Below are 226,511 nucleotides of genomic sequence, written 5' to 3' on the forward strand. Positions count from 1 at the left end.
CGGGTTTACGCGATGCGCTCGCGCACGACGGGCAGCGGGGCGAAGCCCGTACCGGCCGGGGCGATGTCGTACGCCTCGGGCAGGGCCTTCAGCGCGTAGTCGAACTTCTCCGGGGTGTCCGTGTGCAGGGTCAGCAGCGGCTGCCCCTCGGTGACGGTGTCCCCGGGCCTGGCGTGCAGCTCGACGCCCGCGCCCGCCTGCACCGGGTCCTCCTTGCGGGCGCGGCCCGCGCCCAGGCGCCAGGCGGCGACACCGATGTCGTACGCGTCCAGGCGGGTCAGTACGCCGGTGGCGGGCGCGGTCACCACGTGCTGCTCACGGGCGACGGGGAGCGCGGCGTCCGGGTCACCGCCCTGGGCGGAGATCATGCGGCGCCACACGTCCATCGCGGAGCCGTCGGCCAGGGCCTTCTCCGGGTCGGCGTCCTTGAGCCCGGCCGCGTCCAGCATCTCGCGGGCGAGCGCCAGGGTGAGGTCGACGACGTCCCTGGGGCCGCCGCCGGCCAGCACCTCCACCGACTCCCGTACCTCCAGGGCGTTGCCTGCGGTGAGTCCGAGCGGGGTGGCCATGTCGGTGAGCAGGGCGACCGTCCGTACGCCGCTGTCGGTGCCGAGCGCGACCATGGTGGAGGCCAGTTCGCGGGCGTCCTCGATGGTCTTCATGAAGGCGCCGGAGCCGACCTTGACGTCCAGCACCAGGGCGCCGGTGCCCTCGGCGATCTTCTTGGACATGATCGAGCTGGCGATCAGCGGGATGGCCTCGACGGTGCCGGTGACATCGCGCAGCGCGTACAGCTTCTTGTCGGCGGGGGCGAGCCCGTCACCGGCGGCGCAGATGACCGCGCCGGTGGTGTCCAGGACGTGGCGCATCTCCTCGTTGGAGAGATGGGCGCGCCAGCCGGGGATGGACTCCAGCTTGTCGAGGGTGCCGCCGGTGTGGCCGAGGCCGCGCCCGCTGAGCTGCGGCACGGCGGCGCCGCAGGCGGCGACCAGCGGGGCGAGCGGCAGCGTGATCTTGTCGCCGACGCCGCCGGTGGAGTGCTTGTCGGTGGTGGGCCGGGAGAGTTCGGAGAAGCTCATCCGCTCGCCGGAGGCGATCATCGCGGCGGTCCAGCGGGCGATCTCGGTGCGGTTCATGCCGTTCAGCAGTATCGCCATGGCCAGCGCGGACATCTGCTCGTCGGCGACCTGGCCGCGGGTGTACGCGTCGATGACCCAGTCGATCTGCTCGGGGGTCAGTTCGCCGCGGTCCCGCTTGGTGCGGATGACGGAGATGGCGTCCATGTTCTGGAGTCCTTCCGGCCGTGTCGTTCGTACGTGAGGTCGCGTACGTGAGGGTGTGCGTACGTGAGGGTTTACGTACGGGGTGGTGGCCGGGCACCCGGTGCGCGGGTGCCCGGCGGGGAACGGCCCTTCGGGCCCTCAGCCGAGGTGCTGCGGGCCGAACGCCTGCGGCAGCATCTCGTCCAGCGTACGGAAGCCGTCCGGGGTCTCCAGGACGAGTTCCGGCCCCCCGAACTCGTACAGCAGCTGCCTGCACCTGCCGCACGGCACCAGGATCGCCCCGGTGCCGTCCACGCAGGTGAAGTGGGTCAGCCGGCCGCCGCCGGAGGCGTGCAGCTGGGAGACGAGGCCGCACTCGGCGCACAGCGAGAGGCCGTACGAGGCGTTCTCGACGTTGCAGCCGACGATCATGCGTCCGTCGTCGACCAGGGCCGCGACGCCGACCGGGTAGCCCGAGTAGGGGACGTACGCCCGGGACATCGCGTCCCTGGCGGCGGCCCTCAGCCGGTCCCAGTCGGCCTCCGCCGCGGCCGGAGCCGTCACTTGCCCTGCCCCTTGCGGTAGCGCATCCCGTCCGCCTTCGGCATGCGCAGCCGCTGTGCGGAGAGCGACAGGACGAGCAGCGTGACGATGTACGGGGTGGCGCTGACGAACTCGGTGGGCACCGTGTCCGTGGCGAGGTACCAGACCAGCACGACGGCGGCGACGGCACCGCTGATGACGGCGGGGACGTACGCCTTGCGGTAGAGCTTCCAGGCCGTCAGGACGGCCAGGATGACCACCAGCAGCAGGAGCAGCGCGTGGACGGAGTCGCCGCCGTTGCGCAGCTGGAGCGCGTCGGCGAAGCCGAACAGGCCCGCGCCCATGGCGAGCCCGCCGGGCCGCCAGTTGCCGAAGATCATCGCCGCGAGGCCGATGTATCCGCGGCCGCCGGTCTGGCCCTCGTTGTAGATGTGCGAGGTGACCAGGGAGAGGAAGGCCCCGCCCAGTCCGGCCAGACCGCCGGAGACCATCACGGCGATGTACTTGTAGCGGTAGACGTTCACACCGAGGGATTCGGCGGCCACCGGGTTCTCGCCGGCCGAGCGCAGGCGCAGGCCGAACGCGGTCTTCCACAGGATGAAGAAGGTGGCCACGAACAGCACCACGGCGACCAGCGTCAGCAGGGAGACGTTGGTGACCAGGCCGCCGAGGATGCCGGCCACGTCCGAGACGAAGAACCAGTGGTGCGTCTCCACCGAATGGAGCCAGTCGGAGAGGCCGGGAATCGTCACGCTCGTGATGTCGTCGGCCGGTGGCGACTGCTTGGGGCTGCCGCCCTTCGCCGCCGCGTCACCGGTGTTGAACCAGAGCTTGGCGAAGTAGGTGGTGAACCCGAGCGCCAGGATGTTGATGGCGATACCGGAGATGATGTGGTCGACACCGAAGGTGACGGTGGCGAAGGCGTGCAGCAGGCCGCCGAGCATGCCGCCGATGACACCGGCGAGCACACCGAGCCAGGGGTTGGTCTGCCAGCCCGCCCAGGCACCGAAGAAGGTGCCGAGGATCATCATTCCTTCGAGACCGATGTTGACCACACCGGCCCGTTCGGACCAGAGACCGCCGAGACCGGCGAGACCGATCGGGACGGCCATGGCGAGCGCGGCGCTGATCTGGCCCGCCGAGGTCACGTCCTGGGCGCCGGTGATGGCACGCACCGCGGACAGCGCGAGCAGGGCGCCCGCGATGATCAGCAGGATGACGGGAAGGGTGAACCGGGTTCGGCCGCCCTTGCCGCCGGAGACCCTGGGGGCCGCGGGCGGCGGGGTGGAAGTCGCCGTGGCGGTCACGCCGACACCTCCTGCTGGTCGGAGTTACGGGCCTGGGCGGCGAGTTCCGCGCCGACCTTGCTCTGCTGACGCTTGAGGCCGTAGCGGCGGACGACTTCGTAGGCGATGACGACGCACAGGACGATGACGCCCTGGATGACGCCGACGATCTCCTTGTCGTACCCCTCGAACTCGAGCTTTCCGGTGCCGCGTTCCAGGAAGCCCCACAGGAGGGCGCCGAGCGCGATGCCGATGGGGTGGTTGCGGCCCAGGAGCGCGATGGCGATGCCGGTGAAGCCGATGCCGACCGGGAAGTCACCGCTGTATTCGTAACTGTCGTTCAGCAGCGTCGGCATGCCGATCAGACCGGCCACCCCGCCGGAGATGAGCATCGAGGTGACGACCATCTTCTTGACGTTGACGCCGCTGGCCTCGGCCGCCGAGCCGGACTGGCCGACCGTACGCAGGTCGAAGCCGAACCGGGTGCGCGAGAGCGCGAACCAGTAGACGACGCCCGCGACGACCGCGATCACGATGAAGCCCCAGATCGGGGTCGGCTGGGTCGGGAAGGTGAAGAAGTGCGAGGACTCCGGGATCGGCGTGGTGGAGACCTTCGTACCGGCCTTGTCGAGGTGACCGAGGCGGCCCTGCTGGAGCAGGTATCCGATGATCGCCGTCGCGATGGCGTTCAGCATGATCGTGGAGACGACCTCGCTGACGCCCCGGGTGACCTTGAGGACACCCGCGATACCGGCCCACATCGCGCCGACGATCATCGCGGTGAGGATGATCAGCGGGATCTGCAGGACGCCCGGCAGGGTCAGCGCTCCGCCGAGGGCGGCGGCGAAGAACGCGGCCAGACGGTACTGGCCGTCGACGCCGATGTTGAAGAGGTTCATACGGAAGCCGACGGCCACCGCGAGACCCGCGAGGTAGTAGGTCGTCGCCTTGTTGAGAATGTAGACCTGGCTGTCCGACTTCAGCCCGTAGTCGAACATGATGCCGAAGGCGCTGAACGGTTCCTTGCCGGTGGCCGCCAGCACGAGGGCGGTCACCAGGAACGCGACCACGATCGCGAGTGCCGGGGCCGCGATGCCCAGGAGCAGCCGCTCCTTGTCGAACTTCTTCATCGGTCCTCTCCCCCGTCCCGGGGGTCGGTGGCGTCGTCGCCGGTGGCGCCGGTGCCGGTGGTGTCGTCGCCGGTGGTGGTGCCCTTGCCGGTGGCGTCGTCGCCGGTGGCCGGTGCTTCGAGGTGGCCGGAGGCCGCGCCCGTCATCGCCGAGCCGAGCTCTTCCGGGGTGACGCTCGCCGGGTCGGCGTCGGCGACCAGCCGGCCGCGGAACATGACACGCAGGGTGTCGGACAGCCCGATCAGCTCGTCGAGGTCGGCGGAGATGAGCAGTACCGCCAGGCCCTCACGGCGCGCCTCGCGGATCTGGTCCCAGATCTGGGCCTGGGCGCCGACGTCCACACCCCGGGTGGGGTGCGCCGCGATCAGCAGCTTGGGGTTGTGGCTCATCTCGCGGCCGACGATCAGCTTCTGCTGGTTGCCGCCGGAGAGCGAGGCCGCGGTCACCTCGATACCGGGGGTACGGACGTCGTACTCGCGCACGATCCGCTCGGTGTCGGCGCGGGCCGCCTTCAGGTCGAGGAAGGCGCCCTTGCTGTTGGGCCGCTCGGTGACATGGCCGAGGATGCGGTTCTCCCAGAGGGGCGCGTCCAGGAGCAGACCGTGCCGGTGGCGGTCCTCGGGGATGACGGCCATGCCGTCCTCGCGCCGCTTGCGGGTGGCGAGGCGCGAGATGTCGGTGCCGTCGAGGGTGAGGACGCCGCTGTCGAGGTGGCGCATGCCCATGATGGCGTCGACCAGCTCGGACTGCCCGTTGCCCTCGACGCCCGCGATGCCGAGCACCTCGCCCTTGCGGATGGTGAAGGCGATCCCGTCGAGCACGGCACGCACCGCGCCGTCCGGGTCGGTGGCGGTCAGCCGCAGGTCCTCGACGGTCAGCATCGGGACATCGGTGACGGTCGACTCACGGGTCTCCGGCGAGGGCAGCTCACTGCCGACCATCAGCTCGGCGAGCTGCTTGGCGGTGGTGCTCGCGGGGTCCGCCGTGCCCACCGTCGTACCGCGCCGGATCACGGTGATCTCGTCGGCGACGGAGAGCACCTCACCCAGCTTGTGCGAGATGAAGATGACGGTGAGGCCCTCGGCCTTGAGCTCACGGAGGTTGTCGAAGAGCGCGTCGACCTCCTGCGGCACGAGGACGGCGGTCGGCTCGTCGAGGATCAGCGTGCGCGCACCGCGGTAGAGGACCTTGAGGATCTCCACACGCTGGCGGTCGGCGACCCCGAGGTCCTCGACCATGGCGTCCGGGCGGACGCCGAGGCCGTACGCGTCGGAGATCTCCTTGATCCTGGCGCGGGCCCGGTCCCCGATGCCGTGCAGCTTCTCGGAGCCGAGGACGACGTTCTCGAGGACGGTGAGGTAGTCGGCGAGCATGAAGTGCTGGTGGACCATGCCGATGCCGCGGTCGATGGCGTCACCGGGGTTGCCGAACGAGACCAGCTCGCCGTCCACCGCGATGGTGCCCTCGTCCGGCTTCTGCATGCCGTAAAGGATCTTCATCAGGGTGGACTTGCCGGCACCGTTCTCGCCGACGAGGGCGTGCACGGTGCCGCGGTTCACGGTGATGTCGATGTCGTGGTTGGCCACGACCCCGGGGAATCGTTTGGTGATGCCGCGGAGCTCTACGGCATGAGGACTGCTGGACGCTTTGATGACGCACTCTCCTTGACAGGAGCGGAGGGCGGGAGGGGCGAGGGTGGCGGACGGGGCGGAGGAAGCGGCGTCGCCATGATCGATGGTGGGCGGGCTTGGCGAAAATACCGTGCCCGCGGAACGCTACGCGCGTAGCGCTACCGATTCGTTGGCCACCCGGTGATCGGGCGGCGGACGCGTACCCGCCCGGCGGAGTACACGTACCCGGCAGGCGGGGTGCGCGCGCCCGGGGGCGGAGCCGCGGATGCCGCCCGGCGGGACACATCTGCCCGGCGGGCGGAACCGCACGTACATGAATCGGGGCCCGGAGCCGCGGCCGAAGCCGCGCTTCCGGACCCCGATGTCGAGCGACCGGTCAGGTCGTGGTCTTGACCTTGATGGTGCCGTCGACGATCTTCTTCTTCGCCTCGTCCAGCTTGCCCTGGATGTCCTTGAGGTGGTCACCCGTGGTGGTCAGGCTGACGCCGTCCTCGGCCAGCGAGTACGTCTGCGTACCGGTCAGCGGCTTGTCGTCCTTGACCGACTTGATCAGGTCGAAGACACCGCTGTCGACGTTCTTCACGACGGAGGTCATGATCGTGTCGGCGTACTTCGACAGGGCCGGGTCCTTGGCCTGGTCGGAGTCGACGCCGATGGACCAGGCGCCCTTCTTGCCGGCCACGGCCTCGATCGAACCGGCACCGGAGCCGCCCGCGGCGGCGAAGATCACGTCGGCGCCCTTGTCGAGCATGCCCTTGGCGGCTTCCTTGCCCTTGTCGGGGCTGCCGAAGCCGGACAGGTCCGAACCGGTGGACAGGTACTGGATCTGAACCTTGGCCTTCGGGTTCGTCTCCAGGACGCCCTGCTGGAAACCAGCGGCGAACTTCTTGATCAGCGGGAGGTCGACGCCGCCGATGAATCCGACCTGGCCGTCCTTGGACTTCAGCGCCGCCGCGACACCGGCGAGGTAGGAACCCTGCTCCTCGGTGAAGACGATGGAGGCCACGTTCTTGACGTCGGAGACCGAGTCGATCAGGCCGAACGTGGTGTCCGGGTGCTCCTTGGCCACCTTGTCGATCGCCGCCTGGTAGGCGAAGCCGACACCGATGACCGGGTTGTAGCCGCCCTCGGCCAGCGAGGAGAGACGCTGCTCACGGTCGGCCGGGGTCTCCCCGGTCTTGGCGGTGAGCTCCTTGGTCTCGGCGCCGAACTCGGCCTTGGCCTTGTCCAGGCCACGAGCCGCGGAGTCATTGAAGGAGTTGTCGCCACGGCCGCCGACGTCATAGGCCATACCGACCTTGAGCTTGCCTCCGGAGTCGGTGGACTCCGTGGACGACTCGCCGCACGCGGTGGCGGTGAGCGCGAGTGCCGCGGCGAGGGCACACGAGGCGGTGATCTTGGATACCCGGCGCACGAGGAGGGTCCCTTCAGACTGGCCGAAAGCGCCTCTTTCGGCGCTGGTTTCGCGGCGATCGTAACGCGCGTAGATATCTGTTAAGCCCCAGTTCACGAGTCGTTACCAGATCGAAGTGCGAGGCCGCTCCCGACGGACGCCTGCTTCGGGGGCACCACAGGAGGACCGCGCCGACCCGCCACCCGCGCAGCCTACTTCGAGCCGCCCCACGAGGGGCACCCCTGGGGTGTGGGGGGCGTGGGGCGTGGGGCCGGGGAGAGGAGCGGGGCCGGGGCGTGGGGGTCGGGATGCCGGTCCGAGGGGTCGGGGCGTGGGGGTCGGGATGCCGGTCCGAGGGGTCGGGCCTGGGGGTCGGGATGCCGGTCCGAGGGGTCGGGCCTGGGGCCGGACCCCTCCAAGGACCGGGCAGGTCCGCACGGGGGGCAGGTCCGCAGGGGGCACGGGGCGGAAGTGGGCACTGGGGCGGGAGTGGGCCGCAGGTCCGAACCGGTCCTGCGGGCACTGGCCCGCAGGTCCGAACCGGTCCGCCCGTGATGCCGCAGGCATCCCCGGATCCAGGGATGCCCCCGCGATGCCCCCTACGTCACGTGTTCAGCAGTGCGGCCGCCGTGAACAGCTCCACGCCCACGGTGATCGCCTCCTCGTCCACGTCGAAGTTCCCCCGGTGCAGGTCGAGCCCCCGGGTGTCCCCGGGGGTACGTACCCCGAGGCGCGCCATCGCGCCCGGAACGTGCTCCAGGTACCAGGAGAAGTCCTCGCCCCCGAGGCTCTGTTCGGTGTCCTCGATCGCATACGAACCGCGCCGCCCGGTCATCGCGGCGTCGAGCAGGGCAACGGTCTCGGCGTCGTTCACCACGGGCGGCACCCCGCGCACGTAATTGATCACGGTCTTGGCCCGGTGCATGCCCGCCACCTCGTCGATTGCGTTGTGCACGAGATCGGGCGCCTCCCGCCAGGCGTCCAGATCCAGGCAGCGAACGGTTCCGGACAGTTCGGCGTGCTGCGGGATGACGTTGCACGCGTGCCCGGTCTCCAGCCGCCCCCAGGTGACGGCGAGCCCCGAGCGGGCGTCGGTCCTGCGGGCGAGCAGCGCGGGTACGTCGGTGGCCACCCGGGCGGCGGCGGTGACCAGGTCGGTGGTCAGGTACGGCCGGGCGGTGTGCCCGCCGGGGCCGTCCATGGACACCTCCAGCCGGTCGCAGGCGGAGGTGATGGCCCCGGCCCGCAGCCCGATGCGTCCGACGTCCACCTTCGGGTCGCAGTGCACGCCGATGATCCGCCCGACACCTTCCAGCACCCCGGCCTCGATCGCGTCGGTGGCGCCGCCGGGCAGCACCTCCTCGGCGGGCTGGAAGATCAGCCGCACCGCCCTGGGCAGCAGCCCCTGCCGCGCCAGCCCGGCCAGCACGAGCCCGGCGCCCAGCACGGTGGTGGTGTGCACGTCGTGCCCGCAGGCGTGCGCCCGTTCGGGCACGGTGGACCGGTAGGAGACCCCCGCCTTGGTGTCCGGGATCGGCAGCGCGTCGATGTCGGCCCGCAACGCCAGCATGGGCGTCACCCCGTCCCACTCCCCCACGTCACACATCAGCCCGGTCCCGATGGAGAGCACCCGCGGCTTCAGCCCGGCCTTCTCCAGCCGGTCCTTGATGGCCGCGGTGGTACGGAACTCCTGGTTGCCGAGCTCGGGGTGCATGTGCAGATCACGGCGGAAGGCGATCAGCTCGGCGCGGAGCTCCTCGGACAGCGTGCCGGGCAGAGCGGCTTCCCCGGGCAGCTCGGCAAGGGCATCAGTGCGGGACTTCAACTGGTTCACCTGTTGAAGAGTAGGCCCCTCACACCCTCAACTGGCCACATATCAACAAAACTTCAGCCGCTCAGGCGAACATTTTTGGGAGCGGGGGCGTGTGAGGGGAGTGCGCGGTGGGTACACTCCGCCGCTTCTTCGGCAAGTCGGGCACGGGACGGGGGCATGGCGCGGGGCGTGCGACGGGGGCGCGGACGCCCACACGGGCGCCGCGTGCGGCGTGGTTCCCCGCCCCGGGGGCGGGGCGACAAGCCGACGGCTCGGCGCGCTGTACAAGTACGTCGGCGGGAGCATCAAGGCGTGGACCCGGCCCGCGCAGGCGAACCGAACGTTCGCCACGTCCATGAGCAGTTGGGGTGCCGACCGGCTACGGCTGCGCCTGCTTCTGGGCCGTGAGCGTGACGTCAGCTGAGGTGAGAGCAGGGGATGCATGTGACGGCCCGTTCACAAGTTCGACCACAGCCCCAGTCATGAACCCGAGGTGTGTGCGAATACACATCATCCATCTCTGCGTTTCCGGTCCTTCACATCCATACAATCAGCGATTGCTGACAGGCGTCGCACAGGAAGCAGGTGCTCTCCGGTCACGCAGATGACGACGCGTGAGGCGAGAGGCCTGGCGTCCGGGCCTCGGAGTGTGCGCTGTGTCGAAAGTGTCCCGTCGTGCTGCCCTCGGAGCCCTCGGAGTCGGGGCAGTGGCCGTGGCCGGGTATCAGCTGCGGGGCGAGGCCGAGTCCCTGCCGCAGCGGCCCAGGGCGAGCACGGGGAACAACCCCGTGGTGAGCGAGAACCGCGCGACCGGCTCGGACGAGTGGGCGGTCGGGCACGGGGGTACCCGGGGCGCCGACGACAAGGCCATCCAGATACAGGGCTACGCGTCGAAGACCTCGGTGAGCCGTGGTGAATCGATCGGCTTCCATATCTCGTCCCACCGTGCCCAGGAGTGCACGGTTGCGGTCTACCGCGTCGGACACTACGACGGTTCAGGTGCCCGGCATCTGGTGACCAGCGAGCCGGTCCGTGCGGAGCCCCGGAAGAGACCGGAGCCGGATGCCGGGACCGGGATGATCGCCTGCGACTGGCCGGTGACCTGGACCCTGGAGATACCCGAGGACTGGCTGTCGGGGATATTCATGGCGGTCTTCACCTCGGAAGACGGATTCCGCAGCTTCACGCCGTTCGTCGTCCGGGACACCGACCGCCGGTCCGACCTCCTGATGGTCCTCCCCTTCACCACGTACCAGGCGTACAACCTCTGGCCGTTCGACGGCCGCACCGGGAAGAACCTGTACAAGGGCTACACCGCCGAGGGAAAGATCGGCGGGAACGAGGAGCGTGCCGTCCGGGTCTCCTTCGACCGGCCCTATGTCGAGACCGGCGCACCCCGGTGGTTCACCATGGACACCAGTGCCGCGCGCTGGGCGGAGGCGGCCGGGTACGACATCACTTACGCCAGCAGCGTCGATCTGCACGAGGGACGCATCGATCCGGCGAAGTACACCGCGGTCGTCTTCTCGGGCCACGACGAGTACTGGTCCAAGGAGATGCGCGACTGCGCCGAGGACGCGGTCGACGCCGGAACCCATCTCGCGTTCCTCGCCTCGAACAACATCTACTTCCACATCCGGCTCGAACCCGCGGCCGACGGCCGGGACGGCCGGGTGGTGACCTGCTACAAGGAAGCCCCCGACCCCGAGCCCGGCACCGCCGGGCCCACCGTGCGCTGGCGCAAGCTCGGCAAGAAGCACCGGAAGGCCGAACAGGGTCTGCTGGGCGTGCAGTACAACGGCATCCTCAAGGAACCCGCACCCCTCGTGGTGCGCGAGAGCGGCCACTGGTTCTGGTCGGGCACCGGACTGCGGGACGGCGACAAGATCCCGGACCTCATCGGTGTCGAGGCGGACGGCTTCGACCCGTCGATGCCCCGGCCCGCGGACAGCGAGCAGACTCTGCTCGCCGCGTCCCCCTACGTGGACAGCTGGGGGCGCGGGCGCAGCATGCAGAACACCAGCCTGTGCGAGAACAAGCAGGGCACGTTCGTCTTCGTCGCCGGTACCTTCCACTGGCCGCTCGCCCTGCAGGACCCCGCCTACGTCAACCCCCAGGTCCAGCGGGCCACCCGTAATCTGCTGACCCGGATGCTGGAGCCCCGCCGCGAGAAGTGACGCGACGCGCCGCTCGACGTCCCGCCCTCACCCCTCCGCCGTCACCGCCGTGACCCGCCACGGGGCGAGGCGCTGTACGTCGCGGGCCGTTTCCGTGACGCCGCTCAGGAAGCCCTGGGCGCGCGGGGAGGCCGTGTCGCGGAGCCATTCCGGGGCGATGTCGCAGACCGCGACCTTGACGCCCGTGCCGGCCAGGGCCAGGGGGAGGGTGTGGACGACGGTGGAGGGGAAGCTCAGGACCGTGCGGCCGATGGGGCCCCGGCGGGCGATGAGTTCCAGGGGGAGGTCCGGGCGGACGATCTCCAGGCCGGTGGCGGCTTCCAGGGCGTGGAGCTTCTCGGCGGACTCGCGGCGGTGCGCGAAGTAGCGGGTCGCGCCGTGGGTGCGGGCCAGTGCGGCGACGGCTTCCTGGTACGGGACCGGGTCGACGACGCCCGTTTCCACCAGGGAGGTGCCGACCAGGTCCGCGCCCTTGCTGATGCGGGGCGGGCCGAAGCGGGTGCGGGTCCAGGAGAAGTCGTTGGCGGTGACCGTGATGCCGGGCGGGGCCTGGACCGGCATGGCAGTGAAGACCTCGACCGTGCGGTTCGCCGTCGGGGTGAAGCGGCGGCGGGCGGTCGCGGTGACCGGGGCCAGGACCAGTTCGCGCGGGCCCTTGCGGCCCCTGCGGTGCCAGCGCACCAGGCGCTCGCCCCGGGCCAGCTGGGCGACGAACTCCATGGTGGCCGTGCCGTCGTCGACCACCGTGAGGCGCGGGGCGCGGACCAGGGTGAGCAGGAGTTGTACGTACCGGGAGAACGGGTCACCGATCACGATGTGGTCCGCCCGCCTGACCAGCCCGGTCAGGGCGCGCAGGGCCTTGAGAGGCGCGCCGGACTCGCCGCGCGCCTCCTGCCAGCGGACGGTGATGCCCTCGTCGCGGGCCAGCTCCGCCATCCTGCGCAGCTGGCCGCGCGACATCGGGTCGACCGGGGGGAGGACGACGACCGTGGTGGCGGCCGGGTCCCCTCCCCCCATGGCGTGGGTCCACTCCAGGACGTTCAGGAGCTGGACCGGGCTCTCGACGAAGGCGAGGTTCACCGGTCGGCGCTCAGACCGCGACCGGCTCGGGGGCCGCGTCGCTCTCGGCGACGACGCCCGCGACGCGGCGGAGCTTCTTCATCGGGCCGAGCTCCGACTCGTACACCTTCTTGACGCCGTCGCCGAGGGAGGCCTCGATGGTGCGGATGTCGCGGACCAGGCGGGTCAGGCCCTGCGGCTCGACGGAGGCGGCCTGGTCGGAGCCCCACATGGCGCGGTCCAGGGTGATGTGACGCTCGACGAACGTGGCGCCGAGCGCGACGGCGGCCAGGGTGGTCTGCAGACCGGTCTCGTGGCCGCTGTAGCCGATCGGGACGTTGGGGTACTCCTGCTGGAGGGTGTTGATGACCCGCAGGTTCAGCTCCTCGGCCTTCGCCGGGTACGTCGACGTGGCGTGGCAGAGCAGGATGTTGTCCGAGCCCAGGACCTCCACCGCGTGGCGGATCTGGCGCGTGGTCGACATGCCGGTGGAGAGGATGACGGTGCGGCCGGTGGCGCGCAGCGCGCGCAGCAGCTCGTCGTCGGTGAGGGAGGCCGAGGCCACCTTGTGCGCGGGGACGTCGAACTTCTCCAGGAACGCGACGGCCTCGGTGTCCCACGGGGAGGCGAACCAGTCGATGCCGCGCTTGGCGCAGTGCTCGGCGATGGTGCGGTACTCGTCCTCGCCGAACTCGACGCGGTGGCGGTAGTCGATGTACGTCATCCGGCCCCAGGGGGTGTCGCGCTCGATGTCCCACTGGTCGCGCGGGGTGCAGATCTCCGGGGTGCGCTTCTGGAACTTGACGGCGTCGCAGCCGGCTTCGGCGGCCACGTCGATCAGCGCGAGGGCGTTGTCGAGGTCGCCGTTGTGGTTGATGCCGATCTCGCCGGTGATGTAGACGGGGCGGCCGGGGCCGGCGGTGCGGGTGCCGAAGGTGCGCAGGCGGGAGATGTTCATGGTGGTGCGTTCCTTACTTGGTGGGGACGGTGGGGACAGGGGGAACGGCCGGGGCCGTGGTGGTGAGGGTGGGGCCCAGCAGCCAGGCCGCGATCTCGCGGATGGCGCCGAACCCGCCGGGGGTGGTCGTGACGGCGCGCGCCGCGGCGCGTACCGAGTCATGGGCGTCGGCGACCGCGACGGGCCAGCCCGCGAGGTCGAAGCAGGGCAGGTCGTTGACGTCGTTGCCGACGTAGAGGACGCGCTCGGGTGCGATGGACTGTTCGTCGCACCACTGCTTGAGCGCCTCGTCCTTGCGGTCGATGCCGTGCAGGACGGGAACCTTGAGCTTGCGGGCGCGGGCGGCGACGACCGGGTTCCGCTCCGTGGAGAGGATCAGCAGCGGGAGGCCCGCCCTGCGCATCGCAGCGATGCCCAGGCCGTCGCCCCGGTGTACGGAGACGGTCTCGCGGCCCTCGGAGTCGATCATGACCCGGTCGTCGGTCTGGGTTCCGTCGAAGTCCAGGACGACGGCGTCGATGTCCGCGCGGGCGGGCAGCGGGGCCGGGTCCAGGAGCGGGGCGAGCACGCGGGCGCGGTCGAGGTCGTGCGGGTCGTCGATCTCCAGCACCCGGGCCGGGTCCGTACGGACCAGCGCGGTGTGGCCGAAGAAGCGGTGGCGGTGGGTACGGAAGCCGGCCACGTCCATGGCGTAGGCGGCGCCGGTCTCCAGCAGGTCCTGGGGGCGGGCCTGGCGCATGGGGCGGACGGCCTTGTCGTGGTTGACGCCGTAGCTGCCCTCCTCCACCGCGGCGCCGTCGCGCCACACGAAGCCGTGGAACGGGGCGACGGTGACGGCCGTGTCGGCGCCCCCGTGGGCGACGGCGACGGCGACGCCGTCGATGTCCTCGCGGGTGACGAACGGGCTGGTGCACTGGACCAGCAGCACCACGTCCACGCTCCGGCCGTGCATGGCCTCGTACGCGTCGAGGGCGTGCAGGACGGCCGCCTCGCTGGTGGCGGTGTCCCCGGCGATGGCCGCGGGGCGCTGGACGCAGTGCAGCCGGTGGGCGGCGCCGTACGCCTCGGCCGCCGTCCGGGCCGCCCCGGCGATGGCCGCGTCGTCCGTCGTGACGACGACGTCGGTGACCTCGGGGGCGCCGAGGCAGGCGCGGACCGCGCGGGCGACCAGCGGCACACCGCCGACCTGGGCGAGGTTCTTGGCGGGGACTCCCTTGGATCCGCCGCGGGCGGGGATCACCGCGAGCACGGTGGGCTTCGAGGGGTTCCGGGCCGGTGTCCGCGCGGGGTCCGGCGTCGTCGGGGAGGTCTGCGGCGGCGTCATGGATGCTCCTGAAGTGGTGGTCACAGCTCGCCCATCCGGCGGATCACGGGGGCTACCCGCTGGACGCCCTGGCGGTAGGCGCCGCGTGCCGCGTTGCGTACGGTCTCGCGCACCGCGCCCCGTACCCGGCCGGTCTCCTGGGGGGCCGCCGCGCCGGGCAGCGGATGACCGTCGGGGGCCAGGTGGTGGCGGGCGAGGATGCCGGGCAGATAGCCGGGGGCGGTGGCGGGCGTGTAGTAGGGCGACAGGGCCGGGAGCCGGTCGCCGCGTGCCAGCAGCGCCCCGACCGCGGCACGGGCCCGGTCGTAGGCGCCCTCGTACGTGCCGTCGGCGGCGACCCCCTGGCCGGCCAGCCACTCCTCGTCGGGCCGCGGGCGGAAACCGCCGTCGAGCCGGTCCCAGGAGGTGAGCAGCCCGGAGCCGACGAAGTGGTGGTTGCCGAGGGTCTCGCGGACGCCGAGGTCGGTGAGGACGGCGGTCGGGATGCGCCGGTGCAGGGACTCCAGCGCGGCCGTCGAGGAGACCGTGACCAGCAGGTCGGTGCGGTCCAGGACCTCGCCCATGTGCCCGTACACCAGACGGAAGTTGGGCGGCAGGCCGCCGGGCAGCCTCTCGGCGAGGCGCTGGTAGGGCAACTCCTCGATGTGCGTGGTGTGCTCGCCCGGCTTGGAGCGCAGCTTCAGCAGCACCTCGCGGCGCGGGTGCAGCCGGGCGTGCTCGACGAGCCTGCGCAGCAGGTACGTGCGGTCGGCGCGGGACGCGGGTACGGAGGGCTGGGCGGCGAACACGACGGTGTCGCGGCCCTCCTGGGGCCGGTGCGGCTCGCCGCCGAGGAAGGGCAGCGCCGCCTCCGTGACGGCCGAGGCGTCGGCGCCCACTCCCTCGTACACCGCGCGGAACCGCTCCGCGTCGTGGCGGGAGTTGGCGAGGACGACATCGGCGCCGTGCCGCAGCAGGAGCCCGTCGGCCAGCTTCTCGTAGACGACGCCCACATAGCCGGTGACGATCACGGGTCTGCGGGGCAGCCGCAGGGCGGCGAGGCCGTGCAGCATGGCCTGGACCCCGCCGCCGACGAGGGAGAGCACGACGAGGTCGTACGCCTCCTCGCGCACCGTGTGCAGGAACTCGACTGCGGTCACCTCGCGCACCCGGCCGGCGTCGATGCCGACCTCGCCGACCTCGGCGAGCTGCCGCGGTGTGGGGGTGGCCCGGCCGCGCAGCAGCAGTCCGCTCATCTGTACGGGGCGGGCGGCGGCGCCGGCCTCGGCGGTCAGACGGCGCGCGGTGAGCGCGCCCCATTTCCACCGGGTGTCGGAGTCGGCGAGGACGGCCACCCGCAGCGCCGCGGTGTCCGCGGCGGCGGTTTCGGCCGGATCGGCCGTATTGCTGGTACGTGGGGGCACGTCGTAGAAGTTAGGAAGGCATTCGAATGGGCGGCCCAACGGAGCGGCAACAAATGGTTAACAGCCCGTCGACGCTTGGCGAATCGGCCCCGGATTCGTCCTGGTTCATCATTCCGACATTCGCCGTTCACCGACCATCCCCCCTGGGGACAAGGCAAATGCCGGGCATCGCCCTAGCGTGATGCGGGTGGTTAAGCTCTCCGTCATCGTGCCGTTCTACAACGTGCAGACATACGCGCCCGACACGCTCAGAAGCCTACGGGCCAATGCCCGTGAGGACTTCGAGTTCATCCTTGTCGACGACTGTTCGACCGACGGGACGGCGGACATCCTGCGCCGGGCCCAGGACGACATCCCGGGGGTGGTCCTGCTCAGACACGAGCGGAACGGGGGGCTGGCCACCGCCCGCAACACGGGCCTGGACGCGGCGCGCGGCCAGTACCTCGCCTTCCTGGACGGCGACGACTGGCTGGCGCCCGGCCACTACGCCGAACTCCTGGCCCGCACCGAGGCGTTGGGCTGTGACTTCGTACGCACCGACCATGTCCAGGTGGAGGGCACCAGCCGTACGGTGCACCGCGTCCCGCACGGCGGGCGCGAGCGGGTGATGGACCCGCGCGAGGCGATCCTGCCCGCCGACCGGTCGACGTCGGTGGACTATCCGTACGCCTGGGCGGGCCTCTACCACCGCAGGCTGCTGGACCGCGGGCTGCTGCATTTCACCGACGGCCTGCGCACGGCCGAGGACCGGCCGTGGATCTGGCGGCTGCACCGCAGCGCGGATTCCTTCGCGGTACTCGGAATGCTGGGTATTTTCTACCGGCGCGGTGTGGCTTCCTCACTGACACAGATCGGTGATGTGCGTCAGCTCGACTTCATTCGTTCCTTCGACCAGGTCGTCCGGGAAACCGCGGAGGACCGCGACGCGGAAGTGCTGCTGCCGAAGGCGGTACGCACGTACTGCGCGATCATTTCCCATCACATGAGCTCGATCGAGAGGTTCGAACCGCCCGTGGCCCGCACTCTGAAATCGCTCAGTGCGGCGGCACTCAAGCGCATGCCCCAGCCGGTGCTGGACGACGCGCTCGACTCCATGGACGTCCAGCGCGCGACCCTGCTGCGCCGGCTGCGCCGGCGGCCCGTCGCCACGAAGGAGGCGACGGCAGCATGAGCCTGTCCCCGTCGCGCCGCCGCACCACCCAGATCTTCGCCGCCTCCACCCTCTACGGCGCGGCCACGCTCGCCGCCGCCCTGGACACCGGCTGCTTCGCTCCGGCCGACCGCCGCATCCTGCTCGTCTGCAACAACGCCGCGATCCCGGAGACCACGCCCGCCCTCGACGCGATGCCGGGCTTCGAGCGGCTGCGCGGCCGTTTCGACGACGTGGTGTCCTGGAACGGGACCATCGCCCCCTTCCACCCGAGCGGCTGGGCGCCGCGCCCCGACGACGTACCCCTGTGGGAGCGGTATCTGCGGCTCGCCTGGGGGCTCGGCGACGACGAGGTCGAGCTGGCCGTCGAGTCGGTCCAGGTCAACCCGGCCATGGCGATCGCCCAGATCTTCACCGGCGCGCCGGTCGATGTGTACGCCGACGGGCTGATGAGCTACGGGCCGACCCGCAACAAGATCGACCCGCTGGTCGGGACGCGGGTGGGGCGGCTGCTGCATCTGGATCTGGTGCCGGGTCTGAAGCCGCTGCTGCTCACCGAGTTCGACGTGGTGCCGCAGATCGTGCGGACCGAGGCCTTCCGCGAGGTGCTGGCCGAACTGGCGGGCGTGCCGGCCCGCCTGCCGTCGGTGGAGTCGCCCGCGCTGCTGCTGGGCCAGTACCTCTCCGCGCTGGGGCTCATCTCCGCCGCCGAGGAGGAGAACCTGCACCTGCGGATGATGCGGGGCGCGGTGGCGCTCGGCCACACCCGCCTGGTGTTCAAACCGCACCCGACGGCTCCGGCCCAGTGGTCGAGGGCGATGGAGGCGGAGGCGGAGCGGCTCGGTGCCGAACTGACCGTGCTGGACGCCGGGATCCTCACCGCGCCGGTCCTCGCGGAGGTCCTCTACGAACGGATGCGGCCCGCGCTGGTCGTCGGCTGCTTCTCCACGGCGCTGCTCACCGCGTCCGCGTTCTACGGGCTGCCGGTCGCCCGGGTCGGTACGGAACTGCTGCTGGACCGGCTCGCCCCGTACGAGAACAGCAACCGGATGCCGGTCACCCTGGTGGACGCCCTGCTGCCGGAGCTGGAGGACCGGGCGGCGGTGCTGGCCCAGCGGCCATCGGACGGCGGCGAGCAGGAGGTGTCCGCGCTGGTCCGGGCGGTCGGGTACGCCATGCAGCCCCGGATATATCCGCAGCTGCGGCCGGAGGCGGAACGGTATCTCTCCGACCGGCTGACGCCGGTGACCCGGCGGTACTTCAAGCGGCGCCGGCTCACCGCGCTGGCGCTGCCGGGGGCGGTGCCGTCCCAGTTCGCGTTCCTGCCGCGCAACGCGACGGTACGCAGGGTGGCGAAGCGGGCGCGGTCGCTGCGGCGCACGGTGCGCGGGTAGCCGTCGCGGGCGACTGCCGATGGCCGACGCTGACGGCTGACGGCTGACGGCTGACGGCTGACGGCTGACGGCCGACGGGGCGGGTCCGGTGGTCCGGCCGAAGGCCGGCCGTACGCTCTCGGGCAGCAGCTTGTCGCCCGCGTTGCCCTGGCGCTCCATGGAGAAGGCGACATGGGCGAGCCGGCCGGAGGCGGGTCCCTCGGCGGGCGGGACGAGGCCGGTGGCGGGAGTCCGCAGGGCGGGTCTCGGTTTCGCGTCACCGTAGGAAACCTGGACGGCCCTTGGATGAACTCGCCCTGTCGACCCGGGAAACTGCGTGCCTCCCGGGCGTTTTGGCCCCTCTCCGCGCCCTACGCTGACGCGGCGCACCGGCTGAAATGGAGTGGCCTTGACCATCACACCGCAGGACGCGGGCACGGCGGCCCGCGCCGCCACGCTCCCCCTCTCCGACCCCAGGAGCACCCCGGCGGGCACCCCGGAGAGACCGTCCGGAGCCCTGCCGCGGGACCCGTCGCCCGCCCGGCCGAAGGTCCGGATGCGCGCCCTGGACGGACTGCGGCTGCTGGCCGCGCTGATGGTCGCGGGCTACCACTACGGGGGCCGGGGCGGTGACATCACCGAGGCGTGGGGCAGTTCCGCGGCGGTGCAGTTCCCGACCGCCCACAGCTGGTTCGCCTATGGCTGTCTCGGGGTGCAGATCTTCTTCGTGATCAGCGGTTTCGTGATCTGCATGAGCGGCTGGGGCCGTTCGCTGAACGCGTTCTTCGCCTCGCGGGTCTCCCGGCTGATGCCCGCGTACTGGGTGGCCGTCGCCCTGGTGACCTTCGTCTTCGCGCTGCCCTGGGTGGCGTACGAGGCGGTGTCGCCCAGTGACGCGCTGGTCAACATGACGCTGCTCCAGCAGCCGTTGGGCGTGGACCGGGTGCTGGGGGTGTGCTGGACGCTCTGGGCGGAGGTGCGGTTCTACGCCCTGTTCGCCCTGTGCGTCGTGCTGCCCGGGGCGAACCGGCGGCGGGTGGTGCTGTTCTGCGCCGTGTGGACGCTGGCGGCGGCACTGGCGAAGGCCTCGGGCGAGCCGTTCCTCGATGTGCTGCTGATGCCGGAGTACGCCCCGTACTTCATCGGCGGCATCGGCCTCTATCTCGTGCACCGGGACCGCCGGGACGCGACGGCCTGGGGCATCGTCGGGGTGAGCTGGCTGCTGGGCCAGCACTACGCGGTGGCGGACCTGTGGCACCCGGCCGGCCCGGACGCCTTCTCCTACCGTTCCGCCACGGTGATCGTCCTGGTCGTGACGGCGGGCTTCGCCGCGGTCGCGGCCATCGCGCTGGGGGCCCTGAACCGGATCGACTGGCCGTGGCTGACGGTCGCCGGGGCACTGACGTACCCCTTCTACCTGGTGCACGAGCACCTCGGCTGGGTGGTCGTGGGTGTCCTGCACCGGGACCTGGGTGTACCGGCCTGGGCGACGTTCGCGCTGACAGTGGCGGCGATGCTGGCGCTGGCCTGGCTGCTGCACCGCTTCGTGGAGCGGCGGTTCACCCCGCTGCTGCGGGGCGCCCTCTCCCGGGCCTCCCTCGACCTCAAGCGCGGCTGATTCCGGCGGGGCCGGCGGTCGGACACCGCCGAACTGCCGGGCCGGCCGTCGGACGCCGCCGATCCGCCGGGCCCCGGCGGTCAGATACTGCTGAACGAGAGCTTCGCCGCGAATCCGAGGAACAGCACGCCGGCCGCCGAAGTGGCCCCCGCCGAGAGCCGCTTGCGGCGGCGGAACGCGGAGGCCATGCGGGTGCCCCCGAATATGAGCATCGACAGGTACAGGAAGCTGGCGAACTGGAGCAGCGTGCCCAGCAGGAGGAAGGACAGGGCCGGGTAGGCGTAGCCGGGGTCGACGAACTGGACGAAGAAGGAAATCACGAACAGGATCGCCTTCGGGTTGAACAGGCTGACCACCAGCGCCCGCCGGTAGGGCCGCTCCATCTCGGCCGCCGCCTGCGGCGTCCCGGCCTCGTCCGTCAGCTCGGCCACCCGCCGGTGCCGATCGCGCCACAGCGACCCGGCCGCCCGCAGCATCCCGATGGCCAGCCAGGTCAGATAGCCCGCTCCCGCGTACTTGACGAGCGTGAACAGCAGCGGAGTCGTCTGGAGCAGGGAGGCGGCGCCCAGCGCGGAGAGCGTCATCAGGACCGTGTCCCCGGTCCAGACACCGGCGGCGGCCACATAGCCGGTCCGTACACCGCGCCGGGCGGCGACGGAGAGCACGTACAGCGAATTCGGCCCCGGCAGAAGGACGATCAGCACCAGGCCGGCGAGATAGGTCGGAAGATCGGTGACACCCAGCATGGACGGAGTGTCGCACGGAGGCACGACACTCCGTCCCGGTGTTTCACTGCGGGAGACGCCGGAGAACGCCAGGAGGAAGTCAGAGGACACCCAGCGGACGCCAAGCGGACGCCAGAGGACATCGAGGGGGGAGGCATCAGAAGGCGTCCGTGGGCACGTACGTCCCCCAGACCTCCCGCAGCGCGTCGCAGACCTCTCCCACCGTCGCCCGCGCCTTGAGCGCGTCCTTCATCGGGTACAGCACGTTGTCGCTTCCCCCCGCCGCCTCCTTCAGCCGCACCAGCGCGGCGTCGACCGCCTCCTGATCGCGTCCGGCACGGAGCGCGGCCAGCCGCCGGGCCTGCTGGGCCTCGATCTCCGGGTCCACGCGCAGCGGCTCGTACGGCTCCTCCTCGTCGAGCCGGAAGCGGTTGACGCCGACGACGACGCGCTCGCCGCTGTCGGTCTCCTGCGCGATGCGGTACGCGCTGCGCTCGATCTCGCCCTTCTGGAAACCGCGCTCGATCGCGCTGACCGCGCCGCCCATGTCCTCGACCTTGCGCATCAGTCCGAGGGCGGCCTCCTCCACGTCGTCCGTCATGCTCTCGACGACGTACGACCCGGCGAACGGATCGACGGTGGCCGTGACGTCCGTCTCGTACGCGAGGACCTGCTGGGTGCGCAGCGCGAGGCGGGCGGACTTGTCGGTGGGCAGCGCGATGGCCTCGTCGAAGGAGTTGGTGTGCAGGGACTGGGTGCCGCCGAGGACCGCGCCCAGGCCCTGGACGGCGACGCGGACCAGATTGACCTCGGGCTGCTGGGCGGTGAGCTGGACGCCCGCGGTCTGGGTGTGGAAGCGCAGCATCAGCGACTTGGGGTTCTTCGCGCCGAACTCCTCCTTCATCACCCGGGCCCAGATCCGGCGGGCGGCCCGGAATTTGGCGACCTCTTCGAGGATCGTGGTGCGGGCGACGAAGAAGAAGGAGAGGCGTGGGGCGAAGTCGTCGACGTCCATGCCCGCCGCCACCGCCGTACGGACGTACTCGATGCCGTCCGCGAGGGTGAAGGCGATCTCCTGCGCGGGCGAGGCTCCGGCCTCGGCCATGTGATAGCCGGAGATGGAGATGGTGTTCCACCGGGGGATCTCGGCCTGGCAGTACTTGAAGATGTCCGCGATCAGCCGGAGCGAGGGCGCCGGCGGGAAGATGTAGGTGCCGCGGGCGATGTACTCCTTGAGCACATCGTTCTGGATGGTTCCGGTGAGCCGGTCCGCGGGGACGCCCTGCTCCTCGCCGACCAGTTGGTAGAGGAGCAGCAGGAGTGCGGCGGGGGCGTTGATGGTCATGGAGGTGGAGACCTTGTCCAGCGGAATCCCGCCGAACAGGACGCGCATGTCGTCGAGCGAGTCGATCGCCACCCCGACCTTGCCGACCTCGCCCGAGGCGATCGGGGCGTCGGAGTCGTGGCCCATCTGGGTGGGCAGGTCGAAGGCGACCGACAGACCCATGGTGCCGTTGGCGATGAGCTGCTGATAGCGGGCGTTCGACTCGGTGGCGGTGCCGAAACCGGCGTACTGGCGCATCGTCCAGGGCCGCCCGGTGTACATCGTCGGGTAGACACCGCGGGTGAAGGGGTACGCGCCCGGCTCGCCGAGCTTCTGGGCCGCCTGCCAGCCGTCGAGCGCGTCCGGCCCGTACACCGGCTCGATGGGCAGTCCCGACTCGGACTCTCGCGTCATCTGATGTGCCTCCCCTTCAAGCTACCTACTGGTAACAAATCTCGCGACGGACTGTAGCGGCGCCCGCGCGACCGGTGGAGAGCCACCGGCTGGGACCTTGCTCACAGGACCCGTGCCGGTCTGGACGCGCCGTTCCCATCATGCGCAGGATTCGGCAACCGGGCAGGGCGGGAATCCGTCCAAGGAGACACCGGAACCACCGGGCGGGACGCCGGAACCACCGGGCGAGGCAGGGGGACCGAGGATGACAGTCAGAACTGTGAGCGGTGGAAGCGGTAAGGGCCGCGGCAGCGGTACGGGCGGGGTGAGCCGCGGGAGCGGGGTGAGCGGCGGCGGTCCGGGTGTGCGCCCGCGCCGCGGGAGGCGCACCGCCGCGACGCGGGCGGCGGTCGGCATGCTCGCCGTCACCGCGCTGGCGGCAGGCTGCAGGGCCCAGGCCGCCCAGGGTACGCAGCCGGTGCCACCGCCCGGCCGGACCTCCGGCGGGCCGGCGGCGAGCCCCACCCCGCGCCCCTTCGCCACTCCCTCCGACGACGCCAAGCCGGGCGGCGGCCCCTCCGCGACGCCCTCCGCGACGCCCTCGGCGACCGCGAGCGCGCCGCAGCCGAGCACCGCACCGCCCACGCCGCGGCCGGCGGTCCTGATGAAGACCGGGTCACAGGGCAAGCAGGTACGGGAACTCCAGGCCCGGCTCCGCCAGATCGGCCACTTCGACCGCACCCCCACCGGCTACTACGGCACCGTCACCGTCACGGCCGTCCAGTCCTTCCAGGGCAAGCGGGGCCTCGACCGCACCGGCAGCACCGACGCCGTCACCTGGCAGAAGCTGCTCGGCATGACCCGGACGCCGACGGCCGCCGAGCTGGACCCGCCGACCGAGCGGCCGGCGACGGAGCCGGACGAGCGGTGCATGACGGGGCGGGTCCTGTGCATCAGCAAGAACAGCCGGACCCTGTCGTGGATGATCGACGGCCGGGTCGTCTCCTCGATGGACGTGCGCTTCGGCTCGCAGTACACACCCACCCGCGAGGGGACGTTCGCCGTGTACTGGAAGTCCCGGCACCATGTCTCGACGCTCTACGACTCGCCGATGCCGTACGCGATGTTCTTCAGCGGCGGCCAGGCGGTGCACTACTCCTCGGACTTCGCGGCCCGCGGCTACAGCGGCGCCTCGCACGGCTGCGTGAACGTCCGGGACGAGGGGAAGATCGCCGCGCTGTACGCACAGGTGAAGAACGGCGACAAGGTCGTCATCTACTGGTAGCGGGCGCCGTCGCCGGAGGAGAGGAAGGGGGCGCGGACGGGACCGGGGGAACGTGTCCCGCCCGCGCCGATGCGCCGAGCCGTAGGTACGGGGGGAACCCCGGCTCATAGCGCGGCCGATGACCAGTCGGCTCACTCTCTACTGCGCCCCGCCGCCGAAAAACGTCACACCTTATGGGTGAGGCCCTTCCGGGTGCAGCGAAAACCGCAGGTCAGCGAGTGGCCGAGGCGTTCGGTGCCAGGGACTGCGGGGCCGCGGACGAGGCGGCGGCGCCTTCCCGGCCGCCGGCCGGCCCGGCGAACGAGCCCGTACCCGCGCCCGGGGCCGCTCCGGCGCCCGCGGGCTGGGGGTGGAAGGAGATCGCCGGGAGCGAACCGCCGTTGCCCCCGCCCTCCCCCTGTTCGCCGTCGCCGCCGTTGTCGCCGTCGCCGCCCTGGCCGTCCCCGTCGGCCCCGTCCAGGAGCCGCTCGCAGAACCGTTCCAGATTTTTCTCGCCCTTCGCCAGCCGGATGAGGCGGCGCCTGCTGGTCTCGTCGAGCTTGCCGTCGCGGTAGTCCTGGCAGGCCTTGACCGACTTCTCGTACCACTTGCCGGACGCGGCGTCGTCGGAGCCGTCGGGCAGGTCCTCGGCGTCGGCGTCGTCCCCCGAGCCGGCCGTGGGTCCGGCGCCGTCCGGCCGGTGCGTGCCGCCGCCCGTGGCGGTCCCGGCCCCGGTGCTGTCGTCGGTGCGCCGGCGGTCGGTGCCGTCCACCCCGGTCCGCCCGTCCCCGGGCGAGCGGGAGGCGTCGGGTGTGGTGCCGGGGTCGGCCGGAGCGGACGGGCCGGCGGACGGTCCGCCGTCGTCCGGCTGCCCGGAGCCCAGTTCCCTGGGCGACGCGGCGGCCGAGACGGAGGCCGCCGGGGCCGGGGTGTCCCGGCCGCCGAACGGCCCGGTGATGATGCCGGTCCCGGCCGCGACCGCCACCCCGCCGAGTGCGCAGCCCGCGAGCGAGACGACCAGGCCGAAGCGCACGGGGCGGCTCCAGCGCGAGCGGCGGGACGGTACGGAGCCCGCGCCGCCGATCCGCACGGAGTCCAGCAGTCCGGGCTGTCCGTGCGCCGCCGCGGATCTCTTCGCGGCGCGGGCGTTCGCCCCGGCCCCGTGGCCCGCCTGCCGGAAAGCGGCGAGCACCCTGTCCTCGCCCGGCAGTTCACCGCCGTGCGGGCGGGCGGCGGACCGGACCTCGCCCAGCGCCCGGGTGAGCCGCAGGGCGTCGGTGCGGGCGTGATCGTCGACGGGTACGACCGGTTCGCCGCGGAGCAATCTCTCCGCCGCGTCCTTGTCAAGCCACTCGTAGTGCTCGTCGGCCATCACATGTCCTTCTGCGTCCACGGGCGTGAATGCGTCACACCGGGAGTAACACCGGCGGGTGCCGCCGAACCATTACGTCCGGGGCGCTGCGCGGGCAGAGCACCCAGTTCCGCTCCCCCGGCTCCGCCCTGACCTGCGCCGCCGTCCGGCCCCGGCTCCGCCGCCCGGTCGGCGGTCCGACCCGGGTCCGGGGTCCGGTCCGCCGTCTCCCCCGGCTGGTCCGCGCCGAGCAGCTCCGCCAGCCGTTTCAGGCCACGGTGCGCGGCGGTGCGTACGGCGCCGGGCCGCTTGCCCAGGGTCTGCGCCGCGCTCTTCGCGTCCAGGCCGACCACCACCCGCAGGACGACGGCCTCGGCCTGGTCCTGCGGCAGCTGGGCGATGAGCGACATGGTGCGGTCGGTGTCCAGGGCCTCGATGGCGTCGCCCGCGGTGTCCGAGTCGCCCGGCCTGCTGGTCAGTTCGGACTCGTCGCCGCCGATGGCGGGGCGCCTGCTGCGCATCCGCAGATGGTCCAGGGAGCGGTTGCGCGCGATCCGGGCCGCCCATCCGCGGAACCGGTCGGCGTCACCGCTGAACCGGCCGAGGTCCCTGGCTATCTGCAGCCAGGACTCGGACGCCACGTCCTCCGCGTCCGGCTCCCCCACCAGTGTCCGTATGTAGCCCAACAGCCGCGGCTGCACCGCGCGGTACACAGCACGGAAGGCGTCCTCGTCCCCGTCCTGCGCCGCGAGCACCGCGGCAGTCAGCTCCGCGTCGTCCCCCAGCACTCCCTCAACCCGCCCTGATGTCCTGAATCGCAGCTGGTCACCACTGCTGCGCCACTCTGCGCGACTCAGCACGCTACGTGCTCGGCGGGTGTCACGTCCATGGCTTGTACAACCCGCAACAGTTCGCTGACACGCGCGGTGTGACAGAAAACGCAGCCGCGGCGCTGAGATGAGTACGGGGTCGTGCTGCGACCCCGTGGAAGACGACCGGGGCCTCTCCTGTGGGGGGTGGCGGCCCCGGTCGTCGTCCCTCTCCCACCACCCTGACCAAGGTGAAACGAAGACCGAGGGGCATCTGCACGGCCGGCACATGGCCGACTCCTACGGGAATTCACCCGATTCGTTCCGGCCCAATACGCCGCATCACCCCCGGGCCTGCCGTGACATCACCGCGCGCAGCACCCGCCGGCCCTCCGTCGACAGGCCGAGCGCCCGTTGCAGTCCGGCGCCGCTGCCCGGCGTGCCGGCACTCTCCGCGAGGATCTCCAGGATCTGTGTCTGACGGCGCAGTTCCCCGGCGACGAGGGGGCCGATGCCGCTCTCCTCGCCGGTCCGGCAGCGCCGCAGCGCCGCCTCGTCCCCGTGTGCGTCGTAGCGCAGGTGGACCTCCAGGGCGGCGAGCGAGCAGGCGTCGGCCCACTCCCGCAGCGGAACCGCGGCGAAGTCCGAGGGGGCGGCGGCGAGCAGGCCGCGCAGCGGTGCGGCCGGGCCGTCCGCGAGGTCCTCGCCGGCCGGCGCCGTGCGGGCGGCCGTGAGCCGGGTGGCCCATTCCCGCCCGTCCTCGCAGCTCGCCCAGAGCGGGCGCAGCGGTCCGGGTTCCGCGGTCCCGCCGAGCGGCGGCAGACAGCGTTCCAGGCAGGCGAGCCCACTGGCTGCCAGGGCCCGCTCGTCGGCAACGGCGATCAGTTCCAGCAGACTCATTCGACGTCTCCCTCGGTCGTACCGCGTACTGCGCCGGGTGGCTGAAAATCGTCAGTTGCGGCGACAGAGTACGGGGACCCCGGACCAGGTGTGCGCCGCCCCTCGCCACCGGGTACGGGGACCCCGGGCCAGGTGTGCGCCGCCCCTCGCCACCGGCGCGGACACCGGCCCGAGCCGGGTGCGGCCCCTTCCGCATCCGGCTCAGCCCGTGGCGTCGATCCGTCCGGCCAGCTGCTGGAACTGCGTCCAGGTCAGCGCGGGCTTCCCCGGGACCCAGAGCTTCTGGGCCGTCGCCCGCAGCGGCATCCGGATCCCCTGGGCCACCTGCTGCGCGGTCTGCGCCTGCGGGAGGTCGCCCCAGACCGCGAACCGGCCGCCCAGGATCTGCTTCGAGTAGCGCGAGGGAACCGGCTCGGTGCCCCGCAGGACGAGCGGGGTCCACTGCTCGTAGATCCGTTTGCCGGTCGGATAGACGAAGTCGTTGGGCTGGCCGAGTACGTAATAGAGGAATTCGTCGTTGAGGTTCACCACCGGGCGCCCCTCGTCCAGATACTCCTGCGGCGGCCGGGCGCCGATCTCCTTGCCCGTCCAGTACTCGACCTCGATGTCCTTCCGTGGCTGAACGGTGCCGCCGCGGAAGAAGCCGTCGTTCCACGCCTTGGCCGTACGGCCCTTGGCCTGGACCACCTCCGCGCGGTCGTTGAGCCACCCGGTGGCCAGGTCCTCGATCGTGGCCCCCTCGCCGTACTTCTCCCGGGCGGCCCGGAGCAGCTGGGGGTACGAGGCGGCGGGGTCGCGCACCGTCAGCGCGCGGTACTCGTCCGCACCCAGGTGCCAGTAGGCACCGGGGAACAGCTCGGTGTATTCGTCGAGCAGTTCGTCGATGAGTTCCGCCGCACCCGGCTTCGAGATGTCGAGGGATCCGGGCGACGCCACTCCCTGCGCGTCGCGCAACTGGAGGTCCGGGTGGGCGCGCAGTACGGCACCCAGGTGGCCCGGGGAGTCGATCTCCGGGACGACCTCGATGTGCAGGCTCGCGGCGAGACCGACGATACGGCGGACCTCGGCCCGGGTCAGGTGCTCGGGCGAGACGACCTCGGGGTGGGACTCGGACGCGATCCGGAAGGCCTGGTCGTCGGAGAAGTGCAGGCCGAGCTGGTTGAGCTTGAGGTCGGCCATCTCGCGCACCCGGTCCTCGATCCAGGACATGGTGTAGTGCTTGCGCGCGATGTCGAGGTTGAGTCCGCGCTGCGGCCGGTCGGGGGTGTCCTCGACGACGCCCTCCGGCATGGTGCCGTCGGCGCGCAGCGACTGTTTCAGGGTGCGGGTCCCGTAGAAGACCCCGGCCTCGTCGTGCCCGCTGATCCTGACCCGCCGGTCGCGGGTGGTGAGGGTGTACGACTCGGGGGCACCCCCGGCCGCCGTGCCGAGCGCCAGCTCGACGTCCCCGGCGCGGGCCGCCGCGGCGCCCCGGTAGCGGATCTTCAGCTCCCCGGCGAGCAGCCTCGCCTCGTCGGCCAGCCGTTCGCTGCCGTCGGCGATGACGACCGTGCTGTCGCGTCCGGGCTGCCAGCCGGGCCCCCGGGCGGGGGTGTGCTCGCGTACGGCGGGGATGGAGCGGGGTGCGGTGGACAGCGGGTAGCTGCGGGTGGGCGTCGGCGCCGCCGAGGGCGAGGAGGAGGCGCGCGACGACGCCGCGCCGCCGGTGGACCCGGAGCCCGAGCCGTCCGGCCAGACGGCGACGGTGAGAGCGACGGCTGCGGCGGCCGTGACGGCCGCACCGGCCACGAGGGCACCGCGTGAGGGCGACATCGGTCAGAATCCTCCGGATCGGGGGCGGGGGCGGGACGGGGCGGGGCGGGCAGGCCCGTGGGGCCGGGCCCCGTGCGGGCTGGCTCAATACGGGCTGACCCAATGCGGGCTGGCCCAATGCAGGCCGACCCAATGCAGGCTGCCCTAATGCGGGCATTACGCTCAACTATTTGCTCATCGCCCATAGTGCATCGAAAGAGGGGCAGGTGGTCAGCCGCCCGTCGCCCACCACCCGTTCCGAAACTCTCCCGTCCGGGTGATTTTTCCGGCGTCTCCCGGACGGCCGCAGCCCGCTCTCGCTAGCGTTACGACACATTCGTCTCCCCTTTCACTCCCACTCCGTGCAACCTCGTTGCTCTCAGGCCCCTCTTCCAGGGGCACAGAAGTCATTGATTCGAGGAGTTCACGCTGTCCAGGTCCAGCGAGTCCCACGCCGGCCTGCCGAAGCGATCACCGCAGCCGGCCGGGCTGACGGCCATACCCGTCCAGTGCCGCGGCCGTGCCGGGGCACCCGCACCCGCCCCCGCTCCGCCCGGTGGCCACCCGGCCGGTCTCGTCCGGCTCAACGCCGCACCGCGCGCCGCCGCCGAAGCGGCCCTGCTGGAGTGCTGCGCCAGCCGCCGCTGGGCCCGGCGCATGGCCGCCCACCGCCCGTTCCCGGATCTCGGCGCACTGCTCGCCGCGTCCGACGAAGCGGTCTACGACCTGTTCCCCGCGGACATCGCCGAGGCGCTCGCCGGGGAGAGCGCCCCGCGCCTGCGCCATGACGCGCCGTACGCCGCCCAGCTCGCGCTCCGGGCCGCGCACGCCGAGTACGAGAGCCGCTTCGGCCATGTGTTCGTGATCTGCCTGGACCCGACCCGGCCCTCGCAGCAGGTGGACCAGGTGCTGGCAGGCCTGCGGACCCGGCTGACCCACGACCGGGACGAGGAGCGGGCCGTCACGGCGGAGGAGATGCGACGACTCGCCCGGGTCCGCATCATCGAACTGGTGACGGCCGCGGGCCCGGACGGCGGGCCGCTCCAGGGTCCGCCCTGAGGACCGGGCCCGCACGGCTCCGTTCGGGGGCTCTCCCGCCGGCCGTTCGCGGGCCCGCCCCGGGTCCGCCGTCCCGTATCCGGCCGGGCCCCGGCGGCCCGATACGGGGTACGGGAGGTTTCGCCCGCTCTAGCCCGTCCGTGCCTGTTTGATTGCCACTTTGATCACACCAGAGGCCCCGGCGCGAACGAACCGACAAAGCGTCGCTACGATGGCCGGGGCCGGTGGACCGTACCCGGCCGGGTCAGACCGACAGTCAAGCCGGCCGACCCCAATCCCCGCTCCCGGAGGGTTCTTCCGTGCCGGCTGGAACGCTGTACCGCGGCCGGGAAGGCATGTGGTCCTGGGTGGCTCATCGAGTCACCGGTGTCCTCATTTTCTTCTTCCTGTTCGTACACGTCCTGGACACCGCTCTTGTCCGTGTCTCTCCCGAGGCCTACGACGAGGTCGTGGCCACGTACAAGACATGGCCTGTCGCGCTGCTCGAATACGGCCTCGTGGCCGCCATTCTCTTTCATGCGCTGAACGGTCTCCGTATCGTCGCCGTGGACTTCTGGGCCAAGGGCCCGCGCTTCCAGAAGCAGATGCTCTGGACCGTTCTGGGCATCTGGATCGTGCTGATGGTCGGGGCCCTGTACCCCGTCCTCGGCCACGCCGTACGCGACATCTTCGGGAGCTGAGGCCCATGTCCACCGAGACCTCTTCCGCGATCGGGGACGTCGAAGGCGTGAGCCTCTACGACGTCGACCACCCGGCCCCCGTGATCGAGCCCCCGCGCAAGCGGACGGGCAAGACGCCCAAGGGCTCGCGCACCAATTTCGAGATGTACGCCTGGCTCTTCATGCGCCTGTCGGGCATCGTCCTGGTCGTCCTGGTCATCGGCCACCTGCTGATCCAGCTGGTGCTCGACGGCGGTGTCTCCAAGATCGGATTCGCCTTCGTGGCAGGCCGCTGGGCCTCGCCGTTCTGGCAGGTCTGGGACCTCACGATGCTGTGGCTCGCCATGCTCCACGGCGCCAACGGCCTCCGTACGGTCATCAACGACTACGCCGAACGGGACAACACCCGCTTCTGGCTGAAGATGCTGCTGTACACCGCCACGGTGTTCACCGTCCTGCTGGGCACGCTGGTGATCTTCACCTTCGACCCGAACATCCGCTAGGCGCCGGGACAGAGGGACCAGAGGAAAACCATGCAGATCCACAAGTACGACACCGTCATCGTCGGCGCCGGCGGCGCCGGCATGCGCGCGGCCATCGAGTCGACCAAGCGCAGCCGTACCGCCGTGCTGACGAAGCTCTACCCGACCCGCTCCCACACGGGCGCGGCGCAGGGCGGCATGGCCGCCGCGCTCGCCAACGTGGAGGAGGACAACTGGGAGTGGCACACCTTCGACACGATCAAGGGCGGCGACTACCTGGTCGACCAGGACGCCGCCGAGATCCTGGCGAAGGAGGCCATCGACTCGGTCCTCGACCTGGAGAAGATGGGCCTGCCGTTCAACCGCACGCCCGAGGGCCGGATCGACCAGCGCCGCTTCGGCGGCCACAGCCGTAACCACGGCGAGGCCCCGGTCCGCCGGTCCTGCTACGCCTCGGACCGCACCGGCCACATGATCCTCCAGACGCTGTACCAGAACTGCGTCAAGGAGGGTGTGGAGTTCTTCAACGAGTTCTACGTCCTGGACCTCCTGCTCCAGGAGGTGGACGGGGTCAAGAAGTCCGCGGGCGTCGTCGCCTACGAGCTGGCCACCGGCGAGATCCACGTCTTCCAGGCGAAGTCGGTCATCTTCGCCTCCGGCGGCACCGGCAAGTTCTTCAAGGTGACCTCGAACGCCCACACCCTGACCGGTGACGGCCAGGCCGCCGCGTACCGCCGCGGTCTGCCGCTGGAGGACATGGAGTTCTTCCAGTTCCACCCGACGGGCATCTGGCGCATGGGCATCCTGCTGACGGAGGGCGCCCGCGGTGAGGGCGGCATCCTCCGCAACAAGGACGGCGAGCGCTTCATGGAGAAGTACGCGCCCGTCATGAAGGACCTCGCGTCCCGTGACGTCGTGTCCCGCTCCATCTACACGGAGATCCGCGAAGGCCGCGGCTGCGGTCCGGAGGGCGACCACGTCTACCTGGACCTCACCCACCTGCCGCCGGAGCAGCTGGACGCGAAGCTCCCGGACATCACCGAGTTCGCGCGTACGTACCTGGGCATCGAGCCCTACACGGACCCGATCCCGATCCAGCCGACCGCGCACTACGCCATGGGCGGCATCCCGACCAACGTCGAGGGCGAGGTGCTGGCCGACAACACCACCGTCGTCCCGGGCCTGTACGCCGCCGGCGAGGTCGCCTGTGTCTCCGTGCACGGCGCCAACCGTCTGGGCACCAACTCGCTGCTCGACATCAACGTCTTCGGGCGCCGGTCGGGCATCGCCGCCGCCGAGTACTCCGCGAAGAACGACTTCGTCGAGCTTCCCGAGAACCCGGCCCAGCAGGTCGTCGACCAGGTCGAGCGGCTGCGCGACTCCAACGGCACCGAGCGGGTGTCCGTGCTCCGTCTGGAGCTGCAGGAGTGCATGGACGCCAACGTGATGGTGTTCCGCACCGAGCAGACGATCAAGACGGCTGTCGACAAGATCGCCGAGCTGCGCGAGCGCTACCTGAACGTGTCCATCCAGGACAAGGGCAAGCGGTTCAACACCGACCTGCTGGAGGCCATCGAGCTGGGCAACCTGCTCGACCTGGCCGAGGTCATGGCGACCTCCGCGCTGGCCCGCAAGGAGTCCCGCGGCGGCCACTACCGCGAGGACTTCCCGAACCGCGACGACGTCAACTTCATGCGCCACACCATGGCGTACCGCGAGGTCGCGGACGACGGCACCGAGTCGATCCGGCTCGACTACAAGCCCGTCGTGACGACCCGCTACCAGCCGATGGAGCGTAAGTACTGATGGCTACCCCGACACTGGAAAAGACCGGCCCGGCCGACAAGCCCGAGGCGGGCTTCGCCGACTCCCCGTACATCACGGCCACGTTCCGGATCCGCCGCTTCAACCCCGAGGTGTCGGACGAGGCGCAGTGGCAGGACTTCCAGATCGAGATCGACCCGAAGGAGCGTGTGCTCGACGCCCTTCACAAGATCAAGTGGGATGTCGACGGCACGCTGACCTTCCGGCGCTCCTGCGCGCACGGCATCTGCGGCTCCGACGCGATGCGCATCAACGGCAAGAACAGGCTCGCCTGCAAGACGCTGATCAAGGACATCAACCCGGAGAAGCCGATCACGGTCGAGGCCATCAAGGGCCTCACGGTCCTCAAGGACCTCGTGGTCGACATGGAGCCGTTCTTCCAGGCGTTCCGCGATGTCATGCCCTTCCTCATCACCAAGGGGAACGAGCCGACCCGCGAGCGCCTTCAGTCCGCCGAGGACCGCGAGCGCTTCGACGACACCACCAAGTGCATCCTGTGCGCCGCGTGCACGTCGTCCTGCCCCGTGTTCTGGAACGACGGGCAGTACTTCGGCCCGGCCGCGATCGTCAACGCGCACCGCTTCATCTTCGACTCGCGCGACGAGGGCGGCGAGCAGCGGCTGGAGATCCTCAACGACCGTGACGGTGTGTGGCGTTGCCGCACGACCTTCAACTGCACGGACGCCTGCCCGCGTGGCATCGAGGTCACCAAGGCCATCCAGGAAGTGAAGCGCGCGCTGATCACGCGCCGCTTCTGACCCTTCCGGTCCGCCGGGCGCACTTCACGAGGCCCCGCCTGCCGCAGCGTTGCTGTGGGAAGCGGGGCCTCTTGCTGCGCCCCGCGGGCGCGGGCGGTACGGTCATGCGGAGCTGAAGACCGAAGAGAACGGGGATCTCGTGACCGAGCCCAATCCGTACGCGGACGACTCATACAAGTGGGGCCCGCCCCAGCAGCCGGGCCGCCCGCCCACCGTGGCGGACGGGCAGGGTTACGGCTACCCGGCGCCGGGCGCCGCTCCCGCGTACGGCTATCCGCAGCCGCTGCCGGACTCGGCGACCCAGCCGGGCCCGGGGTACGGATATCCGGGGCCCGGACAGCAGGCGCCCGGCTACAACCTCCCCGCGCAGCAGGGCATGCCGGGCGGGGTCCCGATGCTCTCCTTCGGCGACATCACCGTCATGAACGACTCGATCGTGACACCGTCCGGGACGATGCCCCTGAAGGGCGCCGTGTGGACGGCGACCGACATGTCACGCACGGAGGAGAAGATCCCGCCGGTCGCGATCGTGCTGGCGATCGTCTTCGCCCTGCTGTGCCTGATCGGTCTGCTCTTCCTCCTGATGAAGGAGAAGAAGACCACCGGCTTCATCCAGGTCACGGTCACCAGCGGGGGCCGGCACCACTCGACGATGATCCCGGCGATGGGCCCCGAGACCTTCCCGATGGTCATGGCCCAGCTCAACACGGCCCGCTCGATGAGCGCCTGAGACCGCGCGGGTGGCCGGCCGCTCCGGCGGTCCGGCTCACTCCCGGCCGGCTCCCCTCCGGCCCGCTCACCCCGGCCGAGCCCCGTTCCCGGCCGGCTCCCGCCCCCGGCCGAGCCCCGTTCCCGGCCGGCTCCCGCCCCCGGCCGGGCCCCACCCCCGGCTGAGCCGAGTCCCCGGCGGACTCCTACTCCGCTGGCCCGCTCCCACCCCGGCCACGCCCCCCGGTCGGCTCTCGCCCCCGGCTGAGCCCCGTTCGCGGTCGGCTCCCACGCTCGGCCGAGCCTCGCCCCCGGCCCGCTCCCACCCCCATTGACGGCAGAGCCCGCCCGGCAGCCCTCCCGCCCGGCGCCCTCCCCCTCCCCGTCCCCGTCCCCGTCCCCGTCCCCGGCAGCACTCCGTAGCGCGGCACCGCCCCCGCGAGGCACCTCGATGCCCGCAGGCCGCCGGTGGCTCCCTCGTACGCGTCGGCCAAGCCGGTTGACCGGCGCTCCTACTGACGCACCCTCACCCCCGTAATCCGCATCACCCGACCCTGTCTTGAACATGTTCAAGAACAGGTCTACAGTCCATGACAAGAGCTTTTGAACACGTTCAAGGGAGCCTCGGGGCATGGACCTCACTGTTGTCGCGTACGTCATCTATCTGCTGATCAGCGTCGCTCTCACCGTCTGGGTCGCCCGTACCCTCAGCCGCAACGGCAAGGTGTTCCTCGCGGACGTGCTGCACGGGAACGAGAAGCTCGCCGATGCCGTGAACCATCTGCTGGTGGTCGGCTTCTACCTGGTCAACCTCGGCTTCGTGACCCTCTATCTGAAGAACGCCGACAGCGTGGCCAACGCCCGCGAACTCTTCGACGCCCTGTCGACGAAGGTCGGCGTGGTGCTGCTCGTGCTCGGCGGCATGCACCTCGCGAACGTCTACGTACTGAACAAGATCCGGCGGCGCGGCATGATGGAGCGCGAGCAGACCCCGCCGGTGCCGCCGCAGGGCTGGACCGGCCCCACCCCGCAGGGCCCGTGGACCGCCCCCGTCGCCGGACGGTGAGCCGGATGGCCGACTCCGGACCTCGTACCCCGGTCGCACGGCTCACCGTGCTCTACGACGCGCAGTGCTCGCTCTGCGTCCATGTGCGGCACTGGCTGATGAGGCAGCATCAGCTCATCCCGCTGGACCTCGTGCCGGCCGCCTCCGAGGAGGCGCGCCGGCGCTTCCCCGGCCTCGACCACGCGAAGACGCTCGACGAGATCACGGTGATCGGCGACCAGGGGCAGATCTACCACGGGACCGCCGCCTGGATCGTCTGCCTCTGGGCACTGTCCGAGCACCGGCCCAAGGCCCACTGGCTGACCACCCCGGCGGGCCGCCCGTTCGCCCGTGCGACCGTACTGGCCGCGGCGAAGTACCGCTCGGTGACCGCGCCCCCGTGCGGCGAGGGCGGCGGGGCCTGCGAAGTCCCGGTCATGGGCGCCGAAACGGGCGGATAGCCTGGGGACCGTGGCGAGCGACAAGCAGGACGAGCAAGGTGTGAAGGGCGATCCGGGCGTGAAGGATGTCAAGCCTGCCAAGGCCCCCAAGAGCGAGCAGACCCGCACGCTCATCCTCGAAACCGCGCTCCGGCTCTTCCAGGAACGCGGTTTCGACAAGACGACCATGCGAGCCATCGCCCAGGAGGCCGGCGTCTCCGTCGGCAACGCCTACTACTACTTCGCGAGCAAGGAGCACCTCGTCCAGGGCTTCTACGACCGGATCGGCGCCGAACACGCCGCGGCGGTCCGGAAGGTCCTGGACAGGGAGACGGATCTGGAGACCCGGCTGGCCGGCGTCCTGACGTGCTGGCTGGACATCGCCGCGCCGTACCACGAGTTCGCGGCCCAGTTCTTCAAGAACGCCGCGGACCCGGAGAGCCCGCTGAGCCCCTTCTCCGTCGAGTCGGAGCCCGCCCGCGAGGCGTCGATCGCCATCCACCGTGAGGTGCTGGCGGGTTCCAAGGCCAAGATCCCCGCGGAGCTGGTGGACATCCTGCCCGAGCTGATGTGGCTCTCGCAGATGGGGCTCGTCCTGTACTGGGTCTTCGACCGCTCACCGGAGCGCGAGCGCAGCCGCCGGCTCGCGGGGCGCGGCGCCCGGCTCACCACCCGGGGCGTGGCGCTCGCCCGTTTCCGGGTGCTGCGGCCGCTCGTCCACGAGGTGCACGAGCTGTTCACCGACTTCCTGCCGGGGATGGCCGAGACGGCCACCGCCCGCAAGAGGTCCTGAGGGCCGTCCGGGGCCGCGACCGCAAAGTCCCGCCGTACGCCCGGGTGGGCGCGGCGGGACAGTGAGGGGAAAGCGGTCCGGCGGCGTCAGATCCGGCCGATCTCCCACAGGCGCCAGATGCCGGTGCCGTTGGAGAGGTACTGCGATCCGGAGATGTCCGTCTTGGCGACGACGTAGTCCTTCTTCTGCCACAGCGGGACCAGCGGAACGTCCTCGCCGACCAGTTGCTGGAGCTTCTTGAAGTCGGCCGAGGTCCTGCCGCGGTCGCTGTACTGCTGCGTGGCCGTGATCAGCTCGTCCATCTGCTTGCTGGAGTAGCCGTTGTGGAGGCTGTTGTCGCGGCCGACGAGCGGCTGACTGAAGGTGTCGGGGTCCGGATAGTCGGGAAGCCAGCCGACGGTGTACGCGTCGTACTCGCCCTCCGCGTAGCCCTTCTGGAAGTCCGTCCACTTCACGGCCTTCACCGAGACCTTGAACAGTCCGTCCTTCTCCAGCTGGCGCCGCAGCTCGGCGGTCTCCGCCGTGTACGCCTCGTCGGCCTTGTAGGCGAAGCTGATGCGCAGCGGAGTCTCCACGCCGGCCTCCGCCATCAGCTTCTTGGCGCGGGCGGGGTCGGGCGAGGGGTACTTGTCGAAGAACGGGGTGCTGTGGCCGATGTAGCCCTGCGGGATCAGCGAGTAGAGCGGTTCGACGGTGCTCTTGTAGACCTCGCCGACCAGCGGACCGCGGTCGATGACCGCCGCGACGGCCTGGCGGACCTTCTTGTTCGCGAACGGGGAGCCCTCGCGGACGTTGAAGACGAGGTTGCGGATCTCGGCGCTCTCCGCCTCGGTGACGCGCAGGTCCGGGTCGCCCGGGTTCAGCTCGGCGAGCCGGGCGGGCGGCAGCTGGCGGTGCGTGACGTCGAGGTCGCCGCTCTTCCAGCCCGTCAGCAGGTCCTCGGAGCCCTTGTAGTAGCGGATCTCGACCGCTTCGCCGGTCTTCTTGAGCGCGCCCCGGTACTTGAGGTTGGGCACCAGCTCGGCACGGACGCCCGGCTCGTAGGACTTGAGGACGTACGGTCCGGAACCGTCGACCTTTTTCCCGGAGCGGAGCTTGTCCTCCGGGTACTGGGTGCGGTCGACGATCGAGCCCGCGCCGGTGGCGAGCTTCTGCGGGAAGGTCGCGTCGCGCGAGGAGAGGTTGAAGGTGATGGTGCGGCCTTCGGTCACGACGTTCTTCAGGCTCGGGAACAGCACCGAGGGGCCGACGTCGGTCTTGATCCTGAGCATCCGCTCGAAGGAGTACTCGACATCGGCGGCAGTGATCTTGCGGCCGTTGGAGAAGGTGAGATCGTTCCGCAGCCTGCACTGGTACGTCTGGAGCTTCTGCCCGATGAAACCGCAGCTCTCGGCGGCGTCCGGTTCGGGCACGATCGCCCCGGCCCGGAAGGTCATGAGCGACTGGTAGAGGTTGCTGTAGATCGCCCAGGAACCGGCGTCGTACGCACCGGCGGGGTCCAGCGAGGTCACGGCGTCGGTCGTGCCCACTGTGACCGGGTCAGTCTTCTTCCCGTCCGAGGGAAGTAGTTGCCAGGCGCCGACGCCCGCGATGACCAGTACCGCGAAAATCGCGAGAATCCGTATCCGGATCGACCGCATTGCCGTGCTCTCCCTTACCAGCCCCGCCTCGACTATGTGCTCAGACACGCACACTGCCGCATGCTCGCGCTCACCCAATCACACGATTTTCACAACTGGAAGAGCAAAAAGGGGACTCACAGCGATTTGTTCGCCCCCTGAAACATGACACGTCCGATAAGAGCGTTTACGCCGTTCACTTGGTCTTTTTTCGTAGCAGACGGTGACGCCCCCGTCCGGATTCCGGGAGCATCCCGATCGCCGCGGAAGCCGGTCCGCGGGAGGGTTCTCAGGCCTGCCGGGAGGCCAGTTCCACCACGGTGATGTCCGACGGCGCGCCCACCCGCACGGGCGGCCCCCAGGCTCCCGCGCCGCGCGAGACGTAGAGCTGGGTGTCCCCGTAGCGTTCGAGTCCGGCGACGGTGGGGTTGGCCAGCCCGGCGATGAGACCGCCCGGCCAGAGCTGACCGCCGTGGGTGTGGCCGGAGAGCTGGAGGTCGACGCCGTGCTCGACGGCATCGTGGATCACGACCGGCTGATGGGCCAGGAGGACTGCGGCGCGGGAGCGGTCCCGGTCGCCCAGGGCCCGTACGAAGTCGGGGCCCTGGCCCTCGCTCTCCCCGGCGACGTCGTTGACCCCGGCGAGGTCGAAGCCGTCGATCTCCACGCGGGCGTTCTCCAGCGGGTGCAGTCCCAGCTCCCGTACGTGGTCGACCCATTGGGCCGCGCCGGAGAAGTACTCGTGGTTCCCGGTGACGAAGAAGCTGCCGTGCCGTGCTTCGAGCCCGGCCAGCGGCTCCGCGGCCGTTCCCAGATCCTCGACGGACCCGTCGACGAGGTCGCCGACGACGGCGATCAGATCGGGCCGGGTCGCGTTGACCGCGTCGACGATGCGCCGGGTGTGGGCACGGCCGAGGATCGGGCCGAGGTGGACATCGCTGACGACGGCGATCCGGAACCCGTGCGCCGAGCGGGGAAGTCGGGCGAGGGGGACGGTGATCCGCTTCGTACGGGGGCCGCGCAGCACACCGTGGGTGCCGTACCCGACCGTGCCGAGCCCCGCGACGGCGGCCGCGCCGCCGACGGCTCTGGCGACGAACAGCCGCCGCGAGGGTCCGGCCGCCGCGGCCGGGGGCGCCGCGGGCGCCGTGTCCGCGGCCCGGTCGTCCGGCGCGGGCGGGGCGTCCGGCGTGGACGACGTGGACGACGTGGACGACGTGGACGGAGAGTCGGCGGAGGACGTGGACGGGTCGGCGGGGGCTCCGGACAGGGCCATCGCCCCGGTACGCGGGTGGGCACCCGCCTCCGCCGGGCCGTCCCGGCGCGCGAGCACCCGGCGCAGGAGGGGGCGTACGGCCTCGCCGACGAGCAGAGCCAGCGTCAGATACAGGAGTGCGGCCAGCCACAGATAGCCGGGCCAGGCGAGTAGCTGCTGGAGCCGGAAGGGGAATCCCGCGCGGCCGGAGACGAGCGCGCCGACGCTCAGCAGGGGCAGGACGAACGCGGCGGCCGTGCCCGCCCGGCGCATGGCGCTGCCCGGCATCGTCGTGTCACCGACGAGGCGCCGCCATACGTAGCGGTGCACGGCGGCGAGCAGCGCCAGTACCCCGACCGCCACCAGGACGAAGACCACTGCCATGTGCGCACCCCCGTTTACCTGTCCTCGGACCGGCCGTCCGACCGCTCCCCCTGCCGGTTCGTACCGCGAGGGTCAGGTGCGCTCACGGCGCAAAGCCCTGACACCACGGAACCCGATCACCCCGACCGCCGTCCCCAGAAGAAAGGACGTGATGGCGAGCAGCAGATGCACCCAGAAGTAGGTGGTCGGGTCGCCCGCGTCGTCGAACGCGAGCCCGCTGCCGTCCTTCCACAGGTTCTTGACGAAAGTGATCCAGATGAACCAGCTCCACACCCCGAACGCGAGCAGGAACCAGGAGACGGGGCGGCTGAGCTTCATGGATTCAGTATCGCCGCCCGCCTCCGGCCGGATCGTCCGGGGTGGGGCGTACGGCAGGGTGCGAGGTGGGCTGTCCTGGCGTTACCTGCGGCGGGTCCGGCGGTCCGGGTCCCCAAGCACATCTTCGCCCTGTACGTTTCCGACCGTGCATGCTCTGAAAAAGACCGTGTTGACGGTCCTCTCCGCCGCGTTGCTGTCCGGTTTTGTCCTCAGTCCTGCCTCTGCGGCCGACAAGGACAAGACCGACGACAAGCAGCCGAAGCCGACGCACCCCATGTCGAACGTCGGCGGTGAGCAGCTCGCGAAGGTCGGGACCCAGGTCAATCTGGGGCCCGGCGCCCCGGTCCTGCCCAAGGACCTCACGGGCCGGTCGTGGATCGTCGCGGACGCGGAGAACGGCCAGGTCCTGGCGGCGCACAACTCCCACTGGCGGCTGCCGCCCGCCTCCACCCTGAAGATGCTCTTCGCGGACACGGTCCTGCCGGCGCTCCAGCCGAAGAGCCTCACCCACAAGGTGACGGACGCCGAGCTCGCCGGTGTCGGCGCGGGCAGCAGTCTGGTGGGCGTCAAGGAGGACCACACCTATACGGTCCACGACCTGTGGCTCGGGGTGTTCCTTCGCTCGGGCAACGACGCGGTGCACGTGCTGGCCTCGATGTTCGGCGGCGTCCCCAAGACGGTCCAGGCGATGCAGAGCCACGCCGAGGAGTTGCAGGCCCTCGACACGACGGTGGTCTCGCCGGACGGGTACGACGCGCCGAACCAGGTCTCCAGCGCGTACGACCTCACCCTGTTCGCCCGCAGCGGGCTGCAGAAGAAGGACTTCCGCGAGTACTGCGCGACGGCCTCGGCCGACTTCCCCGGCGAGGAGAAGAAGGGCAAGAAGCGCGAGAGCTTCGAGATCCAGAACACCAACCGGCTGATCACCGGGGACATCGGCGTGGAGCCGTACAAGGGCATCGCGGGGGTCAAGAACGGCTACACCACCCACGCGGGCAACACCTTCACCGGTGTCGCCGAGCGCGACGGCCGGGTGCTGCTGGTCACCGTCATGAACCCGTCCTCCGACGAGAGCCACGCCGTGTACAAGGAGGCCGCGAGCCTGCTCGACTGGGGCTTCAGCGCGAGCGGCAAGGTGACACCGGTCGGTGAGCTGGTGCCGCCGAAGTCCGCGGAGACCGGAACCGGCAAGGGCACCGAGCCGGCCGCCGGGGCGAACAAGTCCGGGCAGGACGGGGAGAAGTCCGCGAAGGAGACCGCGGTCGCCTCCGAGGGCTCCAGCGGGGTCGGGATCGCGCTGGCGATCATCGGCGGCGTACTGGTCGTACTGGCGGCCGGGGTGTTCCTGGTCAACCGGCGCTGGCCGCTGCCCGACCTGGTCCGCCGCCTTCCCCGTCGCTGACCGCCCCCTCGGTCCCGTCGACCCCCGCCCGCTCCTTCTCCTTCTCGTCCGCCTTCTCCTTCTCGTCCGCCTTCTCCTTCTCGTCCGCCTTCTTCGCCGTTCCCCTCGCCTCGCCTTCTGTCTCGATCTCGCCCTTGCTCCGCGTCGCCGTCCATGCGGCGCAGAACAGCAGCAGCTTCGCGGTGAAGTTGATCCACAGGAGCAGGGCGACGGGCACGCCGAAGGCGCCGTACATGCTCTTCGACGCGACGCCCTTCATATAGCTGCCGAGCAGCAGCTTGAGCAGTTCGAAGCCGACCGCGCCGAGCAGCCCGGCGACCAGCAGCCGGTGCCTCGGCGGTTCCACCCCGGGCAGCAGCGTCAGCAGATAGAGCAGGAGCAGGAAGTCGGCGAGAACGGCCACCACCAGGGCGGCCGCCTGCAGCAGCACACCACCCGCACCGTGGTCGGTGACGCCCAGCAGCTCGGCGGTCCGGCCGACGGCCGTCGAACCGGCCGCGGAGACCGCCAGCGTCGCGAGCGCCGCGCCGCCCAGGCCCAGCAGCAGCCCGGCGTCCTTGAGTTTGCGGACGACCGGGTTGCCCTCCTCGACGCCGTCCATCTCCCAGACCGCGCGCAGACACTCCCGCAGTGAGCCGACCCAGCCGATACCGGTGAACAGCAGCAGCGCACCGGCCACCACACCGACCGTGCCCGCGTGGTCGACCAGATCGCTGATGCCGAGCTGGTCGGAGATGCCCGGCACCTGATCGGCGGTCCAGTCCTCGATCTTGTTCAGCTGCTTGTCGGGGAGCAGTGCGGCACCGATCGCCGCGCCGACCGCGATCAGCGGGAAGAGCGCCAGGAAGCTGATGAAGGTGATGGCGGCGGCCAGCCTGGCCCAGTGGACCCGGTCCAGCGTCTCGTAGGAGCGCCAGGCGTGTGTCTCCATCAGCCGGGAGACGAGCGGCCCGACGACAGGGAGTCTCTTCAGCCAGTCCATGACGTACGCGTACCCTCCAGGCCCGGAAGAACCGGTGCGGGCGGCTCTCTGACACCCAATCAATCACCCATTCCAGTGAGTACCGTAACAAATGCCACAAAGGGGTTTTGTCTGGCGATACGGTCACCGTCATGTCCGTCGACACGGTGTCCTTGACCGGCTGGGGCCGCACCGCCCCGACGACCGCGCTGCGGTTCCGCCCCCGCAGCTACGAGGAGGCGGCGGCCGTCGTGCGCGGGCGCGGTCCCCGCGGCGTCCTCGCCCGCGGGCTCGGCCGCGCGCACGGCGACGCGGCGCGGAACGCGGGCGGCTCCGTCCTCGACATGACCGCGCTGGACCGCGTCCACACCATCGACACCCGTACGGGCACCGTGGTGTGCGACGCGGGGGTGAGCCTGCACCGGCTGCTGGAGGTGCTGCTGCCGCTGGGCCGCTTCCTGCCGGTCACCCCCTCGACCCGCCACATCACCGTCGGCGGCGCGATCGGCTCCGATGTCCACGGCCTCGACCATCGCCTCTCCGGTTCCTTCTCCCGGCATGTCAGCTCGCTGGAACTGCTCACCGCGGACGGCGAGGTGCGTACGGTGCTGCCCGGCACCGCGCTCTTCGACGCGACCGCCGGCGGGCTGGGGCTGACCGGTGTCGTGCTCGCCGCCGCGCTCCGGTTCCAGCCGGTCGCCTCCTCGCTGATGTCGGTCGACACGGAGCGGGCGAGGGATCTTGACGACCTGCTGGCCCGGTTCACGGCCGGTGGGGACCGCCACCGCTACGCGTCCGCCTGGCTCGATCTGCTGGCACGGGGCGGCGCGACAGGGCGCGGCGTCATCACCCGCGGGGAGCACGCACCCCTGCACACGCTCCCGGCACGCGTCCGGCGCGCTCCGCTCGTGTTCCGCCCGGGGCAGCTGCCGGCCGCCCCCTCCGTCGTCCCGGAGGGGCTGCTCGGCCCGGCCTCCGCCGCGCTGTACAACGAACTCCGCTATCGCGGCGCCCCCAGGTCCCGCACCGGTGAGCTCCAGCGGATCCCCACGTTCTTCCACGCCCTGGACGGCGTACCGCACTGGAACCGGCTGCACGGCCGCGGCGGCTTCGTGCGGTACCAGTTCGTCGTCCCGTACGGGCAGGAGGAGACGCTGCACCGCATCGTGCGGCGCCTCTCCACGCGCCGCTGTCCCTCGTTCCGCGCCGTGCTCAAACGGTTCGGCCGGGCCGACCCGGGCCGGCTGTCGTTCCCGGCCCCCGGCTGGTCCCTCGCACTCGATCTGCCCGCGGGCCTGCCCGGTCTGGGGCGGTTCCTGGACGGGCTCGACGAGGAGGTCGCGGCGGCCGGCGGCCGGGTCTGTCTGGCGAAGGACGCCCGGCTGCGGCCGGGGGTGCTGGCCGCGATGTATCCGCGACTGCCCGAGTTCCGGGCGCTGCGGGCGGAGCTGGACCCGGACGGGGCGTTCCGTTCCGACCTCTCCCGCCGGCTCTCGCTGTGAGCTTCCCCGCCCGTTTTCCGTTCCCACCAGGAGTGATTTCGTGAAGGACGCCTTCGGTGCCCCGCAGTCCCTGCTCGTCCTCGGCGGCACCTCGGAGATCGCGCTGGCCACCGCGCGCCGGCTGATCGCGCTGCGTACCCGCACAGTGTGGCTGGCCGGCCGGCCCTCCCCCGCCCTGGACACCGCCGCCGCCGGGCTCCGCGCGCGCGGCGCCGAGGTCCGTACCGTGGCCTTCGACGCCCTCGACCCGGAGTCCCACGAGACGGTGCTGGGCAAGGTCTTCGCGGAGGGCGACATCGACCTGGTGCTGATGGCGTTCGGCATCCCCGGCGACCAGACGCGCGACGAGGAGGAGCCGCTGCGGGCGGTCCGGGTCGCCCGGACCAACTACACGGGGGCGGTCTCCGCCGGGCTGGTGTGCGCGGGCGCACTCCAGGCGCAGGGTCATGGGTCGCTGGTCGTGCTCTCCTCCGTGTCCGGCGAGCGCGTACGCCGCGCGGACTTCATCTACGGGTCGAGCAAGGCCGGCCTGGACGCGTTCGCGCAGGGGCTGGGCGACGCGCTGCACGGCACGGGAGTGCGGGTGATGGTCGTCCGCCCCGGTGCCCTGCACCCGGACCCCGCACGCCCCGGTTCCGTACAGCCGGGCTCCGTACAGCCGGGCTCCCTACGCGGCGACGGGACCGGGAGGGACAGCGCGGCCGGGGCGGCGGGGGTGACAGGTGCCACGGATCCGGCGGAGCTCGTGCGCAGGCGGCTCATGACCACCCCGGAGGCGGTCGCGGACGCGATCGTGACGGGGCTCGGGCGCGGCACCGGGACGGTGTGGGTGCCCGGGGCGCTACGGGTGGTGATGTCGGCGCTGCGCCATGTGCCGCGCCCGCTGTTCCGGCGGCTGCCCCTCTGACGGGACAGCCTTCGGATACACGTCCGGAGGAGCCGCTGCTCAGGGGTGCAGCGACGGCTCGTCCACGGAGGAGCCGCTCTGCGCGGGGACGGCGGGCGCGATGCCGCCGCCGAACGGGAATTCGTTGATCTTGCGCCAGACGGCGTCCGCGCCCTGTTCGTAGAGAGCGAAGGAGCCGCAGGTCCAGGCGGCCTCGTAGGAGGAGAGCTCCTCGTACGCCCGGTCCATCGCCTCTTCGGAGATGTCGTGCGCCACGGTGACATGCGGGTGGTACGGGAACTGGAGATCGCGCACCAGCGGCCCGGACGCGTCCCGGACCCGCTTCTGCAGCCAGGAGCAGGCCGAGGCGCCCTCGACGACCTGGACGAAGACGACCGGCGAGAGCGGCCGGAAGGTCCCGGTGCCGGACAGCCGCATCGGGAAGGGCCGGCCGGCCGTGGCGATCCGGGCGAGATGCGCCTCGACCGCCGGCAGGTCGGCCGCCTCCGCCGCCGTCGGCGGGAGCAGGGTGACGTGGGTGGGAATGCCGTATGCGGCAGGGTCCCCGAAGCTCGCGCGCCGCTCCTGGAGCAGGCTGCCGTAGGGCTCCGGGACCGCGATCGAAACGCCAAGCGTTACGGTCCCCACGTCGTTCTCCTCAATCGTCGTCGGTCGGTCCGCCGGTGGCCGGTTCTCGGTCCTGCCGCCGCAAGTGTGCAGCCTGCGGCGGCGTTCTCGCCAGGGCCGTTGGACTCAGTGCTTGGCGGGCAGAAGGCCCATGCGGTCGTAGGTCTGCGCCAGGGTCTCCGCGGCGACGGTCCTGGCCTTCTCCGCACCCTTGGCCAGGATGGAGTCCAGCGTCTCCGGGTCGTCCAGATATTCCTGCGTACGGCTCCGGAACGGGGTGACGAACTCCACCATGACCTCGGCGAGGTCGGTCTTGAGCGCACCGTAGCCCTTGCCCTCGTACTTCTGCTCCAGATCCGCGATTCCGGTTCCGGTGAGGGTGGAGTAGACGCTCAGGAGGTTGCTGACGCCCGGCTTGTTCTCCGTGTCGTAACGGATGACCGTGTCGGTGTCGGTGACGGCGCTCCGGACCTTCTTCGCCGTGACCTTCGGCTCGTCCAGCAGGTTGATGAGGCCCTTCGGCGTGGAGGCCGATTTGCTCATCTTGACCGACGGGTCCTGGAGGTCGTAGATCTTCCCCGTCTCCTTGAGGATGTACGGCTCCGGAATCGTGAACGTCTGCCCGAACCGGCCGTTGAACCGCTCGGCGAGGTCCCGGGTGAGCTCGATGTGCTGGCGCTGGTCCTCGCCGACCGGGACCTGGTTGGCCTGGTAGAGCAGGATGTCCGCGACCTGGAGGACCGGGTAGGTGAAAAGGCCCACGGTCGCCCGGTCGGCACCCTGCTTGGCGGACTTGTCCTTGAACTGCGTCATCCGGGACGCCTCGCCGAAGCCGGTGAGGCAGTTCATGACCCAGCCGAGCTGGGCGTGCTCGGGAACATGGCTCTGCACGAAGAGCGTGCACCGGTCGGGGTCCAGGCCGGCCGCCAGCAGCTGGGCGGCGGCGAGCCGGGTGTTCGCGCGCAGCTCCGCGGGGTCCTGCGGAACGGTGATCGCATGCAGGTCCACGATCATGTAGAAGGCGTCGTGGGACTCCTGCAGCGCCACCCACTGGCGGACCGCGCCGAGGTAGTTGCCGAGGTGGAACGAGCCTGCGGTGGGCTGGATTCCGGAGAGCACGCGAGGACGATCAGAGGCCATGGGACCCATTGTCTCAGGTGCGGAACCGTTCTCCGGCAGCCGGTGTACGGCGCAAATCGGCGCGCCCCCTCGTGTGCGGTACCGCGCCCCCGCACGTGCGGTACCGCGCCCCCGCGCACGCGATGACGCGCCCCGCACGGACCGGCGCGCGAGGCGCGCCGCGCCGTGAAGGTTTCCTCGCGCGGGATCGGACCGACGATACAAAGTGGGCACGACCCCCGCCCACGCCGCACGACGAACGGAGATCCCGTGTCGATCACGGAAACTGCCATCGCCTCCGCCGAGGCGCACAGCGCGCACAACTACCACCCGTTGCCGGTCGTCGTCGCCTCGGCGGAAGGCGCCTGGGTGACCGATGTCGAGGGACGGCGCTATCTGGACATGCTCGCCGCTTACTCCGCGCTGAACTTCGGTCACGGCAACCGCCGCCTGATCGAGGCGGCCAAGGCTCAGCTGGAGCGGGTGACGCTCACCTCCCGGGCCTTCCACCACGACCGCTTCGCCGAGTTCTGTACGGGGCTCGCCGAGCTGTGCGGCATGGAGATGGTCCTGCCCATGAACACCGGCGCCGAGGCGGTGGAGACCGCGGTGAAGACGGCCCGCAAGTGGGGCTACCGGGTCAAGGGCGTCCCGGACGGCATGGCGAAGATCATCGTCGCCGCGGACAACTTCCACGGCAGGACGACCACGATCATCAGCTTCTCCACGGACCACGAGGCACGGGCCGACTTCGGCCCGTACACCCCGGGGTTCGAGATCGTGCCGTACGGGGACCTGACCGCGCTCCGTGCGGCGATGACGGAGAACACCGTGGCGGTGCTGATGGAGCCCATCCAGGGCGAGGCCGGGGTGCTGATGCCGCCGCCCGGCTATCTGCCCGGGGTCCGGGAGCTGACCCGCGAGCGGGACGTGCTGTTCATCGCGGACGAGATCCAGTCGGGCCTGGGCCGGACGGGGAAGACCTTCGCCTGTGAGCACGAGGGCGTCGTGCCCGACATGTATCTGCTCGGCAAGGCGCTGGGCGGCGGGGTCGTACCGGTGTCCGCCGTGGTCTCGTCGGCCGCGGTGCTGGGTGTGTACCGGCCCGGGGAGCACGGCTCGACGTTCGGCGGGAATCCGCTGGCGTGCGCCGTCGCACTGGAGGTGATCGCGATGCTGCGCACGGGCGAGTACCAGCAGCGGGCGGCGGAGCTGGGCGACCACCTGCACCGGGAGCTGGGGCTGCTGGTGGGCGGCGGCTCGGTGGAGGCCGTCCGGGGGCGCGGCCTGTGGGCGGGCGTCGACGTCACGCCGGCCCTGGGCACGGGCCGGGAGATCTCCGAGCGGCTGATGGAGCGCCGGGTGCTGGTCAAGGACACCCACGGTTCGACGATCCGGATCGCGCCGCCGCTGGTGATCTCCAAGGAGGACCTCGACTGGGGCCTGGACCAGCTGCGGGCGGTGCTCGGCGCCTGACACGCGCGGGCCGGGGCGGCCGGGTGCACGGGTGCGGCCCGCGGGCGGGACCCTCTCGAAGCCCCCGGCCGCCCCGGCTAGAGGATGACGTGGGGCAGGAAGCGGGCGTACTCGTCCGTGACAGGACCCGCCGATTCCCGGATGCCGAGTCCGGCGGCCTCGTCCTCGACGACCCACGCGCCCAGCACCACCCGGTTGCCGTCGAAGTCGGGCAGCGGGGCGAGCTCCTGGTAGCAGCAGGGCTCGTCCCGTACCGCCGCCGCGCTTCCCGGCCCGTGGAGGGTGACCCCGGCGCCCTCGCGGCCGAGCAGGGGCTTGGCCGCGTATCCGGCGCCGCCGGGTCCGGCGAGGCCGCGGGGGCCGTCGAGGTAGGACGGGAGAAGGTTCGGGTGTCCCGGGTACAGCTCCCACAGGACGGCCAGCAGCGCCTTGTTGGACAGGAGCATCTTCCAGGCGGGTTCGATCCAGCAGGTGGTGCCGGTGCCGCCGCCGTTGTCGAGCGTGTCCAGCACATGCGGTCCGAAGCGGTCCGTCGCCAGCCACTCCCAGGGGTAGAGCTTGAAGCAGCTCCGGATGAAGCGGAGCCGCTCGTCGACGAAGCGCCCGCTCAGCCGGTCCCAGCCGATCTGCTCGACGGACAGTGCCTCGGTGTCGATCCCGGCCTGCTGGGCGGTCTCGCGCAGGTACGCGACCGTCATCAGGTCCTCGCCCAGCTCGTCACCGTCCGAGTGCGCGAAGTGCAGCGGCCCCGGCGGCAGCAGGGGCGCCTGCCGCTTCCAGGCGTCGACGAGACGCTCGTGGAGGGAGTTCCACTGGTCCGCGCCGGGGAACCGGTCCTCCATCCAGAACCACTGCGGGCTCGCGGCCTCCACCAGCGAGGTCGGGGTGTCGGCGTTGTACTCCAGCATCTTCGCCGGGCCGGTGCCGTCGTACCGAAGGTCGAACCTGCCGTACAGGGAGGGCAGTTCGGCGCGGCGCCGCCAGGAGTCGGCGATCAGTGCGGCCAGCCGGCGGTCGGTGATGCCGAGATCGGCGAACCGGTCCCGCTCGACGATGTGCGCGGCCGCGGCCAGGCACATCGTGTGCAGCTCCTCGACGACCTCTTCGAGCGCCTCGACCTCGGGCAGCGTGAAGACGTAGTAGGCGCTCTCGTCCCAGTAGGGGCGCAGTGAGCCGTCCGGGTAGCGGGTGAGCGGGTAGACCAGGCCCTGTTCCTCGACGGTCCGCTGCCAGCCGGGGCGCGGTTCGATCGTGCGGCGTCGCATGCGCTTCAGCCGCCGCCCGTTCCGGAGCAGCCGAATCCGCCGCGGTCGACCGCCGCCTTGTCGAAGCTGCCGCCGGTCACCTTGCCGTTCCTGCTGGTGCCGCCGTAGTAGTACGAGCCGCTGCCACCGCTGCTACCGCTGCCGCCGCCCGCGCACTCGTAACTCGGCAGCTTGTCCTGGGTCAGCGGGTCGACGCACCGCCGGTCCGGATCCGAGCCGCAGGAGGTGATCGTCGCCGCGAGGACTCCCATGCCGCCGAGTACCACGGTGCCCGATCTCAGCCTGCGTTTGGCCATTTTCCGCTCCCCCGTTGTCCTGTGTTGTCGTGTCCTGTCCAGTTCGGTCCACTTCCAGACCGCTTGCCAGACCGCTCGTCAGATTAGATGGCTGTGCCACTCGATCGGAACCCGGTGCGTCAACCACGCGCCAGTAGAGTCCCTATGTGCTCTTCGGGATGATCTGCGCGCTCGGTTCCGCGGTCTGCTTCGGTACGGCCTCCGTCCTCCAGTCCGTCGCGGCCCGCGCCGCGGCCCGGCCGGGCTCCGACGCGGGGGTCGACCCCGCGCTGCTGCTGCGGGCCGTGCGGCAGTGGCGTTACGTCGCCGGACTCGCCCTGGACGGCCTCGGCTTCGTCCTCCAGATCGTCGCGCTGCGCTCGCTCCCGATCTACGCGGTGGGCGCGGCGCTGGCCGCGAGCCTCGCCGTGACCGCCGTGGTCGCCGCCCGTCTCCTCGCGGTCCGGCTGACCGGCACGGAGTGGGGCGCGGTCGGTGTGGTGGTCGCCGGGCTCGGCATGCTGGGGCTCGCCTCCGGCCGGGAGGGCGATTCGACGGGCTCGGACGCGCTGCGCTGGTCGATGCTCGGGATCGCCCTCGGGGTACTGCTCGTCGGCGCGGTGGCCGGCGGGCTGCCCGAGCGGCCCCGGGCCCTCGCGCTGGGGCTCGGGGCGGGGTGCGGCTTCGGGGTCGTCGAGGTCGCGGTCCGGCTGATCGACGACGTGTCGCCCGGCGCCCTGGTGGCCAACCCCGCCGTGTACGCGCTGCTGGTGGGCGGCGGTTCGGCGTTCCTGCTGCTCACGTCGGCGCTGCAGCGTGGTTCGGTGACCACCGCGACCGCCGGGATGGTGCTCGGCGAGACGATCGGCCCGGCCCTGGTGGGGGTCATCTGGCTCGGGGACGAGACCCGGGACGGCCTCGGGTGGCTGGCGGTCACCGGCTTCGCGGTGGCCGTCGCGGGGGCGCTGGCCCTGGCCCGGTTCGGCGAGGCGCCGGTGGACGGGGCCGGGGCGGCGGCGCCGGTGGACGGGGCCGGGGAGGCGGCGCCGGTGGACGGGGCCGGGGCGGCGGTGACGTCGGCGGGGGAGGCGGGGGTGCCGGGGACGGCTGAGGGCGCGCCGTCGAAGGAGGCGTAGGGGAGGCGCGGAGGCGGCGCGGAAGGCCCGCGCTCCGGCGGCCCGGTGCTCCCGTGCTCCCGTGCTCCGGCGGCCGTCGGCGGCTCGGCGGTCCCATGTGCCCCGTGCTCCGGCGGCCCGGCGGTCCCCAGCGGCCTGGCGGCCCGGTGCTCCCGTGCCCCCGTACCCCAACGCCCGGACGCCACGGACGCCAGGCTGCCCAGCAGCCGGACGCCCCGGACGCCAGGCTGCCCAGCAGGTCGGCGACCCCCGTGCCCCGCACCCCCGCGCCCCCCTCCCCCTCCCCCTCGCCCTACGGCAGCACCCGGCACAGCGCGTCCAGCGCCCCCGCCCAGGCGCTGTCGGACGGGGAGCCGTAACCGATCACCAGCGCGTCGCGGCCGGGCGGCGCGTCGCGGTGCCGGAAGCGCCCGAGGCCCTCCACGGCCAGCCCCTGCCAGGCGGCCGCCTGGATCACCGCGCGCTCGGTGCCTTCGGGGAGTTCGAGGACCGCGTGCAGCCCGGCCGCGATTCCGCCGACCCGGACGTCCGGCGCGCGTTCGGCGAGCGCGGCGACGAGCTGGTCACGGCGGCGCCGGTAGCGCAGCCGCATGGAGCGCACCTGGCGGTCGTACGCCCCCGAGGCGATGAACTCCGCCAGCGTGAGCTGATCCGGCGCGCCCGGTGTCCAGTCGAACTCCCCCTTGGCCCGCGCCACCTCCGTCACCAGCTCCTGCGGCAGCACCATCCAGGCGAGGCGCAGACCGGGCGCGAGGGACTTGCTGGCGGTTCCCAGGTAGACGACGCGCTCGGGGTCGAGCCCCTGGAGCGCCCCCACCGGCTGTCTGTCGTACCGGAACTCCCCGTCGTAGTCGTCCTCCAGGATCAGCCCCGCAGTGGACCGGGCCCAGTCGACCGCGGCGGCCCGCCGGTCGGGGTGCAGCGGGACGCCCGTCGGGAACTGGTGCGCGGGCGTCATCAGGACCGCCCCGACACCGCGCATCCCGGCCAGCTCCTCCGTACGGGAGCCGAGGCCGTCCAACGGCAGGCAGGGGGTGCGCAGTCCGGCCTCCCTCAGCAGGTTCCCGTGCGCGTCGAGCCCGTACGACTCGACGGCGGTCTCCCGCACCCGCCGCGCCGCGAGCACCTTGCCCAGCAGCATCAGGCCGTGGACGAAACCGGCACAGATCACGATCCGCTCCGGTGCCGCGTACACGCCGCGGGCCCGCGCCAGATACTCGGCCAGTACGGTGCGCAGTTCGACGCGTCCGCGAGGATCGCCGTATCCGAACGCCTCGTCGGGGGCGGCGGTCAGCGCCCGGCGGGACGCCTTGAGCCACTCGCCGCGCGGGAAGGCGGCGAGGTCCGGCGACCCGGGCTTCAGATCGTGGACGGGCCCGGACCGCACCGCGGGGGACGGTGGCACGGTCTGGTCCGCCCGGCGCGGCACGGACCTCGGCGCGACCCGGGTCCCCGAGCCCTGCCGGGCGGTGAGCCAGCCCTCGGCGACCAGTTCGGCGTAGGCGTCGGCCACGGTGTTCCGGGCGATGCCCAGGTCGGCGGCGAGCGTACGGGAGGACGGCAACCGGGTCCCGGGAGTCAGCCGCCCGGTGCGCACGGCCTCCCGCAGGGCCTCCATCAGTCCGCCGCGCAGCCCCCCGCCGCGCGGTTCGATATGCAGATCGGCTCCGAAAGTGGCCCAGGAATCCGTCATGGGAATGGACCATACCGTTGCGCCACCCAGGCCGTAGCGTCGTCGTCATGACGACACCCACGCACGACCACGCCCCCTCCGCGTACGCCCCCGAGCACCCGGCCCGCCTGGCCTGGTCCCAGCTCGCCCCCGATGTCTACAAGGCGATGGTCCGGCTGGACGCCGCCTCCAGGAAGGGGCTGGACCCGGTCCTGGTCGAGCTGGTGAAGGTGCGGGCCTCGCAGCTCAACCGCTGCGCCTTCTGCCTGGACATGCACTCCAAGGACGCGCTCGCGGCGGGCGAGTCCGTCGAGCGGATCGTGCAGCTCAGCGCCTGGGACGAGTCGCGGCACTTCTACACGGAGAAGGAGGTGGCGGCGATCGAGCTGACCGAGGCCATCACCGTGCTGACCGACGGCTTCGTCCCGGACGAGGTGTACGCGAAGGCCGCCGAGCACTTCGAGGAGGCGGAGCTCGCGCAGCTGATCTCCGCCATCACGGTGATCAACGCCTGGAACCGCTTCGGCGTGTCCACCCGCATGGTCCCCGGTCACTACACCCCCGGCGACATCAAGCACTGACCGACATCAAGCGCTGAACGCCGTCAGGCACTGAGCGGCGTCGAGCGCTGAACGCCGTCAGGCACCGAACGGCTTCGGGGACCAGGCCGCCGGGGGCGGAGCGGGCGGTCAGAACGGGCTGTCGTACGGGTCGAAGTGCGTCACGGCCACGTCCAGGATCTCCTCCTGCCGGGGCCACTCGGTGTCGGCGGCGCCGACCAGCACCGCGTACAGCCGCCCGTCCGAGGCCGTGAAGACGCGCTCGATGACCTGGCGCCGGCCTCCGGTCTCCTTGCTGTCGTACGCGTAGACCAGCTCGGCCGCCTCTCCGCCTCCGGGGCTCTCCACGGGGCCGCGGCTGATCTCCTCGAAGCCCGGGTTGGAGCTGAGTTCCTCGGACGCGCGGCCGACGGCGTCCACGGCGGTGATGGGCTCGGCGATCCGGAAGATCTGGATCAGTTCCACGCCGTCCGCCGACTTGTAGAACACCGCGCCCTTGTCCTCGGTGCGTACGTCCCACTCCCGGGGGACCGCGATCCGGAAGCCTTCACGGTCGTCCGTATCGGCGTAGCCGGGAGGCAGCGCACCGGACGGCGGCGCGGATTCCGGGGCGGTGTCCGACGCGGAGGCATCGGGAAGGGCCCCGTCGGTCCCCCCGGCGTCCTCGCCGCCGGTCGTCCCGTCGGAGGATTTCTCCAGCTCGGTGGAGGTGGCGCTCGCCCCTCGCGCTCCTTCGTGAGCGCCGCCGTTGTCGCCGCCGAGCGTGAACCACAGCGCCGCCGCACCCATCGCGAGTACGCCCACCGCGATCCCGGCCGTCAGCGGGGTGACCCGCTCCCGGAAGGACCTGCCGCCGCCCGCCCCGCCGGCCGCGGAGACCTCGAAGGTCCCGGTGATGTTGTTGTACGTGCCCGGCGGCGCGGGCGGCCCTGCCGGCCCCGGAGATCCGGCCGGACCCCAAGGCCCCTGCATACCCTGCGGCCCCTGGGGCTCCTGCGTCTCGGGCGCCACCGGAACCACCGGAACCACCGGCGGTGCCGAGGGCAGCGGCGGGGGCGGCGGGGTGTAGCCGCGCCGCTCCTCGGTCTCCCAGCTCTGTGTCTCGTCGTTCCAGCGCGCTCCGCCGCCCCCGTTCACCGTTCAGCTCCCCAGCAGCGCGGCGAGCGCCTGCCCCACGGCGATGCCGGAGGCCAGCGTCCCGGTGAGCGCACCGGCCGCCGTCAGTGCCTCCCGGAGCCGGGCCAGCCTTCCGGGAGTCGCCGCGCCGGCGCCCTCGATCTCCTCCGCCACCGAGACCAGTTCGGCGTCGAGGATCTCCGTGGCGTCCGAGGCGACGAACCGTTCGAGGTCGGCGCGGAGCTCCCGCACGGCACGGAGCAGTTCGGCCTGGGTCTCGTCTGCGGGAGCGGCGTGCTGGTGCTGGGTGACGGTGTTGTGGTCGCCGATGGCGAAGGCGCTGCCCGTCACCGACCCCACGTGGACGGTCCGCTGTACCGGCTGCTGTCCGTCGGGCGTCTCCATGGTCACTTACCTCCGGTGTTCGGGTGCTGGTCCGGCCGCGGCGAGGTGCCGGGGCCGGACGACTTCGGCGGGGGCTTCTGCGCGCCGGGCCCCTGTTTCGGCCCCGGGGCCCGCTTCGGGTCCGCGGTGGACCGGTGGCCGGCGTTTCCGTACGAGACGTTGTTGTGGTCGCCGATGCCGATCGCGCTGTCCTTCGCGGACTCGATGAACACCCCGCCCGCACCGATGTTCACGATCTTCTGCTCGAACTCGTCGGTCTGCCAGCCCGCTTCGCGCAGGGCGAGCCGCACACCACCGGTCACCCGGTCCTGAATGCTCTTCAGATACCGGTTGATGTCCATGTCCTGGAAGAGCGAGGCCTCGTTGTCGGAGCCCAGCTGCCGGATGGACATCTCCGGCCCGTCCGTCAGCGCACCGCTGTTCCCGGCGGTGAGGACCGTCCAGCCGCTGACCGCGCCGCGTCCCAGGGTGACGACCGAGCGCACCAGCGAGCCCGGGGTGCGGGCCAGCGCCCAGGCGGCCTTCCCGAACCAGTTGTTGTTGCGGTGCCGGTGGGCGATCCGGTCGGCCTCCTGGAACAACGGGTGCACCGGCATCAGGACGTGCGGCGCGAGCTCCAGCATCAGCATCCCGCCCTGGGTGTGGACCCGGACGAAGACGGTGACGACGACCTCCTCGCTCCATCCGCCGACCCGGATGCGCAGGAAGTGCCTGCGGCTCTCCCCGCCCTCCTCGACGGCGCCCAGCCGGTGGGTCTCGAAGCCCGCGGGGCCGTACGGGGCGTCCTCGCGCCGCCGCATGCCCAGCACCGGCAGGAACACGCACTCGTCGATCTGCAGCTCGCGCAGCCGGTCCCGTACGGCGGCGGCCGCATCCGGCGAGCCGTGCGGCGACGGCACCCGCAACTGCTGGAGCAGCGGCACGATCCGGCGGAGGATCCGCGCGTTGTCGATCGGTTCCGTCGGGCCGTCATCGCTCGGCCGGAGTTCGACGGCCAGGTTCCACGGGTGGTAGGGGAGCCCGGCGCCGCAGAACGGATCACCGGCGCTGTACATGATCAGCGGAGCGTGCTGCTCCAGCCTGATCCGCTGCTGGAGCCGCCGGAAGCGGCTGCCCGCGGTCCGTTCGGCCGGGTCGGCGGTCAGGTCGGGGAAGTTCTTCCTGGCCAGTTCACCGGCCATGACCCGGGCGAACTGGCCGCGCCGGAGCCCCACCAGGGTGGCGATCAGGGCGAAGAAGCCGATCGCTCCCCAGGCCGGGCCCGAGCCGAACCCGCCGGAGGAGAAGCCTTCGTTCAGCACGGTGAGACCGAGATCGGCCCCGTCCGGGAGCGCGTCGGACAGCCCGTCGGAGGAGTCGTACGCGGAGTCGTACGAGGACTCGTAACTCCCCGGATCGTCGTCGTCGTCGAAGAGACCGGCGAAGGCGCCGCCGACCGTCCAGAGCACCGCGAAGAACAGGAAGAGCCGCCCGTACCAGCGCATCAGGAACGCCGGAATCCGGCGGTAGACCGGTGGGTTGCGCGCCGCGCCCCTGATCAGGGGCGCGAGGGCGAGCAGGACGCACGGCATCACGAAGACCGCGACGGCACCGCGGGTGAGCACGGCGCCCAGCAGCCAGGTGGCCAGGATGCCCGCGGCCCACCGGAGTTCGGAGCGGCGTGCCCGCAGGGCGTGGGCCAGCACCCGGGCGGCGTCGAAGCCCGTCGACGGGGCGGCGATCCGCTCCTCCTGCACGTACAGCTGGTCGATCACGGCGTCGCGGTAGCCGTCGTGCAGATAGACCCCGGCGCAGAGCAGTCTGGAGGCCTCGCTCGTGGCCGGATGCACGGGCGGTTTCCCGAGCAGCTCGTCCTGGCTCCGCGACGGTTGCGGCACAGTACTCCCGGTCACCGGTTCCCCCTAGCTGACCACAACTCACGCTCCGGCAGCGCGCGTTGGTGATGGAAAGGGGACACCCTACCCGCACTCCGCAGCCCGGAGGAGCCTTTTGGGGACCAAGCCGTCACCACGGGTGACCTTCGTCCGGCAGGCGTCCCCCGGGTGCGGGACCTGACGGAACGCCGAAGCGCCCCGGCAGCGGATGCTGCGGGGGCGCTTCGGCGTACGGCGGTTCCGGCGGGGCCGGACCTCAGATCAGGCCGAGCTCGCGCACCGCGTCGCGCTCCTCGGTGAGCTCCTTCACCGACGCGTCGATGCGCGCGCGGGAGAACTCGTTGATGTCCAGGCCCTGGACGATCTCGTACGTGCCGTTCCGCGTGGTGACCGGGAAGGACGAGATGATGCCCTCGGGCACGCCGTAGGAGCCGTCCGACGGGATGCCCATCGAGGTCCAGTCGCCCTCGGCGGTGCCGTTGATCCAGGTGTGCACGTGGTCGATGGCGGCGTTGGCGGCCGAGGCGGCGGAGGACGCGCCACGGGCCTCGATGATCGCGGCGCCGCGCTTGGCGACGGTCGGGATGAAGGTGTCGGCCAGCCACTTCTCGTCGTTGACGACGTCGGCGGCGTTCTTGCCGGCCACCTCCGCGTGGAAGATGTCGGGGTACTGGGTCGCCGAGTGGTTGCCCCAGATCGTCAGCTTCTTGATGTCGGAGACGGCGGCACCGGTCTTGGCGGCCAGCTGCGAGATCGCGCGGTTGTGGTCCAGGCGGGTCATCGCGGTGAAACGCTCGGCCGGTACGTCCGGGGCGGCGGCCTGCGCGATGAGCGCGTTGGTGTTGGCCGGGTTGCCCACGACGAGGACCTTGATGTCGTCCGCGGCGTTGTCGTTGATGGCCTTGCCCTGCGGCTTGAAGATGCCGCCGTTGGCGGAGAGCAGGTCGCCGCGCTCCATGCCCTTGGTGCGCGGGCGGGCGCCGACGAGCAGGGCGACGTTCGCACCGGCGAAGCCGACGTTGGCGTCGTCGGTGATCTCGATGTTGCGCAGCAGCGGGAAGGCGCAGTCGTCGAGCTCCATCGCGGTGCCCTCGGCGGCCTTGAGGCCCTGCGGGATCTCCAGGAGGCGCAGGTTGACCGGCACGTCCGGGCCGAGCAGGTGGCCGGAAGCGATGCGGAAGAGCAGCGCGTAGCCGATCTGGCCGGCTGCGCCGGTCACGGTGACATTCACGGGAGTGCGGGTCATGGCGATCTCCGTTAGACAGCTGGCGGTGGCGGTCCCCGACCCCTGGTGCCGGGCCCCTGGTGCTGGACACCTCTGAATCTTGATGTGAAGAGATATCCAGCGATCAGGCTATCCGACCCGGGCCGCCCCGGCCGCCCGCCCCCCTGTGGCACGGCACACAACCGGTCACGCACCGCGGGCACGGAGGCGTGGACACGCTCCACCGCCGGCACGGAGGCGCGGGCGGCGCCCCACCGCGGGCCACACCCCACCGCGGGCGCGCCCGGCCGTCACGGGCGCGCCCCGCACCGCGCGCCCTCACGGCTGGGCGGCGGTGCAGCCCTTCGTACCGGAGGCGAGTGTCGCGCAGGCCTTCGCGTCACCGGACCGCTTCACCGCGACCATCGCGGTGTACGCGTCCGCGTCGGCGTTCACCGTGCCGTCCTGCCCGGCCGCCCCCGCGCTGATCCGTACGGTGTCGCCCTCGGCCGCCTCGGTTATCCGGGCCCACGCCGCCGCGCAGGGTTCGCTGTAGCGCACCTCGACGCGGGCGCCGCCGACCACGGCGCTGGCCACCGTACGGGCGTAACTGCCGCCGCAGCCCATGGCCTCGGGGTCCTGACCCGCGCATGCGGCACCGCTGCACTCGACCCCGGCAGGCAGCTCCGGCGCGCTCGTCAGGGGTGCGGGTGACGGGGGCGCGGCGGCCGTATCCCCGTCGTCACCGCCCGGACCGGTGAGCAGGACCGCGGCGACCACGACCAGGGCGACGCCGACGACGCCCGCGAGGACCACGGGCAGCTTCCGGCGGCCCGCGGGCCCGCCCTGCGGCTGACCCGACGGCGGCGTCCCGCCCTGCGGCAAGCCGTACTGCGGTGTCCGGCCGTGCGGCTGCGGCTGGTGCGGGATCCGCGGCACGGTGCCGCGCTGCACGGGTACGGACGGCGGGCGCGCCGCACCGCGGGCGTCCGTCCCGTGCCGTCCGGCTCCTTCACCCGCCGCGGCGGGGACTCCCCCGCCGGCGCTCCCGGGACGCCCCGCGCCGTGCCTGCCCCCTCCGGAACGGCCGCTCCGCCCGCCCGCGACGGGGGCCGTACCCGGCTCACCGAGCGCGGCACGCGCCTCCGTGATCCGGATGGCCTCCATCGTCATGTCGTGGCGCATCTCGGAGCGGCTCCAGGCGCGCTCGGCGAGCTCCCACATGACCGTCAGATGGTTCTGGTCGGTACCGGTCACCTCGGCGAGGGCGAGCACCGCGCGCCGGGGCGCGAGCAGCCGGCCGTTGAGATAGCGTTCCCAGGACGTCCTGCTGAAGCCCGTACGGTCGGCCACCCCCGCGACACTCAGTCCGCCGCGGTCGACGAGTCTGCGCAACTGACTGGTGAACTCCCTGATCTGCGGGTCGAGTTCCTCCGGTAGCGCCTTCCAACGAGGCATTGCTGCTCTTCCCCTCCGTGTTCCCCCGGACGCGTCCGACGCGCCCCGCCGCCGACCGGCCCCGCGCTCCCACGACCCGGTCCGGTGGTCTTCCGTTCCGGGTCCGCCCAGGAGGATGCGCGGAGCCGGGGTGCCAGTTCCCGACGGGGAGCGCACAGAGCGTTCGCGCTGCCGCGCGCCTTCCGCGCGCCCGGCACCGTACCCGTGCCGTACCCGTGCCACACCCGTGCGCCGGGCCAGTCTGCCACCGTTGCGCAACGATCACACCGTGCCGGAATGGTCACTTCCGTGCCACAGGCCCCAGTGATCCCTTGAACCCGCGACCCCCCGTCGATGACGCTGGAGGCAGGACGGGGCAAGGCCGCTCAAGCCACCGCATACCGGAGTTGATCGACTTCCGCATGGGTCCCGCCCTGGGGTGCCCGTCCCTTCTCGGGGGAGGGGACGGGCACCCCGTCACCGCGTTGGCCGGACCGTCACCGGACCGTCACCGCGCCTCAGTTCGGCTCGGCTCAGCGGATCGTGAAGTGGACCGCGTCCTCCAGCACCGGAATGTCCAGCCACGGTTCGGGCTGGGCCATCAGCGCGAGCAGCACGATCAAGGTGCCCATCAGCCCGTACGTCACCAGGTCGGTGAACCGGGACCGTACGGCGAGCATGCCGACCGAGGGGACCGCCCAGCGCAGCACCGCCCCGGTGAGGAGCGCGGCGCCGATCAGTATCGTGCCGATCCGGAACGCCTCGGCGAACGGGTCGGCGGCGACGATCAGCAGCCCGGCCCCGGCCGGGCAGAGCACGGTGAGCAGCGGCCACTGCCGCGCCGGGGCGGGCGCGTCGCCCGGTGCCGCCCGGCCGCCGCCCTCGGGACGCGCGGTGTCGCGGGTCAGCGAGGGGAAGCGCCGCGACCGGCGGGGGGCGGTGCTCCCCGCACCGGACTCCCCGGCCGTCGCACCGCCCGGCTCGCCCTGTTCTCCTGCCTCGCCCTGTTCTCCTGCCTCGCCCTGTTCTCCCGCCCTGCCGTGCTCTCCCGGCTTGCCCTGTTCTCCCGGCTCGCGCTGCCCGTTCCGCTCCTCCGGCTCGCGCGGCTGCTCACCCTGCTCCCCCGGGTTCCCGTCCCCGGGGACGGAAGCGGAAGAGGAAGCGGGGTCGGCGGCGGGGTCGGGAGCGGGAGCCGGATCGGCCCCGGCCGGACTCGTACCAGCACCCATGGGGTTCCTTCCGGTTCCAGTCAGCCCGCGGTCGCGGCGGCGTCGGCGGCCTCGGCGGCCTTCCGCTCGGCTGCCTCGACCACGTTGACCAGCAGTTGGGCGCGGGTCATCGGGCCGACACCGCCGGGGTTCGGGGCGACCCAGGCGGCCACCTCGGCGACTCCGGGGTGCACATCGCCGACGATCTTGCCGTTCTCGTCGCGGCTGACGCCGACGTCGAGCACGGCGGCGCCCGGCTTCACGTCCTCGGGCTTGATCAGGTGGGGCACCCCGGCGGCGGCCACGATGATGTCGGCCTGCCGGAGGTGGGAGGAGAGGTCACGCGTACCGGTGTGGCACTGGGTGACGGTGGCGTTCTCGGTCTTGCGGGTCAGCAGCAGCGGGATCGAGCGGCCGATGGTGACACCGCGGCCGACGACCACGACATGCGCGCCGTTGATCTCCACACCGTGGGCACGGAGCAGCTGGACGACACCCTGCGGGGTGCAGGGCAGCGGGCCGGTCTCGTTGAGGACCAGCCGGCCGAGGCTCATCGGGTGCAGGCCGTCGGCGTCCTTGGCCGGGTCCATGAGTTCCAGGACCCGGTTGGTGTCGATGCCCTTGGGCAGCGGGAGCTGAACGATGTAGCCCGTGCATTCGGGGTTGGCGTTGAGCTCCCGTACGACCTCCTCGATCTCCTCCTGGGTGGCGGTGTCGGGGAGTTCGCGCTGGATGGAGCCGATGCCGACCTGCGCGCAGTCGCGGTGCTTGCCGTTCACGTACCAGCGGCTGCCCGGGTCGTCCCCGACGAGCAGGGTTCCCAGGCCGGGGACGATGCCCTGCGCCTGGAGGGCCGCCACACGGACGGTCAGATCGGATTTGATCGCGGCAGCGGTGGCCTTGCCATCGAGAATCTGGGCAGTCATGTCCCCATCCTCGCGGATGACCCCGCCCGCATACCAATTGCGGGTCTCCCATGGACACAAGGTTGCACTTGCACAACACCTGAAGGGCCGGGCTGGACAAACTTACGTGCGGCTTATAACGATGATATTCGCAGTGCCGCGGTAGTACGGGGGGCGGACCGCTGACCTGTTTCCTTCCCCCGTGCGGCCGCATCCGTCCCCGCACGTCTGTTGAAGGAAACACCCCATGAGCTTCGGCGACCCGAACAACCCGTACGGGCAGCAGCCCGGCCAGCCGCCCCAGGGCCAGCAGCCCGGTTACGGCTACCCGCAGCAGGCTCCCCAGGGTGTCCCGCCGCAGGGTTACGGCTACCCCCAGCAGCAGCCCGGCCAGCCCTACGGCGGCGGGTACCCGCAGCAGGCCGGCTACGGCGGCGGCATGCCCGAGCTGGCCCACTGGGGCCTGCGCCTGGGCGGGCTGATCATCGACGGGCTGATCCTCGCGATCCCGTACGCCGTGGTGGCCGCGGGTGGCGCCATGGGCGATGGCGCGGGCGGCTTCCTGGCCATCATCGGCTTCCTGGGTCTGATCGGCGTCGCCATCTGGCTGCTGTACCTGGAGGGCTCCACCGGCCAGACGATCGGCAAGAAGGCCGTGGGCATCCGCCTGCTGCGTGAGGCCGACGGCCGTCCGCTCGGCTTCGGCATGGCCTTCGTGCGCCGCCTGGCCCACTTCCTGGACAGCGCCGCCTGCTACATCGGCTGGCTGTGGCCGCTGTGGGACTCGAAGAAGCAGACGTTCGCGGACAAGGTCTGCTCGTCGGTGGTCGTCAAGGCCGGCTGACCCTGCCCGACCCGCTCGCCTCGGAGGCCGCACCCGTTCGACGGGCTGCGGCCTCCGCGCGTTTCCCGGCCGGCCGCCCGCTGGAGCGGTCACCCCCGCCGGCACGGGGGTCCGCAGGTGCGGGGGTCCGCCGGTGCAGGGGTCCGCCGGTGCGGGGGTCCGCCGGTGCAGGGGTCCGCAGGCACGGGGGTCCGCCGGTGCGGGGGTCCACCGGAGGGCGGTGGCCGGGCGGCTCAGCGGCCGGGAACGTCCGCCGGGGCCGGTGTCGTGCGCTCCATGACCACGAAGTTCCCGGCCCGGTGCTTGAGCCGGTACCGCGCCTCGGGGTGGAGCTGCTCGGCGTACGCCACCGGGTCGGTGATCGGCCGCGACCAGCCGAAGTCCAGGTTGACGGCGACGATGTCGGGGGCCGTGCCCGGGGCCCCGCCGATCCAGTAGACGGTGCGGTCACCCGTGAGGTGCGCCATCAGCGTGATGTCCGTCTCGACACGCGCCCCGGCGGGGATGGCCTCCAGTGCCTCCCGGGCCGCGTGGACACGCGCGTCGGTGCGGTAGGTCTCCGGGCGCAGCACATCGCGCAGCGGCAGATGCTGGGTGAGGGCCACGGCGATCGCGGTGGCGACGGGTACGGCGACCTTCGCGTACGAGGCGAGCCACGGCCGCGCGGAGTCGCGGCTGCGACGGATTCCGTCGGTCATGGCCAGGAACACCACGGGCATGAGGATGGCGCTGTAGTGCCAGATCATGCCCCAGTGGTGGGAGTCCTGGGACAGCAGCCGCCAGCCGAGCGTGGGCAGGACGAGCAGGATCAGGGGTGAGCGCAGCGCCATGAAGGCCGTGATGCCGACCAGGAAGACCAGCATCTCGATCTTGACCGAGGAGTTGAGGACGCCGAGGACGGAGTCGAACAGGGAGACGTCCTGCTCCCCGTTCTTGTCGATCTTCGTCCAGTAGTCGTACGTTCCCTCGCTGCTGGCCGCCGGAATCAGGACGAGGACGGTGACGGCGAACGCCAGCACGCCGAAGGCCGCCAGCAGCGCGCCCTGGAGGCGGCGGCCGTACAGGAAGAGCAGCAGGCCGACGACGGCGACCGTGGCGCCCAGGTCCTCCTTGACCAGGACCAGCGGCAGGGACCACAGGACGGCGGCCGTCCAGCGCCGGGTGAGCAGGGCCCGGCAGACGAGCGCGAGCAGCGGTACGGCGAAGGCGATCTCGTGGAAGTCGGACTTCACCGCTTCCTGGAGTCCCCAGGACAGCCCGTACGCGACGGTGACGCACATGCCCGAACGGCCGCCCAGGATCTGCTGCGCGGTGCGGCCGACGATGACGGCGGAGACGGCGAAGAGCGCGGCCTGCGCGAACAGCAGGGCTTCGGCGGACGGCCAGATCCAGTAGAGCGGGGCGAGCAGCGCCACCACGGGGCTGAAGTGGTCGCCGAGTATCAGATAGCCGGGGCCCTTGATGTCGACGACGGGAGCGTTCAGTCCGGCGTACGCCCGTACTTCCTGTTCGAAGATCCCCAGGTCCCAGGAGGGCGAGCCGAAGCGGCTGTACTGGAGGTGCGAGTAGAGGAAGTACAGCCCGCACAGCACCACGGCGGCGATCAGATACGGGCGCAGCGGGACCCGGTCCGTGGCGGATGCCGGGACCTCGTCCGGTGGACCGCCCGGTGCCGGCACGGTGGACCGGCCGGTCTTCCTCTTGTTCAGATCAAGCACGACGCCCCCGCAACGGATTTCCACGGCGGTTTATTAGAACAGAGGCGCGACCAAGACCTGAATTCCGTGATATCCCGGACACGGCGCGGGCCCCGGCCGCACCGCTGGAGCGGGGTGCGGCCGGGGCCCGGTGGCGGCTCAGTGGAAGAAGTGGCGCGTACCGGTGAAGTACATGGTCACGCCCGCCTTCTTCGCGGCCTCGATGACCAGCTCGTCGCGGACCGATCCCCCGGGCTGGACCACGGCCCTGATGCCGGCCGCGGTGAGGATCTCCAGGCCGTCCGGGAAGGGGAAGAACGCGTCGGAGGCGGCGTACGCCCCGCGCGCCTGCTCCTCGCCCGCCCGCTCGACGGCGAGCTTCGCGGAGTCGACGCGGTTGACCTGGCCCATGCCGACGCCGACCGATGCGCCGTCCTTGGCGAGCAGGATCGCGTTGGACTTGACCGCGCGACAGGCCTTCCACGCGAAGGCGAGCTCCTTCAGCTCGTCCGCGGAGAGGGCCTCACCGGTGGCGAGGGTCCAGTTGGCCGGGTCGTCGCCCTCGGCCTGGAGCCGGTCGGTGACCTGGAGCAGCGCGCCGCCGTCGATGGGCTTGACCTCGACCGGGGCGGCCGGGCCGTCGGGGCAGCGCAGCACGCGGATGTTCTTCTTGCGGGCCAGCACCTCGACGGCACCGTCCTCGTACGCCGGGGCGACGATGACCTCGGTGAAGATCTCCGCGACCTGCTCGGCCATGGCGAGGGACACCGGACGGTTGACGGCGATGACCCCGCCGAAGGCGGACAGCGGGTCACAGGCGTGCGCGTTGCGGTGCGCCTCGGCGACGTCGTCGGCGATCGCGACCCCGCACGGGTTGGCGTGCTTGATGATCGCGACACAGGGCTCGGCGTGGTCGTACGCGGCCCGGCGCGCGGCGTCGGTGTCCGTGTAGTTGTTGTACGACATCTCCTTGCCGTGCAGCTGCTCCGCCTCCGCCAGGCCGCCGGCGCCCGAGGTGTAGAGGGCGGCGGGCTGGTGCGGGTTCTCGCCGTAGCGCAGGACGTCGCCGCGCTCGTACGTCGTACCGAAGAAGTCGGGGAAGCCCGAGTCGTCGGCGGCGGCGTAGTCGGCCGCGAACCAGGAGGCCACGGCCACGTCGTACGCGGCGGTGTGCTGGAAGGCCTCGGCGGCCAGGCGCTTGCGGGCGCTCAGGTCGAAGCCGCCCGCCGCGACGGCGGCGAGGACGTCGGCGTACCGCTCGGGGCTCGTCACGACGGCCACGGACGGGTGGTTCTTGGCAGCGGCGCGGACCATCGAGGGGCCGCCGATGTCGATCTGCTCCACGCACTCGTCGTCGGAGGCGCCGGAGGCGACGGTCTCCTTGAACGGGTACAGGTTGACGACCACGAGGTCGAACGGCTCCACGCCGAGCTCGGCGAGCTGCTCACGGTGGGTGTCCAGGCGCAGGTCGGCCAGGATGCCGGCGTGCACGCGGGGGTGCAGTGTCTTCACGCGGCCGTCGAGGCACTCGGGGAAACCGGTGAGCTCCTCGACCTTGGTGACCGGCACTCCGGCGGCGGCGATCCTCCCGGCGGTGGAGCCGGTGGAGACGAGCTCGACGCCCGCCTCGTGCAGACCACGGGCGAGGTCTTCGAGCCCCGTCTTGTCGTAGACACTGACCAGGGCGCGGCGGATGGGCTTATTCACCGACATGACCGAGATGAACCTTTCGTCCCTCAATGCGATGGCCGTCACGGGCGAGTCGCCCCACGGCCTCGACGAGCAGCTTGCGCTCGACTTCCTTGATGCGTTCATGGAGAGCGGCTTCGCCCTCCGGCGTGTCCTCTTCGGTCACCTCGACCACGCCCTGCGCGATGATCGGACCGGTGTCGACGCCGTCGTCGACGAAGTGGACGGTGCAGCCGGTGACCTTCACGCCGTACGCGAGCGCGTCACGCACCCCGTGGGCACCGGGAAAGCTGGGGAGCAGGGCGGGGTGCGTGTTGATGAACCGGCCGCCGAACGCGGCGAGGAACGCCCTGCCCACGATCTTCATGAATCCCGCGGAGACGACGAGGTCCGGGCGGTACGCGGCCGTGGCGGCCGCGAGCGCCGCGTCCCACTCCTCGCGGGTGGCATGGTCCTTGACCTTGCACACGAAAGTGGGCAGTCCGGCACGCTCGGCACGCTCCAGGCCGACGATGCCGTCACGGTCCGCACCGACCGCGACGACCCGGGCGCCGTAGCCCTCGGGGTCGTCACCGATGGCGTCGAGCAGGGCCTGGAGATTCGTACCGGAGCCGGAGACCAGCACAACGAGGCGGGCCGGAGCGGCGGAGGGGGGCGGGGAGGCCACAGCTGGGCCCTTTCTCGCGTGGTAAGGCAGTGCGATGTGCGTGCGGTGCTCTTTGTACGGTCGTACGAAAGAATCTCGCCCCTCGATACGGGGAACTCTACGAACGAGCCGACCGTCAGCAACGATACCGGCACACCCGGCGGCCCCCACGGGACGGGGGCGTGACCGGGAGGTAGCGTCAGGGGACAGCGAACCGCCCACCGGGCGGACGAACCGTCCTCGGGGCGGACATGACGAGATGGGGAAGACGTTCACCACATGCCGGACCGACGCCGCCGCACCGCCTTCCGCCTCTCTCGTTCCTCCGGTACGCCGGGTTCCTCCGGGCCGTCCGGCCCCTCGGGTACGCCGGATTCCCCGGGCGCTCCGGGTTCCGCCGGGCCCACCGACGACAATCCGTTCGCGGCGCCGCCCGCGGACCGGCCCGACCAGCCCTGGCAGCCACGCCACCCGTCCTCGCCCGCGAACGGCAACGGGGACGGCAACGGGGACGGCAACGGGGAGGGTGACGGCTCCGGCAACGGCTCGTCCGGCGACCGCCCGGCCTGGGGCAGCCAGTGGAGCGACCAGCAGCCCGGCCGGGGCACCGGCGGCTTCGGCAGCCGCCCCGGCAGCGGCGGGCCGGGCGGGGGCAAGGGCGGCCCCGAGGGCAACCCGGGCGGACTGCGCTGGGACCCGACCGACCCCGCCCAGCGGCGCGCCCGCTACGCGGTGCTCGGCGGTATGTGGGCGTTCTTCTTCGCCCTCTTCGACTTCCCGGAGATCGCCCTGCTCCTGGGCGCGCTCTCCGTCTACTGGGCCATCAGCTCCCTGCGCGCCAAGCCCAGGAGCGCTTCCGCGACGGACGGCACGGCAGCGGCCACCGGCGCGGGCGGCCCTGCGGTGACCGGCCCGGCGGGTGCGGGCGACGGGGCCGCGCAGCCCGCGGCCGCCGGCCGGAGCGGCGGCAACCGGCCGCAGACCACGGCGGCGGTCAGCGGTCTGGTGACCGCCCTCCTCGCGCTCTCGATCGTCGCGACGACGTTCACGGTCCAGCTGGTCTACCGCGACTACTACACCTGCGTGAACGACGCCCTGACCAAGTCCGGGGCGCTGGCCTGCAACGATCTGCTGCCGAAGCCTCTGGAGCCCTTCTTCGGCGTCAAGAAGTAGCCCCCCGGCCGGGCTCCTGGGCCGGCGAGGGCTCCCCCGGTTCCGCAGGGGGCTCCGGCGGGCCTGCGGGAAGCTCCGGCCGGACGCCGGCCAAGGGTCCTCCGGAGCCCTGCCGGAGGGAAGTCCACCGGGTCTCCCCGGCCTCCTTCCCGTCGTGCCAGGGATCGGTCGGCAGGAAGTCGTACGGTTCGAACCCCGCGTCCGCCCCGGGTGCGGGGTTCACCGGGCCGGAGGCGGATGCGGGACCGGGCAGGGCCACACCGCCGGCCTCTCCCGTTCCCTCCGCACCGTCCCCGGCCCCGCGCTTCCGCCGCCACCGGCGCCACCGCCCGGCGACGGTCTCCGGCGCGGCATCATCGTCGCCCTCGCCGTTCGCGTCATGCGCGCCGCCGTGTGCGCCGCCACGTAGACCCTCATGCGCGCCGCCGTGTGCGCCGTCCCGCGCGCCGCCACGTAGACCGTCCCGCGCGCCGCCATGTGCGCCGCTTCGGCCGCCCTCGGTCCCGGGGGCAGGCGTGGGCTGTCGCGCAGCGGGCGCCGCCGGGCCGTCCTCCTCCGCTTCCTCCGGCGCGCCCCACCTCCACGCCCTCCCGGGCTCCCGCAGCCGCCACATCCGGAGCAGCAGCACCATCGGTACGCCGATGGCGGCCGTCCACGCCAGGGCTGCCGGGCCCGCCAGCCACCACACGGGCCCGAACTCCGCCAGTTCCCCGGTGCCGAGCGGTCCCCCGGCCATCGCCGTGAGCACCGCCGTACCGGCCCCGCATCCCACCGCGGCGAGCCCCGCCACCAGCGCCGTCTCCCCCGCGCCCCAGGCCCCGTCCCGTACCCCCGGTTCCGGCACCGCCCTGCGCACGGTGAACCAGGCGACCGCCAGCCCGGCCGCGAGGGGCACGGCCGCGGCCGCCCAGTTGGCGGGCGAACCCGGGCCGTGCTCCGGCAGCGCCGCCAGCAGCGGGAACTCGGGCAGGGCCGGGCTCCCCCCGAAGGCGACCGGGGTGACCGTGGCCCCCGTTCCGAGCGCGAATCCCGGCCCCAGCCCGTACGAGGCACCCCACAGCGCGGCGTTCGGCACGAGCGCCAGGGCCAGCAGGAGCACCGCGAACCGCCCCGGCCAGTCGCCGGAGAGCGCGAGGAACGCCTCCTGGGCCGCCCGCAGATGCCACACGAGCCCCGCCGCGACCACCAGCGCACCGCCGCCGAGCAGCACCATCACGCCGGCCGCGGCGGACCGGCACACCGCCTCGGCCCGGGTCCGGAACAGGGTGCGCGCGACCGTCTCCTGAATCCACAGCGGCGCCCAGGACGGCACCGAGCCCGGCGGTCGCCCGCCCGCCGTCCACACCCCGGCCGCCGCCGCGCCGGCCACCACGACGGCGAGCGGGAACGCCAGCGTGTCCGGGTCCGCACTCAGCGAACCGTCGCGCGCGTAGGCCACGGCACCCGCCGCGACCAGCAGATATCCGGTCGTGACCGCGCCGAAGGCACCGGCCGCGGACAGCCGGGGGCGCCCCTCGTCGGGGTCCGCCGCACCCCGGGCGGCCCGGTGCGCCAGCCAGACCGGCAGCAGGGAGAGCAGCAGCGGAACGGTCGCCACGGGGGCCGGGATGCCGCTGAGGGTGTCGGTTCTGACGAGTTCGGCGCCATGCGCGAGCAGCCAGAGCCCCGCCGCGACGTGCAGGGCTCCGCCGGGTCCGCTGTCCGGGTACGGAGAGCTGATCCACAGCACCATGACAAGCACGGCGAGCGCGCCGAGCCCGAGCCCCGCCGCGATCACCCCGCGCAGAAAAGCGGAGGCCAGAGCGGCGGACCTGCCCCGCTCGGCCGACAACATCGGGCTGCGCTCGGTCACTTGGGTCACGCTGCCATGCTGCCAACGACACGCGCTTTTTCCGTGTAACGAGCGAACGGCCGCTGTGTCGCTCAATATACGTTTATGTACTTTTTCACCCAGCGCAGCACCGCCGGGGGCCACCCATGACTCGGAGCACGACCGACACGGCCGCTGCCGACCCCCTGCCCTCCCCCAAGGAGCGCCGCAGGCTGCGTGAGGCGAAATCGCTGACCGAGGAGCAGGTCGCGGCGGCGGTCGGCGTCACACGTGCCACCGTCCGCTCCTGGGAGACGGGGCGCACGAGCCCGCGCGGGCGCAAGCGCACGGTGTACGCCAGGCTCATCGGCTCCTCCGCCGAGGACGCCGCACCGACCGCTCGGGCCGCCCGTCCCGCATTGACCACCCCGAACACCGGGGCGAATCCGGCCACCGAGGGCCAGTTCCGCCCGCCGGCGGTCCCGACGGCCCCGAAGGCTTCGGGGGTTTCGGGGCCGTCAGGACCGCCGGGGAGTTCGGAGCCGTCGGGGCAGTCGGGGCCCGCGAGAGCTTCAGGGCCGGCGGAGGCTACGGAGCCCATGAAGGCTTCCAGGCGCGCGAGCGCTACGGAGCCCGCGAAGGCTTCGGGGCCGGCGGACGCCCCTGAACCGTCGCAGCCGGACGCTCCCCGGCCGATGGCCACGGCCACCCGCGCGGAGTCCCCCGCGCCCGACATCACCGACGTCCCCGCCGCCTCCGCCGCACCCCCCTCGCCTCCCCCGCCCGCCGTGACCGGGCTCTCGCCCACCGAGGCGTTCGACGCCCTGTACAGCGGCTGCGCCCAGGGACTCGTCCGCCAGACGTATCTGCTGACGGGCCGCCGCAACCTCTCCGTCGAGTCCGTCGAGCGCGCGTTCCAGCTGGCCTGGCACCGCTGGCCCGAGGTCGCCGTGGACCGTGACCCGGCGGGCTGGGTGCGGGCCGCCGCGTACGAGTACGCCATGTCGCCCTGGCACCGGCTGCGCCGCGCGCACCGTCATCCCGACGCACCGCCCGCCGAACCGGACCGGCGGGCCCTGCGCGACGCGCTGCTCGACCTGCCCCCCTCGTACCGCCGCACGCTGCTGCTCTACGACGGTGTGGGCCTGGATCTGCCGGAGACCGCGGCCGAGACCGAGGCGAGCACCCCTGCGGCGGCGGGCCGGCTGATGAACGCGCGGGCCGCCGTCGCCGAACGGCTGCCCGAACTGGCGGGCGCCGCGTCACCGCCGGAACAGTCCGCGCTGCTGCACGAGAAGCTGGGGGCGCTGGCCCTGGCCGGGCAGGTGCCCGCCCTGGCACCCGCGCGCACCGTGCGTACCGGAAGCGAACGCAAGGCCCGGCTCTGGACCCGGGCGGCCATCGCCTTCGCCGCGCTGCTCATCGGCGCGACGGGCTTCACCCTGCACACGGCCCCCACGCGGTACGAGCAGCCGCTGTCGCCCCCGGAGCGGGTCGGTGGCGTCCCGCCGCTCGGTGGCCCGCAGAAACTCACCTCCCAGGACCTGGAACTCCACAGGACACTGCGCGAGCAGTTCGCCAACGGCCCGGAACGGCTGGTGCCGCGGATTCCCTGACCGGCGGATTCCCGGGCGGCGCGCGTTTGCGAGCGGCGCGGATTCCCGGCCCGTGCGCGTTCCGAGGAGAGCGGTTTTCCCGGCCCGTGCGCGTTCCCCGACCGGACGCAACGGAAACGGCGCGGGCCCGTACCCCTTGTCCGGGGTACGGGCCCGCGCCGTCCGTGCGGTGTGACGCGGTGCCGGGGCGGCCGGGCCGCCACGGCGCGCGATCAGGCGCCGAGGATCTCGCGCGCCAGCTTGGCGGTCTCGGTCGGCGTCTTGCCGACCTTCACGCCGGCGGCCTCAAGGGCCTCCTTCTTCGCCTGGGCGGTGCCGGAGGAGCCGGAGACGATGGCGCCCGCGTGGCCCATGGTCTTGCCCTCGGGGGCGGTGAAGCCCGCGACGTAACCGACGACCGGCTTCTTGACGTTCTTCGCGATGAAGTCGGCGGCACGCTCCTCGGCGTCGCCGCCGATCTCGCCGATCATCACGATGAGGTCGGTCTCGGGGTCGGCCTCGAACGCCGCGAGGGCGTCGATGTGCGTCGTACCGATGACCGGGTCGCCACCGATGCCGACGGCGGAGGAGAAGCCGATGTCACGGAGCTCGTACATCATCTGGTAGGTCAGCGTGCCGGACTTGGACACGAGGCCGATGCGGCCGGGCTTGGTGATGTCGCCCGGGATGATGCCGGCGTTGGACTGGCCGGGGGTGATGAGACCCGGGCAGTTCGGGCCGATGATCCGGGTCTTGTTGCCCTTGGCACCCGCGTGCGCCCAGAAGGCGGCGGAGTCGTGGACGGCGATGCCCTCGGTGATGACGACCGCGAGGGGGATCTCGGCGTCGATCGCCTCGACGACGGCGGCCTTGGCGAAGGCCGGCGGCACGAAGAGGACGGAGACGTCCGCGCCCGTCTTCTCCATCGCTTCCTTGACGGAACCGAAGACCGGGACCTCGGTGCCGTCGAAGTCGACGGTGGTGCCGGCCTTGCGCGGGTTCACGCCGCCGACGATGTTGGTGCCGTCAGCCAGCATGAGCTTGGTGTGCTTCATGCCCGTGGCGCCGGTCATCCCCTGGACGATGACCTTGCTGTCCTTGGTGAGGAAGATAGCCATGGTGTTGGAGTCCCTCGTCCCTTACTTCGCAGCCGCGGCGAGCTCGGCGGCCTTGTCGGCCGCGCCGTCCATGGTGTCCACACGCTGCACGAGCGGGTGGTTGGCGTCGGAAAGGATCTTGCGACCCAGCTCCGCGTTGTTGCCGTCGAGGCGCACGACCAGCGGCTTCTCGACCTTCTCGCCCTTGGACTCAAGCAGCGCGAGAGCCTGGACGATGCCGTTGGCGACCTCGTCGCAGGCGGTGATGCCGCCGAAGACGTTGACGAAGACGGACTTGACGTCCGGGTCGCCGAGGATGATCTCCAGGCCGTTCGCCATGACCTCTGCGGAGGCGCCGCCACCGATGTCGAGGAAGTTGGCGGGCTTCACGTTGCCGTGGTTCTCACCGGCGTACGCGACGACGTCCAGGGTCGACATGACCAGACCGGCACCGTTTCCGATGATGCCGACCTCGCCTTCGAGCTTGACGTAGTTGAGGTTCTTGGCCTTGGCGGCAGCCTCGAGGGGGTCGGCCGCGGCCTTGTCCTCAAGGGCCTCGTGGCCGGGCTGGCGGAAGTCGGCGTTCTCGTCGAGCGAGACCTTGCCGTCCAGCGCGATGATGTCGCCGGAGGCGACCTTGGCCAGCGGGTTCACCTCGACGAGGAGCGCGTCCTCGGCGACGAAGGTGTCCCACAGCGTGACCAGGACCTCGGCGACCTTCTCGGCCACCTCGGCCGGGAACTTCGCCTGGGCCACGATCTCGCGGGCCTTCTCGATGGTGACGCCGGAGTTGGAGTCGACCGGGACCTTCGCGAGGGCCTCGGGAGTCTTCTCCGCGACCTCCTCGATGTCCATGCCGCCCTGCACCGAGGCCATGGCCAGGAAGGTGCGGTTGGTGCGGTCGAGGAGGTACGAAACGTAGTACTCCTCAAGGATCTCCGGCGCGGTCTCGGCGATCATCACCTTGTGGACCGTGTGGCCCTTGATGTCCATGCCGAGAATGTCGGTCGCACGCGCGACCGCCTCGTCGGGGGTGGCGGCCAGCTTGACGCCGCCGGCCTTGCCTCGGCCACCGGCCTTCACCTGCGCCTTGACGACAGACTTGCCGCCCAGCCGCTCGGTCGCCTCGCGGGCTGCCTCAGGCGTGTCAATGACTTCACCGGCCAGCACCGGTACACCGTGCTTGGCGAAGAGGTCCCTCGCCTGGTACTCGAACAGGTCCACGCGCGTCCGTCCCTTTTAGTGGTCTCGCGGTTGGTTTTCTGCGTGGGCGTGCCGCGAAGGGCATCGTGACTGCGCTGTCACCAGGAATGCGCACACGGTGTCCGAGTACGCGGCATGTCCATCCGGCAGGTTATCCCCGCGCTCCACAGGACCCTAAATCGCAGATCACACCTGAGCGGTGATTACGGTCACAGGTCGCGCCGGTGGCCGTCTCGCCCGGGACGGAACCGCACGTCGGCAGGGGTTACCGAGGGGTATCCCTGTCCGGTACGGGCAGCGGTCCCTTCTCGATCGCCGCCGCCATGATGTCCGGGAACAGGTCCGGGGTGCAGGCGAACGCGGGCGCCCCGAGCGCAGCGAGCGCCGCCGCGTGCTCCCTGTCGTACGAGGGCGCGCCCTCGTCGGAGAGTGCGAGCAGCGCCACGAACTGCACGCCCGACGCCTTCATCGCGGCGACCCGCTTGAGCATCTCGTCACGTATCCCGCCTTCGTAGAGGTCGCTGATGAGCACGACGACCGTGTCGGCGGGCCGGGTGATCCGGGACTGGCAGTAGGCGAGCGCCCGGTTGATGTCCGTACCGCCGCCGAGCTGGGTGCCGAAGAGGACGTCGACCGGGTCGTCGAGCTGGTCGGTGAGGTCGGCCACCGCCGTGTCGAAGACGACGAGCCGGGTCGTCAGGGTGCGCATGGAGGCGAGGACGGCGCCGAACACGGAGGCGTGGACGACGGACGCGGCCATCGAACCCGACTGGTCGATGCACAGGATGACGTCCTTCTTCACGGACCGGGCGGCGCGTCCGTAGCCGATGAGACGTTCGGGTACGACGGTGCCGGCCCCGTCCTCGCCCGGAAGGGAGAGGTAGTTCTTGAGATTGGCCCGGATGGTGCGGTCCCAGTCGATGTCCCGGTGACGCGGCCGGCTGATCTTCGCCGAGCGGTCCAGGGCTCCGGTGAGGGTGGCCCGGGTGCGTCCCGCGAGACGCTTCTCCAGGTCCTCGACGACTTTCCGCACGACGGCCCGCGCGGTCTCCTTGGTCGTCTCCGGCATGGCCTTGTTGAGCGAGAGCAGGGTGCCGACGAGGTGGACGTCGGCCTCGACGGCCTCCAGCATCTCCGGCTCCAGCAGCAGCGCCGACAGGCCGAGGCGGTCGATCGCGTCCCGCTGCATGAGCTGGACGACGGAGCTGGGGAAGTACGTACGGATGTCACCGAGCCAGCGGGCGACGGACGGGGCGGAGGCGCCGAGTCCCGCCGAGCGCTCGCTCCCGTTGCGGCCGCCGGGCTTCTTCTCCACGCCGCCGTAGAGCGCGCCCAGCGCGCTGTCCATCGCGGCGTCCCTGCCGGTGAGCGTGCACCCGGTGCTCTCGGCGCTGTCCGCGCCGAGCACCATCCGCCAGCGGCGCAGCCGTTCGCCGTCGGCCGGGATCTCCGCCGTCCGCGCCGTCATCCCGCTCGCCCCTTCCGTTTCCCGCACGATGTCCGCCCCTGTCGTGTCCGCCGTCACGCGCTCGCCTCCAGCTTTCCGGCGCTCGTCCCGTCCCGCACGGCGGGCCCGGGGGTGAGGCCGAGCAGCAGCCGCAGCACCGGAACCACCGCATCCGCCCGGTCCCCGTCGAGGCCGGGCCCGAAGCCGGGCGCGGCGGGGTTGGTGCCGCCGTGCTGGTGTCCTTCGGGGGCCGGCCCCCGGCGGACCAGCTCGCCCAGGGTGCGCCGGACGCCCGGTTCATAGGCGGAGAACGTGCGGCGCAGCAGCGGCAGCACATCGGTGAAGGTGTCCGCGGGGACACCGGTGAGCCAGGCGTCGACCAGGCCGAGCAGCCGCTCGTCGTGGACGAGCAGCATGCCGCCGCCCGCCGCTCCGCCGACGAAGCCCTCGATCCAGGCCGCCGCGTCGGGCGGCGGGGTGCCGGGCGAGAGTGCGAGGCCCATGAGGAGCGCCGCCTCGTCCTCGGCCAGCCGTCCCTCGTCGAGCAGCAGGCGGGTGGCGCGGCCGCGGATGACACCGGCGACGGTGTCCCGGCCGGCCAGCCTGCGCAGCACGGCGGCCCAGCGCTCCCGCAGTCCCCCGGCGGGCACGGCCCCGGCGAGCAGTCCGATCGCGGTGTGCACCCCGTCCAGCTGCCGGCGCAGCGCTTCGGCACCGTCCGCGTCGAGTCCCGTGCAGGCGGGGGGCAGGCCGACGCAGATCCGCTCGGCGAGCCCGGCGGCGACCTCGCCGAGCGCGGCCGTGTCCGTGGACCGGACGTCCCCGTACCGCAGGGAACGGGCGAGTGCGGGCAGCGCGTCGGCCAGGTGGCCGACGTCCGCGTCGAGTGCGGCCCGGTCGGCGAGGGCCCTCATCACGACGGGCAGTGCCTCGGGCAGCTCGGCCAGCAGGCAGCGCTCGGCGAGGGCGGTCACCTCCGACAGCGCGGTGGCCGATGCGGCCTCGGACTCGGCCTTCGCCGTGGCCGCCGAGAGCACGGTGGTGCCCCACACCCCGGCCTCCGCGACCCGGACATGCAGCTCGGGCTCCCAGCGCAGCCGCCAGCTCTCCCGGAACGTGCCGGTGCTCCCCCGGCCGGTGGTCGTCCCGCCCCATCCGACCGCGAGCAGGCGGAGCCGGTGCAGCAGCCGGCTGCGGGCGGCGTCGGTGTCCTTGCGGAGGTCGAGGTCCAGCTCCCGTTCCAGCGCTTCCGGTTTGAGCCGGAGGGTGCGCTGCTGCCGTGTCAGGTCGCGTTGCAGCGGGACGGCGGGGGCGCTGTCGGGGACTTCGCCGAGACTCTCGCCGACGATGAGCCGGTCCCGTACGAGGGCGAGCGGCACGTCGGAGCCCTCGCACATCACGGCCCGGACGGCGTCGGTGGTCTCGCCGAGCCCGGCGAGCGGCCGGCCCCGCAGGGCGGCGAGGGTCTCGGCGAGCCTGACCGCCTCGATGACATGGGCGGTCGAGACGGGCCGGTCCTCGGCGCGCAGCAGCCCGGCGACCTTGGTCATCCAGCGCTCGACCGGCCGGTCGGGCGCGCCGAAGAGATGGCCGTACCAGCCGGGTGAGTCGATTCCGGCGCCGTATCCGCTGTGCCGGGCGAGGCGGCGGTGGGTCCAGGGCACCCAGGTCAGTTCGGTCCTGACCTTCGGGAGCCCCTTGAGCAGGGCCCGGTCGGCGGTGACGGTGGTCCGGGCGGCGAGCGCGGGCACGTGCCAGGCGCCGCAGACGACCGCGATGCCGTCCCCGAACTCCTTGCGGGCGGCGCGCAGCTGGATCCGCATGCAGGCTTCGCGTACGGCGTCGCGGGGGTGGCCCCCGTCCCCGTACACCTCGCGCAGTGCGGTCATGGCCTCGGCGAGCACGGCGAACGGGGCCCGTGGATCGGCGGGCGCGCCGTCCGACGCGCGGTGCTCGACGACGTCCTCCCACCAGCGCTCCGGGTCGTCGTACCCGGCGGTCCGGGCGAGGACGCCGATCGGGTCGACGGCGGGCGGGAGCGGCCCCCGGAGATCGCCCGCACCGTCGCCGCCGTCTCCGCCGCCTCCGTCCTCGCCGCCCTCGGTGCCCCCGGCGTTGTCGGGGGCGGCGCCGGGACCGGAGGGACCCGCCGCGGTCTCCTTCAGTGCCAGCGAGTGCGCCGCGGGCAGGTCGATGAAGCGCACCGGGACGTCGTGGGCCAGTGCCCACCGGATCGCCACCCACTCGGGCGAGAACTCCGCCATCGGCCAGAAGGCCGCCAGACCCGGGTCGTCCACGGCATGGGCGAGCAGCGCGACGGGCGGACGCATCTGCGGATCGGCGGCGAGCGGGAGCAGCGCGTCGCCCTCCGGCGGCCCTTCGATGAGCACGGCATCCGGCCGGGCGGCGTCCAGCGCGGCGAGAACCGCGCGGGCCGATCCGGGGCCGTGATGGCGCACCCCCAGCAGCAGCGGCCCGGTGGCCGCGGTGCGCGCGGTCATACGGAGACCTCGCGGCAGGCGCGGTAGAAGTCCTTCCAGCCGTCCCGCTCGCGGACCACGGTCTCCAGATACTCCTGCCAGACCACGCGGTCCGCCGCCGGGTCCCGGACGACGGCGCCGAGGATTCCGGAGGCGACGTCGCCGGGGCGCAGGATGCCGTCCCCGAAGTGGGCGGCGAGGGCGAGACCGTTCGTCACGACGGAGATGGCCTCGGCGGTGGAGAGCGTCCCGGAGGGGGACTTGAGCTTGGTGCGCCCATCGGTGGTGACGCCGTCGCGCAGCTCGCGGAAGACCGTCACCACACGCCGGATCTCCGCCATGCCCTCGGGAGCGGCCGGCAGGTCGAGCGAGCGGCCGATCTGGTCGACGCGGCGCGACACGATGTCCACCTCGGCGTCGGGTGTCGCGGGCAGGGGCAGGACGACGGTGTTGAACCGGCGGCGCAGCGCGCTGGAGAGCTCGTTGACCCCGCGGTCCCGGTCGTTGGCCGTGGCGATGAGGTTGAAGCCCCGGACGGCCTGTACCTCCTGGCCCAGTTCGGGGACGGGGAGTGTCTTCTCGGACAGGATCGTGATGAGCGCGTCCTGCACATCGGCGGGGATACGGGTCAGTTCCTCGACCCGGGCGGTCATGCCCGTGGACATGGCCCGCATGAGCGGGCTGGGCACCAGCGCCTCCCGGCTGGGGCCGTGGGCGAGCAGCTGCGCGTAGTTCCAGCCGTAGCGGACGGCTTCCTCGGGCGTCCCGGCGGTGCCCTGGACGAGCAGGGTCGAATCGCCGCTGACGGCTGCGGCGAGGTGCTCGGACACCCAGGTCTTGGCGGTGCCGGGGACACCGAGGAGCAGCAGGGCACGGTCGGTGGCGAGCGTGGTCACGGCGACTTCCACGAGGCGGCGCGGCCCCACGTACTTCGGCGTGATCACCGTCCCGTCGGGGAGTGTCCCGCCCAGCAGATAGGTGGCGACGGCCCACGGCGAGAGGCGCCAGCGGACGGGCCGGGGCCGGTCGTCGGCGGCGGCCAGGGCCTTCAGCTCGTCGGCGAACGCGTCCTCGGCGTGCGGCCGCAGGACCTCGGCCTCGGTGGTTCCAGTGGTGTCGGGCACGGTCATGGCTCCCCCTCCAGATCGGTCGACCTGATGTGGTTCCCACGGTGCACCATGCCACTGACAATCGGCCCCGACCGCAGGTCAGGGCCGATGGACGGCAGTTGAGGAAGGGTCAGCCGACGATCGGGGACACGGCGACGCAGCCGCCCGCCGCGAGCATGCCCTCGCCCTTGGCCTCCTTGATGACCTTGCCCTTGTACGTGATGGTGCAGGTGACGTCGGCGCCACCGGCCTCCAGCGCGAACGGCATGACGGCGGGCGGCATGATGCCGGTCAGCGTCACGGTCTTCTTCCACGGCAGCGCGGGCGCCTTGACCGTTTCGAGCTTCGGCTCCATGGCCTCGCCCTCGCCGCCGTGGAACTGGATCTCGTCGACGCCCGTGCCGGTGACCTCATAGGTGACCTCGTACTTCTCGGTCACGGTCTTGTCGACCGCCTTGCCGACGGCCTCGTCGACCGTCTCGGAGGAGCAGGCGCCGAGACCGAACACGAGACCGGCGACCGCGACCGCGCCGGCCGCGGTACGGGCGGTGCGGGACATACGGGTGGTGCTGGTGGAGCGGCTCATTCTGGGATCCCCCCTGGATCGGATGTCCGAATGCCGGAGCCCGCAGAGAAACGCAAAGGAAATGCAAAGTCAAGTCGCGGCGGTCCCGCCGAGTTCGCAGGTCACGGCCGATTGTCAGTGGGGCGCCCTACCGTCGTTCCCATGCTGCGATCTCACGGGGGAGAACCCTCGCGCGCCGACGGCCCGGTGGCGCGCTGGACGGTGGAGCAGGTACTGGCCCTGGCTCCCGACAACGCCTCGCGCAAGGCGGGGAGCAAGCTCGCTTCGGCGGGGCCGTGGTCGGACGGCGGTTTCGACGGTTCGGGCGCGGTGTGGGGGCTGTGCAAGGGGAGCGGAGGCAAGCCCTACCGGACGGTGATCGACACCACCGGTCCGGCGTACAGGTGTAGTTGCCCGAGCCGCAAGTTCCCGTGCAAGCACGCGCTGGGGCTGCTGCTGCTCTGGGCGGGCGGCGATGCGTCGATCGGGCCGGGGGAAGCCGCCGAGTGGGCCGGTGAGTGGCTCCAGGGGCGTCGTGCGCGCGCGGCGGAGAAGGGCCCTCCGGCGGCGGACGCGGCACCGGGCCCGGCCGATCCGGAGGCCGTCAGGAAGCGTGCGGAGCGCCGGGCCGAGCGGATCACCGGCGGCGCCGAGGAGTTGGAGCAGCGCCTCGCCGATGTGCTGCGAGGGGGACTCGCGTCGGCCGACCGGGCGGGGTACGGGCTGTGGGAGGAGACCGCGGCCCGCATGGTCGATGCCCAGGCCCCGGGACTGGCGGGCCGGGTGCGGGAGTTGGGGGCGATACCCGCGTCCGGTCCCGGCTGGCCGGTACGGCTGCTGGAGGAGTGCGCGCTGCTCCATCTGCTGGACACGGCCTGGCTGGGCCTGGACCGGCTGCCGGACGGCCTGGCCGCGACCGTGCGTACGAGAGTGGGGCTGCCCGCCGCCGCCGAGGGTCCCCCGGTCCGTGACCACTGGCTGGTCCTGGCGCAGTACGACATCCCGGACGGCAGGATCGTCGCCCGCCGGATCTGGCTGTACGGGCGGGAGTCGGGCCGCACCGCGCTGCTGCTCTCGTTCGGGGCGCCGGGGCGCCCGCCCGCCCAGGCCCTGCCCGTGGGCGTCACGCTGGAGGCGGAGCTCACGCCGTATCCGGGGTCCGGGCAGCCGAGGGCGGAGCTGGGCCGTCAGTTCGGCGCTCCGACACCCTCGGGGACCCCTCCGCCGGGGGCCGGTACGGCCGCCGCGCTCGCCGCGTACGGGGACGCCCTGCGGCACGATCCATGGCTGGAGGCCTGCCCCGTGACCCTGCGCGACGTCATACCGGTGCCGGCCGGGGACGGCTGGCAACTGGCCGACGCACAGGCCGAGTCCGCCGTGCCCGTGGCACCGGCCGCGCTGTCCCGGCCCGGCCTGTGGAAGCTGGTCGCGCTCTCCGGCGGCGCCCCGGTCACGGTGTTCGGCGAGATCGGCCACCGGGGCTTCGACCCGCTCGCGGCCTGGGCCACGGGCGCCGGCCCCGGCGGCGGGAGCGGAAGCCCGAGCACGGGCACGGGCACGGGCACGGGCACGGGCACGGGCACGGGCACCGAGGAACCTGTACCGCTCATCTGACCCCGGCCCGCCCCGGCCCGCCCCGGCTCAGTGAACCTCCCGCTTGCCGCGCGTTCTTGCACTCCTGCGACCACCGAACACGGAGGGGGACCGATGCCCCGTACGCACACCGACACCGACACGAACACCGGCGCGAACACAGCCCCGGACACGAGCGCGGACATGTCCGCGTCGGCGGACAGGACCGGGTCCGCGTCCGCGTCCGCGTCCGCAACCACAGTCACAGCCGCGCCCACGGCGTGGGAGGACCTGGTCACCTCGGCGCTGCTGGGCACCGACCGCCGGCCCCCGGCCCCCGGGGGCGGCCCCGCTCCGGCGGGCAGCGCGGCGAACGCTCCGGCCGCGCTGCTGGACGCCGCCGCGCTGCACACCGTGCGGCGCAGGGCCGGGCTGCTGCCCGCGCGTCCGGGCGCCCGGCCCGCCCCTGCGGCCGCCGACGCGCGCCCACCGCTGCCCGCGGCGGCCCGGCGCAGGCTCGCCCAGCTGCTCGCCGACCGTGCCGCGCCGTCCGGTGGCGGACGGCGCGGCACGACGCCCGACCTCACGGAACTCATCCCGCAGTGGCTGGCCACCGCCAATCTGCGCGGTTTCCGGGCCCCGGCCGCACTGCTGCCGCCGTTGCTCGACGCGGCGCGGGCCCGCACGGATCTGCGCCCGCAGGCGCTCACCTTCGCCGGGCCTCTCGGCCTGTGGCTGGCCGGGCTGAACCCGGAGTGGAAGTTCGCCCTGCGCGGCTCCTCCAGCGGCTCGCCGCGCCCCGGCACCTCGGACCCGGAGGCGGTGCGCCGACTGTGGGAGGAGGGCCTGTTCGCGGAGCGGGTCGCGCTGCTGGACGCCGTACGGGCGCAGGACCCCGGCGCCGCGCTCGCCCTGCTGGCCACCACCTGGTCCGCCGAGCGGGCCGAGGACCGGCTGATGTTCCTCGACTCGCTGCGGACCGGCCTGTCCGGCGCGGACGAACCCTTCCTGGAACAGGCGCTGTCCGACCGCAGCCGCAATGTCCGGTCGACCGCCGCCGAACTCCTGTCCGCGCTGCCCGATTCCGCGCTCGCCGGGCGGATGGCGGCCCGTGCGACCTCGTGCGTGAACCCCGACCGTACGGGCGGCGGTGCCTCCATCGCCGTGGAGGCCCCGCACGAGTGCGACAGCGGGATGCAGCGCGACGGTGTGGTGCCGGTCCCGCCGGCCGGACGCGGGGAACGGTCCTGGTGGCTCGGCCAGCTGGCGGAGGCGGCCCCGCTGACCGTCTGGCACCAGCAGTTCGGGGGACGTACGGCGCGGGAGATCGTGGCCCTGCCCGTCGCCGACGACTGGGCCGGGGAACTGCACGCGGCCTGGTGCCGGGCAGCGGTGCGGCAGAGGGACGCGGAGTGGGCCCGAGCGCTGCTCGGCGCCCCCTCGACACCCCCGTCCAACGGCCCCGGGACGGCCTCGCTCGCCGAGCGTTCGAAGCTCCTGGTCACCCTGCCCGGCGCCGAACGCGCGGGGTGGGTCGCGGATTTCATAGCCGCGCACGGACTGTCCGAGGCCTTTCAGCTGCTCGGTGTCTGCGCGGTGCCCTGGGCCGGGCCCCTCGGCCGTTCGGTGGTCGACGCGCTCGACATCGCCCGGGACGCGGGGAGTTACCCGTGGAGCTTCAGCGGGGTGATGGGACTCGCCGAGCGCTGTCTGGACCCGGTGGAGGCGGATCGCCTGGAGGTCCTCACGGCCACCCGGGACGAGCCGGAAGGCGCGTCGCCGGGGGCGGGCGGCTACTGGTCGGAGGCCTTCCAGCGACTGGTCTCCACGCTGCGTCTGCGGGCGGCGATGGATGCCGAACTGGCCTGAGCAGCCAGTCCGGCGGGCATCCGCCGGGCCGGTTCAGGCTTCCGCGGGCTGACGGACGTTGGCGTTCACCCAGGTGACGATCGAGGCCGTCGTCGCGCCGGGAGTGAAGATCTCCGCGACACCCTGTTCCTTCAGCGGCGCGATGTCCGCCTCGGGAATGATGCCGCCGCCGAACACCTTGATGTCCTCCGCGTCGCGCTCCTTCAAGAGTTCGATCACCTTCGCGAAGAGCGTGTTGTGCGCCCCGGAAAGGATCGAGAGACCGATCGCGTCGGCGTCCTCCTGGATCGCCGTGTCCACGATCTGCTCGGGGGTCTGGTGCAGCCCGGTATAGATGACCTCCATACCGGCATCCCGCAGCGCCCGCGCGATCACCTTGGCTCCACGGTCGTGGCCGTCGAGTCCCGGCTTGGCCACCACCACACGAATCGGACCGGTCACACCCATCACTGCCTCCACATGGTCTCCCGCGCCTGAAGGGCCGGGGATGTGAACGAACGTTATCCACAGCATCCCGCAAGCCGCCGTTTCGCGGTGGACGGGGAGGGGGAAATCACATGGGGGACACGCTTGCCACGCGCCGTTCCCCGCCCCACGGGACACCCCTTCACCGCGCGGGTACGGGCGCGAGGGGTGCCGCTATGAGGTCGCCGTACCACCGTGCCGCCAGCCGCGCGGCACGGTGGTACGGCCCACCGGCAGCCACTGCCCCCGCCGCACCGCCCTCGCAGCCGCCGTGCCGCCCTCGTACCGCCGCGCCGAGCCCACTCGCGGCACGGCTGTCCGCGCTTGCGCCCCGCCGAATAGAACACTTCTCGAACAAAGGGCCAAGGCTGCGTAGGCGGTCCACCGAAAGGCGGCTGATTGCCCGTTTCCTGGGGCCCAAAACCTGCCGAAGATTGTCGTCGTCACGTACCGCCGGGTACAGTCGCGGCCACTGCTTTCCCCCTGGGGTCCCTCCACCGGACCCCCGGAGCAGGTCCTGCTGCCGAGGCGAGAGAGAAGTTGGTGAACGACCAGCACCCCCACGCCGGACACGTCGGATACGACGGTGAGTCAACCGGCAGCTTCGACACCGATCCGCTCTTCGGTGTACTTCCGGACGGTCAAGACAGCAGTTTCCACACGGGCTACACGACGGGGTACAGCGGCTACGACGCCGCGTACGCCACCGGCGCCCCGGACCACAGCGGCCAGTACGACGCCACCCAGTGGGCCACGGGCGCGCAGCAGAGCGCCCCGTACGACGCCTGCACCCCCCAGGCGCAGCCCCAGCAGCCGTACGACGCTTCGGCCGCCTGGCCCTCCGAGCCGGGGATCCCGGCGCAGGCGGGCGCCCCCGACGTCTCGGGCCAGTGGGACAGCACCTCCTGGCAGCAGACCGGCGGGCAGCAGACCGGCCAGTGGGCGGCGACCGACACGGGCGCGTTCCCCACCACGACCTTCAGCACCGCGCCGTACGACACGGGTTCGTACGATGTCCGCACGCACGACACGGGCACGCACGAAACGGGCGCGTACGGGACCGCTCCGTACGGGACCGGGGCGTACGACACCGGGACCTACGACACAGGTTCCTATGCGGCGGCGACGACGGCCTACGGCACCGGAACGTACGACTCCGGCGCCTACGACGCCACCGCCTGGAACTCCGGCGCCACGCCCGGGAGCGCGCCGTACGACCCAGAACAGACGTCCTACCCGCTGTACGAACAGCGGACGGCCTCCCACGAGACGGCCGGAGCGCCGTCGGAGGCACTGCCCGAGGCGCCGGCGACGGCGGAGTTCGCCGCCCTGGAGCCCGAGGCCCAGGAGTCCGCGAGCAGCGATGCCGGGACCGACGTGTACAGGGCGGACGACCTCGATGCCGATCCCGGCGTCGGCATCGACAAGCTCGGCACCGTCACCATGGAGCGTGCCGTCGACTCCCCCCGGCCGGTGGCCCGCTCCGCCTCCCGCAGCCGCGCGCGGCGCCGTTCCCCCGCCAAGCGGTCCGCACTCCTCACCGTCGCCGTCCCCTCCGCCTGCGTCATGAGCGTCGCGGGCATCGCGGCCGCCTCCGTCGGCGGACTCGGCGAGACCGAGGAGAGGCAGGACGAAACCATCTCGATGGCGGTCGCCGACCCCAGCACCGTCAAGCCCGTCGCCGCGAACAACAAGCTGGACACCCAGCTCGCCCGGCTCAGCGCCGATGCCGACGACTTCCGGGACCGCGCCAGCCGCACCCAGGAGCGCATCGACCTGAAGGAGCGGCAGGCCGCCGAGAAGAAGAAGCGCGCGGAGGAGGCGGCACGCCGTGAGGCGCTGCGCCCCAAGTTCGTCCTGCCGGTCAAGCAGCACGGGCTCAGTGCCTACTACGGCCAGGCGGGCGTCAACTGGATGTCCGTCCACACGGGCATCGACTTCCCCGTCGGGTACGGCACTCCGGTGATGGCCGCGACCGACGGCACCGTGCGCACCCAGCTGAACAGCGCCTACGGCAACATGGTGATCGTGACCATGGCCGATGGCACCGAGACCTGGTACTGCCACCTCAGCAGCACCAGGATCCGCTCGGGCCCGGTGAAGGCCGGTGACGTCATCGGGTACGCCGGGGATTCGGGCAACTCGACGGGCGCGCACCTCCACTTCGAGGTCCGGCCCGGCGGCGGCTCGGCGATCGACCCGCTGGCGTGGCTCCGCAGCCACGGGCTCAACCCGACCTGAGCGGCCCGGGGCCAGAGCGTCCCCAAGGCCAGAGCGTCCCCTCGCCCGAGGGGGCTCAGGCCGAGAAGACTCCGATACGCCAGGGGGCGGGGTGGCCGAGGCCACCCCGCCCCCTGGCGTTCTCCGTCCGCCGCTTCCCCGCCTACAGCTTCTCGACCGGCGCGTACCGCAGGAGCAGCTTCTTGGGCCGCTCGTCGCCGAAGTCCACCGTGGCCTTCGCCTGGTCCCCGAAGCCCTCGACGGCCGTCACCGTGCCCAGACCGAACTGGTCGTGCGTGACCCGGTCCCCCACCACCAGCGTGACCACCGGCTTGTCCGAGCTGCGACGGGTCGCGAAGCCGGACGGGCCGGAGCGCGAGCGGGACGAGGACAGCGAGGACGTGATGCCCGAGGTCGGACCGGCCGGAGCCGCCATCGGCCCCTTCCGCTTCCACTCCAGGTGCTGCTCCGGGATCTCCTCCAGGAACCGCGACGGCGGGTTGTACGAGGGCTGGCCCCAGGCGCTGCGCATCGCGGCCCGGGTCAGATAGAGCCGCTCGCGGGCGCGGGTGATGCCGACGTAGGCGAGCCGCCGCTCCTCCTCCAGCTCCTTGGTCTGGCCCAGGGCCCGCATGTGCGGGAAGACGCCGTCCTCCATCCCGGTCAGGAACACCACGGGGAATTCGAGGCCCTTGGCCGTGTGCAGCGTCATCAGCGTGATGACGCCGGAGCCGTCCTCGTCCTCGTCCGGGATCTGGTCCGAGTCGGCGACCAGCGCGACCTTCTCCAGGAATTCGGCGAGGGTGCCCGCGCCCTCCTCGTCGCCGCGCTCCTGCTCGAATTCGAGGGCGACGGCGGCGAGCTCCTGGAGGTTCTCGATACGGGTCTCGTCCTGCGGGTCCGTGGAGGCCTGGAGCTCGGCGAGATAGCCGGTCCGCTCCAGGACGGCCTCCAGCACGACAGCCGGTCCGGCGCCTGACTCGACGATCGTGCGCAGCTCCTCCATGAGCGTGTTGAAGCGCTTCACGGCGTTGGCCGAGCGGGCCGCCATGCCGTACGCCTCGTCGACGCGGCGCAGCGCCTGCGGGAAGGAGATCTTCTCGCGCAGCGACAGCGCGTCGATCATCGCTTCGGCGCGGTCGCCGATGCCCCGCTTGGGCACGTTCAGGATGCGGCGCAGGGGGACGGTGTCCTCGGGGTTGGCGAGGACCCGGAGGTAGGCCAGGACGTCCCTGACCTCCTTGCGCTCGTAGAAGCGCACGCCGCCGACGACCTTGTAGGGCAGCCCGACGCGGATGAAGATCTCTTCGAAGACGCGTGACTGGGCGTTCGTCCGGTAGAAGACGGCGACATCGCCCGCCTTCGCGTCGCCCGCGTCCGTCAGCCGGTCGATCTCGTCGGCGACGAACTGTGCCTCGTCGTGCTCGGTGTCGGCGACATAGCCGGTGATCCGGGCGCCACTGCCGGCGTTCGTCCAGAGATTCTTGGGGCGGCGGCTCTCGTTCCGCTCGATCACCGCGTTGGCGGCGGAGAGGATCGTCTGCGTGGAGCGGTAGTTCTGCTCCAGCAGGATCGTGGTGGCGTTCGGGTAGTCCTCCTCGAACTGGAGGATGTTGCGGATGGTCGCGCCCCGGAAGGCGTAGATCGACTGGTCCGCGTCACCGACGACACACAGCTCGGCGGGTGCGTCCCCCTCGCCGGACGGGCCGACCAGCTCGCGCACGAGGGTGTACTGCGCGTGGTTGGTGTCCTGGTACTCGTCGACCAGGACATGGCGGAAGCGGCGGCGGTAGTGCTCGGCGACATCGGGGAAGGCCTGGAGCAGATGGACCGTCGTCATGATGATGTCGTCGAAGTCCAGGGCGTTGGCCTCGCGCAGCCGTGCCTGGTACAGCGCGTACGCCTGGGCCAGCGTCTTCTCGAAACCGTCGGCGGCCTGGCCGGCGAAGGTCTCCTCGTCGATCAGCTCGTTCTTCAGGTTGGAGACCTTGGCCGTGAACGACTTCGGCGGGTAGCGCTTGGGATCGAGGTCCAGATCGCGGCAGACCAGGGCCATCAGCCGCTTGGAGTCGGCGGCGTCGTAGATCGAGAACGACGAGGTGAAGCCGAGCTTCTTCGACTCGCGGCGCAGGATCCGCACGCACGCGCTGTGGAAGGTCATGACCCACATGGCGTTGGCGCGCGGGCCGACGAGCTGCTCGACACGCTCCTTCATCTCGCCCGCGGCCTTGTTGGTGAAGGTGATCGCGAGGATCTGGCCGGGGTGCACCCCGCGCTCGGCGAGCAGATGGGCGATCCGGTGGGTCAGCACCCGGGTCTTGCCCGAGCCGGCCCCGGCGACGATGAGCAGCGGCGAACCGGCGTGCACCACGGCGGCGCGCTGCTCGGTGTTCAGCCCGTCGAGCAGCGCGGCGGCGTCGATGACCGGCCGCGGGGCGCCGTCGCGGTAATAGCCGTCGCGGGGCGGCGGGGGCGCGTCGAAGACGCCCTCGAAGAGACCCTCCGGCACCGCTTCGGGTGCGTGGTCCTCGGGAGGCGGCGGGGGCCCTTCCTCCGAGTGCTGGAGGCCGGTCAGGAAGCTGTCGTCAAAGAGGCTGCTCATCGCTTGACGAGTCTAGGCCGCCGCACCGACAGTCCGTGGCCGCATCGGGTACGAGGACGGCCGGGCGGGCACGCACGGAGAACGGGCGGGCACGTACGGAGACCGGGTGCCCACGCCGCGTAGGGGAAAGGCGGCGGTGTCCGCTTCCCGCGGACCCGAATCATCGAGGTCACGAAAATGTATCGGGCATATCGAACATCAACCTTCACAGCTGCCCCACGGGTGGCTAGCGTGCTCGGTCGGGCGCCCCGTACCCCCTTGCGGCGAACCACGCCGAGCGGACGCCCCCGCCGAATCCGTACTGCCCGACGGCAGCCCGGGACCGGGGACCCACCAGCGGTACCGGGGTGAATCGGTCCTTCCCCACGGGGCCGTAGGGCAGCCTTCCGTTCCGCCCGAACCCGACAGCTAACCCGGCAGGCGGTCCACGGAAGGAGATGCCGGCCTTGGCCTCGCATCGCAGACCGCGTACGAAGGTGCGCACCACGACTCCCGCCGTCGGGCTGACGACGGCGGCACTGGCCTCCGTCACGCTGCTCTCCACCCAGAGCGCGACGGCCACGCCCGCGGAACCCAAGCCCACGATCGAGGAAGTGCGCAAGAAGGTCGACGGCCTCTACCGGCAGGCGGGCACCGCGACCCAGCAGTACAACGAGGCAAAGACGGCCTCCGCGAACCAGCGCGCCAAGGTCGAGGCCCTGCTCGACGATGTGGCCGAGCGCGCCGACAAGGTCAACGAGGCCCGCCGCGCCCTCGGGAACTACGCGGCGGCGCAGTACCGCACCGGCGGCATCGCGCCCACCGCGACGTTCTTCCTGGCGGACGACCCGCAGGCGTACTTCGACCAGGACCAGCTGATGGACCGGATGACGAGCCAGCAGCAGAAGGCCGTCGCCGACTTCCGCGAGCAGCAGTCCGCGGCGGCGGTCAAGCGCACCGAGGCGGTGAAGGGTCTGGAGACGCTCACCGAGTCGCAGGCCACGCTGCGCTCCAGCAAGCAGAACGTGCAGACCAAGCTGACCGAGGCGCGCACCCTGCTGTCGACGCTGACCGCCCGGGAGAAGGCCCGGCTGGCGGAGCTGGAGCGCGAGAAGAAGGCCGAGGCCAGGATCAAGGCGGAGAAGCTGGCCCGCCGGCAGGCCGCCGCCGAGGCGGAGGCCGAACAGAAGGCCAAGGAGGAGGCCGCGAAGGATCCGGGCTCCGGGAGCGGGACCGGCGGCGGGACGGACACCGGACCGGACAGCGGCTACGCCGCCAAGGCGGAGAAGGTCCTCGCGTTCGCGCGCGGCCAGATCGGCAAGCCGTACGTCTGGGGCGCGACGGGCCCCGCCTCCTACGACTGCTCCGGACTGACGCAGGCGGCGTGGAAGACGGCCGGGGTCGACCTCCCCCGTACGACCTGGGACCAGGTGAAGGTCGGCACCCGGGTGGCCACGGCGGATCTGCGCCCCGGGGACCTGGTCTTCTTCTACGACGACATCAGCCACGTCGGCATCTACAAGGGCGACGGCATGATGATCCACGCGCCGAAGCCGGGCGCGAACGTGCGCGAGGAGTCGATCTACTACATGCCGATCTACGGCAGCGTGCGCCCCGCCTGACCGCGCGACGCCCCGGGACGGCCGGTGGAAGGCCGTCCCGGGGCGCTTCGGACCGGAGAGCTCAGGGCTGGGGCGCTACGGGCCGGGGCGCTTCGGACCGGGGCATTCAGGGCCGGGGGCCCTCGGACCGTAGAGCTCAGGGCCGGGGGCCTTCGGACCGGGGCGCTTCGGACCGGGCCGGGCGGCTCAGGTCCAGAGTGTGGCGATGAAGATGTTGGCGACCGTCAGACCGCCGACCGCGGCGAACGCGCCCTTGTCGACCTTCTCCTCGTCCCGCTTGATGTAGACGAGCGCGAGGATGACGACCAGGATCAGCAGCTTCACGCCGATCTTGATGTTGTTCACGGTCTGGTCGTCGGCCTGGTTGAGCCCGACCAGGGCGACGCCGGTGACCAGCATGGTCAGCGCACCGTGCAGCATGGCCGGAACGAATCGCGCCGTGCCCGCGCCCATCGCCTTCATCTGGGTCAGGAAGCCTCCCAGCAGCGAGGCGATGCCGATGATGTGCAGGGCGACGAAGATATTGATGAGTACGTCCATGGCTCCGCAGCCTAGGGCCCTGCCCCGAACGGCGGATCGCGGCCCTGGCCGTAGCACCACCCGACAGCCAGGTGTAGCGTTCTTGGCTCGTTCTTGCGGATTTCGCCCGAACCTGCACGCATTGCCTGACTTTGAGGCAGTACTTCCGGTCACTCCGTCACAGTGAAACGCCATATGCGTGCAATAGCTGTCATGTCGACTCTTTTCCGCGCCCCGCGATTAGCGTCCCTTCCAGGTGATCGGCTCTCCAGCGCCGCCCGTTCCCGGGAGGCACCCGCTCACCCCGCCGCGAGGTCCGGCGGTCGGCCGCTCCCCCCGTGGTGGCCGGCCCTCCGGGCCTCGCGGGCCCGCCGGTAGCCCCCGACGGGCAGCCGACAGGAAGGATGCAGCCCTCGTGGCCGCGCACCGGAAATCCGCCCACCGGAAACCCAAGCAGCGCCTGTTCACCGGCCCTGCTGCCCGCACCGCGGCCACCCTGGCACTCGCCGGGGCGGCGAGTGCCACCACCGCCGCCGGTGCCGGGGCGGCCCACGCCGAGCCCCGCCCCACCCCGGCCCAGGTCAAGACCAAGGTGGACCGGCTGTACCACGACGCGGAGGTCGCCACCGAGAAGTACAACGGGGCGAAGGAGAAGGCGGCCGCGACGGCGAAGGCCGTCGACGCCCTGCGCGACGAGGCCGCCCGCCGGACCGAACGCCTCAACACCTCGCGCCACGACCTCGGCTCCCTGGCCACCGCGCAGTACCGCACCGGCGGGCTCGACCCGGCCGTCCAGCTGGCGCTCTCCTCCGACCCCGACCAGTACCTCCAGCGTGCCGCGTTCCTGGACCGGGCCGGTGACCGCCGGGCGACCGTGCTCAACGGGATCCGGCGCCAGCTGACCGAGGTCGCCCGGGTCCGGGCGAGGGCCGAGGAGGAGATCGGCACCCTCGCCGCCCGCCAGGCGGACCTGAAGAGACACAAGGCCCGGATCATCGGCAAACTGTCCGACGCGCGGCGGCTCCTGGACACCCTGACCGGCGCCCAGCGCGCCGACTACGAGCGCGCGGCCGACGCACGGCACGGCGGCGGCGCCTCCCACGCGGACCGCGGGTTCCCGCGCGGCTCGGCCGCGGCCCCCAACGCCCGTGCCGCCCAGGCCGTCGGCTTCGCGTACGGGGCGATCGGCAAGCCGTACGTCTGGGGCGCCACCGGCCCCTCCTCGTTCGACTGCTCCGGGCTCACCCAGGCCGCCTGGCGCGCGGCCGGTGTCTCGCTCCCCCGCACCACCTACACACAGATCAACGCCGGACAGCGCGTCTCCCGCTCCGAACTGGCCCCCGGCGACCTGGTGTTCTTCTACTCCGGGATCAGCCATGTCGGGCTCTACATCGGCGGCGGCCGGATGATCCACGCACCGCGCCCCGGCGCACCGGTCCGCATCGCGCCCCTCGACGAAATGCCTTTCGCGGGAGCGACCCGGGTGGCATAGTCTCCCGGCGCCGACACCGGACCCGCCGAAGGACTCTCCCCGTATGCCGATGGCCCCCCGTACACCGATGGACGTCGAAGTCCAGGAGTACGCCCGCACACTCGCCCTGCGCTCCCCCGACCACTACCGGGTGGGCCCCTTCACCGTGCGGCACAACCCGCTCTGGACGCTGAAGTACGCGAATTACGCCATCCCCGACCGGGGCGCGGAGCCGAGCGCGGCGGATGTGACGGCTCTGATCGAGGCGTTCCGCGAGCGGGAGCGGATGCCGCGGCTCGAATATCTGCCGTACTGGGCCCCGGCGGTCGAACCGGCGCTGCTGGCCGCCGGGTTCGGCGTGGAGAACCGGGCCCCGCTCCTGGCCTGCGCCCCCGAGGTGCTGCTCCCGCCGAAGCCGGTGGACGGGCTGCGGATCGCGGTGCCGGTCACCGACGCGGAGTTCGCCGATGCCGCCCGTACACAGCACCAGGGCTTCGGCGGCGAGGGCGAACCCGAGGAGGGGATGGCCCAGGGGCTCCGCACGGCGACGGCCGATGGCGGGATCGTCGCTCTGGCCACCCTCGACGCCGCTCCCGCCGGGGTGGGCGGCTGCTCCGTCGCGGTCGACGGTCTCAGCGAACTGGTCGGCCTGACCGTCGCGGAGACCTTCCGCCGCCGGGGCATCGGCGCCGCGCTCTCGGCCTGGCTGACGGAGCGGGCCTTCGGCCAGGGCTGCCGGACCGTCTGGCTGGAGCCGGGCGACAGCGACGTGGAGCGGATCTACGCGAGCATCGGCTACCGCCGCATCGGCGAGAAGCTGAACATCTCGCTCGCCCCGGCCACAGGCTGACCCGGGGCGGGCGGTACGACAGGGGGCGGCACGACAGGGGGCGGCACAGGGCGGCAGCACGGGGCGGAGTGGTCGGCGTGGTCGGTCCGGGCCTCCCCCGAGCACAGCCGTCGCCCCACCTACTGGTCGGCGCTCAGACCCGCCGTCGCCCCGACCGACCGGCGCCCGGACCCGTCGGCACCCGGACCGGCCGACGCTCAGACCAGCCGTCGCCCCGCCCCTCCCGCGCTCAGACCCGCTGGCACCCGGACCCGCCGGCGCTCAAACCCTCCGCCGCCCCGCCCGCCCCCGCTCAGACCAGCCGTCGTGCCGTCGCCCACCGGGTCAGCTCGTGCCGGTTGGAGAGCTGGAGTTTCCTCAGCACCGCCGAGACATGCGACTCGACCGTCTTCACCGAGATGAACAGCTGCTTGGCGATCTCCTTGTACGCGTAACCCCGCGCGATCAGCCGCAGCACCTCCCGCTCCCGCTGGGTCAGCCGGTCCATGTCCTCGTCGACCGGCGGCGCGTCCGTCGAGGCGAAGGCGTCCAGCACGAACCCGGCCAGCCGCGGGGAGAACACCGCGTCGCCGTCCTGCACCCGGAAGACCGAGTCGACCAGGTCGGTACCGGTGATCGTCTTGGTGACATAGCCGCGCGCACCACCGCGGATGACCCCGATGACGTCCTCCGCGGCGTCCGAGACGGACAGCGCGAGGAAGCGCACCGGGTTCTCGGCGGCCGACATCATCGAGGCGCAGCGGCGCAGCACCTCGACACCGCCGCCGCCCGGCAGATGGACATCGAGGAGGACGACCTCGGGGCGGGTCGCCGTGATGACGGTGACCGCCTGGTCGACGTCGGCGGCCTCACCGACGACCTCGACCCCGGTCTCCTCGGTGCGGCCGATCTCCGCCTGGACCCCGGTGCGGAACATCCGGTGGTCGTCGACGAGCACGACCCGTACCCGCCGCTCCGGGCCCCCGGTGGCTTCGGTGTTCTCGGTCATTCGCTCGCCCTTTCCATCTCCAGCTCGACCTCCGTGCCCCCGCCGGGCACCGAACGCAGCCGGGCCGTACCGCCGTTGCGCTGCATCCGGCCGATGATTGATTCTCGTACGCCCATCCTGTCCCCCGGCACGGAGTCCAGGTCGAATCCCGGACCCCGGTCGCGTACGGAGACGAAGACCGTGCGGCCCTCGACCTCCGCGTAGACCTGGACGGCGCCGCCCTCGCCACCGTACTTGGCGGCGTTGACCATTGCCTCGCGCGCGGCCTGCATCTGGGCGGTCAGCCGCTCGTCGAGGGGGCAGTCTCCGACGACGACGACCTCCAGCGGTACGCCGTGCTTGTCCTCGACCTCGGCGGCGGCGCGCTTGACCGCTTCGGCGAGGTTCTCGGGCTCGTCGTCCTCGTCCTTGCCGGTGCCCTCGGGGTTGTACAGCCAGTTGCGCAGCTCGCGCTCCTGGGCGCGGGCCAGTCTGCGGACCTCGCCGCCGTCGTCCGCGTTGCGCTGGATCAGGGTGAGGGTGTGCAGGACGGAGTCGTGGACATGGGCGGCGACCTCGGCACGCTCCTGGGCCCGGATGCGCATCAGCCGTTCCTCGGAGAGGTCCTGGGTCATCCGCACCAGGTAGGGGCCCGCCAGCAGGGCGATCCCGGTCAGTACGGCGATGGCGGCGGTCAGGACGTTGCCGAGCTGGGCCGCCGAGCCGCGGACCACGAGGAAGACGGCGAGGCCGAGGCCGACGAGGGCGACTCCGGCGAGCCCGCGGGCCAGTTGCAGCACACGGCGGCTGCGGCCGACCTCCATCCAGCGGGCGCGCCGGGCGTTGTCGGCCTGCCGCCACACCAGGACGGAGCCGGCGCCGATCAGCAGCGTGGGCCAGATGTAGCGGTCGGCCTTGCTGCCCATGTCGACATTGCCGACGAAGATCATGGCGCCGATGAGGAGCGCGACCAGGGCGAAGACCTGGCCCTTGTCGGGCTTGCGGAGACGGCGCCGGCCGTCGGGGGCCGTCTCGAAGACCGAGCGCGGTGCCTCGATCCCGCCGACGCCGAGCGGGACGACGATCCAGAACACCGCGTACAGCAGGGCGCCGAGGCCGTCCGCGAAGAACAGCCCGAGGAAGACGAACCGCACCCAGGCGACGGGCAGCCCGAGGTGCCCGGCGAGCCCGCGGGCGACACCGCCGAGCAGCCGCCCGTCGGCGCTGCGGTACAGCTTGCGCGGCGGCGGCTCCTCCGGGTCGGACACGAGGGAGCTGGCGGCTCGGGTGGTGGCGGTCGGCATGCACCGATCGTCACACGTACGCGACGGGCGCGGCATCAGGGTCGCCCCCCAGTCGACCCTGATGCCCGCCCCGGGCCGCCGCCCCTCAGGGGACCCGGGGGCCAAAATCAGGGATCGGCCAGGGTCGCGGCGGGTGCCGCCGGGAGGTCCGGGCGGTCACCATGGACTCATGACCGCTCCTCAGGACGCCGGCCCCGGCGCCGCGCCCCCGGCCGAACCCAAACCGCAGCTGCGCCGCAGCCCGCGGCAGAAGGTGGTGGCGGGGGTCTGCGGCGGCCTGGGGCGCTATTGCGACGTGGACCCGGTGATCTTCCGGATCGTGCTCGGGGTGCTCGCGGTGACGGGCGGGATCGGCCTGATCTTCTACGGCTTCGCCTGGCTGCTGCTCCCCGTGGAGGGCGAGGAGGAGAACGAGGCGCGCAGGCTGCTGTCGGGCCGGGTCGAGGGCGCGTCGCTGGTCGCCCTGATGCTGGCGCTGATCGGCTGCGGGCTGTTCCTGTCGATGCTGGGCAACGGCGGCGTCCTGGCGTTCGCCTCGATGCTCTCGCTGGCGGTGGTCGGCTTCTCCGTGTGGACGCAGCACCGCAGGACCGTGGCTCCGGAGGACCCGCTCGACGCGACGGGGGCGCAGAGCGCGGCGGGGGCCCCGCACACCGGTGGCCTCGGTACTGCGCCGCCGGAGGTGAAGGCGCCGCCGACACCGGGCAGCCCGTCCTGGTGGCGGGATCCGATCATCAAGGACGGCACCTCGGGTCCGGTGGGGCCGGGCTATCTGTGGGGTCCGGCGGACACCAGCCTCTCCTCCTCGGCGGCGAGTCCGCGCGGGGCGACCGCGGACGCTCCGTTCCGGCCGCCGGCGCGGGCCACGGGCGGCAGCCGCGGCCCGCGTTCGATCGGCGGTCTCGTGTTCCTCCTCGCCCTGGTCGCCGGGGGGCTGGGCACCGGGCTGAGCTGGGAGAACCACCCGCTGGGGACGTGTCTGCAGATCGGGCTGGCCGCCGCGCTCGCGGTGTTCGGCCTCGGCCTGGTCATCGCCTCGTTCCTCGGCCGGACCGGCTTCGGCACGATCATGATGGCGATGATCACGGCGGTGCTGCTGGCGGGCGCCGCGACGCTGCCCAAGGACATCAGCACGGACTGGATCCGCAAGGAGTGGCGGCCGGCCTCGGTCGCCGCGGTCCAGCCGCGCTACGAACTGGGCACCGGGGACGCGAGGCTCGACCTGTCCGGGGTCGCGGTCCCCGCGGGCGGGACCGTGCGCACCCGGCTGGAGGTCGGGGCGGGCCGGGCCGCCGTGGTCGTGCCCGAGGCGGTGACGCTGAAGGTGTACGCGGAGGCGGGCCTCGGGGACATCCGGGTGCTGAAGGCCGGGCCGCGCCAGGGCGTGCGCATCGCCAACGACCTGAAGACCGAGCGCACGTACGCCCCGCCCAAGGGCAGCGGGCCGGCCGGCACGGTCGAACTGCGACTGGAAGTGGGCATCGGACAGGTGGAGGTAACCCGTGCTGATTCATGAGTTCCGGCCCGGCCGCGCGGTGGCGGGCCTGGCGATGCTCGGCCTGGCCGCCGGTTACGCGGGCGACGCGGCGGGGGCGTGGAACGTCCCCTGGACCTTCTTCTTCCCGTTGTTCTTCGGCGGCCTGTGGCTGGCCGCCACCGTGACCTGGGTGGCCTACATGTTCCGGCGGCGCAGGGATGCCCGGAAGCTGTCCGCGGAGAGGACGGACGCGCCGGCGAGCACGAGCGGCAGCCAGGCCATCAGATAGATCAGGTCGTTGCCGTAGTAGTACGGGGTGGTCTGCCAGCTCACGGTGAGCCACAGGCTCAGCGAGATCAGCGCGCCGCCCAGCGCGGCGAGCCGGGCCCAGAGACCGATGAGGGTGCCGAGGCCGACGGCCAGTTCGCCGATCGCGATGGCGTAGCCGAAGCCCTCGGGGCTCTTCAGCGCCAGGTCGACCATGCCCGGGATCGCGGCGGAGTCGCGCACCGCGCGCATCATCTCGCCGATGGACCCGGCGCCGTTCGCGGACATGAACGAGCTGTCCGTCAGCTTGTCGAGCCCCGCGTAGACGAAGGTGACGCCGAGGAAGACCCGCAGCGGCAGCAGGGCGTACTCCCGTGCCCGCTCGCGCAGGGGCCTCGGCTCGTTCAGAAGGTACGTATTACCGCCGTAGCCACGCATCAATGCCCCACTCTCCGATTACCCGTCACCCGACCATACGTACGCCGGAAACGCGCCGCTCACCAGGGCTGCGGTTCAATCGGCGGACGTGCCTGCCGCAGACGGCCCGGAGAGGGCCCGCCGACGGTCCAGAGCTGCCCGGCAACGGTCCGGGGCGGTCCCGGGCCGGTGACCTCAGTCGGTGACCTCGATGGGGCAGCGGTTGGTCTCCACCCCGGCGGCCGTGACGACCTGCACATCCACGACGCCCGGTTCGACCTCCACCGGCACGGGCACGGTGAGCACCGTGTCGGCCGGATTGGCGAAGCCTCCGGCGACCGGGATCAGCGGGACATGGACATGGACACGGCCGATCCTGACGACCAGCCGCGCCAGCCGGTCGGGACTGCCGGCACCGGGCGGCACGAAGCCCGCGCCCCGGATCTCGATGTCGTCCCCGGTACGGATCGGGGCGTCCAGGTCCCCGGCCTCCCGCGCCCGGACGACGGACAGGACGACCGGACGGCCGCCCTCCGCGTACTTCCCGGCGAAGTAGGTCGCCGCGGACACCACCACCAGGAGCGCCAGACCCCACGGCAGGTCGGGCAGCTGCTCGGGGCGGCGGGCCAGCCGGACCGCCGCGAACAGCACGGCGACGGCGCTCACCAGCACGTACTGCACATCGGTGAAGCTGCCGCGCCCCGAGTCGTCGGTCAGCAGATCGGCGGCGCGCGGCCGGTCGGCGCGCAGCTTCTGGAGCCGCTGCGCCAGCACCCGTACGGTCACCACGCGGCGTACGACGACGGCCACGGCGCAGACCAGCGCCAGCACCGTGAGCACTCCGGCGGAGCGCACCAGGTCCAGTCCCTCGATCAGGGCGTCGCGGTCGCGGTGGTCGGACGCGCCCGCCAGCTGGAGGGCGAGTACGAGCACGGAGAACACGGCCAGCAGCACCCAGACCGCGGCGACCGTCCGTGAGGTGGAGAGCCGGTTGTCCTCCCCGATGAGCGGGGCGAGCAGGCCGCCGCGGGCCCGGTGGAGGCGGGCGGCACCGGTCAGCAGGACCGCGGTGACCAGCCCGGCGATCAGCCCCGCGGTGCGAGCGGTGGACCAGCCCGCGCCGATGGCGGTGACGCACTCGCCGATGACCAGCGCGACGACGCCTCCCCAGACCACGAACAGGGTGCGCTGCCACACCTGGTGGAGCCAGGCGTCACCCGCCTCACGGCCGCGGGCGGCCACCGCGCGGGCCGACTCGGTCAGCTCGTCGGAGACCCACTGCCGGGAGGCCGAGGCCGACCGGGCGACGCCCGCGGGCAGGCCCTTGCCCGCCGCCAGTTCGTCGCGTTTGGCGAGGAAGGCGGCCACCGCTCGCCGGTGTCCTTCGCGTGCTCCGTGCGGGCAGTCGCCGCACGTACAGCCTCCGCCGTGCGTGCTGCTCGCCCTCGCCTCGTCCAACGCCACGGAGAATTCCGCCCTTTCCCGCCCCGGTACAGCCAACTCACCTGTGATTTCTGCGAATTGTGCCGTACGGGAGGACCACGGACCGCATCGGGGCGGGGCGGGGGCGCGTGTCGTCAGAATGTGCGACTGATCCGCTGCCACAGTGGCTGGTAGTTGATCCACGCCACCAGGTCGCTGCCGAGCTGCTCGCGGGTCGTGACCGCGTCCCGGTGCTGGATCAGGACGGGCTTCCCGGCGGCCCGTGCCATCAGCTGCACCTGGCAGGAGCGTTCCATCGTGAGGAACCACCAGGCCGCCGCGTCCACCGAGTCCCCGACGGTCAGCAGCCCGTGGTTGCGCAGGATGACCGCCTTGCGGGGGCCGAGCGCGGCGGCGATGCGGCGGCCCTCCTCCTCGTTCACGACGACCCCGGTGTAGCTGTCGTACAGGGCGTGGTCCTCGAAGAAGGCACAGGATTCCTGGGTGATCGGCTCGATCAGCTCGCCCAGCGCGGACAGGGCCCGCCCGTGCAGGGAGTGGGTGTGCGCGACGGCCACGACGTCCGGGCGGGCCCGGTGCACCTGCGCGTGTACGGCGAAGGCCGCCTGGTTGACGTGGAACCGCCCCTGGACGACCTGCCCGTCCCCGTTGACCAGGATCAGGTCCTGCGGGGCGATGTCCTCGAAGGGCGCCCCGAACGGATTGACCCAGAAGCAGTCCGTGAGCTCCGGGTCCCGGGCGGTGATGTGCCCGGAGACGCCGTCCTCGTACCCCTGCTGCCCGAAGAGCCGCAGCGCCCCCGCCAGCCGCTCCCGGCGGTACGCGCGCTCCTCGCCCGGCGACGTGTGCACCGGCGGCATCGCGAACCGCAGCTGCTCGACGGGTATCGGCTCCGGTGCGGCGGACGGCAGGGCGGTGGGCTCGGACATGGCGGCTCCTCGGGGCTCCCGGGCGGCGTACGGGATCGGAAGTTACCGCCGGTTGCCACAGGTGGCCAGTGCGATCGCGGACCGAGTCAGGCGCTGAGGACGAGGTAGGCGAGGCTGAACTGCGAGCGGTAGCCGCCGTAGTAGCCGGTGCGGCGGGCGTCGACCTCGGCCATCACCTCGTCGTACAGCGGGTGCCCGGGGTTCTCCAGTGCCCAGCGCTGGCCCCGCCCGATCGGGCCGTTGGACTCGAAGACGTCCCATTCGCGCTCGTCGGCGACGGTGACCTGGAGGGCGCGCAGCCCGGCACTCTCCGCCAGCCGGATCAGTTCGAGCAGCGATCCGAAGTCGCCCGGCTCCGCCCCGATCCCGTCGAGCGCGGCCGGGGTCGGCTCGCGCAGCCAGATCCCGTCGCCGAACAGGACCCGCCCGCCGGGCCGCACGGCCGCCCGCAGGGCCTTCAGCGCCTGTGCCGTCGAGCCGGGCCAGGCGTGCGACGAGCCGATCGAGACGGCGAGGTCGTAGTCCGCCCCGGCCCACTCGGCGGCGGGTACGCCGTGGAACCGCACGCGCTCCGCGAGGCCCCGCTCCTCGGCCAGCCGGAGCCCGCGCGCCACGGCGTCCGGGTCGGTCTCGACGGCGTCCCCGGTGGATCCGGGCGCCGACTCCACCAGGCGCATCAGCAGCTCGCCCCAGCCGGCGCCGAAGTCAGCGATCCGTGCCCCGGGCTCCGTCGCGCAGGCCGCGATCAGCTGGGCCGCGTGTTCTTCGGAGAGTGGGGTGTTCCAGGTCAGACGGTGGTTGTGCGGGGCGGAAATGAGCGGGCGGATCTCTTCGGCGGACATGGTCGCGCAGCCTCGCACGGGCCGGGCGGGCACGCCACCGAATTACCGCGCCCGGCGGGTACGACGGCGCCGCCGCCCGGCGGCGGACACGGCGATGCCGCCGCCCGGACGTGCGGGCGGCGGCATCGGTCGTGGGCCGGCGGGAGGGACTACTCCCACTCGATGGTGCCCGGCGGCTTGCTCGTCACATCGAGGACGACGCGGTTGACGTCGGCGACCTCGTTGGTGATGCGGGTGGAGATCTTCGCCAGCGTCTCGTACGGCAGGCGCGACCAGTCGGCCGTCATGGCGTCCTCGGAGGAGACCGGACGCAGCACGATCGGGTGGCCGTAGGTACGGCCGTCGCCCTGGACGCCGACCGAGCGGACGTCGGCCAGGAGGACCACCGGGCACTGCCAGATGTCGCGGTCCAGGCCGGCTGCGGTCAGCTCCTCGCGGGCGATGGCGTCGGCCTCGCGCAGCAGGTCGAGCCGGTCCTTGGTGACCTCGCCGACGATGCGGATGCCGAGCCCCGGGCCGGGGAACGGCTGGCGCTGGACGATCTCCTCGGGCAGGCCGAGCTCCTGGCCGACCATCCGGACCTCGTCCTTGAACAGCTGGCGCAGCGGCTCGACGAGCTGGAACTCGATGTCGTCGGGGAGGCCGCCCACATTGTGGTGGGACTTGATGTTGGCGGTGCCGGTGCCGCCGCCGGACTCGACGACGTCCGGGTAGAGGGTGCCCTGGACGAGGAAGGCGACATCCTCGCCCGCCGCACCGGCCTCCGCGACGAGCTCGGCCTGGGCCTGCTCGAAGACGCGGATGAACTCGCGGCCGATGATCTTCCGCTTCTGCTCCGGGTCGGAGACCCCGGCGAGGGCGTCGAGGAAGCGCTTCTCGGCGTCGACGACCTTGAGCGTGACGCCCGTGGCGGCGACGAAGTCCTTCTCGACCTGCTCGGTCTCGCCCTTGCGCATCAGCCCGTGGTCGACGTAGACACAGGTCAGCTGGGAGCCGATGGCCTTCTGCACGAGGGCCGCGGCGACCGCGGAGTCCACACCGCCGGACAGCCCGCAGATGGCGCGCTTGGTGCCGACCTGCTCACGGATGAGCGCGACCTGCTCCTCGACGACATTGGTCGTCGTCCAGTTGGGCTCGATGCCCGCGCCGCGGTAGAGGAAGTGCTCCAGGACCTGCTGGCCGTGCGTGGAGTGCAGGACCTCCGGGTGGTACTGGACGCCGTAGAGCTTCTTCTCGTCGTTCTCGAAGGCGGCGACCGGTACGACGTCGGTGGACGCGGTGACGGTGAAGCCCTCGGGCGCGGCGGAACAGGCGTCGCCGTGCGACATCCACACCGACTGCTCGGCGGGCGTGCCCTCGAAGAGCGTGGAGCCGGTCTTGGAGACGGTGAGGCCGGTGCGGCCGTACTCACGGGCACCGTTGTCGTCGACGGTGCCGCCGAGCGTGGTGGCCATCAGCTGGAAGCCGTAGCACATGCCGAACACCGGGACCCCGGCCTCGAACAGCGCGCGGTCGAGGGTGGGCGCGCCCTGTGCGTACACCGAGGACGGGCCGCCGGACAGGATGATCGCGCGGGGGTTCCTGGCCAGCATCTCGGCCACCGGCATGGTGGACGGGACGATCTCGCTGTAGACCCGGGCCTCACGGACACGGCGGGCGATGAGCTGGGCGTACTGCGCGCCGAAGTCGACAACGAGGACCACGTCGGCCGTGGTGTCGGGGGCGGCGGGGGGTGCTGCTGGCACGGGGGCGGCCTTCCGGCGGTGATGAGGGGTCTGTTTTGTCGATTCTACCGGCCGTGCGCGTCTCACGATCCGGGCCCGGCGTTGGTGGGACGCCGGGGCCGGGGCCATACTGTCCCCATGCGTCAGCACACGACCTTCGTCTTTACCTATGGCATCCGGCCCGCCGGCTGCCATGGTCGTGCTGCTTGAGCAACTGACAAGCAACGTTCCAGGCGCCCCGGGCCGACAGGCCCGGGGCGCTCTGCGTCGTGGGCCTGACGCTCCGGGGGCCTCACCCCACCAGGAGTCACACCATGAGCAGCGGCACCGCCCCCACGAAGACCCTCACCGAGCAGACCGGCGCGCACACCGACGAGGCCGCGTCACTGATCGGGGACGCCCGTGCGCGCATCGATGTCCTCGACGACCGGATCATCGGCCTCGTGCAGGAACGGATGGCCGTCTCGGCGGTGATCCAGGAGGCCAGGATCACCTCGGGAGGGCGCCGGGTGAACCTCTCCCGGGAGATGGACGTCCTCGCCCACTTCCGCGACGCGCTGGGCAGGCCCGGCACCTCGCTCGCGATGACGCTGCTGGAGCTGTGCCGCGGCCGGGTGTGACCCCGTGCGCCCCTGCCCGGCTGTACGGCCGTATCTGCGTTCGGTCCCGGTCTCACCCGTACGGCGCGTGACCGGGACCACAGCGGCTTCGTTGGTCCGGGTGTCCGTGCCAGCCAGGGGCGGCATCGGTAGGAAACCACGCGTGGCTCCGTCGGGACGTGTGACGTACTGCAGGTACGTCGTGGGACCGCGTTCCGGCGCACGTGACCGGTCGGCAGGGGACAGCAGCCCGGTCACCCCATGTGCGGTCGGCCCCGGGGACGCCCGGGGACGACCGCATCCGGTCGGAACGGTTGCGCCGCGCGCAGTCCTTCGACCACGATGCGAAGGGGTCCCGTCCCCGTCCGCCCCCCTCCCGCGTCATTTCGCCCCACAGCTCTTCTCGGCCCCGGCTCTCCCCGCCCCACGGCCCGACCCGCCCGCAGCTCTTCGCCATCGGCCTCCGCGGGGGCGTGCGACGGGCCCACGCCCCCGGTGCGCCGGGGAGCCGGCCCGGTACGGACCCTCCTCCAGCGGCGCACCCCCCGGCGCCGCCACGGCACCGGCGCGCGCTGCCCTGAACGCCGGTGCCGACAGCCGAGGGCCCCGTGGACCGTTCCTGGTCCGCGGGGCCCTCGGTGCTTGCCGGGTGCCGGATGCCGGGCGTCCGGTGCCGGTGTCAGTCCTGCCGGACGCGGCGCCGGGTCGTCGCGTACAGCACCCCGCCCGCGGCCAGCGCGACGGCGGCGGCGCCGGACGCCAGGAGCGCGACGGAGCCGGTGGAGGCGAGGCTGCCGCCGCCGGCCGCACCGGTGCTCCCGGACGTGGAGCCCGAGGTGCCCGAGGTACCGCCGCTGCCCGGCGTACCGGAGGTGGACGCCCCGCCGGAGGTGCCGGACGCCGAGCCTCCGGTGCTGCCCGTCGTGGAGCCCTCGGAGCCCTCCGACGTACCGCCGGAGTCCTCGGAACCGGAGTCCTCACCGTTCAGCACCAGGAGCGCGGAGTTGTTGGCCGGCTCCGGGTCGAAGGGCAGCGCGGGGTCCGAGAGGAAGGTGCTGCGGACGGTGACCTTGCCGGAGGCGCCGATCAGCTTCTCGTTGATCTTCAGCTCGAAGGGCAGGGTGACCTCCGCGTCCTCGCGGACGGTCATCGAGGTGTCACAGACGTAGCGCGGGGCGCCGAGCTGCTCGTCGCGCTGGTTCCCGCCGGCCGAGACGCCCCGGCAGGAGTCGGGCTTGGCCGTGACACTCGCCCCCTGGGGAACGGTGAAGTCGACCGTGGCGACGTCCTCGCCGGAGCGGATGTAGCCGATCCAGGCCGGGCCCTTGTTGCGGAAGCCGATGCCGGCCTTCACGGTGTCGCCCTCGGCGCCGGACGCCTTGTCCCCGTACGCCACGAAGTCGGCCGTGTTCTTCGTACGGAAGTCGGCCTCCTGCTGGTTGTCCCGGGGGTTGAGGTCCAGCCCGCGGGCGGCCGGCACCTTCTTCAGGGTGAGGGCCGGGCCGGTCCCCCGGTCGAAGCTCGCGCCCGCGCGCTGGGCGGCGCGCTGGGCGGCGCCGTCCTCGTGGATGCGGTAGATGAAGGTGTCGTAGTACGCGCGCTCGGTGGTCCTGACGGTGAGCGGCGTCGCCAGCGTGTACGTCCCACCCGCCTCGAACTCTCCCTCGATGGAGCAGAGCGCGGTGGACCAGGCGAAGTCGCCCATCCCCGGGACGCTGTTCTCCAGGTACTCGCAGTTGGAGTAGCGCTGGGGGAGGTCCAGTCCGCGCGAGTACATCAGGGTGAGCAGGACCCCGTCGGCGGCCCGGGTGCCGTTGTTGGTGAAGGTGATCGGGGCCTTCTGCGTGTCGCCCGGGGCGGGCTCCTGGTCGAACGGGAGCTGCTTCATCACGAGGTCGGGCCCGCCGACCGTGACCCTGGTGGTGAACGGGGTGAAGGTTGCGCCCCCGGCCGCTCCGGTCACCTTGATGGTGCCCGAGTCGCCCTCCTCGCTGCCCTTGGCCGCTCCGACCTTCAGGTCGGTGAGCAGGCTGAGACCCGCCCACACACTGTCGTCGTGGCAGACCGCCGTGGCTCCGGTGACCGCGCACTCCGCGCCCGCCTCGCCGTCGAAGGCGACGTCGGCGACGCCCGCGACGCCGGACAGGTCGAAGGTGTACGTGACCTCGCCCCGGTAGTCGCCCGTCCCCCCGTCCTCGGCCGGATTGCTGACGGTGATCCCGATGGTGGACTTCCGCGGCGAACCGCTCGCCGGGTAGGGGTACAGGCCGGTCTGCGCGGGGCCGCCCAGCGTGAAGACGGGGTCCGCCGCCTTCACCGGTGCGGCCGCCGCGAACGCGCCGGCGGAGAGCGGACCGGCGGCCAGCAGGCCGACGACGGCGAGACCGCCCGCGGTACGGCGCAGCGCGGTTCTCGGGGAAAGGCGTGTCATCGCGGACCTCATGGGACTCGACAGAGCTGTGTGACTGCTGTGAGGCAGTACCGGTTCGACCACGCAGCCGTCCGAAGAGTTGCCCTCGCCAAGATCACGGATTGGGCACGGCGTCCCCGTCCGCCCGGACCGCGGCTTCCCCCTGCGACGGGACCGCGCTCCCCTTCGGCGGCACGGTGGGCATGCCCAGGAACGGCAGCTTCAGCGCCCCGAACGCCTCCTTCGGCACCGCCGGTGCCTGTGGTTCCACCGCGGCCAGCCGCTCGTAGGCGGCGCCCTGCGCGGGCCGGGGGTCCTTGGCCCCCTTGTTGGGCCAGAAGGACATGGCCCGCTCCGCCTGCGCCGTGATGGTCAGGGAGGGGTTGACGCCGAGGTTGGCGGAGACCGCGGAGCCGTCGACGACGGAGATTCCCGGGTGGCCGTACAGCCGGTGGTACGCGTCGATGACCCCGTCCTCGGCACTCGCCCCGATCGGGCACCCGCCCAGGAAGTGCGCGGTGAGCGGGGTCCCCATCAGCTCCCCCACGTTGGAGCCGGCGAAGCCGTTGATCTCCTCGGCGAGCAGCGTGGCGCTGCGGGTCGCCTCGGCGATCTGCGTCGGGTTGGGCGCCCCGTGCCCCTGCCGGGCGGTGAGCAGGCCCTTGCCGAGCCCGCCGGGCTTGCGGTACGTGGTCAGGGAGTTGTCCAGCGACTGCATGACGAGACCGATGATGGTGCGCTCGGACCAGTGGCGGTTGGAGAGCGAACGCGCGGCGAGCGTGGGGTGCCTGACCACATTGCCCAGCCAGCCCAGTACCCGGCGGCCGCCGTAGGGCACCTGGAGGATGGACATGGCGCCCATGGCGTTGGAGCCCTTGCCGTAGCGGACGGGCTCGATGTGCGTGTCGGCGTCCGGGTGGATCGAGGAGGTGATGGCGACGCCCCGGGTGAAGTCGGCCTTCTTGGCGCCGTGCTTCCTGCGGTAGCGGCGGTCGCTGGTCTGCGAGCCGACCAGGGCCTCGGAGTTGGTCCGGGTCAGTTCGCCGAGGCGTGCCGGGATCCGGGGCAGCAGTCCCCGGTCCTTCATGGTGTGCAGCAGGGTCTGGGTGCCGTACGTGCCCGCCGCGACGACCACCTGGCGGGCGCGCAGCCGGGTGGGCCTCGCCTTCCTCCGCCGGTCGGTCGGGACGGTCGTGACGCGGTAGCCGCCCTCGGGGTCGTCGGTGACCGCGACCACGGAGGTCATCGGGTGGATGACCGCTCCGGCCTTCTCCGCGAGGTACAGGTAGTTCTCGTTGAGCGTGTTCTTCGCGCCGTGGCGGCAGCCGGTCATGCACTCCCCGCACTCGGTGCAGGCCTTGCGGGCGGGGCCTGCGCCCCCGAAGTACGGGTCGGCGACCGTCCCGCCGGGCTTCGCCCTCGCCGTACCGTCGGAGTCCTTGCCGTCGCCGAAGAAGACGCCGACCGGGGCGAGGTGGAAGGTGTCGCCGACGCCCATGGCCTGCGCGGCGGCCTTGAGGTGGATGTCGGAGGGGGTCATGGTCGGGTTGAGCCGGACCCCCAGCATCCGTTCGGCCTGGTCGTAGTACGGCTTCAGCTCGTCCTGCCAGTCGGTGATCCCGGCCCACTGGCGGTCCTCGAAGAACGGCGCGGGCGGTACGTACAGCGTGTTGGCGTAGTTCAGCGAGCCGCCGCCGACGCCCGCGCCGGCCAGCACCATCACGTTGCCGAGCAGGTGCACGCGCTGGATGCCGAAGAGGCCGAGCGCCGGGGCCCAGAGGTAGTTCCTGAGGTCCCAGGAGTTCTTGGGGAGGGTGCCGGGAGTGAAGCGGCGGCCCGCTTCCAGGACCCCGACCCGGTACCCCTTCTCCGTCAGCCGCAGCGCCGACACCGCACCGCCGAAGCCCGAGCCCACGACGAGGACGTCGTAGTCGTACGCCGCGTCGTCCTCGGCCGGCACCGGGTTCACGGGCCGATTCTGGGCAGGGCTGTCCTGGGACATGGCTCTCCTCGGTACGAAAAGGACAGAAGTGCCGCGGCGGACGCGCGATCGCCGGGGTACGGGGCGGTGGGGTTACGGGACCGCGGGCTGCGGGCCTGTGGGCTGCGGGCCTGTGGGGCGACGGGGCTGTGGGGCCGCGGGTCAGCGCAGGCGGAACGCCTTCATCGCCTTCAGGCTGCGGCTCATGAACGCCGCGTACTTCTCGTCGTCCATCCCGAAGGACGGGGCGAGCGGAATCAGCCGCTGCTGGGCGACCGTCTGGGCCTCGGTGTACTTGAGGATGCCCTCGGAGCCGTGCCGCCGGCCGAGACCGGAATCCTTCATGCCGCCCATCGGGGACTGCACGCTGCCGTACGCGGGGGCGTACCCCTCGTTGATGTTGACCGTGCCGGTCCGCAGCCGCGCGGCCACCTTGTGGCCACGCCTGCCGTCCTTGGTCCAGACACTCGAATTGAGACCGTACGGAGTGGCGTTGGCGAGGCCGATGACCTCGTCCTCGTCGCTGAACCGGTAGATGGAGACGACCGGCCCGAAGGTCTCCTCGGTGCAGACGGCCATCGGCGCCTCGACGCCGTCCAGGATGGTCGGCTCGTAGAACAGCGGGCCGATGTCGGGCCGGGCGACACCGCCCGCGACGAGGGTGGCGCCCTTCTCGACCGCTTCGGCGACATGCCGGGTGACGGTCTCCAGCTGCCGCTCACCGACGAGGGAGCCCATGTCGGCGCCGTACGCGAGGGAGCTGCCGAGCCGCATGGCCTTCGTACGGGCGGCGAACCGGGCCACGAAGTCGTCGGCGACCGACTCGTGGACGTACAGCCGCTCGATGGAGATGCAGAGCTGTCCGGCGGAGGAGAAGCAGGCCCGCACGGCGCCCGCCGCGGCCTTCTCCACATCGGCGTCCGCCAGGACCAGCATGGCGTTCTTGCCGCCGAGCTCCAGGGAGACGCCGACCAGGCGGGCGGCGGCGCCCCGGGCGACCTCGCGGCCGGTGCGGGTGGAGCCGGTGAAGGAGACGTAGTCGGCACGGCTGACGACCTCGGGGCCGACGACCGGGCCCTCACCGAGGACGATCTGGAAGACCTCGGCGGGCAGCCCCGCCTCGATGAGCAGGTCACGGGCCCACAGCGCGGTCAGCGCGGTCTCCGTGTCGGGCTTCATCACCACGGCGTTGCCGGAGACGAACGCGGGCAGGGCGTCGCCCACGGACAGCTCGAACGGGTAGTTCCACGGGGCGATCTGGCCGATGACCCCGCGCGGCTGGCGCAGCTCGGTGACCTTGGTGAGGGTCGGTACGACGCCGGTGTGCCGCTTCGCCCGCAGGTACGAGGACGCCTTGCGGCCGTAGTGCCGGGCGGCGACGGCGACGGCCTGCACCTCCTCGTGGGCGTGCAGACGGGCCTTGCCGGTCTCCAGCTGGATGAGGTCGAGAACCTCGGACTGGCGGCTGAGCACGAGGTCGTGGAAGCGGAGCAGGACGGCGGCCCTCGCCCGTACGGGGGTCGCGGCCCAGGCGGGCTGGGCGGCGCGGGCGCGCTCGAAGGCGGTCGCCACGTCCTCGGGGGTGGACTCGGGCAGGTCCGCCAGCTTCTCCCCGGTGAAGGGGGTGTGGTTGGCCGTACGGCCGGAGCCGACCACCCCGCGCGTCAGCTGGGCGACCACCTCTGGGGTGACCACATCGGCGGCCGTGCGCGCGCCCGCGGGAGCGGCCGCGACGGGGTTCGTACCGAGGGGGGCAACAGGAGCCTGCGAGTCCGTCATGAGGCCGAGAGTATGTCCACCCGCACACTTTGGGTACCCGTGGGTAATAGGTTTTCACACTCCCCACAAGCCGACGGCCGCCCCCTCCGCAAACTCGCCAGTGATCGCTGGCCACATAACCGCTGATCAGTGCCTATGCACCCGACAGCGCTCGGTCAGTCCGTCGTCCGGGGAGCCCGCCAGCTGCGCAGCATGATCTCGAACTGCTCCCGGCTGGTCTCCCGGTCCGCCTCCGGCGCGGTCATGTACAGCGCGTACTCGGGACCGTTCGTCTCGCCGTAGTACATCTGGTCGATGCCGTAGCGCGGGCCGGGATGTTCCTTGGACTCGACCCAGGTGAACTCCCAGAGGGAACCCGGCCGGTCACGGTAGGTGTTGGATTCCAGGGTGATCCGCTCGTAACCGGGCAGCCGCCGGGAGAGATCCTTCTCCAGGTTCAGCATGTGCCTGTACGAGTTCTCGAAGTCCGGTGCCGGGTCGACGCTGATCCGGATGCGGTGCGCCCCGTTGTCCGGCGTGTAGTCGATCTGACTGCCGTCCGTGCGGCGCGTCCACCCCTGCGGTACGAGCAGGCTGAAGCCTTCCGGATCGTTGACCCGCTCCCAGCCGTCGGGTATCTCCTTCAGCGGCTTCGCCGAGGGGGTCGCGCGGTCCGAGGGCTTGGGCGGGGCGGACCTCGGTGCGGTGCCGACCCCCTGGGAGCCGCTCTTGCCCGCGGAACCCCCGTCGCCGTCCCCGTCTCCGTACTTCATCGCCGCCAGGCCGGCCGCCCCGCCGAGCACGGCGGCCGCGGCGATGACCACGAGCGTGGTGCGCCACCGGGCCCCTCCGCGCCGGGTCACCGGCGCGGAGACGGGCCCGGGGAGCGGGGCCGGGCTGTGGCCGGGGACCGGGGCGGACAGGGTGTGCGGAGTGCCGGGAGGCACGCCCCCCTCGGGCAGCCGGCCGGTGGCACCGTCCTGGGGCGGGAGTCCGCGCAGGGCTTCCTCGCTGACCCGCTGGGTCGGGACGAACTCCTGGGCGGCACGGGGCTTCCGGCCCTCCATGGCGTCCAGCAGCATCCGTTCGGTCTCGGCGGCCGAGGGCCGGTCCTCGGGGTCCTTGCGGAGCAGCGCGGTGATCACGGGGGCCAGCGGTCCGGCGTTCCTGGCCTCGGGCGCCTCCTCCGTGACGACGGCCTGCATCGTGGAGATCGGAGACGTACGGCGGAACGGGGAGCGCCCCTCGACGGCGGTGTACAGCGTGGCGCCGAGCGACCAGAGGTCGGAGGACGGGCCCGGGTCTCCGCCGCGTACCCGTTCGGGCGCCAGGTAGTCGATGGATCCCACCAGTTCACCGGTCCTGGTGATGGTGGAGTCGCCCTCGATCGCGGCGATCCCGAAGTCGGTGAGCAGCACCTGCCCGTCGCGGGCGAGCAGGACGTTGCCGGGTTTGACGTCCCGGTGCAGCACTCCGGCACTGTGCGCGGCCCGCAGGGCGCTCAGCACGTGGAGGCCGATCCTGGCCGCCTCGCGCGGCGCCATCTCGCCGGTCTCCTTGGCCGCGTCGGCGAGCGAGGGCCCGTCGACGTACTGCATGACGATCCAGGGGCGGTTGTCGTACTCGATGACGTCGTGGACGGTGACGACGCCGGGGTGCGTGATGCGGGCCGCCGCGCGTGCCTCCTTCTGGGTCCGGGCGTGCAGGACGAGGCGGTCGGCCTCGGCGACGTACAGCCCGGCGGTCAACTCCTTGACGGCGACGGTGCGGTGCAGCACCTCGTCATGGGCGCGCCAGACCTTGCCCATACCGCCGCGTCCGAGGACCGCGCCCAGCCGGTAGCGTCCGGCCAGCACCAGACCCGTACCCGTTCCCGCACCCGTGCCCTGTGAATGATCCACGTGTTGTCCCGCCCCGTTCCTCGGCTGCCAGATTACGGAGGAGATGCACGGCCATGGAACCTGGGATCGCCCACGAGACCGCACTGTGATGCTTGTCGCCCCGGTACGGCCGCCGTTCACGGGCGCCGTCAACGGCCGGGCCGGAGGCGATGTCACGGTGCGTGCCGCCGGGGTCGCTCCGCCGGGGCGCGGGCCGCGGTGATGACAGCCGGTCAGGACCCCACGCGGTAGGAGGCGATGGCCTGTTCGTAGATGGCGGTGACCTTGTCCCGCTGATCGTGCGGGCCGATCACCTGGATGATGTGGTACCTGCCGTCGACGATCATCGCCAGGTTGCGCACGTACACCTCGCGCCCGCCGCTCTCCTGCCAGGTGAACTGGCCCTCCGCCATGGCCTGTCGGCCGACGTCGACCCTGCGCAGTCCGGCCGACGAGGACCAGCTGGAGTCCCGGAACGGCTGGAGCTCCGGCTCCTTGTCCCGCTGATAGGCCAGCGGATCGGCGCCGTTGGCCTTGACGGTGTCACGGCCGGGCACGATCAGCAGACTGAACCCGTCGCTCCCGTAACGGATCTGACGGTCCGCGTTGGCGGGGCTGCGCTGCCAGTTCTTGACCACCCCGACCTCGAAGCCCTCCACGTCCTTGCGCAGCACATAGCCCGGGGCGAGCGCGACCGCGGAACGGCTGGTCTGCGGCTGCTGGGAGCCGGGGTCGGCGGAGGCGTCCGGCGAGGACCCGGGGGTCCCGGCGCCGGGACCGGCGGGGGTGGCGGAACCGGAGGGCGTCCGCACGGCGCCCGCGCCGGGCTCGTCCTCGGACATGAAGATCAGGGCGTACGCGACGGCGGCGGCCAGGCCCAGCAGGATGAGGACGAGCAGCAGCCGGCCGAGGCTGCGCGGCCCCCTCCCCCCGCCCGGACGAGCGGGCTCGCGCAGCACCCTGGGCCCCTTGGGCTCGCGGGGCGGGCGGGGCGGCCGGGAGTCCCGGGGTTCGGGGCTCTCGTACGGCTGCTCGGGCAGCAGGCCCGCCTCCTGCCACTGCTCCTCGTGGCGCTGCTCCTCCTGCCACTGCTCCTCGTGGTGCTGCTCCTCCTGACGCGGCTTCTGCTGACGCTGCTTCTGTTTGCCCTGGCGGTGCCGGCCGTGCGCCGAGCCGCCCCCACGGCCCCGGCGCTTGCGGACGAGCTCGCCCCGGCGCCGCACGATGGGGAGCCGGGTTTCGTCGGCAGAGGGCAGCGGGACGACGTCCGTGCCCGCTTCCGGCTCCGGGGCGGCCCGCACCAGGGAGCGCAGCCAGCCGCTCAGCTCCTCGACGTCGGGGCGCTCCGAGGGGTCCTGACGCAGCAGTGATTCGACGACGGGGCGCAGCGCGCCGCTCTCCTCCGCGAAGGCGGGCGGCTCGCCGCACACCATCTGGACGAGCTCGGCCGCGTTTTCCTCGGGGTAGGGGGCGTGGCCCTGGACCGCGCGGTAGAGCAGAGCGCCGAGCGCCCACAGGTCGGTGGCGGGGCCGATGGGCGGGGCGAGCTGCCAGTTCTCGTGGACCGGTCCGGCCTGCTCGGGCGCCCAGCGCTCGGTCACCGCGCCGACGACGGCGATCCGTGCCTGCCGGGCGCGTTCGGCGGCGCGCGGGGTGGCGGGGCCCCGGTAGACGGTGGTCCCGCGGCCGGCCGCGACGACCTCGTCCCAGCCGCCGGACCCGGACCCGGCGGGCAGCGGCTCCGGGCCGGGCGGTACGGGGGTGCTGCCGGGGCGGCGCGAGTCGGCGCGCAGCGCGTCCTCGCCGGAGCCGCCCGCGGGGACGGGGCGGCCGGAGCCCGGACCGTCGCCCCAGGTGCCGGCCAGGTGGACCCGTCGGCCGGGCGGACGGCCGTCGCCGCCCTCGTCGTCGTCACGTCCGTCCCGGCCGGTGTACGGGGCATCGTCGGCGTACGGGTCGGGGGCGTACGGGTCGTCCGAGGCGTACCGGTCATCCTCCGCATACGGGTCGTCCGACGCGCTGCCCCAGGCGCCGGGGAGCACGGAGCCGCCGGAGGCGGGGCGCTGGGCCGGCAGAAGGGCCGTGTCGTCGTCGGCCGGGCCGTCCTCGGTGCCGTCCCTCTTGCGGTACTTGTCCTCGTTCCCCCGGGCGGCGGCGCGGGCGCCCGCACGGTAGGCGGCGATGGCCCCGGCGCGCGCTGCGCGCAACTGCGCGGCGCTCGCGGCCCCGGGCGGCACGGTGCCGGGCCGCACGGGGTCGAGCGGGGCGGGGTCGAGCTCGGCGGGGTCGAGCTCGGCGGAAGGCTGTGCGGGAGGCTGTGCGGAAGACTGTGCGGCGGAGAACGGGACGGCCGGGGTTGCCGGTCGCGGAACGATCTCCTGGCTCTCCGGGCGGGCGGGCGCCGGTCCAGCGCCGTAGGTGCCGTCCGGGTCGTCCATGTGATCCGGGTGATCCGGGTGATCCGGGTGATCCGGGTGATCCGGGTGATCCGTGTCGTCCACGTGATCCGCGTCGGCGTAGGTGCCGTACGCGTCGTACTCGCCGTACTCGGCCGACCCGTCCCGCTCGCCCTCGTCATCAGCGGCGTGGTCGTCGTCGTCATCGTCATCGTCGGGCAGCGGTGCCGTGACATATCCGCACAGCGCTTCCTCCGCCGCTCCGGCCGCCAGGCCGGTCAGCACCACGCGGCCGTCGTCGCAGATCAGGACCGTACGGACGGTGATGTTGCGATGGGTCCAGCCGTGGGCGTGCAGCACCCGCAGCGCCGTCAGCACATCGGAGCCGATCTCGGCGGCCCGGTACGGGTTGAGCGGACGCTCGGCGAGGAGGGCGGCCAGCGGGCGTGCCGGTACCAGTTCACTCACTATCCAGAGCGATCCCGCCTCGGCGAACACGTCGAAGACCTGGTCGAGCCGCGGGTGGTCGGGCACCTGGGCCGCCGCCTGCGCGGCCTCGATCGCCCGCCGGACGGCGGGGTCCGTGGAACGGCGCACCGCACGGCCCGCGGCGCGTCCGGTGCCGCGCCCGCCGGCCGGTGCCAGGCCGTCGCCGTCGAGCACCTCCGCGTCCACGATCTCCGGCAACGGCACCTGGCGGACCAGGACTTCCTGCCCGCTGTATGTGTCGAACGCCCGGGTCTCGACCAGTTCGTAACCGTCGAACGGGGGCAGGGGAAGGCGGTAGCGGTCGGCAAGCACCCGACCCGCGTAGTCGTCCACGACGCCTCCCCAGAGCGCACTGTCCCCCGGTCACCAGGGCCGTATGAATCAGTCAATTACGGTCAGTTGCCGCGCAATTGACCTGTGGTTCCGGGTGCGTACGATCCCCGGCCTCTTACGATACGTGGCAAGCCCCGGCCACGCGGCCGGGTCACGGCAACCCGGCCGCCGCGGGCCCGCCCCTCGGTCCGGCTGTCAGTCAGTGGGCTCGAACGTGGCGAACGCCGTCTCCCGCATCGTCCTGCACTCCGCCTCGTCCCACTCGCTCGCCTTGCAGCTGACCATGATCGAGTAGCCGCGCTTGGCGTCGACCTTGAAGCCCCGGTTCTGGACCCGGACCCGCATGCCCTTCTGGTTGCGCTCGAAGTGCCAGTCGGCGACGGTCGGGTACCCGTTGTAGTCGACCTTGTCGATGCCGATCTGTTTGAAGCCGTCGCTGCGGACCTTGGTGCCCGCCACCGCCCCGGCCCAGGCCGCCGCCGCGTCGCTCCCGGGCGAGTCGTTGAAGTCGACCTGGACCCGCGGGAAGCCGCCGTCGGCGTTGTAGATCCCGCCGGAGTTCCTGCCCGCGATGGCGTCGCGCTTGAAGCCCCCGGGCATCGCCATGGTGAAGTGGAACCGCTTGTCGGCGACCTTCTCGTACCCGGCGGGCAGGGCGTCGGCCGGGGGCTTCGGCGGGTCCGCCGGGTCCTCGGTGTTCGGGTCCTGCGTCTTGGGGTCCTGGGACGGCTGCTCCGAAGCCTTGCCGTCGCTCCCGCCCTGGCCCTCCTTGCCCGCGCCCCCCTGGCCCTGGGCGGAACCGGCCGAGGCGGAGGTGTCGCCCTTGCCCGAGCCGCCCCGGTCGTCCTTGTCGTCGCCCCCGCTGAGGGCGATCGCGAGCACCGTGCCGATGATGGCGAGCGCGACGACGGCCGCGATGACCGCCAGGGTGCGGCGGGGCACCACGTCGGTGAGGGACGCGCGGACGGGCGCGGGGCCGGCCTGCGGTCCCCCCGGGCGCTGCGGCGGCACCGCGGCGGAGCCGGCCGGTGCCGCCGGGGGCTTGGCCTTGGGCGCGGACGCCGGAGCCGCGGCGGGCGCCGCCGGGGAAGCCGTCACGGGATTCCGGTCCTGCGGCCGGGGCCTCCCGTCGGGCGCGGCCGGGGCCGCCCCGGACGCGGAGGCGGCGGCAGCACCGGCCCCGGCACCCGCCGCGACCGCCTTCCCGTTCCTTACGGAGCGCAGGGCGCCGCGCAGCCGGTCGCGGGCACCCTCGCCGGACTCGCCGCCCGGCCCGGCCGCCTGCACCGGCAGGGCCATGATCTGGGTGGAGTCGGCCGGCGGCGGCACCGGCACGTCCGGAGCGTTGATCACGGCGTTGAGCAGGGCACGCGCCCCGGCGTCGTCCAGCCGATGGTCGGGGTCCCGGGCGAGCAGGCCGTAGATGACCTCCTCCAGCGGGCCCGCGTTCTTGGGCGGGTCGAGCGGTTCGGTCATCACGGCCGTCAGGGTGGCGATCGCCGACCCCTTGTCGTACGGCGGGCAGCCCTCGACGCTCGCGTACAGCAGTCCGCCGAGCGACCACAGGTCGGCGGGCGGCCCCGGCTTGTGGCCACGGGCCCGCTCGGGAGAGATGTACGAGGGGGCGCCGACGAGCATGCCGGTCGAAGTGACCGACGGGTCGCCCTCGACCTGGGCGATGCCGAAGTCGGTCAGCACGACCCGGCCGTCCTCGGAGATCAGCACGTTGGACGGCTTCACATCGCGGTGCAGGATGCCCTCGCGGTGCGCCGAGCGCAGCACGTCGAGGATGGCGAGCCCGACCTCCGCGGCACGCCTGGGGGTCAGCGTCCCGTCCTCACGGATCGCCTCGGCCAGCGACTTTCCCTCGATCAGTTCCATGACGATCCACGGCCGGTCGTCCTCGTCGACCACGTCGTAGACGGTCACCGCGCCGTTGTTGCGGATCCGCGCGATCGCCTTCGCCTCGCGCAGGGTGCGCGTGATCAGGCGGCGCTTCTCGTCCTCGTCGATGGCCGACGGGAACCGCAGTTCCTTGACCGCGACCGTGCGGCCCAGCGTCTCGTCGGCAGCGCGGTGGACCGTGCCCATGCCGCCCCGGCCGAGCACCTCCCCGAGCCGGTAACGCCCCGCGAGAAGACGACCTTCCTTGTCCCGTTGGGGCTCCCGTGCCTGCTCCGCCTCCGACATGCGTCCCCTCTGCGATCAACCCGCCCTGGCAGAGCGTTCATTGTCCCTCACCCCGGGACCGGTCCTGGTGCCGGGTCGGGGTCCGCCATGATGTGGCCGGAGGAAAGGGATCCCCCGCCATGCCGACACTCAGGGCGCTGCTCGCCGCCCCGCTGGTGCTTTTTCTGCTCGTCCCGGGTACGGCGTGCCCGTCCAGCGAACCACATCCCACGCCCGCAGCCTCCTACCTGCCCCGTCTCCTCGTCCAGGGCGACGCCCCGGCCGCGGCCCTGCTGACCCGCGATTCCGCCACTGCCCCGGGCCGGACATACGCCTCGGCCGGTCCCGGCATCCGGCAGCGGGACCGGTTCCGGGCAGGCAGCGTCACCAAGACGTTCGTCGCGACGGTGATCCTCCAACTCGCCGGGGAGGGCAGGCTGAAGCTGTCGTCCCCGGTCGAGCGTTATCTCCCCGGGCTGATCCGCGGCCGCGGCAACGACGGCCGCCGCATCACCCTGCGCGCGCTGCTCACCCACACGAGCGGTCTTCCCGACTACGCCGCCGGCCTGCCGGCCGTCACCCCCTCCATGACCGGCCGGGCGGGCCCGTCCGCACCGCCCCCGTCCGCCGGGGCGACGGTCCGGGCCGCGACGGCACGCCGCCCCGCCACGGCGCCCGGCCGCTACGCCTACTCCAACACCGGTTACCTGACGCTGGGCCTGGTCATCCAGCGCGTCACCGGTCACTCCTACGCCACCGAGATCAGGCGCCGCATCCTCGCCCCCCTCCGCCTCGGCGGAACCTCCCTCCCGGGCTCCCGAACCGGTCTGCCCGCCCCGCACTCCCGCGGCTACCACCGCGATCCGCGGGACGGGTCCCTGCGGGACGTCACCGCGATGGACCCGCGCCTGGCGGGCGCCGCAGGCGAGATGATCTCGACGCTCGCCGACCTGAACCGCTTCTACGCGGCCCTGCTGGGCGGCCGGCTCCTGCCCCCCGCCCAACAGGCCGCCCTGCTGAACACCCGTACCGCCCACGGCTCCTACGGGATGGGCGTCTACCCGCAGAAGCTCTCCTGCGGCATCACGGTGTGGGGGCACAACGGCCGCGCACCGGGCAGCTACGTCCGTACCGCCGCGACCCGCGAGGGCCGACATATCCTCACTTTCCGCATCAACGCGGACACCTTGTCCGATAACGGCCTGGAACCTGCCCTGCTGGAGGCGGAGTTCTGCCGCGGCTGACGCCACTGCGGCTGACGCCACCGCGGGGGCGGCCCCCGCCGTGGACCGCCGCCCGTCGGAACCGCTGCCCGCCGTGGACCGCCGCCCGTCAGGGGCCGCGGGACGCGCATCAGATCGGCACGATGTCCGGCGCCCCGAGCCGTGCCGCGTCCGCCGTCAGGTCGTCCGGCTGACGCTGCGACTCCCGCTCCGCCTCCACACGCTTCTCGTAGTGCTCGACCTCCCGCTCGACCTGCCCCGCGTCCCAGCCCAGCACCGGGGCCATCAGCTCCGCGCACTCCCGGGCGGAGCGGGTGCCCCGGTCGAAGGTCTCGATGGAGATCCGGGTGCGCCGGGTCAGTACGTCGTCGAGGTGTCTGGCCCCCTCGTGCGAGGCGGCGTAGACGATCTCGGCCCGCAGATAGTCGTCCGCCGCCGCCAGCGGTTCGCCCAGTGAGGGGTCGGCCGTGATCAGCTCCAGGATCTCCTCGACCATGGAGCCGTAGCGGTTCAGCAGATGCTCCACCCGGGCGACGTGGATGCCCGTCCTGGCCGCGATCCTGGCGCGGGCGTTCCACAGGGCGCGGTAGCCCTCGGCGCCCAGCAGGGGGATGTCCTCGGTGACACAGGCCGCGACCCGCTGGTCGAGCGCGTGCACCGCTTCGTCCACCGCGTCCTTGGCCATCACCCGGTACGTCGTGTACTTGCCGCCCGCGACGACGACGAGCCCGGGGACCGGGTGCGCCACGGTGTGCTCGCGCGAGAGCTTGCTGGTGGCGTCCGACTCACCGGCCAGCAGCGGCCGCAGCCCGGCATAGACACCCTGGACGTCGTCCCTGGTCAGCGGGGTGGCCAGCACCGAGTTGACGTGTTCGAGCAGATAGTCGATGTCGGCACTGGACGCCGCCGGGTGGGCCTTGTCGAGGTCCCAGTCGGTGTCCGTCGTCCCGATGATCCAGTGGCGTCCCCACGGGATCACGAACAGCACGGACTTCTCGGTGCGCAGGATGAGGCCGGTCGAGGAGTGGATCCGGTCCTTGGGGACGACCAGATGGATGCCCTTCGACGCCCGTACGTGGAACTGCCCGCGCTCACCGATCAGCGCCTGGGTGTCGTCCGTCCACACCCCGGTCGCGTTGACCACCTGCTTGGCCCGGACCTCGTACTCCCCGCCCCCCTCGACATCCCGCACCCGGGCCCCGACGACCCGCTCGCCCTCGCGCAGGAAGCCGACCACCCGCGCCCGGTTCGCCACCTGGGCGCCGTATCCGGCGGCGGTGCGCACCAGGGCGGCCACATAGCGGGCGTCGTCCATCTGCGCGTCGTAGTACTGCAGGGCACCGACCAGGGCGTCCCGCTTCAGCGCGGGCGCGACGCGCAGGGCTTGCCGGCGCGAGAGGTGGCGGTGCACCGGCAGTCCGCGGCCATGGCCCGAGGAGACCGACATCGCGTCGTACAGCGCGACACCGGATCCGGCGTAGAGCCGCTCCCAGCCCTTGTGCTGCAACGGGTAGAGGAAGGGCACCGGCTTCACCAGATGCGGGGCGAGCCGCTCCAGGAGCAGCCCGCGCTCCTTCAGCGCCTCCCGCACGAGCGCGAAGTCGAGCATCTCCAGATAGCGCAGCCCGCCGTGGATCAGTTTGCTGGACCGGCTCGATGTGCCGGAGGCCCAGTCGCGGGCCTCGACCAGTCCGGTCGAGAGCCCTCTGGTCGCGGCGTCCAGCGCCGTCCCGGCGCCGACCACGCCCGCCCCCACGACCAGCACGTCCAGTTCGCGCTCGGCCATCGCGGCGAGCGCCGCAGCGCGCTCCGCGGGTCCCAGTGTCGCTGTCCTCACTGCTGCCTCCCGGTAGATCGGGGTGGTCGGGCACGGTGGTGCGGCCCGGCCCGGGAGGCCGGGCGTCCGTGCCCACCTCTCGATTCTGTCCGCGGTCGGCGACTTCAGCCACCGCCTGTGGACAACACCCGGACAACCGGAGCCACACAATGCGACATATAGGTCATATTTACGCCTAGTCTGACATTGCGCTGTTCCCAGCAGTTGCGCATTCCGTCTTCATGGTCTTAGGGAAGGACGGCCTCGACATGCCCGCAGACCTCGCCGTCATCGGACTCGGTCACCTCGGCCTGCCCCTCGCCCAGGCCGCCGTCGCCGCCGGCATCGACACCGTCGGTTACGACACCGACCCACGCCCCCGCACGGAACTCGCCGCGGGCCGCACCCCCGTAGAGGGCTCCCTCACCGCCTCCGACATCCGCCGGATGCTCTCCGGGGGCTTCCGGCCCACCGGCGACCCGGCCGAGCTCGGCCGGGTCCGTACCGCCGTGATCTGCGCCCCGACCCCGCTCGGCGCCGACCGCACCCTCGACCTCACGGCGCTGGGCGACGCGGCCCGCGCGCTGGCCGCCCGGCTGCGGCCGCACACCACCGTCCTGCTGGAGTCGTCCGTCCCCCCGGGCACCACCGAGAACTTCCTGCGCCCCCTGCTCGAAGAGGGCTCGGGCCTGCGCGCCGGACGCGACTTCCACCTCGCCTGCTCCCCCGGCCGGCTCGACCCCGGCAACCGCACCCACGTCTACGCCAACACCCCCAAGGTCATCGGCGGGCTCACTCCCGCCTGCACCGAATCGGCCGCGGCCTTCTACGGCCGGCTCACCGACAAGGTCGTCCGGGCGCGCGGGCCCCGCGAGGCCGAGATGACCAAGGTCCTGGAGACCAACTTCCGGCACGTCAACATCGCCCTGGTCAACGAGATGGCGGTGCTCTGCCACGACCTCGGCGTCGATCTGTGGGACGTCATCCGGTGCGCCGAGACCAAGCCCTTCGGCTTCCAGCCCTTCCGGCCGGGACCCGGCGTCGGCGGCCACGGCGCCCCGGTCGACCCCGGCTACCTCCCGTACAGCACCCGCACCCCCGGCCACCCCCTGCGCATGGTCTCGCTCGCCCAGGAGATCAACGACCGTATGCCGAGCTATGTGATCCAGCGTTGCGCCACCCTGCTGAACGAGCACGGCAAGTCCGTCCGCGGGGCCAGGGTCCTGCTCCTGGGCGTCACCTACAAACCGGACAGCGCCGACCAGGAGGCCTCCCCCGCCCGCGAGATCGCGACCCGGCTGATGGACATGGGTGCGCAGATCGGCTACCACGACCCGCACGTCCTGGACTGGCGCGTCCGCGAGCTGCCCGTGCCGCGCGCCGACTCCCTGTACGAGGCCGCCGCCGGCGCCGACCTGACCGTCCTGCTCCAGCAGCACCGCACCTACGACCTCCAGGGCCTCGCGGTGAAGGCCCAGCTTCTCCTGGACACCCGGGGAGCCACCCCCGCCGGAGCCGCGCACCGGCTCTGAAGAAGCCTCCCGAACGGGCTCCGGGCCAGTCGCCCCAACGTTTTCGGTGGGCGTTGTCGGAACTGACTGCTAGCCTGCGGCGTCACAACTCGCACAGTCGTGCGCATTCGCCCCAGGGGGAGACCCACCGTGAGCCAGCCCGTGCCGCCGAACCAGCCCCAGCAGCCCTACGGGGGCCAGCCCGCCGACGGCAACCCGTACGCGAACCAGCCGCAGCCCGGTGCCCCGACCGGCAACCCCTACGGCCAGCAGCCGGGCGCCCCGACGGGCAACCCGTACGGCCAGCAGCCCGGCGCCCCCACCGGCAACCCCTTCGCGGGGCAGCAGCCGGGCCAGTTCGGCGGCGGCACCCCCTTCACCCCGGCACCCCCGGCGCGCAACAACCTCGCGCTCGGTGTGGTGACCGCGCTGGGCGCGGCGATCATCGCGGGCATCCTGTACGGCGTGATCGCGGGCTCCATCGAGCGCGAGGTCGGTTACGCGGCGGTCGGCGTCGGCTTCCTCGTCGGCTTCGCGGCCAGCAAGGTCGGCGGGAGCAACCCGGTCGTCGTCGGGGCCGCCGCGCTCTTCTCGCTCGGCGCCGTCTACCTCGGCCAGCTCGTCGGCATGTCGATGATCATGGCGGACGTGGCGGGCGCGACCTTCTCCGAGGTCTTCTTCGACCACTTCGACGTGGTGAGCCGGCTCTGGAAGGAAGAGTCCGACTTCATGACCTACCTCTTCCTCGCCCTGGGACCGATCGCCGCGATCGGCGGCGCCAAGAAGGCCGGCTGACACCCGCCCCGCCCGTACGGGAATACGGAAAGGGCCCGGACCGTCATATGACGGTCCGGGCCCTTTCCGCAGGTACGGTTCAGCGTTCCGCAGGTACGGCTCAGCGTTCCGTGGGCACGGTTCAGCGTTCCGCAGGTACGGACCGGCTTCCGTGGGGACGGCTCAGCGGCGGTGCTGCGAGTCCGCCACCGTCACCTCGACGCGCTGGAACTCCTTGAGGTCGCTGTAGCCCGTGGTGGCCATCGCGCGGCGCAGGGCGCCGAAGATGTTCATCGAGCCGTCGGGGGTGTGCGAAGGACCGGTGAGGACCTCCTCCGTCGTCCCGACCGAGCCCAGGTCCACCAGCTTGCCGCGCGGCACGTCCTCGTGGACGGCCTCCATGCCCCAGTGCCGGCCACGCCCCGGGGCGTCCGTCGCACGGGCCAGCGGGGAGCCCATCATCACGGCGTCCGCGCCACAGGCGATGGCCTTCGGGAGGTCGCCGGACCAGCCGACGCCGCCGTCCGCGATCACGTGGACGTAGCGGCCGCCGGACTCGTCCATGTAGTCGCGGCGGGCCCCGGCCACATCGGCGACCGCGGTCGCCATCGGGACCTGGATGCCGAAGACGTTGCGCGTGGTGTGCGCGGCGCCGCCGCCGAAGCCCACCAGGACACCGGCCGCGCCGGTGCGCATCAGGTGCAGGGCCGCGGTGTACGTGGCGCAGCCGCCGACGATCACCGGGACGTCCAGCTCGTAGATGAACTGCTTCAGGTTGAGCGGCTCGGCCGCACCCGAGACATGCTCGGCGGAGACCGTCGTACCGCGGATGACGAAGATGTCCACACCCGCGTCGACGACGGCCTTGGAGAACTGGGCGGTGCGCTGCGGCGAGAGCGCGGCGGCGGTGACGACACCGGAGTCGCGCACCTCCTTGATGCGCTGCCCGATCAGCTCCTCCTGGATCGGCGCGGAGTAGATCTCCTGGAGCCGGCGGGTCGCGGACTCGACGGGCATCTCGGCGATCTCGTCGAGCAGCGGCTGCGGGTCGGCGTGCCGGGTCCACAGCCCTTCCAGGTTGAGCACGCCCAGGCCGCCGAGCTCGCCGATCCGGATCGCGTGCTGCGGAGAGACCACGGAGTCCATGGGAGCGGCCAGGAACGGCAGCTCGAAGCGGTAGGCGTCGATCTGCCAGGCGATCGAGACCTCCTTCGGGTCACGGGTGCGGCGGCTCGGTACGACGGCGATGTCGTCGAATGCGTATGCCCGGCGGCCGCGCTTGCCGCGCCCGATCTCGATCTCAGTCACGATGATGTGGCCTTTCCCTCTACGTCTGCGCTGACCAGTATCCCCGACACACGCGTGAGGGGCGGTCCCGGGAACACCGGTCCGCCCCTCACCTGCGGTTTCGCGTTACTTCCTGCTGTAGTTCGGCGCCTCGACGGTCATCTGGATGTCGTGCGGGTGGCTCTCCTTGAGACCCGCCGAGGTGATCCGTACGAACCGGCCGTTGGCCTGGAGCTCCGGCACGGTGCGGCCGCCGACGTAGAACATCGACTGGCGCAGACCGCCGGTGAGCTGGTGGACGACCGCGGAGAGCGGGCCCCGGTAGGGCACCTGGCCCTCGATGCCCTCGGGGACCAGCTTCTCGTCGGAGGCGACGCCCTCCTGGAAGTAGCGGTCCTTGGAGAAGGACTTGCGGTCGCCGCGGGTCTGCATCGCGGCGAGCGAACCCATGCCGCGGTACGACTTGAACTGCTTGCCGTTGATGAAGAGCAGCTCGCCCGGGGACTCCTCGCAGCCCGCGAGCAGCGAGCCGAGCATCACGGTGTCCGCGCCGGCCACCAGGGCCTTGGCGATGTCGCCCGAGTACTGGAGACCGCCGTCGCCGATGACCGGGACACCGGCCGCCTTGGCGGCGAGCGAGGCCTCGTAGATCGCGGTGACCTGCGGAACGCCGATACCGGCGACCACCCGTGTCGTACAGATGGAGCCGGGGCCGACGCCGACCTTGATGCCGTCCACACCGGCGTCGATCAGCGCCTGGGCGCCGTCACGGGTGGCGATGTTGCCGCCGATGACATCGACCGACGCGTTCGACTTGATCTTGGAGACCATGTCGCCGACCAGCCGGGAGTGGCCGTGGGCGGTGTCGACGACGATGAAGTCGACGCCCGCCTCGATGAGCGCCTGGGCACGCTCGTAGGCGTCGCCCGCGACACCGACGGCCGCGCCGACGAGCAGCCGGCCGCCCTTGTCCTTGGCCGCGTTCGGGTACTTCTCGGCCTTGACGAAGTCCTTGACGGTGATGAGGCCCTTGAGGACCCCCGCCTCGTCGACCAGCGGCAGCTTCTCGATCTTGTGGCGGCGCAGCAGCTCCATGGCGTCCACGCCGGAGATGCCGACCTTGCCGGTGACCAGCGGCATCGGCGTCATGACCTCGCGCACCTGGCGCGTGCGGTCGGGCTCGAAGGCCATGTCACGGTTGGTGACGATGCCGAGGAGCTTGCCCGCCGGGTCGGTGACCGGGACGCCGCTGATGCGGAACTTGGCGCACAGGTCGTTCGCCTCGCTGAGCGTGGCGTCGGGGTGCACCGTGATCGGGTCGGTGACCATGCCGGACTCGGAGCGCTTGACCAGGTCGACCTGGTTGGCCTGGTCGGCGATGGAGAGATTGCGGTGCAGTACGCCCGCGCCGCCCTGCCGGGCCATGGCGATCGCCATGCGTGCTTCGGTGACCTTGTCCATCGCTGCGGAGAGCAGCGGGATGTTCACCCGTACGTTCTTCGAGATGTACGAGGAGGTATCGATCTGATCGGGCGCCATGTCGGACGCGCCGGGCAGCAGCAGCACGTCGTCGTATGTCAGCCCGAGCGTCGCGAATTTCTCGGGCACTCCGTCGACGTTTGCAGTCATGACACCTTCCCCAAATGGCCTTGATCGGTGCGGATGTCCATGCTAACGGGCTCCACGGGTGTCTCATTCCACGATCAAGATCACTAAGAGTTTTTGTACCTTCCTACGGTTCGCACGCCCGGCCCCTCCGCCGCCCGGCGGGCTACTGCCCGGCGAGGGCCCGCAGCCTGCTGAGCGCGCGGTGCTGGGCGACCCGGACCGCGCCCGGGGACATGCCGAGCATCTGCCCGGTCTCCTCCGCGGTCAGACCGACCGCGACCCGCAGGACCAGCAGTTCCCGCTGGTTCTCCGGAAGGTTGGCGAGGAGCTTCTTCGCCCAGGCCGCATCGCTGCTGAGCAGCGCGCGCTCCTCGGGGCCGAGGGAATCGTCGGGCCGCTCCGGCATCTCGTCGGAGGGGACGGCCGTCGACCCCGGGTGCCGCATGGCGGCGCGCTGGAGGTCGGCGACCTTGTGGCCCGCGATGGCGAAGACGAAGGCTTCGAAGGGCCTGCCGGTGTCCTTGTAGCGCGGCAGTGCCATCAGCACCGCGACACACACCTCCTGCGCCAGGTCCTCCACGAAGTGGCGAGCGTCACCGGGCAGCCGGTTCAGCCGGGACCTGCAGTAACGCAGAGCGAGGGGGTGGACATGGGCCAGCAGATCGTGGGTGGCCTGCGCGTCGCCCTCGACGGCACGGTGCACCAGAGCACCGATCACCGTTGTCTCGTCGTCGCGCATCGGACCATGGTGCCTTGATGCGTTCTGGTCCGCTCCACCGCGTCCTGAGTTGTGCACCGAAGCGTTATGAGCGGGTGCGCCGGATGTCATGTCCTGCGCCCTCCCCTTCCGCTCGTCCGAATCGTTCCCGAGGAACTCCACGACTCAAGGATGCGTCATCGGCCGGGAAGCGTCACACAGCGCCGGTACGGAGGGTCCGGCACAGGCACGCCGCCGGGCTCCGGGTCCACCGCCGCGGCCGGACCGCCGGCCCGTCGGCCGCGTCGCCCCGTCCGCCGGAGTGCGGACGGGGAAGACCTCGGCTGCCGGGCACGGCCCCCGCCCTCAGCGGACCAGACCCCAGCGGAAACCGAGCGCCACCGCATGGGCGCGGTCCGAGGCGCCGAGCTTCTTGAACAGCCTCCTGGCGTGCGTCTTCACCGTGTCCTCGGAGAGGAAGAGCTCGCGCCCGATCTCCGCGTTGGAACGGCCGTGACTCATGCCTTCGAGCACCTGGATCTCCCGCGCGGTGAGCGTGGGGGCCGCGCCCATCTCGGCGGACCGCAGCCGGCGCGGGGCGAGCCGCCACGTCGGATCGGCCAGCGCCTGGGTCACGGTGGCCCGCAGCTCGGCGCGCGAGGCGTCCTTGTGCAGATAACCGCGGGCCCCGGCGGCGACCGCGAGCGCGACCCCGTCCAGGTCCTCGGCGACGGTCAGCATGATGATCCGGGCCCCGGGGTCCGCGGAGAGCAGCCGCCGGACCGTCTCCACACCCCCCAGACCGGGCATGCGTACGTCCATCAGAATCAGATCCGAACGATCGGCACCCCAGCGGCGGAGGACTTCCTCGCCGTTGGCCGCCGTCGTCACACGCTCGACGCCGGGCACAGTGGCCACCGCGCGACGGAGCGCTTCTCGGGCGAGCGGGGAGTCGTCGCAGACGAGGACGGATGTCATGACCGTCCTCCGCAGCTGATGCGCGTCACCTTGAGCCTCCAGGCTGATACAAGTCGTCACCTGTGCGGTTGACCCCCTCGGACATGTGCCCGAGCTCGTTCTCCGTCAACCGCCTCCGCCCTCTCAACGATGGTCACTCGAAAGAGTTACGGGTCGGACCGTCGGGTTCGGCACTCTACGTGAAGGGCCGCACACGGAGGAGAACGGCGCGGGCGATCCACCTCCCACCCGAATCTCCACCCGAAGGTATGCCCTATTTGGCGGGTTTTCTTCCCTTTTCCCGGTGTCTATGGCTAGATTCGCAATCAGTCATATTTACATCTACTTACACCGTAGATGTACGGTCGGAACTCCGGCCGCCGAAAGATCGACGACGGTCGAGGATGCCGTTTCCGACTCAGCACGGTTTCGAGGGGACAAGCAATGGCAGATTTCTCCCGCCTTCCCGGACCCAATGCAGACCTGTGGGACTGGCAGCTCCTGGCCGCCTGCCGAGGGGTCGACAGCTCACTGTTCTTCCACCCGGAAGGTGAGCGCGGGGCGGCTCGGAGCGCACGCGAGACCTCGGCGAAGGAGGTGTGCATGCGCTGCCCGGTACGCGCCGAGTGCGCGGCACACGCGCTGGCGGTACGGGAGCCCTACGGAGTGTGGGGCGGCCTGACCGAGGACGAGCGCGAAGAGCTCATGGGCCGCGCACGCAACCGCCTGATCGCGGCGACCCCGTCGGGCGCCGCCCACGGATCCGGACGCGCCTGACACCCGGGCCCGCCCTCCTGACGCAGAAACGTTTCTCCCAAACGGCGGACATGGCGCGCACCGGGAACGGACGACGTCGTACGCCGGCGCTGGAGCGCGCCGTGAGTCGGCACGGGACAGCTCCGTGAGCCGGCACCGCACGGCACGGTGGGCCGCGCGGGCGCCGGCGGCGCCCCCGGTGGCCACCCCGGCCCGGGGCCACCGCCCCGCGGACCGGTGGCCGCCGCGGACCGGCGGGCGTCAGCTCAGCGGGCGGCCGCCAGGGACAGCTGGTCCAGGGTGGCCGCCACCGCCGGGACCCGGGCCAGGTCCGGCAGGGTCAGCGCCACGATCTCGCGCTCGATGGCCGGCTCCACCGTGATGGTGCGGGCCCCCTTGGGGCGTACCGACTCGATCGCCAGCGCCGGGAGCACCGCCACCCCCAGGCCCGCGCCGACCAGGCCGATCACCGCCGGGTAGTCGTCCGTGGCGAAGTCGATCCGGGGGGTGAAGCCGGACTCCTCGCAGACCTCCACGAGCTGGCGGCGGCAGCGCGGGCAGCCGGCGATCCAGGGCTCTTCGGCCAGTTCGCCGATGCCCACGCTCTCCGCCCCGGCCAGCCGGTGCCCGTCCGGAACCAGGCCGATGAGCCGGTCTGTGAGCAGGGGGCGTGCGACCAGGTCGTCCCATTCGCCACCGGATGTCCCGTACCGGAAGGCCAGCGCGATGTCGCAGTCGCCGTCGCGCAGCATCTCCACCGACCTCGGCGGCTCGGCCTCGACGAGGGAGACCCGGGTGCCGGGGTGCTCCGCGCGCAGCGCGGCGAGGGCGCCGGGGACCAGGGTGGAGCTGCCGCTGGGGAACGAGACGAGCCGGACCCGGCCCGCCCGCAGCCCGGCGATCGCGGCGACCTCCTCCTCGGCGGCGGTGAGCCCGGCCAGGATGCCGGAGGCATGCCGTACCAGCGCCTCGCCCGCCTGGGTGAGGCGCATCTCGCGGCCCGTACGGATCAGCAGCGTGGTGCCCGCGGAGGACTCCAGCGCCTTCATCTGCTGGCTGACGGCGGGCTGGGTGCAGCCCAGTTCACGCGCGGCGGCGGAGAAGGAGCCGGTGGTGGCCACGGCGCGCAGGACACGGAGATGACGGGCTTCGATCACCCCACCACCATAAGCGACTCTTGCATGAGTGGCGAATTATTGCCTAGTTACTTTGAGACATGATTCGTTAGCGTATGCGGCATGAAGCTGCTGACCGTAAATGTGGGGATCCCCCGCCCCTCCGCGTACTCCGACGCCCCGACCGGAATCGACAAACGGCCCGTCGAGGGTCCGGTACGGGTCGCCGATCCGGGCGCGAAGGGGATCGGCGGCAGTGGGGTCGGCGGGGACGCGGTGTGCGATCTGCGCCACCACGGCGGCAGCGACCAGGCCGTGTACGCCTTCGCCCGCGAGGAGCTGGACGGCTGGGAGCGGGTGCTGGGCGGGCGGGAGCTCCCGAACGGAGCGTTCGGCGAGAATCTGACGACCCTGGGCATCGACGTGAGCGGCGCGAGGATCGGTGAACGCTGGCGGATCGGCACCGGCCTGGTGCTGGAGGTGACCTCGGGCCGCATTCCGTGCCGGACCTTCGCGGGCCATGTCGGCGAGAAGGGGTGGGTCAAGCGGTTCACCGGGGCGGCCGCCCCGGGCGCGTACCTCCGGGTGATCGAGCCGGGCACGATCCACGCCGGGGACCCCGTGGAGATCGTGCACCGCCCCGACCACGACATCACGGTGGCCCTGCAGTTCCGCGCGGTGACGACCGAACGGGATCTGCTGCCCCGCCTGTTGGCCGCCGGGGACGCGCTGCACCCCGAGGCGCTGCGCAAGGCGCGGGCGTACGTCGAGGAGCACGGCCCGGGGCCGTTGGGCGCATAGCGCTGTCCGCCCGGCGGTCGGAGGGTCCGGCAGGGCGCGCGGGGCACTAACGTGCCGCGTATGACGACTGCACTGATTACGGGCGCGACGGCGGGAATCGGGGCCGCCTTCGCGCGGCGGCTCGCGGGCGACGGGCACAACCTGGTGCTGGTGGCCCGTGACACCGAGCGGCTGCGGGTCCAGGCCACCGAACTGCACGACCGGCACGGCATCGAGGCCGAGGTGCTGAGCGCCGATCTGTCCCAGGACTCCGGGATCGCGGCCGTCGAGGCGCGGCTGGAGGACGCCCTGCACCCGGTCGACCTGCTGGTCAACAACGCCGGTTTCGGCCACAAGGGGCGCTATCTGGATGTGCCCGTCGCCGATGAGCTGATGATGCTGAAGGTGCACTGCGAGGCCGTGCTGCGGCTGACCTCGGCGGCGGCCGCCGGTATGCGGGAGCGGGGCCGGGGCGGGGTCATCAACGTGGCCTCCGTCGCGGCGTTCCTGCCGCGCGGGACGTACGGGGCGTCGAAGGCGTGGGTCGTGCAGTTCACCCAGGGCACGGCGAAGGATCTGGCGGGGTCGGGGGTCAGGCTGATGGCGCTCTGCCCCGGCTTCGTCCGTACGGAGTTCCATGACCGCGCCGGGATGGGGACGGGCAACATCCCGGGGTGGATGTGGCTGGACGCCGACAAGCTGGTGGCGGCGGCGCTCTCGGATCTGGCGCGCGGCAAGTCGGTGTCGATCCCGGACCCGCGCTACAAGGCGCTGATGGGACTGGTCAAGGTCACGCCTCGCGGCCTGCTCGGAGGGGTCTCCTCCAGGACAGGCCGCAAGTACGGACCTCGGTGACCGGTGCGCGGTGACCGGTGCGCGGTGACCGGTGCGCGGTGAGGGGAGCGCGGTGAGGGGAGCGCGGTGAGGGGTGGCGACCGCCCGGCCCGGACGCGCAGCGGGATCTACCGGACGCCGCGGCCCGCATAGGCGCCGATGTTGGGGGCGCCGGGCTTCAGCCTGTTGCCGAAGTAGTCCTTGCCGCCGTTGTCCTCGATCTCGGCTCCGGCGGCGAGGGCGGGCGAGCCCTTGCCCAGCCGGAAGTCGGGGCGCAGCTTCGGGTCGGCCGTGATGCCACCGGGGTCGGGGCGGGTCATGTCGATGCCGTGGAAGGCGTTGTGGTCGAAGGAGAGCCCGGCGCTCGGGTTCTTGAAGGCGTAGCCGCCGGTGCCCTCGCTCACGAAGAGGTTGTTGCGGATGGACAGTTCGTGCCGCGTGGTGGCGGGGCTGCCGGCGTCGTCCTGGACGAGGTAACCGGGCACCGTCTCCGCGCTGTTGACGAAGGTGTTGTTGTGGATACGGGTGTCGAGGATCGGGCCCCAGCAGTTCTGGATGAGGCGCGCGCCGTCGTTGCGGCTGACGTTGTAGCGGGCGACCGTGCCGATGGTCCGGGCCCCGCTGTACGGGCAGATCAGCAGGAAGCCGCCCTTGTTGTCGTGGCTGTAGTTGTACTGGAAGACCGTGTTCCGGGAGGCGCCGTCGGCGTCGAAGGACATGCCGTCGTGGGTGTTGCCGCCGTCCGAGACCTCGTTGTACTCGATGGTCGTGTCGTCCGTGTTGAAGGTCCAGATGCCCGCGTTGGCGGAGGGCGAGCGGAGCTGGAAGCCGTCGATCCTGTTGTGGTCGACGCGGGCGCCGCTGGTGGTGTCCAGCTTCATGCCGTCGCCCGCGAGGGACTTCAGGGTGTTGTGGTGGATACGGACGCCGGTGCTGGGCGTCCACTCCCCCGGGTAGACGTTCGGGTCCTGCTGCTGGCCGACCAGATCGCGCTTGGAGAAGGTGGACTTGAAGTAGATGCCCTCGCGGTCGACGTTCTCGATCCGGTTGTAGCCGATGTCGAGACCGTCGTACCGGCTGGCCTTCGCCGTGCCCTCGACGGCGATGTGGATCGCGCTGGAGCCGGCCAGTGTCTTGAAGTCGCCGCCGCGCACATCGTGGATGTACAGGCCCGAGATGCTGAAGCCGCGGGCGGTGCCGTAGTCGGTGAGCCGGAGACGGACACCGTTGCGCTCGCTGCCGGGGTTGTCGGCGTTGGTGATCTCCAGGTCGCGGAGGTGGACGTACTGCGTGTTGGAGAGCAGTACGGCATCGTGGGCACCCGCGCCGTCGAGCCGGGCGCGGGCGGCGCCGTGGCCGTAGTCGGCGATGGTGAACGGGGCGCGGGCGGAGCCGCCGCCCCGCGGGGCGAGGGTGCCGGTGCAGGTGGCGCCGCGCCGGAAGAGCAGCCGGTCGCCGGGGCCGTAGGTCCGGGCGTTCGCCTCGGCGAGGCCGGTCCAGGGCCGCGCCCTGCTGCCGTCGGCCGCTGCCGTGCCGGGGGTGGCGGAGCAGTCGACGTGGTGGGTACGGCCGGTGGGCGCGGCCTGCGCGCTGCCGGTGCCTGTGGCGGTCAGACCGGCGGCGGTCAGGGCGGCGAGCGCGACGGCGGTGACGCGATGTCTCACAATTCCTCCGTACGAACAGTCAGGGTCGGTCGGGCAGTTGGGTCGGGCAGGGGCGGTGCGGTCGGGTCGGTTCACCGGCCGGTGGATCGGCCGGTCGGCCGGATCGGTCGGTCGGACCGGTCGGCGTCGCCGGAATCCTGAACGCCGATTGATCGAACGTCAATGGATTGCGTTTGAATGATCGAAACTGCCATCGTTCGATCACGCTGGACTAGGGTCGGGACAGGCTCCGGGAACGGCCGGACCGGGGACCGCGCCACACATTGCGAGGGGACTGCTGCCGTGCGCGAAAGTGCTGCTGAACGTCATGACCGACTGCTGGACCTGGTCCGCGAACGGGGCTCGGCCCGCGTCTCGGATCTCGCCTCCCTGCTGGGGGTCTCCCCCGTCACGGCCCGCCGGGACGTGGAGGATCTGGCGGTCCGGGGTCTGCTCGACCGGGTGCACGGCTCCGTTTCCTGGCCGCGGGCCGCCACGCCCGCGTCCGCCGCGGCCCCCGGTCCGGGTGCCGCCGGCCCGGGTGGCGGGACGGTCCTGGGCATGCTCGCGCCCTCCGCGACGTACTACTTCGCCGAGGTGATCCGCGGAGCGCACGAGGCGGCGGCGCGGGCCGGCGCCCGGCTGATCCTGCGGATCTCCGACTACCGCCCGGAGGAGGACCACGCCCGCACCGAGGGCCTGCTCGCGGCGGGCGCCGAGGGCATGCTGGTCGCGCCCGGCTGGCGGCGGCCCGGCGACCCGGCGGCGTTCGGCGACTGGATCACCTCGCTGCCCGTGCCCACCGTGCTGCTGGAGCGGCAGCCCGCCGCCGGCTCCCCGCTCGACGCCCTGGACCGGGTCTGCTCGGACCACCGGCACGGGGTGCTGCTGGCCGTGCGCCACCTGGTGGGACTGGGCCACGGCGCGCCGCTGCTGATGGCCCGCGCGGACTCCCCGACGGCGGTCGCCGTGCGGTCCGGGTACGAGGAGGCGCTGGGCGTCCTGAAGCTGCGCGCCCCGCAGGACGTGATCGATTCCGTACCGGCCGAGCTGGCCCCGGACGGCTTCGAGGACGCGGTTCTGGCCCTGCGCGACGCGGTCACCTCCGGGGTGGCCACGGCGGCGCTGATCCACAACGACGTGGACGCGATCCAGGTGGTGCAGCGCCTGGCCGAGCTGGGTGTGCGGGTGCCGGAGGACCTGGCGCTGATCGCGTACGACGACGAGGTCGCGGCCCTCGCCGACACCCCGCTCACCGCGGTCGCGCCGCCGAAGCGCGAGGTGGGGCGGCACGCCACGGAACTGCTGGTGGAGCGGCTGGCGCAGGCCCGCGGCACGGGCGGCGCCGCCCCCCGCCGGCATCTGTCGCTGCTTCCCGAACTGCGGGTCAGGTCCTCCTGCGGGGCCCCTCCGGGGTAGGCCTCGCGCGGTCTCCGCGACCACTTCCGTTCGTAACTTATTTGATCTTTTTTCGATCAATCAATCTTTCGCTCTTGACTTCGGTCACGGCTGGTTCAAGGATCACGGCCAACGCCAATGTCGTCGCCTGTTCAGGAGCCACGCTGTGAGCCGCAGTCGGAGCAGAACGTCCCATGTCATAGTCGGCGCCGCCACCGCCCTCGCCGTTCTCACGGCCTGCGGCGGCAGCGGTGACGACTCCGCAGCCCCCGGAAGCGACGGGAAGCCCGTCAGCATCACCTTCTGGGGCTGGGCCAAGGGATCGAAGGAGGTCGTTGACGCGTTCAACGCCTCCCACAAGAACATCAAGGTCGTCTACGAGGAGATCCCCTCCGGCAACGCGGGCGGCTACGCCAAGATCTCCAACGCGGTGAAGGCGGGCAACGCCCCCGACCTGGTCAGCATCGAGTACCCGCAGCTGCCCGAGTTCGTCAGCCAGGGCGCCCTCCAGGACATCAGCCAGTACGTCACCGACGACGTCAAGAAGAAGCTGCTGCCGCAGGCGGTGGAGCTGACCACGCTGGGCGGCAAGAACTGGGCCGTCCCCTTCGACGCCTCGCCGCAGGCGTTCTACTACCGCCAGGACCTGTTCAAGAAGTACGGCGTCGAGGTCCCCACCACCTGGGACGCCTTCCGCAAGGCCGCCGAGGACGTCAAGAAGGCCGACAAGAAGGCCCGGATCGGCACCTTCTTCCCCGACGACCCGACCACCTTCCAGGCGATGGCCTGGCAGGCCGGGGCCCAGTGGTACAAGGCCGAGGGCGACACCTGGAAGGTCTCCACCACGGACGCGGCCACCACCAAGGTCGCCGACTACTGGCAGGGACTGCTCGACGACGACCTGATCCGGGCCAACGCCTCCTTCAGCCCGGAGTGGACCAACTCCCTCAAGAACGGCGGCACCGTCGGCTACCTCGGCGCCGCCTGGGGCGCGGGTGTCCTGAAGGGCACGCTGCCCGAGCAGAGCGGCAAGTGGGCGGTCGCCCCGATGCCCAGCTGGGACGGCAAGCCGGCCAGCGGCATGCTCGGCGGCTCCACGTTCGCGGTGTCGAAGAACAGCAAGAAGGCCGAGGCCGCCGTCGAGTTCGCGACCTGGATGTCCACCACCGAGGACGGCATCAAGGCCCGGATCGAGTCCGGTACGTCGAGCGCCTTCCCGGCCGCGGCCGAACTGCGCCCCGTGGCGAAGAAGGCCTTCGACGCGAGCTTCTACGGCGGCACGGACATCTACCAGGTGTTCGAGGGCGCCGCGACCTCCATCGGCCAGAACTGGGCCTGGGGCCCGACGACCGGCACCTCCAACACCGTGATCAAGGACCAGTTCGGCAAGGTCGCCAGCGGCGGTTCGACGATCTCCGAAGCGGTGAAGGCGGGCCATGACGCCACGGTCGCCGAGCTCAGGAAGCGCGGCCTGAAGGTCGAGGACGCCGGCTGATGAAGCGCGCCCGGACATCCAGAGCCGCCGCCGTCCTGCTGGGGCCCTTCTTCGTACTGTTCACCTTGGCCATGCTCGTGCCGATCGGATACGCGGTCTGGCTCAGCCTGTTCACCGAGAAGCAGTCCGGACTGGGCTTCGGCGGCACCGAGACCGTCTTCAGCGGCCTCGACAACTACGCGGCGGCCCTGGGCGACCGGGCCTTCCGCGAGGGCTTCGTCGTTCTGCTCGGATACTGCCTCTTCTACATTCCGCTGCTGCTCATCGGGGCCCTCGCCCTCGCCCTGCTGCTGGACTCCACGCTGGCCCGCGCCCGCCGGTTCTTCCAGCTCGCGCTGTTCCTGCCGCACGCCGTGCCCGGCATCATCGCCGCGCTGATCTGGGTCTACCTCTACACGCCCCAGCTCAGCCCGGTCGTCAGCGCCATGGAGTCCGGCGGGATCGGCTTCGACTTCTTCTCCCCCGAAGGCGCCCTTCCCTCCATCGTCAACATCGCGCTGTGGGAATGGCTCGGCTACAACATGGTGATCTTCTACGCCGCGCTCCAGGCCATCGACCGCTCCGTACTCGAAGCGGCCACGGTCGACGGCGCCGGCGCCTGGCGGGTCGCCCTGTCCATCAAGATCCCGCTGATCCGCGCCTCCGTGGCGATGGTCGCGCTGTTCACGATCATCGGCTCGCTCCAGCTGTTCACCGAACCGCTGATCCTCAACAAGGGAACGGGCTCGGCCGTCTCCTCCACCTGGACACCGAACATGTACGCGTACACCGCGGCCTTCGAGCGCAACGACTACGGACTCGCCGCGGCCGCCTCCATCCTGCTGGCCCTCACCGCCGCGCTGCTCTCCTTCGTCGTCACCCGCTTCACCGGCCGGAAGGGCAAGAAGGCATGAACTCATCGACCCGCCCCAGCCGCTGGATGTCCAAGACCGCGGTCAACGGCTTCCTGCTCCTCGCGGTCGTCTACATGCTCTTCCCCCTCGTCTGGCTGGTCACCGCAGCCACGAAGGACACCGGGGACCTGCTCGCGGGCAGCGCGTTCTCCTTCGACGGCTTCAACCTCGGCGAGAACCTGTCGAACCTCGCCTCCTACGGCGACGGCATCTACTTCCGCTGGTACCTCAACAGCCTCCTGTACGCCGGTGGCGGCGCGATCGTCTGCTCGCTGATCTGTGTGGCCGCGGGCTACGCCTTCGACAAGTACGAATTCCGGGGCAAGGAGAAGCTGTTCGGCCTGGTCCTGATGGGCGTGCTGGTGCCCACCACCGCGCTGGCCCTGCCGATGTATCTCCTGGCCTCCGAGATCGGCCTGGTCAACACCTACTGGTCGGTGCTGATCCCGGTGCTGGTCAACCCGTTCGGTGTGTACCTCGCACGGGTGTTCTGCACCGGCTATATCCCCAACGAGGCGCTGGAGGCCGCCCGGATCGACGGGGCGGGCGAGCTGCGCACCTTCTGGTCGATCGGTCTGCCCATGGTGATGCCGGGCTTCGTGACGGTCTTCCTCTTCCAGTTCACCGCGATCTGGAACAACTTCTTCCTCCCCCTGGTGATGCTGTCGGACCGCAAGCTCTTCCCGCTGAGCCTCGGTCTGTACTCCTGGAACACCAACACGCACGGCGAGCCGAGCTTCTACCCGCTCGTCGTCACCGGCTCCCTCCTCGCCGTGATCCCCCTGATCGTCGCCTTCGTCTCGCTGCAACGGCACTGGAAGGCGGGTCTGACCGCCGGAAGCGTCAAGTGACCGCCGGACCGCCCGCGCGAGCCCTGAGGAGTACGAGTCCCACCATGCCCCACGCCACTGACAACCGGCCGAAAGCCCTGCTGGCGATGGCCCCCGGCATCGCCGAACGCCTCCTCGCCGAACGCCACCACACCCGGCTGGCCGCCCTCACCCGCACGGACACCCGGCTCGTCGGCCATGACCTGGCCGCACCGACACCCGAGGTGGCCGCCGCACTCGCCGAGGCCGAGGTGCTGTTCACCTGCTGGGGAGCGACCCCGCTCACCGCCGAGGTCCTGGCCGCCGCCCCGCGGCTGCGCGCCGTCGTGCACGCCGCCGGGTCGGTGAAGCACCACATCACCGACGCGTGCTGGGAGCGCGGGATCGCCGTCACCTCCGCCGCGGCGGCGAACGCGCTCCCGGTCGCCGAGTACACGGTGGCCGCGATCCTGTTCGCCAACAAGCGCGTCCTGCACGCCGCCCAGCGCTACCGCACGCTGCGCGCCGACCACGACTGGCGCGACGAACTGGACGGCACCGGCAACTACCGCCGGACCGTCGGCATCGTCGGAGCCTCCCGCATCGGCCGCCGGGTGATCGAGCTGCTGCGCCCGTTCGATCTGGACGTGGTGCTCTACGACCCGTACGTCTCCGAGGACGAGGCCGCCGCGCTGGGGGTCGGGTCCGCGTCGCTGGCGCAGGTGTGCGCGCGCAGCTCGGTCCTCTCCGTCCACGCGCCGCAGCTCCCGGCCACCCACCACCTCATCGGCGCGGAACAGCTGGCGCTGCTGCCGGACGGGGCGACGCTGATCAACACGGCGCGGGGTTCGCTGGTGGACGAGGAGGCACTGCTCCCGGAGCTGGTGAGCGGGCGGCTGCACGCGGTGCTGGACGTCACGGAGCCCGAACTCCCGCCGTCGCAGTCCCCGTTGTACGACCTGCCGAACGTCCTGCTGACCCCGCACATCGCGGGCTCGCTCGGCAATGAGCTGTACCGGATGGCCGACCGGTCCCTGGACGAGCTCGAACGTTTCGCCCGGGGGCTGCCGTTCGCGGACCCGGTGACGCCGGGGGTGCTGCACCACTCGGCGTGAGCCGCCGGCACGACGCACCGAGGCCCGGTGCCCCCGCGACGGGGGTACCGGGCCTCTGTGGTTGCCGTTCCGGTACGGCGCGCTGCCGTACCGGAACGGCGTACTGCGGCGTACTAGTGGGAGTGACCGTGGCCGTGACCGGCCTCGGCCTCTTCCTCGGCCGGCTTCTCGACGACCAGGGTCTCGGTCGTGAGCAGCAGCGACGCGATGGACGCGGCGTTCTCCAGGGCGGAGCGGGTGACCTTGACCGGGTCGATGACGCCGGCCTTCACCAGGTCGCCGTACTCGCCGGTGGCGGCGTTGAAGCCCTGGCCCTTGTCGAGCTCGGAGACCTTCGAGGTGATGACGTAGCCCTCGAGGCCGGCGTTCTCGGCGATCCAGCGCAGCGGCTCGACGGCGGCACGGTGCACGACCGCGACACCCGTGGCCTCGTCGCCGGTCTTGCCGAGGTTGCCCTCCAGGACCTTGACGGCGTGGACCAGAGCGGAGCCACCACCGGAGACGATGCCCTCCTCGACCGCGGCGCGGGTCGCGGAGATGGCGTCCTCCAGACGGTGCTTCTTCTCCTTGAGCTCCACCTCGGTGGCGGCACCGACGCGGATCACGCAGACGCCGCCGGCCAGCTTCGCGAGGCGCTCCTGGAGCTTCTCGCGGTCCCAGTCGGAGTCCGTGGACTCGATCTCGGCCTTGATCTGGTTGACGCGGCCCTTGACGTCGGCCGTGTCGCCGCCGCCGTCGACGATGGTCGTGTCGTCCTTGGAGACGGTCACGCGGCGGGCGGTGCCCAGCACGTCCAGACCGGCCTGGTCGAGCTTGAGGCCGACCTCCTCGGCGATGACGGTCGCGCCCGTGAGGGTGGCGATGTCACCGAGCATGGCCTTGCGGCGGTCGCCGAAGCCCGGGGCCTTCACCGCGACGGCGTTGAAGGTGCCACGGATCTTGTTGACGACGAGGGTGGAGAGCGCCTCGCCCTCGACGTCCTCGGCGATGATCAGGAGCGGCTTGGAGCCACCGGCCTGGATGACCTTCTCCAGCAGCGGGAGCAGCTCCTGGATGGAGCCGATCTTGCCCTGGTGGATCAGGATGTACGGGTCGTCGAGGACGGCCTCCATACGCTCCTGGTCGGTCACCATGTACGGGGACAGGTAGCCCTTGTCGAAGGCCATGCCCTCGGTGAACTCGAGGTCCAGACCGAAGGTGTTGGACTCCTCGACGGTGATGACACCGTCCTTGCCGACCTTGTCCATCGCGTCCGCGATGAGCTCGCCGACCTGGGTGTCCTGCGCGGAGAGCGCGGCCACGGCGGCGATGTCGGACTTGTCTTCGATCGGACGGGCGGTCGCGAGGAGCTCCTCGGACACGGCCTTGACCGCGGCGTCGATGCCCTTCTTCAGGGCGGCCGGGGAGGCGCCCGCGGCGACGTTGCGCAGACCCTCGCGGACGAGCGCCTGGGCCAGCACGGTGGCGGTGGTGGTGCCGTCACCCGCTACGTCGTTGGTCTTGGTCGCCACCTCCTTCACGAGCTGGGCACCGAGGTTCTCGTACGGGTCGTCGAGCTCGACCTCGCGCGCGATGGTGACACCGTCGTTGGTGATGGTGGGAGCACCGAACTTCTTGTCGATGACGACGTTGCGGCCCTTGGGGCCGATCGTCACCTTGACCGTGTCGGCAAGCTTGTTGACGCCGCGCTCAAGGGCGCGACGGGCGTCCTCGTCGAACTTCAGAATCTTCGCCATGGGCTGTTCTTCCCTCTCAAAACGAACTGCGCCCCTGACCACCCGGCTAGTTATTTCGCAGGGGGCCAGGGGCGCAGAACAGAAGCAAACGTGGGTGAATTACTTCTCGACGATCGCGAGCACGTCGCGGGCCGAGAGGACGAGGTACTCCTCGCCGTTGTACTTCACCTCGGTGCCGCCGTACTTGCTGTACAGAACGACATCGCCGGTCTTGACGTCGAGCGGAAGGCGCTCGCCGTTCTCGAAGCGGCCCGGGCCCACGGCCAGGACGACGCCCTCCTGGGGCTTCTCCTTGGCGGTGTCCGGAATGACCAGGCCAGAAGCCGTGGTCTGCTCGGCGTCGAGCGGCTGGACCACAATGCGGTCCTCGAGCGGCTTGATCGCAACCTTGGTGCTGGTGGTCGACACGATCCGGTCTCCCCCTTCGGAGATCTCACGGGGTTTAACAGTCTTTGGGTGGCGACCAGGTCGATCCGTCGTCGCGGGTGCCGGACCTGCCCTGCCGCACAGTGGTGCTGGCACTCTCCAGTGGGGAGTGCCAGACCTGAGACTATGACCGCGATTAGCACTCGGTCAAGCGGAGTGCCAATTCACCACCCTCGCGTCGCGCGGAGGACCGCGCCGCGGGGGGCGCGGAGGACCGCGCGGCGAGCGGCCGCTGACCGCACGCGCCCCGGCCCCCCTTGAGCACCGCGGACTTCGGTGACGGCGACCGGCCGCCCATCTGCTGGGCCGCCTTGCGTCCCAGCCGTTCGATCGGGTCCACCGACTGCGCGCACCCGGCGGTGACGGTGAGGAGCGCACCGGCCGTCAGCAGCCCGGCCAGCAGCCGGTGCGCGCGCGTCATACGTAGTCCTCCAGCCGGGCCACCGCGTACCCCTTGTCGGTGACCGTCTTCATGACCCGTCGGATCATGTCCGGCATGGAGCCCTCCCAGTCCTCGCGCCCGCGGAAATGGGTGAGGATGATGTCGCCCGGGTGCAGGTCCCGGTCCCACTCGCGCCATTCCATGTGGTCGGGGAACGCCTCGGCGGACCACAGGGGCACGGCCGTCACCCCGCAGGACTTCGCGACGGCCAGGGTGTCGCGGTTGTAGTTGCCGTACGGCGGCCGGAAGAGGGTGGGCCGCTTCCCGTAGCGCTTCTCGATCCTGGCCTGCTGGTCGCAGATCTCCTTCTTCTGCTCGTCGTAGGAGAGGCCGGGCAGATAGCGGTGGTTCAGCGTGTGGTTGTTGAGGGTGACGCCGCGCTTCTGCATCTGCGCGAAGTAGCCGTAGTCGTCGTTGATGACGTAGTCGCTGAGGAACGCGCTGTAGGGGATGCCGAGTTCCGTCATCATCCGCAGCAGCTCGGGGTCCTTCTCCGCGCCGTCGTCCATGGTGAGGAAGACGATCCGCTCCTTGGTGGGAACGGTGGTGAAGACGGGCGGCAGCGCGTCGCCGTCCGTGACCTCGAAGCCCTCGCGGGTGGTGATGCGCGGTTTCACCGCGGGCGGCGCCGGGGCGGCCAGCGGGACCCCGGCCAGCCCCCACTTCTTCGCCGCGACGGCACGGGCGGCCTGCTTCCGCCTGACCTCCTGGGCGTACGTGTCCGGGGCGCGGGCGGGTCCGGCCTGCCGGGCCGGTCCGCCCGGCTGTCCGGAGGCGGGCCCGTCCCGCTTGTCCGGGGCGCCCGCGCCGCCGTCCGGCCCGGCGGCGCATCCGGAGCCGATCACGGCGACCAGCAGCGCCGCCAGGACCAAGGAGCCCGGTCTGCGCCTCTTCATGCCCAATTTTTCCTTTTGTCTTACTGGTTGCATGGCGCCGCATCCTGCCAGCCCGTCGCCGGGCCCCCACCCCGACACCGCCGCCGGAACCGCCCGGTCCCCCGGCTGGCTCACACGGAACCTGGCTCACAATGGACCGGGTGAACGCACCTACCCCCACCGGTCCCGCCGGCCCCACGGACCCGCTCGCCGCCTTCGCCGCCCTGCGTACGCCGGAGGGCACCGGACTCCTGGCCGCGCTGCGGGACCACGACCCCGCACAGGAGCTGGCCACCGCCACCCGGCTGCGCCGTACGCACCCGGCGGATCTGGTGTCGGCGGCGCTGGGGCAGGCGCGGCTGCGGCAGCGCGCGGTGGCGAAGTTCGGCGCCGAGGACGCGTACCGGATGTTCTTCACGCCCAACGGTGTGGAACAGGCCACCCGTACATCGGTCGCCGCCCACCGCGCCGGACGGTTCGCCTCGCTCGGCGTACGGAGCGTGGCGGACCTGTGCTGCGGGATCGGCGGCGACGCCATCGCCCTGGCGCGCGCCGGGATCCGGGTGCTCGCCGTGGACCGCGACCCGCTGACCGCCGAGGTCGCCCGTGCCAATGCCGAGGCGCTCGGGCTGGCGGACCTGGTCGAGGTGCGGTGCGCCGATGTCACGGAGATCGGCACAGCCGCGTACGACGCGGTCTTCGTCGACCCCGCCCGGCGCGGCGGGCGGGGCCGGATCTTCGACCCGGAGGCGTACTCACCGCCGCTGTCGTGGGCGACCGCGGCCGCGCTGAAGGCCCCCAGGGCGGCGCTGAAGATCGCCCCCGGCATCCCGCACGAGGCGATCGGGCCGCAGGCCGAGGCGGAGTGGATCTCGGACGGCGGCGAGGTGAAGGAGGCGGTGCTCTGGTTCGGCGAGGGCTTCACGGCCGGCTCCTACCGGGCCACGCTCCTGCCCTCGGCGGCGACACTCACCGCGGCGGCCCCGCTGCCCGCCCCGCCGGTCGGCCCGGTCGGCCGCTATCTGTACGAGCCGGACGGCGCGGTCATCCGTGCCCATCTGGTCGCCGACATCGTGGAGCGGTGCGGCGGGCGGCTGATCGACGAGACGATCGCGTACATCACGAGCGACACGGCGTACACCTCGCCGTACACGACGGCCTACGAGATCACCGACCGGCTCCCGTTCGGGATGAAGAAGCTGAAGGCCCTGCTGCGGGAGCGGGAGGTCGGCGTACTGACCGTCAAGAAGCGCGGTTCGGCCGTCGAACCGGAGGAGCTGCGGCGGCGCATGAAGCTCCAGGGGCCGCATGCGGCCACCGTGTTCCTGACCCGGGTGGCCGGCGCTCCGACGATGCTGATCGGCCACCCCGTCGGCGGGTGAGCCGGTGGTCCGTCAGCGGGGCGCCCCGCCGGGGGCCGGCACCGGCGGCCGGGGAGCGGCGCCCATCAGGACCCGTACCACCCAACGGCGGTGCGTGAGCGCCTTGGTGATGCCGATCAGACCGATCACCCAGGCGATCAGGCCGACGCCCATCACCAGGACCAGCAGCCCGTACGGGTCCTCGGCCGCGGCGCCCGCAGGTGCGGCCATGCACGCGAACAGGCCGACCGCGCACAGCGCGAAGGACATCAGCAGCCAGGCGAGGCTGGTCCCGGGGAACCGCAGCCGCCGGTCGCGGGCCGCATCACGGTCCAGCGTGCCCCATTCCAGGAGCAGCTGACGGACCTTCCGGTCCCGGCCCAGGCCCAGCGACACGAAGATGCCGGACGGCACCAGGAGCACGCAGCCGACGACGAGGGCGAGAAGCGCGCCGATCGCGCTGAACACGTCGTACGTCTCCTCGAACATGATGAGCGCGGTCCCCACGAAGGACCAGCCGAGCGCGGCGAGCGCCCCCCACATCCACAGCAGCCCGAGCCGGCCCCGCCCCACATGCAGCCGGACCAGCTCGCCGAGGACCACGGCCCGGTCGGCGAGCAGCGTCTCGCGATCGGGCCAGGAGCGGATCTCCACAGGCGGCGGGGGCGGCGGCAACGGCGAGCGGCGTGACATGCCCCAGACACTACCGGCGGCCGGGAAGGGCTCCGGCGCGGACGGGGAGCGCCAAGCGGCCTGAGCGGGGGTCACGCGTCGCGCAGCGCCTGCACGTCCAGTTTCCGCATGCCCAGCATGGCCTTCATGACCCGCTCGGCCCTGGCCTTGTCCGGGCCGCCGAGCAGCTCTGCCAGCACGCGGGGGACGATCTGCCAGGACAGCCCGTACCTGTCCTTGAGCCAGCCGCACATGCTCTCCTCGCCGCCCTCGCCGAGCCCGTCCCACAGGCGGTCCACCTCGGCCTGGTCGGCGCAGTCGACGGAGAGCGAGACCGCCTCGGTGAACGAGAACTCCGGGCCGCCGTTGAGCGCGATGTACTCCTGGCCCGCGAGGACGAACTCCACGGTCATCACCGAGCCGGTCACGCCGGGGGACGCCTCGGTGTAGTGGGTGACGTCCACGATCCGGGAGTCGCCGCCGAAGACGGACACGTAGTGGTCGGCCGCCTCCTTCGCCTGGTTGTCGAACCACAGACATGGCTTGATCTTCTGCATGGCCGTCTCCTCCTCGGACCGGCCGGCGGGGCGCCGGATGCTGTGGAAGGTAGACCTCCGGCGCCCCGGACTCATCGGGACACGCCCGCCGCCCCCTCCGCCTCGGCCGCGGCCGAGGCCCGCTCACCCGCGGGGAGCAGCACCAGCGCCGCCAGCGCGGCCGCCGCCAGGAGCCCCGCACAGACCCAGAAGGCCGCCGCGTAGCCGGAGGCCAGCGCGGAGCGCCCGGAGCCGCCGCCGGTCACCTGGGCGGCGACGGTGACCAGGACCGCGAGGCCCAGCGAGCCGCCGACCTGGCGGGCGCTGTTGAGCAGCCCGGACGCCATGCCCGTCTCGCCGGGTGCGACACCTGTCGTGGCGGCCGTGCCGAGCGGTACGAAGCACAGGCCGACGCCGACGCTCGTGACCAGGGACGGGCCGAGGACCGAGAAGAGGAAGCCGCCGTCCGCCGTGGCCGTCGCCGCGAACCCGGCCATGCCGAGCGCGGCGATCGCCCCGCCGGTGGCCAGCAGCCGCCGGGTGCCGAGCGCCGCGACCGTACGGGTGGCGACGACCGAGCCCGCCACGACGCCCACGCAGAACGGCAGGAACGCGGCACCGGCCGCCGTCGGACCGTAGCCCAGCACCAGCTGGAGGTAGAGCGAGACGAAGTAGAACGCGGCGAACTGGCCCGAGGACAGCAGCAGGCAGAACAGGTTCGCCGTCAGCACCGGCCGCCCCTTCAGCAGGCCCGGCCGCAGCAGCGGCGACTCCGTCCGCAGCTCGACGGCGATGAAGGCCGCCAGCAGCAGCACGGCGGCGCCGAGCGTGCCCAGGGTGGTGGCGGAGCCCCAGGAGTGGTCCGCGGTCCGTACGAGCCCGAGCACCAGCAGCGTCGTACCGGCGGTGGCCAGCACCGCCCCCGTCACATCGAGCCGGGCCCCGGTCCGGACCGGCCGGGCGGTGAGTCCCGTACGCGCCGACGCGGCCAGCGCGAAGGCCACGATCGGCACGTTCACCAGCATCACGGACCGCCAGCCCGCCGCGTCCGTGAGCAGCCCGCCCGCGAGCACGCCGACCGCGCCGCCCGCCGCACCGGCCATGCCCCACAGCCCCAGGGCGCGCGAGCGGGCGGGTCCGGCCGGGAAGGCGAGGGCGATCAGGGCGAAGGCCACCGGGGCGAGCGCCGCCGCGCCGACCCCCTGCACCGCCCGGGCCGCGACCAGCGCGCCCGGCGACCGCGCCAGGCCGCCCGCCAGGCTCGCCACGCCGAACAGCACCAGGCCCGCCGTCAGGACGCGGCGGCTGCCGATCAGGTCGGCGAGGCGTCCGCCGAGCATGAGGAGCCCGCCGAAGGCCAGGGCGTAGGCGTTCACGACCCACAGCAGCCCGTCCCGGCCGAAGCCGAGGTCGCTGCGGATGTCGGGCAGCGCCACGTTCACCACGGACATGTCCAACGACACCAGGAACTGCACGGTGAGCGCCACGACAAGCAGCCAACGCACGTTCTTCGCGTCACTGTTCACGACTTCCCCTTCTCTCGCATCTCTCGGCCCGGAAATTACTATACGTGTATAAAAATTGTTCACGGGCACACCGGAGAAAGGCGTGGGCCACGACGGCCCCATGCGGAGGGAGGAGACGGGCGCGGGAGACAATGCCCCGGTGTCAGGCACAGAGAAGGAACCACCGGCGAAGAAGCGATCCGTGGGACGGCCCCGCAGGCTGGACCCGGACGCGATGGTCGCCACCGCGCGCCGGATCATCGAGGAAGAGGGCATCGGAGCCCTGAGCATGCGACGGGTGGCGAAGGAGCTCGGCAGCACGCCGATGGCCCTCTACCACTACGTGAAGGACAAGGACGAGCTGCTGATGCTCACCCTGTCCGGCACCGCCGCCGCCTTCCCGCGGCCCGAGCTGCCCGCGGACCCGCGCGCGCGGCTGCTCGCCGTGTCCGTGCACCTGCACGACATCCTCGGCCGGATGCCGTGGGTGCTGGACATCCTGGCGCTGGGCGAGCTGACCGACAAGAACGCGCTGTGGATGGTGGAGGAGATCATCGGCTCCGCGCTCGCCTGCGGGCTCTCCCCCGCCCGTTCGGTGCGCGCCTACCGGACGATCTGGAGCTACGTCTACGGCGACCTGGTCTTCCGCAGGGCGGCGGCCCACCGGGCCGAGAACCCGCCGAGCACGCGGTACTTCCCCGAGATGGTCACCGCCGAGGACGCGGACACGCTGCCGCGCCTCACGGCGGTCAAGGACCGGTGGCGCGAGTACGCAGCCGACTACGAGGTCGCCGACGAACTCGACGCGATCATCGAGGGGCTGATCAGCCGAGGGACTCGAAGCGCCAGCGGTGCACCGCCCGGGTGATCAGGCCGGCGTCCGGTTCGGGGAGTTCGGGCAGCTCGTCCCCGTACTCCCCCGCCCACCAGGTGATCACCAGGACCCGGTCCTGGGGGGCGCGCAGCAGTTCGCTGCGCAGCGGCTCGCGGGCCAGTTCGCCCGTCCGGGCCCGCGCCCACTCCAGCAGCTCGGCGCCCCGCCCCTCGGTGGCGCGGGCCTCCCACATCAGCGCGACGGTCGGATCGCTCATGAGTACAGGTTGTCCTTGCTGATCTCGTGCACATGGTCGTGATCGTGCGTGTGGCCGTGTCCGTGCTCGCCGGGCACATGGGTCTCGGTCACCGGCAGCGAGGAGTCCGCCGACAGCCCCAGGTCCGAGACGGGCCGGTTGCGGGCCACCATCTCCGCGCCCAGTGCCGCGACCATCGCCCCGTTGTCCGTGCAGAGCCCCGGCCGGGGCACCCGCAGCCGGACACCGGCCCGCTCGCAGCGCTCCTCGGCCAGCGCCCGCAGCCGCGAGTTGGCCGCGACCCCGCCGCCGATCATCAGGTGGTCGACGCCCTCGTCCTTGCAGGCCCGGACGGCCTTGCGGGTGAGCACGTCCACCACGGCCTCCTGGAACGACGCCGCCACATCCCGTACCGGCACCTCCTCGCCCGCCGCCCGCTTCGCCTCGATCCAGCGGGCGACCGAGGTCTTGAGGCCGGAGAAGGAGAAGTCGTACGCCGGGTCGCGCGACCCGCTCAGCCCGCGCGGGAACGCGATCGCCCCCGGGTCGCCCTCCTTCGCCAGCCGGTCGATGACCGGGCCGCCGGGGAAGCCGAGGTTCAGCACCCGGGCGATCTTGTCGAAGGCCTCCCCCGCCGCGTCGTCGATGGTCGCGCCCAGCGGCCGTACGTCGTTGGTGATGTCCGGGGCCAGCAGCAGCGAGGAGTGCCCGCCGCTGACCAGCAGCGCCATGGTCGGCTCGGGCAGCGGGCCGTGTTCCAGCTGGTCCACACAGATGTGCGAGGCGAGGTGGTTGACCCCGTAGAGCGGCTTGTTCAGGGCGTACGCGTACGCCTTCGCCGCCGAGACCCCGACGAGCAGCGCCCCGGCGAGCCCGGGACCGGCCGTGACCGCGATGCCGTCCAGGTCACGGGCGCTGATCCCGGCTTCCTTCAGGGCGCGCTCGATGGTGGGGACCATCGCCTCCAGATGGGCGCGGGAGGCGATCTCCGGGACGACCCCGCCGAAGCGGGCGTGCGTGTCGACGCTGGACGCGACGGCGTCCGCGAGCAGCGTCGTCCCGCGCACGATGCCCACGCCGGTCTCGTCGCAGGAGGTCTCGATGCCGAGTACGAGCGGTTCGTCAGCCATCAGTCAGTCTCAGTTTCTTGTACGTGGAGGCGCATGACGAGCGCGTCGATGTTGCCCGGCTGGTAGTAGCCGCGCCGGAAGCCGATCGGCTCGAATCCGAAGCGCTCGTACAGCTTCTGCGCCCGGGTGTTGTCGACGCGGACTTCGAGGAGCACCGTGGCGCACTCGAAGGCCGTGGCGTGCTTCAGCAGATCGGTGAGGAGTTCGGAGCCCAGACCGCTGCCCCAGTGCTCACGGATCACCCCGATCGTCTGGACGTCGGCGAGGTCGCCGAGGGCCGCGAGTCCCGCGTAGCCGACGATCCGCCCGGTGGCCGGGTCCTCGGCGACGACATAGCGGCGGGTGGCCCCCGGCCCGCGGGAGTGTGCCAGCTCGGACCAGAACATGCCGGGCGACCAGGCGTCGTCCGGGAACAGCTCGTGCTCCAGCTCCAGCACCGGTTCGATGTCCCACCAGCGCATCTCGCGCAGCACAGCGGCCGTGGTCCTCACTTGGGGGTGACCACCTTGTAGTTCTTCGGCACCTGCGCGTCGGGCCTGCGCAGATAGAGCGGCTGCGGCGGCAGCAGCTCGGCCCCGGCGGCCAGCCGCTCGGCGGCGAGCGAGGCCAGCGCCCCGGCCGAGACGTGCTCGGGTCCCCGGGCGTCACCGAAGGCCTCGGGATACAGCACCGCGCCCGCCCCGACCACGGGGAGGCCCGCGAGCTGTCCGGCGATGTCGGCCGGCCGGTCGACGGCGGGTTCACCGATACGGGTACGGGAGTCCTCGTACCGCGCCCAGTAGACCTCCTTGCGGCGCGCGTCCGTCGCCACGGCGAACGGGCCCTCCAGCCCGGCGAGCCCGGCGGCGTACGCGAGGCCGTCCAGCGTGCACAGCCCGTGCACCGGTACGGAGAGGGCGGAGCCGAAGGTGGCGGCGGTGACCAGGCCGACCCGGAGCCCGGTGTACGGGCCGGGGCCCACGCCGACGACCAGACCGGTCACGGCGTCGAGTTTCGCCCCGGCCTCGGCGAGGACCCGGTCGACGGCGGGCAGCAGCAGTTCCCCGTGCCTGCGGGCGTCGACCTGACCGGACTCCGCGATGACGGATCTCCCGTCGTGGAGGGCGACGGTGACGGCGGGGGTGGCGGTATCCACAGCGAGCAAGAGCACGCAAACAGCCTACGGCTCCCCCGGCAGAGGCACGGCGCCCGTCCGTCGTACCGATCTGCCCCGCCCCGGCTGCTACCGTCACCGTGGATACGCGTATACGACGTAAACGCTTGTATGACATGCCCTGGGTGGCGTGCGAAAGGGGAACTCACGGTGGCAAGAGGAAGCTCGGGAATCGTGGCCGGGCTCACTGCGGCGGCCGTTGCCGTGGTCGGCTTCCTCGCCTACCAGGCATCGGCGAACGCGCCGGAGTCGGTGGCCTCCGTCACCCCGAAGGCGTCCGCCTCGGCCTCGGCCTCCGCCTCGCCCCGTCCCACCCCGAAGCCCGGGAAGCCGGAGCGCCCGCTCGCCGTCCCGGCCGATTCCGGCACCGGGGTGCGCGTCGTCTACGCGCTCAAGGACCGCCGGGTGTGGCTGGTGAACGCGCGGGAGAAGGCGGAGCGGACGTTCACCGTGATGCCGAGCACCGTCAGCCCGCCGCCCGGGACGTACACGGTGACCTCGCGCTCCGGCAGCATCGCGGGCTCGGACGGCGTGCTGATCGAGCACGTGGTGCGGTTCGCGAACGTCGGCGATGTGACCGTGGGCTTCAGCGCGGCGCAGGACGGCTCGATGGAGAGCCCGGACCCGACCACGAAGACCGGCGGCGTGCGGATGAAGCGGGCGGACGGCGACGCGGTGTGGACGTTCGCGACCGTCGGCGTCAAGGTCGTCGTCGTCCCGTAGCGGACCGGGCGCCGCCGTCCCGTCCGGTGTGGACGTTCGCGACCGTCGGCGCCAAGGTCGTCGTCCCGTAGCCGAGAGGCCGCGTTGCCCCGTGGCGGAGGACCGGGCACCGCGGCCTCCGGCGCCACCGGCCTCCGCATCACCCCGCCACGCCCTGCCCGCACTGCCCTGCCCTGCCCTGCCCGGATGATCCGGGCGCGGCGCTACGCCGCGTCGCGCCGCGCCCCGGTCACCGCTCCGTCGTCCGGTTCACCCTCCGCGCACGGAGGCGGTGTCGAGACCGCCGTGGCCGCCGCGCACGAGGCCAGCAGATCCTTCATCGACAGGGCGGACGGCGCCGGCCGGGGCGTCGGGGACGGCTGCGGCTGCGCTTCGTGCTCGGACGTCGGCATGGATGCCTCCCGGGCTCCACTGGAGGGCGTGGTTAGGTAGACCTAACCAAATCTCCACTCCATGTGACCACGCCCACCGCGCCCCGCGCAACAATTTACCGACGGCCTGTCGGAAAGAGTGCGCTCAGAAGACCGGCAGTGCGGTGAGCGACCCCCCGTCGAGCAGGAAGACCCGCCCGCCGTCGCCCGTGATCCAGTAGCGGTCGACGTTCTTGATCAGGCGGAACACCCATGGTTCCCGCTTGAGGTCCAGATCCAGGACGTTGATGCCGCCGGCCTGCCCGTTGACGGCCACCGACCAGAAGCCGTGGCCCTGGACGAGGAGCGGGCTGGGCGGATCGCACTGGAACAGCCCCTCGGAGGCCCAGTCGGTGGACTTCCCGTCGGCGATGCCCAGACGGCGGGGGTATCCGATGACGGACGCGTACACATGCGTGCCGTGAAGGGTCGGCGGGCCCGAGGAGACCGGCACCCCCCGCACCTTCCCGAAGGTGTCCACGGCCCAGCGTTCCTTGCCGTCACCGGCGTCCAGCGCCGCCAGACGGTTGCCGCTCACGACGACCGTGTCCCCCGAGACGGCGAGTCCGGGGCGGCCAGTGGACTGCCCGCGCCGGACCCACGCCCGGCGCCCGTCGCCGGTGGCGAACGCCGCGACACCGCCGCCCCCGACGACGACCAGACGGCCCGGCGCGGTGGCACCGCGCGCCCCGGACTCGGCGGTGAGGGAGATCCCGGCCTCGGCGGTCCAGCGCACCTTCGCGTCGGACCGGCCGACGGCGCGCACCCGGCCGTCCCCGGTCACCACGTACACCGCGTCGTCGTCGGCGGCCAGGACGGAGGAGACCTCCGCGTCCGCCGTCCACTTCGGCTCACCCGTCGAGGCGACGAACGTACGGAGCACGCCCTTTCCGTCGGCCGCGGCCACCAGCCTGCCGGAGAGCGGCACATAGCGCCTGCCCGCCGTGACATCGGGCGCCTTCCACCGCACCGAGCCGTCGACGACGCTCCGCGCGACAAGACCGCCGCCCTTCGCCCCGGCGACGATCACATCGCGCACCGGAAGGGGTGCCGGGGTCTTCTCGTCGACCGCCGAGGCGACGGTCCACAGCGGCTTCGGGGTCTCCCCGTTCACATAGTCGCCCCGCTCCGTGGACAGGGCACGGAGCTTCGGCGTCGGCACGGCGGGCGGTATGTCGAACGGGCCCCCGCCGCTCTCCCGTCCGCTCCACCACACCGCGCCGCCGCCGGCCGCCACCGCCCCGCCGACCGCCAGCGCGGTCAGCAGCCGGCGACGCGTCACCGGGCCCCCGGTGACGGCGGTGGCGGCGCCCCGGACCGGCACGGTGGTGGTCAGCTCATGGAGGCTGCGCTCGCGCGCCGAGATGTCCTGCGCGAGCGGACCCCGCCGCCAGACGCGGTCGGCGCCGCGCGGCGGGTCGAAGGCCCCGGCCAGCTGCTCCGGCACCGGCCGGTGCGCGGGGTCCTTGGCCAGACACGGCCCGATCAGGGGCCGCAGCACGGGAGGGACCCCGTCCAGCCGCGGCTCCCCGTGGACCACCTCGTACTGCACCGCCGCGACGTGCGCCCCCTCGTAGGCGCGCTGCCCGCTCGCCGCGTACACGAGCACGGCGCCGAGCGAGAAGACGTCCGCCGCCGGACCCACGCGCCGGCCGAGCGCCTGCTCGGGAGCCCCGTACCCCGGCGTGACCGGGACCTGGCCGGTCACCGTCAGGGTGAACCCGTGCTCGGGGCGGGCGATACCGAAGTCGATGATCCGGGGGCCCGTCGAGGTGAGGACGATGTTGGCGGGTTTCAGGTCGCGGTGGACGAGACCGGCGGCATGGATGTCCTGGAGCGCGCGGGCCAGCGCCACCGCCAGGACCCGGACCCCGGACTCGTCGAGCGGACCGTACGCCCGGACCGCCTCTTCCAGGTTCGGGCCGATGAGGAACTCGGTGGCGATCCAGGGGCGCCCGCCCTCGGTCCGGGTGTCCAGCACCCGGGCCACTCCCTCACCGGTGACGGCCTGCGCCATCCGGGCCTCGCGGACGAAGCGCTGCGCCAGGTTCTGGTCGTGCGACAGGTGGGAGTGCAGGACCTTCACGGCGGCGGCACGCCCCTGCCCGTCCTGTCCCACGTACACCTTGCCCATGCCGCCCTCCCCCAGCACGCCGCGCAGGTGGTACGGGCCGAGTCGGATCGGGTCGCCGGTTTCCAGGGGCTTCATGTTTCAGCGGTGCTTTCCGTGAGTGTGGTGGCGGAAGGGGTGACGCGGTACGGGGGTGACGCCGTGCGGGTACGGGTACGGGGCCGCTCCGTGCCTTCGGCCCGAGGCGGCCGGGCGCGTTCAGCCCAGGGGGTACGCGGCGGCGTACGCGTCGCCGAGCGCGATGAGCGTCCCCGAGCCCTCGTGCGGGAAGTACCGGCCGACCGCGGCCTTGTAGGGGCGGGCGGAGACGCCGGTACGCACATCCGTGACGGTCAGCCCCGACGCGGACGCGCTGTAGATCCGGCCGCCGCCCACGGCGGGGGCCACGTCCAGGACGGTCCCGGTGTCGGCGCGGCCCTTCTCCGTCCAGCGCGGTTTCCCGTCACCGGCCCCGACCGCGACGACGCCCCGGTCCTGCTCCACCGCGTACACCACGCCGTCCTCGACGGCCGGCGGGCTGTACGCGGCCCCGGCACGCCCCCGGTGGCTCCATGCCTGCGCGCCGTCGGACAGCCGGAGGGCGAGGAGTCCGCCGGTGCCCGTGTACACATGCCGGTCGTCGACCGCGAAGCGGGCCCGGGTGAAGGCGGGCTGATCCCCGTCGAGCGGCCGGTTCCAGAGCTGCCGCCCGGTACGGGTGTCGCGGACGGCCAGGCTGATCCCGCCCTTCGCGGACTGCTGGGCGAGGACGAGATACCCGCCCCGGACCTGTGCCGACAGGAAGTGCAGCGGTTCGGACCCGTCCGGCCGCGCGGGCAGCGGCCGGGACCAGCGGGTCGCTCCCGTACGGCTGTCGAGCGCCAGCAGCGACCAGGTCTGGGCCTTGAGGAATCCGTCCGTCGAGTAGGGTCCCCGGCCCCCGACCGCGTACAGGGTGCCGTCCGCGACACAGAGCAGCTGGTTCTCGAAGAGCCGTCCCCGCAGGCCGGGAAGCCGGGCGAAGGGCGTGGTGAGCTTCCCGTCGCCGAGCCCCACCGTGCCGATGGTCAGCGGGTCGGTCTCCTCGAAGGGGAACTCGATGGCGTAGATCTGTTCGCCGTCGGTGGTGACCTGGTGGAAACGGTACGTGTCGAGATCCGTCCACTGGGCCCTGCCGGTCCTCGGGTCCAGCGCCTGGAGCGTGCTGGCGCTGTCCGCGACCACGACGAGCTTTTCCAGCAGGAGCGGAGCCGGTGGTACGCGGGGGCTGATCCCGTAGTCGGCCCGCACCTGCCAGAGCTGGTCCCAGGCGGGGCCCTCGGTGGGGTTCGCGCCGGCGGCGCCCTTCTCCGGGCCGTCCGCGCCCCCCGTCAGATACCGGGCCCCCACCGCCACCCCGGCCGCGCCGAGCAGTCCGGCACCTCCCAGGGCGAGCACACGGCGGCGGGACGTGCCGGACTTCGCCCCGTCCACGGCCGTCCCGGCGAGCGCGGGACCGTGGCCGTGCTCGGGGCCGTGACCGTGCTCATGACCGGCGGGCGGCGGCAGGCGCTGGGGGGTGACGGCCCAGACCGCCGCCGCCCGACGGGCCATCTCCATGAGCAGGGGCTCGGGCAGCTGGTCGGCGAAGTAACCGGCAGGCGGGGCGAGTTCGGCCGCGAGAGCCGTGGTGGTGGGGCGGCCGGCCGGGTCCTTGCTCAGGCAGCGGGCCAGCACGGGGACCAGGGCCGCGGGCACCCCGGTGAGGTCGGGGGTGGTGTAGCGGACCCGGTACAGCAGGTCCGCGGGCAGGCCGGAGCCGAAGGGACCGTGCCCGGTCGCCGCCTGGGTGAGCACCCCCGCGAGGGCGAACACATCACCGGCCGAGGTGTGTTCCTGGCCGGTGGCCTGCTCCGGGGACATGTACGCGGGCGTACCGGCGGCCGCGCCGGTACGGGTCAGCCGCTCGTCCCCGAGGGCGCGGGCGATACCGAAGTCGATGACCTTGGGGCCGTCCGCCGTGAGCATGATGTTGGACGGCTTGAGGTCACGGTGGACGACGCCCGACAGGTGCAGCTGGGTCAGGGCCGCGCACAGCAGGGCGCCCAGGGCCCGTACCGCCGTCTCGGGCAGGGGCCCGGCGAGCCGCACCGCCTCGTCGAGCGGGGGCCCCAGGACGTACTCCGTTGCCAGCCAGGGGGTTTCGGCGGCGGGATCGGCCTCGAAGACCCTGGCGCCGTGGACGGGTCCGATGACACGGGCGGCCTCGGTTTCGAGCCGGAAGCGGGTACGGAATGCGGGATCGGACGCGATGCGGGCGTGCATCGTCTTCAGGGCCACGGTGCGCCCGCCGCCGGAGCGGGCCAGATAGACGGTGCCCATGCCGCCGCTGCCGAGCCGGGCGAGGGGCCGGTGGCCGCCGAGGGACTGCGGGTCGTCGTGGGTGAGCGGAGAGAACATCGGCCGTCAGCCCCGGGCGGTAGGAACGGTGGTGGACAGGGGAAGCACGGCCGCGAGGGCCGCGGCGGACTGCCGGACGAGTCCGGCGACCACCCGCGCGGGCAGTGGTACGGGGAAGGCGGCGTCGAGCACGGTGGCCGCGGGCCCCTGCGGCCCCGGCCCGGCACCCGCACCCGTCGCCGGCCCCGGGAAGCCCGCGGCCCCCGCTGCCAGGGCGGCGGCGAGGCGGGCCGCGTCCGGGCGGGCGGCCGGGTCGCGGGCCAGGCAGGCGGTGATCAACGGGCGCAGGGCGGCGGGCAGTTCCGCGCTCTCGGGCACGACATGACCGGTGCTCGCGTACGAGAGCACCGCTCCCAGCCCGTACACATCGCCGAGGGGCCGCGGGCGGCCGCCCGTGAGCTGCTCCGGGGCGAGGCAGCCGGGCTCCGAAACGGCCGGGCCCACGCGCGCCGTGCCGTCGGGTCCCGCCGCGCGCACCGCGCCGAATCCGGCCAGCCACGGCCCGTCCGCCGTGAGCAGGACGGCCGACGGGGACACCCCGGCATGGGTCACGCCCTGGGCGTGGGCCACCGCGAGCGCGTCCGCCAGGGCCGCCCCGAGGGCATGGACGAACCGTTCCGGCAGCGGTCCCCCGTGTGCCTCCAGCGCGGCGGGGAGGGGCAGTACGGGTGTGTAGGGCGCCGCGTACCAGGGGAATCCCGCCGGGTCGTACGCCGCCTCCGTCACCGGGAGGAAGCGCGGGAGGGACAGCCGGAGCGCCTGCCCCGCCTCCTCGGCCCACCGCGCCGGGTCCGCGCCGGGGCGCGGGACACAGACGAGGACGGTGCGGTCGCCGTCGGCCGAGCGGGCGAGATAGCGGCGGTCGGGGACGGGACGCCCGCCGTCCCGCGCGTCCAGCGCGGCGAGCGGGACGTACGGCCCGATCCGGGCAGGGTCGTCCTGGCGTAGGTGTTCCATGCGATGTCCCCCGAGATCAGTGCCGAACGGGGTTCAGACTACTGAGCGGGCCCACCGCACCGGCCGGGCGCTCCCCGCCCCGTACCCGCCCCGCCCTACGCCAGCGCCGCCCGCAGCCCCGCCCAGCGCGCCCCGATGCCCACCAGCGTCACCTCGCGCCGCTCGTCGTCCGTGTCGCCGACCGCCCGGTGGATGAGCACCTGGAGCCGGTCCTCCGACAGGTCCTCGACCTTGCCGTCGCCCCACTCCACGACCACCACCGAATCCGGCAGCGACACATCGAGGTCCAGGTCCTCCATCTCGTCGAGCCCGCCGCCCAGGCGGTACGCGTCGACATGGACCAGCGCCGGGCCCGTCCCCAGGGGCGGGTGGACCCGGGCGATCACGAAGGTGGGGGACGTGACCGCGCCGCGCACCCCGAGGCCCTCACCGAGCCCCCGGGTCAGCGTGGTCTTCCCGGCGCCCAGTTCGCCGGTGAGCATGACCAGGTCGCCGGGGGCCAGGACGCGGGCGAGGCGCCGGCCCAGCTCCCCCATCTGCTCGGGGGACTCGACGGCGATCCGTACCGTGACGGGGACCTCTGCGCCCGGGGACGTCTCAGCGGCCGGGCTGTTGTGCGGTGCTTCCATGCTCGCCAACGTTAGCCGCAGGCACCGCCCCGATCCGTACCAGCAGGTCGGCGAGACGGTCGGTGACGGTCTCCGGGTGCTCCAGCATCACCAGGTGCCCCCCGTCCGGCACGATCACCAGCTCGGCGTCCGGCAGCACGTCCGCGATGGCCTCGCTGTGCGAACTGGGCGTGACCAGGTCCTTGTCGCCCGCCAGGATCAGCACCGGGAGGTCGCGGAAGGCGGGCAGCGCCCCACTCTTGTCGTGTTCGGTGAAGGCGGGATAGAACTCGGCGACCACATCGATCGGGGTGGACTCGATCAGCCGCTCGGCGAACCGCGACACCGCCGGGTCCACGTCGCGCGATCCGAACGAGTACCGCTTGATCAGCCCCGCGAAGAGGTCGGCCGTCGCCCGCCGCCCCCGCTCCACCAGCTCCGCCTGGGAACCGAGCGCCTTCAGCACCCCGGGCAGCACCCGGCGCACCGCGTTCACACCCGCCACCGGCAGCCCGAAGCTCACCTCGCCGAGCTTCCCGCTCGATGTGCCGACGAACGCGACGGCGGCCACCCGGTCCCGGATCAGCGCCGGGTACATGTCGGCGAGCGCCATCATCGTCATGCCGCCCATCGAATGCCCGGCCAGGACGAGCCGGCCCTCGGGCGCCGCCGCGTCGATGACCGCCTTCAGATCGCGGCCGAGCTGGTCGATGCCGACCGGTACGCCGTCGGCCTGGGCCCGGCCGCGCTCCGACCGGCCGTGGCTGCGCTGGTCCCAGTGGACGGTGCGCACCAGACCGCGCAGCGCCGCCCGCTGGAAGTGCCAGGAGTCCTGGCTGAGGCAGTAGCCGTGGCTGAAGACGACGGTGACCGGTGCGGGGGCCTTCCGCCCGAAGAGCCGCCGCCGCCGCGAACCGGCGCCGCCCTCGCCCGCCCCGTCCGCCGGGGCGGGGGGCTCGGTCTCGTCGACCTCGTAGTACAGCTCGGTGCCGTCGTCCGCGACCGCCCGCCCCGGCGTGCCGCGCAGCGAGCCGTAGGGGCCGGTGGCGTCCAGCGCGAGGCGGGCCTTCTTCCGCATGCCCCGGCCCACGGTGAGCCGCTCGACCGCGACGCCGGCCGCCGCGCCCGCCGCGATGACTCCTATCGCGGCGCCCGCGACGCCCGCCCGGCGCCAGCCTGCCGCCGCGACGGCCGTCGCCGCCGCCACGTCCCCCGCGCTGCTCTCGCTCACCGTGCCGCGCTCCTAGTCGTTGTCGGTCGGGATCTCGTGCGGCTCGTCCTGCGCGTTCACGTACACCCGGGGCACCCGGGTCCCGATCCGGGTGACGATCTCGTACGCGATGGTGCCGACGGCCGCCGCCCAGTCCTCGGCGGTCGGCTCGCCCCGGTCGCCGGGGCCGAACAGCACGGCGTCCGCGCCGGGTTCCGGCCGGTCGCCCGCGAGGTCGACGACGAACTGGTCCATGGCCACGCGGCCCGCGATCGTGCGCACGTGGCCGTCGACGAGGACCGGGCCGCACCCCGAGGCATGGCGCGGGATGCCGTCCGCGTAGCCGAGGGGGATCAGGCCGAGGGTCGTTTCGGCGGAGGTCGTGTAGTGGTGCCCGTAGCTGATGCCGTGCCCGGCCGGGACCTCCTTGACCAGGGCGAGGGACGCGGCGAGCGTCATCACGGGGCGCAGTCCGAAGTCGGCGGGCGTGCCCAGCTCGGGGCTGGGCGAGATGCCGTACATCGCGATCCCGGTCCGGACGAGGTCGAAGTACGCCTCGGGGAGGGTCAGTGTCGCCGGGGAGTTGGCCATGTGCCGCACCTCGGGCTCGACCCCCTCCTTCTCCGCGTACGCCACCATGTCGCGGAACACGCCGAGCTGGGCGGCGATCGAGGGGTGGCCGGGTTCGTCGGCGCAGGCGAAGTGGGACCAGAGACCGGTGATCCGGACCCGTCCGGCCTGCTCGGCGGCGCGCGCCTCGGCAACCAGCCGGGACCAGTCGGCGGGCTGGCAGCCGTTGCGGCCGAGGCCGGTGTCGGCCTTGAGCTGGATACGGGCCGGGCGGCCGGCCGCCTCTGCGGCGGCGACGGCCTCGCGCAGCGCCCACATGCCGCTGACCGACACGTCGATGCCGGCCTCGATCGCCTCGCGCCAGGGGCCGCCGGGCGTCCACAGCCAGCACATGAGCGGGCCGTCGAGCCCGGCCGCGCGCAGGGCCAGGGCCTCGTGCGGGGTGGCGGTGCCGAGCCAGGCCGCGCCGGCCTCCAGCGCGGCCCTGGCGCAGGGCACCGCGCCGTGCCCGTAGGCGTCGGCCTTCACCACGGCCATGAGCTGCGCTCCGCCCGCCCGCGCGCGAAGGACGCGCACGTTCGCGCGCAGGGCGGCGAGGTCGATCTCGGCACGGGCTCTCAGGGGCGCTGTCTCGTTCATCGCGCCCAGTCTCTCAGAGGCCCGGGGCGGCGACCCGTCACAGTCCACGCCCCCGCCCGGCCACCCGTCTCCCGGTCATCCGTTCGACCACCCCTCCAGCCGCCGCCCGCGAAAGCCCCTGTCACGCGGCCGTCAGGGCCCTGCCAGAGTGCCGTCAGCAGCCTGCCAGGGGGCTTTCGCGGAAGTCAGCGGCGCTTCAGCTCGTGCTCCAGATGGTCGACCAGGACCGGGACATGACTGACGGAGACGTCCTTCACGGCCGTGATCAGTGTCACCGGGCCGCCCCCGCGCACCAGGGCGACCAGCCGGTCGACGGCCTCGGTGTGGGCCGGGTCGCCCAGCTCGGTGCGGTAGCGGTCGACGAAGCCGTCGTACCGGGCGCCGGAGCGGTCCTGGTGGTACCAGGAGCGGAGTTCGTCGGACGGGGTGATGTCCTTCAGCCACACATCGATCGCGGCCCGCCCCTTGGCCATGCCCCGGGGCCAGAGCCGGTCGACGAGCACCCGGGTGCCGTCGCCGTCCTCCGGCGGGTCGTAGACCCTGCGTACACGTACGGAATCCGTACCCGGACCGCTCACCGCACCGACCGCCTCTCGCCCGCTCCCGCTCACGCCCCGGTCTCCACCCTGGACCGGCCTCCCCCGTCCCGCAGCCCGGAGCACCCGGCCGTCGGCCCGGAACCGGCGGCCGTCCTCACCCGGCCCGTACGTCGCGCCAGGCGGCCGGGACGCGGTCGGCGACGTCCTGTGCGGCGACCGGTGCGCCGTCCGAGCCGTGCCGGGCCGCGAGGCCGTGCAGATAGGCGCCCACCGACGCGGCGTCGCGCGGGGCGAGCCCGGCGGCCAGCAGGGACCCGGTCAGCCCGGACAGCACATCCCCGCTGCCCGCGGTGGCGAGCCAGGACGTGCCGGTCGGGTTGACCCGTACGGGTGTGTCGCGGGCCTCGGCGACCAGGGTCGTCGACCCCTTGAGCAGGACCGTGGCGCGGTAGCGGGCGGCCAGCTCCCGTACGGCGGCGAGCCGGCCCGCCTCGACCTCCTCGCGCGGTACGCCGAGCAGCGCGGCGGCCTCCCCGGCGTGCGGGGTGAGCACGGTGGCGGCGCCGCGCGTACGGACGGCGTCGGCGTCCATCAGCCGCAGCCCGTCCGCGTCGACGAGCACCGGCACGTCCGAGGCCAGCACATCGGCGACCGCCGCCCCGGCCGCCGTACCGTCACCGAGCCCCGGCCCCACCACCCAGGCCTGCACCCGCCCGGCCCGCGACGGCGGCCCGGCGTGCACCAGCGCCTCCGGGTGGCGGGCGATCACCGCGTCCGCGCCGGGTCCCACGTACCGCACCGCCCCGGCGCCGCCCCGCAGCGCGCCCGCGACCGCGAGCACCGCGGCGCCCGGGTAGCGCTCCGACCCGGCGACGACGCCGACGACCCCGCGCCGGTACTTGTCGCTCTCCCCGCCCGGGACCGGCAGCAGCGCCGCCACGTCCGCGTACTGCAGCGCCTCCAGGTCCGGCGGCTCGGGCAGTTCGGGCCCCAGGCCGATGTCGACGAGCCGCAGGGCGCCCGCCCGTTCGGCGGCCGGGTCGATGAGCAGCCCCGGTTTGTACGTGCCGAAGGTGACCGTCGCGTCCGCCCGCACGGCCGTCCCGTGGATCTCCCCGCTGTCGGCCTCCACCCCGCTGGGCAGGTCCACCGCGAGGACCGGGGCCCGTGAGCCGGCCAGCGCCCGCAGCAGCGCTGCGGCCTCCGGGCGCAGCCCGCCGCGTCCGCCGATCCCGGTGATGCCGTCCACGATCAGATCGACGGCGCCGAGCCCGTCCGGGCTGTCGAGCACCTGCCCGCCGGCCGCCTCCAGCGCGGCGAGCCCAGCGGCGTGGACCTTGTCCGGCGAGGTCAGCAGGGCCCGTACCCCCGCGCCCCGCCGGGCCAGCCGGGCCCCCGCGTACAGCGTGTCGCCGCCGTTGTCGCCGCTGCCGACGAGGAGCAGGACCCGGGAGCCGTACACCCGCCCGTTGCGGCGGAGCAGATCGCCGCAGGCCACGGCGAGCCCGGCGGCGGCCCGCTGCATCAGGGCGCCCTCCGGCAGCCGTGAGATGAGTGCCGCCTCGGCGGCCCGTACGGTCTCCACGCTGTACGCACGTCGCATACGGTCAACCCTCCGCGATCACCACGGCCGACGCCACCCCCGCGTCATGGCTGAGGGAGACGTGCCAGCTCCGTACGCCGAGTTCGGCGGCGCGCGCCGCGACCGAGCCGCTCACCCGCAGCCGGGGCTGCCCGCTGTCCTCGACCCAGACCTCCGCGTCGGTCCAGAGCAGCCCGGCGGGCGCGCCGAGCGCCTTCGCCAGGGCCTCCTTGGCCGCGAACCTGGCGGCCAGCGACGCGATACCGCGCCGCTCCCCGCTGGGCAGCGTCAACTCCCTTTCCACGAACAGCCGCTGGGCCATCTGGGGCGTACGCTCCAGTGCGGCGCCGAAGCGCTCGATCTCGGCCACGTCGATCCCCACCCCGATGATCACGAACTCACCCTCGCCATTCCCCTGGTCGTGCTGGTCGCCACTGCCGTCCCACTCCACTCACTCCACGGTGACGGACTTCGCCAGATTGCGCGGCTGGTCCACCTCGTTGCCGCGGGCCGTCGCGAGTTCGCAGGCGAAGACCTGCAAGGGCACGGTGGAGACCAGCGGCTGAAGCAGCGTAGGCGTAATGGGGATGGTGATGAGATGGTCGGCGTACGGGGCGACGGCCTCGTCGCCCTCCTCGGCGATGACGATGGTGCGGGCGCCGCGGGCCCTGATCTCCTGGATGTTCGACACGATCTTGTCGTGGAGCAGGGAACGGCCGCGGGGTGAGGGCACGATCACGACGACCGGCAGATCCTTCTCGATGAGCGCGATCGGCCCGTGCTTGAGCTCACCGGCGGCGAAGCCCTCGGCGTGCATGTAGGCGAGTTCCTTGAGCTTCAGCGCGCCTTCGAGGGCGACCGGGTAGCCGACGTGGCGCCCGAGGAACAGCACGGTGTTCTTGTCGGCGACGGACCGGGCCAGTTCGCGCACGGGCTCCATGGTCGCGAGGACCTGCTCGACCTGTCCGGAGACCGCGGAGAGCTGGCGTACGACGGTCCGGATCTCGTCGCCCCACTTCGTCCCGCGCACCTGCCCGAGGTAGAGGGCGACGAGGTAGCAGGCGACCAGCTGGGTGAGGAAGGCCTTGGTGGAGGCGACGGCGACCTCGGGCCCGGCGTGCGTGTAGAGGACGGCGTCGGACTCCCGGGGGATGGTCGAGCCGTTCGTGTTGCAGATGGCGAGGACCTTGGCGCCCTGCTCGCGGGCGTGCCGCACGGCCATGAGCGTGTCCATGGTCTCGCCGGACTGCGAGATGGCGATGACGAGGGTGCGGTGGTCGAGGATCGGGTCGCGGTAGCGGAACTCGCTGGCGAGTTCGGTCTCGCAGGGCAGCCGGGTCCAGTGCTCGATGGCGTACTTGGCGATCATCCCGGCGTGGAAGGCGGTCCCGCAGGCCACGACGACGACCTTGTCGATCTCCCGGAGCACGCCGGGCGCGATGCGCACCTCGTCCAGCAGCAGGGAACCCTCCTGGTCGGTCCGTCCGAGCAGGGTGTCCGCGACCGCCTTGGGCTGCTCGGCGATCTCCTTGAGCATGAAGTAGTCGTAGCCGCCCTTCTCGGCGGCGGAGGCGTCCCAGTCCACGTGGTACTCACGCACCTCGGCGGTCCGCCCGTCGAACCCGGTGACGACGACGCCCGCCCGGCTCAGCTCGACGACCTGGTCCTGGCCCAGTTCGACCGCCGCCCGGGTGTGCGCGATGAAGGCGGCGACATCGGAGGCGAGGAACCACTCGCCCTCCCCCACGCCCACGACGAGCGGTGAGTTCCGCCGGGCGCCCACCACCACATCGGGCTGATCGGCGTGCACGGCGACGAGGGTGAAGGCCCCCTCCAGCCGCCGGCACACCCGGCGCATGGCCTCCGCCAGCTCCCCGCAGCCGGAGAACGCCTCGGCCAGCAGATGGGCGACCACCTCGGTATCGGTCTCCGAGCCCAGCGTGTGCCCGCGCCCGGCGAGCTCGCGCCGGAGCGCGGCGAAGTTCTCGATGATCCCGTTGTGCACGACGGCGACCCGGCCCGCGTTGTCCAGATGCGGGTGCGCGTTGGTGTCGTTGGGCGCCCCGTGGGTGGCCCACCGGGTGTGCCCGATGCCGGTGTTCCCGGCCGGAAGGGGCCGGTCCTTCAGCTCCTTCTCCAGATTGACGAGTTTGCCCGCCCGCTTCGCGGCGGCCAGCCCGCCGTCCGCGAGAACGGCGACACCCGCCGAGTCGTAGCCCCGGTATTCGAGGCGCTTGAGACCTGCGACGACGACATCCTGCGCCGACTGCCTACCGACGTAACCCACGATTCCGCACATATCGGCACCCTAAGGCCGCAGCCTCGTCGTGGGCGGGGGAGCGCGCGGGAGGTATCGGCCACCTTCGGGCGCACCGGTTCCGTACCCTCCGGTGCGCCCTGGATATGCCGCACGCCCCGCGCGCGCCCGCGGCCGTCAGGCGCAGTACTGCGCCTCCTTGCCGATCGACCGGTACATGCAGTCGGCGTTCTCGATCAGCTGGAGCACCGCGTCCCGGTTGCGCGACGTCTCCCGCTCGATCACCTCGTCGGGCGGGTAGAAGCCGCCGCCCGAGGCGGACCCGGGATACATCTCGAAGGTGTACGCGAAGATCTTCTGCGAGCCCCACAGCCAGTCGTCGATCGACCCGTCGGTGATGTAGAGGTCACTGGACTGCTCGGCGGTGTAGCCGTTGCTCGCGCCCATCTTCTGGCCGACGGCGGCGAACGCGTTGCGGTCGTCGGCCGTCATGCCGGCGGCGGTGTCGCTGTACGTGTAGCCGAACGGCCACAGCACCAGCTGGCTGTACGTGTGGAAGTCGATGCCCGCCGTGATCTGCTGCTTCCCGCCGACCACCCGGCTGCGGACGAAGTCGGCGACGACCTTGGTCTCGGGCGCGGACTCGGCCGAGGCACCGCGGTAGGTCTCCGAGGAGGTGCTGGAGGACGAGCCGCCGCAGCAGCCCCACTTGAAGGCCCAGTTGCGGTTGAGGTCCGTTCCCACGGAGGTGGAGCCGGAGTTGGGCTGCCGGTTCTTGCGCCAGCTGCGGTACGAACCCGACGCGATGTCGTACTCCCCGCCGTCGGGGTTCACATCCGGCACGATCCACAGCTCGCGGCCGTTGACGGCCTGGGTGACGCGGGAGTCGGTGCCGTAGTCCTCACCGAGCTCACGGAGCAGGTAGAGCGCCATCTCGACGGTCAGGTGCTCGCGGGCGTGCTGATGGGCGGTGAAGAGGACCTCGGGCTCGGCCTCGTCCGTGCCGACGTTGTCGCTGACCTTGATCGCGACGATGTCCCGGCCCTGATAGGTCTTCCCGATCACCCGCTTGCTCATGATCGAGGGGTACGCGGCGATGCGCGCGTCGATCTCCGCGCTCATCTCGGCGTAGTTGTGGTACCCGGAGTCGGACGGCGGGAAGTCGAGCACACCGGCGCCGCCCGGCGCGACGGGTTCGGCCTCCGGCGCGGGAAGAGCCTCCAGAACATGGCCGCGCGCCCGCAGCTTCCTGGCCTGGGCGGCGTCCGCGGTGATCACGATGCCGTGGTCGTGCACCTCGTCGATCGAGACCCCGGCGTGGGCGATCTCGGTGCGGGCGACAGCGGTGGTGCGCCCGGTGATCTCGTACTGCGAGGTCTGCTCGTCCGCCGCGACGACCGCGCTCCGCGCCGAGGTGTCGGCACTGGCGACGGCGGAGACGGGAGCGGCGAGGCCAAGGGCGAGCAGGACGGCAATGGTGGCGTTCCGTCTGGTTTTCGTCGGTCGGGGTTTCCGTGCGCTGACGAGTCGCATGCTGGCAGTCTCCTGAGTCCGTGAGTGGGGGGATGGACCTGTGCGACGCGCATATGGTCGTGTCGTGACATGGTCGGGTCAAGAGGATGTTTCCGGCCAAGGCCGGTCCCGCCACCCCCGTGGCCCCCGCCGCTCCCGCCGCGCGCCGGGCTACGGGCCGGGCTGCGCCCCGGGCGCTCCCCCGCCCCGCTCGGCCTCCGCGAGGCGGCGGCGCAGCGCGGCCTTCTCCGGGGCGGTGCCCGGGAGTTCCAGCGCTTCCCGGTAGGCGGCTGCCGCCTCGCCGAAGCGCTCCAGGCGGCACAGCAGGTCGCCCCGCGCGGCCGGGTACGGCGGGTACGCGCGCAGCCTCGGCTCCCCGGCGAGCGCGTCGAGCAGCGCGAGACCCGCCTCCGGGCCGTCCCGCATCGCCACCGCCACGGCCCGGTTCAGCGCGACCACCGGGGACGGGGCGAGGGCGAGCAGCACGTCGTACAGCGCGACGATCTGCGGCCAGTCCGTGCGCGCGACGTCCGGCGCCTCGTCGTGCAGTGCGGCCACGGCGGCCTGCACCCCGTACGGCCCGGCCGGTCCGCCGGTCAGCGCGTCGACCACCAGACCGCGCCCCTCCTCGATCATGCCCCGGTCCCAGCGCCCCCGGTCCTGCTCGTCGAGGAGCACCGGCTCACCGTCCGGCCCGCTGCGGGCGTCGCGCCGGGCGTGGACGAGCAGCATCAGGGCGAGGAGCCCGGCGGTCTCCCGTTCGGCGGGCAGCAGCCGGCGCAGGATCCGGGCCAGCCGGATCGCCTCCTCGGCCAGATCCGGCCGCTGGAGACTCGGTCCGGAGCTGGCGGCGTACCCCTCGGTGAAGATCGAGTAGAGGACCTGGAGCACTCCGGGCAGCCGTTCCGGCAGCTCGTCGGCGCCGGGCACCCGGAACGGGATACGGGCCTCGCGGATCTTCTTCTTCGCCCGCACGATCCGCTGGGCCATGGTGGTGGTCGGCACCAGGAAGGCCCGCGCCACCTCGGGTGTGGTGAGTCCGGCCAGACAGCGCAGGACGAGCGCGGTCCTGTCCTCGGCGGCGAGTGCCGGGTGGGCGAGACCCGGCCGCTGGTCGAGAAGATCACCACGGAGCTCATCGAGGCCCTGGCGGCCGTGCCGCCCGGGGAGGTCATCGACCTGAAGGGCCGCTTCGCCTATGCCCTGCCCGCCGCCGTGATCTGCGACCTGTTCGGTGTTCCGGCCGAGTCCCGCGCCGAGGTACTGCGCGGTGGCGAGGTGACCACCAGCACGTCGCTCACGGAGGAGGAGGCCGCGGCCAACGTCGCGCACTGGCACCAGGCGCTGGGGGACCTCGTCGACGCGAAGCGCGGGGCGCCGGGCGACGACCTGACCAGCGTGCTGATGGACGCGGCGTACGAGGGACAGCGGCTGACCCACGAGGAGCTGGTCGGCACCCTGTTCCTGATGCTCGGAGCGGGCTCCGAGACGGTGATGAACCTCCTGTGCCACGCGGTCCGCAATCTGCTGGCCCATCCCGACCAGCTGGCGATGGCGATGAGCGGCGAGGCCTCCTGGGACCAGGTCACCGAAGAGGCCCTGCGGGTGCAGTCGCCGATCAACCAGCTGCCGTTCCGGTTCGCGACCGAGGACATCGAGCTCGGCGGGGTGACGATCCGCGAGGGCGACCCGGTCCTCATGGGCTTCGCCGCGGCGGGCCGCGATCCGCAGCTGCACGGCGAGGACGCGGACCTCTTCGACATCACCCGTACCAACAAGGCGCACCTCTCGTTCGGCCACGGAGCGCACTTCTGCATCGGCGCGCCGCTGGCCCGGATGGAGGTCGCGATCGCGCTGCCCGCGCTGTTCGAACGGTTCCCCGATCTGGAGATCGCGGTGCCGGACGACGAGCTGGTGCCGCTGGCGTCCTTCATCATGAACGGCCCCCACACGCTGCCCGTACGTCTGACGCGGCCGCGGAGCGCCTGACGACGGGGCACGGGGAAACGGGCCATGGCCCACGGCCCACGGGCGGGGTCACCGCTCGTCGTCGAGCCCCTGCACGTCGACGGGCCGTGTTCCCTCGAAGGTCACGAGGATTCCGTGGGGCTCCGCCAGCCGGAAACGGCTCTCGGCGAAGCGGATCGCCCAGGTCCGGTCGGCCCACACGGTCGCCTCCGGAACCGCCAGGGGCAGCTCCGGCAGGTCCAGCCAGCCCAGTTCCTCGGCGGTGAGGGCGAACTGCGGTTCCCGGAGCCGGGTACGGCAGTACTCCACGGCCCGGCCGACGAGGACGTCGAAACGGCTCACCACGTCGTGGGCGAGCCGGAGGGCGGACTCGTCCGGCGGGGCGGCCGGCTCCATCACCAGGCTCACCCCGGCCGGCTCCGCGCCCGCCGGGGCCGGGAAGCAGCCGGTCCAGCAGGCCAGCGACGCCGGGCTCTCCGTCCGCTCCAGCGCGAGCCCGGCGATCCGCAGGACCGCGGGCAACTCGGCTCCTTCGGAGCCCTTTTCGGTTCCCGGGCCGCCCGGTGGTACGGCGTTGTCGGACATCGGCCCAGCCTAAAGGGTGACCTGTGATCGCTTGAAGGGTGTGGTGGGGCCGGAAAGCCGCCAGGTCCCGCGGAACCGTGTGGTCCCGCGGAAACCGTGTGGTCCCGCGGCTCGTGGTGCCGGTAACGTCCGGCCCCACGACGCGCCGCACCGGCGGCGCACGTACGGAGAGCGATGCGGATGACCGCCCGGCGAGCAGTGACGACCTTGTGGCGGCCCACCGGCCCCGGGGAACTGGACCTGGTCCGCGAGCTCGGCTGGCGTGCCTGGCCGCCCAGGCTGCCCGAACAGCCGATCTTCTACCCGGTCCTCAACGAGGACTACGCGATCAGGATCGCGCGGGACTGGAACGTGAAGCACGACGGCGCCGGGTTCGTCACCCGGTTCGACGTCGAGTCGGAGTTCCTGAGCCGGTACCCCGTCCAGCAGGCCGGGGGACGCACGATCCTCGAACTCTGGGTGCCCTCCGAGGAGCTGGAGGAGTTCAACTCCCATATCGTCGGCGTGATTCAGGTGGTCCACGAGTTCCGCCGAGCCGGGCCGCCCTCCGGCGTACCCGACGCGGCGGGCCGGTGACGTCGCCTCGATACCCTGGGCGGTGTGATCAACTCCCTGACGGATGCCGACGATTCCGAGGTCGCGACAGCGGGCGCGCGGGCCGGGGCGGATGTGGTGCGCGCCCTGTACGGTCGGCCGCTCTCCCGTATCGACAAGGGGGGCGGCGACTTCGCGACCGCCGCCGATGTGGAGGCGGAGCGGGCGATCCTCGATGTCATCCGTGCCGCGCGGCCCGACGACGCGGTGCTCGGCGAGGAGGGCGGGCGGCACGGTGCCGCCGACGCCGGACGCCGGTGGTTGGTGGATCCCCTGTGCGGCACGTTGAACTACGCGGTCGGCAACATGCTGGTGGCCGTCAACGTGGCCCTGCGCGACGGGGCGGCGGCGGTGGCCGACCCGTTCAGCGGCGAGGTCTTCGCGACGGACGGCAGGACCGCCTGGGTACGGCGGGACGGGGCGGACACACGGCTGGCGCCCACGTCCGGCACCCGGCTGGTGGACGTCAATCTCGATCCGCCGTTCCCGGGCGCACCCGGGTTCCGGGCCGTGGACCTGCTGGCCGACCCGGCGTTCGTCGACCGGTTCCGCCCGAGGGTCGTGTCCACGACGCTGGCGCTGGCCTGGGTCGCAGCGGGCAGGCGTGCCGCGTACATCACCGATGGCGGTGACCTCTCGGAGAGCGTGCACTTCGCTGCCGGGATCGCCCTGTGCAGGGCCGCGGGCTGCGTGGTCACCGGCATCGACGGCGCCCCGGTCGGGCGAGCGGGGCGCGGGCTCGTGGCGGCGGCCGACTCCGAGACCCACGGACTGCTGATGGAGATGATCCGCACGGCGGCCGGGTGACCGGGCCGGGACCGGCTGCCCCGCGTGGGCGGGGCGACCCCGCCGGGACCGGGCGGGACAGCCGACCCCGCCGGGACCGGCGGGACAGCCGGTTGTCAGCCGCGCTTCCGGCCGGGGCGGTCGCGAAGGCACCCGGAGAGCGTCCCGACACCACCGGTCCGCGGGTTGAGGTGGTCAGGGCAGCTCCCGCAACGGCGAGCGACCCGCGCGACCGCGCGACCCGTGCGACCCGTGCGACCCCGCGCGACCTGTGCGACCCGTGCGACCGCCACGGTCCCTCACACGGCGGCGGCTCGTGGCGCGTCGTCGTCGACGAAGCCGAGCCGTCGGTTCATGCCGATGGCCGCTGCGTTGGCGGGGTGGTGGAAGGTCCGCAGCACATGCGCGCCGTGGGAACGCGCGAAACCGATGGCCAGGAGCTTCATGGCCAGCGAGATACCCCGCCCCCGGTGGCCGGCCAGCAGTCCGGTCATCTCGCTGAAGGCGTACCCCTCGGGCTGGATCGACGTGGTGGCCATGCCGACCCACGACCCGCCGTCCAGGGCGAGAACGACGCCCCGGGGATCGTAGGTCGGAATCTCGATGCGCCGGGAGAGGTACTCGTCGTACGTGTAGAACTCCCCGCGCTCCGGTATGTCGGCGGAGCACGTCTTGTTCAACTCGTAGAGCGCACGCCGGTTTTCGGCCGTGTCGCCGAGGTCTGCCAGCGTCGTGAACTCGATTCCGGTCTGCCGGCAGCTCCGGAGGCGGGGCTCGAATCGCGCATCGTCGAACGCATCGAGATCCAGCGTGAGTCGAACCCACTCGACGGCCATGAGGGCACCTCCAGGGTCATCAGCCTGAACACACGTTCCCGGAGACTATCGGCCAGGCGCACGCCGGTTCACGGCGCGTTACTGACGGCGGGACGACGCGAGGCCCAACGGGCGGGCGCACAGCGGGGCTGCGCGCTCTTCTCGGACCGTCCCCGCTCCCTTACAGTGGGCGTCTGCTGTCTGGCCTTGGGGGGCTTGTGTCGGATCGTGATTCCACTCCTGTTCCACCCGCCATGGGCAGAGTCGCGCGGGATCTCGGACTCGGTCCGCGCGAGGGGCTGGTGCGGACCGACCCCAAGAGCTTCCCGTGGATCGTGGTGGTGCTGCCGGCGCTGATCGGACTGCTGGTGCTCTGGCTGGGCGTCTCGGCCCTGGCGGAGAACCTGCGGAACGGCGACGCCTGGTACTTCGCGCTGCCGCTGCTCCTCCTGGCGGCCGCCGTGCTCGCCGCAGCCGGGTACTTCCTCTTCCTCGCGCTCACGAGGCGGCAGCCACAGGTCTGGGTGGGCCACTACCGGAACGGCATCGTGCGGCAGGTCGCCGGACAGGTGCCGGAGGCGTACGCCTGGGACGAGATCGACGGCATCTGGCGGAGCAGTACCAAAGTGACGAACGGGATCACCAGCGCCACCACACACGAACTCCGGGTGCTTCCCCACGAGGGCACCGAGATCGTGGTGAACGACGCGTACCAGGGCGTCGCCCGGTTCACCGACGAACTGGACAAGGCCTTCACGCGCGTACGGCTGCCCCAGGACAGCGACCGGCTCAAGGCCGGCGAACGGATCGACTTCCTCGGCGCCCACCTCGATCCCGCCGGTGTGGGGCACCTCGACCAGCGGCTCGACTGGTCCGAGGTCGGACGGGTCACGGTCGCACACGGCTGGCTGGAGATACACCGGCGCGGCGAGGGAAAGCCGTGGGCCAGGCTCCCCGTGGAGATGATCCGGAACGTGTCGGTCTTCCTGGCCCTCGTCACGAGGGCGCGCTAGCGGTGATTCCGGCTGAAGGCCCCGAGTGCCTGCCGGTCCGGGGTATCTCGACGTCAAGGCGGCCGATCACTTTGCGGGCCGCTTCCGCGAGTTCGGGCGGGCCTTCGACGGTGAACCGGCAGTTGAAGGTAACCAGGAAGCCGATGAGCGCTGACCACGACCAGGCACCCATCCGAATCCGGGTGATCTGCTCGTCGATCGCTTCGAAACTTGCCGCGCCTGGTGCCCATTTCGCCACCAGCGTGGCGGGACACTCCATCAGGACGGCGCCCCAGCACGGCCAGGTGTCCGGGGCGTCACCGCGATCGGGCTGGCTCTGGACGAAGCGGGTGATGTCCGCCTCGGGCACGTCCCGCTGGCCGAATCTCCAGGCGGTGGGGGCCAGGCCTCTGATGCGGTCGAGCCGGTAGGTGTGCCAGGAGTTCCTCAGCTGGTCGTAGGCCACCATGTACCAGCGTCCGGACCAGACGACGAGCCGGTGGGGTTCGGCCAGGACCTCGCTGTCCTCCACCGGGTCGAGGTTGATGAACCGGTAGGAGAACCTCACGAGGTCACGTTGTTGTGCGGCGGCGCTCAGCTGGGCCAGCAGGGCGGGATCGACTTGGGGCGGAGCAAGCTCCCAGGCGTTCTCGATCTGTTCGACGGAGAAGGTCGCAAGGCGGCGGGCCAGGTGGGGCGGCAGTAGCTCTCTGATGGAGTTCAGTGCACGCTTCGTGGCGTCACCCATACCGGTCACTGAGGCCGGCGCTGTCTGAAGGGACAGCGCGATGGCAATGGCCTGCTCGTCATCGATGATCAATGGAGGCAGACGCGCTCCGCGGGACAACCGGTAGTAGCCGGAGGGACCTTTTGTCGCCGTGACGGGGTAACCGAGTTCGCGGAGCCGGTTGATATCGCGCCGGACGGTCCGTGGGGACACACCCAGCCGCTGAGCCAGCCCGTCGCCGGTCCACTCCTTCTGGGCCTGAAGCAGGCTGAGGAGCTCCAGCGTTCGGCTGGCGATCACGGATCGTCCTCCGGATTGGTGTCAGTAGAGGTCAGAATGCGTCCTCTTCTTCTGTCATGGTGCCCCGGGGTCAGGGGGGGCGAGATGCGTCCCCGTCAGCCCCACTACCTCGCCCTCGGCGACCGAACCGGGTGCGTTGCATCGAACAGAATGGCGGAACGCAGTGTCTGAAACACCAACTCGGCCCTCACCGACCAGCCGGGACGCATGGCTGGGCTTGGTCGCCATTTCCCTGGGTGTGTCGCTGGTGGTCGTGGACTTCACCATCGTCAACGTGGTGATGCCGCCGATCATCGGCGACCTGAAGATCTCGGCTTCCGGAGCCCAGTGGATCCAAGAGTCCTACGCGATCACCTTAGCCGCTCTGCTGCTGGTGATGGGTCGTATCTCGGACGTCGTGGGGGCACGCAGGCTGTTCCTGATCGGGACCATGGTCTTCGGGCTGGCGAGCGTCGCCGCCGCGTTGTCGCCCACCGGGGATTTCCTGATCACCAGCCGGTTCGTGCAGGGCATCGGTGGCGCGATCGTGATGCCGACATCGCTGGCTTTGCTCAACATGACCTTCCGGGGGCCGGACCGCGGCAAGGCCTTCGCCGTCTGGGGATCCACGATCGGAGCGGCCGCCGCGGTCGGACCGTTGCTGGGCGGCTGGCTCGCCGAGTACTCCTGGCGGTGGGCCTTCGGCATCAACATCTTCGTCGTGCTGCTGATCCTGGTGGGCGTCATGAAGTTCCTGCAGAAGTCTCCTCGGCAACCGGCCAGGATCGACGCAGCCGGCGGAGTGCTGTCGGTGCTGGGCCTCGGACTTCTCGCGTTCGGGCTGATCGAGGGACGCAACTACGGATGGTGGCAGCCGCAGAAGAGCTTCGGTCCTTTCGGGGACGAGGTGAACCTGTCGGTCATCCCGGCCGCTCTGGTCATCTCAGTGGTGTGCCTCGTGCTCTTCCTGGTCCTGCAGGTTCGGTTGACCCGCAAGAACGGCACAGCGCCGCTGATGGACACGTCGTTGTTCGGCATCAAGTCCTTCAGCACAGGCAACATCGCGACGCTGATCATCGCACTGGCCGAGTTCGGCATCCTCGCTGTTCTGCCCCTGTGGCTCCAGTACACCTTGGGGTATTCCGCGCTCCAGACCGGACTGATGGTCTTCGTCGTCGCGATCGGCAGTTTCTTCGCGAGCGGTGCGAGCTTCGGCATGGCCGAAAAGACCGGCCCTGTCGGCCTGGTCCGGATCGGCCTGGCCCTTGAGGCCATCGGGCTGTTGATGTTCGGCCTCCTGGCCAGCAGCGACTCCCAGTGGTGGGTCATCGGTATCGCCCTGTTCCTGTATGGAATGGGGGTCGGTTTTGCCACCGCGCAGGTCACCAATGTCGTCCTGGCGGACGTGCCGCCGCGGCAGGCCGGCCAGGGATCCGGAATCCAGAGCGCCGCGCGTCAACTCGGCTCCGCGCTCGGCATCGCGATTCTGACGTCGACGTTCTTCACGGCGCTGGCCTCCGACCTGTCGGATCGGCTTGTCCAGCAGGGAACGTCCGCACCCGGAGCAGACCAACTGTCTTCGACTGTCTCTGACAGCGCCGGCGCGATGATCTCGGGACTGAGTCAGAACCCGCAGACGGCATCGGCCGCTGCCGCTGCGCGTGATGCCATGTCCCACGCGCTCCGGATCAACGGCTACACCTGCGCCGCTCTGCTGGCGCTCGGAATGTTGGCGACCTTCCTCATTCCCCAGCGCAGGCCGGACGCCCAGCAGTGGGGAGAGGCGCACGCTCCCAGCGGGGCGCCGGATGCCGGGGTCAACGCCGAGCAGTCCCCCGCCTCTTAGAAAGCGCCTCCCCTTCGGCGCCGGACGAGGAATGGGCACCCTCGCACCCGCCCGGACCATCTCGGCGGCGACAAAGCACATTCCTCCCGCCGCAACCGCTGCTACCCGCGCAGGCGGCGGATCAGGCACACCATCCCCGAGCCGAAGAACCAGCGGGCCAACCGCCGGCGTGAAGGACGGGGCACCGCTTCCCTGGCCCTGTGAAGAGCCCGAGCGCATGGACGAACTCCGTGCAAAAGTCGGCATCGAGCCCTTCGACGAATACGTTGCCAAGTTCGCAATGGCCTGATGCCCCGTTCCCCTCCGCATCCGGCGGATCCCTTCCCGGTGTTCACCCGCCGTAGAGAATGATCCGCCGGACAGGGCCATAGCGCCGTGACCGGAGAGGTTCGCCGGGTCGGGGTGACCGGAGCCCGTTGTCAGAGCCTCCCGATAACGTGCCGGCAGCCAGATCCGACTCCACTCCGGGAGAACAACCGTGGACATCCTGCTCATTGCCGGCCTGTGGCTCGAAGGATCCGCGTGGGACGACGTCGTGCCCGAACTCACCGCGCTCGGCCACCGTCCCGTGCCGCTCACGCTCCCCGGCCAGGGCGACGGCACCACCTTCGCGACGCTCGACGACCAGCTGGCAGCGGTGATCGCCGCCGTTGACGCGTCGCCCGGGAAGCCTCTGGTGGTGGGGCACTCCGCCGCGTCGAGCCTGGCCTGGCTGGCCGCCGACGCGCGACCGGAGAAGGTGGCCAGGGTCGCCCTGATCGGCGGCTTCCCCGCCGCCGACGGGCGGGCCTACGCCGATCACTTCGCGATGGAGGACGGCGCCATGCCCTTCCCGGGCTGGGGCCCCTTCGAGGGAGCGGACTCCGCCGACCTGGACCAGCGGGCCCGGCACCGCTTCGCGTCCGCCGCCGTCCCGGTCCCCGAAAAGGTCGCGAGGGGAGTCGTGCGCCTGACCGACGAGCGCCGCTTCGACGTTCCCGTCGTGGTCGTCTGCCCCGAGTTCACCCCCGCCCAGGCCAAGGAGTGGATCGCCGCCGGTGAGAGCCCCGACCTCGCCCGCGCCACCCACCTCACGTACGTGGACCTCGACTCGGGCCACTGGCCGATGACCACCCGTCCCCGCGAACTCGCCCGCGTCCTGGCGGAGGCCGCGAGCGCGTAGTGCTGTGGCCGGGCACGTGGTCAAGCCGTTGCCGGTAGTGGTCCGCCGTCCCGGCGGATGTCCGCTTCGCTACGGATGCGGTCCAGGCTCCAGGCAGGCGCTGCCGATCTCGTTGCACCGCTGGATCACCTCCCGCACCATGTCCTCGTCGGTCCGGACCAGTTGGGCGATCACCGGGACCCGGCTGCCGCCCCCCATCACCGTGCTGTGGACGCACCACCGGCCTCCCCGCCCGCGCCGCGCCCCGCCCCCTCCTGCCCCGCCCCGTCCTGCGCCCACGGCCACAGCTTCTCCGGATTGCGGACCGCCCAGATCCGGGTGACGCGGCCATCGGCGACCTCGAACGACGCCACGGTCACGACGGCACCGGCACGCCGGGCCACCAGGCCCGGCACACCGCTGACCGACCGCTCCAGGAGTTCGAGCCCCGGAGCCCTGTCGGCGATGGCGACCATGTACCGGGCGATCTGCGCACCGCCTTCGACCGGGCGCAGGACCGTGCCGACCAGGCCGCCGCCGTCGGCGGTCATCACGGCCGCCGGGTCGAGAAGGTCGACGAGCGCCGCGATGTTCTTGGTCTCCCACGCCTCTTTGACCTGCCGCACCACATCGGCCTGCCCGGCCGCCGTCACCGGGGTCCGCGCGCCGCGCACCCGCCGCCGGGCGGAGGCCGCGAGCTGCTTGCAGGCCGCGGGCGTCCGGCCGAGGATGCCGGCGATCTCGGCGAAGGGGTACCGGAAGACGTCGTGCAGGACGAACGCCACCCGCTCGGCAGGGGTCATCGACTCCAGGACGACGAGGAAGGCCATGGTCACCGATTCGTCCAGGACCAACTGGTCGACGGGGTCGGCGCCGCCACGGCCGGTGTCCCACTCCGCGCGGTCGGGCAGCGGATCGGGCAGCCACGCTCCGACATAGCGTTCACGCCGGGCGCGGGCCGAACCGAGCACGTCCAGGCAGATGCGGCCGGTCACCGTCGTCAGCCAGGCGCCGGGCGACACGATCTCGTCCCGCCTGCTTCGCGGCAGCGCGTACCAGCGCGCGTAGGCCTCCTGCACGGCGTCCTCGGACTCGGCCGGCGAACCGAGCAACCGGTAGGCCACGTTCATCAGCCGGCGCCACTCACCAGCCGCCCCGTCGGCGCCCGTCCCAGCCGTCCCCATGCTCCGGCCGCCCCCTCGCCTTACCTTTCGCGGGCCCGCGTCGTCGGACCGGTGAGACCTTATCGACCTACCGCCCCCGGGGCGGGAAAAGGGGACTGCGGCATGGCGAACCGGGCGACGGCACAGCACCACTTCACGTTTCTGCGGACAGCGATCGGCGTGCAGACCCTGACCATCTTTCTTCAGGCGGTCTCCGCCGGACTGCTGCTGTCCTCGTCCTACGGCGAAAGCCTGCACAGCGCCGGAGCTCGCGTGATGTACGGGGCGTCGATGCTGTACGTGCTCGCGGCGGTGCTGGCCTGGAAGCCGGGCGGCGGATCGTCCCGGCCCATCTGGTACGCGACCGGCTTCCTCGCCCTCGCCTCGGCCCAGGTCGTGCTCGGCATCGCACACGTACCGTCCGTCCATCTCCCCCTGGGTGTCCTGATGTTCGGCCTGAGCCTGCTGGCACTGGCGCGGCGCTGAAACCGCCTCGTCCCCGCGCTCGGTACGGTCGTGTAAGGACCGGTACGGCACGCGTTCCCGGGGCCGGCACCGGAGCCACGCAATATCGTCGGGAGTGCCGAGTGCGGCCGTTCCGCCCGCGACCCGTGCGGGGCGGCCCGCTTCGCGCCACAGTCACCCGCGATCCGCAGTCCGGACTACGGAGGTACCGCACATGAACGCCGACGCCGACCGGCCGTCCTTCCTGTTCGTCCACGGCGCCTGGCACGGAGCCTGGTGCTGGGACTCCGTACGCGCCGAACTCGACGCCGACGGCAGGCGGTCCCACGCCGTCGACCTGCCCAGCTCCCATCCCCCGGACGGCCGGCACGACCGCACCCGCCCGGCGGGCGTTCCGGACGACGCGGACACCATCCGGGACAGCCTCCGGCGCATCGACGGCCCGGTGGTGGTGATCGCCCATTCCTACGGCGGCGTCCCCACCACGGAGGCCATCGGTGATGGCGCGAACGTGGTGGGGGCGGTGTATCTCGCCGCGTTCCAACTGGACGTGGGCGAGAGCGTGTTCTCGTTCCTCGGAGCGCCCGCGCCGGACGACTGGGCGGGCCAGGCCCCGCCGTACGAGGACTCCCGGCACATACTCTTCGGCGACGCGTCCCCGGCCGATGCCGACCGCGCCGCGGCCCGCCTGCGCCCGCAGAGCGTGCGGTCCTACATGGACCCGGTGACCACGGCGGGATGGCGCACCGTGCCCTCCAGCTACGTCGTCTGCGATCACGACCGGGCACTCGAACCGTCCCGGCAGCGCGAGCTCGCCACGCGCGCCGGTTCCGTCCACCGGCTGCCGAGCGGCCACTCGCCGTTCCTCTCCATGCCCCGGCAACTCGCCACGCTCCTGGGCCAGATCGTCACCTCGACGATGAGTCAGCCCCAGGGCCGGGGCTGACCCCTGGAACGCGTATCGTCCGCCGGCACCCCGGGCGCCGGGACTCACCTACCGTCAGGTTCTTCACCCCGGCCATGGTGCAGTACCGTGCGGCCGACAACGGCGACGGTTCGACCGCGCGCGACAAGGCCGGTTGAGTGCCGCCTACTTGCTCCGCACCCTTCCCAGCGGGTCGGGGCTCTCCTCCGACCCGGCGGCCGCCGCCCTCCGGCGGGAGGGCGCGGTCTGCCGCCGGTGCCCCCGCCACGACGCACGCCAACCGGTCGCGCCCTGTCGCGGGACCGCGTCGACCGCACTGACCATGGCACTCGTGCCCGGCGTTCCGGCTCGGCTCGAAATAGCCCGCCGACGGGAGGCGGGGCTTCAGGGGTCCGACGGTGTCCCCTACGCTCTGCCCATGGGAGAGCCTCATCCGATCGAGCCGCCCGCAACGTTCGTCACCCGGCGCGACGAGCGCTGGTACGGGCGGTTCCGGTTGCGCTTCGCCCAGGTGTCACCGTGGCCCGACCCCCACGCGACGTTCATTCGCGTACGTCCGGGATGGCGGCCTCTGGTCGAGGAAACGCTGGCACTGGTGACTGCCGAGATGCCCAAGCAGAACTGGCCGGTCCATCTGCTCAACCAGAAGGTCCACGGGAGGGGCTGGGAATTCGACCTGGGCCCACCGGAGGCCGACTACCTCGGCCTGGAGCTGCTGTCGGACATCTGCTACATCGACATACGCAACCTTCACCGGCTCATCGACCTCCTGGCACCGGCCCTGGAGGACGCGCACTTCTTCGTCTACTCGATGGGCGACGGCCTCGACCAGTGGGCCGACGAGGTACGCGTCCACGACGGGCGGTGCGGCGTGGCGCGGTGGTTCGTCACGGGCGAGGCGTGGATCGATTTCCCCGCGCTGTGCGCGGAGCTGGGGGACAGTCGCGCCGGGGACGAGGCCTTCGGCCGATTCGTCGGGCTGATGAGTGAACAGCGAGGCGCTTGATCGGCAGGCGCGCGAGGGGCGTGGGCCGGAGGGGCGGGCCGGAGGGGCGGATCTCCGGCCGCACGGTACTCGGCCGGAGCTGTGCCTCCTGGGTCACGCCCCCACAACCGGACATCGCGGCAGCCCCTGGGCCACCGCTGGTGCCGAGGCGTGACCACGCTGCCCCTAGGACGTTTCTCCTGGATCACTCCCGCAGGAGCTGGTTGTCAGTGCGGGGTGGGAGAGTCCTGGACATGACGTTGCCGGAGAATCTTGAGCGAGTGCTGCCTGAGATCGGACGCGACTTGTTCGACGTTCTCGTCATCAGGACCGACTTCAGCGACGACGAGGCGTGGAACACGGTGGTTGGGGAGTTGCACCGGCCGTGGGGGCCAGACGGTGAGTTCGCCGCAGCAGTTCAGCTCATCGATTCGCCTGCTTGGTCAGGAGCAACGGCCGACGAGGTTCTTGCCGCCGTGGTGGATGAGGACCTGATTGTCGTCTTCCTCGCTGACCGCGGCACGATGAAGTCGCCGGCGCGGGCGTTGCTGGTTCTGTCGGCCGTCTGGGAAGATGTGAGTGGCCTTGACCCCGTCTATTACCAGGAACTTATCGAGTCGCCGGATCCCAGGGAGTTTCGAGCCCTGCCCGCCGCGGTGCACGGCGTCCAGATGGACCTGGTGCTCGGCAACGTGGACTTCGCAGAGTACGCCGGGGCTGCTTCCGCAGAGCCTGATCAGGTACTGCGGCCTGTCTGACCGGTACGGCGGGCGGCCGTTGCCTCTGCAGATGTGAGTCGTTCGTTGGGGCATGTCGTTGAGTGATGCGCAGTGGGTGCGGATCGAGCCGTTGCTGCCGGATCGGACGCCGAGGCGGGGCGGGCGGTGGCGGGATCACCGGCAGGTGATCGACGCGATTGCGTTCAAGTACCGCACCGGTATTCCGTGGGTGGACCTGCCTGAGCGCTTCGGTTCGTGGAAGGGCGTCCACAACAGGCTGCGGAAGTGGGCAGCTGACGGCACCTGGAAAAGGGTCTTCACGAACCTCCTCGTCCAGGCTGATGCCGAGGGCGATCTGGACTGGGTCGTCGCGGTGGACTCCACGGTCGTTCGTGCTCACCAGCACGCGGCCGGGGCCCGCAAAAAGGGGCCCTGGTCGAGGAGCCGGACCATCATGCAATGGGGCGGTCTCGTGGTGGGCTGACAACGAAGATCCACCTGGCGGCCGACAGCCGCTGCCGCCCGCTGGCCTTCGTAATTACCCCCGGCCAGGCTGGTGACGCCCCGGCATTCCCGGACGTGATGACGGGGATCCGGGTGCCTCGACGGGTTGGCAGACCCCGAACGACGCCCACCGCGGTCCTCGCGGACAAAGCGTATTCGTCTCGCGCGATCCGCACCTACCTGCGACATCGCGGGATCCGGGCGGTGATCCCCCAGCCCGCTGACCAGGCGGCGAATCGCAAGCGGCTCGGCAGCCGCGGTGGGCGCCCTCCGGCGTTCGCGCGCGAAGCGTACAAACAGCGGAACACGGTCGGGCGGTGCATCAACAAGATCAAGCAATGGCGCGGCCTGGCCACCCGCTATGACAAGACCGCCACCATCTACCTCGCGGCCCTCCACCTGGCAGGCATCTTCGTGTGGTCAGCAAGGTGATCCGGGGGAAGCGGCCTAGTAGTTGCAGTTGATCCCCTTCGCTTCTACCGAAAAGGTGAGCAGCTGTCAGAACCCGTTGAAATAGAAGAGGGAGGCCTTGATAGGAAGGTCCTGCGGCGCATCCTTCACCTCCACACGAATTGTCACACTGCCATCGTCATGAGGCACTACGTTATGAACCGTCATAACCGCACCTCCCAGAAATGGCTTGCGGTCGGCGGGGTTAACTTCCGACACGGAGACGAATACTCTGCTGGAGGCGTCAACGCCCGGCTGGCCCAGATCCGCGTTGAAGATTCCACTACCGTGGAGAGAGTATGCGGCAGCCCCCATCCTCGGGAGCGCATCGTTCGCAGCCCCACTCGTTTCGGGGCTGATGAGTTCATTGGGCGCCCTGCCCGCGCCATTGCTTCCGCTCATGCAATCCACCTTTTTCCGTGACAGCTCGAAGCTAGCGAGCGGTGTCCATCCCATTTCCTGGCGTTCGGGGCGAACCCCTGACTGCGTGCACTTGCCTTCTCATCATCTGCACCTCATGTGGCGTTGCTGTACCGGGACTTCGCCATACCCAGTGAGTTCGCTCGTTCAGCGCAAGCAGAATCGACACCCCGCCCCCGTGCTCCGCGGTGCGCCTGCTACGTCTTCAGCCTGGCGGCGACGGGCCGGTGGTCGCTGCCGGTCGCGGGGAGGGTCCAGGCGTCGGTGGGGGTGACGCCCCGGGTGAGGATGTGGTCGATACGGGCGACCGGGAACACTGCGGGCCAGCTGAAGCCGAAGCCGGTCCCCGCCTCGTCCTGCACCGACGTCAGCCGGGAGTTCAGGGAGGCGAGGCCCCGGTCGGTGGTGGCGCCGTTGAGATCGCCCATCAGGAGAACCTTCTTCTGCCGTTCCTGGCCGACTGCGTGATCGAGCGCGGTCAGGGCCTGGTCGCGCCGCGCGATGGTGAAGCCGGAGGCGCCGACCCGGACGGAGGGCAGGTGCACCACGTAGACGGCGAGCGGGCCGCCCGGCGCCTGGACCCGGGCGGACAGGGAGCGGCTCCAGCCGGGGTCGATGGTGACGCGCTCCGAGTCGGTGATCGGGTAGCGGCTCCACAGGGCAACGGTGCCGATGTGGACCGAGTGCGTGAGCCGGCGGCCCAGCACCTTCTGGTAGGCGGGCGTCGCGTCATCGGTGATCTCTTCCAGGGCCACCAGGTCGGGGTCTGCTGCAAGCAGCGTCCGGGCGGTTCCGGCAGGGTCCGGGTTGGCGGCACCGACGTTGTGGGTGACAACCGTCAGGTCCGGCTCGGCGTCCGGCCGCCCGCCGAGAAACAGCTGCCCGAACATCGCAGCCCACACGGCAGCCACCAGCAGCGTGGCGACGCCGGCCGACACCGACCTGCGGAGCAGGGCGGCCGACAGCAGCACGGGCACGGCCAGACCTGTCCAGGGCAGCAGGGTTTCGAGCAGGCTGCCCGGATTGCCCACCGAGTTGGGCACCAGCGAGTGGCCGACCAGCACGATCCCTGTCATGACCGCCAGGGCGGTCGGAACGCGGCCCCTGCGCCATCCGTAGTCACGTCCATGCCGATCGGACATGCGGTCCGGTCGGTCGTGGGCTTGTTGGTCCGGCACGGGTGCTGCCTCGGAAGCGGCCTGCTGTTCGGGCTCGGAGTCGATGGGTGGTATCTGGGTGGGGTCGAAGAATCCGCCACCGATGTACACATCCGGGTGTGGGTCCTCGTGCAGGTTGGGCATGCCGTGTCCTTCAAAAGGTGGGCGGGTCGGCGCGGACCGGCTCGGCGGTGCCGGCTCAGGGCGAGGCGATGGGTACCCGTCAGCCGGCGGCATTGATCAGGAGGCCGGGGCAGGTGCCGCCGGGGCTGGTCAGCAACTCGAAGTGCCACATCTCGTTCGCGTAGACCTGGCACAGGCCATAGGCGGAGCCGTTGCGGATGAGCCAGTCGTCGGCTTCGGTGGGACCGATGTCCACCGCTTTCCCGGACACGTGGGTCGATTTCTCCGGGGTGTTCACGAACTCCCGTGCCTTTTCCAGGCTCCCGTACTTCTCGATTCCCTCCTCCAGCAGGCGCTGCTGGTGTTTCTTGCTGCGCCAGCCCGACGTGACCACGAATTCGATGCCGTCGTCCCGGGCATCCCGGGCCGCTTCCTGCACGGCCTTCAGCAGACGCTTGTCCAGACGGTTGACGGCCGTGTGCCGGGTGTCGAAAGGGGTGATTTCACGGTCGTCCGGTAGGGCACCGTCGTCGGCAGCCGCAGCTGGGACCTCCGCGGGCGCTCCGCCGCTGTCCGGCCAATACTCTGCTGGTGCGGCAGCCCGTGCGGCCGGTTCGCTCCGGGTCGTCACGACCCATGTCGCCGACAGCATCAGAACCAGGAATGAGCCGATTCCTGCCATCATCCAGCCGGGAAATCGGCGCGCCGCCGTGGCCGAGCGGTTCGCCACGTGGTTGTCGTGCATCGCGGACCTCCAGGCATCTCGGACGGAGCGGCGGGTGCCGCTCGGTGATGCCTTTAGTCAAGGGCGGGCCGTGTTGCCGGGCCGTCTCGAATTCCCGATACGTTTTCGATAGGCCCGGACCGCTCCAATAGGGACGGCCGGGCACAGGACCGGCAGCCGGCCGGCTCGCGGCGGGAATCTCGGCGCAGGAGCGCTCCGCAGTGCGGGAAATCACTCTTCGCCACCGTTCCCTTCTCAGGCCGTAGGCTGGACCGGAAGCCTGATATCTGCCGGTTTGAGGCAGAGCGAGAGAGGCCGCATGCGGGTGCTGATTGTCGAGGACGAGCTGTATCTCGCCGAGGCGGTACAGGCGGGTCTGAGGCTCGAAGCCATCGCCTCCGACATCGCCGGGGACGGCGGCACCGCCCTGGAGCGCCTCGACGTGAACGAGTACGACGCCATCGTCCTCGACCGCGACATCCCCGGCACGCACGGCGACGACGTGTGCCGGATCATCGTGCAGCGGCGCCTCGGCTGCCGCGTGCTCATGCTGACGGCGGCGGGCCTCCTCAACGAGAAGGTCACCGGGTTCGAGATCGGCGCCGACGACTACCTGACCAAGCCCTTCGACCTGAAAGAGCTGGTCGTACGGCTCCGCTCGCTGGCCCGTCGGCCCAAGGACAGCACACCCCCGGTCCTCGAATACGCCGGAATCCGGCTGGACCCGTTCCGGCGCGAAGTCTTCCGCGACGGGAAGTACGTCGCGCTCGCCAGGAAACAGTTCGCCGTCCTGGAAGTCCTCATGACGGCGCGGGGCGGGGTCGTCAGCGCGGAGACGCTGCTGGAGCGGGCCTGGGACGAGAACGCCGACCCGTTCACCAACGCGGTCGGGCCTGGAGGGCTGACCCCGGTGCGGTGGATGAACCGGCTGACGGCGCCATGAATGCCGGGGCCGTTGGCGGAGGTTCGAGAGGCTGCTCGTCTGCCGTTGTGGGAGCGGTTCTCGGCGTTGTGGGCCGTTTTCCGGCGCATTGATTACCGGTTGGACAGGGCATGCTGCCCCGGCTCCCCAGCCGCTGTCCTGGGTGGTCGTCGGCACGGTGCGGGGCAGTGGATCGGGCGAACCGTGGATACCGTCCGTGTTGTTGGGTTTCGCCGGATGGCTTCCGGCGGGTGAACGGGCATGCCCCACAGCTGTATGGACTGGGCGGGCCGGTCGGGCTGGTTGGTCAGCGAGGGGACAGGGTCGCGACGTCGTGGCCGAAGGTGACGGTCAGGTGGGTGTTGTGCGGCGTCACCGCCACCGCATGGATCGGTGCGGGGAAGGTCAGTGCCGGTCCTCTCTGCCGGTGGGTGATCAGGTCCCATACGCGCACCGTTCCGTCCCAACTGCCGGAGACGGCGATGGGGCGGCCGTCCACCACCTCTGTCGCCACCGCCCACACTTCGCCATCGTGGCCGGTGAGGGGTTTGCCGATCTGCTTCCCGGAGGTGAGGTCCCACACCCGCACCGACTTGTCCCGGCTGCCGGTGACGACGATGGTGCGGCCGTCCACCACACCCGTAGCCACTGCCGGCACCCAGCCGGTGTGGCCGGTGAACGCACACCGGAACCGGTCATCGACATCGCTACCGCTGGCCCAGTCCACCCCCCACCGCGCTGCCGGTTCACCCTCCACCGGCACGGCACTGATCCACGCCGACAGGTCCCGGTCCCCGTACCGGGCCGCGTCCAACGCCAGCAACTGCCGCCGCACCCCAGGCGTCGCTCCCCGATGCACATGCGCCGACGCCCGATACACCGCCGCGGCCAACCGCGCCCCCGGACCCACCCCCGAATCCAACAACCCCCACACGAGATCCGGATCACCGTTCACCAGCAACCCCGGATCCGACCACCACGTACCCGCCCCGGACAGAGCCGCATCCGAACCACCCACACGCACACCATCACTCATAACCGGCACCGTAGACGCCCCCGCCGACACCCACCCCGACCCCGAAACCCGCAACGCACATCCCAGCGGCCCCAAAGTCGCAACACTCGCTGATCACTGGGAGGTTGGTGTCTGTCCTGCTGCCGACGCCCCCAACCGCGCCTATCCGCGTGGCCTCTACGTGGCAGGTTCGCGCGTATCTCCTCCAGCCCCCATGCCCCAGCCACCGGAAGAGCGCGAAGCCCCGCCATGCCGAACACGGCGGGGCAGACCGGCTCAACGAAGAACCGAGCGCTCAGACAGCGCCGAACTCTCCGGCCTTCACACCCGCCACGAACGACGCGAACGCACCAGCGGGAAAGTCCAGGACGGGGCCGCACAGATCCTTGGAATCACGCACGGGAACCACACCGCGCGAAGCGGCGAGGTTGGCAGCGACCTCAATACACTGGCCACCGTTGTCACTGTACGAGGACTTGAACCAGCGAGGGGATTCGGTCGTCACGGGGAACCTTTCGTATCCGGCTGATCATGGCCACGGATGCCGGTCAGGCCAACGCCTCCGACCTCCACGACCAGTAGGCAACCAACACCGGCAGAAGTGAAGTACCTTCCCGGCCCAGACAGCCACGGCCCTCAACTCGGCGCACGACATGAGCCAGCCACCGGAACAGCGCGAAGCCCCGTCATGCCGAACACGGCGGGGCAGACCGGCTCAACGAAGAACCGAGCGCTCAGACAGCGCCGAACTCTCCGGCCTTCACACCCGCCACGAACGACGCGAACGCACCAGCGGGAAAGTCCAGGACGGGGCCGCACAGATCCTTGGAGTCACGCACGGGAACCACACCGCACGACGCGGCGAGGTTGGCAGCGACCTCAATGCAGTTGCCACCGTTGCTGCTGTAGGAGGACTTGAAGAACTGCGGTTCGGTCACGGGGATCCCCTTCGTAACTGTTCGATCATGACCACGGATGCCGCCTGCGACTGCGCTTCGGCCTGCAGTTGATGGTAGGCGGTCAGCAGGGGGACTACAGAGGCAGTTTCGCGCTCCACATGCCCCTGCGCCTGTGACTCGGCGTATGCAACAACGGATCGGTCGGCAAGAGTAAGCAGGTTGACCGGGAGGTTGAACGCGCGCCGCGCACCAATGCCAAAGGGTGCCACCTGAATCACCCAGTGCGGGAGGGAAGCGACCTCAACCAGTCTCTGAAGCTGCGCCGCCATGACATCCGTACCACCAACTGCATGATGGAGACAGCTCTCGTCCATCACGACAAGCACCATGGGAGGCCGGGGCCTCACGAGTGCTGCTTGCCTCTCAAACAGAAACGAAACCCGCTCTGCCGCTTGATCGGACGTGATGGAGCCACGCTGCACGTCGCCTTCGGCCAAGGTTCGCGCATACTCCGATGTCTGGAGAAGTCCGGGGATGATCCCGATCTCAAACAGCCGGATCTCTACTGCGCGACCCTCGTATCCGACGTACTCCTGGAAGCCCTCCAACAGCGAACCATGCCGGATGTCGCGCCACTCACGCTCGAAAGAATCAGCAGAACCTCCGGTACCGAAGGCGTAATCGGCCCGGCGGGAGAAGGGGAGGGTTGGCGGTTTGCGGCCAGTTTCCACAGCTGAAATGTGCTGGCTCGAATAGCCCGCCCGTTCGGCCAGGTCCTCTTGACTCCATCCACGCTCCTCCCGGAACCGCCGGACACGTGCACCGTAGGCCGCAACCGGGCTCGACTCCGGGTTTAAGTCCTTGCGGTTGACCATGCTGTCGCCCTTCCCTTCCTTCACTGACGGCAAGTTGAAGGAAGTCAGACACTAAGTCACGCTGGGTCGCCTTGGTAGTGGAACAGCTACGGAGAGGCACGATCGTGTGTGCAGAAGACGGTTCCCCGAGCGGACATGCCCGCCTCGTTCCCGCTCCCGGCACTCTCGTGGTGGACACCAGCCGCGCGGACCGCGTCGGGGAGTTCCGTGGGATCGCGGGCCCCTGTTGGAGCTTGCGGCCGGTCGGTGGTGGCATCGAGTGGACCGTGAGCCCCGAGGACGTCCGTCCCGTGGACCGCATAGAGCGTCTTCGGGCCGAGAACGCGCGACGCAACGCCCGCAGCGAGGGCCGGCTGCTGTGACCAGGCCCTTCGCACGCTTACCCGTCCGGCTCGCCCTCACCATCGGGGCCGCCGCACGCCTCCTGCGGCAGTACGCCCGCCGGATCAAGCGAGCACTCGCCCCTCAACCAGCCGGATCCCAGCCGCTGTTCACCGAGCTGCAACGCATCGAGACCGACCCCGCCCACCGTGCCCAGTTCCTCACCGCACTGGACACCGCGATCCTCCGACGCGACGCGGAACACACCGCCGAGGTACACGCCGTCGAAGCAGCGGCCCACCTGCTCCACCGACACATCCACCCCGGCCCCGCACACCCCCCCAGCCCCGGCCCACGCGCCGCCGCCACCCCGGACACCACCTACGTCGCCGAGATCACCATGACCACCGGGACCACACCACACCCCGTCCCCCTCGGCCGGATCACCGCACCCAACCGCCGCCTCGCCCTGCGCTGGCTACGCAGCCAAGCACTCCGCCTCGCCGACGCACACGGACACCCCATACCGCCCGGCACCGCCCCCTGGACACACGCGAGCCACGACGCCCGGCCGGTCACCTTCCACGGAACCGACGCCCCCGAAGCACTCCGCACCTGGGCCACCCACGACCACCATCAGGCCCACGCCCTCCACCACCTCGAAACCAGCCCCCACACCCCCCTGCTCACCGCCACCGACCCCGCCACCCGCCTCCACATCCACCTCACCACCCACCCCGCCCAGCCGAACCGGGCCACCACCCACCAGGAGGAACCATGCCTCTCCTCACCCCGTACGTCGCCTCACGGAGCACCGACAGAGGCACCCCGCAATCCGCCCTGACCATCGAGTTCGCCCCGAACGGACCCCGGCTCGCCTACCGCGACCCACGCCCCGACGACCGCGACAACCACGGCAACCTCTGGGTCCGCGTCGAAGAATCCCCCGACCCCGGACACGTCCAGTACGACTCCCTCCACCCCACCCGCCAACGCACCTGCATGCAACAGCTCCTCTGCCAGATCTGCGCCCGCCCCGCCGACCGCAACAAAGAAGGCTGGCTCTTCATCGACTGGCGACACGAGGACTCACCCCCCACCTGGCCCGAGAAATCCCTCACCACCATGCCCCCGCTCTGCACCGAACACGCCCGCGTCTCCGCCCGCCAATGCCCCTTCCTCCGCCACGGAGAACACCACCTCCTCCGCGTACGCAAACCCCACCTCCACGGAGTCTCCGGAACCCTCTACCAACGCACCGCCACCGGCTGGACCACCACCGACAACGGCCAGCTCTCCCCCTACAGCAAACCCCGCTACCCCGGCATGCTCGCCTTCCTCCTCGTCCGCCAACTACGCGGCACCACCGTCGTCAACTACCCGTAACCACCCCGGCAGCACCCACCCCTCACCCCCACGACACGCCCCCACGACCACCGAGGAGACGGACCCCGATGCTCCGCCGCACAAGAGCCCAAGTGAAAGCCGCACGCGTCGAACTGCTCATCCACCGGGACGACGTACTACGCGCATACCGGGATGGCGCCTCCCTGCTGAACCTCTGCCGCACCTGGCAGGTGGATCCCCGGTGGCTCACCACACAGTTCGACGCCTGGGGCGAACCCCGCCGGGACCGCTCGGCCGCCGCCATCGCACGAGGCCCCGGCATCCCACCCCGATCGGCCCGGTCCGCCCGGTCGGCCCGCTCCTGAGACGTCCGGCGAAGTGACGGACACGAGCTCACCCAGGTCGAAGTCATCCCGGGGAGACGTTTCGTATCGCTCGCTCGAATTGGCGGGTCAGCACCGCGCGATTCCCCCGGCAGGCAACCGGCCGGCGTGAACCGAGAACAGCCGGGCGTCGCCTTGTCCGGACTGCCGGCCGGGCAGTTCGCCGTCATGGGTGCCGCACCGCGTCGGTTCGCCCGAGGTGGCGCGGGCCGGGCGGTGGGGTCGCTGAGGCAGAGACCGCAGGCACGGTCGAGGCCGCCACCCCGACGCCGTGATCGTCTCCTTCGCCGGTGATGGGCGCGAGGTGCCGGGCGGAGAGGAGTGCGGCGGCTTCTCCGCCCGCGACGACCTAGAAACGCGCGGGAACGCGCGGGAACGCACGGGAACGCGACAAAGGAATGCTCACGACGCTGCCATCACACGCGGCGCGGCCGCACGTTCGCGGGACGACCCGGGCGGGGCGCCTCAAGACCGCCGCACACCCACGACACTGCTCGCCGCCAGACCGTTGACCAGCACAAATCTAGAAGTTCGGCTGGAGCAGTAAACCTGTGCGGACTCCTGCCCGCCAGATAGTGCCCGTGGTGGTGACCTTGGCGGCCAGGCGGCCATACATCTCAAGGGCATCGTCCAAGCCCGTGGGGGAACAGCGTCGCTTGGACAGCATCAGGCGATGTCGCTCGTGCCAGTCGTGCAGTTCGCGGATCGCCGACGCCGACGTGTGCCAGCACGCTGCGCGTACCTGGTTCTCCAGGGAGGCCAGCAGGCGGAAGGCCAGTTTCTCCGGGTATCCGCCTTGCTTCGCGCCCGGCCAGCGCCCTGTATTGCGGGCCTTGGGCGGATAGGGCGGCCAGGGGTGGTCCCAGCCCCGCTCCGTCAGTTCCTGCCGTACGCCGAAGGTGACCACAGCATCCAGCGTGTCCAGCAGTTCGCCGTCGTTCCGCATGACGGCCAGTTTTTGACGCCAGGCAGCGCGCACCTCTGCGGCGAAGCCCCGGCTGAGCCGCTGGGTGCCCCATTGGGGATCAGCCATAAGAGCCGCCCGCCGCATCCGTTCCCGCTTCAACAATTCACGCAGCTCGCACCGTGTTCCATAAGCCACTCGAGCAGTGACGGGAACGGTCCCGACATCTTTCATGGCGCTCATCATGCACTACTTAGCTTGCAAGTTTCTGGGCGTCAAACAAGCCTATTAATCGATGAACTCTCGAGTTGCGGGCATAACTGGGGCTACACAGACTGGTGTTCAGTCGGGAGATGCGACCCGGTGCTCCTGATGCGGAACACGAAAGGACGAGAAGAAATGACCACCGAACCGAAAGTAGTTCAGTCCTCGTTCGAGCTGCACAATTCTGAGGCGGCCTCAGCACAATGGCTGCGCCCCGCCGGAATAGACTCCGGCCTCAACGCGGTCATGAGCGCTCTGCCGAGCCGGATGCGCCTGTCCAAGGACGCGCCGCTACCTGAAGGAGAGGCCGTCGGCTTCTCCTCCACGACCACCCTGAGTGCCCCCTCCCCGTCCCGGCCGACGCCTCCGTGCGGGAGGAGGTGACCAAGGTGACCCACAGCCTCTACGCCAGAACCTTCAAGGGTGAGAACGGACAGGACCTGGCGGCCTGCGCGGCTGTCCTTGAGGTCCCGGGAACGAGCCTCCGCAAGGTAGACGTGTTCGCTCTCGAAGCCCAGGACGGCGACCTCCTCAACGCGACGGAGCTGGTGGCCACTTCGGACAACGTCCTCGAGGAGCGAGACGGCTGGTGGGACGCACTGACCGGATGCCTCGGCCGTGACTGCGGCGGCGTCTGCCTGAGCGCCGCGCTCACCTGTCCGAAGGTGAACTGGGCTGCATTCCTCATCTGTCTCGCCGGCCGGTGCGGGGTGTGCGTGGTGAAGTGCGCCGCCTGCGCCACGTGCGACTGTACGTGGTGGTGCAAGTGGGCGGCCGGGTGCTGTGACAACTGATCGAAAGGGCGAGCAGGTGAACGCAGTACGCTGGATGGAAGTTCCCGTCCAACCGGCCTCCGGTCGGAACGAATCGCCCACCGTGAAATACGGGATCGGCAATTCGGTGGTCGTGTACGGAATCGATTCGGCGTATGTGGGATGCGCCGACGAAACCATTGTCGCCGAACTGCTCCGATATCCCGACGTGCGCCCGCTGAATGCGGACGACCTGCGGCGAATCGATCCTCTGCCGGGCCTTCCGCTGACATGGGAGAGCCTGGAAGCGCAAATCCCTGGCCAGAGCGGTCAACATCACCTCCGGGACGGGGTAATCGGCCTGGGCGACCTCATCTCATCGATTACCCGGAGAGCCCGCATCCCTGAATGCGGTGCCTGCACGCGCCGCCGCAAAGGGCTGAACCGCATCACCGTCTGGGGATGGTGGCGGGCCCGCCCGGCAGAAGCCTGAAGCAGCACCCCCTCGCCCGGCTCTGCGTGGGGCACAGCAAGCTGTGCCCCACGCCTTCATGGCCCCACGTCGTCACGCAGGGACATGACAGGTGGCAGCCTGGAAGTATCAGAGACCGGGTGAGAGGGCCGCCCCCTGCGGGCGCGCTCACCGCGCCTCGTCCACGAGGGCCAAGAAATCCGTGAGCCGATGTCGAGAACCCGTGTCCGGCTCCGTCCCCGTAGTGAACGCGGCCAGAATGGGCCGCACCACAGCGAGGAGAGACATCATGGCCAAGTACCTGCTGCTCAAGCACTACCGAGGTGCCCCGGCCGCCGTCAACGACGTGCCCATGGACCAGTGGTCGCCGGAGGAGGTCACGGCGCACGTGCGGTACATGAACGACTTCGCGGCCCGGCTGGAGGAAACCGGCGAGTACGTCGACGGCCAGGCACTCGCCCCCAGCGGAACGTTTGTCCGGTACGACGGCGAGGGGCGCCCGCCGGTCACCGACGGCCCGTTCGCCGAGACCAAGGACCTGATCGCCGGGTGGATGGTGATCGACGTCGACAGCTACGAGCGCGCCGTCGAGCTGGCCGGGGAACTGTCGGCCGCCCCCGGGGCCGGTGGGAAGCCGATCCACGAGTGGCTGGAGCTGCGCCCGTTCCTCGGCGCGCACCCCACCGTCACGGACTGACCCGCGTGAACGAGGTCCTGCTCCGGAGCCTCACGCCGAGCGTGCTCGGTGTCCTCGTCCGCCGCGGAGCCGATTTCGCGGCGGCCGAGGACGCCGTGCAGGACGCGCTGGTCGAGGCCGTCCGTGTCTGGCCGGCCGATCCGCCGCAGGACCCGAAGGGCTGGCTGATCACCGTGGCCTGGCGCCGGTTCCTCGACGCGACCCGGGCGGACACCGCCCGGCGACGGCGCGAGGACCTCGTCGACGAGGAGCCGGCGCCCGGCCCCACGTCCGCGACGGACGACACGCTCCGGCTCTATTTCCTGTGCGCCCACCCGTCGCTCACGCCGTCGTCCGCGGTCGCGCTCACACTGCGGGCGGTCGGCGGGCTGACCACGCGCCAGATCGCCCGCGCCTACCTGGTGCCCGAGGCGACCATGGCGCAGCGCATCAGCCGGGCGAAGCGCACCGTCTCCGGCGTACGGTTAGACCGTCCCGGCGATGTCGCCACCGTGCTGCGCGTCCTCTATCTGGTCTTCAACGAGGGGTACTCCGGCGATGTCGACCTCGCCGCCGAGGCCATCCGGCTCACCCGGCAGCTCGCGGCCGCGATCGACCACCCCGAGGTGGCGGGGCTGCTGGCCCTCATGCTGCTCCACCATGCCCGGCGCGCGGCCCGGACCACGCCGGACGGCGGCCTGGTGCCGCTCGCCGAGCAGGACCGCAGCCTGTGGGACACCGGGGCGATCGCCGAGGGTGTCGGGATCCTTCAGGCGGCCCTCGCCCGCGACCGGCTGGGCGAGTTCCAGGCCCAGGCCGCCATCGCGGCACTCCACGCCGACGCTCCCACCGCCGAGGAGACCGACTGGGTGCAGATCGTCGAGTGGTACGACGAACTCGTGCGCCTGACCGACAACCCGGTCGTCCGGCTCAACCGCGCGGTGGCCCTGGGTGAGGCCGACGGACCGCGCGCCGGCCTGGCGGCGCTCGCGGCACTTGACGACACCCTGCCCCGCCACAGCGCGGTGGCGGCCTACCTCCACGAGCGCGACGGCGACCCGGCGACGGCGGCCCGGCTGTACGCCGAGGCGGCCCTGAAGGCGCCCGACCTCGCCGAGCGCGACCACCTGACCCGCCAGGCGGCCCGGCTCAACTCCCGCAGGCGCCCCTGACGGATCACCCCCGGCGCCGAGCCCGCCCCGTCGCCGAAGGGATCGTTCAGTTGACGGATCGTTCACGAACCGCGTTCTCGGCACCAAAGCCCCTGACCGGGAGCCATGTTGCAGAGCGATTCAGCAGATCTGCGACATCACCCTCGCGTCACAAGGGTGATGTCGCAGACCTGCCAGCGCTCACTGCGCGGGGCCTGTTGAACTGATCACGCAACCACAGGCCCTTCATGGGACGGAATTCATGGCCTCGACAAACACCACCGCGTGTCACTCCGGCGAAGTCGGCTTACCGACTCGCTCTCCCCTGATCGGGTGGCTGGCCGTGAGTTCGGTCACGCTGGGAATCTTCTCGATCGTCACGACCGAGATCCTGCCGATCGGTCTGCTCACCACGATCGGCTCCAGCTTCGCCATCTCCGACGGGATGGCCGGGCTGATGATCACCATGCCCGGACTTCTTGCGGCCATCTCCGCACCCGTGGTCACCGTGGTGACCGCACACATCGACCGCCGTCTGATGCTGTGCGTGTTCATGCTCCTGCTGGCCATGGCGAACTTCCTGGCCGCTGCGGCACCCGACTACTGGCTGGTCCTGGTCTCCCGTGTCATCGTCGGCATCGTCATCGGGGGCTTCTGGTCGATCGGCGCCGGACTGGCCGAGCGTCTGGTGCCTGCGGCGTCGGTCGGCCGTGCCACGTCGGTGATCTTCTCCGCAGTACCGCTGGGCTCCGTGCTCGGTGTACCGGCCGGCACGTTCATCGGGGACTTGGCCGGCTGGCGCACGGCTTTCGTCGTCATGGGTGCCCTCACAGTCGGTGTACTGGCCATGCTGCTCCTGGTCATGCCGTCGCTGCCGCCCGACCGGACGACCCGTCCGAGTGTGCTGCGCGGCATGCTCAAGAGTGTTCACACGCGTTTCGCGCTGCTGTTGACCTTTCTGGCCGTGCTGGCGCACTTCGGGACCTACACCTATGTCACTCCGTTCCTGGAGCAAGTCACCGATGCCGGCCCGCAACTGATCACTGTCTTCCTGTTGGTCTACGGTGCCGCAGGAATCGTCGGCAACTTCCTGGGCGGAGCGGTGGTCACCCGCTACCCCCGAGCCACCTTCGGTCTCGCCGCCGGCATGATCGCAACCGTCACCTTGCTGCTGCCGATCCTGGGGCGCTGGCAGATCGGCGCCGTCGCCCTGTTGATCGTCTGGGGCGTTGCCTATGGCGCCGTTCCCATCTCCTCCCAGACGTGGTTCGCCAAAGCAACCCCCGACGCGCCCGAGGCGGCGTCGGTGCTGTTCACCGCTTCCTTCCAGATGACGATCTCACTCGGCGCGGTGGCCGGTGGCGTCATCGTGGACCGGACCTCCCCGTCCACGGTCATGACGCTCGGCAGCCTTGTCGCCATGCTCATGGTCGTGGCCGTATGGGCGCACTTCGCCCGCCGTCCGACATGGCCGGACAACACCTGATGGCTCGCAGAGACCCCGAGCGTTTGTTCCAGCGGGCGGCTCGCGGGTTGATGTCTTTTCCCGGGTGAGACCGAAGCGGGGCTGCTGATCGCGCGGCTCGGCCGGTTACCGCTTCCTGGCGAGGCTGCCGACGTCGTCCTCGGTGAGGATGTTGAGCTTGACCAGGCGTTTCACCTTGGCACGGGTGCCTTCGACGTTCTTCGGTAGCAGTTCGTGGTCGAGGGCCTGGCAGGCGTCCCGGTGTGGGTCTGTCAGGACGGACCCGTTAGGAGCCGGAAGGCCTCCGCTGGCAGGGCGGCTCGAAAGGGCGGGCAGGCGGCAGTTCAACGGCAGGCACGGAACGGGCCGGCAGTCCGTGGATCCGACGCGCGACACCTGATCGCTCAGGCTCCGTACCTGATCACTCAGGCTCCGTCGCAGCCTCCACGTCCGCCGACGGACCCGTTCGCCACCAAGGGGGCGTCGCCGGGGGGCCGGTGGGCCACGGGCCTCCCCAAAGGACCGGGGGAAAGAACTACCCCCCTCCCTCCCCTCCCAACTGCTCACCCACAAGGGTGACTTGTTTGCGTGCGCGGGGCGGGGCCGGTTACGTTCGCCGCGACAACCTCACACACGAAGACGGCCCCCGGCCGGGACGGCAATCCCGATCGAGGGCCTGACCAACCAGGAAGTAGCACCTTCCCCATGGCTGATTCGCAGTCTAACGCGCCCCTGCGCGCCGTAGCCGGAGCTCCGACCTCCGGCGTGATCCACGTCCGTACCCGCCTCACGTCCCACTTCACCGTGATGGCCAACTCCCTTGCGCAGCGCCCCGGAAGCGCCGTCACGGTCGGCGTCGCCGCGTACATCCTCTCGTTGCCGGACGGCGCCCGCGTGAGCGTCCCCGCGTTGTGTGCGCACTTCACCGAGGGCGAGATCCTGATCTCCCGCGCGCTCCGGGAGCTGGAGGACGCCGGGTATCTGGAACGGCGCCGTGTGCGGGTGTCCGGCGGGCTGATCGGCACGCGGACGTACTTCCACGACGTACCCGGCCGCGCGGACGAGCGGCCCCCGCTGCCGCCGACCGCTCCGCCGCGCCCCCGGAAGGCGGAAGGATCGCCTGCGCCGTCCGTGCCGGAGAGCGGCTCGCACAGCCTCGTGCCCGAAGCGGGTGCGGAGAGCAGCTCGTGCAGCTCCGCTCCCGAAGCGGGTGCGGAGGTGGCCGAGGTGGCGGATAGCTCAACCGCCGCCCCGAACAGCCCCGTTGCCGCTCCCACTCCCCCTCCCCCTCCCCCTCCCCCTCCCCCGCTCGATCTCACCGATGCCGACCCGCAGGCCGTCGCCATCCTGGCCTCACTGCGTATCGTCGACGCCCGGCTCATCCTGTCCCGACGCGAAGTGGCCACGCTCGCCCCCGCCGTCGCCGCCTGGCTCGCGCAGGGCATCGGCGCCGAGCAGATCACCGAGTCGCTCACCCTTGATCTGCCCACCCCACTACGCGCCCGACCGGCCCGCATCCTGGCCTACCGGCTCGGCGAAGCCCCCGTTGCCGTGCCCGCCTCACCGGCGATGACTCCCGCCACTGGGGACGCGCCGGACCTGCTGCCCTGGCAGACCTGCGACGGTGGCTGCGAGCGTGCCTTCCGCGCCGCCCGCCCCGGCAACTGTCTCGACTGCGACACCCCACCCGAGAGCGCGGGCCCCGCAGACCGCGCAGACCGCGACTCCATCAAAACCGTGCGCGCCGCCATGACCGACCGGGCCGACCGAGCCCACCGGGCCCACGGGGGCAGGAAGGGCCGCGCTGGCAGCAGGGGCGCCGCCGCCTGAAGGCGGCCCCGTCACCGTCCCGCCGCTCTCAGTCCTCCGCCGCGCCGTCGTCCTCCGCCGGAGTCACGCGTCCGGTGAGCGCCGCGAGCGAGTTGCGTACGTGCTTCATGTGCGCCTGCACCTCCTCGCGGCCGAAACGAGGCATCCGCCCCCGCGCACCTACACCGGCAGCCGATCCCGCAGAACGTCCCTGTCGACAGGGACAGGAGGTCACTCAGCTACCCGTCGAGCCAGCTCAAGGGGTCGCTCTCGGCCACCCCTGACTCCGTACGGCAGGTGAAGGTCAGAGGAACACCCAAGGATGCCAACTCAGAGAGCACATCAGGCGAAACAGGAATCTCCGATCCCGTCTCCACTGTGCCTGCGATATCCACATGCACCGAGCAACCTTCCCGAATGAGCGCCCGCACGTTCTCAAGCCTGGGCCGGATCCGAGCGACCAGCGAGAAGACCTGCTGCTCTAGCGTGCCGCTTACGGAACCCCCGAAGCTCCATGCCCAGGAGTCCGGACTTGAGTCAATTCGCGAGGTTTCCGCTAGCGTCTTCGCATTCGCCCCGAGGGCCGACTCCACGAAATCCACATCAATATCAATCTTGGCGACCATCAGGGTGACGCCCACACCCCGCCAGCTATCGACCGAGCCCATGACAACCCCACTCTTTCACTGGATCAGCGCGCATTCAGGTTCGGCTTGAGGACCAGAGGAACACCCAGAGAGGCGATCCTCGATACCACGGTAGAGGAAAAGAAGGCACGGGAATCATTGTCCGCAAATCCATGAACAGCCAGGCAGATTTCAAATCCCTCCGCCATCATTTCTCGCAACTGGGGCGCGCACCGCTCCACCAAAGGCAAAATCTCATCCAATTGCTCAGAGAGCTTCCTGGCCGTGCGCTCGTCGCATTGGAGCCGCCACTGACCGTCGATCTCGCCCGGCGGGCCCCAACGGTCCTGTCCTGGCGGGCGGACCGCAGTCGGCTCCAGCCCCAGACGGGCCGTCACCGTGTCAGGGTCGAGATCGCTCTTCTTCACCACCAGGGACACATCCGTAAGAACCCACTCCCCACCCGCCTGTCCCGAGCTGAAATCCACTGCCCCATCCCATCCTGCTCGTGCCATTCTTCCCATTATTTGAACTCGCGACATGCGGCCCAGTGAACGTTCCCCATGTCTCCCTTGAGGAGATCTGACAGCATCGTACGCTGAGCGACCGTTGTGGAATTTTCGTACACGGTGAAACCGCCGGCCCCCTTGGCCTCCGGGGGCGCGAGGGTGTAATTCGGTATACGATCCCCAGGACCAAAGGTCTCCAGAGCGCCTCCAGGATAAGACCCGCCTTCAATTGCAACTCCGTTCAGGCCTGGAATCCTATCACCGTGCGGCACATAGAATGATATTTTCGTTCCTGGCGGAACGATTATCTCGCCGGCCCCCATCTCAATATATCCGTGGCCGGCCAGCACCGTTTCCCCGTCCGGGCGCCCCCCCTTCAGCACTCGACTCGCATAATATCGACCGTCCGTATCGGGCCACGATCGCGATAAAGGCTCTGGTTTACTTTCGACAACAGCTCGACGCACATCTTCAAAATCTGGAAGCGGAGAGCCGGAACCTCTACTCGCCAACCCGTCGAGGATTTTGCCGCTGCGACCGGGAATACTCTCCTTGGGGGACAATCTCGCGCTTACTCTGGCTCCGCCGAGTCCCTTCGTGCCGAATAGCTCCGGCACCATTCGCCCCAAACCCTCACTCGGGTCACTCTTGAAACTCTCGATCAGTGCGGCCGGGATGCGCTCCGGGTGGGCGGCGGTCGTGACGAGCCCCGCCAGGGTCATGTTGCTGTGCCGCAGGTAGTCGGCCGGGTGGGTCACGTTGTAGGGGTCCAGCGGATTCAGGCCGCGGGCGAAGTTGGCCAGGCCCGCCGTGCCCTTGACCGCGCCGCCCACGAAGTGAGTGAACTCCACCGACTGTGCACCTGCGTAGTCGCCTATCCCGGCCAGCGCCGTAGTTAGTGGCGGCGGCTCCGCCGGAGCGTGCTCCATCGCAGCCTCAAGGACACGCTGAACCCTCTCGGCGGCCCCGTCGCGCTGGTGCCGTGCCTCGGCCAGGAGCTCCTGGGCCTGCTTGGACAACGCCTCACCGGAATCGGCACCACGCATCGGCTCCGGACCAGGATCACGACCGGCCTTGACGGCTGCGTTATACGTATCGACCTTCGCCATGTAAGCGTCGTGGGCATCCTTGGAGGTCTTCTCGGCCTGCTTGTACAAGTCGATCGCCTGCTGCGCCTGTGTCTGGGCCCACTCCACGGTGTCCGTGTAATGCAGCAGTGCCTTCCCGGCCGCCTCGCAGGCATCCGCCGCTCGCATCCAGTCCGCCGGATGCAGGGCGAATCTCTCCCGGAAGGCATCCGCAGCCGCACCTTTCCAACTACCCGAATCCAGCGCCCGCATCCCCGCGCCGACCCGGTCGAAGGCGGTCTGGAAGTCCGTGAAGTGCTTCGCTGACTCCCGAATCACGGAAGGCGAACCATGAATAAGCTCATTCGCCTGCTCTGTTTGACCGAGCTGCTGTTCCCGTACCGATACTCCGAGACCGGAGGCGACATCGTCACCCCAGTCCTCTGCCCCGTCCGCCCAGTCGTGGGCCCCGACGTAGTCGAGGGCTCCACCGATCCCATTGGTTGCCTTGTCGACCCCTTCACCGACCAGGCTCTTGGTGGACTCCCAGCCACCCTCCAACCTCCCCAAGCCTTTGTTGACCAGGCCTCCCCAGTCCGTCATCAGGGATCGCCACGCTCAGCACCCGGGTCTTCTGCGATGTCCTTGGGATTGCTCCAGTGCGTGGGCGCAGCGACGTCGCTGTACGTCTCTCTCCAGACATTCTTGCTATCGTCCCAAGCCGTCTCGAAGGACTCCCTGCTGTAGTCCGCGTCCCGGAAGTGCGTGTACAGATTCTCCGACAGAACCCCGCGCCAATCCTCGCCTATCACGTCCGCCTCGGACGCGTAGGGATTTCCCATCGCCGCATTCGTCAGTACCTTGAAACTGTCCTGGATGTACTGATCCTGCTCGTGCATCAACCCCGCTGACAAACCCACATCTGCCGCAAATTTATTACCTTTCTGCACAAGCGACCGGACCCCCCACCCCCAGCGCTCGCAGAAAACACCCAGCGTTGACGTGAGACCATCGTGACCCGTCTCAAGCCCCGAAAGCTTCAGCGTGGAGAAATTTCCCCCCATACTCGCCGAACCGATCGCCCCGAGTTCCTTCAGCTCTCCCAGAGTCTCCGTGATCCCCCGCGCGATCTCATCGAGTGCCAGCTTGGATATGTCGAGGTCCGGCCCTTCGCCGCTCACACTGCCTCCCCATCGAGCGCCGCAGTGTCCGGCACGATGCCACGCACTGGCGGGAACACCATTCCGTCAGGACCCGCCGCGTTCAGCGCCACCCCACACGGGAAGTCCAGCACCGGAATCACCTCGTCCAGCAGCCGTGCACCGACCATCCGCCGGTACGGCCAATCCCGCCCGGTCTCGTCCCGTGCCTCCGCGAACCGGAACAGCGCCTCCTCATCCGAGAACGCGCAGATCCAGTACAGGCCACCGAGGTCAGCCGTCCACAGCCCGCCGCTCTCATCTCGGGGCACCAAGACCGCCCGGCTGCGGAAGTCCGTCAACCTCTCCAGCACCGCCTCCCGCACATCCCGAACCGGATCAACGTCCACAGGCAGCAGAGGCGCTGGGCACGGCCCTGCTGTGATGGGTGGCGCTGAAGCCAGCCGCGCAGCCGCCTCCGCCCGCAGTTGGCCCCACTCCTCGTCAAACCCCACCCCAGAACTCCCCCACCAGTTCTTCGCCGACCAGCTTCACCACCGGCGCCTGACACACTCGGGAGGACGAACGTATCCCGGCCTACCTGTGTGAAGGCCGCCGTACGTCACGATCGCCCGCATCGAAGTGGTGATTCGGCCAGATTCAGTGCCCATTGCCCTCTGCCGCTGCGCTCCTGCCGGTCACCGAGGTCGACGCTGAGAATGGGGTTCTGGATCGGATGCTCGCGGGCAGCCGGCGGAGCGCCCGTCCTCAGCTCACCGTCCCGCCGCTCTCAGTCCTCCGCCGCCCCGTCGTCCTCCGCCGGAGTCACGCGTCCGGTGAGCGCCGCGAGCGAGTTGCGTACGTGCTTCATGTGCGCCTGCACCTCCTCGCGGCCCTCCTCGTGCTCGCGCAGGATGCGTTCCGTCTCACGGACCACCCGCTCCTCGCGCACCCGGGCCTCCGCGAGGAGTTCGGCGGCGCTCGCCTCCGCGTCCTCCTGGCCGTGCCGGACGGCTTCCTCGGTCTCCGCGAGGGCTCGCTTCGCCTCCGCGAGCAGGGCCTCGGCCCGCTCGGTCAGTTCGGCGTCCCGGGCGGCCGACGCGGCTTCCTCCGCCGCGAGTTCGGTCTCCGAGACCTTCCAGCGCTCGGCGTGCTCCTGCTCCTGGTGCGCCAGCACGCTCGCCGTACGGCGCCGCGTCTCCTCCATCCCCGCCGCAGCGGTCCCGGCGACCTCGGCGGCCTCCCGGCGGGCCGTGGACACCGTCTCCTCGCCGGTGTGGCGCGCGGCGTCGAGCGCCTGTTCCGCGTACGCCTCGGCCGCCTCCCGTACCGTCGCGGCGTGCTCGCGGGCCGCGTCCCCGGCGGCCCGCCCCACCGCTTCCGCCTCGTCACGCAGCTGCTGGCCGTCCGTCCGGGCGGCGTCGTGCAGGGTCTCGGCCTCGCTCTCGGCGAGGGCCAGGATCCGCTGCGCCCGCTCGCCCAGCTCCGCGTAGGTCTGCGGGGCGAGCGTGGCCACGGCCTCGCCCAGCCGGGCCGACTCGGCGGTCAGCTCCTGCGTCAGGTCCGACAGCCGGGCGATCTCGGCCAGCGCCGCGTCCCGCTCCGCCGACAGGGCTGCCACCATGCGGTCCACCTGCTCAGGGCGGTAGCCACGTCCCCGTACGCCGACGAAGCCGTACGCGGAATCCGGTGCAGCACTCATCCTGAAGCCTCTCTCCGACTCTCCGACACCCCATCAATACGTCAAGGATGCGGTAATTGGTGACGGAAGTCTGAATCGATCAGCGGGATTCCGTGCGGAAGCGACCGGCATCACAGCCCGGGAAGCCGGAAGCGCCCGGTCCCCCTGGCTCATTCCAGGGGGACCGGGCGCTTCACAGCCATCGGCGACGGGGCTCGTACGGTCAGATCAGCCCGTCCCACATCTGTTCCAGCAGCACCGACCACCAGCTCTCCGGCGACGCGAGAGCCGCCGGGTCCAGAGCCACCAGCTGCGCCTGGAAATCGACGGTCCAGCGGCCCGCCTGCTCCGGGTTGAGCCCGAAGCGCAGCCGCCACATCCGGCCGAGCAGCGCCATCGAGCGCACGAACTCCGGCAGTCCGGTGTTGACGAACTGCGGCGGCACCGGCTGACCGCCCGGCCCTGCCTCCACCGGCACGGCCACGATGTTCGCCGTGCCGTACTGGACACAGATCGCCCGGCCGAAGTCCGTCCCCATCACGAGGTACGAGCCCGCGTCGGAGGCGGGCTGCACCTGCCGCTGCGTGGCCAGCTCGGCCAGTGTGGGCACCACCGGCTGACCCGGCTGCGCCCAGAAGAACGGCCCGAAATCGGCGGGCAGCCCCGCCCACACCAGGGTCCGCCCCACGATCTCGGGCACCCCCTGCCGGGACACGGCACGCTGGTCGAAGCGGAGCACACCCTGCGGGCCGAAGGCCTGGAGCAGCTCCTCCGCGACGGCCTCCGGCGGAATGGCCGGGGCGGGCGGCATCTGCGGCAGCGGTGCCCGTACCGGCGCGGGCCGGGCCGGGCCGTCGGCGACCTGGTGCAGCTCGCCCTGGTGCGTCAGCAGATGCTGCATGCCCTGCTGGCGGCTCGCGTGGTCGGTGCCGTACGGGGCGACGCTGGTGATCCGTACCTGCGGCCAGGTCTCCCGGATCATCCGGGCGCAGTAGCCGCCCGGCAGCTCGCAGGACTCCAGCTCGGTGTGCAGCTCGATCACCTGCTGCGGCGGCACGTTCATCGCGCGCAGCTCGTGCAGCATCTGCCACTCCGGGTGCGGGGTGCCGGGTGCCGAGCGGCGGATCAGCTGCTGCTCACTGCCGTCGGGCGCCCGGTAGCGCAGTACGGCCTGGTAGCCGGGCCCGACGGTCGGCTGACCGGTGGGCTGCTGCGGGTAGCCGTACGACGGAGGCGGCGGGGTGTGCGGGGCGTGCGGACCGTGCGGGGCGTGCGGGGTGTGCTGATTCGGCGGGCCGGGGGGCGTGGGCGCACCCGGAGCACCGGGCGGGCCGACCTGGCCGGGGCTCGCCAGCATCGTCGCGGCATGGTGCACCCCGCCACCGGGCGGCGGCGTGGAGCCGGGCGGAGGTCCGGGCGGTCCGGGAGGACCGGGGGGCTGCGGCGCACCGGCACCGGGAACGCCGGGAGGACCGGGAGGCTGCGGCGCACCGGCACCCGGAACGCCGGGAGCACCGGGCGGGCCCGGGGGCTGCGGGGCCGCGAGGCCGGCGGGGCCGCCGATACTGCTTCCGTCGGCGAACATCGTCGCCGCGTGGTGCATCCCGCCGCCGGGCGGGGGCGTGGCTCCGGGCGGACCGGGAGGTGTGGGGAGCCCCGGAGGCGGTGTCGCTCCGGGCGGCCCCGGAGGACCGGGCGGGCCGAGCTGGGAGACGAGTTGGGTCGGCACATAGCCGCCCGCCGGCGCACCGGGCGTACCCGGGCCCGAAGGGGGCGGCGGTGTCGCACCGGGGCGTACGCCGGGAGCCCCGGGGGCGCCGGGGGGCGGCGGAGTCGTCGAGACGCGCGCACCGCGCGGAGACACCTGGGCCTTGCTGGTGGCCGCGTCCGCGATGTCAGCGGCGTCGGGGCCGGGCCGCGTGTTCAGCGCGGGCGCGACGCTCGTGCGCGGCAACTGACTGCCGGCCGACATCAGCGCCGTGGGGGCGTCGGCCGGTACGACCGGCGGCGGGTTCCCCTCGTCGTCGGCCCCGGAGAGCGGCGGCGCGAACACGGTGGCGGGCAGCGGGACCGCGCCCTCGTCGGAACCCGCGTTGGTGTCGGTACCGGCCCACGGGGTGGCCCCGAAGGGGACGGGGGACGGCGCGGACGCGGGCACGCCCTCGGAGGCCGTGGGCTCGTAGTCGGCGGCGGGCACGGCCGGGACCACAGGGGGAACAGGCGCTGCGGGCGCGGCCGGGACCACGGGCGGAACAGGCGCTGCGGGCGGAACAGGCGATGCCGGTGCGGCGGGCGCCGCCGGGGCGGCAGGAGCGGCCGGAATCCCCGGGGCCGTATCCGTATCCGTGCCCGCATGCACGTCCGGGGCCGGAGCGGTGTCATCGTCCGTTCCGGCGCCCGCGCGGCGGTCCGGGATCCCCAGCTTGTCCGCCGCCTCCTGGAGCCACTCCGGCGGAGTCAGCAGGAAGGACGTCTGATTCAGGTCGATGCGCTGGGGCGGCTCCGGCGCGGCCGGTGCTCCGGCCGAGGCGCCGTACTCCTCCTCGTACCGCCGGATCACCTCGCCCACCGGCAGACCGGGCCACAGCGTGGCCTCACCGCTGTCACGGGCGATCACCAGCCGCTGCCGCCCGCCGTCCGAGACCGGGCCGTCCACCCGGTCCTCGGCCCACACCACGAAGCCGAGCTCGAACTCACGGACCCGCACCTCGCGGTGCTGGTACGCGGCCACGTCGCCGTTGACCCATTCGTCCGCCCGCTCCTGCGCCTGCGCGAAGGTCACCATCGCGCTCACCCCTCCACCGGGACGGCCTGCGCGAAGCCGCCGTCCACCATCAGGTTCGCCACGGTCTCCAGCTCCGGCGGGTTGCCCGCCAGCCGCTGGAGGAACACATCGAAGTCCGCACCGCAGGGCAGCAGCAGCCGTTCGGCCCGCTCCTGCACGCTCCAGCCGTCCTGGTCCCTGGCGTCGTCGTACGGGCAGAACCAGACCGAGCCGGTGCTGTCGCCCCGTACCTTCACGGCGAGGAGGCCGCCCTGGACGAAGCCGACGCCCAGGTAGTCCTTGGTGAAGTGGTCCCGCAGGCATTTGTTCACGTACAGCAGGTCGTTCATCGCGGCCTCCTCACGCACCGTGAAGAACGGCTGGTCCACCAGCAGTCCCAGCTCCGCGTCCAGCGCCGCGCCCACCGGGGCCGAACCGCCCGCTGCCTTCAGGAAGGTGCGGTACGCGCCCGGCAGCCGGTAGCCCAGGTCCTCCTCCACGTTCAGGACCTGGTGCTCGCTCACCGCCACGGCGCCCTTCGGCAGCCGGAAGTGCGCGGGCCGGGTCTCCTGGAGCGGACGGGTGCCGCGCCGGTTCTGGTCGACCGGAGTCGTGGCCAGGCCGGCGTGATGGCGCAGCAGCGCCTTCACCTCGACCGGGACCAGCTCCATCCGCCGGCCGCCCGCCACGTGGTGCCAGGTCCAGCCGTGCGGTGTGGCCACCGCCGGGATCGTGTCCCACAGCTCATGGCCGCTCGCCGCCAGTGCGGCGTTCGCCGACACGTAGTCGGTGAGCCGCAGCTCGTCGATGCCGAACCCCTGCGGGGGATCGGCGATCTCCGCGGCGGCACGCGCGTACGGCGAGAGTTCCGGATGGCCGTTCCCGTCCACGCGCACACCTCTGGGGTGGCGGGACGCCCGGACCGGGTCCGGGAAGTGCACGACCTGCCCGGCGTAGGCCGCGTTCGGTGGCGCGGCTTGCTGCCCGAGCCGACCTGTCGTCATGGCGGTTGCCCCCTGCTGCGTCTGGTGTTCCGCACAGCCTATGCGGTGGGGCAACAGGGGGTCCCGCCCCTCGGCATCGGTCACGAACCGTCACTTCGGCGTGACGGAGGAGCGACCGTTTCGCCCCCTTCGGGCGACACGAGGACGCGTTTCACCGCCCCAGCTTCCCCACGACCCGGCACATTTGGCAGGCTGTCCCCGCAACTCGGGGGATTGCAGGGAGGGACGCCAGCACCATGCATACGGCACAAACAACGACATCCGGGGACCCGCGACTCAGCTGGAGGAGCACCGAGGCCAGCCGCACCCCCCGCCTGCAGCACCGCCGCGACGGCATCCTGCCCGCCGTGGCCGCAGCGCTGTCCGTACGCGGAGAGACGCTCACCTGCACCGCGGGCAAGGGGGACCAGCCACCCGTGCTCCACCCGCTCGTCCAGGACTTCCTCGACGCCCTCGGCAGCGGCCAGCGCGAACGCTTCACCGGCCGCTGCCCCGAGGCCATATTGCTGTCCCGGCAGCTCACCGCCGCCGAGGGCAGCCGCTCCAAGCGGGCCCAGCGCAAGCCGCTGACCAACGGCGAGGCCCGCCGCGCGCTGAAGCACTCCCGCATCACCGCCCGCCGCATCCGCGAGGACGGCGACCCGCTGCACGGCAGCTACGCGCCGCCCTGCCGCTCCTGCACGGCGATGCTCGCCCACTTCGGCGTACGCCCCGTCGACCTCACCGCCACCGGGGCGGCGACCACCGCCGAGAAGGGCTGACCGCGCGCAGATGCACGACCGACATCAGCAGCACGCCTCCACCCGCTTCCCCGTCGCCGTCGACGCCGCCCTGCGCGACGCCGGCTGGCAGCCGGGGCGCTGGGACATCCGGCAGGCCGAGGAGTGGGCGGACGAGCTGCGCTCCCACGCCTCGCCCGCCGGGCATCAGCACGCCGTGTTCCCGGCGGCCGTCGAGGCCTGGGCGGAGTTCGGCGGGCTGCACATCACCGCCTCGGCGCCGGGCCGTCAGATCGCCCCGGCCGCGGTGCGCATCGACCCGTTGAGCGGGCTTCATCTCGCCCGGACGCTGGGCGATCTCGGACGGGCGCTGGAGACGGAGGTCAGCCCGCTCGGCGAGGAGGGGGAAGGGCAGGCCGTACTCGCGATCGACAGCGAGGGCCGCGTCTACAGCATCGACCACACGGGCGACTGGTACCTCGGCGCGGACATCGATCAGGCCCTGGCCACGCTGGTGACGGGCGCCCAGCCGTCGCGCCTGGCACCGGGCTGACGCCCCCCGGGCGGGGGGCGGTGCGCCCGCACGGGCCGGGGATCCTTGCGGGGCTGTGATCCGTACGGGCCGTGTACCCGCACAAGCCCGGGATCCGCACAGGCCCGGGATCCGCACAGGCCCAGGATCCGCACAGGCCCAGGATCCGCACAGGCCGTGCACCCCGCACAAGCCGCGGGTCCGCGCGGTCCTCCGGCTCAGCCCGCGTCCGGCAGTACCGCCGAGACCCGGAAGCCCCCCGCGTCCGTCGGGCCGGAGACGAACACGCCGCCCAGCCCCAGCACCCGCTCCCGCATCCCCACCAGGCCGTTGCCCCCGCTCGGCAGTCCCGCGTCCGCCGCGGCGCTGTCCGAGGGGCCGTTCTCCACCTGCATCGCGACCTCCTCGCCGCGGTGCGCGAGCCGTACCCAGGTCCTCGCCCCCGCCGCGTGCTTGTGCACGTTCGTCAGGGCCTCCTGCACCACCCGGTACGCGGTCTGCTCGACCTCGGGCGCGTACGCGCGCAGCTCACCGTGGACCGAGAGCTCGACCGTCATCCCGGCCTCCCGTGACTGCGCGACGAGCTTCTCCACCTCGTGCAGGCGCGGCCCGTCCTCGCTCGCGGCCGCCGCCGCGGCGGCGGCGGCGGCCCGGCCCACCTCGGCGAGCGGCGGACGGCTTCCCGCCGCGGGCGCGACCAGCGCGTCGCCGCTGCGCAGGACACCGAGCATCTCGCGGAGCTCGGTCAGCGCCTGGCGTCCCATGTCGCCGACCAGCGCGGCGTTGCGCACGGCCTTGGCGGGGTCCTTCGGGGCGACCGCCTGGAGCGCCGCCGCGTGGACGACCATCAGGCTGACCCGGTGCGCGACCACGTCGTGCATCTCCCGGGCGATGCGGGTGCGCTCCTCGGTCCGCGCCCACTCCGCGCGTTCCTCGGCCCGGTCGGCGAGCAGTGAGAGCTCCCGCTCCAGGGAGTCCGCCCGCTCCCGCAGGCTCTCCATGAGCCGGCGCCTGGCCCCTATGTAGAGGCCGAACAGCAGCGCGGGCGCCGTCAGCCCCAGCGACATGAACAGCGAGGTCAGCGGTACGTACCAGTCGCCGGGCCCGAAGTCGGTCTGCGCGGTGACGCTCTGGCGCATCCGTACGTAGGTGACGATGAGCGTGCCGACGAACGACATTCCGGTCAGTACGACGGTGATCCTGCGCGGCACCTCGGACGCGGCCAGTGTGTACAGGCCGACGAGGCCCATCAGGAAGCCCATCTCGGCGGGCGTCGTCGCGATCGACACGAGCACCACGGCGATCGGCCAGCGCCTGCGTACCACCAGGACCGAACCGGCGATCAGCCCGAACAGCACCCCGATCGGCACCGGCAGTCCGGTGTCCCGGGCGAAATCAACCCCCTCCAGCGCACACTCCAGCGCCGAGAGGAGCGCCAGCCCCACGTCCAGGGCGACACCGCGCCGCCGTTCCCACCACCAGTAGCCGCGGGTGGTAGGGCCCGCCGCTTCCTGGTCTGCCCCCGTTGCGGTCATGCCTTCCAGCCTACGGGCGCACGCATCTCATTTTCGGGTGACCCGGACACCGCGCGCCGTATGCGAGCAAGAACACCATCGGCCCGCGGCGCGGGCACCTTGTCGCCCTTGTCCTTCTTGTCTTCCTTGCCACCTCCGGCCGCCCGCTCCCGCCCGCCCAGGCGCGGCCGGGAGCGGGCGGGTTCGTCGTCGCGGAGAAGGCGGTCGGTACGGCATAGTGTTGGGTGCCGATCCGGCGGGCCGACACAATGTCCGGTTCAGTCGGAATTGATCCCCCATGGTGTAATCAGGCAGCACTGCGGTTTTTGGTACCGTCTGTTCAGGTTCAAATCCTGATGGGGGAGCACACGCACTCGGGCCCCGACCTCACCGGTCGGGGCCCGCGCTCGTTTCACGCGGAAGCACCCCCGGTATCCTGCGGATGTCCACCACCCGAAGCCGAAGGGCACATCCGTGAGCGCCATCAGCCCGGCCGCCGTCGTCGTCCTCGCAGCGGGTGAAGGCACCCGCATGAAGTCGAAGACTCCCAAGGTTCTGCACGAGATCTCCGGGCGCTCGCTCGTCGGACATGTCGTCGCCGCCGCCCGCGAGCTGGACCCCCAGCACCTCGTCGTGGTCGTCGGCCACGCGAGCGAGCGGGTCACCGCGCACCTCTCCGCCGGCGACACCCCCGTACGGACGGCCTACCAGGCCGAGCAGAACGGCACCGGCCACGCCGTGCGCATCGGGCTCCAGGAGCTCGGCGGCTCCGTCGAGGGCACCGTGATCGTCGTCTGCGGCGACACCCCGCTGCTCTCCGGCGCGACGCTCACCGCGCTCGCCGCCACGCACGCCTCCGACGCCAACGCCGTCACCGTGCTGACCGCCGAGGTCCCCGACTCCACCGGCTACGGCCGCATCGTCCGCGACGCGGCCAGCGGCGCGGTCACCGGGATCGTCGAGCACAAGGACGCCACCGAGGAGCAGCGCGCGATCCGGGAGATCAACTCCGGGGTCTTCGCCTTCGACGGCCGGCTGCTCACGGACGCGCTCGGCAAGGTCCGTACGGACAACAGCCAGGGCGAGGAGTACCTCACCGACGTCCTGTCCATCCTGCGCGAGGCCGGGCACCGCGTCGGGGCCTGCGTCACCGCCGACCACCGCGAGATCCTCGGCATCAACAACCGGCTCCAGCTCGCCCAGGCCCGCACCCTGCTCAACGAACGGCTGCTGGAGCGGGCGATGCTGGCGGGCGTGACGGTGGTCGACCCCGCCTCGACGCTGATCGACGCCACGGTCACCTTCGAGCAGGACGTGACCGTGCACCCGGGCACGCAGCTGCTGGGGGCCACGCACCTGGGCGAGGACGCCGAGGTCGGCCCGAACACCCGGCTGAAGGACACGGTCGTCCACGCGGGCGCGCGCGTGGACAACACGGTCGCGGACTCGGCCGAGGTCGGCCCCGGGGCGTCGGTGGGCCCGTACGCCTATCTGCGGCCCGGCACACGGCTCGGCCCGAAGGCCAAGGCCGGTACGTACGTGGAGCTGAAGAACGCCACGATCGGCGAGGGCACGAAGGTCCCGCACCTGAGCTACGTGGGCGACGCGACGATCGGCGACCACACCAACATCGGTGCCGCCAGCGTGTTCGTGAACTACGACGGGGTGGCGAAGCACCACACGACGATCGGCTCCCACTGCCGTACCGGCTCGGACAATATGTTTGTGGCACCCGTCACGGTGGGGGACGGCGCGTACACCGCCGCCGGGTCGGTCATCACGAAGGACGTGCCCGCGGGTTCGCTGGCCGTGGCCCGGGGCCAGCAGCGGAATATCGAGGGCTGGGTGGCCCGGAAGCGTCCCGGCAGCGCGGCCGCGCAGGCCGCCCACGCGGCGTCCGGGGAACCCAACGGCGAAAGCTGACCGGAAACAGGTACGCCCGACACGGCGTACCGTGATAGATGCTCACCCATTTCGGCTGGCTCGTTGCACATCGGGACCTATGCGTGCGGCGCCAGATACACGTCTGAGGAGACTGTGCTGTGACCGGGATCAAGACGACCGGCGAGAAGAAGCTGATGCTCTTCTCCGGCCGCGCCCACCCCGAGCTGGCCGAGGAGGTCGCACACCAGCTGGGTGTCGGTCTCGTGCCGACGAAGGCCTTCGATTTCGCCAACGGTGAGATCTACGTGCGTTTCCAGGAGTCCGCACGTGGCGCCGACTGCTTCCTGATCCAGAGCCACACGGCTCCGATCAACAAGTGGATCATGGAGCAGCTGATCATGCTGGACGCGCTGAAGCGCGCGTCGGCCCGGTCCATCACGGTGATCGTGCCGTTCTACGGCTACGCCCGCCAGGACAAGAAGCACCGCGGTCGCGAGCCGATCTCGGCCCGTATGGTCGCGGACCTGATGAAGACGGCCGGTGCCGACCGCATTCTCACGGTCGACCTGCACACCGACCAGATCCAGGGCTTCTTCGACGGCCCGGTGGACCACCTGTTCGCGCTGCCGATCCTGGCCGACTACGTCGGTGCCAAGGTCGACCGCACCAAGCTCACGATCGTCTCCCCGGACGCCGGCCGGGTGCGGGTCGCCGACCGCTGGTGCGACCGCCTGGACGCCCCGCTGGCGATCGTCCACAAGCGCCGCGACAAGGACGTGCCCAACCAGGTCAGCGTCCACGAGGTCGTCGGCAACGTCGAGGGCCGGGTCTGTGTCCTGGTCGACGACATGATCGACACCGGTGGCACGATCTGCGCCGCCGCCGACGCCCTGTTCGCGCACGGCGCCGAGGACGTCATAGTGACGGCGACGCACGGCGTCCTCTCGGGCCCTGCCGCCGACCGACTGAAGAACTCCAAGGTCAGCGAGTTCGTCTTCACCGACACGCTGCCGACGCCGGGCGAGCTGGAGATCGACAAGATCACGGTGCTGTCGATCGCGCCGACCATCGCGCGCGCGGTGCGCGAGGTCTTCGAGGACGGTTCGGTCACGAGCCTCTTCGAGGAGCAGGAGTAATCCCTGCTCAGCCCGTGCCCGTAAGGGTGCGGTAGATCCACTTTGGGGTGCGGCCTCCCCGCCGGGTAGACTCAGCGAGTTGCTCGGCGAGGGAGGCCGTACCTGTTCGGTACGGCGGTCCGTTATCGACGCGCTCTTCGTAGCAGGCCTGTCGTGGGCCGGGTGACCATTCGACGTTCGTCACTTACGAGGAGTGCAACCATGGCCGAGATCAAGCTCGCCGCCCAGGTCCGTACCGAGTTCGGCAAGGGCGCCGCCCGCCGCACCCGCCGTGCCAACCAGGTCCCCGCCGTCGTCTACGGCCACGGCGCCGAGGCCGTCCACGTCAGCCTGCCGGCCCACGAGCTCCAGCTGGCGCTGCGTACCGCCAACGTCCTCATCGGTCTGGAGATCGACGGCAAGGACGCGCTGGTCATCCCGAAGGCCGTGCAGCGCAACCCGCTCAAGGGCGACATCGAGCACGTCGACCTGCTGACCGTCAAGCGCGGCGAGAAGGTCAACGTCGAGATCGCCGTGCACGCCGAGGGCGACCTGGCCCCGGGCGGCAACCTGCTGGAGTACGTGCAGAACACCCTGCTCGTCGAGGCCGAGGCCACCCACATCCCCGAGTCCGTCACGGTCTCCGTCAAGGGCCTGGACGCCGGTGACTCGATCCTGGCCAAGGACATCCCGCTGCCCGCCGGCTCCGTGCTGGCCGGCGACGAGGACGCCGTCGTGCTCCAGGTCGTCGCCGCGCAGTCCGAGGAGCCGGCCGACGCCGAGGCCGAGAGCACCGAGGCCTGAGCCTCACCGCACCTGCTTGACTGACGGGGTGGCGGTTCCCTTCCGGGGGTTCCGCCGCCCCGTTCGCCTGTACCGACACCTCATCCACTCGCCCGCACCCGAGGAGACCCAGCGCGATGTCCGACGCCACCGACCCCTGGCTGATCGTGGGCCTCGGCAATCCCGGCCCCGACTACGCGGCGAACCGCCACAACGTCGGTTTCATGGTCGCCGACCTGCTGGCGGAACGGATCGGCGGGAAGTTCAAGCGCGCCCAGAAGGCTCAGGCGCAGGTGCTGGAGGGCCGGATCGGTCCGCCCGGACCGGCGAGCCGCCGGGTGATCCTGGCGAAGCCGATGTCGTACATGAACCTGTCCGGCGGCCCCGTGACGGCGCTGCGCGACTTCTACAAGGTGCCCACCGACCACATCGTGGCGGTCCACGACGAGCTGGACATCGACTACGGCATGCTGCGGCTGAAGCTCGGCGGCGGCGACAACGGGCACAACGGACTGAAGTCCATGACCAAGTCGATGGGGCCGGACTACCACCGGGTGCGGTTCGGGATCGGACGGCCGCCGGGCCGGATGCAGGTCGCGGACTTCGTGCTGAAGGACTTCTCCTCCACCGAGCGCAAGGAGCTTGCGTACCTGGTCGACCGGTCGGCGGACGCGGTGGAGTGCCTGCTCGCGGAGGGGCTGGAGCGGGCGCAGAGCGCGTACAACTCCTGACATTCCCGCGGGATGCGCACGACCCGTGGGGCGATTTTCGGCCACAGGTTGACCCGGGGTGCCGGTCTGGCCAAGGATCTGCCCCCATGAAGCGGAGCTCTCCCCACCGCGCGATACTCTTCGGCCGGCTTGCCGCCATGGGTCTCGTAGCCCTGTTGTTGCTGGTCGCGGGCGCGTGGTCGTCCTGGAACACCGCCCATCACATCGTGCTGTCCAAGGGCCGTGAACACGGCACCATGACGGTCACCGGATGCGGTGAGGAATGGTGCACCGGCCCCTACGAGCCGGACGCGAAGTCGCCGGAACGTTCGCGGCTGACGGTGGAGAAGTCCGTCGCGGCGAAGAAGGGCGACCGTTTCCCCGTGGTCGTGAAGCCCGGCACCGATGCCGCCGTACGCGTCGGGACCCCGGGCTTCCTGCACGCCTGGATGCCGCTGGGCGGCTCCCTGCTGCTGGCCGCCCTGGTGATCGGCGGTGGCCTGCGGCTGTCCCGCACGGCCTGGGGCTTCGGGACGGCGGGTGCGGTCCTGCTGGTGGCGACGTTCGTCGCCCTGTGACAGGACCGCACCCCCCGGCGGCGGTCAGCCGGTGTTGCGCAGACCCGCGGCGACACCGTTCACGGTGAGCAGCAGGGCCCTGGCGAGCAGCGGGTCGGGCTCCTCGCCGCGCTCCGCGGCCCGGCGCTGACGGGCCAGCAGCGACACCTGGAGGTAGGAGATCGGGTCCAGGTAGGCGTCGCGGATGGAGAAGGTCTGCTGGAGCACCGGGCTGGTGCCGAGCAGTTCGGTGCCCCCGGTGACCTTGAGGACCTCGCTGACGGTGAGCGCGTGCTCGGCCTCGATGTCGGCGAAGACGTGCTTCAGCTCGTCGGGGACGAGTGTGTCGACGTAGTGCCGGGCGATGCGCAGGTCGGTCTTGGCCAGGGTCATCTCGACGTTGGACAGGAAGTTCTGGAAGAAGTGCCAGTGCTCGTGCATCTCGTCCAGGACCGTGCCGAGTCCGGCCTCGCGCAGGGCCTTGAGGCCCGAGCCGACGCCGTACCAGCCGGGCACGATCTGGCGGGACTGGGTCCAGCCGAACACCCACGGGATGGCCCGCAGTCCGTCCAGCCCGGCGCCCGAGTCGGGGCGGCGGGAGGGGCGGGAGCCGAGGTGCAGTTCGGCGAGCTGGTCCACGGGGGTGGAGGCGAAGAAGTACGCGGGCAGGTCCGGGTCCTCGACCAGCTTGCGGTACGCGCCGTGCGCCGCGTCGGAGACGGTGTCCATCGCCGCGTCCCAGCGGGCGAGGGCCTCGTCGGACTGGCGGGGCGCGGTGTGCAGCGCGGAGGCCTGGAGGGTGGCCGCGACGGTCAGTTCCAGGTTCTCCCGGGCGAGCGCGGGGATGAGGTACTTGTCGGAGATGACCTCGCCCTGCTCGGTCACCTTGATCTCGCCCTCCAGCGTGCCCCACGGCTGCGCGAGGATCGCGTCGTGCGAGGGGCCGCCGCCGCGGCCGACGGTGCCGCCGCGGCCGTGGAAGAGCCGCAGCCGCACGCCGTAGCGGTGGGCGACGTCGCGCAGCCGGCGCTGGGCGCGGTGGATCTCCCACTGGGAGGTGGTGATGCCGCCGAACTTGGAGGAGTCGCTGTAGCCGAGCATGACCTCCTGCACGTCGCCGCGCAGGGAGACGAGCCGGCGGTACGACGGGTCGGCGAGCATCTCGTCGAGGATGACGTCGGCGGCGCGCAGCTCGTCGGTGGTCTCCAGCAGCGGCACGATGCCGATCTTCGCCCAGCCGGCGTGCAGGTCCAGGAGGCCCGCCTCGCGGGCGAGGACTGCGGCGGCGAAGACGTCGTCGGCGCCCTGGCACATCGAGATGATGTAGGACTCGATGACCTCGGGGCCGAAGCGCTCGAAGGCTTCCTTGATGGTGTGGAACACACCGAGGGTCTTCTCGCCCGCGGCGTCCAGCGGGGCCGGGGTCGGGGCGAGCGGACGGCGTGAGCGGAGCTCCTTGGCGAGGAGCTTGCGCCGGTAGTCGCGCGGCATGTCGGCGTAGCGCCAGGACTCCTCGCCGAGCCGGTCGAAGAGCTGGCCGAGGGCGTGGTGGTGGGCGTCGGCGTGCTCGCGTACGTCCATGGTGGCGAGCTGGAGCCCGAACGCGGACAGGGTGCGGATGGTGCGGTCCATCCGGCCGTCGGCGAAGAGACCGCCGCGGTGCTCGCGCAGCGAGGTCTGGATGAGCGCGAGGTCGGCGATGAGTTCGGCGGTGCCGAGGTAGTCGCAGCCGGGGCGGTGCGGGGTGCCGGAGGCGAGGCGCTCGCGGGTGTTGACGAGCTTCTGCCGGATGCAGGTGGCCTTGAGGCGGTAGGGCTCCTCGGCGTTCAGCCGCTTGTAGCGGGGGCTGATCTCGGGGAGGCGTTCCAGGTCGGCCTGGAGGGAGGTCAGCAGCTCGTCGGTGGCGCCGGTGTAGCGGATGGAGTTGGAGAGCAGCCCGCGCAGGTAGTCGATGAGCTCCAGCGCGTCGGTGATGCCGTGCTCGTGCTGGAGGATCAGCACCTCCCAGGTAACGGCGGGCGTCACGTTGGGGTTGCCGTCGCGGTCGCCGCCGATCCAGGTGCCGAAGGTGAGCGGACGGGTGCCGGCGGGCAGTTCGACGCCGACGCGCTCCAGCTCGGCGGCGAGGTCCTCCAGGACGTCGCCGACGGCGTTGGCGTGCAGCTCGTCGAGGTAGTAGATGGCGTTGCGGGCCTCGTCGGCCGGCTCGGGCCGCACGACGCGCAGCTCGTCGGTCTGCCAGATGAGGTCGATGTTCTCGGCGAGCCGGAGATCGTGGCGGCGCCGGTCGGCCTCGATGACGGGGGTTTCGAGGAGCTCCGCGATCCGGCGGAGCTTGTTGAGCACGGAGCGCCGGGCGGCCTCGGTGGGGTGCGCGGTGAAGACGGGGCGGACGTTGAGGTTCTTCACCGTCTCCCGCAGGTGCTCGGGGTCGGCGTCCTTCAGCCGGTCGGCGGTACGGGCGAGGAGCCCGCCCTCCGCGGCGCGCCGGTCGCGCATCTCGTGGGCGCGGTGGACCTGCTCGGTGACGTTGGCGAGGTGGAAGTACGTGGAGAAGGCGCGCACGAGCTGCGCGGCGGTCTCCAGGTCCGTGTCGCCGAGGAGCTCGGCCGCGGCCTCGCCGTCGGTACGGGTCAGGGCGCGGACCCGCTCGACGAGGTCGAGGAGCTCCTGGCCTTCCTGACGTACGAGGGTCTCGCCCAGCAGGTCGCCGAGGCGGCGGATGTCCGCCCGCAGCTCGGGGCTGGCGGCAGGGGTCTGGTCGGCACTGCTCACAGTGTGCGGCTCCTTGCAGTGGTTGAGCACGGGATCCGGGGCCCTCGGCTGCAGCGGTGCTGTCGCCACGCCCCGACGAGCGGGTGCGGACCGCGCTGTCCGACCCTCCCAAGGATAGGTGTCGTCGCGAACGGCGTCTCGGCTGCACTGAGGGGTGAGACGGATGCCGTCGGCACGGTTCCCCTACCCGGTGCGCGCGCGGGGTATCGCCGGGGGACGTGCTGGACCGGCCTCTCGTGTTGTGGCCCCCGTCACTGCCATACTTACCAGGCCGTAGGTTACGGAACCGTAGCCAGGGCCGTCCGCCGTATATCTCCTCACCCCACAGAGGACTCGCATGCCGACCAGCCCCGATGTGATCGACGATCCCCACCGGGCCGCGGACACCCGCGCTCTGCCCCCCGCCACGCTCGGCGGCGACAAGAAGCGGTCGGTCGAGCAGATCGCCCTGCTGCTGTTCATCGTGGTGCCGTTCCTGGCCCTGGCCGCGGCGGTGCCGCTGGCCTGGGGACGCGGTGTCAGCTGGCTCGATCTGGGTCTGCTGGTGGCGATGTACTACATCGGCTGCCACGGGATCACGATCGGCTTCCACCGCTACTTCACGCACGGCGCCTTCAAGGCGAAGCGTCCGCTGCGCATCGCGGTCGCGATCGCCGGGTCGCTGGCCGTGGAGGGCCCGCTGGTGCGCTGGGTGGCCGACCACCGCAAGCACCACCGGTTCTCCGACGCGGAGGGCGACCCGCACTCGCCGTGGCGGTTCGGCGAGAGCCTGCCGGCCCTGATGAAGGGCCTGTGGTGGGCCCACATCGGCTGGATGTTCGACGAGGAGCGGACGTCGCAGCAGAAGTACGCCCCGGATCTGATCAGGGACCCGGCGCTGGTCGCGATCTCCCGGCACTTCCTCGGCTTCACCATCGCCTCGCTGGCGATCCCGCCGCTGGTCGGCGGTCTGGTGACGATGTCCTGGTGGGGCGCGGCCACCGCGTTCTTCTGGGGCTCGCTGGTACGGGTGGCTCTGCTGCACCACGTCACCTGGTCGATCAACTCGATCTGCCACGCGGTCGGCAAGCGCCCCTTCAAGTCCCGTGACAGGTCCGGGAACGTGTGGTGGCTGGCGGTCCTGTCCTGCGGCGAGTCCTGGCACAACCTGCACCACGCGGACCCGACGAGCGCCCGGCACGGAGTGCTGCGCGGCCAGGTCGATTCGAGCGCCCGGCTGATCCGCTGGTTCGAGAAGCTGGGCTGGGCGTACGACGTCCGCTGGCCCGACGCCGCCCGTATCGACGCCCGGCGCAAGCCCGCACAGGCAGACGCGGCATGATTGACGACGTGGCGACCGACGGAAGCACAAGCGGCGAGAAGAGCAGACCCTCCCCCACCCGCCGGACCCGACGGGTCCGGATGACCGGCAAGGAGCGGCGCGAACAGCTGCTGGACATCGGCCGCACCCTGTTCGCCGACAAGGGGTTCGAAGGCACCTCGGTGGAGGAGATCGCGGCCCGTGCCGGGGTCTCCAAGCCGGTGGTGTACGAGCACTTCGGCGGCAAGGAGGGCCTGTACGCCGTCGTGGTCGACCGCGAGATGCGTCAGCTGCTGGACATGGTGACGGGCGCCCTCACGGCGGGCCATCCCCGCGAGCTGCTGGAACAGGCGGCGTTCGCGCTGCTCGACTACATCGAGACGTACACCGACGGCTTCCGGATCCTGGTCCGCGACTCCCCCGTCGCCCAGTCGACCGGCACGTTCGCGTCCCTGATCAGTGATATCGCCACACAGGTCGAGGACATCCTGGGGCTGGAGTTCAAGGCCCGCGGCTTCGAACCGAAGCTGGCCCCGCTGTACGCGCAGGCCCTGGTGGGCATGGTGGCGCTGACCGGCCAGTGGTGGCTGGACGTCCGCAAGCCGAAGAAGGCGGAGGTCGCCGCCCATCTGGTGAACCTGGCCTGGCACGGTCTGGAGAACCTGGAGTCGAAGCCGCGCCTGATAGGCCACCGCAAGAACTGAGCCGCGGCGTCACCCGACGCGGTGACGCCGCGGGACACCCGCCCGTCCCCCCGGTACCGGCATCGATACCGGCAGCACGCCCGCGGGCCGTCAGCCCCGCTTGCGCGCGACCGCGAAGAGGCGGCGGAACGGGAAGACCGTGCCGTGCGGGCCCGGCGGGTACGCGGTGCGGAGCAGGTCGCGGTATTCGGCGAGGAACGCGTCGCGGGCCCCGGGGTCGTCGGCCAGCGCCGTGAGGACCGGGCGCAGGGCGGTGCCCTTGACCCAGTCCAGGACGGGGTCCTCACCGGGCAGGGTCTGGAGGTAGGTGGTCTCCCAGACGTCCGCCTCGCAGCCCAGGTCCTGGAGCCGGGTCAGGTAGTCGGCGGGGGTGAGGACGGCGGCCGTGCGGTCGCCCACCCCGTGCAGCAGGGGGCGCCAGCGGTCGGACTCGCGCAGCGCGGCGAGCAGTGTGTGGCTGGGGGCGGTGAAGTTGCCGGGGACCTGGAACGCGAACGTGCCGCCGGGGGCCAGGGCGTCCAGCCAGACCGGGAAGCGGTTCCCGTGGGCGGGGAGCCACTGGAGCAGGGCGTTCGAGACGATCAGGCCGTACGTCTCCGCGGGGATCCACGTCGCCACGTCGGCCCGGGTGAAGTCCAGGAGGGGGCGGGCGTGGGCGGCGGCCTCCTCCAGCATCTGCGGGGAGTTGTCGTAGCCCGTGATCCGGGCCTTTGGCCAGCGGTCGGCCAGCAGCGCGGTGACATTGCCCGCGCCGCAGCCGAGGTCGGCGATACGGGGCGCCGGGTGGCCGGGGAGGTCACCGATCCGGGCCAGCAGGTCGCGGAACGGGCGGGTGCGGTGGTCCGCGTGGCGCAGGTACTGCCCCGGGTCCCAGGCGGGCGCGGGGGCGGACGGGGGTGTGGGAACGGCGGGCGAAGAGGCGGAATCGGTCATGGGACAGCATCGGCACCGAACTATCTTGATGTCAAGACACTTGAATTCAAGAGACTTCATGTCGACAGACCCTCTACACTGATCGACATGGAGGACGAGGTCGACCGACTGGTCGCTGCATGGCGCCGCGAGCGCCCCGACCTCGACGTGGAACCGCTTGAGGTGCTGAGCCGTGTCTCGCGCCTGGCCCGCCACCTCGACCGGGCCCGCCGGATCGCCTTCTCCGAGCACCATCTGGAGCCGTGGGAGTTCGACGTGCTGACGTCGCTGCGCCGCGCGGGCGACCCGTATCAGCTCTCACCCGGCCAGCTGCTGACCCAGACCCTGGTCACCTCCGGCACGATGACCAACCGCATCGACCGGCTGACCAAGAAGAACCTCGTCGAGCGGCTGCCCGACCCGAGCGACCGCCGGGGTGTGCTCGTCCGGCTGACCGCCGAGGGCCGCGACAAGGCCGACCAGTCGCTGGCCGGGCTGCTCGCCCAGGAGCGCGCCATCCTCGGCGAGCTGTCCCGTCAGCAGCAGGCCGAACTGGCCGGCCTGCTGCGCCAGTTGACCGCACCGTTCGACAACTTCCCGACCTGAGGCCCGGCCCGGGGCCGGAACCGGCCGCCCGGCCCGCGACGTGCCCGCCCGGACCCGCGACGCATCCGTACAGCCGACGGCGCGACCGTACAGCCCGCGACGTATCCGTACAGCCGACGGCGTGACCGTTCAGCCCGCGGCGTGCCCGTGCAGTCCGGCGGCGTGCCCGGCGAGCTCCACCACATCGCCGTTCAGCTCGGCGGGGCCCACCCCCGCCCTCCTGGCCAGCGCCACCGCGGCCAGCGTCGAGTGCACGCCCAGCTTGCCCAGCACGTTCTGCATATGCGTACGCACCGTGTGCGGGGACAGGAAGAGCCGCTCGGCCACCGCCTTGCGGCCCAGCCCCGCCACCATGCAGCGCAGCACCTCGCGCTCGCGCGGCGTCAGCGACTCCACCAGCCGTTCGCTCTCGGTGCGGTGCTTGCGGGCCGCGGTCAACTCCCGCAGGACGCCCGTCAGCAGGGCGGGCGGCAGATGTGTCTCGTCGCGCAGCACGCCCCGTATCACCGCGAGGAGCCGCTGGAGCGAGCTGTCCTTGGCCACCCAGCCGGAGGCCCCGGCCTGGAGAGCCCGCGCGGCCCGGCGCGGGTCGTCCCGCTCGGCGAGCACCACCGTGCGCACCGCCGGCCGGTCCGAACGGACCCCGGCCACCAGGGAGATGCCGTCCACCGGACGCCCGTCCCCCTGCTGCGCGACGGGTACGGTACGGGCGACGCCCGCGGCCAGGGCGCCCAGTTCGGCATCGATCAGCATCACGTCGTAGCCGTGCCCTTCGGCCGCCGCGCGCTCCAGACAGCGCAGCGCGGCGGGACCGCTGCCCGCCGCCGCCCCGTCGACGTCCGGCTCGGCCGCGAGGGCCGCGGCGAGCGACTCGGCGAAGATGCGGTGATCGTCGACCACGAGAACCCGGATTCGAGCCACAGACATCCCCTTCGGCGGGGACGGTCCGGTACGGGTACGACACCCGGAGCATCGGGATGGTCCTCGGCACCACGGCCGCCGCCGTGCGCCGACTGGCACCCCGCCCCGGGCGTCGTACCCGACTGTCTCGCCCCCTGAATCGGCACCGGCCCCCACCGGTGCTGGGATCAGCGTACGGGCGGGGGCCGACGGGGGAAGCCGATTCGCGGAACTGGTTGCCCACGGTGTTTAGGGTGTGCTGCATGTTCCGTCTTGAGACAGAAGTGGACAGAGAACGACGCAATCTGCTGAACGGCCGGCTGCGGGACGACAACAGAGCCGCCTCATCGGAGCTGCGGGCACTGCTCACCACCCCTGCCGAGCACGAAGTCCCGCTGGAGGTATGGGCGCTGGACGAACAGGGCGGGATCGTCGGCGGTCTGACCGGACGCACCTGGGCGTACTGGCTCCATGTGGAACTGCTCTGGGTCGAGGCGACCCACCGCGGGCTCGGCCTCGGCTCGCTGTTGCTCACCGAGGCCGAACGGGTGGCCCGCACGGAGCGGGACTGCACCGCTTCCCGGGTGGAGACCTGGGACTTCCAGGCCCCCGGCTTCTACCGGAGCCACGGGTACGAGGAGGCCGGGCGGGTGGACGACTACCCGCCCGGAGTCACCGAGTTCATCCTGACGAAGCGGCTGGGGCGAGGCGGCGGGCACCCGCCGACGGTACGGCGGTGAACACACCGGGCGCCGCGTAGCCGGCCGAGGCGAACGCCTCCAGAACGGCGCGGGTGACCGCGTCCGCGGCCGCCACGTCCACCAGCACGATCGCCGAGCCGCCGAAGCCGCCGCCGGTCATCCGGGCCCCGAGCGCCCCGGCCCCGTTCGCCGCCGAGACCGCCAGGTCCAGCTCCGGGCAGGAGACCCGCAGATCGTCCCGGAGCGAGGCATGGCCCGCGGTCAGGACCGGGCCCACGGCCGGTGCGTCCCCCGCGTCGAGCAGCTCGATGACCTGCTCGACGCGCTGGTTGTCACTGACCACATGGCGAACGAAGCGCAGGACGGACTCGTCCGCCCCGGCCGCCGCCAGCCTCTCCAGTGCCGCGCCGAGACCGTCGTACGGGAGGTCCCGCAGCGCCGGTATGCCCAGGAGCCGGGCACCTTCCTCGCAGCCCGCCCGGCGCTCGGCGTAGGCGCCGTCGCCGAGGGCGTGCTTGACCCGGGTGTCGACGACCAGGAGCGTCAGCCCCTGGGCGGCCAGGTCGAAGGGGACCTGGCGGCTGCCGAGGTCACGGGTGTCCAGGTACAGGAGGTGGCCCTCGGTGCAGCAGGCCGAGGCCATCTGGTCCATGACCCCGCAGGGCACGCCGACGAACGCGTTCTCGGCGCGCTGGCCGAGCACCGCGAGCTCGGGAGCGGTCAGGCCCAGCCCGAACAGATCGTTCAGGGCGAGCGCGGTGACGACTTCGAGGGCGGCGGACGAGGAGAGCCCGGCCCCGGTGGGGACCGTGGAGCTCAGCTGGATGTCGGCGCCGGTGATCCGGTGGCCGGCCTCGCGCAGCGCCCAGACGACACCGGCCGGGTAGGCGGCCCAGCCGTGGCCCGCGTGCGGGGCCAGCTCGTCGACACGGAGCTGGACGACGCCGCCGGGCACATCGGCGGAGTGCAGCCGGAGCACACCGTCGGTGCGCCGGGAGACGGCCGCGCGTGCCGTGTGCGGGAGGGCGAGCGGCATCACGAAACCGTCGTTGAAGTCGGTGTACTCACCGATCAGGTTCACCCTTCCGGGCGCGGCCCAGACCCCCTCGGGCTCGGTCCCGTACAACGCGGTGAAGGCGGCGGCCGGCTCGGCGTTCCGCGCCGCCGTACCGGAAGCGGCACGGGCGGCGGCATCGGTCACGGCGTCGGTGGTGGCGTCGGTGGTGGCATCGGTCATGGGGCGGTGGGCTCCTCTCGGCGGGCGAACGCCCAGGCGTCGGCGATGATTCCGTCCAGGCCGGAGCGGGACGGCTGCCAGCCGAGCCGCTTCCTGGCGGCGTCGGCGGAGGCGACCAGCACGGCCGGGTCGCCGGCCCGGCGCGCGGCGGCGGTCTCGGGGACGGGGTGACCGGTGACCTGGCGGACGGTCTCGACGACCTCGCGCACGGAGAAGCCGTTGCCGTTGCCGAGGTTGCAGATCAGGTGCTCGCCGGGGACGGCCGCGTCGAGGGCCAGCAGATGGGCCTCGGCGAGGTCGGCGACATGGATGTAGTCGCGGACGCAGGTGCCGTCCGGGGTCGGGTAGTCCTCGCCGTAGACGGAGATCGACTCGCGCTGCCCGAGGGCGACCTGGAGGACGAGCGGGATCAGATGCGTCTCGGGCGCGTGGCGCTCCCCGTAACCGCCGTACGCTCCGGCCACGTTGAAGTAGCGCAGCGAGACGGCGGCCAGGCCGTGCGCGGCCGCCTCGCCGGTGATCATGTGGTCGACGGCGAGCTTGGAGGCACCGTACGGGCTGGTCGGCGCGGTGGGGTCGGACTCCGTGATGGGGCTGGAGACCGGTTCGCCGTAGGTGGCCGCGGTGGAGGAGAAGACCAGGGTGCGCACCCCGGCGTCGCGCATCGCGGCGAGCAGGTCCATGGTGCCGCCGACGTTGTTCACCCAGTACTTCGCGGGGTCGGCGACGGACTCGCCGACCTGGGAGTACGCGGCGAAGTGCAGCACCCCGTCGTAGCCGGGGTCCAGCCAGCGGGCCGCGTCCTGGACGCGGCCCTCGATGAACTCGGCCCCGGCGGGGACGCCCTCCCGGAACCCGGTGGACAGGTCGTCGAGGACGGTCACCGCGTGCCCGGCCTCCAGCAGATGCGCGGCGACGACGCTGCCGACGTATCCCGCGCCGCCGGTCACCAGGTACTTCTTCCGGGGGTTGCTCATTCGCTCGCTACCTCTCGCAGTCGCTGGGCCGCGGCTTCCGGCGGCACATCGTTGATGAACACACTCATGCCGGACTCGGAACCCGCGAGGAACTTCAGCTTGCCGGAGGTACGTCGAATGGTGAAAAGCTCCAGATGGAGCCCGAAGTCCTCCCGGTCCGGCACCCCGAACGGCGCCTGGTGCCAGGCGGAGATGTACGGGGTCGGCGGTTCACCGGGGCCGAAGATCCGGTCGAACCGCCTCAAGAGTTCCAGATAGACCTGTGGGAACTCCGTGCGCGCGGCCTCGTCCAGTTCCCGCAGGTCGGGGACGCGGCGGCGCGGGTGGAGGTGGACCTCGTAGGGCCAGTGCGCGGCGTACGGCACGAAGGCGATCCAGTGCTCGCCGGCAAGGACGACGCGTGAGCCGTCCGCCTCCTCGCGGGCCACGACGTCGTCGAAGAGGTTGCGGCCGGTCTCCTCGCGGTGCCGGCGGGCCGAGCGCAGCATCAGCTCGGTGCGCGGGGTGACGAAGGGGTAGCCGTAGATCTGGCCGTGCGGGTGGCCGAGGGTCACCCCGATCTCGGCCCCGCGGTTCTCGAAGCAGAAGACCTGGGTGACCTGGTCCAGTCCGGCGAGTTCGGCGGTGCGGTCGGTCCAGGCGTCGAGGACCAGGGCGACGCGTTCCTCGGTGAGGTCGGCGAAGGACGCGTGGTGGTCGGAGGTGAAGCAGACGACCTCGCAGCGGCCGGCGTCTCCGGCGAGGGAGGGGAAGCGGTTCTCGAAGACGGCGACGTCGTAGTGGTCGTCGGGGATCTCGCTGAGCCGCCCGTCCCGCGAGGGGCAGAGCGGGCACTCGTCGGCCGGCGGGTGGTACGTACGCCCCTGCCGGTGCGAGGCGATGGCCACCGAGTCGCCCAGGAGCGGGTCGTGGCGGATCTGCGACGAGGTCGAGACCGGGTCCAGGGGGCGTCGGTCGACGGCGTCGCGGACGGTGTCGTCCGCGGCGTCGTAATAGATCAGTTCACGGCCGTCGGCGAGGGGCGTAACCGTCTTCTTCACCAGGTTCCTCCAAACATAACCGCACATAACTAATCATGAACAAACACCTCCGTCAATGGTCCGGCCGGCCGCCCATATCGGCGCACCCCGGCTCCGGAACCGGGCCCCGTGCACGCGAAGCGCTTCGCCCGACAAGGGCATACCCCTCCATAGCGCCACACTCGATCATGATCGAACAAAGAACACCATCCGGACTGTTCAGTTGCGGAACACATCGGCGTAGGTTCCGTCGCGTTCACCTTCGCTCAGCGAAGCGAGAACCCCCACGTGCCTCCTCTGCACAGACACTGGCCGAAGGGCTCCGTCTCCCCACGAACGGGCTCGACCACGCCATCCTGGAGATCGAGCGCCGCGCCGGCTCCTTCCCCGCCGCACTGAAGTACGGGCCCGGTGACGGCAGGCGGATCAGCGTGTGGTGCAGCAACGACTGCCTCGGCATGGCAGCGACCGGCTCGCAGTACGGTGTCGCGGTCGTCCACCAGTACTGGATCGGCGCCATCCCGGCCATGGTCTTCCTGGGCCTGGTGATGATGCCCTTCTCCTACCGGTCAGAGGTCCGCTCCGTACCGGAGTTCCTGCTCCAGCGCTTCGACAGGTCGGCGCACCTGCTCAGCTCCGTGCTCTTCGCCTTCGCGGCGATCCTGATCGAGGGCGTCAGCCTCTGTGCCGGATCATCGGCGGCCTCTTCGTGGCCTACGGAGTGATGGCCACCATCGCCGGGATCAACCCGTCCGCGGCGGACCTGAAGAAGGCCGGGGGCGTCCACATCAGCCTCTGGACCGGCCTCGCCATGCCGGCGCTGGGGCTCTTCTTCCTCATCTGGATGACGCCGCGCCCGGCCGCGGTGCCCGACGGGCGCCCGGCGTCATTCGTCCCGGCCGGGGGCGCCGGGCCCCCGCACCGCCCCCGTGGCCGCCCGGTCCAGCAGTCCGGTACGGGCCGCGAGGGCGGCGGCCTCCAGCCGTGAGCCCACCCCCAGCTTCATCAGCACCCGCTGCACATGCGTACGCGCGGTGCTCGGCGCGATGCGCATCCCGGCCGCGATCAGCCGGGTGTCCTCGCCCTCGGCGACCCTCACCAGCACCTCGGCCTCGCGCGGAGTGAGCATCAGGAGCAGCCGCCGGCCCTCGTCGTCGGGCTGGACCGCCGGGTTGAGCAGCTCGGCGAAGGCGCCCCGGAGCAGCTGCGGAGCGATCGCCGTCTCCCCGGCACGGGCCTTGATCATGGCCCGTTCCACGCCCTCGATCCGCTCGTCGTGCCGTACGTATCCGGCGGCCCCGGCCGCGAAGGCCGCCGCGATCCCGCGCGGGCTCGGCACCGGGCCGAGCACCACCACCGCCACCTGCGGGCGCTCCTGGCCGATCCGTACGATCGGGTCGAAGGTCCCCGGTTCGGCGGGGGACGCCGTGCCGAAGAGGCAGACCTCCGGCGCCCTGCTGACCACCAGTTCCGCTGACCCCGACGTCGGCGCGGCCGCCGCGAGGACCCGGTGCCCGCGCAGTTTCAGCGCCGAGGCCAGTGCCTCGGCGAGCAGTCGGTGATCGTCGACCACCATGAGCCGCACGCCCATCGAAACACGCCCCCAAGTACCCCTGTGTGCACCGGATTCCGTGCCCCCGGCCGCCTGACCCGGCAAGCTACACGCTTGTTCGACGCCACGTGCGCCTTACTCGCCATAAGCCCCCCGGATTGCCGAATTCTGCTTGATTCAGGGCTACTTGACGGGCGGAAAACGATCGGCCCTGCCGGTCGGTGATCGACCGGCAGGGCCGTGGGGCGACGTCGGGAGGTCAGCTCGCGGAGAAACTGACCACCAGGTACTCCTTGTCGTTCAGCGAGCTCCCGCGGGGCTCGCTGATCATCACCTCGGAGAGGTACAGCCGCCCCTGGGAGTACAGGATCTCGGCGTAGTCGCCGGAGAAGCTGGTCTCCGCGTCGCGGACGGCCTCCTCGCTCGGGTTCTCCATCAGCAGCGTCTCCTTGAAGCTGGAGCCGTTGATGGAGACGATCTGGCCGCCCTTGTCGTACGGGGGCTCCTTGTACGCGATGATGTTGGAGCCGTCCATCCGCAGCGGGGTCAGCGTGTAGCGGTCGCCCGCGTCCGCCTTGCCGCCGACGAGCTTGCCGGTGGTCAGGTCGAAGGCGACGATCTCGTTGGTGTCGCCGTAGTCGCCGCCGCCCTCGTGCTCCTCGGTCGGCACGTAGAGCCGGTTGTTGCCGACGACCACGTGCTGGCAGGTCTCGACCTCGGTGGAACCGCAGCGCGCCGCGTACTTGTCCGCGTCGGCCGAGATCCGCACGAGCAGCTTGCCGGTGGCCGCGTCGATGGAGAAGAAGTCCGAGATACCGCTGCCGTCACCGGCGGTGTCGCCGACGTCGGCCGCGACGACCAGCGGCTTGGTGGAGACGATGCTCGCGTACTCGACACCGGCCGGCATCTTGTACGAGGAGATCGGGGCACCGGTGGCCGGGTTCAGGGCCTGGATGGTGAGCTGCGGTTCGTCGTACGAGCCGCACTTGCGGACCACGGCGAGGGCGTCGCCGCCGCCGTACCCCCTGTCGTAGCAGCCGTCCGTGCCGGCCTTCGGCTTCCACAGCTCGGCGCCGGTGGTGAGGTTGAACGCGGCGCCGCCGCTGGTGCCGCCCGCGGCGATCGTGGTGCCGCTGAGCGTCACCTCGTCGAACCTGATCGGCTTGTCACCGCTGGTGGCGGCGGTGACCGACTTGCTCCACAGCAGCTTGCCGGTGCTCAGGTCGAGCGCGCCGACCTGGCTGCAGTTCTGGTACTTGTCCTTCGCCGTCCGCTTGGCGGGCTCGAAGGCGATCGCCGTCTTGTAGTCCTTGCTCATGTGCCGCGAGGCGGCGCAGAGCTGGCCCGTGAGCGGAATGGCCCAGAGCTTGGTGCCCTTGGTCAGGTCGTAGGCGACGATCTCGTTCACGCCGGTCTTCACATACGCCTTGTCGGTGAGCCAGGAGCCCGAGACCGTGGTGACGTCGGTGACCTTCGGCTGCGGAAGCTGGAAGGCGACCTTGGACTTGGTGTTCGCCGGTGCCTTCTCGGACCCGCCGCCGAGTCCGCCGTCCGCGCCCTCGCCGCCCTTGCTCTCGCCGCCGGTGGCGCCCTCGGAGGCCGCCTCGGTGCCGCCGCCCTTGTCGTCGTCACCGCCGGCGGAGTAGATGATCCCGCCGCCGATGATCAGCACCACGGCAACGGCCGCGGCGACGATGATCTGCATCTGGGTGCTGAACTTCTTGCCGCCGCCGCCCTGCTGCGGGTCCGGGTACTGCGGCTGCATCGGCTGGGTCGGGTAGCCGTACCCCTGCGGCGCGCCCTGCTGCGCTCCCGGCTGGCCGGCCGCCGGACCCTGCGGGTAGCCGTAGCCGCCCTGCGGTGCCTGCGGGTAGCCGTAGCCGTAGCCGTTGGGCTGCGGCGCGGGCGGCGGGACGTAGCCGCCCGCGGGCGGGGCGGCCGGAGCGCCGTACCCCCCGGCGGGCGGGGCGGGCGGGCTGCCGTACCCGCCGGGCGGCGGGGTCTGCGGCGCGCCCGGTGCGGGCGGCGGCGGCTGCTGCTTGCTGAGGGCGTCCGACGGCGGCGGGTCCTGCGGGGCACCGAAACCGCCGGGGGGCGGGTCCTGCGGGGCACCGAAACCGCCGGGGGGCGGGTCCTGGGGAGCGCCGAATCCGCCGGGGGACGGCTCGTTGGGCAGCTGGGGCGGCTGGGTCATGGCGTGCGTACCTCGGAAGAAGGGGGTGTGTGGGGTCGGGGCCGGGGTCTTCCGGCCGGATTCCGTCGGGTGCCGTCGTGAACCGTCACTTGCCGAACACCATCATCGTCTTCTGCTCCTTCTCCTCCTCGTCGTTGGAGGCGCTGACGCGCCCGCTCATGATGAAGGAACGGCCGCCCGCGTAGGCGATCTTGGAGGTGAAGAAGCTGCTCTCGATACGGGTCGTCGAATCCGGGTGCTGGAGCACCACGGTGGGGGTGCCGCCGGCCGGCGGGAGCGTCGCGATGGCCCCGCCCTTGTCGTACTTCGCCTCCATGTAGAGGAGCACGTTGCCGCCCTCCATACGCAGGGGCTGGAGGATCCGCTCGGCCGGGGCGTCGGCCTTCCACTTGGTCCTGCCGGTGTTCAGGTCGAAGGCGACGACCTTGTTGGTCCGGCCGGTGCCGCTGGTGTCGGCCTCGGTCGCGATGTAGAAGGTGTTGGCGTCGGCGGCGACGCCGCTGCACCCTTCGAGCTTCTCGCCGAAGATGCTGAAGTCGTGGCCGCAGTTGGTGGAGAGCTTGTCGCCCTTGTCGCTGACCAGCTGGGAACGGAGCGTGCCGTTCTCCTTGAGCGCCACGATGGACCACTGCTTCTTCTTCTCGTGGGTCAGCGAGACGATCAGCGGGCTCACCGAGTAGACCTTCTTGACCTCCCAGCCGCGCGGCGGCTGGTACGTCCACTTGGCCTTGCCGGTGGTGGGGTCGAGTTCCTGCACCTGGTGCTGCGGGTTCTGGATGTCGTCGGTGCGGCAGCTGGTCGCGGCGATCAGCTTGGGGCCGCCCGCGAACGCGAAGGGCTGGCAGTTGCCCGAGGGCTTGCCGAACAGTTCCTTGCCGTCGCTGACCCGGTACGCGTTGGAGTTTCCGGTGCGTCCGACGGTGACGGTGTCGCCGCTGATCGCCAGACCGATGTCGGACATCAGGTCCCAGGTGCTGTTCTTCGTGATCGACTTCTTCCAGCCGGCCTTGCCGGTGTTGAGGTCGATCATCTGGAGGTCGGAACAGTCGGCCTTGTCCGTGGTGCCGTTCTTCACGCCGATGACCATCTTGCCGTCGGCGGTCGGAGTGTTGGGCGTCGCGCACACATCGGCGGGGAGCGGAAGGGTCCACTTCTCCTTGCCGTCGGCGGCCGAGTAGGCGGAGACGGTGCGGTACATGGCCTTGACCACCGTGTCGCCGACGATCCAGGGCCCGTACACATCGGCGCCGTTGCGCGGCAGGTCGACGCCGTTCTGCTGGAGCCAGAGAACCTTCGCCTCACCCTTCTTGCGCCCGGCGTTCAGGTCGTCGTCCACGGCGCGGCCGTCGCCGTTGCCGTCGCCCTCGTCGACCGTGGGCGACCCGCTCGGCTGCTTGGTGCCGGTGCTCTTCTCGGCCACGGGCTTCTTGTCGTCGTCGCCGCTCACGGTGAACCAGACTCCGGCGCCGACGGCCAGGACGACGGCGAGCGCCGCGGCCGCGACGACGGCGGGCTTGCCCTTGAGGAAGCCGCCGCCCCCGGAACCGGCCGGTCCGCCGGGCACGGGCGCACCGGGGTACTGCTGGGTCGGATAGCCCTGACCCTGCTGGGTCTGCTGGCCGTACGGTCCCGGCTGCTGGGCGTACGGGCCCGCGGCCTGACCGCCGTACGGTCCTGGCTGCTGGGCGTACGGACCCGGGGCCTGACCCGGGGCCTGACCCGGCGCCTGACCCGGCGTCTGCGGATAGCCGTAGCCGGGCTGCCCTCCTGGCGGCGTCTGCGGATAGCCGTAGCCGGGCTGCCCCCCGGGCGGCATCTGCGGGGGCCCGGCCGGAGGCTGCGCGGGCGGCGGCGACTGCGGCGCCTGGGGCGCCTGGGGCGGCAGAGGCGGCTGCGCCTGGGGAGGCTGGCCCTGGGGCGGCTGAGGAGTTCCCTGCGGCGGCTCCTGCGGAGCCCCGAAGCCTCCCTGCGGCGGTTGCTGGCTGGGCGGCTGGGTCATCAGCACGTCCCCCTTCGTGCGGTCCGGTGCCCGTTTCGGTCTCCCCCGCGATTCCGTTGGGCTGAAATCCCCCCGGAAAGGAGCGAATCGGGCATGGCTTCCGCGTGTTACGACAGTCGAGCGGGGCTTCTTTGTACCACCCGCATCAGTTCGAACACGGGGTCGGCCCATCCCCTGTTCCCAAGGGAGAACCGCCTTGTGATGCCCTCGTTACGCCATGGCCGGACCTGATCCTCAGTCACCCGGGGCGACCGCCGCCGGCCGCCGGGGGGCGA

199 protein-coding genes, 1 tRNA gene, 4 pseudogenes and 1 riboswitch are annotated in these 226,511 nt (G+C 71.6%); of the genes and pseudogenes, 83 read left to right on the top strand and 121 right to left on the bottom strand.

Features of this window, described 5'->3' with window-relative positions:
- Nucleotides 1-5: 5 nt before the first annotated feature.
- The 7 genes from ACIGJO_RS14505 to ACIGJO_RS14535 all read right to left on the bottom strand — a co-directional run bounded on the left by ACIGJO_RS14505 (nt 6) and on the right by ACIGJO_RS14535 (nt 9,079).
- Complete coding sequence (locus ACIGJO_RS14505; RefSeq protein WP_399957283.1) at nt 6-1,283, bottom strand: thymidine phosphorylase; 1,278 nt, start codon at nt 1,281-1,283, stop codon at nt 6-8.
- Between the two features lie 138 nt (nt 1,284-1,421).
- Nucleotides 1,422-1,826: a cytidine deaminase gene (locus ACIGJO_RS14510; protein WP_399957286.1), complete on the bottom strand. Its 405-nt coding sequence runs from the start codon at nt 1,824-1,826 to the stop codon at nt 1,422-1,424.
- Nucleotides 1,823-3,112, bottom strand: coding sequence for an ABC transporter permease (locus tag ACIGJO_RS14515; protein WP_399957289.1), 1,290 nt, complete (start codon nt 3,110-3,112; stop codon nt 1,823-1,825). Before ACIGJO_RS14515 ends, ACIGJO_RS14510 begins: the two co-directional genes overlap by 4 nt.
- Complete coding sequence (locus ACIGJO_RS14520) at nt 3,109-4,221, bottom strand: ABC transporter permease (RefSeq protein ID WP_399957292.1); 1,113 nt, start codon at nt 4,219-4,221, stop codon at nt 3,109-3,111. The genes ACIGJO_RS14515 and ACIGJO_RS14520 overlap by 4 nt, the downstream gene beginning before the upstream one ends.
- Nucleotides 4,218-5,873, bottom strand: coding sequence for an ABC transporter ATP-binding protein (locus ACIGJO_RS14525; protein WP_399958128.1), 1,656 nt, complete (start codon nt 5,871-5,873; stop codon nt 4,218-4,220). Before ACIGJO_RS14525 ends, ACIGJO_RS14520 begins: the two co-directional genes overlap by 4 nt.
- Before the next feature lie 355 nt (nt 5,874-6,228).
- Nucleotides 6,229-7,266, bottom strand: a complete 1,038-nt coding sequence (locus tag ACIGJO_RS14530) for a BMP family protein (protein WP_399957295.1) — start codon at nt 7,264-7,266, stop codon at nt 6,229-6,231.
- A 583-nt stretch (nt 7,267-7,849) separates the two neighbouring features.
- Complete coding sequence (locus ACIGJO_RS14535) at nt 7,850-9,079, bottom strand: amidohydrolase (protein WP_399957298.1); 1,230 nt, start codon at nt 9,077-9,079, stop codon at nt 7,850-7,852.
- 692 nt (nt 9,080-9,771) lie between these two features.
- Here ACIGJO_RS14535 and ACIGJO_RS14540 point away from each other — a divergent pair.
- Nucleotides 9,772-11,235 (top strand): N,N-dimethylformamidase beta subunit family domain-containing protein, encoded by a 1,464-nt coding sequence (locus tag ACIGJO_RS14540; protein WP_399957301.1) that lies wholly within the window; start codon nt 9,772-9,774, stop codon nt 11,233-11,235.
- A 27-nt stretch (nt 11,236-11,262) separates the two neighbouring features.
- Here ACIGJO_RS14540 and ACIGJO_RS14545 read toward each other — a convergent pair whose 3' ends face one another.
- Genes ACIGJO_RS14545 through ACIGJO_RS14560 form a run of 4 tightly spaced genes read right to left on the bottom strand, consistent with a single transcriptional unit; the run spans nt 11,263 to nt 15,979 of the window.
- A complete protein-coding gene (locus ACIGJO_RS14545) occupies nt 11,263-12,315 on the bottom strand; it encodes a hypothetical protein (RefSeq protein ID WP_399957304.1) in 1,053 nt (350 codons plus the stop codon).
- 10 nt (nt 12,316-12,325) lie between these two features.
- The gene (locus ACIGJO_RS14550; protein WP_399957307.1) at nt 12,326-13,252 is read right to left on the bottom strand and encodes an N-acetylneuraminate synthase family protein; all 927 of its coding nucleotides are present in this window, start codon (nt 13,250-13,252) and stop codon (nt 12,326-12,328) included.
- Nucleotides 13,253-13,265: 13 nt separating this feature from the next.
- Entirely contained in the window at nt 13,266-14,576 is a 1,311-nt protein-coding gene (locus ACIGJO_RS14555) for a cytidylyltransferase domain-containing protein (protein ID WP_399957310.1), read from the bottom strand.
- Between the two features lie 20 nt (nt 14,577-14,596).
- Complete coding sequence (locus ACIGJO_RS14560) at nt 14,597-15,979, bottom strand: DUF6716 putative glycosyltransferase (RefSeq protein WP_399957313.1); 1,383 nt, start codon at nt 15,977-15,979, stop codon at nt 14,597-14,599.
- Nucleotides 15,980-16,166: 187 nt separating this feature from the next.
- Between ACIGJO_RS14560 and ACIGJO_RS14565 the strand changes: the two genes are divergently transcribed.
- The 3 genes from ACIGJO_RS14565 to ACIGJO_RS14575 all read left to right on the top strand — a co-directional run bounded on the left by ACIGJO_RS14565 (nt 16,167) and on the right by ACIGJO_RS14575 (nt 20,120).
- On the top strand, nt 16,167-17,150 hold the full coding sequence (locus ACIGJO_RS14565; protein ID WP_399957316.1) for a glycosyltransferase family 2 protein: 984 nt from the start codon (nt 16,167-16,169) through the stop codon (nt 17,148-17,150).
- On the top strand, nt 17,147-18,523 hold the full coding sequence (locus ACIGJO_RS14570; RefSeq protein ID WP_399957319.1) for a polysialyltransferase family glycosyltransferase: 1,377 nt from the start codon (nt 17,147-17,149) through the stop codon (nt 18,521-18,523). Before ACIGJO_RS14565 ends, ACIGJO_RS14570 begins: the two co-directional genes overlap by 4 nt.
- A gap of 388 nt (nt 18,524-18,911) precedes the next feature.
- The gene (locus tag ACIGJO_RS14575) at nt 18,912-20,120 is read left to right on the top strand and encodes an acyltransferase family protein (protein ID WP_399957322.1); all 1,209 of its coding nucleotides are present in this window, start codon (nt 18,912-18,914) and stop codon (nt 20,118-20,120) included.
- An 80-nt stretch (nt 20,121-20,200) separates the two neighbouring features.
- Here ACIGJO_RS14575 and leuE read toward each other — a convergent pair whose 3' ends face one another.
- The gene (leuE, locus tag ACIGJO_RS14580) at nt 20,201-20,866 is read right to left on the bottom strand and encodes a leucine efflux protein LeuE (RefSeq protein WP_399957325.1); all 666 of its coding nucleotides are present in this window, start codon (nt 20,864-20,866) and stop codon (nt 20,201-20,203) included.
- Nucleotides 20,867-21,002: 136 nt separating this feature from the next.
- Nucleotides 21,003-22,583 carry a methylmalonyl-CoA mutase gene (locus tag ACIGJO_RS14585; RefSeq protein ID WP_399957328.1) on the bottom strand — a complete coding sequence of 527 codons (1,581 nt, stop codon included), beginning with the start codon at nt 22,581-22,583 and terminating at the stop codon, nt 21,003-21,005.
- Between the two features lie 394 nt (nt 22,584-22,977).
- On the opposite strand from ACIGJO_RS14585, the gene ACIGJO_RS14590 reads away from it, so the two are divergent.
- On the top strand, nt 22,978-23,847 hold the full coding sequence (locus ACIGJO_RS14590) for a L,D-transpeptidase family protein (protein WP_399958131.1): 870 nt from the start codon (nt 22,978-22,980) through the stop codon (nt 23,845-23,847).
- 211 nt (nt 23,848-24,058) lie between these two features.
- On the opposite strand, the gene ACIGJO_RS14595 is transcribed toward ACIGJO_RS14590, so the two are convergent.
- The 4 genes from ACIGJO_RS14595 to ACIGJO_RS14610 all read right to left on the bottom strand — a co-directional run bounded on the left by ACIGJO_RS14595 (nt 24,059) and on the right by ACIGJO_RS14610 (nt 28,698).
- Complete coding sequence (locus ACIGJO_RS14595) at nt 24,059-25,198, bottom strand: hypothetical protein (protein WP_399957332.1); 1,140 nt, start codon at nt 25,196-25,198, stop codon at nt 24,059-24,061.
- On the bottom strand, nt 25,198-25,965 hold the full coding sequence (locus tag ACIGJO_RS14600; protein ID WP_399957335.1) for an RNA polymerase sigma factor: 768 nt from the start codon (nt 25,963-25,965) through the stop codon (nt 25,198-25,200). The genes ACIGJO_RS14595 and ACIGJO_RS14600 overlap by 1 nt, the downstream gene beginning before the upstream one ends.
- 363 nt (nt 25,966-26,328) lie before the next feature.
- Entirely contained in the window at nt 26,329-26,886 is a 558-nt protein-coding gene (locus ACIGJO_RS14605; protein ID WP_399957338.1) for a hypothetical protein, read from the bottom strand.
- A gap of 201 nt (nt 26,887-27,087) precedes the next feature.
- Entirely contained in the window at nt 27,088-28,698 is a 1,611-nt protein-coding gene (locus ACIGJO_RS14610; RefSeq protein ID WP_399957343.1) for a glycoside hydrolase family 20 protein, read from the bottom strand.
- A gap of 477 nt (nt 28,699-29,175) precedes the next feature.
- Here ACIGJO_RS14610 and ACIGJO_RS14615 point away from each other — a divergent pair, with 477 nt between their 5' ends.
- From ACIGJO_RS14615 to ACIGJO_RS14655, 9 genes are all read left to right on the top strand, one after another.
- Nucleotides 29,176-29,736, top strand: a complete 561-nt coding sequence (locus tag ACIGJO_RS14615) for a 2-oxo-4-hydroxy-4-carboxy-5-ureidoimidazoline decarboxylase (protein WP_399958133.1) — start codon at nt 29,176-29,178, stop codon at nt 29,734-29,736.
- Nucleotides 29,737-30,035: 299 nt separating this feature from the next.
- Nucleotides 30,036-30,416, top strand: a complete 381-nt coding sequence (gene sdhC / locus ACIGJO_RS14620) for a succinate dehydrogenase, cytochrome b556 subunit (RefSeq protein WP_266923090.1) — start codon at nt 30,036-30,038, stop codon at nt 30,414-30,416.
- Nucleotides 30,417-30,421: 5 nt separating this feature from the next.
- The gene (locus ACIGJO_RS14625; RefSeq protein ID WP_073718236.1) at nt 30,422-30,898 is read left to right on the top strand and encodes a succinate dehydrogenase hydrophobic membrane anchor subunit; all 477 of its coding nucleotides are present in this window, start codon (nt 30,422-30,424) and stop codon (nt 30,896-30,898) included.
- 30 nt (nt 30,899-30,928) lie between these two features.
- Nucleotides 30,929-32,683 (top strand): succinate dehydrogenase flavoprotein subunit, encoded by a 1,755-nt coding sequence (sdhA, locus tag ACIGJO_RS14630; RefSeq protein WP_399957346.1) that lies wholly within the window; start codon nt 30,929-30,931, stop codon nt 32,681-32,683.
- On the top strand, nt 32,683-33,459 hold the full coding sequence (locus tag ACIGJO_RS14635) for a succinate dehydrogenase iron-sulfur subunit (protein WP_329946444.1): 777 nt from the start codon (nt 32,683-32,685) through the stop codon (nt 33,457-33,459). The genes sdhA and ACIGJO_RS14635 overlap by 1 nt, the downstream gene beginning before the upstream one ends.
- A gap of 139 nt (nt 33,460-33,598) precedes the next feature.
- Entirely contained in the window at nt 33,599-34,189 is a 591-nt protein-coding gene (locus ACIGJO_RS14640) for a hypothetical protein (RefSeq protein WP_399957347.1), read from the top strand.
- Nucleotides 34,190-34,798: 609 nt separating this feature from the next.
- Nucleotides 34,799-35,233, top strand: a complete 435-nt coding sequence (locus ACIGJO_RS14645; protein WP_399957349.1) for a hypothetical protein — start codon at nt 34,799-34,801, stop codon at nt 35,231-35,233.
- Nucleotides 35,234-35,238: 5 nt separating this feature from the next.
- Nucleotides 35,239-35,673 carry a thiol-disulfide oxidoreductase DCC family protein gene (locus ACIGJO_RS14650; protein ID WP_399957352.1) on the top strand — a complete coding sequence of 145 codons (435 nt, stop codon included), beginning with the start codon at nt 35,239-35,241 and terminating at the stop codon, nt 35,671-35,673.
- A 40-nt stretch (nt 35,674-35,713) separates the two neighbouring features.
- Nucleotides 35,714-36,445: a TetR/AcrR family transcriptional regulator gene (locus tag ACIGJO_RS14655; protein ID WP_399958136.1), complete on the top strand. Its 732-nt coding sequence runs from the start codon at nt 35,714-35,716 to the stop codon at nt 36,443-36,445.
- An 86-nt stretch (nt 36,446-36,531) separates the two neighbouring features.
- Here ACIGJO_RS14655 and ACIGJO_RS14660 read toward each other — a convergent pair whose 3' ends face one another.
- The 3 genes from ACIGJO_RS14660 to ACIGJO_RS14670 all read right to left on the bottom strand — a co-directional run bounded on the left by ACIGJO_RS14660 (nt 36,532) and on the right by ACIGJO_RS14670 (nt 40,021).
- Complete coding sequence (locus ACIGJO_RS14660) at nt 36,532-38,085, bottom strand: ABC transporter substrate-binding protein (RefSeq protein ID WP_399957355.1); 1,554 nt, start codon at nt 38,083-38,085, stop codon at nt 36,532-36,534.
- A gap of 268 nt (nt 38,086-38,353) precedes the next feature.
- Nucleotides 38,354-39,703, bottom strand: a complete 1,350-nt coding sequence (locus tag ACIGJO_RS14665; RefSeq protein WP_399957358.1) for a metallophosphoesterase — start codon at nt 39,701-39,703, stop codon at nt 38,354-38,356.
- Between the two features lie 72 nt (nt 39,704-39,775).
- The gene (locus ACIGJO_RS14670; RefSeq protein WP_266923076.1) at nt 39,776-40,021 is read right to left on the bottom strand and encodes an SCO4848 family membrane protein; all 246 of its coding nucleotides are present in this window, start codon (nt 40,019-40,021) and stop codon (nt 39,776-39,778) included.
- A gap of 145 nt (nt 40,022-40,166) precedes the next feature.
- Here ACIGJO_RS14670 and ACIGJO_RS14675 point away from each other — a divergent pair, with 145 nt between their 5' ends.
- Nucleotides 40,167-41,423, top strand: coding sequence for a D-alanyl-D-alanine carboxypeptidase family protein (locus ACIGJO_RS14675; RefSeq protein ID WP_399957362.1), 1,257 nt, complete (start codon nt 40,167-40,169; stop codon nt 41,421-41,423).
- Here the strand turns inward: ACIGJO_RS14675 and ACIGJO_RS14680 are convergent.
- Entirely contained in the window at nt 41,371-42,405 is a 1,035-nt protein-coding gene (locus tag ACIGJO_RS14680) for a YihY/virulence factor BrkB family protein (protein ID WP_399957365.1), read from the bottom strand. The two genes, ACIGJO_RS14675 and ACIGJO_RS14680, sit on opposite strands and share 53 nt — an antisense overlap.
- A gap of 131 nt (nt 42,406-42,536) precedes the next feature.
- Between ACIGJO_RS14680 and ACIGJO_RS14685 the strand changes: the two genes are divergently transcribed.
- Both ACIGJO_RS14685 and ACIGJO_RS14690 read left to right on the top strand, forming a co-directional pair.
- On the top strand, nt 42,537-43,886 hold the full coding sequence (locus ACIGJO_RS14685) for an FAD-binding protein (protein ID WP_399957368.1): 1,350 nt from the start codon (nt 42,537-42,539) through the stop codon (nt 43,884-43,886).
- A 40-nt stretch (nt 43,887-43,926) separates the two neighbouring features.
- Nucleotides 43,927-44,793, top strand: coding sequence for an SDR family NAD(P)-dependent oxidoreductase (locus ACIGJO_RS14690; RefSeq protein ID WP_399957371.1), 867 nt, complete (start codon nt 43,927-43,929; stop codon nt 44,791-44,793).
- 39 nt (nt 44,794-44,832) lie between these two features.
- Here the strand turns inward: ACIGJO_RS14690 and ACIGJO_RS14695 are convergent, their stop codons facing one another.
- Both ACIGJO_RS14695 and trpS read right to left on the bottom strand, forming a co-directional pair.
- Nucleotides 44,833-45,420 carry a 2'-5' RNA ligase family protein gene (locus ACIGJO_RS14695; protein WP_399957373.1) on the bottom strand — a complete coding sequence of 196 codons (588 nt, stop codon included), beginning with the start codon at nt 45,418-45,420 and terminating at the stop codon, nt 44,833-44,835.
- 105 nt (nt 45,421-45,525) lie between these two features.
- Nucleotides 45,526-46,539, bottom strand: a complete 1,014-nt coding sequence (gene trpS, locus ACIGJO_RS14700) for a tryptophan--tRNA ligase (protein WP_329946455.1) — start codon at nt 46,537-46,539, stop codon at nt 45,526-45,528.
- A 249-nt stretch (nt 46,540-46,788) separates the two neighbouring features.
- On the opposite strand from trpS, the gene rocD reads away from it, so the two are divergent.
- Nucleotides 46,789-47,994: an ornithine--oxo-acid transaminase gene (gene rocD / locus ACIGJO_RS14705; RefSeq protein ID WP_399957377.1), complete on the top strand. Its 1,206-nt coding sequence runs from the start codon at nt 46,789-46,791 to the stop codon at nt 47,992-47,994.
- A 77-nt stretch (nt 47,995-48,071) separates the two neighbouring features.
- Here rocD and ACIGJO_RS14710 read toward each other — a convergent pair whose 3' ends face one another.
- Nucleotides 48,072-49,259, bottom strand: a complete 1,188-nt coding sequence (locus ACIGJO_RS14710; RefSeq protein ID WP_399957380.1) for a glutathionylspermidine synthase family protein — start codon at nt 49,257-49,259, stop codon at nt 48,072-48,074.
- A 5-nt stretch (nt 49,260-49,264) separates the two neighbouring features.
- Nucleotides 49,265-49,555 carry a hypothetical protein gene (locus tag ACIGJO_RS14715; RefSeq protein ID WP_399957383.1) on the bottom strand — a complete coding sequence of 97 codons (291 nt, stop codon included), beginning with the start codon at nt 49,553-49,555 and terminating at the stop codon, nt 49,265-49,267.
- Between the two features lie 158 nt (nt 49,556-49,713).
- Here ACIGJO_RS14715 and ACIGJO_RS14720 point away from each other — a divergent pair, with 158 nt between their 5' ends.
- Entirely contained in the window at nt 49,714-50,670 is a 957-nt protein-coding gene (locus ACIGJO_RS14720) for a hypothetical protein (protein ID WP_399958139.1), read from the top strand.
- Nucleotides 50,671-50,962: 292 nt separating this feature from the next.
- Here the strand turns inward: ACIGJO_RS14720 and ACIGJO_RS14725 are convergent, their stop codons facing one another.
- Complete coding sequence (locus ACIGJO_RS14725) at nt 50,963-52,363, bottom strand: PLP-dependent aminotransferase family protein (protein WP_399957386.1); 1,401 nt, start codon at nt 52,361-52,363, stop codon at nt 50,963-50,965.
- 47 nt (nt 52,364-52,410) lie between these two features.
- On the opposite strand from ACIGJO_RS14725, the gene ACIGJO_RS14730 reads away from it, so the two are divergent.
- Nucleotides 52,411-52,923, top strand: coding sequence for a carboxymuconolactone decarboxylase family protein (locus ACIGJO_RS14730; protein WP_399957389.1), 513 nt, complete (start codon nt 52,411-52,413; stop codon nt 52,921-52,923).
- A gap of 108 nt (nt 52,924-53,031) precedes the next feature.
- Here the strand turns inward: ACIGJO_RS14730 and ACIGJO_RS14735 are convergent, their stop codons facing one another.
- The 7 genes from ACIGJO_RS14735 to ACIGJO_RS14765 all read right to left on the bottom strand — a co-directional run bounded on the left by ACIGJO_RS14735 (nt 53,032) and on the right by ACIGJO_RS14765 (nt 61,072).
- Nucleotides 53,032-54,039, bottom strand: a complete 1,008-nt coding sequence (locus ACIGJO_RS14735) for a serine/arginine repetitive matrix protein 2 (RefSeq protein WP_399957393.1) — start codon at nt 54,037-54,039, stop codon at nt 53,032-53,034.
- A 3-nt stretch (nt 54,040-54,042) separates the two neighbouring features.
- A complete protein-coding gene (locus ACIGJO_RS14740; protein ID WP_399957396.1) occupies nt 54,043-54,423 on the bottom strand; it encodes a hypothetical protein in 381 nt (126 codons plus the stop codon).
- Between the two features lie 2 nt (nt 54,424-54,425).
- The gene (locus ACIGJO_RS14745) at nt 54,426-56,252 is read right to left on the bottom strand and encodes a hypothetical protein (protein ID WP_399957399.1); all 1,827 of its coding nucleotides are present in this window, start codon (nt 56,250-56,252) and stop codon (nt 54,426-54,428) included.
- Nucleotides 56,253-56,553: 301 nt separating this feature from the next.
- Nucleotides 56,554-57,543 carry a malate dehydrogenase gene (locus ACIGJO_RS14750; protein WP_329946464.1) on the bottom strand — a complete coding sequence of 330 codons (990 nt, stop codon included), beginning with the start codon at nt 57,541-57,543 and terminating at the stop codon, nt 56,554-56,556.
- Between the two features lie 297 nt (nt 57,544-57,840).
- Nucleotides 57,841-58,959, bottom strand: a complete 1,119-nt coding sequence (locus tag ACIGJO_RS14755; RefSeq protein ID WP_399957402.1) for a DUF2690 domain-containing protein — start codon at nt 58,957-58,959, stop codon at nt 57,841-57,843.
- A 512-nt stretch (nt 58,960-59,471) separates the two neighbouring features.
- Nucleotides 59,472-60,167, bottom strand: coding sequence for a DUF3017 domain-containing protein (locus ACIGJO_RS14760; protein ID WP_399957405.1), 696 nt, complete (start codon nt 60,165-60,167; stop codon nt 59,472-59,474).
- Nucleotides 60,168-60,187: 20 nt separating this feature from the next.
- Complete coding sequence (locus ACIGJO_RS14765) at nt 60,188-61,072, bottom strand: bifunctional methylenetetrahydrofolate dehydrogenase/methenyltetrahydrofolate cyclohydrolase (protein ID WP_399957408.1); 885 nt, start codon at nt 61,070-61,072, stop codon at nt 60,188-60,190.
- A gap of 226 nt (nt 61,073-61,298) precedes the next feature.
- Between ACIGJO_RS14765 and ACIGJO_RS14770 the strand changes: the two genes are divergently transcribed.
- Nucleotides 61,299-61,895, top strand: coding sequence for an RDD family protein (locus tag ACIGJO_RS14770; RefSeq protein ID WP_399957411.1), 597 nt, complete (start codon nt 61,299-61,301; stop codon nt 61,893-61,895).
- A 233-nt stretch (nt 61,896-62,128) separates the two neighbouring features.
- On the opposite strand, the gene ACIGJO_RS14775 is transcribed toward ACIGJO_RS14770, so the two are convergent.
- From ACIGJO_RS14775 to purN, 3 genes are all read right to left on the bottom strand, one after another.
- Entirely contained in the window at nt 62,129-63,613 is a 1,485-nt protein-coding gene (locus tag ACIGJO_RS14775) for a DUF2079 domain-containing protein (RefSeq protein ID WP_399957414.1), read from the bottom strand.
- 138 nt (nt 63,614-63,751) lie between these two features.
- Nucleotides 63,752-65,305 (bottom strand): bifunctional phosphoribosylaminoimidazolecarboxamide formyltransferase/IMP cyclohydrolase, encoded by a 1,554-nt coding sequence (purH, locus tag ACIGJO_RS14780; protein ID WP_399957417.1) that lies wholly within the window; start codon nt 65,303-65,305, stop codon nt 63,752-63,754.
- Nucleotides 65,292-65,948 carry a phosphoribosylglycinamide formyltransferase gene (purN, locus tag ACIGJO_RS14785; protein ID WP_399957420.1) on the bottom strand — a complete coding sequence of 219 codons (657 nt, stop codon included), beginning with the start codon at nt 65,946-65,948 and terminating at the stop codon, nt 65,292-65,294. Before purN ends, purH begins: the two co-directional genes overlap by 14 nt.
- A 258-nt stretch (nt 65,949-66,206) precedes the next feature.
- On the opposite strand from purN, the gene ACIGJO_RS14790 reads away from it, so the two are divergent.
- A complete protein-coding gene (locus ACIGJO_RS14790; protein WP_399957423.1) occupies nt 66,207-67,100 on the top strand; it encodes a hypothetical protein in 894 nt (297 codons plus the stop codon).
- Here the strand turns inward: ACIGJO_RS14790 and ACIGJO_RS14795 are convergent.
- The gene (locus ACIGJO_RS14795; protein WP_399958142.1) at nt 67,090-68,952 is read right to left on the bottom strand and encodes a DUF6350 family protein; all 1,863 of its coding nucleotides are present in this window, start codon (nt 68,950-68,952) and stop codon (nt 67,090-67,092) included. The genes ACIGJO_RS14790 and ACIGJO_RS14795 overlap by 11 nt on opposite strands.
- A gap of 125 nt (nt 68,953-69,077) precedes the next feature.
- Here ACIGJO_RS14795 and ACIGJO_RS14800 point away from each other — a divergent pair, with 125 nt between their 5' ends.
- Nucleotides 69,078-70,526, top strand: coding sequence for a helix-turn-helix domain-containing protein (locus ACIGJO_RS14800; protein WP_399957426.1), 1,449 nt, complete (start codon nt 69,078-69,080; stop codon nt 70,524-70,526).
- A 212-nt stretch (nt 70,527-70,738) separates the two neighbouring features.
- On the opposite strand, the gene sucD is transcribed toward ACIGJO_RS14800, so the two are convergent.
- The 6 genes from sucD to ACIGJO_RS14830 form a co-directional block, all read right to left on the bottom strand.
- Complete coding sequence (sucD, locus tag ACIGJO_RS14805) at nt 70,739-71,623, bottom strand: succinate--CoA ligase subunit alpha (protein ID WP_329946473.1); 885 nt, start codon at nt 71,621-71,623, stop codon at nt 70,739-70,741.
- Between the two features lie 21 nt (nt 71,624-71,644).
- The gene (gene sucC, locus ACIGJO_RS14810) at nt 71,645-72,826 is read right to left on the bottom strand and encodes an ADP-forming succinate--CoA ligase subunit beta (RefSeq protein ID WP_399957429.1); all 1,182 of its coding nucleotides are present in this window, start codon (nt 72,824-72,826) and stop codon (nt 71,645-71,647) included.
- A gap of 244 nt (nt 72,827-73,070) precedes the next feature.
- A complete protein-coding gene (locus ACIGJO_RS14815) occupies nt 73,071-74,273 on the bottom strand; it encodes a VWA domain-containing protein (protein WP_399957432.1) in 1,203 nt (400 codons plus the stop codon).
- A gap of 53 nt (nt 74,274-74,326) precedes the next feature.
- The gene (locus ACIGJO_RS14820; protein ID WP_399957436.1) at nt 74,327-76,753 is read right to left on the bottom strand and encodes a DUF5682 family protein; all 2,427 of its coding nucleotides are present in this window, start codon (nt 76,751-76,753) and stop codon (nt 74,327-74,329) included.
- Complete coding sequence (locus ACIGJO_RS14825) at nt 76,750-77,862, bottom strand: AAA family ATPase (RefSeq protein ID WP_399957439.1); 1,113 nt, start codon at nt 77,860-77,862, stop codon at nt 76,750-76,752. The genes ACIGJO_RS14820 and ACIGJO_RS14825 overlap by 4 nt, the downstream gene beginning before the upstream one ends.
- A 109-nt stretch (nt 77,863-77,971) precedes the next feature.
- Nucleotides 77,972-78,400 carry an MmpS family transport accessory protein gene (locus ACIGJO_RS14830; protein ID WP_399958145.1) on the bottom strand — a complete coding sequence of 143 codons (429 nt, stop codon included), beginning with the start codon at nt 78,398-78,400 and terminating at the stop codon, nt 77,972-77,974.
- 168 nt (nt 78,401-78,568) lie between these two features.
- Here ACIGJO_RS14830 and ACIGJO_RS14835 point away from each other — a divergent pair, with 168 nt between their 5' ends.
- Together ACIGJO_RS14835 and ACIGJO_RS14840 are read left to right on the top strand one after the other, a co-directional pair.
- Nucleotides 78,569-80,020, top strand: coding sequence for an SWIM zinc finger family protein (locus tag ACIGJO_RS14835; RefSeq protein ID WP_399957442.1), 1,452 nt, complete (start codon nt 78,569-78,571; stop codon nt 80,018-80,020).
- A gap of 93 nt (nt 80,021-80,113) precedes the next feature.
- Complete coding sequence (locus ACIGJO_RS14840; RefSeq protein WP_399957445.1) at nt 80,114-81,847, top strand: DUF5691 domain-containing protein; 1,734 nt, start codon at nt 80,114-80,116, stop codon at nt 81,845-81,847.
- A 33-nt stretch (nt 81,848-81,880) separates the two neighbouring features.
- On the opposite strand, the gene ACIGJO_RS14845 is transcribed toward ACIGJO_RS14840, so the two are convergent.
- On the bottom strand, nt 81,881-82,294 hold the full coding sequence (locus tag ACIGJO_RS14845) for a cobalamin B12-binding domain-containing protein (RefSeq protein ID WP_399957448.1): 414 nt from the start codon (nt 82,292-82,294) through the stop codon (nt 81,881-81,883).
- Nucleotides 82,295-82,855: 561 nt separating this feature from the next.
- On the opposite strand from ACIGJO_RS14845, the gene ACIGJO_RS14850 reads away from it, so the two are divergent.
- Nucleotides 82,856-84,553, top strand: a complete 1,698-nt coding sequence (locus ACIGJO_RS14850; RefSeq protein ID WP_399957451.1) for a peptidoglycan DD-metalloendopeptidase family protein — start codon at nt 82,856-82,858, stop codon at nt 84,551-84,553.
- Between the two features lie 142 nt (nt 84,554-84,695).
- Here the strand turns inward: ACIGJO_RS14850 and pcrA are convergent, their stop codons facing one another.
- Nucleotides 84,696-87,134 (bottom strand): DNA helicase PcrA, encoded by a 2,439-nt coding sequence (gene pcrA, locus ACIGJO_RS14855; RefSeq protein ID WP_399957454.1) that lies wholly within the window; start codon nt 87,132-87,134, stop codon nt 84,696-84,698.
- Between the two features lie 278 nt (nt 87,135-87,412).
- A riboswitch (cyclic di-AMP (ydaO/yuaA leader) is annotated at nt 87,413-87,573 on the top strand.
- On the opposite strand from pcrA, the gene ACIGJO_RS14860 reads away from it, so the two are divergent.
- Entirely contained in the window at nt 87,572-88,735 is a 1,164-nt protein-coding gene (locus ACIGJO_RS14860) for an NlpC/P60 family protein (RefSeq protein ID WP_399957457.1), read from the top strand. It overlaps the preceding riboswitch by 2 nt.
- Before the next feature lie 186 nt (nt 88,736-88,921).
- Here the strand turns inward: ACIGJO_RS14860 and ACIGJO_RS14865 are convergent, their stop codons facing one another.
- Nucleotides 88,922-89,275, bottom strand: coding sequence for a hypothetical protein (locus ACIGJO_RS14865; protein ID WP_266923024.1), 354 nt, complete (start codon nt 89,273-89,275; stop codon nt 88,922-88,924).
- A 394-nt stretch (nt 89,276-89,669) separates the two neighbouring features.
- Here ACIGJO_RS14865 and ACIGJO_RS14870 point away from each other — a divergent pair, with 394 nt between their 5' ends.
- Both ACIGJO_RS14870 and ACIGJO_RS14875 read left to right on the top strand, forming a co-directional pair.
- On the top strand, nt 89,670-90,746 hold the full coding sequence (locus tag ACIGJO_RS14870; RefSeq protein WP_399957461.1) for an NlpC/P60 family protein: 1,077 nt from the start codon (nt 89,670-89,672) through the stop codon (nt 90,744-90,746).
- Between the two features lie 67 nt (nt 90,747-90,813).
- The gene (locus ACIGJO_RS14875; RefSeq protein WP_399958148.1) at nt 90,814-91,575 is read left to right on the top strand and encodes a GNAT family N-acetyltransferase; all 762 of its coding nucleotides are present in this window, start codon (nt 90,814-90,816) and stop codon (nt 91,573-91,575) included.
- A gap of 292 nt (nt 91,576-91,867) precedes the next feature.
- On the opposite strand, the gene ACIGJO_RS14880 is transcribed toward ACIGJO_RS14875, so the two are convergent.
- Both ACIGJO_RS14880 and ACIGJO_RS14885 read right to left on the bottom strand, forming a co-directional pair.
- Nucleotides 91,868-92,563 carry a response regulator transcription factor gene (locus ACIGJO_RS14880; protein WP_266923022.1) on the bottom strand — a complete coding sequence of 232 codons (696 nt, stop codon included), beginning with the start codon at nt 92,561-92,563 and terminating at the stop codon, nt 91,868-91,870.
- Nucleotides 92,560-93,846, bottom strand: coding sequence for a PspC domain-containing protein (locus tag ACIGJO_RS14885; RefSeq protein ID WP_399957465.1), 1,287 nt, complete (start codon nt 93,844-93,846; stop codon nt 92,560-92,562). The genes ACIGJO_RS14880 and ACIGJO_RS14885 overlap by 4 nt, the downstream gene beginning before the upstream one ends.
- Nucleotides 93,847-94,015: 169 nt before the next feature.
- Here ACIGJO_RS14885 and ACIGJO_RS14890 point away from each other — a divergent pair, with 169 nt between their 5' ends.
- Nucleotides 94,016-95,362 carry a PspC domain-containing protein gene (locus ACIGJO_RS14890; protein ID WP_399957468.1) on the top strand — a complete coding sequence of 449 codons (1,347 nt, stop codon included), beginning with the start codon at nt 94,016-94,018 and terminating at the stop codon, nt 95,360-95,362.
- On the top strand, nt 95,349-95,612 hold the full coding sequence (locus ACIGJO_RS14895; protein ID WP_399957472.1) for a hypothetical protein: 264 nt from the start codon (nt 95,349-95,351) through the stop codon (nt 95,610-95,612). The genes ACIGJO_RS14890 and ACIGJO_RS14895 overlap by 14 nt, the downstream gene beginning before the upstream one ends.
- Here ACIGJO_RS14895 and ACIGJO_RS14900 read toward each other — a convergent pair.
- The 5 genes from ACIGJO_RS14900 to guaA all read right to left on the bottom strand — a co-directional run bounded on the left by ACIGJO_RS14900 (nt 95,519) and on the right by guaA (nt 100,966).
- On the bottom strand, nt 95,519-96,028 hold the full coding sequence (locus tag ACIGJO_RS14900) for a DoxX family protein (protein ID WP_399957474.1): 510 nt from the start codon (nt 96,026-96,028) through the stop codon (nt 95,519-95,521). The two genes, ACIGJO_RS14895 and ACIGJO_RS14900, sit on opposite strands and share 94 nt — an antisense overlap.
- 174 nt (nt 96,029-96,202) lie before the next feature.
- Complete coding sequence (locus ACIGJO_RS14905; RefSeq protein WP_399957477.1) at nt 96,203-97,471, bottom strand: hypothetical protein; 1,269 nt, start codon at nt 97,469-97,471, stop codon at nt 96,203-96,205.
- Between the two features lie 113 nt (nt 97,472-97,584).
- On the bottom strand, nt 97,585-98,379 hold the full coding sequence (locus ACIGJO_RS14910; protein ID WP_399957480.1) for a class II aldolase/adducin family protein: 795 nt from the start codon (nt 98,377-98,379) through the stop codon (nt 97,585-97,587).
- Between the two features lie 86 nt (nt 98,380-98,465).
- Nucleotides 98,466-99,221, bottom strand: coding sequence for an SAM-dependent methyltransferase (locus tag ACIGJO_RS14915; protein ID WP_399957483.1), 756 nt, complete (start codon nt 99,219-99,221; stop codon nt 98,466-98,468).
- A gap of 149 nt (nt 99,222-99,370) precedes the next feature.
- Complete coding sequence (gene guaA, locus ACIGJO_RS14920; protein WP_399957486.1) at nt 99,371-100,966, bottom strand: glutamine-hydrolyzing GMP synthase; 1,596 nt, start codon at nt 100,964-100,966, stop codon at nt 99,371-99,373.
- Nucleotides 100,967-101,259: 293 nt separating this feature from the next.
- On the opposite strand from guaA, the gene ACIGJO_RS14925 reads away from it, so the two are divergent.
- Nucleotides 101,260-101,565: a chorismate mutase gene (locus ACIGJO_RS14925; RefSeq protein ID WP_399957489.1), complete on the top strand. Its 306-nt coding sequence runs from the start codon at nt 101,260-101,262 to the stop codon at nt 101,563-101,565.
- 658 nt (nt 101,566-102,223) lie between these two features.
- On the opposite strand, the gene ACIGJO_RS14930 is transcribed toward ACIGJO_RS14925, so the two are convergent.
- From ACIGJO_RS14930 to ACIGJO_RS14955, 6 genes are all read right to left on the bottom strand, one after another.
- Nucleotides 102,224-103,975, bottom strand: a complete 1,752-nt coding sequence (locus ACIGJO_RS14930) for a peptidase (RefSeq protein ID WP_399957492.1) — start codon at nt 103,973-103,975, stop codon at nt 102,224-102,226.
- Nucleotides 103,976-104,069: 94 nt separating this feature from the next.
- Nucleotides 104,070-105,956, bottom strand: coding sequence for a GMC oxidoreductase (locus ACIGJO_RS14935; protein WP_399957495.1), 1,887 nt, complete (start codon nt 105,954-105,956; stop codon nt 104,070-104,072).
- Nucleotides 105,957-106,097: 141 nt separating this feature from the next.
- Nucleotides 106,098-107,714, bottom strand: coding sequence for a succinic semialdehyde dehydrogenase (locus ACIGJO_RS14940; RefSeq protein WP_399957499.1), 1,617 nt, complete (start codon nt 107,712-107,714; stop codon nt 106,098-106,100).
- Between the two features lie 155 nt (nt 107,715-107,869).
- Nucleotides 107,870-109,594, bottom strand: coding sequence for a serine/threonine-protein kinase (locus tag ACIGJO_RS14945; RefSeq protein ID WP_399957502.1), 1,725 nt, complete (start codon nt 109,592-109,594; stop codon nt 107,870-107,872).
- A 212-nt stretch (nt 109,595-109,806) separates the two neighbouring features.
- Entirely contained in the window at nt 109,807-112,791 is a 2,985-nt protein-coding gene (locus ACIGJO_RS14950) for a protein kinase (protein ID WP_399957504.1), read from the bottom strand.
- A 195-nt stretch (nt 112,792-112,986) separates the two neighbouring features.
- Complete coding sequence (locus ACIGJO_RS14955) at nt 112,987-114,981, bottom strand: serine/threonine-protein kinase (RefSeq protein WP_399957506.1); 1,995 nt, start codon at nt 114,979-114,981, stop codon at nt 112,987-112,989.
- 119 nt (nt 114,982-115,100) lie between these two features.
- Between ACIGJO_RS14955 and ACIGJO_RS14960 the strand changes: the two genes are divergently transcribed.
- On the top strand, nt 115,101-116,204 hold the full coding sequence (locus ACIGJO_RS14960) for a serine hydrolase domain-containing protein (RefSeq protein WP_399957508.1): 1,104 nt from the start codon (nt 115,101-115,103) through the stop codon (nt 116,202-116,204).
- 109 nt (nt 116,205-116,313) lie between these two features.
- Here ACIGJO_RS14960 and ACIGJO_RS14965 read toward each other — a convergent pair whose 3' ends face one another.
- Nucleotides 116,314-118,020 carry a glycerol-3-phosphate dehydrogenase/oxidase gene (locus ACIGJO_RS14965; RefSeq protein WP_399957510.1) on the bottom strand — a complete coding sequence of 569 codons (1,707 nt, stop codon included), beginning with the start codon at nt 118,018-118,020 and terminating at the stop codon, nt 116,314-116,316.
- A 248-nt stretch (nt 118,021-118,268) separates the two neighbouring features.
- Between ACIGJO_RS14965 and ACIGJO_RS14970 the strand changes: the two genes are divergently transcribed.
- Nucleotides 118,269-119,531, top strand: a complete 1,263-nt coding sequence (locus ACIGJO_RS14970) for a nucleotide sugar dehydrogenase (RefSeq protein WP_399957513.1) — start codon at nt 118,269-118,271, stop codon at nt 119,529-119,531.
- 129 nt (nt 119,532-119,660) lie between these two features.
- On the top strand, nt 119,661-120,305 hold the full coding sequence (locus ACIGJO_RS14975) for a hypothetical protein (protein ID WP_399957516.1): 645 nt from the start codon (nt 119,661-119,663) through the stop codon (nt 120,303-120,305).
- A gap of 162 nt (nt 120,306-120,467) precedes the next feature.
- Here ACIGJO_RS14975 and ACIGJO_RS14980 read toward each other — a convergent pair whose 3' ends face one another.
- The 4 genes from ACIGJO_RS14980 to ACIGJO_RS14995 form a co-directional block, all read right to left on the bottom strand.
- Nucleotides 120,468-121,592, bottom strand: coding sequence for a GuaB3 family IMP dehydrogenase-related protein (locus ACIGJO_RS14980; RefSeq protein WP_007453079.1), 1,125 nt, complete (start codon nt 121,590-121,592; stop codon nt 120,468-120,470).
- A gap of 105 nt (nt 121,593-121,697) precedes the next feature.
- Nucleotides 121,698-123,200 (bottom strand): IMP dehydrogenase, encoded by a 1,503-nt coding sequence (gene guaB / locus ACIGJO_RS14985; RefSeq protein ID WP_399957521.1) that lies wholly within the window; start codon nt 123,198-123,200, stop codon nt 121,698-121,700.
- Between the two features lie 142 nt (nt 123,201-123,342).
- Complete coding sequence (locus ACIGJO_RS14990; protein WP_266923001.1) at nt 123,343-123,918, bottom strand: sigma-70 family RNA polymerase sigma factor; 576 nt, start codon at nt 123,916-123,918, stop codon at nt 123,343-123,345.
- A gap of 324 nt (nt 123,919-124,242) precedes the next feature.
- Complete coding sequence (locus ACIGJO_RS14995) at nt 124,243-124,854, bottom strand: response regulator transcription factor (RefSeq protein WP_003948568.1); 612 nt, start codon at nt 124,852-124,854, stop codon at nt 124,243-124,245.
- Between the two features lie 423 nt (nt 124,855-125,277).
- Here ACIGJO_RS14995 and ACIGJO_RS15000 point away from each other — a divergent pair, with 423 nt between their 5' ends.
- Entirely contained in the window at nt 125,278-125,610 is a 333-nt protein-coding gene (locus tag ACIGJO_RS15000) for a WhiB family transcriptional regulator (protein WP_329946503.1), read from the top strand.
- A gap of 245 nt (nt 125,611-125,855) precedes the next feature.
- On the opposite strand, the gene ACIGJO_RS15005 is transcribed toward ACIGJO_RS15000, so the two are convergent.
- Nucleotides 125,856-126,746: a LysR family transcriptional regulator gene (locus ACIGJO_RS15005; RefSeq protein WP_399957525.1), complete on the bottom strand. Its 891-nt coding sequence runs from the start codon at nt 126,744-126,746 to the stop codon at nt 125,856-125,858.
- Between the two features lie 81 nt (nt 126,747-126,827).
- Between ACIGJO_RS15005 and ACIGJO_RS15010 the strand changes: the two genes are divergently transcribed.
- Nucleotides 126,828-127,505 carry an MOSC domain-containing protein gene (locus ACIGJO_RS15010; RefSeq protein WP_399957528.1) on the top strand — a complete coding sequence of 226 codons (678 nt, stop codon included), beginning with the start codon at nt 126,828-126,830 and terminating at the stop codon, nt 127,503-127,505.
- 60 nt (nt 127,506-127,565) lie between these two features.
- Nucleotides 127,566-128,339 (top strand): SDR family NAD(P)-dependent oxidoreductase, encoded by a 774-nt coding sequence (locus tag ACIGJO_RS15015; protein WP_399957531.1) that lies wholly within the window; start codon nt 127,566-127,568, stop codon nt 128,337-128,339.
- A 107-nt stretch (nt 128,340-128,446) separates the two neighbouring features.
- Here ACIGJO_RS15015 and ACIGJO_RS15020 read toward each other — a convergent pair whose 3' ends face one another.
- Complete coding sequence (locus tag ACIGJO_RS15020; RefSeq protein WP_399957533.1) at nt 128,447-129,982, bottom strand: right-handed parallel beta-helix repeat-containing protein; 1,536 nt, start codon at nt 129,980-129,982, stop codon at nt 128,447-128,449.
- A 282-nt stretch (nt 129,983-130,264) separates the two neighbouring features.
- On the opposite strand from ACIGJO_RS15020, the gene ACIGJO_RS15025 reads away from it, so the two are divergent.
- The 5 genes from ACIGJO_RS15025 to ACIGJO_RS15045 all read left to right on the top strand — a co-directional run bounded on the left by ACIGJO_RS15025 (nt 130,265) and on the right by ACIGJO_RS15045 (nt 135,671).
- Complete coding sequence (locus ACIGJO_RS15025; RefSeq protein ID WP_399957536.1) at nt 130,265-131,380, top strand: substrate-binding domain-containing protein; 1,116 nt, start codon at nt 130,265-130,267, stop codon at nt 131,378-131,380.
- Between the two features lie 145 nt (nt 131,381-131,525).
- Nucleotides 131,526-132,854: an ABC transporter substrate-binding protein gene (locus ACIGJO_RS15030; protein ID WP_399957539.1), complete on the top strand. Its 1,329-nt coding sequence runs from the start codon at nt 131,526-131,528 to the stop codon at nt 132,852-132,854.
- Nucleotides 132,854-133,747: a carbohydrate ABC transporter permease gene (locus tag ACIGJO_RS15035; protein WP_399957542.1), complete on the top strand. Its 894-nt coding sequence runs from the start codon at nt 132,854-132,856 to the stop codon at nt 133,745-133,747. Before ACIGJO_RS15030 ends, ACIGJO_RS15035 begins: the two co-directional genes overlap by 1 nt.
- Complete coding sequence (locus tag ACIGJO_RS15040; RefSeq protein ID WP_329946511.1) at nt 133,744-134,598, top strand: carbohydrate ABC transporter permease; 855 nt, start codon at nt 133,744-133,746, stop codon at nt 134,596-134,598. Before ACIGJO_RS15035 ends, ACIGJO_RS15040 begins: the two co-directional genes overlap by 4 nt.
- Nucleotides 134,599-134,642: 44 nt before the next feature.
- Entirely contained in the window at nt 134,643-135,671 is a 1,029-nt protein-coding gene (locus tag ACIGJO_RS15045) for a hydroxyacid dehydrogenase (RefSeq protein ID WP_399957545.1), read from the top strand.
- A 113-nt stretch (nt 135,672-135,784) separates the two neighbouring features.
- On the opposite strand, the gene groL is transcribed toward ACIGJO_RS15045, so the two are convergent.
- The 4 genes from groL to ACIGJO_RS15065 form a co-directional block, all read right to left on the bottom strand.
- Nucleotides 135,785-137,407 (bottom strand): chaperonin GroEL, encoded by a 1,623-nt coding sequence (gene groL, locus ACIGJO_RS15050; RefSeq protein WP_399957548.1) that lies wholly within the window; start codon nt 137,405-137,407, stop codon nt 135,785-135,787.
- A 99-nt stretch (nt 137,408-137,506) separates the two neighbouring features.
- Complete coding sequence (gene groES / locus ACIGJO_RS15055; RefSeq protein WP_185299054.1) at nt 137,507-137,815, bottom strand: co-chaperone GroES; 309 nt, start codon at nt 137,813-137,815, stop codon at nt 137,507-137,509.
- Nucleotides 137,816-137,969: 154 nt separating this feature from the next.
- Nucleotides 137,970-138,254, bottom strand: coding sequence for a hypothetical protein (locus tag ACIGJO_RS15060; RefSeq protein ID WP_399957551.1), 285 nt, complete (start codon nt 138,252-138,254; stop codon nt 137,970-137,972).
- Nucleotides 138,251-139,171: a polysaccharide deacetylase family protein gene (locus ACIGJO_RS15065; protein ID WP_399957554.1), complete on the bottom strand. Its 921-nt coding sequence runs from the start codon at nt 139,169-139,171 to the stop codon at nt 138,251-138,253. The genes ACIGJO_RS15060 and ACIGJO_RS15065 overlap by 4 nt, the downstream gene beginning before the upstream one ends.
- A gap of 131 nt (nt 139,172-139,302) precedes the next feature.
- On the opposite strand from ACIGJO_RS15065, the gene ACIGJO_RS15070 reads away from it, so the two are divergent.
- Nucleotides 139,303-140,532: a methyltransferase domain-containing protein gene (locus ACIGJO_RS15070; RefSeq protein WP_399957557.1), complete on the top strand. Its 1,230-nt coding sequence runs from the start codon at nt 139,303-139,305 to the stop codon at nt 140,530-140,532.
- A 12-nt stretch (nt 140,533-140,544) separates the two neighbouring features.
- Here ACIGJO_RS15070 and ACIGJO_RS15075 read toward each other — a convergent pair whose 3' ends face one another.
- From ACIGJO_RS15075 to ACIGJO_RS15085, 3 genes are all read right to left on the bottom strand, one after another.
- A complete protein-coding gene (locus tag ACIGJO_RS15075; RefSeq protein ID WP_399957560.1) occupies nt 140,545-141,204 on the bottom strand; it encodes a hypothetical protein in 660 nt (219 codons plus the stop codon).
- A 71-nt stretch (nt 141,205-141,275) separates the two neighbouring features.
- Nucleotides 141,276-141,740: a VOC family protein gene (locus ACIGJO_RS15080; protein ID WP_399957563.1), complete on the bottom strand. Its 465-nt coding sequence runs from the start codon at nt 141,738-141,740 to the stop codon at nt 141,276-141,278.
- Between the two features lie 71 nt (nt 141,741-141,811).
- Nucleotides 141,812-143,245, bottom strand: a complete 1,434-nt coding sequence (locus ACIGJO_RS15085) for an MFS transporter (RefSeq protein WP_399957566.1) — start codon at nt 143,243-143,245, stop codon at nt 141,812-141,814.
- 139 nt (nt 143,246-143,384) lie between these two features.
- On the opposite strand from ACIGJO_RS15085, the gene ACIGJO_RS15090 reads away from it, so the two are divergent.
- Nucleotides 143,385-144,092, top strand: a complete 708-nt coding sequence (locus ACIGJO_RS15090; protein WP_399957569.1) for a TetR/AcrR family transcriptional regulator — start codon at nt 143,385-143,387, stop codon at nt 144,090-144,092.
- On the opposite strand, the gene ACIGJO_RS15095 is transcribed toward ACIGJO_RS15090, so the two are convergent.
- The 4 genes from ACIGJO_RS15095 to tsaB are packed head-to-tail and all read right to left on the bottom strand — an operon-like array spanning nt 144,049 to nt 146,574.
- Complete coding sequence (locus tag ACIGJO_RS15095) at nt 144,049-144,315, bottom strand: hypothetical protein (RefSeq protein ID WP_399957572.1); 267 nt, start codon at nt 144,313-144,315, stop codon at nt 144,049-144,051. The genes ACIGJO_RS15090 and ACIGJO_RS15095 overlap by 44 nt on opposite strands.
- Nucleotides 144,312-145,424 (bottom strand): tRNA (adenosine(37)-N6)-threonylcarbamoyltransferase complex transferase subunit TsaD, encoded by a 1,113-nt coding sequence (gene tsaD / locus ACIGJO_RS15100; protein WP_399957575.1) that lies wholly within the window; start codon nt 145,422-145,424, stop codon nt 144,312-144,314. Before tsaD ends, ACIGJO_RS15095 begins: the two co-directional genes overlap by 4 nt.
- Entirely contained in the window at nt 145,424-145,915 is a 492-nt protein-coding gene (rimI, locus tag ACIGJO_RS15105) for a ribosomal protein S18-alanine N-acetyltransferase (RefSeq protein ID WP_399957578.1), read from the bottom strand. Before rimI ends, tsaD begins: the two co-directional genes overlap by 1 nt.
- Entirely contained in the window at nt 145,912-146,574 is a 663-nt protein-coding gene (gene tsaB, locus ACIGJO_RS15110) for a tRNA (adenosine(37)-N6)-threonylcarbamoyltransferase complex dimerization subunit type 1 TsaB (RefSeq protein ID WP_399957581.1), read from the bottom strand. Before tsaB ends, rimI begins: the two co-directional genes overlap by 4 nt.
- 177 nt (nt 146,575-146,751) lie before the next feature.
- Between tsaB and ACIGJO_RS15115 the strand changes: the two genes are divergently transcribed.
- On the top strand, nt 146,752-147,300 hold the full coding sequence (locus tag ACIGJO_RS15115; RefSeq protein ID WP_399957584.1) for a hypothetical protein: 549 nt from the start codon (nt 146,752-146,754) through the stop codon (nt 147,298-147,300).
- A 203-nt stretch (nt 147,301-147,503) separates the two neighbouring features.
- On the opposite strand, the gene ACIGJO_RS15120 is transcribed toward ACIGJO_RS15115, so the two are convergent.
- The 13 genes and pseudogenes from ACIGJO_RS15120 to ACIGJO_RS15180 all read right to left on the bottom strand — a co-directional run.
- Entirely contained in the window at nt 147,504-147,692 is a 189-nt protein-coding gene (locus tag ACIGJO_RS15120) for a hypothetical protein (RefSeq protein WP_399957587.1), read from the bottom strand.
- Between the two features lie 124 nt (nt 147,693-147,816).
- Nucleotides 147,817-149,919, bottom strand: coding sequence for a protein kinase (locus tag ACIGJO_RS15125; protein WP_399957590.1), 2,103 nt, complete (start codon nt 149,917-149,919; stop codon nt 147,817-147,819).
- 120 nt (nt 149,920-150,039) lie between these two features.
- A complete protein-coding gene (locus ACIGJO_RS15130) occupies nt 150,040-152,259 on the bottom strand; it encodes a PQQ-binding-like beta-propeller repeat protein (RefSeq protein ID WP_399957593.1) in 2,220 nt (739 codons plus the stop codon).
- A 6-nt stretch (nt 152,260-152,265) separates the two neighbouring features.
- On the bottom strand, nt 152,266-153,216 hold the full coding sequence (locus ACIGJO_RS15135; protein ID WP_399957596.1) for a serine/threonine protein kinase: 951 nt from the start codon (nt 153,214-153,216) through the stop codon (nt 152,266-152,268).
- A gap of 95 nt (nt 153,217-153,311) precedes the next feature.
- The gene (tsaE, locus tag ACIGJO_RS15140; RefSeq protein ID WP_399957599.1) at nt 153,312-153,845 is read right to left on the bottom strand and encodes a tRNA (adenosine(37)-N6)-threonylcarbamoyltransferase complex ATPase subunit type 1 TsaE; all 534 of its coding nucleotides are present in this window, start codon (nt 153,843-153,845) and stop codon (nt 153,312-153,314) included.
- Complete coding sequence (locus tag ACIGJO_RS15145; protein WP_399957602.1) at nt 153,814-155,055, bottom strand: alpha/beta fold hydrolase; 1,242 nt, start codon at nt 155,053-155,055, stop codon at nt 153,814-153,816. Before ACIGJO_RS15145 ends, tsaE begins: the two co-directional genes overlap by 32 nt.
- 12 nt (nt 155,056-155,067) lie before the next feature.
- The gene (gene alr / locus ACIGJO_RS15150) at nt 155,068-156,243 is read right to left on the bottom strand and encodes an alanine racemase (protein ID WP_399957605.1); all 1,176 of its coding nucleotides are present in this window, start codon (nt 156,241-156,243) and stop codon (nt 155,068-155,070) included.
- A 185-nt stretch (nt 156,244-156,428) separates the two neighbouring features.
- The gene (locus ACIGJO_RS15155) at nt 156,429-156,854 is read right to left on the bottom strand and encodes a DUF488 domain-containing protein (RefSeq protein ID WP_399957608.1); all 426 of its coding nucleotides are present in this window, start codon (nt 156,852-156,854) and stop codon (nt 156,429-156,431) included.
- 82 nt (nt 156,855-156,936) lie between these two features.
- Complete coding sequence (locus ACIGJO_RS15160) at nt 156,937-158,385, bottom strand: NAD(P)H-hydrate dehydratase (protein WP_399957611.1); 1,449 nt, start codon at nt 158,383-158,385, stop codon at nt 156,937-156,939.
- Nucleotides 158,386-158,389: 4 nt separating this feature from the next.
- Nucleotides 158,390-158,758 (bottom strand): holo-ACP synthase, encoded by a 369-nt coding sequence (locus ACIGJO_RS15165; RefSeq protein WP_399958151.1) that lies wholly within the window; start codon nt 158,756-158,758, stop codon nt 158,390-158,392.
- Between the two features lie 57 nt (nt 158,759-158,815).
- Entirely contained in the window at nt 158,816-160,663 is a 1,848-nt protein-coding gene (gene glmS, locus ACIGJO_RS15170; protein WP_399957614.1) for a glutamine--fructose-6-phosphate transaminase (isomerizing), read from the bottom strand.
- Nucleotides 160,664-160,798: 135 nt separating this feature from the next.
- Entirely contained in the window at nt 160,799-162,154 is a 1,356-nt protein-coding gene (locus ACIGJO_RS15175) for a M14 family metallopeptidase (protein WP_399957617.1), read from the bottom strand.
- A gap of 150 nt (nt 162,155-162,304) precedes the next feature.
- Nucleotides 162,305-163,261: pseudogene (locus tag ACIGJO_RS15180) on the bottom strand (RNA polymerase sigma factor); the annotation flags it as partial.
- A gap of 429 nt (nt 163,262-163,690) precedes the next feature.
- Here ACIGJO_RS15180 and ACIGJO_RS15185 point away from each other — a divergent pair.
- Entirely contained in the window at nt 163,691-164,122 is a 432-nt protein-coding gene (locus ACIGJO_RS15185) for a cytochrome P450 (protein WP_399958154.1), read from the top strand.
- Between the two features lie 48 nt (nt 164,123-164,170).
- Here the strand turns inward: ACIGJO_RS15185 and ACIGJO_RS15190 are convergent, their stop codons facing one another.
- Nucleotides 164,171-164,686: a hypothetical protein gene (locus tag ACIGJO_RS15190; protein ID WP_399957625.1), complete on the bottom strand. Its 516-nt coding sequence runs from the start codon at nt 164,684-164,686 to the stop codon at nt 164,171-164,173.
- Between the two features lie 180 nt (nt 164,687-164,866).
- Here ACIGJO_RS15190 and ACIGJO_RS15195 point away from each other — a divergent pair, with 180 nt between their 5' ends.
- Nucleotides 164,867-165,262, top strand: a complete 396-nt coding sequence (locus tag ACIGJO_RS15195; RefSeq protein WP_399957628.1) for a hypothetical protein — start codon at nt 164,867-164,869, stop codon at nt 165,260-165,262.
- Nucleotides 165,263-165,286: 24 nt separating this feature from the next.
- Nucleotides 165,287-166,087, top strand: coding sequence for an inositol monophosphatase family protein (locus tag ACIGJO_RS15200; protein WP_399957631.1), 801 nt, complete (start codon nt 165,287-165,289; stop codon nt 166,085-166,087).
- A 278-nt stretch (nt 166,088-166,365) separates the two neighbouring features.
- Here the strand turns inward: ACIGJO_RS15200 and ACIGJO_RS15205 are convergent, their stop codons facing one another.
- Nucleotides 166,366-166,902 (bottom strand): GNAT family N-acetyltransferase, encoded by a 537-nt coding sequence (locus ACIGJO_RS15205; RefSeq protein ID WP_399957636.1) that lies wholly within the window; start codon nt 166,900-166,902, stop codon nt 166,366-166,368.
- Nucleotides 166,903-167,135: 233 nt separating this feature from the next.
- On the opposite strand from ACIGJO_RS15205, the gene ACIGJO_RS15210 reads away from it, so the two are divergent.
- On the top strand, nt 167,136-167,894 hold the full coding sequence (locus ACIGJO_RS15210) for a DUF6585 family protein (protein WP_399957639.1): 759 nt from the start codon (nt 167,136-167,138) through the stop codon (nt 167,892-167,894).
- Here ACIGJO_RS15210 and ACIGJO_RS15215 read toward each other — a convergent pair.
- Nucleotides 167,878-168,900 carry a helix-turn-helix transcriptional regulator gene (locus ACIGJO_RS15215; protein WP_399957641.1) on the bottom strand — a complete coding sequence of 341 codons (1,023 nt, stop codon included), beginning with the start codon at nt 168,898-168,900 and terminating at the stop codon, nt 167,878-167,880. The two genes, ACIGJO_RS15210 and ACIGJO_RS15215, sit on opposite strands and share 17 nt — an antisense overlap.
- 253 nt (nt 168,901-169,153) lie before the next feature.
- On the opposite strand from ACIGJO_RS15215, the gene ACIGJO_RS15220 reads away from it, so the two are divergent.
- The 3 genes and pseudogenes from ACIGJO_RS15220 to ACIGJO_RS15230 all read left to right on the top strand — a co-directional run bounded on the left by ACIGJO_RS15220 (nt 169,154) and on the right by ACIGJO_RS15230 (nt 171,887).
- Complete coding sequence (locus tag ACIGJO_RS15220) at nt 169,154-170,725, top strand: MFS transporter (protein ID WP_399957644.1); 1,572 nt, start codon at nt 169,154-169,156, stop codon at nt 170,723-170,725.
- A gap of 21 nt (nt 170,726-170,746) precedes the next feature.
- Nucleotides 170,747-170,905 (top strand): annotated as a pseudogene (locus ACIGJO_RS15225) (IS5/IS1182 family transposase); the annotation flags it as partial.
- Between the two features lie 298 nt (nt 170,906-171,203).
- On the top strand, nt 171,204-171,887 hold the full coding sequence (locus tag ACIGJO_RS15230) for an alpha/beta fold hydrolase (RefSeq protein ID WP_399957647.1): 684 nt from the start codon (nt 171,204-171,206) through the stop codon (nt 171,885-171,887).
- A gap of 69 nt (nt 171,888-171,956) precedes the next feature.
- On the opposite strand, the gene ACIGJO_RS15235 is transcribed toward ACIGJO_RS15230, so the two are convergent.
- Both ACIGJO_RS15235 and sigJ read right to left on the bottom strand, forming a co-directional pair.
- Nucleotides 171,957-172,085 (bottom strand): hypothetical protein, encoded by a 129-nt coding sequence (locus tag ACIGJO_RS15235; RefSeq protein WP_399957650.1) that lies wholly within the window; start codon nt 172,083-172,085, stop codon nt 171,957-171,959.
- On the bottom strand, nt 172,085-173,050 hold the full coding sequence (sigJ, locus tag ACIGJO_RS15240) for an RNA polymerase sigma factor SigJ (RefSeq protein WP_399957653.1): 966 nt from the start codon (nt 173,048-173,050) through the stop codon (nt 172,085-172,087). Before sigJ ends, ACIGJO_RS15235 begins: the two co-directional genes overlap by 1 nt.
- Nucleotides 173,051-173,152: 102 nt before the next feature.
- Between sigJ and ACIGJO_RS15245 the strand changes: the two genes are divergently transcribed.
- The 5 genes from ACIGJO_RS15245 to ACIGJO_RS15265 all read left to right on the top strand — a co-directional run bounded on the left by ACIGJO_RS15245 (nt 173,153) and on the right by ACIGJO_RS15265 (nt 177,059).
- A complete protein-coding gene (locus ACIGJO_RS15245) occupies nt 173,153-173,515 on the top strand; it encodes a hypothetical protein (RefSeq protein ID WP_399957655.1) in 363 nt (120 codons plus the stop codon).
- 193 nt (nt 173,516-173,708) lie between these two features.
- On the top strand, nt 173,709-174,440 hold the full coding sequence (locus ACIGJO_RS15250; protein ID WP_399957658.1) for an alpha/beta fold hydrolase: 732 nt from the start codon (nt 173,709-173,711) through the stop codon (nt 174,438-174,440).
- A 397-nt stretch (nt 174,441-174,837) separates the two neighbouring features.
- On the top strand, nt 174,838-175,425 hold the full coding sequence (locus ACIGJO_RS15255; protein WP_399957661.1) for a hypothetical protein: 588 nt from the start codon (nt 174,838-174,840) through the stop codon (nt 175,423-175,425).
- A 233-nt stretch (nt 175,426-175,658) separates the two neighbouring features.
- Nucleotides 175,659-176,162 carry a DUF6924 domain-containing protein gene (locus tag ACIGJO_RS15260; RefSeq protein WP_399957663.1) on the top strand — a complete coding sequence of 168 codons (504 nt, stop codon included), beginning with the start codon at nt 175,659-175,661 and terminating at the stop codon, nt 176,160-176,162.
- 52 nt (nt 176,163-176,214) lie between these two features.
- Nucleotides 176,215-177,059, top strand: a protein-coding gene (locus tag ACIGJO_RS15265) for an IS5 family transposase (protein WP_399957666.1) whose coding sequence is annotated in 2 segments (ribosomal slippage) — nt 176,215-176,548 and nt 176,548-177,059 — 846 coding nt in all. Because the reading frame shifts where the segments join, the coding sequence is not laid out codon by codon here.
- 66 nt (nt 177,060-177,125) lie between these two features.
- On the opposite strand, the gene ACIGJO_RS15270 is transcribed toward ACIGJO_RS15265, so the two are convergent.
- The 3 genes from ACIGJO_RS15270 to ACIGJO_RS15280 form a co-directional block, all read right to left on the bottom strand.
- A complete protein-coding gene (locus tag ACIGJO_RS15270) occupies nt 177,126-177,479 on the bottom strand; it encodes a hypothetical protein (protein ID WP_399957669.1) in 354 nt (117 codons plus the stop codon).
- 215 nt (nt 177,480-177,694) lie between these two features.
- On the bottom strand, nt 177,695-178,639 hold the full coding sequence (locus ACIGJO_RS15275; protein ID WP_399958157.1) for an endonuclease/exonuclease/phosphatase family protein: 945 nt from the start codon (nt 178,637-178,639) through the stop codon (nt 177,695-177,697).
- 238 nt (nt 178,640-178,877) lie between these two features.
- On the bottom strand, nt 178,878-179,522 hold the full coding sequence (locus ACIGJO_RS15280; RefSeq protein WP_399957672.1) for a M15 family metallopeptidase: 645 nt from the start codon (nt 179,520-179,522) through the stop codon (nt 178,878-178,880).
- Between the two features lie 298 nt (nt 179,523-179,820).
- Between ACIGJO_RS15280 and ACIGJO_RS15285 the strand changes: the two genes are divergently transcribed.
- Nucleotides 179,821-180,444 (top strand): response regulator transcription factor, encoded by a 624-nt coding sequence (locus ACIGJO_RS15285; protein ID WP_399957674.1) that lies wholly within the window; start codon nt 179,821-179,823, stop codon nt 180,442-180,444.
- 286 nt (nt 180,445-180,730) lie between these two features.
- Here ACIGJO_RS15285 and ACIGJO_RS15290 read toward each other — a convergent pair whose 3' ends face one another.
- The 4 genes from ACIGJO_RS15290 to ACIGJO_RS15305 all read right to left on the bottom strand — a co-directional run bounded on the left by ACIGJO_RS15290 (nt 180,731) and on the right by ACIGJO_RS15305 (nt 183,212).
- Nucleotides 180,731-181,378, bottom strand: a complete 648-nt coding sequence (locus ACIGJO_RS15290) for a hypothetical protein (protein ID WP_399958160.1) — start codon at nt 181,376-181,378, stop codon at nt 180,731-180,733.
- A gap of 355 nt (nt 181,379-181,733) precedes the next feature.
- A complete protein-coding gene (locus ACIGJO_RS15295) occupies nt 181,734-181,943 on the bottom strand; it encodes a DUF397 domain-containing protein (RefSeq protein ID WP_399957677.1) in 210 nt (69 codons plus the stop codon).
- Nucleotides 181,944-182,172: 229 nt separating this feature from the next.
- A complete protein-coding gene (locus ACIGJO_RS15300) occupies nt 182,173-182,376 on the bottom strand; it encodes a DUF397 domain-containing protein (protein ID WP_399957680.1) in 204 nt (67 codons plus the stop codon).
- The gene (locus ACIGJO_RS15305) at nt 182,373-183,212 is read right to left on the bottom strand and encodes a Scr1 family TA system antitoxin-like transcriptional regulator (RefSeq protein ID WP_399957683.1); all 840 of its coding nucleotides are present in this window, start codon (nt 183,210-183,212) and stop codon (nt 182,373-182,375) included. The genes ACIGJO_RS15300 and ACIGJO_RS15305 overlap by 4 nt, the downstream gene beginning before the upstream one ends.
- Before the next feature lie 104 nt (nt 183,213-183,316).
- Between ACIGJO_RS15305 and ACIGJO_RS15310 the strand changes: the two genes are divergently transcribed.
- The 4 genes from ACIGJO_RS15310 (at nt 183,317) to ACIGJO_RS15325 (ending at nt 185,245) form a co-directional block, all read left to right on the top strand.
- Nucleotides 183,317-183,574, top strand: a complete 258-nt coding sequence (locus ACIGJO_RS15310) for a hypothetical protein (RefSeq protein ID WP_399957686.1) — start codon at nt 183,317-183,319, stop codon at nt 183,572-183,574.
- Entirely contained in the window at nt 183,571-184,377 is an 807-nt protein-coding gene (locus ACIGJO_RS15315) for a hypothetical protein (protein WP_399957689.1), read from the top strand. Before ACIGJO_RS15310 ends, ACIGJO_RS15315 begins: the two co-directional genes overlap by 4 nt.
- Complete coding sequence (locus ACIGJO_RS15320) at nt 184,311-184,919, top strand: hypothetical protein (RefSeq protein ID WP_399957692.1); 609 nt, start codon at nt 184,311-184,313, stop codon at nt 184,917-184,919. Before ACIGJO_RS15315 ends, ACIGJO_RS15320 begins: the two co-directional genes overlap by 67 nt.
- A 92-nt stretch (nt 184,920-185,011) precedes the next feature.
- On the top strand, nt 185,012-185,245 hold the full coding sequence (locus ACIGJO_RS15325) for a hypothetical protein (protein ID WP_399957695.1): 234 nt from the start codon (nt 185,012-185,014) through the stop codon (nt 185,243-185,245).
- A gap of 541 nt (nt 185,246-185,786) precedes the next feature.
- On the opposite strand, the gene ACIGJO_RS15330 is transcribed toward ACIGJO_RS15325, so the two are convergent.
- Nucleotides 185,787-186,410, bottom strand: a complete 624-nt coding sequence (locus tag ACIGJO_RS15330) for a hypothetical protein (RefSeq protein WP_399957697.1) — start codon at nt 186,408-186,410, stop codon at nt 185,787-185,789.
- Nucleotides 186,411-186,811: 401 nt separating this feature from the next.
- Here ACIGJO_RS15330 and ACIGJO_RS15335 point away from each other — a divergent pair, with 401 nt between their 5' ends.
- From ACIGJO_RS15335 to ACIGJO_RS15360, 6 genes are all read left to right on the top strand, one after another.
- Nucleotides 186,812-187,225, top strand: coding sequence for a hypothetical protein (locus ACIGJO_RS15335; RefSeq protein ID WP_399957700.1), 414 nt, complete (start codon nt 186,812-186,814; stop codon nt 187,223-187,225).
- Nucleotides 187,226-187,241: 16 nt separating this feature from the next.
- Entirely contained in the window at nt 187,242-187,676 is a 435-nt protein-coding gene (locus ACIGJO_RS15340) for a hypothetical protein (RefSeq protein WP_399957703.1), read from the top strand.
- A 268-nt stretch (nt 187,677-187,944) separates the two neighbouring features.
- Nucleotides 187,945-188,352 carry a YciI family protein gene (locus ACIGJO_RS15345; protein ID WP_399957706.1) on the top strand — a complete coding sequence of 136 codons (408 nt, stop codon included), beginning with the start codon at nt 187,945-187,947 and terminating at the stop codon, nt 188,350-188,352.
- Between the two features lie 5 nt (nt 188,353-188,357).
- Complete coding sequence (locus tag ACIGJO_RS15350; RefSeq protein WP_399957709.1) at nt 188,358-189,503, top strand: RNA polymerase sigma factor; 1,146 nt, start codon at nt 188,358-188,360, stop codon at nt 189,501-189,503.
- Nucleotides 189,504-189,744: 241 nt separating this feature from the next.
- Nucleotides 189,745-190,968, top strand: a complete 1,224-nt coding sequence (locus tag ACIGJO_RS15355) for an MFS transporter (RefSeq protein ID WP_399957712.1) — start codon at nt 189,745-189,747, stop codon at nt 190,966-190,968.
- A gap of 684 nt (nt 190,969-191,652) precedes the next feature.
- On the top strand, nt 191,653-192,777 hold the full coding sequence (locus tag ACIGJO_RS15360) for a hypothetical protein (protein WP_399957715.1): 1,125 nt from the start codon (nt 191,653-191,655) through the stop codon (nt 192,775-192,777).
- Nucleotides 192,778-192,995: 218 nt separating this feature from the next.
- Here ACIGJO_RS15360 and ACIGJO_RS15365 read toward each other — a convergent pair whose 3' ends face one another.
- The 8 genes from ACIGJO_RS15365 to ACIGJO_RS15400 all read right to left on the bottom strand — a co-directional run bounded on the left by ACIGJO_RS15365 (nt 192,996) and on the right by ACIGJO_RS15400 (nt 201,546).
- Complete coding sequence (locus ACIGJO_RS15365) at nt 192,996-193,424, bottom strand: hypothetical protein (RefSeq protein WP_399957718.1); 429 nt, start codon at nt 193,422-193,424, stop codon at nt 192,996-192,998.
- Between the two features lie 23 nt (nt 193,425-193,447).
- Nucleotides 193,448-193,897 (bottom strand): DUF4279 domain-containing protein, encoded by a 450-nt coding sequence (locus ACIGJO_RS15370; protein WP_399957721.1) that lies wholly within the window; start codon nt 193,895-193,897, stop codon nt 193,448-193,450.
- Nucleotides 193,898-193,905: 8 nt separating this feature from the next.
- Complete coding sequence (locus tag ACIGJO_RS15375) at nt 193,906-195,561, bottom strand: WXG100 family type VII secretion target (protein ID WP_399957724.1); 1,656 nt, start codon at nt 195,559-195,561, stop codon at nt 193,906-193,908.
- On the bottom strand, nt 195,561-196,139 hold the full coding sequence (locus ACIGJO_RS15380) for a hypothetical protein (protein ID WP_399957727.1): 579 nt from the start codon (nt 196,137-196,139) through the stop codon (nt 195,561-195,563). The genes ACIGJO_RS15375 and ACIGJO_RS15380 overlap by 1 nt, the downstream gene beginning before the upstream one ends.
- Nucleotides 196,136-196,507: an SseB family protein gene (locus ACIGJO_RS15385; RefSeq protein WP_399957730.1), complete on the bottom strand. Its 372-nt coding sequence runs from the start codon at nt 196,505-196,507 to the stop codon at nt 196,136-196,138. The genes ACIGJO_RS15380 and ACIGJO_RS15385 overlap by 4 nt, the downstream gene beginning before the upstream one ends.
- A gap of 380 nt (nt 196,508-196,887) precedes the next feature.
- Complete coding sequence (locus tag ACIGJO_RS15390) at nt 196,888-197,799, bottom strand: cellulose-binding protein (RefSeq protein ID WP_399957733.1); 912 nt, start codon at nt 197,797-197,799, stop codon at nt 196,888-196,890.
- A gap of 202 nt (nt 197,800-198,001) precedes the next feature.
- Complete coding sequence (locus ACIGJO_RS15395) at nt 198,002-200,563, bottom strand: SUKH-4 family immunity protein (protein ID WP_399958162.1); 2,562 nt, start codon at nt 200,561-200,563, stop codon at nt 198,002-198,004.
- A gap of 5 nt (nt 200,564-200,568) precedes the next feature.
- A complete protein-coding gene (locus tag ACIGJO_RS15400; RefSeq protein WP_399957736.1) occupies nt 200,569-201,546 on the bottom strand; it encodes an SMI1/KNR4 family protein in 978 nt (325 codons plus the stop codon).
- A gap of 236 nt (nt 201,547-201,782) precedes the next feature.
- Here ACIGJO_RS15400 and ACIGJO_RS15405 point away from each other — a divergent pair, with 236 nt between their 5' ends.
- On the top strand, nt 201,783-202,307 hold the full coding sequence (locus ACIGJO_RS15405) for a YwqJ-related putative deaminase (protein WP_399957739.1): 525 nt from the start codon (nt 201,783-201,785) through the stop codon (nt 202,305-202,307).
- 10 nt (nt 202,308-202,317) lie between these two features.
- Nucleotides 202,318-202,818, top strand: coding sequence for an SUKH-3 domain-containing protein (locus ACIGJO_RS15410; protein WP_399957742.1), 501 nt, complete (start codon nt 202,318-202,320; stop codon nt 202,816-202,818).
- 197 nt (nt 202,819-203,015) lie between these two features.
- On the opposite strand, the gene ACIGJO_RS15415 is transcribed toward ACIGJO_RS15410, so the two are convergent.
- On the bottom strand, nt 203,016-204,332 hold the full coding sequence (locus ACIGJO_RS15415) for a sensor histidine kinase (protein WP_399957745.1): 1,317 nt from the start codon (nt 204,330-204,332) through the stop codon (nt 203,016-203,018).
- Between the two features lie 271 nt (nt 204,333-204,603).
- Here ACIGJO_RS15415 and ACIGJO_RS15420 point away from each other — a divergent pair.
- The 6 genes from ACIGJO_RS15420 to ACIGJO_RS15445 all read left to right on the top strand — a co-directional run bounded on the left by ACIGJO_RS15420 (nt 204,604) and on the right by ACIGJO_RS15445 (nt 209,381).
- A tRNA-Gln gene (locus ACIGJO_RS15420) sits at nt 204,604-204,676 on the top strand.
- Between the two features lie 109 nt (nt 204,677-204,785).
- A complete protein-coding gene (glmU, locus tag ACIGJO_RS15425) occupies nt 204,786-206,234 on the top strand; it encodes a bifunctional UDP-N-acetylglucosamine diphosphorylase/glucosamine-1-phosphate N-acetyltransferase GlmU (protein WP_399957748.1) in 1,449 nt (482 codons plus the stop codon).
- Nucleotides 206,235-206,353: 119 nt separating this feature from the next.
- Nucleotides 206,354-207,331: a ribose-phosphate diphosphokinase gene (locus ACIGJO_RS15430; protein WP_399957751.1), complete on the top strand. Its 978-nt coding sequence runs from the start codon at nt 206,354-206,356 to the stop codon at nt 207,329-207,331.
- A 201-nt stretch (nt 207,332-207,532) separates the two neighbouring features.
- Nucleotides 207,533-208,114, top strand: a complete 582-nt coding sequence (locus ACIGJO_RS15435; protein ID WP_399957753.1) for a 50S ribosomal protein L25/general stress protein Ctc — start codon at nt 207,533-207,535, stop codon at nt 208,112-208,114.
- 116 nt (nt 208,115-208,230) lie between these two features.
- Nucleotides 208,231-208,824 carry an aminoacyl-tRNA hydrolase gene (gene pth / locus ACIGJO_RS15440; RefSeq protein ID WP_399957756.1) on the top strand — a complete coding sequence of 198 codons (594 nt, stop codon included), beginning with the start codon at nt 208,231-208,233 and terminating at the stop codon, nt 208,822-208,824.
- Nucleotides 208,825-208,910: 86 nt separating this feature from the next.
- Nucleotides 208,911-209,381 (top strand): hypothetical protein, encoded by a 471-nt coding sequence (locus ACIGJO_RS15445; RefSeq protein WP_399957759.1) that lies wholly within the window; start codon nt 208,911-208,913, stop codon nt 209,379-209,381.
- A 24-nt stretch (nt 209,382-209,405) separates the two neighbouring features.
- Here ACIGJO_RS15445 and ppc read toward each other — a convergent pair whose 3' ends face one another.
- Nucleotides 209,406-212,135: a phosphoenolpyruvate carboxylase gene (gene ppc, locus ACIGJO_RS15450; protein ID WP_399957761.1), complete on the bottom strand. Its 2,730-nt coding sequence runs from the start codon at nt 212,133-212,135 to the stop codon at nt 209,406-209,408.
- Between the two features lie 337 nt (nt 212,136-212,472).
- Between ppc and ACIGJO_RS15455 the strand changes: the two genes are divergently transcribed.
- Together ACIGJO_RS15455 and ACIGJO_RS15460 are read left to right on the top strand one after the other, a co-directional pair.
- Nucleotides 212,473-213,456: an acyl-CoA desaturase gene (locus ACIGJO_RS15455; protein ID WP_399957764.1), complete on the top strand. Its 984-nt coding sequence runs from the start codon at nt 212,473-212,475 to the stop codon at nt 213,454-213,456.
- Complete coding sequence (locus ACIGJO_RS15460; RefSeq protein ID WP_266922897.1) at nt 213,453-214,139, top strand: TetR/AcrR family transcriptional regulator; 687 nt, start codon at nt 213,453-213,455, stop codon at nt 214,137-214,139. Before ACIGJO_RS15455 ends, ACIGJO_RS15460 begins: the two co-directional genes overlap by 4 nt.
- A 90-nt stretch (nt 214,140-214,229) precedes the next feature.
- Here the strand turns inward: ACIGJO_RS15460 and ACIGJO_RS15465 are convergent, their stop codons facing one another.
- On the bottom strand, nt 214,230-215,072 hold the full coding sequence (locus ACIGJO_RS15465; RefSeq protein WP_399957766.1) for a trans-aconitate 2-methyltransferase: 843 nt from the start codon (nt 215,070-215,072) through the stop codon (nt 214,230-214,232).
- A gap of 87 nt (nt 215,073-215,159) precedes the next feature.
- Here ACIGJO_RS15465 and ACIGJO_RS15470 point away from each other — a divergent pair, with 87 nt between their 5' ends.
- Nucleotides 215,160-215,657 (top strand): MarR family winged helix-turn-helix transcriptional regulator, encoded by a 498-nt coding sequence (locus ACIGJO_RS15470; protein ID WP_399957769.1) that lies wholly within the window; start codon nt 215,160-215,162, stop codon nt 215,655-215,657.
- Between the two features lie 129 nt (nt 215,658-215,786).
- Here the strand turns inward: ACIGJO_RS15470 and ACIGJO_RS15475 are convergent, their stop codons facing one another.
- Nucleotides 215,787-216,578 carry a LuxR C-terminal-related transcriptional regulator gene (locus tag ACIGJO_RS15475; RefSeq protein WP_399957772.1) on the bottom strand — a complete coding sequence of 264 codons (792 nt, stop codon included), beginning with the start codon at nt 216,576-216,578 and terminating at the stop codon, nt 215,787-215,789.
- A 242-nt stretch (nt 216,579-216,820) separates the two neighbouring features.
- Here ACIGJO_RS15475 and ACIGJO_RS15480 point away from each other — a divergent pair, with 242 nt between their 5' ends.
- Complete coding sequence (locus ACIGJO_RS15480; RefSeq protein ID WP_399957776.1) at nt 216,821-217,297, top strand: GNAT family N-acetyltransferase; 477 nt, start codon at nt 216,821-216,823, stop codon at nt 217,295-217,297.
- On the opposite strand, the gene galK is transcribed toward ACIGJO_RS15480, so the two are convergent.
- From galK to galT, 3 genes are read right to left on the bottom strand one after another with little or no spacing between them, the layout of a single operon-like run.
- Complete coding sequence (gene galK, locus ACIGJO_RS15485; protein WP_399957779.1) at nt 217,239-218,495, bottom strand: galactokinase; 1,257 nt, start codon at nt 218,493-218,495, stop codon at nt 217,239-217,241. The genes ACIGJO_RS15480 and galK overlap by 59 nt on opposite strands.
- Nucleotides 218,492-219,472, bottom strand: a complete 981-nt coding sequence (gene galE, locus ACIGJO_RS15490) for a UDP-glucose 4-epimerase GalE (RefSeq protein WP_399957782.1) — start codon at nt 219,470-219,472, stop codon at nt 218,492-218,494. Before galE ends, galK begins: the two co-directional genes overlap by 4 nt.
- Nucleotides 219,469-220,512: a galactose-1-phosphate uridylyltransferase gene (gene galT / locus ACIGJO_RS15495; RefSeq protein WP_399957785.1), complete on the bottom strand. Its 1,044-nt coding sequence runs from the start codon at nt 220,510-220,512 to the stop codon at nt 219,469-219,471. Before galT ends, galE begins: the two co-directional genes overlap by 4 nt.
- 428 nt (nt 220,513-220,940) lie before the next feature.
- Here galT and ACIGJO_RS15500 point away from each other — a divergent pair.
- A pseudogene (locus ACIGJO_RS15500) lies at nt 220,941-221,207 on the top strand (Na+/galactose cotransporter); the annotation flags it as partial.
- Nucleotides 221,180-221,380 (top strand): annotated as a pseudogene (locus ACIGJO_RS15505) (hypothetical protein); the annotation flags it as partial. The pseudogenes ACIGJO_RS15500 and ACIGJO_RS15505, both read left to right, overlap by 28 nt.
- Here ACIGJO_RS15505 and ACIGJO_RS15510 read toward each other — a convergent pair.
- The 3 genes from ACIGJO_RS15510 to ACIGJO_RS15520 form a co-directional block, all read right to left on the bottom strand.
- Nucleotides 221,378-222,082, bottom strand: a complete 705-nt coding sequence (locus tag ACIGJO_RS15510) for a LuxR C-terminal-related transcriptional regulator (RefSeq protein ID WP_399957788.1) — start codon at nt 222,080-222,082, stop codon at nt 221,378-221,380. The pseudogene ACIGJO_RS15505 and the gene ACIGJO_RS15510 sit on opposite strands and share 3 nt — an antisense overlap.
- A 220-nt stretch (nt 222,083-222,302) precedes the next feature.
- Nucleotides 222,303-224,237 carry a PQQ-binding-like beta-propeller repeat protein gene (locus ACIGJO_RS15515; protein WP_399957791.1) on the bottom strand — a complete coding sequence of 645 codons (1,935 nt, stop codon included), beginning with the start codon at nt 224,235-224,237 and terminating at the stop codon, nt 222,303-222,305.
- A gap of 85 nt (nt 224,238-224,322) precedes the next feature.
- Nucleotides 224,323-226,236, bottom strand: a complete 1,914-nt coding sequence (locus tag ACIGJO_RS15520) for a PQQ-binding-like beta-propeller repeat protein (RefSeq protein ID WP_399957794.1) — start codon at nt 226,234-226,236, stop codon at nt 224,323-224,325.
- Between the last annotated feature and the right edge of the window lie 275 nt (nt 226,237-226,511).

It is taken from the genome of Streptomyces sp. NPDC079020, assembly GCF_044542225.1.
GTDB lineage: Bacteria > Actinomycetota > Actinomycetes > Streptomycetales > Streptomycetaceae > Streptomyces.

Bases quoted from the DNA above. Each gene is read 5' to 3' on its own strand.
- ACIGJO_RS15415 (WP_399957745.1), bottom strand. From the start codon at position 204,332: ATGACCGCAACGGGGGCAGACCAGGAAGCGGCGGGCCCTACCACCCGC.
- ACIGJO_RS14650 (WP_399957352.1), top strand. From the start codon at position 35,239: ATGGCCGACTCCGGACCTCGTACCCCGGTCGCACGGCTCACCGTGCTC.
- ACIGJO_RS14825 (WP_399957439.1), bottom strand. From the start codon at position 77,862: ATGACCGTGCCCGACACCACTGGAACCACCGAGGCCGAGGTCCTGCGG.
- ACIGJO_RS15275 (WP_399958157.1), bottom strand. From the start codon at position 178,639: ATGTCCGATCGGCATGGACGTGACTACGGATGGCGCAGGGGCCGCGTT.
- ACIGJO_RS15280 (WP_399957672.1), bottom strand. From the start codon at position 179,522: ATGCACGACAACCACGTGGCGAACCGCTCGGCCACGGCGGCGCGCCGA.
- ACIGJO_RS14860 (WP_399957457.1), top strand. From the start codon at position 87,572: ATGCCGGCCTTGGCCTCGCATCGCAGACCGCGTACGAAGGTGCGCACC.
- glmS (WP_399957614.1), bottom strand. From the start codon at position 160,663: ATGTGCGGAATCGTGGGTTACGTCGGTAGGCAGTCGGCGCAGGATGTC.
- alr (WP_399957605.1), bottom strand. From the start codon at position 156,243: ATGAACGAGACAGCGCCCCTGAGAGCCCGTGCCGAGATCGACCTCGCC.
- ACIGJO_RS15125 (WP_399957590.1), bottom strand. From the start codon at position 149,919: ATGAAGCCCCTGGAAACCGGCGACCCGATCCGACTCGGCCCGTACCAC.
- ACIGJO_RS14550 (WP_399957307.1), bottom strand. From the start codon at position 13,252: ATGAACATCTCCCGCCTGCGCACCTTCGGCACCCGCACCGCCGGCCCC.
- ACIGJO_RS14570 (WP_399957319.1), top strand. From the start codon at position 17,147: ATGAGCCTGTCCCCGTCGCGCCGCCGCACCACCCAGATCTTCGCCGCC.
- ACIGJO_RS15405 (WP_399957739.1), top strand. From the start codon at position 201,783: ATGCATACGGCACAAACAACGACATCCGGGGACCCGCGACTCAGCTGG.
- ACIGJO_RS15330 (WP_399957697.1), bottom strand. From the start codon at position 186,410: ATGAGCGCCATGAAAGATGTCGGGACCGTTCCCGTCACTGCTCGAGTG.
- ACIGJO_RS15515 (WP_399957791.1), bottom strand. From the start codon at position 224,237: ATGACCCAGCCGCCCCAGCTGCCCAACGAGCCGTCCCCCGGCGGATTC.
- pth (WP_399957756.1), top strand. From the start codon at position 208,231: ATGTCCGACGCCACCGACCCCTGGCTGATCGTGGGCCTCGGCAATCCC.
- ACIGJO_RS14665 (WP_399957358.1), bottom strand. From the start codon at position 39,703: ATGGCAGTGGTCTTCGTCCTGGTGGCGGTCGGGGTACTGGCGCTGCTC.
- tsaE (WP_399957599.1), bottom strand. From the start codon at position 153,845: ATGGAAGCACCGCACAACAGCCCGGCCGCTGAGACGTCCCCGGGCGCA.
- ACIGJO_RS15120 (WP_399957587.1), bottom strand. From the start codon at position 147,692: ATGCCGACGTCCGAGCACGAAGCGCAGCCGCAGCCGTCCCCGACGCCC.
- ACIGJO_RS15070 (WP_399957557.1), top strand. From the start codon at position 139,303: ATGGACCGGGTGAACGCACCTACCCCCACCGGTCCCGCCGGCCCCACG.
- ACIGJO_RS14760 (WP_399957405.1), bottom strand. From the start codon at position 60,167: ATGGGTGCTGGTACGAGTCCGGCCGGGGCCGATCCGGCTCCCGCTCCC.
- ACIGJO_RS14590 (WP_399958131.1), top strand. From the start codon at position 22,978: ATGCTCGCCGTCACCGCGCTGGCGGCAGGCTGCAGGGCCCAGGCCGCC.
- ACIGJO_RS15465 (WP_399957766.1), bottom strand. From the start codon at position 215,072: ATGACCGATTCCGCCTCTTCGCCCGCCGTTCCCACACCCCCGTCCGCC.
- ACIGJO_RS14910 (WP_399957480.1), bottom strand. From the start codon at position 98,379: ATGTCCGAGCCCACCGCCCTGCCGTCCGCCGCACCGGAGCCGATACCC.
- ACIGJO_RS14925 (WP_399957489.1), top strand. From the start codon at position 101,260: ATGAGCAGCGGCACCGCCCCCACGAAGACCCTCACCGAGCAGACCGGC.
- trpS (WP_329946455.1), bottom strand. From the start codon at position 46,539: ATGGCCTCTGATCGTCCTCGCGTGCTCTCCGGAATCCAGCCCACCGCA.
- ACIGJO_RS15060 (WP_399957551.1), bottom strand. From the start codon at position 138,254: ATGACGCGCGCGCACCGGCTGCTGGCCGGGCTGCTGACGGCCGGTGCG.
- ACIGJO_RS15510 (WP_399957788.1), bottom strand. From the start codon at position 222,082: ATGGGCGTGCGGCTCATGGTGGTCGACGATCACCGACTGCTCGCCGAG.
- ACIGJO_RS15460 (WP_266922897.1), top strand. From the start codon at position 213,453: ATGATTGACGACGTGGCGACCGACGGAAGCACAAGCGGCGAGAAGAGC.
- galK (WP_399957779.1), bottom strand. From the start codon at position 218,495: ATGACCGATGCCACCACCGACGCCACCACCGACGCCGTGACCGATGCC.
- ACIGJO_RS15175 (WP_399957617.1), bottom strand. From the start codon at position 162,154: ATGCGACTCGTCAGCGCACGGAAACCCCGACCGACGAAAACCAGACGG.
- ACIGJO_RS14900 (WP_399957474.1), bottom strand. From the start codon at position 96,028: ATGCGTGGCTACGGCGGTAATACGTACCTTCTGAACGAGCCGAGGCCC.
- ACIGJO_RS15245 (WP_399957655.1), top strand. From the start codon at position 173,153: ATGGCGAACCGGGCGACGGCACAGCACCACTTCACGTTTCTGCGGACA.
- ACIGJO_RS15365 (WP_399957718.1), bottom strand. From the start codon at position 193,424: ATGGGCTCGGTCGATAGCTGGCGGGGTGTGGGCGTCACCCTGATGGTC.
- ACIGJO_RS14800 (WP_399957426.1), top strand. From the start codon at position 69,078: ATGACTCGGAGCACGACCGACACGGCCGCTGCCGACCCCCTGCCCTCC.
- ACIGJO_RS14520 (WP_399957292.1), bottom strand. From the start codon at position 4,221: ATGAAGAAGTTCGACAAGGAGCGGCTGCTCCTGGGCATCGCGGCCCCG.
- ACIGJO_RS15210 (WP_399957639.1), top strand. From the start codon at position 167,136: ATGGGCAGAGTCGCGCGGGATCTCGGACTCGGTCCGCGCGAGGGGCTG.
- ACIGJO_RS15435 (WP_399957753.1), top strand. From the start codon at position 207,533: ATGGCCGAGATCAAGCTCGCCGCCCAGGTCCGTACCGAGTTCGGCAAG.
- ACIGJO_RS15080 (WP_399957563.1), bottom strand. From the start codon at position 141,740: ATGCAGAAGATCAAGCCATGTCTGTGGTTCGACAACCAGGCGAAGGAG.
- ACIGJO_RS14660 (WP_399957355.1), bottom strand. From the start codon at position 38,085: ATGCGGTCGATCCGGATACGGATTCTCGCGATTTTCGCGGTACTGGTC.
- ACIGJO_RS14720 (WP_399958139.1), top strand. From the start codon at position 49,714: ATGATCTGCGCGCTCGGTTCCGCGGTCTGCTTCGGTACGGCCTCCGTC.
- ACIGJO_RS15520 (WP_399957794.1), bottom strand. From the start codon at position 226,236: ATGACCCAGCCGCCCAGCCAGCAACCGCCGCAGGGAGGCTTCGGGGCT.
- pcrA (WP_399957454.1), bottom strand. From the start codon at position 87,134: ATGAGCAGCCTCTTTGACGACAGCTTCCTGACCGGCCTCCAGCACTCG.
- ACIGJO_RS14830 (WP_399958145.1), bottom strand. From the start codon at position 78,400: ATGTCCCGCACCGCCCGTACCGCGGCCGGCGCGGTCGCGGTCGCCGGT.
- ACIGJO_RS14840 (WP_399957445.1), top strand. From the start codon at position 80,114: ATGCCCCGTACGCACACCGACACCGACACGAACACCGGCGCGAACACA.
- ACIGJO_RS15195 (WP_399957628.1), top strand. From the start codon at position 164,867: ATGACCGCCCGGCGAGCAGTGACGACCTTGTGGCGGCCCACCGGCCCC.
- ACIGJO_RS14995 (WP_003948568.1), bottom strand. From the start codon at position 124,854: ATGACATCCGTCCTCGTCTGCGACGACTCCCCGCTCGCCCGAGAAGCG.
- ACIGJO_RS14955 (WP_399957506.1), bottom strand. From the start codon at position 114,981: ATGTCGGAGGCGGAGCAGGCACGGGAGCCCCAACGGGACAAGGAAGGT.
- ACIGJO_RS14880 (WP_266923022.1), bottom strand. From the start codon at position 92,563: ATGACCGAGAACACCGAAGCCACCGGGGGCCCGGAGCGGCGGGTACGG.
- ACIGJO_RS14680 (WP_399957365.1), bottom strand. From the start codon at position 42,405: ATGGACTGGCTGAAGAGACTCCCTGTCGTCGGGCCGCTCGTCTCCCGG.
- ACIGJO_RS14875 (WP_399958148.1), top strand. From the start codon at position 90,814: ATGGACGTCGAAGTCCAGGAGTACGCCCGCACACTCGCCCTGCGCTCC.
- galE (WP_399957782.1), bottom strand. From the start codon at position 219,472: ATGAGCAACCCCCGGAAGAAGTACCTGGTGACCGGCGGCGCGGGATAC.
- leuE (WP_399957325.1), bottom strand. From the start codon at position 20,866: ATGCTGGGTGTCACCGATCTTCCGACCTATCTCGCCGGCCTGGTGCTG.
- ACIGJO_RS15190 (WP_399957625.1), bottom strand. From the start codon at position 164,686: ATGTCCGACAACGCCGTACCACCGGGCGGCCCGGGAACCGAAAAGGGC.
- ACIGJO_RS14725 (WP_399957386.1), bottom strand. From the start codon at position 52,363: ATGACGGATTCCTGGGCCACTTTCGGAGCCGATCTGCATATCGAACCG.
- ACIGJO_RS15010 (WP_399957528.1), top strand. From the start codon at position 126,828: ATGAAGCTGCTGACCGTAAATGTGGGGATCCCCCGCCCCTCCGCGTAC.
- ACIGJO_RS14635 (WP_329946444.1), top strand. From the start codon at position 32,683: ATGGCTACCCCGACACTGGAAAAGACCGGCCCGGCCGACAAGCCCGAG.
- ACIGJO_RS14750 (WP_329946464.1), bottom strand. From the start codon at position 57,543: ATGACCCGCACTCCCGTGAATGTCACCGTGACCGGCGCAGCCGGCCAG.
- guaB (WP_399957521.1), bottom strand. From the start codon at position 123,200: ATGACTGCAAACGTCGACGGAGTGCCCGAGAAATTCGCGACGCTCGGG.
- ACIGJO_RS14890 (WP_399957468.1), top strand. From the start codon at position 94,016: ATGACCGCTCCTCAGGACGCCGGCCCCGGCGCCGCGCCCCCGGCCGAA.
- ACIGJO_RS15135 (WP_399957596.1), bottom strand. From the start codon at position 153,216: ATGGAACACCTACGCCAGGACGACCCTGCCCGGATCGGGCCGTACGTC.
- ACIGJO_RS15455 (WP_399957764.1), top strand. From the start codon at position 212,473: ATGCCGACCAGCCCCGATGTGATCGACGATCCCCACCGGGCCGCGGAC.
- ACIGJO_RS15015 (WP_399957531.1), top strand. From the start codon at position 127,566: ATGACGACTGCACTGATTACGGGCGCGACGGCGGGAATCGGGGCCGCC.
- ACIGJO_RS14970 (WP_399957513.1), top strand. From the start codon at position 118,269: ATGCCCGCAGACCTCGCCGTCATCGGACTCGGTCACCTCGGCCTGCCC.
- ACIGJO_RS15255 (WP_399957661.1), top strand. From the start codon at position 174,838: ATGGGAGAGCCTCATCCGATCGAGCCGCCCGCAACGTTCGTCACCCGG.
- ACIGJO_RS14865 (WP_266923024.1), bottom strand. From the start codon at position 89,275: ATGGACGTACTCATCAATATCTTCGTCGCCCTGCACATCATCGGCATC.
- ACIGJO_RS15160 (WP_399957611.1), bottom strand. From the start codon at position 158,385: ATGCGACGTGCGTACAGCGTGGAGACCGTACGGGCCGCCGAGGCGGCA.
- purH (WP_399957417.1), bottom strand. From the start codon at position 65,305: ATGTCGGTGAATAAGCCCATCCGCCGCGCCCTGGTCAGTGTCTACGAC.
- ACIGJO_RS15235 (WP_399957650.1), bottom strand. From the start codon at position 172,085: ATGGGGGGCGGCAGCCGGGTCCCGGTGATCGCCCAACTGGTCCGGACC.
- ACIGJO_RS14815 (WP_399957432.1), bottom strand. From the start codon at position 74,273: ATGACGGCGCGGACGGCGGAGATCCCGGCCGACGGCGAACGGCTGCGC.
- ACIGJO_RS14835 (WP_399957442.1), top strand. From the start codon at position 78,569: ATGCTGCGATCTCACGGGGGAGAACCCTCGCGCGCCGACGGCCCGGTG.
- ACIGJO_RS15390 (WP_399957733.1), bottom strand. From the start codon at position 197,799: ATGAGTGCTGCACCGGATTCCGCGTACGGCTTCGTCGGCGTACGGGGA.
- tsaD (WP_399957575.1), bottom strand. From the start codon at position 145,424: ATGGCTGACGAACCGCTCGTACTCGGCATCGAGACCTCCTGCGACGAG.
- ACIGJO_RS14625 (WP_073718236.1), top strand. From the start codon at position 30,422: ATGTCCACCGAGACCTCTTCCGCGATCGGGGACGTCGAAGGCGTGAGC.
- ACIGJO_RS14685 (WP_399957368.1), top strand. From the start codon at position 42,537: ATGTCCGTCGACACGGTGTCCTTGACCGGCTGGGGCCGCACCGCCCCG.
- ACIGJO_RS14610 (WP_399957343.1), bottom strand. From the start codon at position 28,698: ATGTCGCCCTCACGCGGTGCCCTCGTGGCCGGTGCGGCCGTCACGGCC.
- ACIGJO_RS14505 (WP_399957283.1), bottom strand. From the start codon at position 1,283: ATGGACGCCATCTCCGTCATCCGCACCAAGCGGGACCGCGGCGAACTG.
- ACIGJO_RS14915 (WP_399957483.1), bottom strand. From the start codon at position 99,221: ATGTCCGCCGAAGAGATCCGCCCGCTCATTTCCGCCCCGCACAACCAC.
- ACIGJO_RS15130 (WP_399957593.1), bottom strand. From the start codon at position 152,259: ATGTTCTCTCCGCTCACCCACGACGACCCGCAGTCCCTCGGCGGCCAC.
- ACIGJO_RS15410 (WP_399957742.1), top strand. From the start codon at position 202,318: ATGCACGACCGACATCAGCAGCACGCCTCCACCCGCTTCCCCGTCGCC.
- ACIGJO_RS15480 (WP_399957776.1), top strand. From the start codon at position 216,821: ATGTTCCGTCTTGAGACAGAAGTGGACAGAGAACGACGCAATCTGCTG.
- ACIGJO_RS15095 (WP_399957572.1), bottom strand. From the start codon at position 144,315: ATGAGCGATCCGACCGTCGCGCTGATGTGGGAGGCCCGCGCCACCGAG.
- ACIGJO_RS15345 (WP_399957706.1), top strand. From the start codon at position 187,945: ATGGCCAAGTACCTGCTGCTCAAGCACTACCGAGGTGCCCCGGCCGCC.
- ACIGJO_RS15400 (WP_399957736.1), bottom strand. From the start codon at position 201,546: ATGACGACAGGTCGGCTCGGGCAGCAAGCCGCGCCACCGAACGCGGCC.
- ACIGJO_RS14885 (WP_399957465.1), bottom strand. From the start codon at position 93,846: ATGCCGACCGCCACCACCCGAGCCGCCAGCTCCCTCGTGTCCGACCCG.
- ACIGJO_RS15040 (WP_329946511.1), top strand. From the start codon at position 133,744: ATGAACTCATCGACCCGCCCCAGCCGCTGGATGTCCAAGACCGCGGTC.
- groL (WP_399957548.1), bottom strand. From the start codon at position 137,407: ATGGCGAAGATTCTGAAGTTCGACGAGGACGCCCGTCGCGCCCTTGAG.
- sdhA (WP_399957346.1), top strand. From the start codon at position 30,929: ATGCAGATCCACAAGTACGACACCGTCATCGTCGGCGCCGGCGGCGCC.
- ACIGJO_RS14935 (WP_399957495.1), bottom strand. From the start codon at position 105,956: ATGTCCCAGGACAGCCCTGCCCAGAATCGGCCCGTGAACCCGGTGCCG.
- ACIGJO_RS14670 (WP_266923076.1), bottom strand. From the start codon at position 40,021: ATGAAGCTCAGCCGCCCCGTCTCCTGGTTCCTGCTCGCGTTCGGGGTG.
- ACIGJO_RS14710 (WP_399957380.1), bottom strand. From the start codon at position 49,259: ATGCGACGCCGCACGATCGAACCGCGCCCCGGCTGGCAGCGGACCGTC.
- ACIGJO_RS15395 (WP_399958162.1), bottom strand. From the start codon at position 200,563: ATGGTGACCTTCGCGCAGGCGCAGGAGCGGGCGGACGAATGGGTCAAC.
- ACIGJO_RS14585 (WP_399957328.1), bottom strand. From the start codon at position 22,583: ATGACGCGAGAGTCCGAGTCGGGACTGCCCATCGAGCCGGTGTACGGG.
- ACIGJO_RS14645 (WP_399957349.1), top strand. From the start codon at position 34,799: ATGGACCTCACTGTTGTCGCGTACGTCATCTATCTGCTGATCAGCGTC.
- ACIGJO_RS15360 (WP_399957715.1), top strand. From the start codon at position 191,653: ATGGCTGATTCGCAGTCTAACGCGCCCCTGCGCGCCGTAGCCGGAGCT.
- ACIGJO_RS15205 (WP_399957636.1), bottom strand. From the start codon at position 166,902: ATGGCCGTCGAGTGGGTTCGACTCACGCTGGATCTCGATGCGTTCGAC.
- ACIGJO_RS14930 (WP_399957492.1), bottom strand. From the start codon at position 103,975: ATGACACGCCTTTCCCCGAGAACCGCGCTGCGCCGTACCGCGGGCGGT.
- ACIGJO_RS15075 (WP_399957560.1), bottom strand. From the start codon at position 141,204: ATGTCACGCCGCTCGCCGTTGCCGCCGCCCCCGCCGCCTGTGGAGATC.
- ACIGJO_RS15260 (WP_399957663.1), top strand. From the start codon at position 175,659: ATGACGTTGCCGGAGAATCTTGAGCGAGTGCTGCCTGAGATCGGACGC.
- ACIGJO_RS14730 (WP_399957389.1), top strand. From the start codon at position 52,411: ATGACGACACCCACGCACGACCACGCCCCCTCCGCGTACGCCCCCGAG.
- ACIGJO_RS15270 (WP_399957669.1), bottom strand. From the start codon at position 177,479: ATGAGCGGAAGCAATGGCGCGGGCAGGGCGCCCAATGAACTCATCAGC.
- ACIGJO_RS15445 (WP_399957759.1), top strand. From the start codon at position 208,911: ATGAAGCGGAGCTCTCCCCACCGCGCGATACTCTTCGGCCGGCTTGCC.
- ACIGJO_RS14990 (WP_266923001.1), bottom strand. From the start codon at position 123,918: ATGCGCGACGACGAGACAACGGTGATCGGTGCTCTGGTGCACCGTGCC.
- ACIGJO_RS14765 (WP_399957408.1), bottom strand. From the start codon at position 61,072: ATGACTGCCCAGATTCTCGATGGCAAGGCCACCGCTGCCGCGATCAAA.
- ACIGJO_RS14790 (WP_399957423.1), top strand. From the start codon at position 66,207: ATGCCGGACCGACGCCGCCGCACCGCCTTCCGCCTCTCTCGTTCCTCC.
- ACIGJO_RS14740 (WP_399957396.1), bottom strand. From the start codon at position 54,423: ATGGAGACGCCCGACGGACAGCAGCCGGTACAGCGGACCGTCCACGTG.
- ACIGJO_RS14960 (WP_399957508.1), top strand. From the start codon at position 115,101: ATGCCGACACTCAGGGCGCTGCTCGCCGCCCCGCTGGTGCTTTTTCTG.
- ACIGJO_RS15065 (WP_399957554.1), bottom strand. From the start codon at position 139,171: ATGAAGAGGCGCAGACCGGGCTCCTTGGTCCTGGCGGCGCTGCTGGTC.
- ACIGJO_RS14595 (WP_399957332.1), bottom strand. From the start codon at position 25,198: ATGGCCGACGAGCACTACGAGTGGCTTGACAAGGACGCGGCGGAGAGA.
- ACIGJO_RS14940 (WP_399957499.1), bottom strand. From the start codon at position 107,714: ATGACGGACTCGCAGGCTCCTGTTGCCCCCCTCGGTACGAACCCCGTC.
- ACIGJO_RS15035 (WP_399957542.1), top strand. From the start codon at position 132,854: ATGAAGCGCGCCCGGACATCCAGAGCCGCCGCCGTCCTGCTGGGGCCC.
- ACIGJO_RS14715 (WP_399957383.1), bottom strand. From the start codon at position 49,555: ATGGCCAAACGCAGGCTGAGATCGGGCACCGTGGTACTCGGCGGCATG.
- ACIGJO_RS15250 (WP_399957658.1), top strand. From the start codon at position 173,709: ATGAACGCCGACGCCGACCGGCCGTCCTTCCTGTTCGTCCACGGCGCC.
- ACIGJO_RS14605 (WP_399957338.1), bottom strand. From the start codon at position 26,886: ATGAGTCTGCTGGAACTGATCGCCGTTGCCGACGAGCGGGCCCTGGCA.
- ACIGJO_RS15470 (WP_399957769.1), top strand. From the start codon at position 215,160: ATGGAGGACGAGGTCGACCGACTGGTCGCTGCATGGCGCCGCGAGCGC.
- ACIGJO_RS14755 (WP_399957402.1), bottom strand. From the start codon at position 58,959: ATGCCTCGTTGGAAGGCGCTACCGGAGGAACTCGACCCGCAGATCAGG.
- ACIGJO_RS15355 (WP_399957712.1), top strand. From the start codon at position 189,745: ATGGCCTCGACAAACACCACCGCGTGTCACTCCGGCGAAGTCGGCTTA.
- sigJ (WP_399957653.1), bottom strand. From the start codon at position 173,050: ATGGGGACGGCTGGGACGGGCGCCGACGGGGCGGCTGGTGAGTGGCGC.
- ACIGJO_RS15375 (WP_399957724.1), bottom strand. From the start codon at position 195,561: ATGACGGACTGGGGAGGCCTGGTCAACAAAGGCTTGGGGAGGTTGGAG.
- ACIGJO_RS15045 (WP_399957545.1), top strand. From the start codon at position 134,643: ATGCCCCACGCCACTGACAACCGGCCGAAAGCCCTGCTGGCGATGGCC.
- ACIGJO_RS15320 (WP_399957692.1), top strand. From the start codon at position 184,311: ATGCCTCTCCTCACCCCGTACGTCGCCTCACGGAGCACCGACAGAGGC.
- ACIGJO_RS14820 (WP_399957436.1), bottom strand. From the start codon at position 76,753: ATGACCGCGCGCACCGCGGCCACCGGGCCGCTGCTGCTGGGGGTGCGC.
- ACIGJO_RS15185 (WP_399958154.1), top strand. From the start codon at position 163,691: ATGAGCGGCGAGGCCTCCTGGGACCAGGTCACCGAAGAGGCCCTGCGG.
- ACIGJO_RS14845 (WP_399957448.1), bottom strand. From the start codon at position 82,294: ATGGGTGTGACCGGTCCGATTCGTGTGGTGGTGGCCAAGCCGGGACTC.
- ACIGJO_RS15370 (WP_399957721.1), bottom strand. From the start codon at position 193,897: ATGGCACGAGCAGGATGGGATGGGGCAGTGGATTTCAGCTCGGGACAG.
- ACIGJO_RS15305 (WP_399957683.1), bottom strand. From the start codon at position 183,212: ATGGTCAACCGCAAGGACTTAAACCCGGAGTCGAGCCCGGTTGCGGCC.
- ACIGJO_RS15000 (WP_329946503.1), top strand. From the start codon at position 125,278: ATGGCAGATTTCTCCCGCCTTCCCGGACCCAATGCAGACCTGTGGGAC.
- ACIGJO_RS15285 (WP_399957674.1), top strand. From the start codon at position 179,821: ATGCGGGTGCTGATTGTCGAGGACGAGCTGTATCTCGCCGAGGCGGTA.
- sucD (WP_329946473.1), bottom strand. From the start codon at position 71,623: ATGGCTATCTTCCTCACCAAGGACAGCAAGGTCATCGTCCAGGGGATG.
- ACIGJO_RS14770 (WP_399957411.1), top strand. From the start codon at position 61,299: ATGAGCTTCGGCGACCCGAACAACCCGTACGGGCAGCAGCCCGGCCAG.
- ACIGJO_RS14555 (WP_399957310.1), bottom strand. From the start codon at position 14,576: ATGACGCCGCCGCAGACCTCCCCGACGACGCCGGACCCCGCGCGGACA.